The following is a 192,739-nucleotide window of genomic DNA, read 5'->3' as shown; positions in this document are numbered from 1 at the left end:
CCATTGTCCTCCTCCGCACGGCCGCGGGGGCCGCCACGGGCCGGGCGGGGGAGGAGGACGGGGAGTCGGCGTCGGGGAGGAACGTCAGGACGCGTCCTTCACCATCCCGCGGACCGAGAGCTGGACGACCAGCGGCCGGTGGTCGCTCCCGGCGTCGTCGCGGTCGTCGACGACCTGGTAGCCCGAGACCTCCCAGCGTCCGGAGAAGAGGACGTGGTCGATCGGGGCGCCGAGCGCGGGCGGGACCGAGGACGGCCAGGTGCCCAGGGCGGCGCCGCCCGCGACGGTCCCCGCGTCGCGGCAGCCGCCCAGCGTGGCCGAGCCCGGCAGCCCGGTCCAGTGGTCGACCGTGGAGTTCAGATCGCCGAGGACCACGACGTCCTCCTCCGCGGAGCAGAGCGCGGAGACCGAGAGCAGATCGCTCCGCCACTCCGCGAGGCGCGAGGGGATCGGCGCCATGGTGTGCACCGCGGCGAGGACGGGGCGCTCGGGAGTGTCGGGGCGTGCGACGAGGGACGGTGTCGATCCGGTGACGACCGCGGCGGTGTCGACGCTGTAGCCGCCGAGCGAGGGGGAGAGCAGCAGGGCCGCCCCGTCGTCGGCGCCCGACCCGGCGTAGTGGAGGGTCATCGACATCCCCTGGGCGCTGAGCGCGTTCACGACGTCCTGCGCGTGCGTCTGCGAGACCTCGAGGAGGGCGATGCCGTCGACCGCGCTCTCCCGGGCGAGCGAGGCGATCGTGTCGACGGGCACGCCGTCGTGCAGCACGTTCCAGGTCGCGAGGCGCACGTCGGCGAGGCGGTGGGCGCGCGGAGCGGCGGAGTCGTAGCCCCGCGCTCCCTGCACTCCCGCGAGCACGAGCGCGAAGACGACGCCGAGCGCCGCGAGGGCCAGCGCGAGGCGCCTGACCGGAGCGACGAGGACCGCGATCACGACCAGGACAGCGGCGAGCCCGACGGCCGCCGCGCCCGTCGCGAGCCGGAACGGCACCAGCTGGGCGAAGGGGGCCTCCCGGGCGATCCCGAAGAAGCCGGGCGCCGCGACCACCAGCAGAGCGATCGCCACGATCACCGCCACCGCGGTCTTCACCAGTCTCGTCCCCATCGCCGCCCAGGCTACTAGGGCATCGGAGGGCTCGCAGGCGGCGCGTCTACGATGAGCGCATGCATGTCGACGGGGGCCGTTACGACCTCCACACCCACTCCGTCGTCTCCGACGGCACCGAGGCTCCGGCCGTCCTGGTGCGGGCCGCGGCCGCGGCCGGGCTCGCCGGAGTGGCGCTCACCGACCACGACACGACCGGCGGCTGGGCCGAGGCGCTCGCCGCGGCCGAGGAGGCGGGCATCGACCTGCTGCCCGGCATGGAGCTCTCCTCCCGCGTCGGCTGGGCCAGCGTCCACGTCCTCGCGTACCTCGTCGATCCGGCGGATCCGGGGCTCGTGGCCGAGACCGCGCGCATCCGCTCGGCCCGCACGCACCGCGCGGAGGCGATCGTCACCGCGATCGCGGCCGACTACGACCTCACCTGGGACGACGTCCTCGCCCAGACCAGCCCGGGCACGACCATCGGGCGTCCGCACATCGCCGACGCGCTCGTCGCCCGCGGCCTGGCCACCGACCGCTCCGCGGCCTTCGCGGGGATCCTCGACTGGCGCGGCGGCTACTACCGCCCGCACTACGCGCCCGACCCGGTCGACGCCGTGCGCCTGGTCCGCGCGGCGGGCGGGGTCCCGGTCATCGCGCACCCGGCCGCGAGCGCCCGCGGGATCGCGGTCGAGTCGATCCTCCCGCAGCTCGTCGACGCCGGCCTGTTCGGCCTCGAGGTCGAGCACCGCGAGAACACGGCCGACGGCAAGCGCCGCCTGCGCGAGCTCGCCGAGCAGTACTCGCTCGTCACCACGGGCTCGAGCGACTACCACGGCACGGGCAAGCCCAACCGCCTGGGCGAGAACACGACTGCGCGCGCGACCGTCGACGCGATCCGCTCCTCCGCCCGCTGAGTCGCGGAGAGCCGCTGACAGGCGGAGAGCCGCCGGATCACCGTGACCGCTGAGGGGCGGAGAGCCGCTGAGTCGCGTGGGGACCCCGCTGAGTCGCGGGAGAGCCGCTGAGACGCCGAGAGCCCGCCCTCCCGCGACGGATCGCGGGGGGACGGGCTCGGGGCGCGGAGGCTCAGGCCTGCGCGTCGGGGCGCGGGGAGCGGCGGCGCGACCGGGTGCGGCGGCGCGGCTCGCTGTTGCCGTCGTGGTGCTCCTTGCTCTCGCTCGAGGGAGCGGGGCCGGTCTGCTGCGGAGCGGTCGAGTCGGCGGAGTCGGAGCGGGTGCGGCGACGCGGCGGCCGGTCGCCCCGCTCGGAGCGCTCGCCGCGGTCGGAGCGCTCGCCCCGGTCCGGGCGCGCGTCGGCCTTCGCCTCGGCGGGGATCGGGGTCGGCTTCAGCCGTCCCTTGGTCCCCGCGGGGATGTCGAGGTCGGTGTAGAGGTGCGGCGACGACGAGTAGGTCTCGACCGGGTCGGGCTGGCCGAACTCCAGCGCCCGGTTGATGAGGGCCCACTTGTGCAGGTCCTCCCAGTCGACGAAGGTCACCGCGATGCCGGTCTTGCCCGCGCGCCCGGTGCGGCCGACGCGGTGCAGGTAGGTCTGGTCGTCGTCCGGGATCGTGTGGTTGATCACGTGGGTGACGTCGTTCACGTCGATGCCGCGCGCGGCGACGTCGGTGGCGATCAGGATGTCCTTCTTGCCGGCCTTGAACGCCGCCATCGCGCGCTCGCGCTGCTCCTGGTTGAGGTCTCCGTGCACGGCCGCCGCGTTGAAGCCGCGGTCGTTGAGCTCCTCGACGATGCGGGCCGCGGCGCGCTTCGTGCGGGTGAAGATGACGGTCTTGCCGCGGCCCTCGGACTGCAGGATGCGCGCGATGACCTCGTCCTTGTCGAGCGAGTGCGCCCGGTAGACGATGTGCTTGATGTTCGCCTGCGTGATGCCCTCGTCGGGGTCGGTCGCGCGGATGTGGATGGGCTTGTTCATGAAGCGGCGCGCGAGCGCGACGATCGCGCCCGGTATCGTCGCCGAGAAGAGCATGGTGTGGCGGGTGGGCGGCGTCTGCGCGAACAGCTTCTCGATGTCCGAGAGGAAGCCCAGGTCGAGCATCTTGTCGGCCTCGTCGAGGACCATCACCTGCACGTTGGCGAGCGAGAGCAGGCGCTGCCCGGCGAGGTCCAGGAGGCGGCCGGGGGTGCCGACGACGATCTGCGCGCCGGCCTTCAGCTGCTCGATCTGGCCCTCGTAGGCCTTGCCGCCGTAGATCGAGACGATCTTGGTCGGCCGGTTGGAGGCGGCCAGCTCGATGTCCTCGGTGACCTGCACGGCGAGCTCGCGGGTCGGGACGACGATGAGCGCCTTGACGCCCGGCTCCGGGTCGGTGCCGAGGGCCTGGATGAGGGGGAGGCCGAAGCCGAAGGTCTTGCCGGTGCCGGTCTTGGCCTGGCCGATGATGTCCTGCTTCTGCAGGGCCAGGGGGATCGTCTGCTCCTGGATGGGGAACGGCTCGAGGATGCCCTTGGCGGCGAGTGCGGCGACGATGTCGTCGTCGATGTTCAGATCGGAGAAAGTCACGGAGTGAAGCGCCTGTCGTGTCGAACGGTCTACGCCCCTGTACGACTCCGGGCGCAGGGTCACCGATCCAGCGCCGGTGACATCCCGGCGAGTCTACTGCTCCCGGCCCCGCCGGCCCCGGAACCCCGCTCCTCCGGCGCCCTATGCTGAGGAAATGGCTGCCTGGTTCCGACGTCGACGTCCCCTGCTCGAGGTGCCCCGCCTGACGCCCCGCGGGGAGTCGAGCCAGAAGCGCGACCGCGTCGACCTCGCCGACCTCACCCCCGAGGTGCTGCCCTATCTCGGCCAGGTCGCCTACCTCCAGCTCGCGGTGTTCGAGGTGCTGGCGCGCGCCGTCGCCGAGACCGACGACCTCGCGGACAAGGAGGCCATCTCCTCCGCCGCCGGCACGGCTCTCGCGAAGCACCACGCCGTCGTCGCCGAGCTGCGCCGCCGCGACGTGGAGCCCGGCGAGGCCATGGCGCCGTTCCGCCCCGCGATCGACACCTTCGAGCGGCTCACCCGCGGCGCGGACCTCCACGAGACGCTGCTCTCGGCGTACATCACGGCGGGCCTGCTCGACGACTTCTTCATCCGCCTCACCGGCGGGCTGCCCACCGACGTGGGGCCGCGCATCGCGCAGACGCTCGGCGCGGACACGGGCGTCGACGGCGTGATCGCGATCCTCCGCCGCGAGATCGCCGCGGACGAGCGCCTGGGCTCGCGCCTGGCCGTCTGGGGCCGCCGCCTGGTGGGCGACACCCTCCTCGTGGCGCGCTCCGCACTGATGGGCTCGGGCAACCACGACTCCGACGAGTCGCGGATAGAGCCGGTGTTCACCGAGCTCATCGCCTCGCACACGCGCCGGATGGACGCGCTGGGGCTCACGGCCTGACCGTCCCCGGCGCGTCGCGGCGCCGGACGCCGGGAACGACGGAGGCGCGGAAGTCCGAGGACTCCCGCGCCTCAGGCTCGGATCAGGGGGCGACGCGTCCCGAGAGCATCGCCTGCAGGGAGGCCTCGTCGCGGCGGGCGCGGCTGCGCCCGAGCGAGAGGCCGACCGGGGCGACGACCACGGCGGTCGCGACGAGGGACAGGACCCAGATCAGGCCGCCGTCCCACGGCAGGCCCGCCCAGGTCAGCGCGACCCAGACGACTGCGGCGACGAGGCCGCCGATCGCCGGGACCAGCACGGAGCCGTGCAGGTGCCGGTGCGGCAGCCCGTAGCGCGCGGCGAGACCGATCAGGACCCCGAACAGGGTGATGAAGAGGAGCTCCACGACGTGTCCGCCCGGGACGCTCTAGGCGACGAAGCCGACGCGGCGCGACTCCTCGGAGCCGACCTCGACGAAGGCGATGGTGGCGGTCGGGACGATGTAGATCTTGCCCTTCTCGTCGCGGAGGCGGAGGACGGCGGTGCCGGCCTCGAGAGCGGTGGTCACCGTCTTCTCGACCTCGGTCACGGACATCGACGACTCGAAGTTGAGCTCGCGCGGGGTGTTGACCATTCCAATACGGATTTCCACCAGCAGTGCCTTTCGGGAGGGGACGAGGGTGTCAGGATACGGGACCGCGCTCGGACGACCGCGCCGGTTTCGCGGTGAGCGGAGCGGGCGGCCGGGGCTCCCGGCGGGGACGGGCGGGAGTGTCGGACCCGGTGGCTACCGTGGTCGTGTGACCGCTCCCGCGACCCCCGCTCCCTCCACCGCAGCCTCCGTCGGCGAGGCGCTCCCGGGCGAGCCCGCGGTCGTGCTGGACGACTCCCAGCGCGCGGTGCTCGCGCTGCCCGAGGGCCGCAGCGCCGCCGTGCTCGGGGCGCCGGGGACGGGCAAGACCACGACGGTCGTCGAGCTGGTCGCCGAGCGCGTCCTCGAGCGGGGGTACCCGCCCGAGTCGGTCGTGGTGCTCGCGGCCAGCCGCACCGCCGCCACCGCCCTGCGCGACGTGCTCGCCCTGCGGCTGGGAGTGCCGACCCGGGGCCCGCTCGCCCGGACCGCGACCTCGCTCGCGTTCGAGGCGGTCACCTCCTCCGCCAAGGAGCGCGGCCTCGAGCGGCCGACCCTCCTGACCGGCGGCGAGCAGGACGCCCTCCTCTCGGAGCTCGTCGAGGGCCACCTCGAGGAGGGGACCGGCCCGCGGTGGCCGGAGGAGTTCAGCCCCGAGGTGCTGCGGCTGCGGACCTTCCGGACCGAGCTCCGCGAGTTCGGGATGCGGGCGACCGAGCACGGGCTCGACTCGGACGCGATCCGCGCCCTCGGGGTCGACGCCGAGCGCGGCGAGTGGAGCGCGGCGGCCGACGTGCTCGACGAGCTGCGCGAGGTGGTCGAGTGGATGGCGCCCCAGGCGGGGACCCGCCTGGACGCGGCGGAGTTCGCGGCCTACGCGGCCGAGGCGATCCGCGCGGGCGAGGGCGGCGAGCGGATCGACGCGCTGCGTCTCGTCGTCGTCGACGACCTCCAGGAGGCGAGCGAGTCGACGCTCGTGCTGCTGCGGGCGCTGACGGAGCGCGGGGTGACCGTGATCGCGCTGGGCGACCCGGACGTGGCGACCAGCGCCTACCGCGGCGCGGCCTCCGACACGCTCGGCCGGTTCGCCGCGAGCATCGGCGCGTCCGACGTCGAGACGCTGGTGCTCGCGCGCGTGCACCGCCACTCGGCCGCGCTGCGGGCGGTCGTGTCGGCGGCCACCGAGCGGATCGGCACCGCGGCGGCCGGCCGGCAGCGGGCGGCGGTCGCGGCTCCGGCCCCCGAGGCGGGCCCGGCGCCCGTCCTGGTGCTGCACGCCCCGACGGCGGCGCGGGAGGCGGCGACGGTGGCGCGGCTGCTGCGCGAGCGGCGGCTGCGCGACGGAGTGCCGTGGCGGCGGATGGCGGTCGTCGTCCGCTCCGGAGCCGCGGTCCAGCCGCTGGTGAAGGCGCTCGCGGTGGCGGAGGTGCCGACCCGCTCCGTGCTCGCCGGACGGGCGCTGCGCGACGATCACGCGGCCCGGGCGCTGCTCGTGCTGGTCGGCGTCGCGATCGGCGAGCGGCCCCTCGATGCGGAACTCGCGGCGGAGCTGCTGCTCGGCCCTTTCGGCGGGGTCGACCGGCTGGGGCTGCGCCGGCTCCGGCTCGCGCTCCGGGCGGAGGAGCTGGCCGGCGGCGGCATCCGCGCGAGCGACCCGCTGCTGGTCGAGTCCCTCGCCGCGCCCGGCCGATTCGCGACCATCGACTCCGCTCCCGCCCGGCAGGCCGAGCGGCTGGCCGTGACGATCGACCGGGTCCGCCGCCTGCACGAGGAGGGGGGCTCGATCGAGGAGCTCCTGTGGTCGGCGTGGGAGTCCAGCCGCGTCGCGTCCTCCTGGCGCGAGCTCGCCCTCGGCACCGGCCTGACCGCCGCCGAGGCCAACCGCAACCTCGACGGCGTGGTCGCCCTCTTCAGCGCCGCGCGCCGGTTCGTGGAGCGGGCGACCGGGCACTCCGCGATCGGCTTCGTCACCGAGATCCTCGAGGCGGAGGTCCCCGAGGACACTCTCGCTCCGCGCTCCGTCGAGGACGCGGTCCTCATCGGCACGCCCTCCTCCGTCGTCGGCCTGGAGTTCGACGTCGTGGTGGTGGCGCGGCTGCAGGACGGCGTCTGGCCCAACCTCCGCCAGCGCGGCTCGCTGCTCGATCCGGACGGCCTGCTGCGGCACGCCCGCGGCGAGGGCGGACTGCCGCTCGACGCCCGCAAGGCCACTCTCGACGACGAGCTCCGGATGTTCGCCCTGGCCGCCTCCCGCGCCCGGCGGCAGCTCGTGCTCAGCGCCGTCGCGGGCGAGGACGAGACGCCCTCCCTCTTCTTCCGGCTCACCCCGCCGGACGCGCCGCGGCTCGATCCGGCCTCCGCAGTGCCGCTCACGCTGCGCGGGGCGGTGGCGGCGCTGCGCCGGACCGCCACCACGCCGGACTCGACCGAGGCTCCCGCCGCCATCCGAGGGCTCAGCGCCCTGGCGCTCGCGGAGGTCCCGGGCGCCGACCCCTCCTCCTGGTCCGGGGTGCTCGAGCCCTCGACCACGGAGCCGCTCTTCGACGTCGGCGACCCCGAGCGTCCCGTCTCCGTCTCGCCGAGCCGCCTCGAGGCCTTCGAGCGGTCCCCTCTGGACTGGTTCGTCGACGCCGTCTCCGGCTCCACGACGAGCACGGCGATGGGGGTCGGCACCCTCGTGCACTGGGTCCTCGAGAACGCCGAGCGGCCCGATCCGCAGGAGCTGTGGGCGGCTCTCGAGTCGCGGTGGCCCGAGCTGGTCTTCGAGTCGCCCTGGCTGGGGGAGCGGCAGAAGCGCGTCACACGGCGGCTGATCGACGGCCTCGCGGGCTATCTCGCCGACTTCGAGCGCGGGGGAGGCGTGGTGCTCGGCCGCGAGCAGCAGTTCGAGCTCGACGTCCCGCCCGCCCGGGTGCGGGGCTCGATCGACCGCGTCGAGCGCGCGGCCGACGGCTCCGTCACGATCGTCGATCTCAAGACGGGCCGCAGCACCCCCCGCAAGGACGACATCGCCGAGCACGCGCAGCTGGGCAGCTACCAGCTCGCCGTCGCCGAAGGGGCGATCGAGGCGGCCGACCCGGCCGACGGGGGAGGCGCGAAGCTGCTCTTCGTGGCGACGGGCGTGCGCGGGAAGCCGTACCGCGAGGTGGTCCAGGAGCGCTTCGGCGAGGAGGAGCTGGAGCGGCTGCGCGAGCGCGTCCGCGCCGCGGCCCTGGGCATGGCGGCGGCGGGCTTCTCGGGCCTGCTCGACGCGACCCCGTTCTCCCCCGGCGACGCCCTGCGGTACCGCATCCACGCGGTACCCGAGGTCCCGGGGGACGGCCTCCTGGCGATCGACGAGGTCGACGAGACAGAGGACCCGGAGGACTCCGAGGAGCCGGATCCCGATGCGCCGGCCGATCCATCCGGCCCCGCCGACCCCGACCCCTCCGCCGTCTCCGAGGAGGAGCTGCCGTGATCGACGCCCTGACCATCGCCGAGCGCCTCGACCTGCGCCCGCCCACCGCCGAGCAGCGCGCCGTCATCGAGGCGCCGCTCGAGCCGGCCCTCGTGGTCGCCGGCGCCGGCAGCGGCAAGACCGAGACGATGGCGAACCGCGTCCTCTGGCTCCTCGCGAACGGCCACGCGGCGCCGTCGGAGGTGCTCGGCCTCACCTTCACCCGCAAGGCGGCGGCCGAGCTCGGCGAGCGCATCGGGCGGAGGATCGACCAGCTCGGCGCGGCGGGCCTGCTCCCGCTCGCGCCCGGGCAGTCGGCGCCCGACCCGTTCGAGGCCGCCACCGTCTCGACCTACAACGCCTTCGCGAACACGATCTTCCGCGACAACGCGGCCCTGATCGGCCGCGAGGGGGACGCGACCGTGCTCTCCGAGGCCTCCGCCTGGCATCTCGCGCGGGGAGTCGTGGCCGACACGGCCGATCCGCGCATCCTCGAGGTGGAGGCGGGCATCGACCGGCTGACCGACCTCGTCGTCTCGCTCGCGCACGACCTCGCCGACAACCTCGCCGATCCGGCCGCGGTCGCCGCGTTCGCCGAGGACTTCCTCCGCCTGGGCGAGCTCCCGCGTGGAGGCAGCGGCTCGGGGCTCTACCGCGAGCTCGAGAAGGCGCTGCAGGCCGTGGGCGCGCTGCCGGTGCTGACGGCGCTCGCCGAGCGGTTCCAGGAGGCGAAGGCCGAGCGCGGCTTCGTCGAGTTCTCGGACCAGGTGGCCCTCGCGCTGCGGATCGTCGACAGGGTGCCGCGGATCGTGGACGAGCACCGCGCGCGGTACCGGGTGGTGCTCCTCGACGAGTACCAGGACACCTCCGTGCTGCAGACCCGCCTCCTCTCGCGGCTCTTCGCCGGGCAGGGAGTGATGGCGGTGGGCGACCCGCACCAGTCGATCTACGGCTGGCGCGGTGCGAGCGCCGAGGGGCTCGGCCGCTTCGGCACCGATTTCGGGGGAGCGGGCCGCTTCTCCCTCAGCACGAGCTGGCGCAACGGCCGCCGCGTGCTGACCGCCGCGAACGCGATCGTGGAGCCGCTGTCGGCGGGCAGCGCGGTCGCGGTCGACACGCTGAGCGCGGGGCCTCAGGCCTCCGAGCACCCGGTCGAGCTCACCTTCCCCGAGACGATCGAGGAGGAGGCGGACGACGTCGCCGCCTGGTTCGCCAGGCGCCTGCGCGAGAACGCCGAGCCGCCGTCGGCCGCGGTGCTCTTCCGGGTGCGCGCGCACATGGACCGCTTCGCCGCCGCGCTGGCGAAGCACGGCGTCCGGTACCACATCCTCGGCATCGGGGGCCTGCTGCGGCAGCCCGAGATCGCCGACCTCGTCGCCGCGCTCACCGTGGTCGAGGACCCGGCCGCCGGCAGCGAGCTCGTGCGCCTCCTGGCCGGCGCCCGCTGGCGTCTGGGCGTCCGCGACCTCAAGGCGCTGCGCGACCTCGCCTCGTGGCTCGCGGCGCGCGACCACGCGCACCGGCTGCTCCCGGAGGAGGTGCGCGAGCGGATGCGCGCGTCCGTCACCGAGGGCGAGGGCGGCTCGATCGTCGAGGCCCTCGACTTCATCGCGGCGCGCCGCCCCGGCGACGACGGGCGGATCGACCACTCCGCGCTCGGCGGGTTCAGCGCCGAGGGCCTGCGGCGCCTGCACGAGGCGGGCACCCTGTTCGCCCGGCTGCGCGCCCGGGCCGGGCTCGACCTCTTCGACTTCGTCACCCTGGTCGAGCAGGAGCTGGGCCTGGACATCGAGGTCGAGGCGAACGAGTCGCGCGGGGACGGCCGCGCCAACCTCGAGGCCTTCCGGGAGGCGGTGGCCGGGTACCTGCAGACGGACGACCGCGGCGCCGGCACCGGCTCCTCTCTCCGCGGATTCCTCCGCTGGCTCGTCCTCGCGGACAAGCGCGACGGCCTGGCCCCGCGACCGGAGGACCCGGAACCGGGGACGGTGCAGCTGCTGACGATCCACGGCTCCAAGGGTCTGGAGTGGGACCTCGTCGCCGTCCCGCGGATGGTCGACGGCGAGCTCCCCGGCACGCCGGTCGAGGGCTTCCGCGGGTGGGTCAGACTGGGCGCGATGCCCTACGCGTTCCGCGGCGACGCCGCCGAGCTCCCCGATCTCGCCTGGCGCGGCTGCAGCACGCAGAAGGAGGTCGTCGACGCGATCGGAGCGTTCGGCGACACCCTCCGCGAGCGCAACGAGGCGGAGGAGCGGCGTCTCGCCTACGTGGCCGTCACGCGGGCGCGTCACCACCTCCTGCTCAGCGGCTCGTGGTGGGCCGGCCAGGCCAAGCCGCGCGGACCGGGCGTCTTCCTCCGCGACCTCGAGGAGGCCGGCACGATCCCGCCGCTGCCGACCGAGCCCGCGAACGAGGAGAACCCGCTCGAGCGGGCCCCGCGCACGTTCCGCTGGCCGCACGATCCGCTCGGCTCCCGCGGCGACCGGGTCCGCGCCGCCGCCGCCCGGGTCCGCAGCGCCGAGCCCGCTCTGCTGGGGGCGCGCGGCGACGACATCCGCCTGCTGCTCGCCGAGCGGGCGGTGCGGCTGGCCGGGGGCGAGCGCACGCCGCTGCCCACCCGCATCCCCGCCTCCCGGTTCAAGGACATCGTCAGCACGCCGGACGAGGTCGCGGCGCAGCTGCGCCGGCCGATGCCGGAGCGCCCCTACCGGCAGACCCGGCTCGGCACGACCTTCCACTCCTGGGTCGAGAACCGCTTCGGCGTCCAGGGCGGGGCGGAGGCGGTCGACACCTTCCCCGACGAGCTCGACGACGCCGGCCCCGCGAGCGTCGAGCAGGAGCGGCTCGACGCCCTGATCGCCATCTTCGAGCGCTCGGAGTGGGCCGACCGGCGCCCGGAGGCGGTCGAGATCGAGATCCACCTCCAGCTCGCCGGCCACGTCGTCGTCTGCAAGCTCGACGCGGTGTACCCGACGGAGGACGGCGTGCAGATCGTCGACTGGAAGACCGGGCGGGCGCCGAAGGACGCCGCCGACCTCGAGCTCAAGCAGTTCCAGCTCGCGCTGTACCGGCTCGCCTACTCGCGCTGGCGGGGGGTGCCGCTCGAGAGCGTCGACGCCGTGTTCTACTTCGTCGCCGACGACCTCGTGCTGCGGCCCGAGCGGTTCTACTCCGAGCGCGAGCTCGCGGAGTCGCTCTCCTCGGCGACGGGAGCGAGCCCGCGGCCGTGAGCGGAGGAGCCCGTGCGGGCTCCCGGCGTGCGGTTGAGGAGCTCCTCGACCTCCGAGACCTCCAGCACCGGGCCGGTGTCGGTCGAGAGGGGCGCGGAGAGGTCGCCCAGCACGCTGTCGACCAGCGTGTCGAGCATGGCGACCGCGTCGTCCACGATGGCGGAGTCGTCGGTCTCGGTGCCGTGCAGCAGCCAGCGGGCGAGTTCGAGCTCGGCGTAGAGCTGGGCGCGCTGGCGGATCGTGCGGTCCACTGCTCCCGCGCGCATCCGGGAGTAGGCGGAGAGCGCCGTCTCGGAGCCCGGGGCGCTCAGCAGCCAGTGCAGGTCGCGCGCCGGGTCGCCGACCCGCAGCGCCGCCCAGCCGAGCACGGCCGCGACGACGTCGCCGGAGCGGAGGAAGGAGTCGGCGGTCATCGAGCCGTTCACCACGGTCGGGTCGAACTGCCAGAGCGCCTCGTCGGAGGAGGCCGACTCCCAGCGCGCGACGAGCGCCGCCGGGACGTGGCCGGTGTCGGCCGCGCGCTCGATCACCGCGACCGTCTCGTTCACGCTGTCGCGCGCGGTCGCGATCGGCAGGCCCGCCTCCTGGACGAACGACACCGGGAGCGAGTGGATCGCCCCGACGGCCCGGCCGATCGAGTCCGCGAGCCCGCTCTGCGCGGCCACGTCGTCGATGAGGACGCGATCTCCCTCGAGGTACTCGTAGACGACCGCGCGGGTGCCGTCGAACGGCGTCTGCCCGACGCTCTCCTGCAGATCGAAGGGCAGGCGGCTGCGGATGCCGGCGGTCAGCGCCCGGAGCGCGACGAGGTCGCCGAGCTGCTCCTGCTCCGCGAGCGCGGACGTGGGCACGCGCACGACGAGGCGGGCGCCCTCGCGCGTCGTCAGCAGGGCGGAGTCGAAGTCGCCGTGCGTCGAGGAGGTGAAGGGGCGCGCGGAGCGGACGTCGAGGCCCTCGACGGCCGAGGTGGCCAGCGCGGCTAGAGTGAGATGGGATCTGGCCATGGTTTCCAGGGTAGGCGGCTCGTGCCCGGCCGGCCCGCCGCCACGCGCTGTCCCGCCGATGCCGTCGAAGGCCCGCGACAGCGGTCCTCGCGGCCCCCGTCACGAAATGAGCCCCGGATGTCACTGCCCTTCGCCGATCGCCTCCCGCTCTCGCGACAGGCGGCCGACCGCGACGGCGTCGGACGCTCGAGGCCCGCGCTCTTCGACGAGCTGCTCGCCGATCCCGCCACCCGCGTGCTCGTCCTGCACCACGACTGGACTCTGGTCGAGGCCGACCGCCTCGTCCTGCGCCGCCCCGAGGACGTGACCGCCGGAACCCTCCGGATCTACCTCGGCCGCACGCTCGCCGAGGCCCCCGGCGAGCCGGTCGGAACCCCCGTCATCGCGACCGTCCTCACCGACGCGGCCGCCGCCGAGCTCGAGCCCGACGAGGAGCGGTGGAGCGGCCTGCGCCCGATCGCCGAGCGCCTGAGCGACCGCGACGCGGGCCTGTTCACCGAGGCTCTCGCCATCGCGAACTGGCACGCCTCGCACGGCTACTCGCCCCGCAACGGCGACCCGACCGTCGTCGAGCAGGGCGGCTGGGTCCGCCGCTCGCCCACCGACGGCAGCCAGGTCTTCCCGCGCACGGATCCGGCGATCATCGTCTGCGTCCTCGACGCGGACGACCGCCTCCTCCTCGGCTCGAACGCGATGTGGGGCACCGGCCGTTTCTCCCTGCTCGCCGGCTTCGTCGAGCCGGGCGAGTCGCTCGAGGCCGCCGTGATCCGCGAGATCGGCGAGGAGTCGGGCATGCGCGTCGTCGACCCGCAGTACCTCGGCTCGCAGCCCTGGCCCTTCCCCGCCTCCCTCATGGTCGGCTTCACCGCCCGCCTCGCCGAGGACCAGTCCCCGGAGGATCTGCTCCCGGACGGCGAGGAGATCGTCGAGCTGCGCTGGTTCACCCGGCAGCAGCTGCACGACTCGCTCGAGTCCGTGCTGCTGCCCGGCCGCTCGTCGATCGCCCGCGCGATGATCGAGGACTGGTACGGAGGCGAGCTGGAGAACGGCCCGATCGCGTGACCCTGCTCGACGGACTCGACGAGGGGCAGCGCGAGGCGGCGGAGGCGCTGCTGGGGCCGGTCTGCGTCCTCGCGGGAGCGGGCACGGGCAAGACCCGGACGATCACGCACCGCATCGCGCACGGAGTGGCGACCGGCGTCTACACGCCCGGTCGCGTCATGGCCCTGACCTTCACCAGCCGCGCCGCGGCCGAGCTGCGCTCGCGCCTGCGGGTGCTCGGCGCCGGGGGCGTCCAGGCCCGCACGTTCCACGCAGCGGCTCTCTCGCAGCTCGGCTACTTCTGGCCGCAGCTGGTGGGGGGCACGATGCCCCAGCTGCTCGACGGCAAGGCGCGCCTGCTCGGGCACGCGGCCGAGCGGCTCCGCCTGAAGCTCGACACGGCGACGCTCCGTGACCTCTCGGCCGAGATCGAGTGGCGGAAGGTGTCCGCCCTCTCGCTCGAGCAGTACGCCGTCGCCGCCCGCACGCGCCCCCTGCCCGGACGGCTCACCCTGGAGCAGACGGTCGCGCTCGTGGACGAGTACGAGGGGCTGAAGGACCAGCGCCGCCAGATCGACTTCGAGGACGTCCTGCTCGTGACCGCCGGGATGCTCGAGTCCGAGCCCGCGATGGCGATGCAGGTGCGCGAGCAGTACCGCTTCTTCGTCGTCGACGAGTACCAGGACGTCTCGCCGCTGCAGCAGCGGCTCCTGGAGCTCTGGCTCGGCGACCGGAGCGACCTCTGCGTCGTCGGCGACGCCAGCCAGACCATCTACTCCTTCGCGGGTGCGCGGGCCGACTACCTCCTCGACTTCCCGTCCCGCTGGCCGGCCGCCACCGTGGTGCGTCTGGAGGAGAACTACCGCTCGGCCGTGCCGATCGTCCAGACCGCGAATCGCCTCATGCGGGGCAGGCCCGGCGCCCTCTCGCTCCACGCCGTCGCCGCCGCCGAGGCGCCGGAGCCCGCGATCGACGCCTACCCGGACGACATCGCGGAGGCGCGCGGGATCGCGGCGCGGGTCGCGGCCGACATCGAGGCGGGGGTGCGCCCCTCCGACATCGCGGTCCTCTTCCGCACCAACAGCCAGTCGGCGGTCATCGAGCACGCCCTGCACGAGCGTGGAGTGAGCGCGCACATGCGCGGCGGCAAGCGCTTCTTCGACCTGCCCGAGGTGAAGCAGGCCGTGATGCAGCTGCGCGCGGCGTCCGTGTCGATCAGCGGCGAGCCGCTGTTCAAGTCGGTGAGCGACGTCCTCCGCTCGCTCGGCTGGAGCGCCGAGCCCCCGTCGGCGCCCGGTGCGGTGCGCGACCGGTGGGAGTCGCTGGACACGCTGGCCCGCCTCGTCGACGAGGCCCCTGCCGGATGGACCTTCCGCCAGTTCACCGACGACCTGATCGCACGCCAGCAGGTGCACCACGAGCCGGACCGCGGCGCGGTCACCCTCGCCACGCTGCACTCGGCGAAGGGCCTCGAGTGGGAGTCGGTGCACCTGATGGGGCTCGCCGAGGGCCTGCTGCCGATCTCGTACGCCGCCGGCCTCGAGGCGATCGACGAGGAGCGGCGCCTCCTCTACGTCGGCATCACCCGGGCCCGCCGGCGCCTGCGCCTCTCGTGGGCGCGCTCGACGGTCGGCCGCGTCACGCGGAGGGAGCCGTCGCGCTTCCTCGAAGAGCTCGGCACGCGCACTCGGGGTGCGGCTCCCGCTCCCGCACGGTGAACGCTCCGGAGGCGTCGCTGTAGACCCGCTCGGCCGCGCGGAGCCCTCGCCAGCCGGCGAGGAGCCGCCGCAGCACGGCGTCGGCGGCCGCCACGGCGATCGCCGCGCTCGCGAGCGGCGTGCGGGTGGGGGCTGAGCGGCCGAGCACCTGGATCACGAGGCGCGCGCGATCCGGGTCGAGGTCCATCCGGTCCCGCTCGGCGCAGTGCAGGCACGGTCCGGACCCCGGCTCCACCAGGGGTCCGAGGCGCACCGATTCGTCGCCGAACACCACCGCCAGGTGCGGCACATCGGCCGCGAGCCAGTGCGCGGCGCGGGCGGGGGCGACCGCGAAGTCGGCGATCAGCACGGCGAGGTCCGGCGTCCCGTCGTCGGCGAGCAACGAGCAGCCCTCGCTCCGGAGCAGCGTGCGCAGTGCGTCCGGTGCTGCGCCCGTCCCCTCGACGACGACCCGCGGTGCCGGGGGAGGGCCGGGCTCGACGCTGCGCAGCAGGACCGGCCGGAGCGCCTCGAGCACCTCGTCGACCCGCGCCTCGCTCGCTCCGGCGCGCGCCGCGATCAGGCGGACGGTGCCGGCGCTGGTGCCCACGCGGAGGGCGTCGAGCAGCAGCTCCTCCGGGTAGCCGATGCCGTCCAGCACCGCGTGCGGCCGGTCGAGGCCGAGCTGCACCGCGGTCGCGGAGCGCCAGAGCAGGGGGAGTCGGGGATCGAGCCGGAGCACCATCCGGCGATCATGGCCGAGACCGGCCCGGCGCCGCGCGAGTTGTCCACAGGCGGGCGCCGGACGGGGGGGTCAGACGGGGCGGTCCCCCGTGGGGGAGGAGCCGCTGTCGTCGTCGTCCGGCGAGCCGGCGTCGTCGGGCGTGTCCGGAGCGTCTCCGGAGGCGCCGTCGCCCTCGCGCGGCATCGTGCCGTTCAGCAGGTCCTCCAGCGCGCGGTCCATCTCGTCGGGCTCCGGGGTCTCGCCGCGGGCCTCGGCCGTGAGCCGGGCGACGAGCGCGCTCGGGTCGTCCAGGTCCTCTGAGCCGGGGAGCAGGTCGGGGTGCGACCAGAGGGAGTCGCGGGCCTCGGGCCCGACGGCGTCGGTCACGGCCTGCCACATCGCGGCGGCCTCGCGGAGGCGGCGCGGGCGCAGCTCCAGGCCGACGAGGGTGGCGAAGGCGGATTCGGCCGGCCCGCCGGAGGCGCGGCGGCGGCGGACCGTCTCGGCGATCGCCCCGGCGCTGGGCAGGCGGGTGGTCGCCGCCGCGGTGACGACGTCGACCCACCCCTCGATGAGGGCGAGGACGGTCTCGAGGCGGCCGTGCGCGGCGAGCTGCTCCTCCGTCTTCGGCGGGATGAGCGCGCCGGAGGTCATCGCGTCGCGGAGCTCCTCGGGGTTCGACGGGTCGAAGCCCTCGGCCAGCTCCTCGAGGCGGGTGGTGTCGATGCTGATCCCGCGCGCGAAGTCGGTGATCTGCGAGATGAGGGCGAGACGGAGCCACTTGCCGTGCCGGAAGAGGCGGGCGTGCGCGAGCTCGCGGACCGCCAGGTACAGCTGCACCTGGTCCAGCGGGATGTCGAGGCCCTCGCCGAACGCGGCGACGTTCTGCGGCAGGATCGCCGCGTCGTTCTCCTCCAGCAGCGGGATGCCGATGTCGCCGCCCGAGACGACCTCGGCGGCGAGCTGCCCGACGACCTGGCCCAGCTGCAGGGCGAACAGGGTGCCGCCGATCCCGCGCATCATGCCCTCGGCACCGGCGATCATCGCCTGCATCTCCTCCGGGGCCTGCTCGCGGAGCACGCGGGTCAGCGCGTCCGAGATGCTCAGCGCCACCGGCTCGGCGAGCTGGGTCCAGACCGGCATCGTCAGGGAGATCCACTCGAGGCGGCTGATCGAGCGCGGCGTGCGGCTCAGCTCGGAGACGTACGCGACCTCGTCGAGCCAGAGCGCGGCGACGCCGAAGGCCGCGTCGATCGGAGCCCGCACGGAGTCGGACACCGGCGCGGACTCGGCGCGCGCGAGCTGCTTCGCCTGCTCGAGCGAGAGCGTCCAGTTGACGCCGCCGTCGCCGTTCTGCTGCATCGCGCTCTGCAGCTGCGAGAGCAGGTTCTGCAGGGCCACCGGGTCGTTCGGCAGTCCCGCCGCTCCGGCGAGCTGCGAGGGGTCGACCGGGCCGTTCCCCGAGAGGAACTGCCGCAGCATCTCCCGGAACTCGTCCTCGGAGCCGCCGCCCGCTCGGTCCGCACTGTCGCCATCGGCCATCGGGATCAGCCCTCCGTCGCTCACGTGAATCCGGTCGCCGCACCGCCTCCGCGGCCCTGCACAGGGCGCCGGTTCCGGCGCGACTCCCAGTCGTTCAAGCTACGTTAGCCCGAGCGCCCGGGGCCTCGGCGTGCAGAGCACCGCTCGGGCCCAGCCCGCTTCCGCCCGCCGCGAACATCCCGGCGGAGCCGCTCCACCCGTTGCCAGAAAGGCCCCCGTGTCGCTGTTCTCCGACGACCCGCGCCCCTCCTCCTCCCCGCGCCGCCCGTGGGTCGGACCGGTCGTCCTCCTCTCGGGTGTCGCCGTCGTGGTCGGTCTGGGCGTCGCGCCCGCCCCCTACGTGATCGAGCAGCCCGGCCCCGTGTTCGACACCCTGGGCAGCAGCAAGGACGTGCCCCTCATCTCGATCCCGGACCGCACCACCTATCCCACGGCCGGCACGCTCGACATGCTCACCGTGTCGGTCGTCGGCAACCCGCAGAGCCTGCCCACCTGGGTCGAGGTCGCGAGCGCCTGGTTCGACAGGACCAAGGCGGTCGTCCCGGTCGACGCGATCTTCCCTCCCTCCTCCACGGTCGAGGAGCGCGACGAGGCGAACCAGGCCGAGATGACCGACTCCCAGCAGGAGGCGATCGCCGCCGCGCTCACCGAGCTCGGCTACCCCGTCGAGCAGCGCGTCTCGGTCGTGCAGGTGCCCGAGGGCTCCCCGGCCGAGGGCGTCCTGGAGGCGGGGGACGAGATCCTCGCGGTCGCGGGCACCCCTGTCGCCGACGCGACCGCCCTGCGCGCGACCCTGCAGACCCTCGGCACCGGCTCCCCGGTGCAGGTCAGCATCGAGCGCGAGGGCGTCCGGCAGGAGGTGGAGGTCACGCCGCGCGACTCGAACGGCGCCGCCGTCATCGGCGTTCTCCCCGGAGCGGCCTTCGACTTCCCGTTCGAGGTCGACATCCAGCTGGACGACGTGGGCGGGCCGAGCGCGGGCATGATGTTCGCCCTCGGGATCATCGACAAGCTCACCGAGGGCGAGCTCAACGGCGGGCGGAGCGTCGCCGGGACCGGCACGATCGACGCGGCCGGCGAGGTCGGCGCCATCGGCGGGATCCGCCAGAAGCTCTACGGGGCGGAGGGCGCCGGAGCCGAGTACTTCCTCGCCCCCGCGACCAACTGCAACGAGGTCGTCGGCCACGTCCCCGACGGGCTCGACGTGCTCGCGGTCTCGACCCTCGACGACGCCCTCGCCGCACTGAAGGGCATCGCCGCGGGCGACACCTCCGGGCTGCCGGACTGCAGCACCGCCGCTCCCCTCGACTGATCCCGCCCGCCGACCCCGGGTCGACGCCCAGGTGAGCCGGACAGCCGTCGCATAGCATGGGTGGCCTCCCCTCACATCTCGACAGCAAGAGGCCCTCACGTGAGTTCCACAGCAACCGAAACCCCGCCGCGGAAGAGACGGAGCGTCCTCGCCGTCACTGTCGTGGTGGTGGCCGTCCTGGTGGTGGCGTTCTTCGTCTTCGCCGGTCTGTACACCGACATCCTCTGGTACGACCAGCTCGGCTTCCTCTCCGTGCTCACGACGCAGTGGGCGGCGGCGGGCGGTCTCTTCGTCATCGGCTTCGTCGCCATGGCGGTGCCGGTGTTCATCAGCCTGATGCTGGCGTACCGCCTCCGGCCGGTCTACGCGAAGCTCAACTCGCAGATCGACCGCTACCAGCAGGTCGTGGAGCCGCTCCGGCGCCTGGCCACCTTCGGGATCCCCGCGGTGCTCGGCCTCTTCGCCGGCGTCTCCTCCGCCACCCGCTGGCAGACGAGCCTCACCTTCTGGAACCGCACGCCCTCGGGCACCACGGATCCGCAGTTCGGCCTCGACACGTCGTTCTACCTCTTCGAGCTGCCCTTCTACCAGAGCATCGTCGGCTTCGCGTCGGCGGTCCTGCTGATCTCGGCGTTCGCGACCCTCGCCACCGGCTACCTCTACGGAGCGATCCGGGTGAACGGCCGCGAGATCCGCATCTCGAAGGCCTCGCGCATCCAGCTGGCGGTCATCGCCGCCCTCTACCTCGCCGTGCAGGCGGTCAGCCTCTGGCTCGACCAGTACGCGACGCTCGCGCAGCAGGGGCCCCGCATCACCGGCGCCACCTACTCCACCGTCAACGCGACGATCCCGGGCCTGCAGATCCTGGCCGGCATCGCGGCGCTGGTCGCGATCCTCTTCGTCGTCACCGCCTTCATCGGCCGCTGGCGCTTCCCGGTCATCGGCACCGCGCTGCTGATCGTGTCGAGCCTGCTCGTCGGCTCCCTCTACCCGTGGATCGTGCAGAAGTTCCAGGTCGAGCCCAACGAGCGCACGCTCGAGCAGCCCTTCATCCAGAACAACATCGACATGACGCGCCAGGCCTACGGCGTCAGCGACGTCGACGTCATCCCCTACGACGCGACCACCGACGCGGAGCCGGGCGCCCTGCGCTCGGACGCCGAGACCACCGCGAACATCCGCATCCTCGACCCCGCCGTCGTCACCGACGCGTTCTCGCAGCTGCAGCAGTTCCGCCAGTACTACAAGTTCGGCGACACGCAGAACGCGCTCGACGTCGACCGCTACTCCATCGACGGATCGACGCAGGACGCCGTGGTCGGCGTCCGCGAGCTGAACCTCAACGGCCTCGGCACCAACCAGACCTGGTACAACCAGACACTGGTCTACACCCACGGCTACGGCCTGGTCGCCGCGTACGGCAACCAGCGATCGGCCGACGGCGAGCCGGTGTTCATCGAGTCCGGCGTCCCGACGACGGGCGACCTCGGCGACTACGAGCCGCGGATCTACTTCGGCGAGAACTCCCCGCCGTACTCGATCGTGGGCGGCAACGACTCGCGCGACATCGAGCTCGACTACCCCTCGGGCACCGACGGCGCGCAGCAGACCTACACGACCTTCGACGGCGAGGGCGGCCCCGCTCTCGACAACGTCTTCAAGAAGCTCGTCTACGCGATCAAGTTCCAGTCCGAGCAGATCTTCCTCTCGGACGGCGTGAACGACGACTCGCAGATCCTCTACGACCGCGATCCCGTGCAGCGCGTCCAGAAGGTCGCGCCGTACCTCAAGCTCGACTCCGATGCCTACCCGACCGTCGTCGACGGCCGCGTGAAGTGGGTCGTCGACGGGTACACCACCTCGGCCGACTACCCGTACTCGGAGGTGCAGAGCCTCTCGCAGGCGATCGCCGACACGAACACGCAGCAGCAGTTCCCGACCGACGACGTCAACTACATCCGCAACTCGGTCAAGGCGACCGTCGACGCGTACGACGGCAGCGTCACGCTCTACGCGTGGGACACCGAGGACCCGATCCTGCAGACCTGGCAGAAGATCTTCCCGACCACGGTGAAGCCCGTGAGCGACATGTCGGGTGAGCTGCTCAGCCATGTCCGGTACCCGGAGGACCTCTTCAAGGTCCAGCGCGCGGTCCTCGGCACCTACCACGTGACCGACGCGGGCTCCTTCTACTCCCGCGAGGACGCCTGGGCGACGCCGAACGACCCGACCAGCGGAGCCGCGACCACGGCCGCCGCGACCGGCACCAGCCTGCAGCCGCCGTACTACCTGACGCTGCAGACGCCGGACCAGGACGTGCCGTCGTACTCGCTCTACTCGACGTACATCCCGGCGAGCGTCCAGGGCGCGCAGGCCAGCCGCAACGTGCTGACCGGCTACCTCGTGGCCGACTCCGACGCCGGCTCGACGGCGGGCTCCGTGGCCGACGGCTACGGCACGCTCCGCCTGCTCGAGCTGCCGAAGGACGACACGGTGCCCGGCCCCGGCCAGGTGCAGAACGCGTTCACCACCGACCCGACGGTCGCGAACGAGCTGAACATCCTCTCCCGCGGCGACACCACCGTCACGAGGGGCAACCTGCTCACGCTGCCGGTCGGCGGCGGCCTGCTCTACGTCCAGCCGATCTACGTGCGCTCCAACGGAGACACGAGCTTCCCGCTCCTGCAGAAGGTGCTGGTCGCGTTCGGTGACGACATCGCCTTCGAGGACACCCTCGACGCGGCCCTCGACAGCCTCTTCGGCGGCGACTCGGGAGCCGACGCGGGCGACACCGGCACGCCGACGACTCCGGACGCCGGCACCGGCACCTCGGGCGGCGACACCGGAGGCGACGCGGGCGGCACGACCGGCGGCACCGGCTCCACGCCGGCCACGGGCGACCAGACGGCGCTGCAGCAGGCGCTGAACGACGCGCGGGACGCACTCACGGCTCGCGAGAACGCCCTCAAGGCGGGCGACCTCACCGCCTTCGCGGCGGCGGACGAGCAGCTGACCGAGGCGCTCTCGCGGGCGCTGCAGGCCGAGGGCGGCCAGTAGCCCGCATGGTGCAGGTCGACCGCGGCGAGCACCTCCGCTCGGGGGAGTGGCTCGAGCTGAACCGCACGTACTGGGAGGAGCGCACCGGCGAGGGTGCGCTCCACCCGGAGCTCGTCACCGCGGCGCTCCTCGACCCCGGGCCGAGGATCCTCCAGCTCGGCTCGGGCGACGGGCTCAACGCGCTCGAGCTCGCCGAGTGCGGCGCCCGCGTGGTGGGTGTCGACTTCTCGATGCCCGCGGTGCGCCGAGCACGCGCCGCCGCCGCGGACAGGGACCTCGCCGGCTCCGCCCGCTTCGTCTGCGCGAACCTCTACGAGCTGCGGCACATGCTGCCGGAGCCCGACTCGTTCGACGTCGTGCTCTGCAGCGCCGGCGTCGTCTCGTGGCTCCCCGACCTGGAGGAGTGGGCGCGGCTGGTGGAGTGGTTCGTCGCCCCCGGCGGAGCGGTGCTCGTCGCCCCGTCGTCGTCCGCTCCCGTCGGCGCCGACGTCCGCACCTGGTCGCGCACCTCGTCCGAGCTCGCAGCCGCCCTGACGGCGGTCGGGCTGAGCGTGGACGGGAGCGCCGTGCTGCGCGCCGCCAAGCCCGCCTGAGACCGGAGCCCGCTCCCACCGCCGCGTCGATTTGCACCGGCGCCGGAACGCGTGTAATGTCTCTTCTTGTGCCGCGGGGTGGAGCAGTTCGGTAGCTCGCTGGGCTCATAACCCAGAGGTCGTAGGTTCAAATCCTGCCCCCGCAACAAGAAAGCGAAAGCCGGTCCTGAGAGGGGCCGGCTTTCGTCGTTAACACGGGTCGCGGACGTGCTTCCCGCGGCTGACAGTGCGCGGGCCGAGACCTCAGTCGCCCTCGATCACGCTCAGCACGTTGCCCGCCGGATCGCGGAACCAGCAGATCGTCGGCCCGTGGCCGCGCATCACTCCGTCCGCATCGGTCGGCAGCGACGGGTCGTCGTAGATCGCCGTGGTGACGCCTGCCGCGTGCAGCTCGGCGACCGCCGCGTCGACGTCCTCCACCGAGAAGTTCAGGATCGTGAACGACGCCGGCTCGTGGTCCGGCTTCGGGTACGCGATCGCGCGGCCTCCGCCCGGCAGCCGGATGTCGAGGATCCCCATCGCGTTCAGCTCGACCTCGAGCCCGAGCACTCCGCCGTAGAAGGCCCGCGCCGCCTCCACGTCGTCCACGCTGAAGCCGCCGAAGGCCCTCTCGCTCCGGATCATCGCCGTCCTCCGTCCCGCGGCCGCACCATCGCGCCCGCTCCGCTCCGGACGCTACTCCGGTCGCCCGTCCGCGTCACCGTCGGATCCGCGCGGCGCCGCCGCCGACTTCGTGCCGGGCTCGCGCGACCCGCATCCGCGGACCGGCCTCCCGACGCTCCGCGCCGACGCGTGTGCCGGACCGGCCCGCACGTTAGGCTCGACCCCGATGCGAGGGGTGCTGCTGTGAGGGACGAACGCGGGGACGACGGCTCGAACGAGGGGCTCGGCGACCGCCCGACCCGGCGGAGCCCGCGGCAGGCGCCGCACGCGCTGCCCGCGGCACGCGTCGCCACTCCGGTCCTCACGCCCGTCCGCCCCGTGCGGCGCCGCCGGGGCCGTGTCTTCCGCGCGACCGTCAGCACGGTCGCCCTCGCCGCCATCGCGGGCCTCGTGGCGGTCTCCGCGCTCCCCGCCTACTCCTTCGACCCGGCACCCGATTCGCAGGCCGCCGTCGAGGCCGCCGCCCGCGTGCAGGCGCTCGGCAACCAGAAGCTCACCGTCGCGCCGACCGCGGTCCAGGAGCAGGTCATCCGCGACTCCTTCACCGCACCGACCCAGGCCCAGCTCGACGAGGCGGCCGCCCAGGCGCGCGCGCTCGCCGCCGCCGAGCAGGCCGCCCGCGACGCCGAGACCGCCCGCCTCGCCCAGGAGGCGCAGGCCGCGGCAGGCACGACCGGCGCGGACGGCGCCGCCGCGGGCAGCGGCGGCACCAGCACCTCGGTCACGCCCCGCGAGGAGGGCGACGACTACCCCTGGCGCGACCAGCTCACCGACGACCAGGGCGGCGGCCTATCGCCGCTGCGGTACTACTACCGCGAGTGCGTCGACTTCGTCGCCTGGCGGATCAACCGCGACCAGGGCTCGACGAGCGCACCCTTCAAGTGGACCTGGGGCAACATGACCCCGGGCGGAGGCAGCGCCTACGCGTGGGCCGGCCAGTGGGCCTCCCACGGCTGGGTGACCAGCAGTACGCCCGTCCCCGGCGCGGTCGCCTGGTTCACCGGCAACCACGTCGCCTACGTGCAGGCCGTCAACTCCGACGGCACGGTCTCGCTCGAGGAGTACAACTGGGGCAACGACCACGCGTACCACAAGCGCACCATCCCGGCCTCCCAGGTCGCCCTCTTCCTCTACCCGCCGAGCTGATGACCGGCGCCGTCGGCATGGCCGTGGCGCAGTTCGCCCCCTCGACGGACCGGGAGGCGAACATCGCGACGATCGGGCGCCTGGCCCGGATCGCCGCCGAGCGCGGCGCGAGCCTGGTGGTGCTGCCGGAGTACAGCTCCGCCTTCACCGATCCGCTCGGGCCCGAGCTGGTCGCGGCGGGCGAGGCGCTCGACGGCCCGTTCGTCACGGCTCTCGCGGCCCTCGCGCGCGAGCTCCGGATCCACCTCGTGGCGGGCATGGTCGAGGCGGTGGACGGACGCCGCATCGCGAACACGCTCGTCGCGCTCGACCCCGAGGGCACGGTCGTGGCCCGCTACCGCAAGCTGCACCTGTACGACGCCTTCGGCCAGACCGAGTCGGAGTGGGTCGCCGCGGGGGAGATCGCCGCACCCGAGACGTTCGAGGTCGGCGGCCTCGTCGTCGGGCTGCAGACCTGCTACGACCTGCGCTTCCCGGAGGTCAGCCGCTGGCTGGTCGACGCCGGGGTCGACGTCATCGCGGCACCGGCCGAGTGGGTGCGCGGCCCGCTCAAGGAGGCGCACTGGCGGACGCTGGTCACCGCCCGCGCGCTCGAGAACACGGTGTACCTCGTCGCAGCCGACCAGACCCCGCCGATCGGGGTCGGCACGAGCATGATCGTCGATCCGATGGGCGTCGAGACCGTCACCCTCGGCGAGGTCGAGGATGTCGCCGTCGCCTGGGTCTCGCGCGAGCGGATCGACGCGGCGCGCGCGAAGAACCCCGCTCTGGCGCTGCGGCGCTTCCGGGTGCTGCCGCTCTGACCGCCGCCCCCGGCCCGACGGCGCCGGGCATCCGACCGCATCCGCTGAGGCCGGCTCCTCAGCGCGCCATGCGGGCGAGGCCCGCGACCGCGGTCTCCAGCACCTCGAACCGCTTGCAGAAGGCGAAGCGGACGAGCGAGCGGTAGGGAGCCGCGTCCTCGGGGCGGCAGAACGCCGACACGGGCACCGCCACCACTCCCGCGAGATCCGGGAGCGCCCGGCAGAGCGCGACCCCGTCCTCGTAGCCGAGCGGTGCCGCGTCCGCGACGACGAAGTAGCCGCCCGAGGAGGGTGCGACGCCGAAGCCCGCAGCAGCCAGGCCCGCCGACAGCAGGTCCTTCTTGGCCGCAAGAGTCTGCGCCGCGCCGGTGAAGAAGGCGTCCGGGAGCCCGAGCCCGAGGGCGACGGCCCCCTGGAACGGCGATCCGCTGACGTAGGTGAGGAACTGCTTCACGGCGAGGACGGCCGTGATCAGCTCGCGCGGGCCTGTCACCCAGCCGATCTTCCAGCCCGTGGTGCTGAAGGTCTTGCCCGCCGAGGAGACGGACAGCGTCCGCTCGAAGGCTCCGGGAAGGGAGGCCAGCGGGACGTGCGGGGTGTCGAAGCGCAGGTGCTCGTAGACCTCGTCCGTCAGGATCACGGCGTCGTGCCGCTCGGCGAGCCGCACGATCAGCTCGCGGGTCTCGGCCGGGAGGACGGCACCGGTCGGGTTGTGCGGGTCGTTCACCAGGATGACGCGCGTGCGGTCGCTCACTGCGGCGGTCAGCTCGTCGTGGTCGACCGCGAAGGAGGGGCCGCGCAGGAGCACGGTGCGGTGCACCCCTCCTGCCAGGGCGATCAGGGCTCCGTAGGCGTCGTAGTGGGGCGTGAAGGTGACGACCTCGTCGCCCGGCTCGAGCAGGCCCAGCAGAGCCGCGGCCAGGGCCTCGGTGGCGCCCGTGGTGACGAGGACCTCGCCGTCGGGGTCGAGGGCGATCCCGGAGAAGCGCTGCCGGTGCGCGGCGATCGCCTCGCGCAGGACGGGGAAGCCGGGACCCGGCGGGTACTGGTTGACCCCCGACGCGATGGCGTCGCGCGCGGCGTCGAGGATCTCGCGCGGGCCGTCCTCGTCCGGGAAGCCCTGGCCGAGGTTCACCGCTCCGGTGCGCAGGGCGAGCGCGCTCATCTCGCTGAAGACGGTGGCGGCGACCTCGCCGCTGGGGCCGAGGAGGCCGGCGCCCGCCGCGGCGCGGGACCAGGATCCGGGAATGCTCACGTGCCCAGTGTGCCCGCTCGAGCAGTCCGGCCGGTTTCATTTCCCGCTCGCAGGCCCGTCATAAGAAACCCCCAGGTACGATCGCCAAGCTATCCCCGCTTGGAAGGAGCAGCACCCATGACCGAGAGTCACGAGGGTCCTCGTCAGCCGGAGGAACCCACCACGCCGACGGAGTCCGGCGCCCGAGAGGCGACCGAGCGCACCCCCGGCGAGAGCTCCGGAGCGTCGTCCTCGACCACCGGGCCCACCGAGCCGATCCACCGGGGCGGAGCGCACCGCGAGAGCGAGAACCCGACCGTCCCCTACCCCTCCTCCTCGGCCACCCAGCCGCCGTACACGCCGAACGCGACGGCCGGCAACGAGGCGCAGCCCGTCTCCCAGCCGGCCCGTTACGGGCAGTACGCGCCGCCCGCGGCGAACACCCTGCACGGCTCCGAGGAGCCGCCCTCCTCGAGCCCCTTCGGCCCGGGCGCCGAGTACACCCCCGCCCCCACCGCCACGAAGCGCCGAGCCGGAGTGGGCGTCGTCGCGGCGCTCGCCATCGGCGCGGTCGTGGGCGGAGTCGCGGGAGCCGGCGTGTTCGGCCTCTGGTCCGCCTCCAACGGCGGCGGGACCCGCGTGGTCTCCGCCGGCGGCTCGCAGACGATCACGGTCAACAACGCCGAGGACGCGACGACCGCCACCGCGGTCGCCGCCAAGGCCACTCCGAGCGTCGTCACCATCGCGGTGAGCGGCAGCTCGTCCGCCGGCACCGGCTCCGGCATCGTGCTCTCGAAGGACGGCTACGTCCTGACCAACACCCACGTGGTCACCCTCGACGGCGAGATCGCGAACGGCACCGTCTCGGTCACGACCAGCGACGGCCGGATCTTCGACGCGACCGTCGTCGGCACCGACCCGACCCTCGACCTCGCCGTCATCAAGCTGACCGGCGCGACCGACCTCAGCCCGATGACGTTCGCGGACTCCACCAAGATCAACGTCGGCGACACGGCGGTCGCCATCGGCGCCCCGCTCGGCCTCTCCGGCACCGTGACCGACGGCATCGTCAGCGCGCTCAACCGCAGCATCCAGGTCGCCTCCTCGGCGGCTCCGGACGACTCGGGCGACAGCTCGAGCGGCGGCACCGAGAGCCCGTTCAACTTCGACATCCCGGGCCAGCAGGCGCCGACCCAGGCGAAGAGCACCATCTCGCTGCCCGTCATCCAGACCGACGCGGCGATCAACCCGGGCAACTCCGGCGGCGCGCTGCTCGACAGCGACGGCGAGCTGATCGGCGTGAACGTCGCGATCGCGAGCGCCGGCCAGTCCTCCTCGAGCGGCCAGTCCGGCAACATCGGAGTCGGATTCGCGATCCCCAGCGCGATCGCCGAGCGCATCGCGAAGGAGATCATCGCGAACGGCTCCGCCTCGCACGGCCTGCTCGGCGCGAGCGTCTCCGACTCGACCGCGGACGTCCTCGGCGCCCGCATCGAGGAGGTCTCCGGAGGCGGTGCCGCGCAGGCGGCCGGTCTCGCCAAGGGCGACATCATCACCGCGATCGACAGCACTCCGATCACGAGCGCGTCCGACCTCACCGCGCAGGTCCGCGCGCAGGCCGCGAACGCCGCGGTCGAGCTGACCTACGTCCGCAACGGCCAGAGCTACCAGGCGAAGGCGACGCTCGGCCAGATGGCCGCCGGCTGACCCTCCGCCGCCGCGCACAGCCCCTCGAGGATCCGTCCCCGGGGGGCTTTTCCGCGTCCGGGCCCGGCCCGGGGCGCGGTGCTCCCCGCTGGTAGGGTGGTGGATCCCTGCGCCCGCGCTCCTCCCGCACGAACTGGACCCATGCAGCACGAGATCCCGGAAGACGACCTCTCCGACCTGCCCGGCGTCTCCTACGTCATGCCCGTCCTCAACGAGGTCGCCCACGTGCGCGCCGCGGTCGACTCGCTGCTGCACCAGGACTACACCGGCCCCTTCGACGTCGTCCTCGCCGTCGCCCCGAGCATCGACGGCACGGAGGAGCTCGTCGCCGAGCTGAGCGCGGCCGATCCGCGGATCCGGGTCGTGCCGAACGAGGTCGGCTCCACTCCTGCGGGCCTCAACGCCGCGATCCGCGCCTCGCGCCACCCGGTCGTCGTCCGGGTCGACGCGCACTCCGTCCTGCCGCCCGAGTACGCGCGCACGGCGGTCGAGGCGCTGCAGCGCTCCGGAGCGGCGAACGTCGGCGGAGTGATGGCGGCGGAGGGCCTCACCCCGTTCCAGCGCGCGGTCGCCCGGGCCTACGGCTCCCGCATCGGGCTGGGCGGCACACCCCACCACGTGGGAGGCGAGGAGGGCCCGGCCGACACGGTGTACCTCGGCGTCTTCCGCCGCTCCGCCCTCGAGCGCGCCGGCCTGTTCGACGAGCGCTTCAAGCGCGGGCAGGACTGGGAGCTGAACCGGCGGCTGCGCGAGCGCGGCGAGGTCGTCTGGTTCACTCCGCGCCTCACCGTCACCTACCGGCCGCGGCCCTCGATGCGCGCGCTGCTCCGGCAGTTCCTCTCGACCGGGATGTGGCGGGGCGAGCTCACCCGGATGTTCCCGGCCTCGCGGTCGCTGCGCTACTTCGCTCCGCCCGTGCTCGTCGCGATGCTCGCGATCGGGCTGCTCGTCGGGCTGGCGGGAGTCGTCCAGGTGCTCGCCGGAGCTGCGCCCTGGCTCCTGCTCGGGTTCGCGGTGCCCGCCGCCTACCTCCTCCTGGTGGCGGCGGCCACTCTCGTGGTCGCGCGGCCGGACGGCGCGCGTGCGATGCTGTGGTTCGCCGTGGTCATCCCGGCGGTCCACGTGGCCTGGGGGACCGGCTTCGTGCTCGGCTTCGCCGGGCTGACCAGCAACATCTCCGCCCACCGCCACCAGCCGCGGTCCGACTCGCCGAGGGGCGCATGACCACTACGACGAGACCCCGCTCCATCGCCGAGCTGCGCGCCGTCGCGCAGCCCCCGGAGGTGCGCGGCCGCCGCAACGCCGAGCACTGGACGGCGTCGCTCTACCTGCGCCGCTTCTCGCCCTACCTGACCTGGCTGCTGCTGAAGACCTCGATCTCGGCGAACGGCGTCACCGGGCTGATGATCCTGGTCGGCTGGAGCGCGGCGGCAGCCCTCCTGATCCCGGGGATCGCCGGAGCGGCGCTGGCGCTGCTCCTCGGCCAGCTGCAGATGCTGGTGGACTGCTGCGACGGCGAGGTCGCGCGCTGGCGCCGCACGTCCTCGCCGGCGGGCGTGTTCCTCGACAAGGTCGGGCACTACACGACCGAGGCGCTGATCCCGATCGCGCTCGGGCTGCGAGCGGCGGGCGTCCCGTTCGAGGCACCGGCGGACTTCCTCTGGACCACGATCGGCTTCGCCCTGGCCCTGGTGATCGTCCTCAACAAGGCGCTCAACGACATGGTGCACGTGGCGCGCGCGAACGCCGGTCTCACGAAGCTGGCCGACACGAAGGGCGAGGCGGTGCCGTCCTCGTCCGGGCTGGCGGGGCTTCGCCGCGCCGCCCGCTTCCTGCCCTTCCACCGCCTCTACCACTCCGTCGAGCTGACGATGCTGGCCTTCGCGACCGCCCTCGTGGGCCTCGTCGTCGGAGCGGGCACGGCCGACCGGGTCCTCGTCGGGGCGCTGCTGCCGCTCGCCCTCCTCGCCCTGGTCGGCCACTTCGTCGCGATCATGGCGTCCAAGCGTGTCCGCTCCTGAGCCGCGGGTCGGCGTCGTCGTCCTGACGCAGGGGACTCGGCCCGACGACCTCGCCGCGGGGCTGGCCGGCGTCCTCGCGCAGGAGGGCGTCGAGCTGGACGTCGTCTGCGTCGGCAACGGCTGGGAGCCGGACGGCCTGCCCGAGGGAGTGCGCGCCCTGGCGCTCCCCGAGAACCTCGGCATCCCGGCGGGCCGGAACGCCGGAGTCGACGCCGTCGCGGGGGAGTACCTCTTCTTCCTCGACGACGACGCCCGGATCCCGTCCCCCCGCTTCCTCGTCGACGCGGTCGCGCTGCTCGCCTCGAACCGCCGCATCGGCCTGGTGCAGCCCCGCGTCGACAGCACGGACGGCACGCCGAGCCCGCGGCGCTGGATCCCGCGGATCCTCAAGGGCGACCCCCGCCGCTCCGGCCCCGTCTTCTCGGTCTGGGAGGGAGCGGTCGTGCTGCGGCGCGACGTGTTCGCCCGGACGGGCGGCTGGGCGGCTCCGTTCTTCTACGCCCACGAGGGCATCGAGCTGGCCTGGCGGGTCTGGGACACGGGTCGCACCGCCTGGTACGCGGGAGAGCTCGTCGCCCAGCACCCGGTCATCCAGCCGACCCGTCACGCCGACTACTACCGGCTGAACGCGCGCAATCGCGTCTGGCTCGCCCGCCGCAACCTCGCCGCACCTCTGGCGCTCGTCTACGTGGGGTCCTGGACCGCGATCCAGTGCCTCCGCTGGCGTCGCGACCCGGCCGCCCTGCGCGCCTGGTTCGCCGGCTGGCGGGAGGGATGGCGCTCGGATCCGGGCGGCCAGCGCGTCCTCTCGGCCCGCACGGTGCTCCGGATGGCGTTCGCCGGGCGTCCGCCGATCGTCTAGCATCGGGGAATCCGCCCCCGCCGGGGCCCCCGAAAGGACGACGGTGTTCGATTCGACCCAGCTCTCCCCGCCCGAGCGCGCCGAGGCGGAGGCGACCCCTGCCGGACCGGACCTCCTGACGGCGGTCCGCGAGCGCCTCGGCGCCGTCGACGACGAGTTCTCCGGCCGCCTCGACGAGCACCTCGCGCGCCTGGTCGATCTGCTCGCCACGGTGTACGCCGGCCGCGACGACCTCGAGGACCAGCTCGTCGCGATCGTCGAGCTCGCCGCCGCCTCCTGGGAGGAGCGGCCCGAGGAGCTCCGCGCGCTCGACCGCGCCCGCGAGCAGCACCCGACCTGGTTCCTCTCGAACAAGGCTCTGGGCGGGGTCTGCTACGTCGACCGCTACGCGGGCGACCTCGAGGGGCTGCGCGCCGAGATCCCGTACCTCCGCGAGATCGGCCTGAACTACCTGCACCTGATGCCGCTCTTCGATGCGCCCGAGGGCGAGTCGGACGGGGGCTACGCGGTCTCGAGCTACCGGCGCGTGCGGCCGGACCTCGGCGACATGGAGCAGCTCCGCGGGCTGGCCTCCGAGCTGCGTGAGCAGGGCATCGCACTCGTGGTCGACTTCGTCTTCAACCACACCTCGAACGAGCACGAGTGGGCGCAGCGCGCGCTCGCCGGCGAGCAGCGCTTCGAGGACTACTACTGGATCTACCCGGACCGGGAGCAGCCCGACGCCTTCGAGCGCACGACGCGCGAGATCTTCCCGGACGACCATCCCGGCTCCTTCGTTCAGCTGGAGGACGGGCGCTGGGTCTGGGCCACGTTCCACCGCTACCAGTGGGACCTCAACTACTCCAACCCCGAGGTGTTCCGGGCGATGGCGGGAGAGATGCTCTTCCTCGCCAATCAGGGCGTCGACGCCCTGAGGATGGACGCGGTCGCGTTCATCTGGAAGGAGCTCGGCACCACCTGCGAGTCGCAGCCGCGGGCGCACCTGCTGCTGCGCGCGTTCAACGAGGTCTGCCGCCTGGCCGCTCCGGCGCTGCTGTTCAAGTCCGAGGCGATCGTGCACCCCGACGAGGTGATCGAGTACATCGACGTCGAGGAGTGCCAGCTCTCGTACAACCCGCTGCAGATGGCGCTCACCTGGGAGGCGCTCGCCACCCGCGACGTCCGTCTCCTCTCGCAGGCCCTCGAGCGCCGGCACGCCCTCCCCGAGGGCACGGCCTGGGTCAACTACGTGCGCGGGCACGACGACATCGGCTGGACCTTCGCCGACGAGGACGCCGCCGAGCTCGGGATCGACGCGGCCGGCCACCGCCGCTTCCTCAACGACTTCTACACCGACCGGTTCGACGGCACGTTCGCCCGCGGAGTGCCGTTCCAGGAGAACCCGCGCACCGGCGACCGCCGCGTCTCGGGCACCACCGCGTCCCTCGCTGGAGTGGAGGCGGGTGACCCGTACGGGATCGACCGTGTGCTTCTCGCGCACTCGATCGCCCTGAGCACCGGGGGGCTGCCGCTGCTCTACCTCGGCGACGAGGTCGGCCAGCTCAACGACCACGGCTACCTCGACGACCCGACGACGGCCGGCGACTCGCGCTGGGTGAACCGGCCGCGCCGCCCCGCGGAGCGCTACGACGAGCGCGAGGTCCCGGGGACGGCCGCGAGCGAGGTCTTCGGCGGGCTGCTGCACCTCATCGCCGTGCGCAAGGCCGTGCCGATGTTCGCGGGCACCGAGCTGAGCGTCTTCGACCCGGTCAACGACCACGTGCTCGGCTACCAGCGCCCCGGCGACGGGGAGTCGGTGCTCGTGCTCGCGAACGTGTCGGACGAGGTCCAGGAGGTCGCGGCCGAGCGGTTCGGCGGGTTCGCCGCGGAGGCGGTCGACCTGGTCACCGAGATCGCGGTCGACCTGCGCGAGGGCTTCCGTCTCGCTCCGCTGCAGTTCGTCTGGCTGAGGGTGACCCCGGCCTGATCGGCCCGCGCGACGCCCCCGGCGCGGGGGCCGTCGCCGGTACCCTGGGGCGGATGACTCCCGCTCCCCGTGCCCTGATCGCCCGCCTCCGCACCGACGCGCGACTCGCGCGCAAGGTGGGCGGCGAGCTGCTCGCGGCTCGCCGGGCCCGCCACGCGGTGACCCGGCTGCTCGCGGAGCGCGGGCCGCTGCCCGAGGGCCGGTTCGAGGTCGGCGTCTACTTCGCCGACGGCGACATCAACCTGTACCAGCTGCGGCAGTGGTACCGGCCGCTGGCCGAGCTGGCGGAGACGCACCCGGTCGTGCTGCTCAGCCGCAACGCCGGCGCCGCGGAGGTGCTGCTGCGCGAGAGCCCGGTCCCCGTCGCCTACGTCCGCTCCGTCGCCGACCTCGAGAGCACCATCGCGAGCCAGCCGCTGCGGATCGTGCTCTACGTCAACCAGAACGCCCGCAACTTCCAGATGATGCGCTACGGGCGCCGCTGGCACGTCTTCGTCAACCACGGCGAGAGCGACAAGATGTACATGACGACGAACCAGTTCAAGGCGTACGACTACAGCATGATCGCCGGGGACGCCGCCCTCGCCCGGTTGCGCCGCGTGCTCTGGGACTACGACTTCGACAGGCGCGCCCTCGCCATCGGCCGTCCTCAGGCGGACCACTTCGCCGGCGCCGTGCCGTTCACGCCCGACGAGCGCCGCGTGGTGCTCTACGCGCCGACCTGGGAGGGCGACCGCCCCGCCGCGGGCTACGGCTCGATCCGGAGCCACGGCACAGCCCTCGTGCGCGGGCTCCTGGCCGACCCGCGGTTCCGGCTCGTCTACCGCCCGCATCCCCGCAGCGGCGCGGTCGACTCCGACTACGCCGCGGCCGACCGGGCGATCGTCGCGATGATCGCCGCCGCCAACGCGGCCGATCCGCGCGCCGGTCACGTGCACGACACCGGCGCCGAGCTCGGCTGGCAGCTCGCCGCCGCCGACCTCGCGATCCTCGACGTGTCGGCGATGGTCTACGACCGGCTGGCCACGGGGCGCCCGCTGCTGGTCACCCGGCCCGTCAGCGCCGAGGCCGAGGTCGACGAGAGCGGCTACCTCGGCGACGCGGAGTGGCTGCACGCCGAGGACGCCTCCGCGATCATCGCGCGGATCGACAGCGCCGAGCACGATCCGGAGTCGGTCGAGCGGCTGGAGCGCTGGGTGCACCGCTACTTCGGCGACACGTCGCCCGGAGCGGCCACGCGGCGCTTCCACGAGGCGATCGAGCACCTGCTCACCGAGTGGGAGCGGCACGCCGCTCTGCACCGGGGCGACGGCGCGGTCGACGACCACGATCCGGAGGGCTGAGCGGGCGGGAGCACCGCTCGAACGGCCGCGTCAAGGGTGGGCCGGTCGCCGGGCGGCCTCCCGGTGCCCCGCTACGCTCGTCCCATGATGACCCCGCGCGCCTTCGCCCGCTCCCGCCGGCGCCGGTCGGCATCCGCCCAGCCCGCGGTCGAGCCGGACATCGTGGTCTCCGCCGACCCGGAGAAGCCGGTCTTCACGATCCGCTCCTTCCGCATCGGCCTGTTCGGCGCGCTCGGCGTGCTGGTGGCGCTCGTCCTGGGCGGCCTCGTCGTGCAGCTGGGCACGGTGCTGACCTACATCTTCGTGGCGCTGTTCTTCGCGCTCGGCCTCGATCCGCTGGTCTCCTGGCTCGAGAGCAAGCGCCTGCCGAGGCCGCTCGCGATCACAGCGGTCTTCGCCGCGGTGGTGCTGATCTTCGCCGGCCTGCTGGTCTACATCATCCCGATCCTGGTCGAGCAGCTGACGATGTTCGTCACGAGCGCCCCGCAGATCGTCACCGACATCGCCTCGCAGCAGTGGGTGCTCGACCTCGAGCAGCAGCTGCGCGGCGTGATCGACATCGACGAGCTGATCGAGAGCGTCCAGAGCTTCATCGGCAACCCCAACAACCTGCTCTCGCTCGGCGGCGGACTGATCGCGGTCGGGACCGGGATCGCCAGCGGCGTGACCGGCGCCGTCATCGTGCTGATCCTGACGCTGTACTTCCTCGCGTCGCTGCGCTCGATGAAGGCCGTCGCCTACCGCTTCGCCCCCGCCTCGCACCGCGCGAAGGCGCACGAGGTCGGCGACGAGATCACCGGCGCCGTGGGCCGCTACGTGGTCGGCCAGGTCTCACTCGCCGGCGTGAACGGCGTGCTCACGTTCATCCTGCTGCTCTCGATCGGCGCCCCGGTGCCGGCGCTGCTGGCCTGCGTCGCGTTCCTCGGCTCCCTGATCCCGCTGGTCGGCACGCTCTCGGGCGCCGTGATCATCTCGCTCGCCTGCCTCCTGGCCTCGCCGCTGACCGCGCTGGTCGCCGCGATCTACTACCTCGTCTACATGCAGGTCGAGGCGTACCTCCTCAGCCCCCGCATCATGAACAAGGCCGTCTCGGTCCCCGGTGCGGTCGTCGTGATCGCGGCGGTGGCGGGCGGCACCATCGCGGGCGTGCTCGGCGCCCTGGTCGCGATCCCGGTCGCGGCCTCGGTGATCATCGTCGTGCAGAAGGTCGTCTTCCCCCGTCAGGACGCCAAGTAGCGGACCGCACCGCGACGGCTGGTCCGCTCAGCGCCAGGGCGGCACCGCGCCGTCGACCGCAGCGCTGAAGCGGCGGACCGACTCCGGGACCGCGACGCCCTCCTCCGCCGGCACCGGCGCGAGCGTGCGGGTGACCAGCGGCACGACGCCCGCCCAGACCCCGGCCTCCGGCTCATCGCCGGCTCCGTGCGCGCGCACCTTCAGGCTCGCCTCGGCCAGGGGGAGGCGCAGCACCAGCGTGGCCGCGATCTCGCGGGCGGTGCTCGCTCGCACCTCCTCGTCGCGCCCCGGGAGGAGGCGTGCCACCAGCAGATCGAGGGCCCGCGCCTTCTCCTCGCCCTCCAGCGCCTCGGCCCGGCCGATCACCATCGCCGAGCGGTAGTTCATCGAGCTGTCGAAGGTGGAGCGGGCGACGACCAGTCCGTCGACCAGCGTGACCGAGGCGGTGAGGAGCGAGTGCCGAGCCGCCTCCCGCAGCAGTCCTCCGCCGCTCGACCCGTGCAGCAGGAGGGAGTCGCCGTCGCGGGCGAAGAGGATCGGCAGCACGATCGCGGCGCCGTCCCGCACGACGGCGACGTGGGCGACGAGCGCCTCGTCGAGCAGGGCGTGCAGCTCGGCGGGATCGGTGCGCTGGCGGTCGCGGAGACGGGAGACGCGGGTGCGGTCGGTGACGGGGAGGCTGTCCATGTCGGAATCGTCCCGCGCCGACTGGATCTGCCAGGATGCCACTGGGCCGCGATCGGAGTGGTCCAGAGCGGAGCGGTCGATGGCGTCGGGCGATCTGGAGATCCCGCTCCTCCTCGGGCCGTCGCCGCGCGGCTCGGTCCGCGCCGGGCTCGCCGAGGCGCTGCGCCAGGCGGTGCTGGACGGGCGCTACCGGGCGGGCGATCCGATCCCGTCGAGCCGCGTGCTCGCCGAGCGGCTCGGCGTCTCGCGGGGCTCCGTCGTCGCCGCGGTGGATCAGCTGGTGGGGGAGGGCTACCTCGTCGCCCACCCGCGCGCAGCGGTGACGGTCGCCTCCGACGGACTGCTGGCGACGGCGCCGCAGGAGCCGCGGCCGGAGTCCCGGGAGACCGTCGTCCCGCCCGCCGCGGCGGACCTGAGGCCGGGCCGGCCGGACACCCGCGCCCTCGACACCCCGGAGTGGCGGGCCGCCTGGCGCCTGGCGCTCGCCTCGCCGCCCTCGGCGCCTCCTCGGGGTTCCGGGGACCCGGCCCTGCGGGAGCAGATCGCCGAGCAGCTGCGCCGGTCCCGCGGCGTCGACGTGCAGGCGTCGGACGTGGTGGTGACCAGCGGCACCGCGGGCGCCGTCGCGCTCCTGGCCCGCGCCGCCTCGGCCTCGCTCGGACGCGAGGTGCGCGTCGCCGTCGAGGACCCCGGCTACCCGGCCGTCCGGCGCCGCCTGCGCGCCGACGGGCACGAGGTCGTCGGCGTCCCGGTGCGCGGCGACGGCATCGACCTCGACGCTCTCGCGAGCTCCGGCGCGGACGTGGTCGTCGTGACTCCGTCGCACCAGTACCCGACCGGAGGCAGGCTCGCCCTCGCCGAGCGCCTGGAGCTGGTGCGCCGCGCGTCGGCCGGCCCCCTGCTCGTGGTGGAGGACGACTACGACAGCGAGTTCCGCTACGTCGGCGCCCCGCTGCCCGCGCTCGCCTCGCTCGACTCCGGCGGCGGAGTCGCCCATGTCGGGTCGTTCTCGAAGACCGTCTCGCCGTGGCTCCGCATCGCCTACCTGGCCGTTCCGCCGGCGTCCTGGCTCCGCGCGGCGCTGGCCGGCCTCGACGACGAGAAGGACGCCTCCGCCTCGGGTCCGACGCAGGCGGCGCTCGCGCAGTTCATGGCGAGCGGGGCGTTCCGGAGGCATCTCACGCGCTCGAGACGGCGCTACGCCCACCGCCGTGAGCTGGTCCACGCATTCGGGGAGTCGGTGCCGTGGGGGCGCGCAAGCGGACTCGACGGGGGTCTGCACGTCGTCCTCTCCCTGCCCGCGCCTCTGGACGCGCACGCCGTCGCGGCCGCGCTGCTCCGGGAGGGACTGCTCGTCGCCACTCTGCACGAGTACGCCCTGTCGGGACGGGCTGCGACCGAGGCGCTGGTCCTCGGCTACGGCCATGTCGGCGACCTCGAGCTCGCTGCGGCCCTGGACCTCGTCGACCGGACCGTCCGCGCGCTCGCCGCCGGGGCCGTCCGTGGTATCCCTGGAGGATGACCCGCGACTCCGCCCTGCACATCACCGACGATCCCGACGCCGACGCGCTGCTCAGCCGCGACCCGCTGGCGCTGCTGATCGGGATGCTCCTCGACCAGCAGGTCGCGATGGAGACGGCCTTCTCCGGGCCCCGCAAGATCGAGGAGCGCCTCGAGGCGGAGGGCGCCTCCTTCGACGCCGCGTCGATCGCGGGCTTCGACGAGGACGCGTTCTCGGAGCTCTGCCGGACTCCGCCCGCGATCCACCGCTACCCGGCGAGCATGGCGGGGCGCGTGCAGGTCCTCTGCCGCGCTCTGGTCGACGACTGGGACGGCGACGCCGCGGCGGTCTGGACGCGCGACGAGCCCGACGGCCGCACGGTCCTCGCGCGTCTGAAGGCGCTGCCCGGCTTCGGCGAGCAGAAGGCGCGGATCTTCCTCGCCCTGCTCGGCAAGCAGCGCGGATTCTCGGGGGAGGGCTGGCGCTCGGCCGCGGGCGCCTACGGAGAGGAGGGCGCCTTCCGCTCGGTCGCCGACATCGTCTCTCCGGAGTCGCTGACGAAGGTCCGCGCCACCAAGCAGGCCGCGAAGGCCGCCGCCAAGGCGGAGAAGTAGGGCCGGGGGCGGCGGCCGGATGGATCGAGCGCTCGACGACGGTCCCGGTCGCCGTCTCCGCAGTCGCAGGCCGAGCAGCCCGACCCGATGATCCCCGCCGCCACCGCCCGGCTGCGCTTCCGTGAGATGACCGCCGAGGACCTCCCCGACATGGCGGACCTGCTCGGCGACCCGGTCGTGATGCGGTACTACCCCGCGCCGAAGGACCGCGAGCAGGCAGCCGCCTGGATCGAGTGGAACCGGCGCAACTACCGCGAGCACGGCTTCGGGCTGTGGATCGTCGAGACCCTCGACGGCGAGTTCGTCGGCGACTGCGGGTTGACCTGGCAGCGCGTCGACGGCGGGATCGAGCTCGAGGTCGGCTACCACGTGCGGGCCGGTCTGCACGGCCGCGGCTACGCCACCGAGGCGGCTGCGGCCTGCCGCGACCTCGCGCTCGCCCACCGCCTCGCGGGACGACTCGTGGCGCTCGTGCACCCGGACAACGCCGCCTCGAGGCGCGTCGCCGAGAAGACCGGCCTCCGCGTGATCGCCGAGGACCGCGACGGCGGCGGACTCGTCCGCACCGTGCTCGGGATGCCGCTCGTCGCGCCCGGGCGCCGGCCTCGGGAACGCTGACCGAACGCCTCCGACGGCTCCGGACCATCGCGCGCGGAGCAGGCCCTGAGCTGGAGCAGATCCTGAGCTAGATCCGGTCCTCCAGCGCCGCGATCAGCGCCGCGCGGTCCTCGCGGAGGATCGAGGCCCCGCCCCCCGGCACGGTCCGCACCTCGACGCCGCGGCCGGCGAGGACGCCGCCCAGCGAGCCGTGGCCCAGCGGGTCCTCCGGCATCACGGCGAGCGTCGCCACGGGGAACGTCTCGGGGGCCTCGGCCGCACCCCGTGCCGTCAGCCCGACGGCGGAGTCCTGCTCCCAGAGCGCGTGGGCCGACACGTCGAGCTCGATCTGCTCGTCCGTCCAGATCGGGTGGCGGTGGCGGAGGGAGTCGGCGTCGCCCTTCTCGACGTGCGCGACCGAGCCGCCGCGGTGGAGCGCGCCCGCCAGTCCCCGGGCGTCCGAGAACGCGGGGTCGAGCAGGACGAGCCGGTCGGCGCCGTACTCGGGGGCGAGCCGGGCGGCGACGACGGCGCCGAGGCCGTGGCCGATGACAAGGTCGGGGGTCTGCAGCACCGAGGCGCGGACGTCCGACGCCCAGCGCTCCGGCGAGTACACGGGCGATGCCGGCGAGCCGCCGTGACCGGCGAGATCGGGGGCCACCACGCGGTAGCCGTGCTCGTGCAGCGTCGGGACCAGGGCGTACCAGATCCGGGAGTCGGAGCCGAGGCCGTGGAGGAGGAGCGCCGTCCGCTCGCCCGTTCCGCCGTAGTCGCGGACGAACAGCGCCAGCGGCTCGGCCGGCGCGGCGGCCAGCGCCTTCCGCTCGGCGCGGGTCGGCTCGAGCACGAGGGTGTTGCCGAACGCCTGCGGTGCCGGCCCGAACGCATCGCGCGCGCTGTGGATCACCTTGCGGCCGAGCATCGCGTTGCCGACGCCGCCCAGTGCCGCTCCGATCCCGAACGGCATCGCCCGGCCGACCAGGCCCGCGCCCTGCTGGGCGAGGAAGTGCTTGGCGAAGGACTTCTTCGCGCGGTCCGCCAGCTCGCCCACGAGGAAGGACGGCAGGCCCTTCGTGACCACGGAGCCCCAGTACTGGTTGAGGCCGCTGCCCCCGCCGACGGCCTGCCCGGCCACCTGGCGCACCATCTCGCTGCCGGAGGAGCCCATCATCAGCGTGAGCACGAGGGCCCGCGCGCGGTCCGGGTCCTCGAGCGGGATCCCGTGCACCTCCGTCACCGACTGCGCGAAGAGCGCGCTCGCCTCCAGGAACCCTGCGGCTCCCGCGCCGGAGAGAGCCACCGAGGCGGCCGTGCCGATGCCGGGGACGACGGCGGTCGCCCCGATCGCCGCGCCTCCCGCGGCCACGCTCGAGAGGTACTGCCGCTCGAGCGACGTGATGATCTGCTCCGGAGTCGCCCCGGGACGCCGGCGCCGCAGCAGGCGGATGTTCGCAAGCACGGCCGGGCGCTGCACCGCGAGGAGCCGGTCGAGCAGCTTCGCCAGCTGCGCGTTCTCGGAGCCGTCGGCCTGCTCCACCTCGCCGGCCCTCTCCACGGCGCGCTCGCGCTTGCGGTCCTTCTGGGCCATGTCGTGCACTCCTGCGTCCTCGGGCGCCGCGTGCGGGAGGGGTCAGTCGTCGGAGACGGTGCCCTGGACGGGCGGGCCCTCGGCCGGCGCCGTGCTGCTCCGCGGTGTCGGCGCGTAGTCCTCAGCGTAACGCGCGAGCACCTCCTCGATCGGCGCGTCCAGCACCAGGCGGCCCTTGTCCAGGTAGAGGCCGCGCGTGCAGAAGCGGCGGAGGTCGCGCTCGTTGTGCGAGACGAAGAAGAGGGTGCGGCCGGAGGCGAGCAGCTCCTCGATCCGCGCGTAGCACTTCTCGCGGAACGCCCTGTCGCCGACCGCGAGCACCTCGTCCACCAGGATGATCGGCTCCTCGAGCCGCGACACGACGGAGAAAGCGATGCGCACCTTCATCCCGCTCGAGAGGTGCTTGTAGGGGGTGTCGAGGAAGTCGCCGATCTCGGCGAACTCGATGATCGAGTCGAAGCGCGCGTCGACCTCGCGCTTGGACATCCCGTGGAGACCCGCGGTCAGGTAGACGTTCTCGCGGACGCTCAGGTCGGCCACGAAGCCGCCGGTGATCTCGATGAGCGGAGCGACGCCCCCGCGCACCTCCACCGCACCCTCGTCCGGCAGCACGACGCCGGCGACGAGCTTGAGCAGCGTCGACTTGCCCTGACCGTTCCGGCCGACGACACCGATGGCCTCGCCCGCCCGCACCTGCACGTCGAGCCCGCGCAGCGCCCAGAACTCGCCGGGCCGCGAGCGGCGGGAGCGGCCGGCGAAGAGGTCCTTGAAGGAGCGGCGGCCCCGCCGGTTGCGGCGGAAGCGGATCCCGAGGCCGCGGCACTCGATGACCACCGGGGCGTCGGCCATCACAGCTCCTTCAGCACCGCGCGCTCGGAGCGGCGGAAGACGACGAGGCCCAGCGCCAGCACGAGCACCGAGATGCCCGCGGAGGCGAGGATGAGCGGGACGTCGAGCTCGCTCTCGAAGAACGCGGAGCGGTAGAGGGCGAAGATCCCGCTGAGCGGGTTGAGCGCCGCGAGCGGCCGGATCTGCTCCGGCAGGTTGGCCGTGGAGTAGATGATCGGCGACGCGTAGAAGAGGAACCGGAGCACGAGCTTCACGGCCCGCTCCAGATCGCGGAAGAACACCACGAGCGGGGCCACCAGCAGACCCACGCCGAGCGTGAGCACCGCCTGCAGCAGGATCGCCACGGGGAACAGCAGCGCCGCCCAGGTCAGGTGCGCGCCGGCGATCACGGCGAAGAGCACCAGCACCGGCAGGCTCGCCACGAACTCGATGCCCTTCGAGAGCACGATCCGCCCGACCCAGATGGTCCGCGGGATCGACGTCGACCGCACCAGCTTCGCCTCGCGGAGGAACGCGCGGGTCGCGTCGGACGTCGCCTGGTTGAACCACATCCACGGCAGCAGGCCCGCGAGCAGGAAGACGATGTACGGGTCCTCGCCGACGGTCCGCTGGAAGACGACGGTGAAGACGAAGAAGTAGATGCCCGACATGACGAGCGGGTCGAGCACCGACCAGACGTAGCCGAGCGCGCTCGTGGCGTACCGGACGGTGAGGTCGCGCCTGGTGAGCAGCCAGAGGGAGTGGCGGTAGCGCCAGGCCCGGGAGCGCCGGTGGCGCAGCGCCGTCTCGGTCGCGAGGGTGTCGGCCGTGCTCACTGCGCGACTCCTCCCGTCGGCTCCGCTCGAGCCGGGGGAGGAGCCGGGAGCGTCAGACGAAGAGGTTCGCGCGCTCGAGGTCCTCGGCGAAGTCCACCTCGACGGCGTAGAGGTCGGAGATGTCCATCGGCTCGACGAGCAGGCGGTCCTGCTCGATCGCCAACTCTATGCCACGCTCGAAGTAGTCCTGGGCGTCGACCCGGGCGAGCTGGCGCACCAGCGCGGCCTTGTCGGAGGCGGACACGTAGTTGATCCCGACCGCCTCGCCGAGGCCGCCGCGCACCGTCTTGGAGAGCTCCTGGATGAAGCCCTCGGCGCTCGTCGTGTACTTGACCTCCTCGTCCGACACCTTCGAGGTGTTGACGGTGACGAAGGAGACGTCCTTCGCGATCAGCGCGGCCGCCCGGTCGAGGATGCGCGGGTCGAAGACGACGTCGCCGTTCATCCACAGCACGCCGCCCTGCCCGCTCGCCTGCAGCGCGCGGAGGAGGCTCTTGGAGGTGTTGGTCTGGTCGTACTGCTCGTTGTAGACGAACGTCGCCGAGGGGAAGGCCTCGATGATGTGCTCGAGCTTGTAGCCGACGACGATGCTCACCGGGACCTTCGTGCCGAAGGCGTGGTGGATGTTGTCGAACTGCTGCTGCATGATCGTGCGCCCGTCGCTGAGCGGCGTGAGCGGCTTGGGGAGGGAGCGGCCGAGCCGGCTGCCCATCCCTGCGGCGAGGATGACGACGGTGGCAGGGCTGCTGCTCGTCGAACCTGTGTGCATCATCGTGTGTTCTCCTCGAATTAACCGCTGCGTCTCGATCTGGTCGACTCCTCGGGTAGAGACCTAGTGTACAGTTCACGCCCCCCGGGGCCAGGGTGGTTGACCTCTCGCCGTGTCGCCGGGTGTCGGCGCGGGCGCCGGGGGCCCGCGGGCGAGTTGGTACCGTAGCCGGATGACGTCCGTGACGAACGCCGAGCCCGCTGAGGGTGCCGCGGATCCGGACGGCGCCTCGCCCGTCGTCTTCGAGCTGCACCAGCTGACCCGGACCTTCGGGAGGACGGTGGCGGTCGACCGCATCGACCTGGCCGTCCGCGCGGGGACCTTCTACGGGATCATCGGCCCGAACGGCGCGGGCAAGACCACCACGCTCTCGATGATGACGGGCCTTCTTCGACCCGACACCGGCCGCGTCCTCGTGCACGGCGTCGACGTCTGGAAGGACCCGTCGGCCGCGAAGCCGCTGATCGGGGTCCTGCCCGACCGCCTCCGGCTGTTCGACCGGCTCACCGGCGCCCAGTTCCTCGCCTACTCCGCCGCGCTGCGCGGCATCGACCTCGCCACGGCGAAGCAGCGCACGGTCGAGCTGGCCGAGGCGCTCGGCCTCTCCGACGCGCTGGAGCGCCTGATCTCAGACTACTCCGCGGGGATGGCGAAGAAGGTCGCCCTCGCGGCGGCGATGATCCACGCCCCGCGCGTGCTGGTCCTCGACGAGCCGTTCGAGTCGGTGGACCCGGTCTCCTCGGCCGCCGTGATCACCGTGCTGCGCCGCTTCGTCGAGGGCGGCGGCACCGTCGTCCTCTCCAGCCACGGGCTCGACTTCATCGAGCGCGTCTGCGACGACGTGGCCGTGATCGTCGGCGGGCGCGTGCTCGCCTCCGGGACGGTCGCGGAGGTCGCCGGCACCGCGACGCTGGAGGAGCGCTTCCTCGAGCTCGCGGGCGGCAAGCAGATCGCCGAGGGGCTGCAGTGGCTGCACGACTTCTCCGGCTGAGGATCGACGTCCTCCTGGGCGCGTTCCGCTCCGGGCCCGCGCGCTCGGCCGGCGCCGTCCTGGGCGTGCTCGTGGTCGTCGCGGTGACGGCCCTGCTGATCGGGGCGATCGGCGCTCTGCGCTCCTCGGACGCGGCGGCGGGCGCTCTCGTGACCGCCGGCGGACTCGTCTCCGTCGGCTTCCTGGTGCTGCCCTTCCTGCTCGGCCCGCTCGACCCGATGGATCCGCGCGCGTTCCGCCTCTTCGGCCTTCCGCCGCTCCGCCTCGCCGGGGCGCTCGCCCTGGCCGGCCTCGTCTCGGTCCCCACGCTCGCCCTGCTGGTGGTCGGGCTCGCGTGCGCGCCGCTCGTCCCGGGCGCAGGCGCCTTCGCCGTGGTCGGCCCGCTCCTCGCGGTGGCGACGGCCTCGCTGTTCGCGCGGATCGGCCTCGCCGCCTCCGCCGCCCTCGTCCCCTCCCGGACCGCCCGCGAGCTGCTGGCCGTCCTCGGCCTGGTGCTGATGCTGGGCGGTCCCGCAGCCCTCGGCGCCGCCGCGCTGGTCGACACGGGGGACACCCCGGTGCTCGAGCGCTGGGGCGCGGCGATGGGGGCCACTCCGTTCGGCGCGGCGTGGATGATCGCCCCGGCCGCCCGGACCGGCGACGCGCTCGGCCCGCTCCTGCTGGCCCTGGCGACGCTCGTCGCGGCGGGCGCGCTCTGGTGGCTCGTCGTCCGCCTGCTGACGGAGCGCCCCGAGCGCACGCACCGGCCGCCGCGCGGCCTCCGGCTGGGCTGGTTCGACGTCCTCGGCTCGACCCGGACCGGCGCGATCGCGGCGCGCAGCATCACCTACTGGCTCCGGGATCCGCGCTACCAGGCGTCGCTCGTCGCCGTGCCGGTGCTGCCGGTCGCAGCCCTGCTGCTGCTCGCGGTCGTCGGCGTCCCCTTCCCGCTGCTCTCGCTGCTCCCGGTCCCGCTGATCGCGCTGTTCCTCGGCTGGTTCCTGCACAACGACGTCGCCTACGACGGATCGGCGTTCTGGCTCCACGTGGCCGCGGGCGTCCGCGGCTGGTCGGACCGGCTCGGCCGCGCCTTCCCGACCCTCCTGCTCGGCGTGCCGGTCGTCGTGCTCGGCTCGCTGATCAGCAGCGCGACCTCGGGGCTCCCCGATGCGCTGCCCGTCGTGCTCGCGGTGAACACCTGCCTCCTGCTCGTCCCCGCCGGCGTCGCCAGCGCCGTCTCGGCACGGCTCGCCTATCCGGCTCCGCGCCCGGGCGACAGCGCGTTCACGCAGCCCCAGGCCCCCGGAGCCAGTGGCGCCGGTCCGCAGTCCCTCGCGTTCGGCCTGGGGCTGCTCCTCTCGGCTCCGGCCGTGGTGCTCGGCGTCCGGGCCCTGTTCGTCGACCCGGAGGCGGCGGGTGACGCCGTGCTCGTCGGCTTCGGCAGCGCCGTGGTCGTCTTCGCCCTCGGCGTGCTCCTCGGCGGCCGGCTGTTCGAGCGCCGCGCGACCGAGCTGGTCGCGTTCACCAGCCGCTACTAGCGCCGCCCGATCCGGAGCGCACGGCCGCGGGCCCGGGCTCCGCGCGTAGGATCGTCGGCATGATTCCGCGCGTCCAGAACAGCAGCACCGACCCCCTCGAGGGAGGCGGAGGAACCGCCACGCTCGACCGCGAGCTCGAGGAGCTCCTCAACCAGGAGTCCATCGAGCCGGGCGACCACGAGCGCTTCTCCCACTACGTGCCGAAGGACAAGATCCTCGAGAGCGCCATCACCGGCAAGCCGGTCCGCGCGCTCTGCGGCAAGAAGTGGCTCCCGGGCCGCGACCCGGAGAAGTTCCCGGTGTGCCCGGCCTGCAAGGAGATCTACGCGAAGATGAAGTGAGCTCCCGCCCCGCTCACTCGTAGCGGGTCGGGATGACGGGCTCGCCGCGGCCGAGCCGGAGCGCGTCGATCGGCAGCTCGAGGACCGCGTTCGCGTGGTGCGCGCGGGCTGCCGCCACTCCCTCGATGCCGAGGTGCTCGGGACGGATCGTCCCGTCCTCGATCAGGGGGACGAGCAGCGCCCGCTCGTCCTCGCCGACGGCGCCCTCGGGGCCGGCGCCCACGTGCACGACCTCGGCCTCGGCGACCCCGTCGTCGGAGAGCAGACGGCCGGCGGCCTTCCGCCCGCCGATCGACGCCTTCGAGACCGACTTCTTCGCCACCGCGACCCATTCGCCCGCGTCGTCCTCGTGCGCGACCAGCTTGTAGACCATGCCCGCGGTCGGGTGGCCCGAGCCCGTCGCCACCGAGGTGCCGACGCCGTAGGAGTCGACCGGTGAGGCCGCGAGCGCGGCGATCCCGTACTCGTCGAGGTCGTTGGTGACGGTGATGCGCGTGCCGGTCGCGCCGAGCGCGTCCAGCTGCTGCCGGACGGCGGCCACCTGCTGGGGGAGGTCGCCGGAGTCGATGCGCACGGCGCCGAGGCCGGTGCCGGCGACGCGGACCGCCAGGTCGACGGCGGCCGTCACGTCGTAGGTGTCCACCAGGAGGGTCGTGCCGGGGCCGAGCGCGGCGACCTGCGCGCGGAAGGCCTCCTCCTCCGAGTCGTGGAGGAGCGTGAAGGAGTGCGCGGAGGTGCCCATCGTGGGCACGCCGAAGCTGCGGCCCGCCTCCAGGTTCGAGGAGGCGCCGAATCCGGCGATGTAGGCGGCGCGAGCCGCGGCGACGGCGGACCGCTCACCGGCGCGGCGCGAGCCCATCTCGGCGAGCGGTCGCCCGTCGGCGGCCGAGACCATCCGCGCGGCGGCGCTCGCCACGGCGCTGTCGTGGTTGAGGACGCTGAGCACCAGGGTCTCGAGAAGCACGCCGTCGGCGAAGGGCGCCTCGACGATGAGCACGGGGGAGCCCGGGAGGTAGACCTCGCCCTCGCGGTAGCCCCAGACGTCGCCCCGGAAGCGGTAGTCGGCGAGCCAGTCCAGCGTGCGGGAGTCGACGACGCGGTTCCCGCGGAGCCAGGACAGCTCGTCGTCGCCGAAGCGGAACCGCGAGATCAGCTCGAGGAGCCGGCCGGTGCCCGCGAGCACGCCGTAGCGGCGTCCCGGCGGGAGGCTCCGGGCGAACACCTCGAACATGCAGCGGCGGTCGGCGGTGCCGCTGCCGAGGGCGCCCTCGACCATCGTGAGCTCGTACCGGTCGGTGAGGAAGGCCGTGGAGTCCATCCGCTCAGTGTTCCACGGCCGCCTCCGCGCGCCCAGGCGCGGGTGCCGGGGCTTGCGCACGCCGCCGGGCCCGGGAACGGCGTGCGGCCGGGACCGGGCCGCAGGGCGCGGGTAGGCTGTTCCTCCGTGACGGACGCACCGCTGGGCATCTTCGACTCCGGAGTCGGCGGGCTCACCGTCGCCCGCTCCGTGATCGACCAGCTGCAGAACGAGTCGATCGTCTACCTCGGCGACACCGCGCACTCGCCCTACGGTCCCAAGCCGCTCGCCGACGTCCGCGCCTACGCCCTCGACACCCTCGACACGCTGGTCGACCAGGGCGCCAAGCTGCTCGTCATCGCCTGCAACACCGCCTCGGCCGCGATGATGCGCGACGCCCGCGAGCGCTACACGCTCGGCCGCGGCATCCCGGTGATCGAGGTCATCCAGCCCGCCGTCCGCAGCGCTGTCCGCGACACCCGCAACCGCCGCGTCGGGGTGATCGGCACGGTCGGGACGATCCGCTCCCGCGCCTACGACGACGCCTTCGTCGCCGCGCCCGACCTGCAGCTGTTCACCGCCGCCTGCCCGCGCTTCGTCGAGTTCGTCGAGGCGGGCGTCACCTGGAGCGACGAGCTGCTCGCGGTGGCGGAGGAGTACCTCGCGCCGCTCAAGGCCGCGGGGGTCGACACGCTCGTCCTCGGCTGCACGCACTACCCGCTGCTGCGCGGTGCCATCGCCTACGTGATGGGGCCGGACGTCCGCCTCGTCTCGAGCGCCGAGGAGACCGCGCTCGACGTCTACCGGACCCTCGTGGCGCACGGCCTGCAGCGCACCTCCGCCGCTCCTCCGACCTACCGGTGGGAGGAGACGGGCTCGAGCGACTTCGTCCGCCTCGCCCGCCGCTTCCTCGGCCCGGAGGTCTCGAGCGTCGACCTCGTCGAGACCGGCACCATCAACCTGCGCGAGCTCGACCGGGCCGCGCTCCCGCACGATCGAGGGAGACCCGAGTGACCGACAGCACCGCATCGAAGGCCGCGCGCAAGGACGGGCGGGCGCCCGACGAGCTGCGCACCGTGACGATCGAGCGCGGCTGGAGCACCCAGGCCGAGGGCTCCGCGCTCGTCTCGTTCGGGAACACCAGGGTGCTCTGCACCGCCTCCTTCACGAACGGCGTGCCGCGCTGGCTGCAGGGCAAGGGCAAGGGCTGGGTCACCGCCGAGTACGCGATGCTGCCCCGCTCCACCAACTCCCGCATGGACCGCGAGTCGGTCAAGGGGAAGGTCGGCGGGCGCACGCACGAGATCTCCCGGCTGATCGGCCGGAGCCTGCGCGCGGTGGTCGACACGAAGGCGCTCGGCGAGAACACCCTCGTCATCGACTGCGACGTCCTCCAGGCCGACGGCGGCACCCGCACCGCGGCGATCACCGGCGCCTACGTGGCGATGGCCGACGCGATCGAGTGGGCGCGCGGCAAGAAGTACGTGGGGCAGAAGGCGCAGCCGCTGATCGACAGCCTCTCGGCCGTGTCCGTCGGCATCATCGACGGCGTGCCCATGCTCGACCTGGCCTACGTCGAGGACGTGCGCGCCGAGACCGACATGAACGTCGTCGTCACCGGACGCGGCCTGTTCGTCGAGGTGCAGGGCACCGCCGAGGGGGCCCCGTTCGACCGCCGCGAGCTCGACGCCCTGCTCGACCTCGCGGTCGCCGGTGCCGCCGACCTCGCCCGCATCCAGGCCGAAGCGCTCGCCGCGGAGCCCGGAGCGTGAGCCTGGACCTCGTCCTCGCCACGCACAACGCGGGCAAGGTGGAGGAGTTCCGCGCCATGCTGGCCGGCGCGCTCCCCGGAGTCGGCGTCCGCGCCTACGACGGACCCGAGCCCGTCGAGGACGGCGTGAGCTTCGCCGAGAACGCGCTGATCAAAGCGCGCGCGGCGGCGGCGCACACCGGCCTCGTGGCGCTCGCGGACGACTCCGGGATCTGCGTCGACGTCCTCGGCGGCGCGCCGGGCATCTTCTCGGCCCGTTGGTCGGGACGCGCGCACGACGCGACAGCCAACCTCGAGCTCCTCCTGGCGCAGCTGCACGACGTGAAGGCGGAGCACCGCGGTGCGCACTTCAGCTGCACCATCGCCCTCGTGGTGCCGGACTCCGTGCTCCCGGGCGGACAGGAGACGGTGGTCGAGGGCCGCTGGGACGGCGCGATCGCGACGGCTCCTCGCGGTGCGAACGGCCACGGCTACGACCCGGTGTTCGTCCCCGAGGCCGGGGCGCTCACGGCGGCCGAGCTCGCTCCCGAGCAGAAGAACGCCCGGAGCCACCGCGCCCGCGCCTTCACCGCGCTGCGCGCCGAGCTCGCCGCCCTGTCCGCCCGGCTCTGACCCCGGCGGGTTCCCACCGCGGGATGTCACTCCGGTGCACGCCTGTCGGCGTGCCGCGTGCCGGAGTGGCGTCTCGCGGAGGCGGAGGTCAGGACTTCGGGTGCTTGTCGTCCAGCGTGTCGGCGTCGAGCACGTAGGCGGCCGACTCGGTCGAGTCGGTCTCGGGGTCGGCGGCGAGCTTCGCCTTGCGCTGCTGCTGGAAGAAGTGGAACAGCGTCGGCACCAGCGCGAGCACGACCGCGCCGATCAGGATCACGTCGATGTAGTGCGAGACGAAGTCGGCGACCGGCGGGATGAAGGCGAGCAGCCACCCGATCAGGGTGACCCCGCTGCCCCAGATCAGGGCGCCGATGAGGTTGTAGAGGCTGTACTTGCGGTAGTTCATGTGGGCCACGCCGGCCGCGATCGGCGCGAAGGTGCGGACGATCGGCACGAAGCGCGCGAGGATCACGGCGAGGCCGCCGAAGCGCTCGAAGAACGCGTTGGTTCGCTTCACGTTCTCGATGCTGAAGAAGCCGGACTCCTTGCGCTCGAAGATGCGCGGGCCGGCCTTGTGCCCGATCAGGTAGCCGACCTCGCCGCCGACGAAGGCCGAGAACCCGACGGCCAGGCAGATGACCCAGATCGGGACGCCGAGGCCGCCGTTCGACGCGTTCTCGTGCGCCAGCAGGCCCGTGATGATCAGCAGCGTGTCGCCCGGGAAGAGGAAGCCGATCAGCAGTCCGGTCTCGGCGAACACGATGAGGCAGACCACGAGCACACCCCAGGGGCCGAACGAGGTCAGGATCGTCTCCGGATCGAGCCAGGGGACGAGGGCGGCGTGATTCAACGGATCTCCAGTCGACGGGGGCCGGTGGCCGGTCGGCGGTCACGCGAGCGCGCTCAGCGTACCGGCCGATCCCGTGCGGAAGGAGGGACTCGAACCCTCACGCCTCTCGGCACAGGAACCTAAATCCTGCGTGTCTGCCATTCCACCACTCCCGCGTGCGGGCTCCAGTGTAGGAGGAGGGCCCCGCGCCTCAGCCGCGGGAGGCCGCCCGGGGGAGGTACCGCGGGATCCAGCGGGCGAGCGCCCCCGCTCCGCCCAGACCGAGCACCCCCATCACGACGGCGGCGAAGGGGAGGGAGATCAGGGCGGTGAGCGCCGACACGACGATCGGGGCGGCGGCGTTGCCCGCGTCGCCGGTGAAGCGGAACGCGCCGAGGAACGGGGCCGGATCGGCGGGGGGCGCGAGATCGGCGCCGATGGTCATCAGGATCCCGGAGCCGATGCCGTTCGCGGCCGCGAGCACGCAGGCCACGGCGACGAACCAGGGCACCGGATCGAGGGCGAGCACCGAGGCGGCGAGGGCGAGGTGGCCGAGCCCGAGGCCGATCATCGAGGGGATCGCGGTGGCGCCCCGGCCGAAGCGGTCCATCAGCTGGCCGCCGGCGTAGAAGAGGGCGAAGTCGAGCGCGCCGGCGATGCCGATGATGATCGCGGTGTCGGTCTCGGCGAGCCCGATGCTCACCGCCCAGAGGGGGAGGATCAGCGTCCGGCTCGCCCGCAGCGCCCCGATCACGGCGGCGCCGGTCCCCATCCGAGCGAGGACCCCGCGGTGCTCGCGCAGCGTCCCGAGCAGCGACTGCGGCGACTCCGGGACGGTCGCCGACGCCTCCGCGGCGACCACGTCCTCCGGAGCGGCGCGGTCGGCCGCGGCCTGCGCCCGCCGCAGCACCGTCGCGGGGTCGGGCACGAGCAGCAGGACCACGACCGCCGCCACGCAGCAGACGATGTGCACCCAGAAGACGGACTCGACGGAGCCGGTGAGGTGCACCACCCCGGCCGCCAGGAACGGGCCGATCAGCCAGCCGGCGCGGAACGCCCCGGCGAGGGCGCTGAGCGCGCGGGCGCGGTGCGTGATCGGGACGAACGACGTCATGAACGCGTGCCGCGCCAGCGCGAAGACCGCGGTCGCGAGGCCGATCACGAAGACGCCGATCGTCAGCCCGACCCACGACGTCGAGAGCAGGCACACCACGAGCCCGAGGATCGACGCGGCCGAGGCTCCGAGCATCGCGCCGCGCTCGCCGATCCGGGAGACGATCCAGCCGCTGGGGATGTCGCCCGCCAGCTCGCCGATCATGATCATCCCCGCCACGAGGCCCGCCAGGGCCAGCGTCGCGCCGAGGTCGCCGGCCGCGGCCGGCAGGAGGGGGATGATCGCCCCCTCGCCGATGGAGAAGAGGAGGGTGGGGAGGAAGGTCGACAGCAGCAGCGGCCCGACGGGGAAGGGGCGCGGAGCGGTGCTGGTCACCGTCCCCAGGGTACGCCCGGGCCGGAGGGCGGCCCCCGGCCCCCGGTAGTCTGGACGCACCATGCTGGACAACGATTTCACCGAGCAGATCACTGCTCTCCGCTCCACCTTCGCCGACATCCGCGCCGTCATCGACGTGGACGGTCTCCGCTCGAAGATCGCCGAGCTCAGCGAGCAGGCCGGCGCCCCCGACCTGTGGGACGACACGGCCAACGCGCAGAAGGTGACCAGCGCCCTCAGCCACCGCCAGTCCGAGCTCGCGCGGATCACCGCGATCGACCGGCGCCTGGACGACCTCGAGGTGCTCGTCGAGATGGCGAACGAGGCCGAGGACGCCGAGTCCGAGCAGGAGGCGATCGCCGAGCTCTCCTCCCTCCAGAAGGTCATGGGCGAGCTCGAGGTGCAGACCCTGCTCGACGGCGAGTACGACGACCGCCCCGCCGTGGTCACCATCCGCGCGGGAGCGGGCGGCGTCGACGCCTCCGACTTCGCCGAGATGCTCATGCGCATGTACCTCCGTTGGGCCGAGAAGCACAAGTACGCGGCGACCGTCATGGACGCCAGCTACGCGGAGGAGGCGGGCATCAAGTCGGCCACCTTCCAGATCGACGCCCCCTACGCCTTCGGCACGCTCTCGGTCGAGGCCGGCACCCACCGCCTCGTGCGGATGAGCCCCTTCGGCGCCGCGGGCAAGCGCCAGACCTCCTTCGCCGCGGTCGAGGTCATCCCGCTGATGGAGGAGGCCGGGGCGATCGAGATCCCGGACAACGACATCCGCGTGGACGTCTTCCGCTCCTCCGGCCCCGGCGGCCAGTCGGTGAACACCACCGACTCCGCGGTGCGCCTCACCCACCTGCCCACCGGCACCGTCGTGTCGATGCAGAACGAGAAGAGCCAGATCCAGAACCGCGCCGCGGCGATGCGCGTGCTCCAGTCGCGGCTCCTGCTGCTGCAGAAGGAGCAGGAGGCGGCCACCAAGAAGGAGCTCGCCGGCACCATCACCGCGAGCTGGGGCGACCAGATGCGCAGCTACGTCCTCGCTCCGTACCAGATGGTGAAGGACCTGCGCACCGACCACGAGGTCGGCAACCCCTCGCACGTGTTCGACGGCGACCTGGACGGCTTCATCGCCGCCGGGATCCGCTGGCGGAAGTCCTCCTAGCGCGGCGCGGGCGCGTCCCCACCGACGCGCCGCGCGCCCCCTCGGCGGACTCTTCGGGATCGTCGCTTACCCTCGTACCGACATGATTCGCTTCGACAACGTCTCCAAGCAGTATCGGGGCGGCACGAGACCCGCCCTCAACGCCATCGATCTCGAGATCCTCCGGGGCGAGTTCGTCTTCCTCGTCGGAGCCTCCGGCTCCGGCAAGTCGAGCTGCCTCCGCCTGATCCTCAAGGAGGAGCGCCCCTCCTCCGGGTCGATCCACGTGCTCGGGCAGAACCTCGGCAAGATCTCGAGCCGCAAGGTCCCGTACTTCCGCCGCAACATGGGCGTCGTGTTCCAGGACTTCCGGCTGCTGCCGAACAAGTCGGTCTTCGACAACGTCGCGTTCAGCCTCCAGGTGATCGGCAAGTCGAAGGGCTACATCCAGGAGGCCGTCCCGGACACGCTCAAGATGGTGGGCCTCGCGGGCAAGGCGTCGCGCCTGCCCCACGAGCTCTCCGGCGGCGAGCAGCAGCGCGTGGCGATCGCCCGCGCCGTCGTCAACAAGCCGGCCGTCCTGCTGGCCGACGAGCCCACGGGCAACCTCGACCCGACCACGAGCGCCGGCATCATGGCGCTGCTCGAGCGGATCAACGCGGGCGGCACGACCGTGATCATGGCGACCCACGAGGCCGGCATCGTCGACCAGATGAAGCGCCGCGTCATCGAGCTCTCGGCCGGCAGCATCGTCCGCGACGAGAGCCAGGGCGGCTACGGCCAGACCGAGAGCATCACCGTCGTCCACGACGGCGTCGTGGTCGTGGCGGCCGACGACCACGCGGTCGCCGAGCAGCCCGCGCCCCCGGCGATCATCGACAGCGAGCTCGCGCCCGCCGAGGTCCCCGAGATCGACCTGCGCCAGGAGGCCCCGGCCCCGCCGCCCGAGCCGGCCCGCCTCTCGCAGACCGCCGCCCAGCCCCGCGTCCCCGAGGGCCGCCGCTCCGCCGCCGTCGAGCCGGAGCGCGAGCCGGAGCCGGCCGCCGAGCCCGCCGCCGCCCCGCGCGTCGTCGAGCTGCAGAGCCAGACCGGTCCGATCTTCCTCCCCGCCGACACCGGCGCCCTGCCCGAGGAGTCGCTCGCCGCGCGCCTCGGCCTCCGCGCCCACGCGGGCGAGGGCGACGAGACCGGCGACGACCAGCAGAACGTAGGACCCGTCAAGTGAGATTCGCACTGATCTGGTCGGAGGTCGCCAGCGGCCTCCGGCGCAACGTCTCCATGGTCGTCTCGGTGATCCTGGTGACCTTCATCTCCCTCACCTTCGTCGGCACGGCGATCCTGCTCCAGATGCAGATCGGCCAGATGAAGAACTTCTGGTACGACAAGGCGCAGGTCGCGGTGTACATGTGCACCGCCACCTCCGGCGGCTCGAACTGCAGCGGCTCCGACGCCACCGCCGAGCAGATCGACGCGGTGCAGGGCCAGCTCGAGGGCGCCACGCTCGCGCCGTACATCGACCGCTCCTACTTCGAGGACCACGACCAGGCCTACGCGAACTTCCAGGAGCAGTTCGCGGGCAACCCGGTCGCCGAGTACGTCACTCCCGACCTGCTCAACCAGACCTTCTGGATCAACCTGAAGGACCCGACCCAGTCGGACGTCATCGTGGAGAGCCTGTCGAGCGTCTCGGGAGTCGAGAGCGTCACCGACCAGCGGCAGTACCTCGACCAGATCTTCTCGATCCTCAACGCGGCGAGCTACACGGCCATCGGCATCGCCGTCCTGATGCTCGTCGCGGCCGTGCTGCTCATCGCCACCACGATCCGCCTCTCGGCGTTCTCGCGGAGACGGGAGCTGGGCATCATGCGGCTCGTGGGGGCCTCGAACAGGTTCATCCAGACCCCGTTCATCCTCGAGGGGGTCTTCGCCGCGCTGGTCGGCTCGATCCTCGCGGGAGTCGCGGTAGTCGCCATCGTGCAGGTCTTCGTGCAGGGGTTCCTGGCGTACCGGATCCCGCTGACCTCCTTCGTGGGACTCGACGACGCTCTGATCGTCGTGCCGATCCTGATCGTGGTCGGCATCGTCCTGGCCGCCGTCTCGGCGAACGTCGCGATCGCGCGGTACCTGCGGGTCTGATCCCGGACCGGACGTATACTGGTGGGCTGTCCCGTTCGGGGCGGCCCACCGGTGCATCGCCCCGACGATGCCCGCCCCCTTCATCCGCTCGCGACCCGAGGAGCAGCCGTGCCCAGAGAACAGGGACAGAAGGTCGTCGCGACCAACCGCAAGGCGCGCCACGACTACCTCATCGAGGACACCTACGAGGCGGGCCTCGTGCTCACCGGCACCGAGGTGAAGTCCCTCCGGGCCGGCCGAGCCTCGCTGGTCGACGGCTACGCGTTCGTCGACGGGGGAGAGGCGTGGCTCGACGCCGTCCACATCAACGAGTGGGCCCAGGGCACCTGGACGAACCACCCGCCGCGCCGCAAGCGCAAGCTGCTGCTGCACAAGGCGCAGATCCTCAAGATCCACAACAAGGTGAAGGAGGGCGGGTACACGCTGATCCCGCTCTCGCTGTACTTCAGCGACGGCAAGGCCAAGGTCGAGCTTGCCGTGGCCAAGGGCAAGAAGGACTACGACAAGCGCCAGGTCCTCCGAGAGCGCCAGGACCGCCGCGAGGCGGACCGTGCGATGTCGACCCGCCGCCGCCTCGGCGAGTAGGCCCCGGCGGGCACTGTCCGACGGGTGCCGCGCAAGCCTCTTCTTCGCGCCCCGTGCTTTGGGAGACTGGGGCGCGTGACCTCCCCCGAGAACAGCGCCCCCGCCGCCCTGAGCGCCGCCGACGAGAAGACGCGGTGGCGCGCCTTCGCGGTGAGCGTCGGAGTCGCGGCCATCACGATCCTCGACCTCTCGAAGGTCAACGTCGGCCTGCCGTCGATCGAGCGCTCGCTCGGAGCGGACGCGAGCCAGCTGCAGCTGATCGTCGCGGGCTACGCGCTCGCCTTCGGACTGGCGCTCGTGCCGGCCGGTCGGCTGGGCGACATCCGCTCGCGCCGCCTGCTGTTCCTCATCGGGCTGACCGCGTTCGCGGTGACGAGCCTGCTCTGCGCGCTCGCGCCGTCGATCGAGCTGCTCGTCGTCGCGCGCTTCCTGCAGGGCGTCGCCGCGGGAATCCAGATGCCCCAGGTCCTCGGGCTGGTGCAGCAGATGTTCACCGGCGCCGAGCGGGCCCGGGCCTTCGGGGTCTTCGGCGCGACCATCGGCCTGTCGACCGCCTTCGGCCCGACCCTCGGCGGCCTCCTGATCGCGATCGGCGGCGAGCAGGACGGCTGGCGCCTGCTGTTCTGGATGAACATCCCGCTGGGCGTCGCCGCGCTGGTCTTCGCCTGGAAGCTCATCCCGAAGAAGCGCTCGCGGCCCGAGGGGGACCGGTCCCTCGACCCGGTCGGCCTGCTCCTGCTGGCGGTCGCGATCTTCGCGTTCATGCTGCCGTTCCTGCTGACCACGGGCTCCTCCTCGGACTCGCCCTACCGCTGGTTCTGGCTGGTGCTCGCCGCGGCCGCCGCCGCCGTCTTCGTGCGCTGGGAGGCGCACTACGCAGCGTCGGGGCGGACGCCCGTCATCGACTTCCGCATCTTCCGGACCAGCTCCTATCGCAACGGCATCCTGGTCGCGACCTCCTACTTCGCCGCGATCCCGGCGACCTTCCTCCTCACCACGCTCTTCCTCCAGCAGGGGCTCGGCCTCGAGCCGGTGTTCGCCGGCATGGTGAGCATCCCGTTCGCGCTGACCTCGGCGGTGACCGCCTGGTACGGCGGCAAGCTCGTGCAGCGCTACGGCCGCGCACTGGTGGTGCTCGGCATCGTGCTCGTGGTCATCGGCTTCACGCTCGTGCTGCTCGCCGCCGAGCTCCTCCCGGCCGAGACCGCCGCCTACGGCATGGGTGCCGCGATGCTCGTCGCCGGGGCCGGAGGCGGCTTCGTCGTGTCGCCGAACCAGACGCTCACCCTCGCCGAGATCCCGCCGGCGCAGGGCGGCGTGGCGGGCTCCGTGGGCCAGCTCGGCCAGCGCGTGGGCACCGCGGTCGGCACCGCCTGCGCCTCCGCCGTCTTCTTCGCGACCCTGGCGAGCGAGCAGGGGATGGCGGAGGGGCTGGACCGGTACCACGACGCCTTCCGCAACGGCTACTTCGTCACCCTCGGGCTGATCGCGCTCGCGCTCGTGCTGGGTCTGCTCGATCTGCGCCGCCGCCGGGTGACCGCCCGCGGAGCTGAGGTAGACTAGGACCCGTAACTCCACAGTGTGCGACGAACGACCCACTCCAGCGGCCTCCGGGCCGTCGAGTGCTCGCGGGGATGATCGGTTTCGACATTGCCTGCGAAACTGCGAGAAGCGGGTCGAGGATCCAGGGTCATCTCGTCAACGATCCCTGGAAAACACAGGTGCCGAACAGAAGCGCACCGACTTCGCTCTCGCTGCCTAAGCCAGAGTAGATAGTCCGTCAGCCCGTGGGTGCGTCCTCGCCCCGGATCCTGGCGTCATCTAGAGGACTTGCTGCGTCGTTACGCCTGAGGGCGACGCGGGACTTGCACTCGGGCTGGGCCCGTCGACCGATGCGCCGATGGTAACGGTCGGGGCCGAGCAGAACGCTCTCATCGGCTACACCCGTAGAAGGCGCAGAATCACAGCGATGGACGGGGGTTCGATTCCCCCCATCTCCACCACCGGTCGTCGTCGCACACTGGGAGCTCCGCTCCGCCGCCCTCACGACGGTCGCACGTCGAGCTGTCTGATCCGCCCGTAGAGGGTGAGCATCGCCAGCCGGTCGTCGTCGTCGTGCGCCGGGCCGGCGAGAGCCTGCGGCGGGGCCCAGTCCCGGTAGAGCACGCCCGGCGCCAGCACGGCGACGGCGGTGCCGGCCGGGTAGTGGGCGCTGCGGTCCACCGGCAGCTCGGCGAACGCGTCGGGCAGGAGCCGGTGCAGCACGTCCAGCAGAGGACGGAGCCGTGCTGCTCGCGCCTCGTGCACGGAGAGGGTCACGGCGTTCATCGCGGCGAGCGCGGCCACCAGGTGCTCGGCGGCGTCGTCGTCGTCGCACCGCTCGGTGACCAGCAGCGAGACCACACCGCGCGGCTTCAGCCAGCCGAGCGTGGCGGCCTCGTCGTCGCCGTCCACCGAGACGACGCGGTCGGAGGCGTGGGCGTAGTCGTGCAGGAGCCGCGACCAGACGTCGCCCGGGCCGGGCCCGTCGACCTGCGCGACCGCCTCCGCCGCGGCGAGCAGGGAGCTCTGCCGGTGGAGCCTCGGGAACAGGCTGTCCGCCGGTCCCCAGTGCTGCTCGGCCGTGCGCGAGCGCTCGGGGGGTTCCTGGTCGTGCCGGTCCTGCATGTCGACTCCTGAGCCGCCGGTCTCCGCGCCCCCTCGCGCCTGCCGTTCGTCCCTTCACCCTGCGCTCCGACGGAGCGCGTGTCAATGAGCCGAACGGGGGTCGATCGGAGCCGTGGTCAGCGAGCGGAGCCGAAGAGGCTGCCGGTGGTGGAGTCGTCGGCCGGATCGAGGACCGCGCAGACGATCGTGCGGTCTCCATGGCGCCAGCCGACCTCGGAGGGGACGAGCGAGCGGTACTCGAGGGCGGAGTCGCCGTAGGCGATCCCCATCACGGCGCCGAACTCCGGCTCGCAGCCCGCCTCGGCCTGGGCGAGCAGCGTGTTGCGGCTGGAGTAGCGGTCTCCGGGCTGCGCGAACGTGTGGAAGACCTCCAGTGCGTGCTCCTCGGCGCACGGGACGACGTCCACGTCGGCGATGCGGTCGTCGCCCGGGTCGGCCAGGCAGTCGCCGCGCCGCAGCGAGAACACGTCGGTGACGCCGGCGGTCGCCACCGTGCCGCCCTCGTCACGCACGGCCTCCGGGCCGTCCGGCCCGACGACGGAGGAGCAGCCCGAGAGGAGCAGGAGGAGCGCCGCCGAGGCGAGCGCGGCCGTCCGGCTCCTCATCGCGGCGCCACGATCGCGAGCACCTCGTCGTGCAGCAGGCCGTTGGTGGCGACGGCGCTGCCGTGCCACGGCCCGTCCTCCCCGTCGGCGGAGGTGAAGCGGCCGCCCGCCTCCTGCACGATCGGCACCAGGGCCGCCAGGTCGTAGGGCTTCACGTCGAACTCGCCCGCACCGTCGAGGAGACCCTCGGCGACGAGCATGTAGGGCCACGCGTCCCCGTACGCCCGGTCGCGCCAGACGGCGCCGGCGAGCTCGAGCAGCTGCGGGAGACGGCCCGCGCCCTCCCACTGCTGAATGCTGTTGTAGCTGAAGGTCGCCGAGGCGAGCGTGTCGATCCCCGAGACGCGCAGCGGTCGCGGCTCGGCCCCGGCCTCCAGCTCGACGGCCCAGGCGCCGGAGCCCTCGGCCGCCCACCAGCGCGTGCCGAGAGCGGGAGCGGAGACGACTCCGACGACGGGGACGCCGTCGACCGCGAGCGCGATCAGGGTCGCCCAGATCGGGACGCCGCGGAGGAAGTGGGCGGTGCCGTCGATCGGGTCGAGGATCCACTGCCGCGAGGCCTCGCCCGAGGTGCCGAACTCCTCACCGAGGATCGCGTCGTCCGGACGCTCGGCGGCGAGCAGCGCGCGGATCGCCTCCTCGACGGCGCGGTCGGCGTCGGTGACCGGGGTGCGGTCGAGCTTCGTGTCCACGACGAGGTCGAGCGCGCCGAACCGCTCCCGCGAGATCGCATCGGCCGCGTCCGCCAGGCGGAGGGCGAGTCGGAGGTCGTCGTCGAAGCTCTGGTCACTGCTCTGCGGGGTCACGCAACCACGATACCGGTGGGTCCCGCGGAGCCTCCGATCGCTGCCGCGGGCGTTCCGTCGCGCTCGATTTGACGAGACGGGGGGAGACGCTGGTAGTGTGATCCCTCGGTTCGGCACGCACGATCAGCCGGCCGGAACGCACCTCTAGCTCAATCGGCAGAGCAACTGACTCTTAATCAGTGGGTTCTCGGTTCAAGTCCGAGGGGGTGCACCACCAGCCCCGCACCTCCTCGTGAGGTGCGGGGCTTCGTCGTTCCCGGTCCGAGTCCGTTCCCGACCTCCTCGGAGCGCCCGCGGGGGGAGCGCCGGCCCGTGCTCACTCGCTGGAGGGTGCGGCGGTCGACGGGTCGAGCAGCGGCAGGACTCCGCGGAAGCCGGCGCTCGTGGAGCCGATCCCGACGTCGAGCGCGTCTAAGGCCCGGGCCTGGTCGTCTGCGGCGGCGGTCAGGCTCAGGGTGATGCCCGTCCGCGTGAAGGTCCGGGCGACGGTGCTCCAGGCGAGGTCGACGTCTCCGTCCGCCGACGCCAACAGGCGCCTGAGCATCCGCACGGTGTCCGGCGCAGAATGCGGACCGACCCCCGTTCGCGTGGCAGGATCTCCGTTCGCTTCCGTTTCCCCTCCAGAAAGGACCGATGTGCCCGAAGACGTCCTCCCCGTGATCGGCTCGATCGCGCTCGCCGTGGTGATCGCGGTCGTGATCGCCGTGGTCGCGACCGCCGTCGTCGCCCTCGTGCTGCGCTCGGTCGGCAAGCGCAAGACCTGGGCGCGCCTGCTGATCCGGCGTCTGCGCATCCCGTTCCGCGTGCTGCTGATGACCATCGCGGTCTGGGCCGCGCTCGCCGCCACCGTGTCGGGCGACCCCTGGCCGGGTCTCGTGCAGCGGGTGTTCCAGATCGCCACGATCGGCGCGGCGGCGTGGGTGATCGGATCCCTGTTCGTGTTCCTCGAGGACCTGGGCGCCGAGCGCTACCGGACCGACACGGCCGACAACCGCCGGGCACGCCGCCTCCGCACGCAGATGACGATCATCCGGAGGGTCGCCGTGGCGGCCGTCGTGGTCATCGCGATTGGCGCCTCGCTGCTGACCTTCCCCGAGGCCCGTACGGCCGGTGCGAGCCTCCTGGCCTCGGCCGGCGTGCTCTCGATCGTGGCGGGCCTGGCCGCGCAGTCGAGCCTCACGAACATCTTCGCCGGGATGCAGCTCGCCTTCAGTGACGCCATCCGCCTGGACGACGTGGTGATCGTCGAGACCGAGTGGGGGCGGATCGAGGAGATCACGCTGACCTATGTCGTCGTCCACCTCTGGGACGACCGCCGCCTGGTGCTGCCCACGAACTACTTCACGACCCAGCCGTTCCAGAACTGGACCCGCACCGGGTCCGAGCTGCTCGGCGCCGTCGAGCTCGACCTGGACTGGCGGGTGAGCCCCGAGCAGATGCGCGACGAGCTGCACCGCATGCTCGAGGAGACGGACCTCTGGGACCGGCGCACCAGCGTGCTGCAGGTGACCGACGCGACGGGCGGCTTCGTCCGGATCCGGGTGCTCGTCACCGCAAAGGACGCGCCGACGCTCTTCGACCTGCGCTGCTACGTGCGCGAGCGGCTCGTCTCGTGGCTGCACGAGAACGACCCCGTCGCCCTGCCGCGTCAGCGCGTCGAGATGGAGCGGGAGCCCGCTCGCGCCGCGACCCCGCGCCGGCACGGGTCCTCCGCCCCGGACAACCTGTTCTCGGGCGACGAGCGCTCGAACGAGCGGGGGGCGATGTTCACAGGTCTCATCGACCTGCGGGACACCCCGAAGCGGGACACCCCGAAGCGGGAGCTGCCGCCGCGGGACTGACTCCTGCGAGGACGCCGCTCGCACGGCCGCGCCCGGGGTGCGCGCGGCGAGCGGCGTCCCGCAGAGCGGTCAGCGGTTCACGGAGCTCATGTCGGCGTAGCGGTCGCCGACGGGGGCCTCGAGCGCGCCGAGGACGTCGAGCTGCTCCGCGGTCAGCACGAGGGCGTCCGCGGCCGCGTTCTCCTCGATGCGCGAGACGCGCTTGGTGCCCGGGATCGGAGCGATGTCCTCGCCCTGGGCGAGCAGCCAGGCGAGCGCCACCTGCGCGGCGGTCGCGTCCGCCTCTGCCGCCACACGGTCGACGGCCTCCACGATGCGGAGGTTCGCCTCCAGCGCTCCGTCGGCGAAGCGGGGGTTGTCGCGGCGGAAGTCGTCGCTGCCCAGCTCGGCGACCGAGCGGATGCTGCCCGTGAGGAAGCCGCGGCCCAGCGGCGAGTACGGGACGAAGCCGATGCCGAGCTCGCGGAGGACCGGCAGCACCTCCGCCTCGGGGTCGCGGGTCCACAGCGAGTACTCGGACTGCACAGCGGTGACCGGGTGCACGGCGTGAGCGCGCCGGATCGTCGCGGGCGCCGCCTCCGAGAGGCCGTAGCCGCGGAGCTTGCCCTCCTGGATCAGCTCCGCGAAGGCCCCGGCGGTCTCCTCGACCGGGACGCCCGGGTCCATGCGGTGCTGGTAGTAGAGGTCGATGCGGTCGGTGCCGAGGCGCGCGAGCGAGCCCTCGACGGCGAGCCGCAGGTTCTCCGGGGAGCCGTCGAGTCCGCGGCCCCCGTCGCCGCGGTGGCGGATCATGCCGAACTTGCTCGCCAGCACCACCTCGTCGCGGCGGCCTGCCAGCGCGCGGCCGAGCAGCTCCTCGTTGGTGTACGGGCCGTAGATCTCGGCGGTGTCGAGGAACGTGACGCCGAGATCGAGGGCGCGGTGCACGGTGCGGATCGACTCCGCGTCGTCGGTGCCGGCGCCGGTGTAGAACGCCGACATGCCCATCGCGCCGAGACCGAGGCGCGAGACCTCGAGAGCGGCGACGTCGGATCCGAGGGTGATCGTCTTCATCAGTGGGTGGTCCTCTCCTGGTACGCCGCGATCTTGATGTCGATCGCGGCGAGGCTGGCGTGTGTCCGGGCGAGCTGCGCCTCGACCTCCTCGCGGTGCGTCCGGAGCAGCGCGAGGCGCTCCGGCTCCGTGGCGGGCCCGATCCGGAGGAGCCGGGCGTACTCGCGGATCCTCGCGATCGGCATCCCGGTCCCGCGGAGCTTGGTGAGGAAGTCGACCCAGCCGACGTCGGCCGGCCAGTAGCGGCGGTGCTGCGTCGAGGCGCGCTCGACCGGGTCGAGCATGAGCCCGGCGCGCTCGTAGTAGCGCAGGGTGTGCACGGTGAGACCGGTGACGGCGGCGACCTGCGAGATCGACAGTACCTCCGGCTCGGCCGGGGCGGCGGTGGCGGTGGACATGGCGTCAACCTACGACTTCGAGTGCGCTCGAGGTCAAGCGGGAGCGGGCGACTCAGCCGACCTCGCGGCTGAAGCCCAGGAGGGCCTCGGCGATGCGGGCGTCCGCCTCCTCATGGCTGATGGTCGCCTCGCCGTCGCCCGCCTGCGGCCCGTACCAGCCGAAGTCGGCGTGGTTGGCGCCGTCGATCTCGACGAGGTCGGCGGAGGAGGGCAGCCGGACGCTCGCGTCGGCGACCTTCTCCGGCGTGCTGAGCCCGTCCTCCGATCCGCTGACGCTGAGGACGGGGAGCCCGGAGCCCGAGAGGTCGTTCGCGCAGTAGCTGCCGAGCAGCACCAGGCCCGCCACCGCCGGGTCCTCGGCCCACTGGCAGGCCTTCACGCCGCCGAGGGAGTGGCCGCCGACGAGCCAGCGGTCGACGCCCTCGGCCTGGCTGGTGAAGTTCTCGAGGGAGCGGAGGTCGAAGAAGGCCAGGTGCAGGATCGGCCGCGTGATCACGACGGTCGCCCCGGCCTCGACCAGCGGAGCCAGGGTCGCCTCGTAGGAGGAGGCGTCGACCTTCGCTCCGGGGATGAAGACCAGGCCCGTGCCGGCCAGCTCACCGGTCGAGGTCGGCGTCATCACGAGCGCGTCGTCCGTGCGCTCGACCGCGATCGCCGGATCGGCGCGCACGCGGGCGAGGGCGTCCTCGTCGGGGCCGCTGACGATCGAGCTCCAGGTGAGGAAGCCGAGGACCGCGACTCCGAGGACTCCGCCGATGCTCGCGAGAACGACGCGGCGGCGCCTCATCGGGCTGCCGCGATCGCGTCGGCCGCCTGCACCAGGGCGAGGTGGGAGAGGGCCTGGGGAGTGTTCCCCGCGTGCCGGCGGCCCTCGACGTCGTACTCCTCCGAGAGGAGGCCCACGTCGTTGCAGAGCCCGACGAGCCGGTCCATCAGGGTCCGCGCGTCGTCGATCCGGCCGGAGTCGGCGTACTGCCGGACGAGCCAGAAGGAGCAGGCGAGGAACGGGTGCTCGCCGCCGGCGAGGCCGTCGACCGAGGACTCGGTCCGGTAGCGGTGCAGCAGGCCGTCCTGCAGGAGCACGCGCTCCAGCTCGGCGACGGTGCCCAGCATCCGCGGGTCGTCGGCGGGGACGAACCCGACCATCGGCAGCACGAGGAGCGACGCGTCGACCTCGGGCGAGCCGTAGGACTGCACGAAGTGGCCGCGCTCGGCGTCGAAGCCCTGGGCCTCGATCTCGGCGCGCACCTCGTCGCGGAGGCGCTCCCAGGTCTCGACCGGACCGGGCAGGCCGTTCTCGCGCACGGCGCGGACGCCCCGATCGAGCGCGGCCCAGATCATGACCCGCGAGTGCGTGAAGTGCCGCGGCTCGCCCCGGATCTCCCAGATGCCGTTGTCCGGCCGCTGCCAGTTGGTCTCGACGAAGCCCAGGAGCGCGCGCTGGAGCGGCCAGGAGAACTCCGTCTCGTCCACTCCGGCCACGCGGGCCTCGTGCAGAGCGACCATCACCTCGCCGATCACGTCCGCCTGGTACTGGTCGACGGCGGCGTTCCCGATCCGCACGGGGGAGGCGCCGTCGTAGCCGGGCAGGCTCGGCATCTCCCGCTCGGGCAGGTCGCGCTCGCCGGCGAGGCCGTACATGATCTGCACGTCCTCCGGCGCGCCCGCGACCGCGCGGAGCAGCCAGGCCCGCCACTTCTGCGCCTCCTGCTCGAACCCGTGCGCGAGCAGGGCCTGCAGGGTGAGCGAGGCGTCGCGGAGCCAGACGTAGCGGTAGTCCCAGTTGCGGGCGCCGCCGAACTGCTCCGGGAGCGAGGTGGTCGCCGCCGCGACGATGCCGCCGGTCTCGTCGTCGGTCAGGGCGCGGAGGGTCAGCAGCGAGCGGACGACGGCGTCGCGGTGCGGCCCGTCGTAGTCGATCGCCGACGCCCACTCGGACCACCAGGAGAGCGTGCGCTCCAGCGCGCGGTCGACGTCGAGGCGCTTCGGCGCCCGCTGGTGCGAGGGGAACCACGCCATCGAGAGGTCGACGACCGCGTCCGCGTCGACGTCGAACTCCGCCGCGTGGGCGTGGTCGACGGCCTTCAACCGCACTCCGCGCACCACGACCGCGTCGGGCCCGGCGACGGCGACGAGCAGCGGATCCTCGTCCGTCCCCTCCTGCCGCACCCACGGCATGGTGCGGGCGTAGTCGAAGCGGATGCGCAGCTCCTGCCGCATCCGGACGGTCCCCGACACTCCGCGCACCCGGCGCACCAGCTCGGCGCGCTCGTCGCGCAGCGGCATCACATCGACCACCTCGACGACGCCGGTGGGCGTCGTCCACCGGGTGACCAGCGCGAGCGTGTCGCCGAGGTAGTGGCGCTCGCTCGTCGCCTCCCCGTCCACCGGCCGGAGCGACCAGCGCCCCTGGTCGTCGCCGCCGAGGAGGGCGCCGAAGACGGAGGCGGAGTCGAAGCGCGGCAGGCACAGCCAGTCGATCCCCCCGTCGCGGGAGACGAGAGCGGCCGTGCGGCAGTCGGAGAGGACGGCGTAGTCCTCGATCGGGGAGACCATGCGGCGATCCTCTCAGGTGCGGCTGTGGCCTCCCAGTCAAGGCGGAGCGGGGCTCTTCAGCGCCGCCGTAGGGTGAGCCGCATGGCACAGACCGTCTCGACCCTGCTCATCCTCGGAGCGACGGGGGACCTGTCCTCGCGGCTCCTCCTCCCCGCCGTCGGCCAGCTGCTGACCCGCGAGACCGACCGGCGGGTCCACCTCGTCGGCGCGGGACGCGAGGACTGGACCCAGGAGCACTGGCACGAGGTGCTGACCGCCTCCTTCGCCACCGTCGAGGCGCAGGGCGAGGGCGTGGACGCGCTCACCTCCGGCACGCGCTACCAGCAGGTCGACGTCACCGATCCGGAGGCGCTCGCCGCACTGCTCGCGAGCTGCGCCGGTCCGGTGGCGGTCTACTTCGCCCTCCCGCCGGCGATCGCGGCGAAGGCCTGCGAGGCGCTCGCCGCCCACGACCTGCCGGAGGGCACCGTGCTGGCGCTGGAGAAGCCGTTCGGGACCGACGAGGCGAGCGCGCACGCCCTCAACCAGCGCCTCGCCGCGCTGGTCCCCGAGGACCGCATCCACCGCGTCGACCACTTCCTCGGCCGCGCGACCGTGATGAACGTGCTCGGCCTGCGCTTCGCCAACCGGATCCTCGAGCCGCTGTGGTCGGCCGAGCACATCGAGAGCGTCGAGATCGTCTACGACGAGCAGCTGGCCCTCGAGGGGCGGGCGAGCTACTACGACGGCGCGGGCGCGCTGACCGACATGATCCAGAGCCACCTGCTGCAGGTCCTCGCGGTGATCGCGATGGAGCCGCCGTCCTCGCTCGACGCGGCCGACCTCCGGGACGCGAAGTCGATCGTCCTGCGCGCCACCCGCCTGCACGGCGACGACCCCGCCGCGAGCTCGCGCCGCGCCCGCTACACAGCGGGGACGATCGACGGACGCGAGCTGCCCGCCTACGCGGACGAGAAGGGGGTGGACCCCGCTCGCCGGACCGAGACGCTGGCCGAGCTGGTCGTCGAGATCGACACCTGGCGCTGGGCCGGCGTGCCGTTCACCCTCCGCTCCGGCAAGGCGCTCGGGGAGCGGCGGCGCGAAGTGGTCATCCGCTTCAAGCCGGTGCCGCACCTGCCCCGCGGCTTCGTGGGCACCGAGGCGCCGTCCGTGCTGCGGCTGTTCCTCGCGCCCGACCAGATGTCGCTCGAGCTGAACATCAACGGCCCCGGCGACCCGTACACGCTCGAGCGCGCCTCGCTGGAGGCGACCTTCGGCGCGGGCGAGCTGCTGGCGTACGGCGAGGTCATCTCGGGGATCCTCGACGACGACCCGTCGCTCTCGGTCCGCGGGGACGCCGCAGAGGAGTGCTGGCGCATCGTGCAGCCCGCGATCGACGCGTGGCACGCGGACCGGGTGCCGCTCGACGAGTACCCGGCGGGCAGCGAGGGACCCGGGAGCTGGCCGACGCTCTGACGGGCGGCCGGGGGAGGGGCGGCTACGGGGATCTCGAGACGGCGGCCGCGCCGCCTCCTCGATCAGCGGGAAGGGCGACGTCGCTCGTCGGGTCGGCCGGAGGGCGAGCCCGCCGGCCGACCGCTCGGGTCAGGAGCGGGTCGCGACGGGGGTGTCGACGGCGACGTCGGCGGGGGCCGGCTCCGCCCAGACGGCGATCGGCTTCGGCTCCCAGGTGAGGGCGGCCGGCTCCACCGGGGGAGTGGAGGCGCGCATCACGGGGATCGCCTCGGTGACCGGGGACGACGTCCGCTCGGCGCCGGCGCGGAGCTGCTCCTCCTGGATGGCGGCGGAGAGCTCGTGGGCGAGGGAGCGCGCGAGCATCCCGTGGAAGATCGGGTCGCGGTCGTCGTGGCTGCGGCGCGTGACGACCCAGGCGCCCTCGGATCCGACGAAGGCCGCGAGGCGCTCGTGGACGACGGCGAAGAGCTCGTCCTGCGTGAGGACGGGGGCCGCCTCGACGACCTCGGGGGCCGCCTTGCGACGCCTCAGACGAAACCTCATGACGAACCCCGTTTCCCGTGCCGGCAGCGACTGGGAACAGTGTCGCCGCCACCGGGTCGGGAGACCGGTTGACACGCCGCCCCGCGGGGAGGCGGCGCGTCAGGAGGGCCTAGCGGTCGCGCTTCTTGCCGCGCTCCTCCTTGACGATCTCCTTCGAGTCGTAGGACACGGAGCCCAGGGCGACGGTGACCGAGATGGCCCAGCTGACCCACTGGAGGGCCAGGCGCCAGTCGCGCGGGCCCTTGCGCGTGGTCTGCAGGATCGACCAGCCGCCGACGATCGCGCTGATGACGCTGGAGTTGAGGATGAACTTGCGCATGCGTGTGCCTCCCGTGTTCACCCCGACGCTAGCGGGTGCGAAAGCTCTCAGAGGAACGCTTGACAGCACCGAGGGGTTGTCCCGCTACGGTGGACCGCCGCCGGGACCCGAATCCTCGAGCCGGGGCACGCCGAGGAGAACGGGAACGACATGCGCACGGCTGTGATCGGGGCGGTGCTGCTCGTCGTCGGGGCGGTGGCCGTCGTCACGGGGGTCCTCCCGATGGACGCGCTGGGCGAGCTGGTCGAGCGGACGGCGCCGATCCTCGGCTTCGTGGTCGCGGTGACCGTGGTTGCCGAGCTGGCCTCCGAGGCCGGCGTGTTCACGGTGGTCGCCGAGCGCTCCGCCGAGTGGGGCCGCGGGCGGACCGCGGTGCTCTGGCTGCTGGTGGTGGCGATGGCCGTCGTCAGCACGGTGTTCCTCTCGCTCGACACGACCGCCGTGCTCCTGACCCCGGTCGTGGTCCTGCTCGCGGCGCACGTGCGCGTCCCGCCCCTGCCGTTCGCGATGGCCACGGTCTGGCTGGCGAACTGCGCCTCCCTCCTCCTCCCCGTCTCGAACCTCACCAACCTGCTCGCGCAGCGGCGCCTGGGGGTCGAGGGCCCCTTCGCCTTCGCCGCGCTGACCGCGGTGCCCGCGCTCGTCGCGGCCGTCGTGCCCGTGCTGATCCTCGCGATCCGCTACCGGCGCGAGCTGGCCGGGCGCTACACCCCGGGGGAGCGGACGCCGGTGGAGGACCGGGTGCTGCTCATCGGCGCGGGGACCGTCGTGGCGCTGCTCCTGCCGGCGCTCGTCTCGGGCCTCGAGGTGTGGATCCCGGCGACGGTCGCCGCGGTCGCGCTGATCGTCCTCTTCGCGGTGCGCCGTCCCGCGGCGCTCACGCCCGCCCTCCTGCCGTGGCAGCTCGTCGTCTTCGCGGCGGGCCTCTTCGTGGCGATGGAGGCGGCGCACCAGCTCGGGCTGGGCGCGGCGCTCGCCGTGGTCGCGGGGGAGGGGAGCGGGACGCTCGACCTGCTGCGCCTCGCCGGCTCCGGCGCGGTCGCCTCCAACCTGGTCGACAACCTGCCCGCCTACCTCGCCCTCGAGCCCGTCGCGGCGGATCCGCTCCGCCTGGTCGCCCTGCTGATCGGCGTGAACGCCGGACCGTTGATCACCCCGTGGGCCTCGCTCGCCACCCTGCTCTGGCACCAGAGGCTGACCGCGCTGGGCGTGCACGTCTCGTGGCGCCAGTACGCGCTCCTCGGACTCGTCGCGGTCGTCCCGACGGTGGGCGGAGCGACGCTCGCCCTCGCCCTCGTGCAGGGCTGATCCCCCGTCCCCCGAGCGGGGCCGGCTGATAGCCTCGACGGGCACGACGACGGCTCGACCGACGAAAAGGGACCACCATTCCTCCGCACTCCGCCTCCGCCTCCTCCGCCGCTGACAGGACCGACGCCGGGACCTCGGGAGGGACCGAGCGCAACGCGTTCGTGGTCGTCTCGAACCGCCTCCCCGTGGACCGCGTCGTGGCCGAGGACGGCACCGCGTCCTGGAAGACCTCGCCCGGCGGGCTGGTCACCGCGCTCGAGCCCGTGATGCGCGCGAACGAGGGCGCCTGGGTCGGCTGGCCCGGCGTGGCCGACGAGGAGGTCGCCCCGTTCGTCGACAACGGCGTGCAGATCGTCCCCGTCGCCCTCAGCGCGCAGGAGCTCGAGGACTACTACGAGGGCTTCTCGAACGACACGCTCTGGCCGCTGTACCACGACGTGATCGCGCCCCCGACCTACCACCGCGACTGGTGGGACGCCTACGTGCGGGTCAACCAGCGCTTCGCCGAGGCGGCCGCGGCCGTGACGGAGGAGGACGGCGTGGTCTGGGTCCAGGACTACCAGCTCCAGCTCGTGCCCAAGATGCTGCGGGAGCTCCGGCCCGACGTCACGATCGGCTTCTTCAACCACATCCCGTTCCCGCCCTACGGGATCTTCGCGCAGCTCCCGTGGCGCCGGCAGATCGTCGAGGGCCTGCTCGGCGCCGACGTGATCGGCTTCCAGCGCCAGGGCGACGCAGGCAGCTTCCTGCGCGCGGTCCGGCGCCTGCTGGGCTACGACACCCGCAGCACGGTCGTCGAGGTCCCGGTCGAGGAGGAGGCCGTCGGCGGCACCCGCCGCGTCAACCGCTCGCGGCGCGGGGCGAGCGTGCGCCCGGTCGTCGCCCGGCACTTCCCGATCTCGATCGACTCCGCGTCGTTCGAGGCGATGGCGCGCACCCCCGAGTTCCAGGCCCGCGCCGCCGAGATCCGCGCCGAGCTGGGCAACCCCGCGACGATCATGCTCGGCGTCGACCGGCTCGACTACACCAAGGGGATCGGCCACCGCCTGAAGGCCTTCGGCGAGCTCCTGGCGGACGGCCGCCTCACCTCCGAGGACGCGGTGCTGGTGCAGGTCGCGAGCCCGAGCCGCGAGCGCGTGGACACCTACCGGCAGCTGCGCGACGACATCGAGCTGCAGGTCGGCCGGATCAACGGCGACTACAGCACGCTCGGGCACCCGGCGATCAGCTACCTCCACCACGGCTACCCGCGCGAGGAGATGGTGGCGCTCTACCTCGCCGCCGACGTCATGCTCGTCACGGCGCTGCGCGACGGGATGAACCTCGTCGCGAAGGAGTACGTCGCGTCCCGCTTCGACAACGACGGCGTGCTCGTGCTGAGCGAGTTCGCCGGAGCGGCCGACGAGCTCAAGCAGGCCGTGCAGGTGAACCCGCACGACATCTCGGGGCTGAAGGACGCGATGGAGGCCTCGGCGCGGATGCCGCGCGTCGAGCGCACCCGGCGCATGCGCGCGCTCCGTCGCCGCGTGCTCGAGAACGACGTGGCGCGCTGGTCCGAGTCGTTCCTCTCCGCTCTCGCGGAGCACGCGGCCGGCCAGCAGCTCGACGTGCGGCCCGCCGCCCGCGGGCAGGAGGCGCCGCACGGCCAGGAGGCCGAGCACCGCGACGACGCGGCCCACGGACAGGCGGCCGAGCTCGAGCGGGAGGCCGCCGACGACCGCGAGCTCGACGGCGGCGCGCGATGAGCGAGGGAGTGCCCGAGCGGCTCGCGGCGGCGCTGCGGGAGCTCGCCGCGACCGATCGGCTCCTGGTGGCCCTCGACTTCGACGGCACCCTCGCGCCCGAGGTCGACGACCCCGCCCGCGCGCGGGCGCTCCCCGAGGCGCGCGAGGCCGTGCTGCGGCTCCTCGCCCTCCCCGGCACCCGGGTCGCGCTGGTCTCCGGCCGGGCGCTCGGGAGCCTGGAGGAGGTCTCGCAGCTGCCGGACGAGGCGCTGCTGGTCGGCTCCCACGGCATCGAGATCCGCCTCGACCCCGAGGAGGACGCGGTCCGGCTCGACGACGACGAGCTCGAGAAGGTGGGAGTGCTCGAGGACGTCCTGAAGGGCATCGCCCGCGGGATCGACAACGTCTGGATCGAGGACAAGCCGGCCGGCTTCGCCCTGCACACCCGCCTCGCGACCGAGCGCCACAGCCGCGTCGCCCACGTCGTCGCCCTCTCCGAGGCGCGCGCCGAGGTGCAGGGGGTCACCATCCGCGAGGGGAAGAACGTCCTGGAGTTCTCGGTCCGCTCGACCACCAAGGGCGAGGCCGTGCAGCACCTCCGCCGCTACACCGGCGCGACCGCCGTCCTCTACGCGGGCGACGACGTGACGGACGAGGACGCCTTCGCGGTCCTCGGCTCCGGCGACGTCGGCATCAAGAGCGGCGAGGGCACCACCGCGGCCTCCTACCAGGTCCGCGGTCCCGAGCAGGTCGCGCACGCACTCCGGCTGCTGGCCGACCTGCGCGCGGAGTAGCAGCCCCCTTCCGGCGGTCAGCGCCGGCGGGTCCCGGATCGCCGACTCGCCGAGGACGGCCGTCCGCCGACGCGGGGAGCGGCCGTTCGCGACGAGTCGGAGATCCGCGGGGACGTCCGCGTCCGGTGCCGCTGCCGGAGGCCGTGGCAGGAACGGGTGCGCGGGCCGGTCCGGGTCCGCCCGGCGAGCAGGGGCACTGCGCGCGAGGCGGTAGCCTCATCGCATGCCGGAAATCGATTGGAAGCCCCGCTCGCGCACCGTCACGGACGGCATCGAGGCCACGACGTCGCGCGGGATGCTGCGGGCGGTCGGGATGGGCGATGACGACTGGGAGAAGCCCCAGATCGGCATCGCGTCCTCGTGGAACGAGATCACCCCCTGCAACCTCTCGCTCGAGCGCCTCGCGCGCTCCGCGAAGGAGGGCGTGCACTCCGGCGGCGGCTACCCGCTCCAGTTCGGCACCATCTCCGTCTCGGACGGCATCTCGATGGGCCACGAGGGCATGCACTTCTCGCTCGTCTCCCGCGAGGTCATCGCCGACTCCGTCGAGACCGTGATGATGGCCGAGCGCCTGGACGGCACCGTCATGCTGGCCGGCTGCGACAAGTCGCTGCCCGGCATGCTGATGGCCGCGGCCCGCCTCGACCTCGCCGCCGTGTTCGTCTACGCCGGCTCGATCGCACCGGGCTGGGTCAAGCTCTCGGACGGCACCGAGAAGGACATCACGATCATCGACTCCTTCGAGGCCGTCGGCGGCGTCAAGGCCGGGATCATGTCCGAGGAGGACGCCAAGCGCATCGAGTGCGCCTTCGCCCCGGGCGAGGGATCCTGCGGCGGCATGTACACCGCCAACACCATGGCCAGCGTCGCCGAGGCGCTCGGCATGAGCCTGCCCGGCTCCGCCTCGCCCGCCGCCGCCGACCGCCGCCGCGACTACTTCGCCCGCAAGTCCGGCGAGGCCGTCGTCGAGCTGCTGCGCAACGGCACCACGGCCCGCGACATCCTCACCAAGGAGGCGTTCGAAAACGCGATCGCGGTGGCGATGGCCTTCGGCGGGTCGACCAACGTCATCCTGCACCTGCTCGCGATCGCCAACGAGGCCGAGGTCGACCTCACGATCGACGACTTCAACCGCATCGGCGACACGATCCCGCACATCGGCGACCTCAAGCCCTTCGGCAAGTACGTCATGAACGACGTCGACCGCCACGGCGGCGTCCCGGCCGTGATGAAGGCGCTCCTGGACGCCGGGCTGCTCCACGGCGACTGCCTGACGGTCACCGGGAGAACGGTCGCCGAGAACCTCGCCGCGATGGACATCGCACCGCTGGACGGCGAGGTCATCCGCACCCTCGACAACCCGATCCACGCGACCGGCGGGCTCACCATCCTCAAGGGCTCGCTCGCCCCCGAGGGCGCGGTCGTCAAGACCGCCGGCTTCGACGCCTCCGTCTTCGAGGGTCCGGCCCGTGTGTTCGAGCGCGAGCGCGCCGCGATGGACGCTCTGACCGAGGGCCGGATCGAGAAGGGCGACGTGGTGGTCATCCGCTACGAGGGCCCCAAGGGCGGCCCCGGCATGCGCGAGATGCTCGCCATCACCGCCGCCATCAAGGGGGCCGGGCTCGGAAAAGATGTACTACTGTTGACGGACGGACGATTCTCAGGCGGCACAACCGGCCTGTGCATCGGCCACATAGCTCCCGAATCGGTGGACGCAGGTCCCATCGCATTCGTTCGCGACGGAGACCCGATTCGGGTCGACATCGCCGCTCGCTCGATCGACCTACTCGTCGACGAGTCCGAGCTCGCCGCCCGCCGAGAAGGCTGGGCCCCTCTCCCTCCGCGCTACACCCGCGGTGTCCTCGCCAAGTACGCCAAGCTCGTCCGCTCGGCAGCCGAGGGCGCCGTCACCGGGTGACCCGGCCCGCTCCGGCCGGCCGCGCACTCGCGTTCCCGGGCACTCGCCTCCGGCTCTGCCCGCCGCCGCACCACCTCCTGAAGGAATCGACACCCGCATGACTCCGGATCCGTCCGCCGTGCAGCCCGCACCGACGCCCCAGCCACCCCGACCCGCCCACGCTCCCGGGGCCGCCCCCGCGGCCGAGGTCCTCACCGGAGCGCAGGCGGTCGTCCGCTCGCTCGAGATGCTCGGGATCGAGGACGTCTTCGGCCTGCCCGGCGGCGCGATCCTCCCGGTCTACGACCCGCTGATGGACTCCTCGAAGATCCGGCACATCCTGGTCCGCCACGAGCAGGGCGCCGGCCACGCCGCCGAGGGCTACGCCTCGGCGACCGGCAAGCTCGGCGTCTGCATCGCGACCTCGGGCCCCGGAGCGACCAACCTGGTCACCGCGATCGCGGACGCCTACATGGACTCGGTCCCGATGCTCGCGATCACCGGCCAGGTGTTCTCGACGCTCATGGGGACCGACGCGTTCCAGGAGGCGGACATCGTCGGCATCACGATGCCGATCACGAAGCACTCCATCCTCGTGACGCGCCCCGAGGACATCCCCTCGGCCCTCGCCTCCGCCGCGCTGATCGCCACCACCGGCCGCCCCGGCCCCGTGCTGGTCGACATCACGAAGGACGCGCAGCAGGACCAGGCGCCGTTCCTCTGGCCGCCGAAGATCGACCTGCCCGGCTACCGTCCGGTCACGAAGGCCCACGGCAAGCAGATCCAGGCCGCGGCCCAGCTGCTGGTCGAGTCGCGGAAGCCGGTGCTCTACGTGGGCGGCGGCATCATCCGCGCCCGCGCGGCCGCCGAGCTGAAGGCGTTCGCCGAGGCCTGCGGCGCCCCCGTGGTGACCACGCTGATGGCGCGCGGAGCGTTCCCGGACTCGCACGAGCAGCACCTGGGCATGCCCGGCATGCACGGCACCGTCCCCGCGGTGCTCGCGCTGCAGGAGGCGGACCTGATCCTCGCGCTGGGCTCGCGCTTCGACGACCGCGTGACCGGCAAGGCGGCGCTCTTCGCGCCCCACGCCAAGGTCGTGCACGTCGACATCGACCCGGCCGAGATCTCCAAGATCCGCACCGCCGACGTGCCGATCGTGGGCGACCTCAAGGACGTCCTCCCGGACCTCACCGACGCGTTCGCCAAGGCCTCCGCCGACGGCCGCGCCGACACCTCCGAGTGGTGGAGCTACCTCAAGGGCCTGCAGACGGAGTTCCCGCTCGGCTACACCGAGCCGAACGACGGCCTGCTCTCGCCGCAGTACGTCATCAAGCGCATCGGCGAGATCACCGGCCCCGAGGGCGTCTTCGCCTCCGGCGTCGGCCAGCACCAGATGTGGGCGGCGCAGTTCATCAAGTACGAGCGCCCCAACTCGTGGCTGAACTCCGGCGGCGCCGGCACCATGGGCTACTCCGTGCCCGCGGCGATGGGCGCCAAGGTCGGCGAGCCCGAGCGCACCGTGTGGGCGATCGACGGCGACGGCTGCTTCCAGATGACCAATCAGGAGCTCGCCACCTGCACGATCAACGACATCCCGATCAAGGTCGCGGTGATCAACAACTCCTCGCTCGGCATGGTGCGCCAGTGGCAGACCTTGTTCTACGAGGGCCGCTACTCCAACACCGACCTCAACACGGGTCACGACACCGTCCGGGTGCCCGACTTCGTGAAGCTCGCCGACGCCTACGGCGCGCTCGGCATCCGCGTCACGAAGCCGGAGGAGATCGACGACGCCATCCGTCTCGCCATCGCCACCAACGACCGGCCCGTGGTCATCGACTTCGTCGTCAGCCGCGACTCCATGGTCTGGCCGATGGTCCCGCAGGGCGTGTCCAACAGCTACGTCCAGTACGCCCGAGACCACAGCCCGACCTGGGACGACGAGGAGTAGACCCGCATGACGCACCACGTTCTCTCCCTGCTCGTCGAGGACAAGCCGGGACTGCTCACCCGTGTCGCCGGGCTGTTCGCCCGCCGCGGCTTCAACATCGAGTCGCTGGCGGTCGGTCCGACCGAGCTGGCCGGGCTCTCGCGCATCACGGTCGCCGTGGACGTCGAGGACCTGCCGCTCGAGCAGGTCACGAAGCAGCTCAACAAGCTCGTCAACGTGATCAAGATCGTCGAGCTCGACACCGACCAGTCGGTCCAGCGCGAGCACCTGCTCGTCAAGGTCCGCGTCGACAACGTCACGCGCTCGCAGGTGCTCGAGGCCGTCACGCTCTTCCGCGCCCGCGTGGTCGACGTCGCGACGGACGCCCTGGTGATCGAGGTCACCGGCGACACCGGCAAGACCAACGCGTTCCTGCGGGTGATCGAGCCCTACGGCATCAAGGAGATCGCGCAGTCGGGCCTGCTCGCCATCGGGCGCGGCTCCAAGTCGATCACCGAGCGCGTCTTCAAGAACTGACCGCGAACTCTCCACTACAGAAAAGGACTCACCACGTGACCGAGCTCATCTACGACGCCGACGCCGACCTCTCCATCATCCAGTCCAAGAAGGTCGCGATCGTCGGCTACGGCTCGCAGGGCCACGCGCACGCGCAGAACCTCCGCGACTCCGGCGTCCAGGTCGTCATCGCGCTGAAGGAGGGGTCGAAGTCGACCGCCAAGGCCGAGGACGACGGCTTCGAGGTCAAGAGCGTCGCCGACGCCGCGGCCTGGGCCGACCTGATCATGATCCTCGCGCCGGACCAGCACCAGCGCGCGATCTACAGCGAGCAGATCGCGTCCGCGCTGACCGAGGGCAAGACCCTCGCCTTCGCGCACGGCTTCAACATCCGCTTCGGCTACATCGAGGCGCCCGCGGGCGTCGACGTCATCCTCATCGCGCCGAAGGCCCCCGGCCACACCGTGCGCCGCGAGTTCGTCGCCGGCCGCGGCATCCCGGACATCATCGCCGTCGAGAACGACGCGACCGGCACCGCCTGGGAGACCGCGAAGTCCTACGCGAAGGCCATCGGCGGCACCCGCGCCGGCGTCATCAAGACCACCTTCACCGAGGAGACCGAGACCGACCTGTTCGGCGAGCAGGCCGTCCTCTGCGGCGGCACCTCGCAGCTCGTCCAGTACGGCTTCGAGACCCTCGTCGAGGCCGGCTACCAGCCCGAGATCGCCTACTTCGAGGTGCTGCACGAGCTCAAGCTCATCGTCGACCTCATGTGGGAGGGCGGCATCGCCAAGCAGCGCTGGAGCGTCTCCGACACCGCCGAGTACGGCGACTACGTCTCCGGCCCGCGCGTCATCGACCCGCGCGTGAAGGAGAACATGAAGGCCGTCCTCGGCGACATCCAGAGCGGCGCCTTCGCGAAGCGCTTCATCGGCGACCAGGACGCGGGCGGACCCGAGTTCCAGGAGCTGCGCGCCAAGGGCGAGAAGCACCCGATCGAGGAGACCGGCCGCGAGCTGCGCAAGCTCTTCGCCTGGAAGCAGACCGACGAGGACTACACCGACGGCAGCGTCGCGCGCTAGTCGCACCGCGTCGACCGGGGGAGCCCCGGCCCGACGAGGGACCCGTCCACCGGGATCCCCTCGCCGGGCCGGGGCTCCTCCGCGTCCGGGGCGCGACTACCGCTCGAGCTCGCGGACGAGACGGCGGAGACCGCCCTTCGGCGGGACGAGGACGGGGTCCGGCCACCGGGGCGAGAGGTGGTCGCCGAGCGTGACCCGGCGCAGCTTGCGGCCGACGAGGGGGAGGACCCAGTCGGCGGCCCAGCGGCGCTGCTCGCGCAGCCGCGCGCGGAGGCGGAGCGGCTCGGGGGCGTCCCAGGGCCCGGTCGAGATCGTGTGCGGCACGCCGAGCGTGTCGAGCACTCGGCCGGCCAGGACGCGGTGCCCGCGCTTGGAGAGGTGCATCCGGTCGGGCGACCAGAGCACGGGGGAGTGGAACTCCCGCATCGCCCAGTAGTCGACGAGGATCGCGCCCCGCTCGCGGGCGATCCGGCGGACGGCGCTGTTGTAGAGGTGGTTGCGGCGCAGGAACATCCGCGGGGCGGGCAGTCCCGGGATGTCGACGCCGGTGAAGAGCACGAGGGAGGCGCCGGTGGTCGCGAGCGCGTCGACGAGCGCCTCGTAGCGGGTGATCAGATCGACGGTGTCGGTGCCGAGGTCGAGGATGTCGTTGCCGCCGGCGTACAGCGTGATCAGGGTGGGGCGGAGCGCGAGGGCGGGCGCGAGCTGGTCCTCGGTGATCTGGGCGAGGCGCTTCGAGCGGACGGCGAGGTTCGCGTACTCCCAGCCCGGCTCGGCCTTCGCCAGGCGCTCGGCGACGCGGTCGGCCCAGCCGCGCACTCCGTTCGGCAGGCGCGGGTGCGGGTCGCCGACCCCCTCCGTGAAGGAGTCGCCGAGGGCGACGAAGCGGCGGCGGCGGTCGTCCATCCGTTCAGCCTCGCCCCCGGGGGAGGACGCGGGGTGTCCGCCGGGTGTCGGGGAGGCGGCGGCGGGCTCCGAGCCTCCTGCGAGGTGCGCGCGGCTAGGGTGTTGCGGTGATCGATGGTGGACCGGGCCGCTCCCCGGAGGACGACGACGCGGCGACCCCGCCGGTGGACCGCGGGCCGGACGCCGGCCCGGAGGACGACGCCGACGACGAGGCCCTGGAGTGGGCGGGCGAGGGCGCGGACCCGACGCTCGCCGCGGGGACGGCGCGCGTGCGCCGGACGCCCCGCGCGGTCGCGGGGGCGGGCCCGGCGGACGACGGCTCGGACGACGACGACCCCGAGGTCGAGGACCCCGCCGACGAGGCCGCGTCCTCGTCCGCTCTGCTGATCGCCGCGGGCATCGCGGCCGGCCTCTACCTCCTGTACGCCATCGCCTGGGCGATCACGGCGACGCGGCAGTCGCCGGTCGCCACGGCCGGCTTCGCGGGCGATGCGCTCGGCGGCGCCCTCTACTCGCTCGGGCTCTGGCTGGCGGTCCTGGCGCCGCCGGTGTGGTTCGCCGTGGCGCTCCTCGCCACCCGCGACGCCCGGGTGCGCATCCGCGTGCTCTGGCTGGTCGCCGGACTCGTCCTCCTCGCTCCGCTGCCGTTCCTGAAGGGGGCCTGATGACCGACTCGACCCGGGCCACCCTCGGCGGGACCGGCCGGCGCGACCGGCCCGGCCGGCGCCTGGCCGCCTCCGTCCTCGCCGCCGTGGTGTTCGCGCTCTTCTTCGCCTGGGACGTCTGGGAGGCGGTCGGCAACCTGATCGGCCTGCGCAGCTACGCGGCCTCCCTCGGCACCGATCTGAATCCGACGGGCTGGGCGGTGCTCCTGCTCGGCCTGGTGCTGCCGGTCGCCTGCTTCGTCGCCGCCGTCCTGCTCGGGCGCCGCCGGGGGCTCCCGGCGCTCGTCGGACTGCTCGCGGCGGCCCTCTGCCTCTCGGCGGCGCTCTCGCTCGACGTGCAGCTCGTCCTCGGCGTCGAGAGCCTGGTCTCGCTGAGCTGACCGGCGGCGTCACACGGCGCGGGGCGCGCCCACCCCTCCGCTACAGTGTCGGGGGGCTGCCGACGCCCCCGCCTCGGTGCCCGCTCCGTCCCCTCTCCGAAGGAAGCGCCTCTCGTGACAAAGCCGGTCGTCCTGATCGCCGAAGAACTCTCGCCCGCCACCGTGGACGCGCTCGGTCCCGACTTCGAGATCCGCTCCGTGGACGGCACCGACCGCCCGGCGCTGCTCGAGGCCCTCGCCACGGCGCACGCGATCCTCGTGCGCTCCGCGACGCAGGTCGACGCGGAGGCGATCGCCGCGGCCCCCTCGCTCCAGGTGATCGCCCGCGCCGGTGTGGGTCTGGACAACGTCGACATCACCGCCGCGACCGCTGCGGGCGTCATGGTCGTGAACGCGCCGACCTCGAACATCATCTCGGCCGCCGAGCTCACCGTCGGCCACATCCTGAGCCTCGCCCGCCACATCCCCGCCGCGCACAGCGCGCTCGCGCAGGGCCTCTGGAAGCGCTCGAAGTACACGGGCGTCGAGCTCTACGAGAAGACCGTCGGCATCATCGGCCTCGGTCGCATCGGCGCGCTGATCACCGCGCGCCTGCAGGCCTTCGGCGTGAACGTCGTCGCCTACGACCCCTACGTGACCAGCGCCCGCGCGCAGCAGCTCGGCGTCACGCTCCTCTCCCTGGAGGAGCTGCTGGCCGAGAGCGACTTCATCACGATCCACATGCCGAGGACCCCCGAGACGACCGGCATGATCTCGGACGATCAGCTGGCGCTGATGAAGCCGTCGGCGTTCATCGTGAACGTGGCCCGCGGCGGCCTCATCGACGAGGACGCGCTGCACCGCGCGCTCGTCGCGAAGACCATCGCCGGCGCCGGGCTCGACGTGTTCGTCAAGGAGCCGCCGACCGGATCGCCGCTGCTCGCCCTCGAGAACGTGGTCGTCACTCCGCACCTCGGAGCCTCGACCGACGAGGCGCAGGAGAAGGCCGGCGTCTCGGTCGCCCGCTCGGTGCGCCTCGCGCTCTCGGGCGAGCTCGTGCCGGACGCCGTGAACGTCGCCGGCGGCGTGATCGACGAGTACGTGCGCCCCGGCATCCCGCTGGTCGAGAAGCTCGGCCAGGTCTTCTCGGGCCTCGCGGACTCGCCGGTCACCTCCATCGACGTCGAGGTGCGCGGCGAGCTCGCCGGCTACGACGTGAAGGTCCTCAAGCTGGCGGCTCTCAAGGGCGTGTTCACCAACGTGGTCTCGGAGACGGTGTCCTACGTCAACGCGCCGGTGCTCGCGGAGCAGCGCGGCATCGAGGTGCGCCTGATCACGGAGCCGGTCTCGGACGAGTACCGCAACGTGATCACGCTGCGCGGCGCGCTCTCGGACGGCTCGCAGATCTCGGTCTCGGGCACGCTGACCGGCACCAAGCAGGTCGAGAAGATCGTGGCGATCAACGGCTACGACGTCGAGGTCCCCCTCGCGAAGCACCTCGTCGTCATGAGCTACGTCGACCGCCCCGGGATCGTCGCGGTCTACGGCCGCGAGTTCGGCGACGCCGCGGTCAACATCGCGGGCATGCAGATCGCGCGCACCGAGGCGGGCGGCAAGGCGCTCTCGGTGATCACCATCGACTCTCCCGCCCCCGACGGCCTGCTCGAGAAGGTCCGCGTCGCGATCGACGCCGACCTCATGCAGGAGATCGACATCACCGAGCAGTGAGCACGCGGCGGTTCGCTCAGGTCGACGTCTTCGGCGCCGCGCCGTTCCGGGGCAACCCGGTGGCGGTCGTCGTCGACGGCGACGGCGTGGGCGACGCCGCGATGGCGGAGTTCGCGCGCTGGACGAACCTCTCCGAGACGACCTTCCTCCTCCGCCCGAGCGACCCCGCGGCCGACTACCGGCTGCGGATCTTCACGCCGGGCGGGGAGCTGCCCTTCGCCGGGCACCCGACCCTCGGGAGCGCGCACGCCTGGCTCGCGGCCGGAGGGACGGCCCGCGCGGCGGGGGAGCTCGTGCAGGAGTGCGCCGCGGGTCTCGTCCGACTGCGGGTGACGGAGGAGGGCATCGCCTTCGCCGCCCCGCCCCGCCGGCGGACCGGACCGGTCGACGAGGCGACGCTCGAGCGGGTGGCTGCGGCTCTGCGGATCCCGCGCGCGGAGATCCTCGACCACGAGTGGGTCGACAACGGTCCCGGCTGGCTGGCCGTGCGGCTCGCGTCGGCGGAGCAGGTCCTCGCGCTGCGGCCGGACCAGGCTCTCCTCGCCGGGCTCCCCGTCGGCGTCGTGGGCGAGCATCCGGCGGGAGGCGAGTGCGCGGTCGAGGTGCGGGCGTTCATCCCCGACGCCGGTGTGTCCGAGGATCCGGTGACGGGGAGCCTCAACGCGGGGATCGCCCAGTGGCTGATCGGCAGCGGCGTGCTGCCCGAGCGCTACACGGCCGCTCAGGGGGCGGCGCTGGGCCGAGCCGGGCGCGTGCGCGTCGAGAGCACGGACGGCGCGATCTGGATCGGCGGCGCGACGGTGACCCTGATCGACGGCGTCGTCGAGCTGTAGCGGGTCCGCCGGGGCGGCGCGGTTCAGCTCCCGAGGAGGCGCTGGACGACCGCGAGGACGTCCTCGGCCTCGCCGCGCGACTGCGAGCCCGTGGGGAGCAGGGCGGAGTTGTAGTAGAGCCCGTCGCTCATCAGGACGATCGCCCGGGCGACGAGCGGGTCGCCCACGGCGTCGGCGACCACCTCGTTCCAGCTGTCGTGGATCCGCGCGAGGCCCCCGCTGGCGCGCTCGTCGTGCCCCTGCGCGATGCGCGACACGGCGAGGATCGTGCGGTCGAAGGCCGAGTCGGCGGCGAAGGAGGTGCGCAGCAGGTAGGCGACCACGCCCTCGGGAGCAGCGAGGCTCTGCGCGACGTCCGCCTCCCGCCGCGCGTCGAGGCGCTGCAGGAGCCCGTCGACGAGGGCGTCCTTCGAGGGGAAGTGGTAGAGCAGCCCGCCCTTGGAGACTCCGGCCTCGCGGGCGACGGCGTCGAGGGTCGCGGCGCGCTCGCCCTGCTCGATGAGGAGCTGCTCGAACGCGTCGAGGACGCGGTCGCGGGCGGGGGCAGGAGGCACGGCGACCATCCTACGGCGGATCAGTGGCGACTGTACCGGCTGGACGGTATACTCTCTCCGTTCTCCTCTGAAAGGTCGTCCCCGTGTCCGCGCGCACCGCTCCCGTCTCCACCCACGACACCGCCGGCGCCGCCGACCGGGTCGGGCGACGCGCCTGGGTGGCGCTCGCGGTGCTGATGCTCCCGGTGCTGCTGGTCTCGGTCGACAACACGGTGCTGAACTTCGCGCTCCCCTCGATCGCCGAGGATCTGGGGCCCTCCGGCACCGAGCTGCTGTGGATCGTCGACGCCTACCCGCTGGTGCTCGCGGGCCTGCTGGTGGCGATGGGCAGCCTCGGCGACCGCGTCGGGCGGCGGCGCCTCCTGCTGGTCGGCGCGGTCGGCTTCGCCGCCGTCTCGGTCGTGGCCGCGTTCGCTCCCACCGCCGCGGCGCTCATCGGCGCCCGCGCGGCACTGGGCTTCTTCGGCGCGATGCTGATGCCCTCGACGCTCTCGCTCCTGCGCAGCGTCTTCCCCGACCGCGACCAGCGCCGCCTCGCGATCGCGATCTGGGCGACCGGCTTCGCCGTGGGCTCGGGCATCGGCCCGCTGGTCGGCGGCGTGCTGCTCGAGCACTTCCCCTGGGGGTCGGTGTTCCTGCTCGCGGTACCCGTGCTGCTCCCGCTGGTCGTCCTGGTGCCGATCCTGGTGCCGGAGTCGCGCGACCCGCAGCCCGGCCCGGTCGACGTGGTCAGCATCCTGCTGTCGCTGGCGACCATGGCGCCGGTCGTCTACGCGGTGAAGTCCTTCGCCGAGCACGGGATCGACGCGGTCGGCGTCGCGGCGCTCGTCGTGGGCGTCGTCTCGGGAGTTCTGTTCGTCCGCCGCCAGCAGCGCCGGGCCTCGCCGATGCTCGATCTCTCGCTCTTCCGCCGCGGCTCGTTCAGTGCGGCGATCGTGGTCAACCTCCTCAGCGTCACCGCGCTGGTCGGCGGGCTCTTCTTCCTCTCGCAGCACCTGCAGCTCGTGGTCGGGCTCTCGCCGCTGGAGGCGGGCCTCGTGCTCGTGCCGGGCCTCGCCGTGATGATCCTGGCCGGGCTCGGCGTGGTGCCGATCGCGCGCCGCGTCGCTCCGCGCCTCGTCGTCCCGGCCGGACTGCTGGTCTCGGCCGTCGGGTACATCCTGCTGGCCCTCGGCAGCGGGGCGCCCGGAGGAGCGTCCGCGCTCACCGTCGCCGTCGCCTTCGCGTTCCTCGGCCTGGGCATCGGTGCGGCCGAGACGGTGTCGAACGAGCTGATCCTGGCCAACGCGCCCGCCGACAAGGCCGGTGCGGCCTCCGCCGTCTCCGAGACCGCCTACGAGCTCGGTGCCGTCCTCGGCACCGCGACGCTCGGCACGGTCCTCACCGCCGTGTACCGCGGGGGAGTCGTGCTGCCCGAGGGCCTCGACGCCGCGCAGGCGCAGCGGGCCGGGGAGACCCTCGGCGGCGCCGTCTCGGTCGCCGGCGAGCTGCCCGCCGACTCCGCCGCGAGCCTCGTCGCGTCGGCGAGCGCGGCGTTCGACTCGGGCGTCGGCTGGTCGGCCTGGCTCGGTGTCGTCCTCGTGCTGGCCGCCGCCGCGGTCGGCGCCTGGCGCCTCCGCCGGAGCTGACGCTCCTCCTCTCCTCCCGAGGGAGGCCGCCCGGGACGCGCAGCGCCTCCCGGGCGGCCCTCGCCAGCCCGACGGGGGCGCGTGCCCCGGACCGCGGCGCGGGCGGGCCGCGAGTACGCTGGGGGGACTCCGACCCCGTACGCCTGAGGACCGCCATGCCCCGCACCGTGAAGCTCGCCGTCATCCCCGGAGACGGGATCGGGCCCGAGGTGACCGCCGAGGCCGTCAAGGTCCTCGACGCCGTCACCGCCGACTCCGACCTGGTGCTCGAGACGACCACCTTCTCGCTCGGCGCCGCCCGCTACCTCGAGACCGGCGACGTCCTCACCGACGAGGACCTCGCGGCGATCGCGGGGCACGACGCGATCCTCCTGGGCGCCGTCGGCGGAGCACCGGGGGACCCGCGCCTCCGGGACGCGAACATCGAGCGCGGGCTGCTCCTGCGGCTGCGCTTCGAGCTCGACCACTACGTCAACCTGCGGCCCACCCGTCTCTACGCGGGCGTCCCCTCGCCGCTTGCGGCTCCCGGCGAGGTCGACTTCGTGGTCGTCCGCGAGGGCACGGAGGGGCCCTACGTCGGTACCGGCGGCTCGATCCGGCAGGGCACCCCGCACGAGATCGCCAACGAGGTGTCGGTCAACACCGCCTACGGGGTCGAGCGCGTCGTCCGCCACGCGTTCGAGCTCGCCCGCACGCGCCGCTCCCGGCTGACGCTCGTGCACAAGACGAACGTCCTCGTCTTCTCCGGCTCGCTCTGGAAGCGGATCGTCGACGAGGTGGGGGCCGCCTTCGAGGACGTGGCCGTCGACTACCTCCACGTGGACGCCGCCACGATCTTCCTCGTGACCGACCCTGCTAGGTTCGACGTCATCGTCACCGACAACCTCTTCGGCGACATCCTGACCGATCTGGCCGGCGCGATCAGCGGCGGCATCGGACTCGCGGCCTCGGGCAACATCAACCCCGACGGCGCGTTCCCCAGCATGTTCGAGCCGGTCCACGGATCCGCGCCCGACATCGCAGGACGGCAGCTCGCCGACCCGACCGCCGCGATCCTCTCGGCCGCGATGCTGCTGGACCACCTCGGCCGGAGCGACGAGGCCGCCCGCGTCACCGCGGCCGTGACCGCCGACATCGAGTCGCGCGACGGCACCCCGCGCTCCACGGCCGCGATCGGCGACTCCGTCGTCGCCCGCCTCCGCTGATCCCCCGCAGAAGGACACCACCACGATGAGCACCGACTCCGCCCCCGCCGACCTCGCGTTCGAGGTGACCGCCGCCCCCGCGCCCCGCTCCGCCGAGGAGCGCGCCCGGATCCTCGCGAACCCCGGCTTCGGCATGCACTTCACCGACCACATGGTCGGCCTCCGCTGGACCAGCGCGGACGGCTGGCACAGCGCCCGCGTCGAGCCCTACGGCCCGCTCGCGCTCGACCCCGCCGCCGCCGTCCTGCACTACGCGCAGGAGATCTTCGAGGGGATGAAGGCCTACCGCCACGAGGACGGCTCCGTCTGGACCTTCCGCCCGGAGGCGAACGCGCGCCGCCTGCAGCGCTCGGCCCGCCGTCTCGCGCTGCCGGAGCTCCCGACGGACCTCTTCGTCGAGTCGCTGCGGCAGCTGATCGCGGTCGACGGCGACTGGGTCCCCTCGGAGCCGGAGACCAGCCTCTACCTGCGCCCGTTCATGTTCGCGCAGGAGGCGTTCCTCGGCGTGCGCGCGGCCGAGGACGTCGGCTACTACGTGATCGCCAGCCCCGCCGGCGCCTACTTCTCGGGCGGCGTCGCCCCCGTGTCGATCTGGCTCTCCACCTCCTACGCCCGGGCGGGCAAGGGCGGCACGGGAGCGGCGAAGACGGGTGGCAACTACGCCTCCTCCCTCCTCCCGCAGCAGGAGGCCTACAGCCACGGCTGCGCGCAGGTCCTCTTCCTCGACTCGCAGGAGTCGCAGTGGATCGAGGAGCTCGGCGGCATGAACGTGGTGCTGGTGAAGAAGGACGGCACGCTGGTCACCCCGGAATCGGACTCGATCCTCGAGGGCATCACGCGCGACAGCGTCCTGCAGCTCGCCGAGGACCGCGGCCACCGCGTCGAGCGGCGCCGCGTGAGCATCGACGAATGGCGCGACGGAGTGGCCTCCGGCGACGTGGTCGAGGTGTTCGCCTGCGGGACCGCCGCCGTGATCACCCCGATCGCCGAGCTCAAGGGCGAGGGCTTCTCCGTCGGCCGCGAGAGCGCGCCCGCCGGGGAGCTCACGATGTCGCTCCGCGAGGAGCTGACCGGCATCCAGTACGGACGCCGCGAGGACACGCACGGATGGATGACGAGGCTGGACGCATGAAGATCGCACGATTCGCCACGCAGCGCGACGGGGACAACGGGGGAGCGATCCACTTCGGGATCGTGGACGAGGACGACCTGGTCGTGCTCGCCGGCGACCCGATGTTCGCCGGGTTCGACACCACGGGGGAGCGCATCCCGATCGCGGAGGCGAAGCTCCTCGCGCCGGTGATCCCGCGCTCCAAGATCGTCGGCATCGGGAAGAACTACGCCGACCACGCGGCCGAGATGGGCGGCGACGCCCCGGCGGAGCCGCTGGTGTTCCTCAAGCCGAACACGTCGGTCATCGGCCCGGACGAGGCGATCGTCCTCCCCGAGGACAGCCAGCAGGTGGAGTTCGAGGGCGAGCTGGCGATCGTGATCGGCGCCGTGGCCCGCAACGTCCGCGCGGAGGACTACGAGGACGTGGTCTTCGGGTACACGATCGCCAACGACGTCACCGCACGCGACCTCCAGCGCTCCGACGGCCAGTGGGCGCGGGCGAAGGGCTACGACACCTTCTGCCCGCTCGGACCGGTCATCGAGACCGAGTTCGTCTGGAACGAGAGCGCGATCGAGACCCGCGTCAACGGGCGCATGCAGCAGTCGGGCAGCACCGGCGACATGATCCACGGGGTGCCCGAGCTCGTGGCCTACGTCTCGCGCATCTTCACGCTGCTCCCCGGGGACGTGATCCTCACCGGGACGCCTGCCGGCGTCGGGCCGATCGCGAACGGGGACACCGTCGCGGTGGACGTCGAGGGCATCGGCACGCTGTTCAACCCGGTGGTCGTCCGGCGCTGAGCCCGGGCCCTCCTGCGCGGAGGGACGAGCGCCTCCGGCCCGCAAGGATCCTCGGATCCGGCGGGCCGGACGCGTCCGAGCGGGACGTCAGTCGGCGCTCGCCGGGTCGCTGCCGACCGCGCCCTCGGTCTCGTCCGGCAGGTCGGCGTCGCCGGAGACGGTGTCCCCTCCGCTGTCGCCGTCGGTCACGGCGTCCGTGACACCGCGGTCGATCGCGGTGCCCCCGGGAGCGGCCCCCGCGGCGGAGGCGTCGGCCGCGTCCTCGCCGGGCAGCACCGTCTGCGCGCCGCCGGTGTTCGGGGCGGCGTCGCCGCCGGATCCGGGAAGGTCCTCGTTCACGTTCTGGTCGGCCATGTCGGCTCCTCTCGTCGGGGCTCCAGCCCAGCACGCGACGGGCCCCTCCGCAGGACGTTGACAGCGCGGGGGCGAGGGGGCAGAGGCGGGCCGTGAGGCCGGGCGACGCGCCTTCACCGTGCTCCCCGGCGCTGTCAAGCGGACTGCCTCCGGGGCCGTCTGGTCGTAGCGTCGAGCTATGAACTCCTCCCGCACCGACTCCGTCAGCCGCATCGCCCGGGAGGACTTCGGCTGGTCGTCGCTGCTCCCCGGTCAGCGCGAGGCGATCGAGTCGGCCGCCTCCGGGCGCGACACGCTGCTGGTGCTGGCGACGGGCGGCGGCAAGTCCGCGGTCTACCAGATCGCCGGAGCCGAGCGCGGCGGCGTCGTCCTGGTCGTCTCCCCGCTCGTCGCCCTGCAGGCCGACCAGCTCGCCGCGATCGAGGCGGCTCCGGCGGCCCCGCCCGCCGTCGCGATCAACTCCTCCCAGGGCGCCGCGGCCGTCGCCCGCGCCTGGGACCGGATCGACGAGGGCGGCCCGCTCTACGTGCTCCTGGCGCCCGAGCAGCTCGCCAAGCCCGAGAACGTGGCGCGTCTGGCGGCCGCGGGAGTGTCGCTCCTGGTCGTCGACGAGGCGCACTGCGTCTCCTCCTGGGGCCACGACTTCCGCCCCGACTACCTCCGCCTGGCCGATGTGCGCGGCGAGCTCGGAGACCCGCCGGTGCTCGCGATGACCGCCACCGCCTCCGGGCCGGTGCGCGACGAGATCATCGAGCGCCTCCGGATGACCGACCCCGAGATCCAGGTGCACGGCGTCGACCGTCCGGAGATCCGGCTGGTGGTGCACCGCCACGAGAGCGAGAACGAGAAGCGCGCCGCCGTGGTCGAGGAGGCCCGCAGCTGGACGGCTCCGGGCCTGGTCTACGTCGCCACCCGCAAGGAGACGGAGGCCTACGCGGCCGACATCGCGGCGGAGGGGCGCCGGGTCGCGGCGTACCACGCCGGGCTCAAGGTGTCCGAGCGCAAGGTCGTGCACGAGCAGTGGCGCGCTGGCGAGCTCGACGTCGTCGTCGCGACCTCGGCCTTCGGGATGGGCATCGACCGGGCCGACGTCCGCTTCGTGCTGCACGCGACGACCACCGAGTCGCTCGACGCGTACTACCAGGAGATCGGCCGCGCGGGCCGCGACGGCGAGCCGGCGACGGGCGCGCTGCACTACCGCGCCGAGGATCTGGGTCTCCGCCGCTTCTTCGCCAAGCGCTCGGTCGACAAGGCCGCGCTGCGCGTGATCTGGGCGGCCGTCTCGGAGCAGCCGGGGCTCGACTCCGCGGCTCTCGCGAAGGAGCTGGGGAAGCCGGCCCGCACGATCGCCCGGATCGTCAACGATCTCGCGGACGCGGGGCTGGTGGAGACCGGCTCCGGTCTGCGCGGGACGCGCGAGGCCTCCGGCGACGAGGCCGTGCACGCGGTGAAGGAGGCTCTGGCCTCCCGCGAGCGGATCGCGGAGTCGCGCCTGTCGATGATGCGCGCGTACGCGGAGACCAGCCAGTGCCGCCGCCGAGTCCTGCTGGACTACTTCGGCGTGGAGTCGGCCGAGTGGTGCGGCAACTGCGACGGCTGCGAGCGGCACGAGGCGAGCGGCGAGACCGTCGAGGCGCCCGTGGACGCCCCTCTGAGCGTCGACGAGTCGGTGGAGCACCGCGAGTGGGGCGCCGGCACCGTGATGAGCGTGGAGGCCGACCGGGCGACGATCTTCTTCGAGTCCGAGGGCTACAAGGTGCTGTCGTTCCAGGCGCTCGAGTCCGGCGTCCTGCGCGAGCGCGAGCACGCCTCCGCCTGACCCCGGCTCTCCGCGCCGGCCGATCGCCGCTCGCGGGACGCCGCTCCGGTACGGCAGGCACGGCGTGCCGTGCACCGGAGCGGCGTCCCGCGGAGGGGGTCAGACCTTCGAGACGGCCGAGCTCACGTCGGTGGGCTTCTCGTAGTCGCCGTCCGGGATCGCACGGAGGGCCTCGAGGACGTCGCCGTCCGCGCCCTCCTTCTCCGCGGTCTCGACGATCGTGTCCTTCGAGGCGGGGTAGTCGATGCCCGAGAGGTACTTCTGGATCTGGATCGGGTTGGGTGCGTCCATCGTGCTGTCCTTTCGTCGCCTTGCTGAGTGTTACGAGTGCTCTTCGGCGAAGAGCCGGTCGAAGGCGTCGACGCGCCGGTCGGTGACCGTCGTGGGCGTCTCGAGGTGCACGGCGCCGCTGGGCACGAGGCCCGCGCCGCCGAAGCGCTCCATGACGCGCCACTGCGCGGCGACGTCCTCACCGCTGTGCTCCGGGGGCAGCTGCTCCCAGAAGTCGAAGCCGCCGACGGCCAGGAGGGCGTCGCGGCGATAGAGGACGCACGCGCCCAGCCAGGCGACCCGGTACGCGCGCCAGGCGCCCTCCGGGACGTCGAGGCGGGCGGCGACGTGCGTGAGATTCGCCGCGTTGTGCAGCGGCCAGCGCTCGAACTCCGGGGTTCCGCGCCGCACCCGCTCGGGCTCCACGCGCTCCTCCCAGGTCTCGAACGACTCGGTCTCGTGCGGGCGCACGTCCTCGAGGTAGGACAGGCCCTGCACCGCGGAGCCGACGAAGCCGCAGTCGAGGCGCTCGAGGGCCTCGTGCAGCCGCGAGAGCGTGCCCGGCTCGAGCCACACGTCGTCGTCGAGGAAGAGGACGGCCGGGGCGGTGGCGAGGGAGAGGAGGTAGTGCCTCTGCTCCGCGAGCCCGCGCCGGGGCAGGTGCCGGCGCACCACCGGAGCCCGGCCCTGCGCCTCCAGCACGCGCAGCATCGCGAGGATCGTCGGGTCGCTCTCGGCGACCGCGTCGTCGGACTGGTCGCTCACGATCACGCGGAAGGGCGGGTCGTCCTGGGCGGCGAGTCCGGCGAGCGTGGCGGCGAGCTCGGCACGGCGGCCGACCGTCGGCACCAGCACGTCGATCAGCGGCTGCCGGGGAGCCTCCGGGACCCCCCAGCGCCCGGACCACCGGCGGCTGGTCACGGCGCGGCCGATCGGATGCGCTGGACCATCTCGGTCGTGGAGTGCTCCGAGACGTAGCCGACCGTGGTGACGACGCCCCCGTAGGAGCGGACGACGGCCGCCTCCGCGAGCATGTCGGGGTTGTAGTCCCCGCCCTTCACGTAGACGTCGGGCTGCACGCGCTCGAGCAGCGGGATGGGGGTGTCTCCGCCGAAGAGAGTCACGTAGTCGACGCAGCCCAGCTCGGCGATCACACCCGCGCGGTCGCCCTCCGGGTTGATCGGCCGTCCCTCGCCCTTCAGCCGCCGGACGGAGTCGTCGTCGTTCACCGCGACCACGAGCACATCGCCGAGCTCGCGGGCCTGGCGGAGGTAGGCGGTGTGGCCGCGGTGCAGGACGTCGAAGCAGCCGTTGGTGAACACCACGCGGCGACCGCGGCGCGACTGCTCCGCGAGGACCTCGACGAGGGCGTCCTCGCCGAGCACGACGGCGCCGGGAGCGGCGAGGGAGGCGAGCAGGTCGTCGCCCGAGCAGACGGAGGTGCCGGGGCGCTGCACGACCACGTCGGCGGCTGCCTGCGCCAGATCGACGGCGGTGGCCAGGGAGCGGCCGGCGGCGAGGGCGAGGGTGGCGGTCGCGGCGAAGGTGTCGCCGGCGCCGGACGCCTGCTTCTCCTCCGCGGGCTGAGCGAAGGTGCGGCTGACCGTGCCGTCGGCGTCGAGGGCGGTGGAGCCGTCCCGGTCGAGGGTGACCACGACGTGCCGGGCGCCCGAGCGGGCGCGCAGGTCGTCCGCCGCGTCGCGCACGGCGGCGGCCCGCTCCGTCCCGCGGCCGAGGGAGCCGCCGAGCAGCCGCTCCGCCTCCTTGGCGTTCGGGGTGACGAGGTCCGGCCGGGCGAAGGCCCAGTCGGCGAGCTCGTGCGCGTCGATCACGAGGAGGCCGGGGCGCTCGACGGCGAGCAGGCGCTCGACGGCCTCGCGGAGGATCCCCGAGCCGTAGTCGCAGACCAGGACGGCGTCGGCGCCCGAGGCGGCCTCGGCGGCGGCACCGGCGAGCAGGGCCAGCTCGTCGTCGGCCGGGCGGTGCGGGCCGGAGTCGACGCGCAGCATCACGCTGTCGCCGCCGACCACGCGGGTCTTGATCGTCGTCGCGGCGCCGGTGCGGACGACCCGGGAGGTGTCCAGGCCGGCCCGCTCGAGCGCGCGCACGAGCCGGTCGCCCTCGGAGTCGCGTCCGGCCACGCCGACCGTGCGGACGACGGCGCCCAGCGCGCGCAGGTTGGCGGCGGAGTTGGCGGCCCCGCCCGCGACGTCGACGACGTCCTCGAGCCGCAGGACCGGCGCGGGCGCCTCCCGCGTGACGCGCTCCGCCTCGCCGAGCCACCAGGAGTCGAGGATGAGGTCCCCGATCACGGCGACGACCGGTGGGCGCTCGTGGACGTGCGCCAGGAGGGCGCTCGCCCGCTGGAGCGCCGAGCCCTCGAGGCTCATCGCGCGCCTCCCGGCAGGACGGGCAGACCGAAGTGCACGACCGTGGTCGTGGTCATCTCGTCGAGCAGCTCCGGGCCGTAGCCGAAGCCGGAGCCGGATGCTCCGCGGGGCTGGGCGCTGCCGCCCGGCGCTCCTCCGAAGACGCCGTTGACCTTGACGGTGCCCACCGGCAGCGTCGCCGCGGCGCGGTGAGCGTGCTCCATGTCGGCGGTGAGGATCGAGGCGGCCAGGCCGTAGGGGCTCGCGGCGGCCAGGTCCAGGCCCTCGTCGAAGGAGTCGACGACGCGGATCGGCGCGACGGGCCCGAAGGTCTCCTCCGTCATCACCAGCATCGACTCGGTGCAGTCCGCCAGGACAGTCGCGGGGTAGAAGGTGCCGTCCCCGGGGGTGCCGCCGGTGAGGGCGCGCGCGCCGCTGCCGAGCGCCTCCGTGACGTGCTCGTGGACGGCGTCGCGCATGCGGGCGTCGACGAGGCGGGGGAGCGGGCCCGCGCTCCAGCGGTCGGCCTCGGCGACCAGCGCCGCCGTGAACGCCTCGGCGATGTCGCGGTGCACGTAGATCCGCTCGACGGAGGTGCAGATCTGGCCGGCGTTGGCGAAGGCGCCCAGCGCGGCCTGCTCGGCGGCCCAGACCGGATCGACGTCGCGGTCGACGACGAGCGCGTCGTTGCCGCCGTTCTCGAGGATCACGTGCGCGCCGGTGACGGCGGCGACCCGGGCGAGCGCGCGGCCGGTGGCGGTCGAGCCGACGTGGGCGAGGACGTCGACGCCCTCGGTGCGCGCCAGCTCGTCGCCGACCGCCCCGTCGCCCTCGACCAGGGTCAGCACGCCCTCGGGCAGCGCCTCGGCGAGGATGCTCGTGAAGAGGGCGCCCGTGCCCGGACTGCGCTCGCTCGGCTTGTGCACGACGACGTCACCGGAGACGATCGCGGCGCCCAGGAGGCCCGCAGCGACGGCGACCGGGTCGTTCCACGGAGTGAGGGCGAGCACGACACCGCGCGGGTGCGGCAGGGCGAGATCGACGTTGAGCGCCCCTCCGCGCAGGCTCCTCCCGCGGTGCAGCGGGCCGAGCTCGGCGTACTGGAGCAGCGTGTCGACACCGGCGCGGACGCCGCCCAGGGCGTCGCCGGCGGGCTTGCCCGTCTCCTGCGTGTTGAGGTCGGCGAGCTCCTGCTCGCGCTCGGCCACGCGGTGGGCGGCGGCACGGAGCAGGGCGCCGCGCTCGGCGGGCGCGGTGGCGGCCCACGCGGGGAACGCGGTCCGCGCGCGGCGGACGGCGTCGGCGGCGGTCGTGGCGGGGGTCGTGATGTCGATGGTCACGGTCACCTCTCGGTCGGGGGCGCCCGCGGAGTGGCGGACGCATCCGTCCGGTACCCGGGTGGTGCGCGCCTAGACACGCCGCCTCGGGAATCCGCCCCCGGATCGGCGACGAGGGCTCGCCGCCGATCCGGTTTCGGATCGGTCCCGGCGGGGAAGTGGAGGAGTGCACCGTCCCCGGAGCGGCGCCCGCGCGCCCTCCGCACCTGAGAGGAACCCGTCGTGGTCGCCATCGCCCCCCTCCGAGAGCCCTTCGCCGGAGTCGAGAGGATCGCCGTCCTGCGCGGCGGCGGACTCGGCGACCTGCTGTTCGCGCTGCCCGCCGTCGACGCCCTCGCGGCCGCCTACCCGGGAGCCGATATCACCCTGCTCGGGACGCCCGCGCACCGGGTCCTGCTGACGGGCGTCGAGTCGCCGATCGCCGACGTCGAGATCCTGCCGGTGGCGCAGGGCGTCCGCGACGGAGAGGGGGAGGACCCCCGGGTCGTCGAGGACTTCACCGAGCGGATGCGCGCGCGCCGCTTCGACCTGGCCGTGCAGCTGCACGGCGGCGGGCGCTACTCCAACCCGTTCCTCCAGCGCCTCGGCGCGCGCCACACGGTCGGGTCGCGCACCGACGACGCCGCGGAGCTCGAGCGCACGATCCCCTACGTCTACTACCAGCACGAGATGCTGCGGGCGCTCGAGATCGTCGGGCTGGCCGGAGCGCCCGCGACCCGCCTCGAGCCGGCGCTCGCCGTGGATCCGGAGCGGCGGGACCGCCTCGCCGCGGCGCTGCCCGCGGGCGGCCCGCTGGTGCTGATCCACCCCGGGGCGACCGATCCCCGCCGGCGCTGGCCCGCCGCCTCCTTCGCCGCCGTGGCGACGGAGCTGCTGGCGGACGGCGCGCGCGTGCTGGTGGTGGGCGACGCCTCCGACGTGCCCGCCGCCGACGAGATCGTCGCCGGAGCGCCGGGAGCGGTCTCCTGGGCGGGCGTCGTGGACCTCCCGGACCTCGCTCCGCTGCTCTCGCTCGCCGACCTCGTGCTCGGCAACGACTCCGGACCCCGCCATCTCGCCGCCGCGGTCGGCGCTCCGACGGTCGGGATCTTCTGGGTGGGCAACGCGATCAACGCCGCGGCCCTCGGGCGGCAGCGCCACCGGGTGCAGCTGAGCTGGACCACGCACTGCCCGGTCTGCGGGCGCGACGCCACGCAGGTCGGCTGGACCGCTCCGCGCTGCGAGCACGACGTCACGTTCGTCGGCGACGTGCGCGTCGAGGCCGTGCTCGAGGACGTCCGCGGGGTGCTCGCCTCCACCCGCTGAACCGCGAGACGCCACCTCGGTACGCGACGCGCCGGGGCGTGCGAACCGAGGCGGCGTCTCGCGGAGGGGGATCCGGGGCGCGCCCGGATCAGCGGATCACGGCCAGGACGGCTCCTCCTCGTGCGTGATGACGAGCTCGCGGACCTCGCAGCCGCGCGGCTGGCCGAGGACGAACATGACGGCGTTCGCCACGTTCTCCGGGTCGTTCAGCAGCGCGTCCGGGCCCGGCTTGTACTGCTCGTCGCGGTCGTCGAAGAAGCGCGTCTTCATGCCCGACGGGATCAGCGTGGTCACTCCGATCTCGCCCTTGGTCTCGGCCGCGAGCGCGCGGGTGAAGCCGAGCACGCCGAACTTCGAGGCGCAGTACGCGGTCGCGTCCGAGACGGCCTTGATCGCGAGCGAGGAGGCGACGGTGACGACGCGGCCGTGGGTCTCGGTGAGGAAGGGCAGCGCCGCCCGGACGACGGCCGCGGTGCCGAGGAGGTTGACGGAGATGACGCGCTCCCACTGCTCCGGCTCCACGTCCACGAGGCGGCCGCAGCGGTCGATGCCGGCCGCGGTCACGACGGCGTCGAGCCCGCCGTGCTCGCGGGCGATCTCGACGACCGCCTTCTCGGCCTCGCGGGTCTTCGCGACGTCGACCTGGTAGGCGGCGACGCCCTCCTTCACCGACGAGACGTCGCGGTCGAGCACGATCGGGGTGCCGCCGGCGGCGGTGACCGCGGCGGCGACGGCCGCACCAAGCCCGGAGGCTCCTCCGGTGATCAGGACGCGGCCGATGGGGGTGGGAGTGGTGCTCATGGTTTCCTTCCGGGGGTGGTCTGCGGGCCTCGTGGGCCGCGGGTCAGCCGACGCGCGCGAGCGCGGCGGCGAGATGGGTGGTCGAGCGGCCCGGGTGGTACGGCACGGTCAGGACCCGGCCGCCCCACTCCGCCACCGTCGCCGTCTCGGGGAGGGACTCGGCGGAGTAGTCGCCGCCCTTCACCCAGACGTCGGGGCGGATGCGGCGCAGCGCCTCGTCCGGCGTGTCCTCGCCGAAGACCAGCACGGCGTCGACGCACTCGAGCGCGAGCAGCAGGTCGACGCGGTCGTCCTCGGGGATGATCGGCCGCGCCGCGCCCTTGAGGCGCCGGACGGAGTCGTCCGAGTTGAGGCAGACGATCAGGCAGTCGCCGAGAGCGCGTGCCGCGGAGAGGGTGCGGGCGTGGCCGGCGTGGAGCAGGTCGAAGCAGCCGCCCGTCGCGACCACCGTTCCTCCTGCCGCGCGGACGGACTCGGCGACGCGCAGGGCGTCCACCCCGCCGCCGTGGAGGGGTGCGGGGTCGGCGGGAGCGGAGAGGGAGGCGACCCCTCCCGCGAGGAGGTAGGCGCCGGCCGCGGCGACCGCCGCCTGCACCGCCTCCGAGGTGCTCGCACCCTCGGCGAGGGCGACGGCGGCGGAGGCGGCGAACCGGTCGCCCGCGCCGCACGGGTCGGTGGGCGGCACGGCGACGGCCGGTGCGACGACCGGGACGCCGGCGCCGCGGGAGCGCAGCAGGGCGCCGGAGGATCCCATCGTCACGGTGACCCCACCGCAGCCCCAGCGCTCGAGGAGGGTGGTCGCGGCGGACTCGGCGCGCGTCACTCCGCGGCCGACGGCTCCCGAGAAGGCGGTGGCCTCGGCCAGGTTCGGGGTGGCGAGGGAGGTGGCGGCGACCGGCTGCGAGCCCCGCGGGTGCGGATCCCACACCAGCGGCACGGTGAGCGCGTCGAGCGCCGTGCGGAGCGACGACTCCTCGGTCAGGCGGCGGCCGTAGTCGGCGACGATCACGGCGTCGGCGTCGGCGAGCGCGGCGAGCATGGCGTCGGTGACGCCGGGGATGGGCGGCGTCTCGCAGCCGCGGTCGATCCGTACGACGGCCTGGCCGGAGGCGGCGACGCGGGTCTTCACCGGCGTCGGCGCTCCCGAGGGCCCGGCGACCAGGCGGACGCCGGACATCTCGGCGCGCAGCTCCGCCACGTCCGGATCCGAGTCCTCGGCGAGCGCGGTCACCAGCGTCACCTCGTGCCCGTCGCGGGCGAGCATCCGGGCGACGAGCCCGGCACCGCCGGCGCGGGCGCTGCGGGCCGACACGTCGACCACGGGGACGGGGGCGTCCGGGCTCAGCCGCTCGGCGGGTCCGGAGAGGTCGACGTCGAGCATCACGTCGCCGACGACGACGAGGCGCAGGCGGCTCACGCGGCGGCCGCCGTCCGTGCGCGGATCCGGTGCTCGAAGGCCCGGCAGAGCGCGTGCACGAGCACCAGCTGCGCCTCCTGCACATTGGAGCCGTGGCCCTCGAGGGCGATCGCCTCGTCGCAGAGCTCGGTGAGCGGGTTCGGCCCCTCGCCGGTCAGCGCCCACGACCGGGCGCCCGCCGCACGGGCGGCCTCCGCGGCGTGGAGGAGGTTCGCGCTGCGTCCGCTGGTGGAGAGCAGCACCACGACGTCCCCCGCCCGGGCGTGCGCGGTGACCTGGCGCGAGAACACGTGGTCGAAGCCGTAGTCGTTGCCGATCGCGGTCAGGCTCGACGTCTCGGCGTGCAGCGAGATGGCGGAGAAGGGGACGCGGTCGCCGTCGAAGCGGCCGACGAGCTCGGCGGTGAGGTGCTGCGCCTCGGCCGCGGAGCCGCCGTTGCCCGCGGCGAGCAGGCGCGCGCCGGAGTGCAGGCGGTCGGCGAGCTCGACGCCCCAGGCGGCGATCCTGTCGGAGTGGCGCTCCAGCTGCGCGACCGCGTCGAGCGCGCGCGCCACGTGGTCGTCGACGAGGCGCCGGGCGGCGTCGGCCGGGGTGTCCAGAACGGTGTCGATGGTCGCGGTGTCGATGGTCATCGTCGCGGAGCCGCCTTCCGGGTGGTGGGGGATGAGGGTGCGCTCGTGGCGCCGGTGAGGAGCGACTCGTCGCCGAGGCCGGCGAGGGTCGTGACGTAGGCGCGCTCGGTGTCGGCGGCGACGCGGTCCCAGGAGTAGCGGGACTCGACGCGCTCGCGTCCGGCGGCCCCGTAGGCGCGGGCGCGGTCGGGGTCCTCCAGCAGCGAGCCGAGGGCGGCGGCCAGGGCGACCGGGTCGCGCGGAGGCACGTGGACCCCGGTGACGTCCTCGACCACGGTGTCGATCAGGCCGCCCACGGAGGAGGCGACGACCGGCACGCCGCAGGCCATCGCCTCGAGCGGAGTGATGCCGAACGGCTCGTACCAGGGCGCGCAGACCACGACGTCGGCCGAGCGGAGCATCGCGGGCATCTCGGTCTGCGAGAGCTGGCCGACGAAGTCGACACGGTCCGCGACGCCGAGGCTCTCGGCGACGCCGTGCAGCCGCTGGTACTCGGGGTCCGCCGTCAGCGCGTCGCCGGAGCCGGAGCCCCCGACCACGACGAGCTCGGCGTCGTGGCCGGCCGCGACCAGGTGCGCGAGCGCCTCGATCGCGATGCCCATGCCCTTGCGCGGCACCAGGCGTCCGATGGTCATCAGCCGCGAGCGCTCGCCGCGGGGCGCGACCGGGCCCTCGACCGAGAACCGGTCGATGTCGACTCCGCAGGGCACCACCGAGATGCGCGAGGTCGGCACGCCGAGCCCCTTGAGCTCGAAGGCCTCGTCCGAGCAGGTGGCGACGACGCCGTCGGCCTTCTGGCCCACTCCGGGCTCGAGCCAGGCGCGCTCCTCGGGGCTGGTGTCGAGCGCACCCTGCTGGCGGCGCTTGACCACGCCCAGCGCGTGGAAGGTGTGGAGGACGGGCACGCGCCGCCCGGTGGCGCGCTCCACCCGCTCGGAGGCGTCGAGCGCGGCGACCCCGGACATCCAGAAGTGGCTGTGCACGAGGTCCGGCCGCTCCTGCAGCCACTCCTCGGTGAGGTCGACGGCGAAGTCGCCCATGAAGGGCAGCAGCTCGTCCTTGGACACCCGGCGCGGCGGTCCGGCGTCGATGTGCACGACCTCGACTCCCGAGGTGAAGGGCACGCGCCGGGGGAGGGAGGGGTCGTCGCGGCGGGTGTAGACGACGACGCGGTGGCCGCGGCGGGCGAGCGCGTCGGCGAGCGCCGCCACGTGGACGTTCTGACCGCCGGCGTCGACGCCGCCGAGGGTCGCCAGCGGGCTCGCGTGCTCCGAGACCATGGCGATCGTCAGCGCGGGCGCGGCGGAGAGGTGCTGCTTCATCGGGTGCTCCCTTCCAGAGCGGGCTCCGGCGACCGGCGTCCGGGGAGGTCGGCGAGGACCTCGTCCCAGTCGCGGTGGAACCGGGCGAGGCCGTAGCGCGCGAGCGCGGCCTCGCGGGCGACGGCGCCGGCGCGGGCGGCCCGGTCCGGGTCCTCGACGAGCGCCCGGGCCGAGGCGACGAGGGCGTCGAGGTCGTTCGAGATCGCTCCGGCCTCGGGCGGGACGGCGCGCCCCGCCTCCGTCACGTCGAGCGCGACGACGGGCATCCCGAGGTGCATCGCCTCCAGCAGTGCGAGGCCGAGGGAGGTCCATCGGAACGGGTGCAGGTAGACCCGGCGGCGGGCCAGGGCCCCGTGCATCGCCTGCGTGCGGACGTCGCCGAGGACCGTCACGTCCTCCAGGCCCGGCAGCTCGGCGAGCCGGTCGGTCTTCATCCCGAAGACGTCCAGCGGAGCGACGGCGCCGAAGCGGGGGAGCAGGTCGGTCCCCGCGACCCGGCCCCGGCGGACGGGCTCGTTGACGACCACGCCGAAGTGCGGCAGCTCGCCGGTGTAGAGAGGGCCCGGGTCGTGGATCCCGTGCTCGATCACCGTCGTCCGCGTCGATCCGGTGTCCCACATCAGGGCGTTGAAGTGGGTGACGTGGACGATCAGCAGGTCGTCGCGGTCGGCGAGCGGGTGGCGGTTGTCCGGCACGTCCCCGCGGGGGGTGTTGTGCTCCACGTAGACGGCGGGCACGTCGCGGCCGAGGCGTCGCCCGAGCAGGCGCTCGGCCTCGGCGAGCTCCTCGGGCCTCTGGAGGAGGACCGCGTCGACGTCGGCGTCGTGCAGCTCCTCGGGCGCGATCTCGACGGCGCTCGGCCAGTCGCGGCCGCCGGTGCCCAGGCCCCAGCCGTCGCGGGCCGGAGTCGTGGGGAGCAGGTAGGTGTGGGCGCCGCGGACGAAGGCGTCCGCCCAGCCGCCGTGCACGTGCCAGAGCAGGATCCTCATGCGATGGCCTCTCTCGGGGAAGTCGTGGGTCGGAGTCGGAGGGCGGCGGCGACCGCCTCCTCGGCGCTCACCCCCGCGAGGCACGGATGGCCGGGGACGGGGCACACGCGGGCGCGCGAGCCGGCGCAGGGCGCCTCCTGGTCGCCGAGCAGCGCGACCGGGACGCCGTAGGGCGCCCAGCGCACGGCCGGGACGACCGGCGCGAAGAGGCTGACCACGGGGGTGCCGACCGCGGCGGCGAGGTGCGCGGGGCCGGTGTTGCCGCAGATCACGACGTCGGCGCCGGCCAGCACCTCGGCGGCGCCGGCGAAGTCCGTCGCCCCGCCGAGGTCGATGCCGCGGGAGCCCGCGACCTCGGCCGTGAGGGAGCGCTCGCCCGGGCCGCCGGTGACGACGACGGCGAGGCCCGCGTCCGCCAGCAGCTCGACGGCGCGGGCCGCGTTCGCCGCGGGCCAGGCGCGGGCGGGGACGGCTGCCCCGGGGTGCACGACCGAGTAGGGGCCGATCCCCTCGAGAGCGGCGGGCAGCACGCCCTCGCGGCGCACGCGGAGCCGTCCGTCGTCGCCGGCGGGCAGCGCGAAGCCGGCCGCCGCCGCGATCGCGAGCGCGCGCTCCGGCTCCGGCTGGTCCTCCTCGAGTGTCTCGCCCGGGACGAGGCGCACATCGAGCAGGGCGCCCGCGAAGTCGACCGAGGCGCCCGTGATGCGGGCGACACCGGCGAGGCGGAGCAGCAGGGCCAGCGGAAGCGGCGACTGGTGGAAGGAGGTGAGGATCACGGCCTCGTCCGGCGCGAACTCCTCGACGATCGCGCGCAGCTCGTCGACGAGCTCGGCGTCGACGGGGCGGGAGGCGTCGCCGATCCACGGGCACCACCAGGTGCGGACGGAGGAGGGACCCGGCAGCAGCGCGGCCGCGGGCGCTCCCTGCGGACCGCTCAGCAGCAGCACCTCGGCGTCGGCCGCGATCGCGCGGACAGCGGGTCCGCACAGCAGGACGTCCCCTGCGCTGTCCAGGCGGGCGACGAGCACGCGGCGCCTCACTCGGCGTCCTCGTCGGGCTGCATCGCGAGCAGCAGCTCGACCGCCTCGAGGAGCGTCGCCGCCTGCAGCGGGGCGGCGTCCACCTCCTCGGCGCGGGTGATCGGAGTCGGCACCAGCACTCCACGGGCGCCGGCCGCGGCGGCGGCGCCGACGTCGGCCCCGATGTCGCCGATCACGGCGAGGGACCGTGCCGGCAGTCCCAGCTGCTCGGCGGCGCCGAGCACCATGCCGGGCCGGGGCTTCCGGCAGGAGCAGCCGTCCTCCGGGCCGTGGGGGCAGAGCATCCACACGTCGAAGCCGCCGAAGAGCTCGTCCACGCGCCGGTTCACCGCGTCGGCCTGCCCGCGGTCGATGATCCCGCGGGCGATCCCGGACTGGTTGGTGACCACGCCCACGGCCAGCCCCGCCTCGCGCGCGCGCTCGACCGCGGCGAGGGCGGTGGGCATCGGGGAGACCTGCGCCGGGTCGCCGTTGTAGGGCACGTCGACCACGAGCGTCGCATCGCGGTCGAAGAGGATCCCCCGCAGGCGCGGGGCCCTCGCGCGCTCGTCGGCGCTCCGGGAGGAGGAGTCGTTCACCTTCTCCTCGTACCCCTCGACCGGGGATGTAAACCCCCTTCCGGAGAAGTCGGTCCGTCCGGGCGCGTCGCTCGCATCTGTGGGCGGCGCGTCTGAGGTGCGCGCAGCGGGGTACGGGGTCTCCGACAGGAAGGAGGCGCCGTGCGCGCTCTCACCGCCCCGGACGGGACTCCGGAGATCCTCGCGCTGCGCGCCCTCAAGCTCGGCGACCTGCTCGTCGCCGTCCCGGCGCTCAAGGCCCTGCGCCGCGGCTTCCCGGACCACCGGCTGATCATGGCGACCACGCCCTGGCTCGAGCCGATCGTCGACCTGGTCGAGGGCTTGGACGCGCTCGTGCCCACCCTTCACGGACTCGACGACCCACTGCCGATGGCCGCCGGCCGCGTCGAGCTCGGCGTGAACCTCCACGGCAACGGCCCGGAGTCGCGGCTGCGGCTGCGCGAGATCGCGCCCGAGCGCACGCTCGAGTTCCGCGTCCCGGCGCTGGACCCGGGCGCGGGCCCGGAGGACCCGCGCCCGCTCTGGATCGATGGCGAGCTCGAGCGCGCCCGCTGGGCCCGCCTGGTGAACTCGATCGGTCTCGACGCCGACCCCGAGGACGTCGCGATCGCCGTCCCCGAGGAGCCCGCCTCGGCCCCCGGAGCCGCCGTCGTGCACATCGGGGCCTTCTACGGCTCTCGCGAGTGGCCGGAGGAGCGCTTCGCCGCGGTGGCGCGCGCCCTCACCGCCGAGGGGCACCGCGTCGTCTACACCGGGGGCGCGAACGAGGCCGACCGCGCCCGCCGCGTCGCCGAGCTCGCCGGCACGGGCGAGGTGCTGGCGGGGGAGCTCGCGCTCAGCGGGTTCGCCGCGGTCGTCGCGGCCGCCGAGGTCGTGGTGACCGTCGACACCGGGGCCGCGCACCTCGCGTCCGCCTACGGCGTCCCCTCGGTCGTGATCTTCGGTCCGGCACCGCCCGAGGCCTGGGGTCCTCCGGCCTCGGGGCCGCACGTCGTGCTGACCGACGCCTCCCTCCGCCGCGGCGATGTCTTCTCCGCCGAGCCGGACCCGGCGCTGCTCGCGGTCCAGGTCGACGACGTCCTCGCCGCCCTCTCGTCGCTCCCGTCGCGTGCCGAGGCCCACCTCAGGCGGACTTCAGCCGCGTCGCCGGTCGGACCGGAGTGACCGTGGCCACGCGGGCCCGGGGAGCGCGCGGCTGATGGCTGCGCGAGGGGGCGCCGAGCCGGTCGGCGAGCTGCGCGAGGATCCGCCGCTGCAGGCGCGAGACCTGCATCTGCGTCGTCCCCAGCGCGTCGGCGATCTGCTGCTGGGTCCGCTCCTCGACGAAGCGCATCCGCAGGAGCTCGCGCTGGCCCTCCTCGAGCTCGGCCAGGGCCTCGGCGAGCCCGTGCCGCCGGTCGATCTCCAGCAGCCGGTCGTCCTCGCCGCCGAGGGTGTCGCCCAGGCCGACGCCGCCCTCGCCCACGGTCTCGTCGAGGGAGAGCGGATGCCCCGCGAGGCGCGCGTCGGCCACCTCCGTCGCGTCCACTCCGAGGCGGCGGGCGATCTCCTGGTCGGTGGGGTGACGGCCGAGCTCCTGCGCGAGCTCGTCGGCGACGACGGCGGAGCGGCGGTGCAGCTCCTGCACGCCGCGCGGCGGCCGGATCATCCAGCCGAGGTCGCGGAGGTGGCGCTTGAGCTCGCCGGTGATCGTGGGGACGGCGAACGCGGCGAAGCTGTCGCCGCGCTCGGGAGTGAAGCGGCGGGCGGCCTTCACGAGGCCCACGTAGGCGACCTGGCGCAGATCCGCCCAGTCGCCTCCGCTCCGGGAGACCCGGCGGGCCATGGCCTCGGCCAGGCCCAGGTGGTCGAGCACGATGCGCTCGCGGATGCGCGCGCCCTCGGCGGCCTCCGCGCTCACCGCGGCCTGGAAGAGCGAGAGCGTGCGGGCGTCCTTCTCCTCCCGTGCCGCCTCGGTGAGGGCGCTCGGGCGGTCGGTGCGGGGGTCGAGATCGATCGTGCTCATCAGTGCTCCTTCCGGGCACGCTCGCGCGGAGGCCCGGCGCGGCCTGCGGTGCGGCGCTCGGGCCCTCTCGACGAGAGGCCCGGGGTCAGCGCACCACTGCTCCTGCTCGCTCGGGGAGTCCGTTGACTCGGAGCAGTGCTGTCCGGTAGAAGCAGTCGCCGCGAGGCGCGCACCGTGCCCGGGGCGGAGGCGCCACGGCCCCCGCGATCCCGGGCGCCGCACCGGCTCCCGCCGGTAGGATCGGCCTCGTATGTCTGAGCTCACCCCGCCCCAGGAAAGCGCGCCGGACGCGCACCCGTTCACGACCGCGACCGGGAGCGACGTCCGCGTCCGCTTCTGCCCCTCGCCGACCGGGACCCCGCACGTCGGCCTCATCCGCACCGCCCTGTTCAACTGGGCGTACGCGCGCCACACCGGCGGCACGTTCGTCTTCCGCATCGAGGACACGGACGCCGCCCGCGACAGCGAGGAGAGCGTGGAGCAGATCCTCGACGCGCTGCGCTGGCTGAAGCTCGACTGGGACGAGGGCGTCGGAGTCGGCGGCCCGCACGGCCCGTACCGGCAGTCCGAGCGCACCGATGTCTACCTCGACGTGATCGCGCGCCTGACGGCCTCGGGGCACCTCTACGAGAGCTACTCCACGGCCGAGGAGATCGACGCGCGCAACGAGGCGGCCGGCCGCGCGAAGCAGCACGGGTACGACAACCACGACCGCGATCTCACCGAGGAGGAGCGCGCCGCCTTCCGCGCCGAGGGCCGCGCCCCGGCGCTGCGCCTGCGCGTGCCGGACGCCGACCTGTCCTTCGACGACCTGGTCCGCGGCCCGATCACGTTCCCCGCCGGCTCCTTCAGCGACTTCGTCGTGGTGCGCCCCAACGGCCAGCCGCTCTACACGCTGGTGAACCCGGTCGACGACGCGATCATGCAGATCACCCACGTGCTGCGCGGCGAGGACATCCTCCCCTCGACCGCCCGGCAGATCGCGCTGTACCACGCGCTGATCGACATCGGAGTGACGACCTTCGTCCCGCGCTTCGGGCACCTCCCCTACGTGATGGGCGACGGCAGCAAGAAGCTCTCCAAGCGCGATCCGTCCTCGAACCTCTTCCACCACCGCGACCGCGGCTTCATCCCGGAGGGCCTGGTCAACTACCTCGCCCTGCTCGGCTGGTCGCTCACGCACGACCGCGACGTCTTCTCGATCGACGAGATGGTCGCCGCCTTCGACGTCGCCGACGTGAACCCCAATCCGGCCCGCTTCGACCTCAAGAAGGCCGAGTCGATCAACGGCGACCACATCCGCCTCCTGGCCGTCGACGACTTCACCGAGCGGACGATCCCGTACCTCGTGGCGGCCGGAGTGCTCGCGGGCGAGCCGACCGCCGAGCAGCGCGCGGTGCTCGACGCCGCCGCGCCCCTCGTGCAGGAGCGGATCGGCCTGCTCGGGGAGGCCCCCGGCATGCTCGGGTTCCTCTTCACCGCCTCCGACGCGCTCGAGTACGACGAGGACGCGCTGAAGGGCCTGCCCGCGAACGCCGGCGAGGTGCTCGCCGCCTCGATCGGCGCTCTCGAGCTCGTCCCCGCGTCCGAGTGGCTGACGGCCTCGATCCAGGAGGCGCTCGCCTCCGCGCTGATCGAGGGCCTCGGCCTCAAGCCCCGCATCGCCTACGGGCCGCTGCGCACCGCGGTCTCCGGGCGCCGCGTCTCGCCGCCGCTGTTCGAGTCGATGGAGATCCTCGGCAAGCAGGAGTCGATCGCCCGCCTCGACCGCCTGGGTGCTCACCTCGGCGCCTCCCGGCAGGCCTGACCGTGGCGGAGACGGTCGGCGGACGCTACGACGTCGTCGTGATCGGCGGGGGCCCCGCCGGGCTCTCCACCGCGCTCAACCTCGTCCGGGCGCGCCGCAGCGTGCTGCTGCTCGACAGCAACCGCCCGCGGAACGCCGCGACCCTGCACTCGCACGGGTTCCTCACCCGCGACGGCATCTCGCCGCTCGAGCTGCGCCGCCTCGGCCGCGAGGAGTTCGAGCGCTACGAGGCCGCCGAGGTGCACAACGCCCTGGTGACCTCGGTCGAGCGCTCCGGCGGCGAGTTCGTCGTCGGCGCCCGGGGCGTGCGCGGCAGCGCCGACCGCTCCGTCGTCGCCACCGCCGTCGTGGTCGCCGCGGGACTGCTCGAGACGCCGCCCGCGCTCCCGAGCCTGCGCGCCTACTACGGCACCGCCGTGCACAGCTGCATGGAGTGCGACGGCTACGAGAAGGCGGGGGAGGCGCTCGCCCTGATCGGCGAGACCGACGACCTCGCGGAGCGGGCCATGCTCCTCTCGCAGTGGTCGACCGACCTGATCGTCTTCACCAACGGCGTCGGGACGGTGAGCGACGCCGACGAGTCGCTGCTCGCCTCCATCGGCATCCGGGTCGACCGGCGCCCGGTCGCCGACCTCGCCGGGGAGCGCGCCGAGATGACCGGCGTCCGCCTCGTCGACGGCGACGTCGTCCCGCGCACCGGCGCGTTCGTCCGCCCCGTCTGGACGCCCGCGCTGGACTACCTGGACGCGGCCGGCCCCGACCGCGACGCCGACGGCTTCCTCCGCGTCGACGCCGGTGGCCGCACGTCCGTCCCCGGCCTCTACGCCGCCGGCGAGGTCACCCCTCCCGGCCCGCAGCAGCTGATCGTCGCCGCCGGATCGGGCGCCCAGGTCGCCTCCGCGATCAACCGCGACCTCGTCCGCGCCCGCCTCGGCGAGGCCGCCCCGGAGTCCGAGGGCAGCGTCGTCCGCGGCTCGATTTGAGCGGGATGCCCGCGTAGGGTACTGTCGTCTCTCGGCGCTCGGGTCTCGATCCGGTCGCCGCCTGGTCCCGGGATCACCTCCGGATGACCATTGGGGTATGGTGTAATTGGCAACACGGCTGATTCTGGTTCAGTTGTTCTTGGTTCGAGTCCAGGTACCCCAGCACTGATCTCTTCCGCGGCATTCCGCGCGACGCCCTCGTTCGTGGCGTCCTCCTCCGGGCCCGCCCCCGCGTGAACCGCTCTCGGCGGCGTCCGCAGTATCCCCCCTCCGGCCGACGCGGCCGTCCGAGGCGCTGTGACACGATGGAACCTGTACGTCTCTCAGGTACCCGCGTCGCGCGGGTCGGACGAAAGGTCGCCCGCCCATGGAACCGGATCTCCTCTGGATCGTCCTCGCCGGAGTCGCCGTCGGCGCACTCCTGCTGATCGCCCTCATCGGCTTCTTCCTCTTCCGCGCCTGGTACCAGGTGCCGCAGGCCGACGAGGCGATCGTGATCGTCGGGAAGAAGCAGAAGGGCGAGGACGGCCTCACCTCGAACATGACCGTCATCACCGGCGGCGGCGCGTTCGTGAACAAGCTGACCCAGCGGTCCGACCGCATCTCGCTGCGCTCCCGCCAGATCAAGATGGAGCCGGTCGCGCAGACCAAGAACGGCGTGACCATCCACCTCGCGGGCGTCGCCCTGGTCAAGATCGGGTCCACGGCCGACCAGGTCCGCGCCGCCGCCGAGCGCTTCGCGTCGCAGGACCAGTCGATCGACGTCTTCACCACCGAGCAGCTCGAGGGCGCCCTCCGCGGCGTCGTCGCGAAGCTCAGCGTCGAGGAGGTCATGCAGGACCGGCAGAAGCTGGGAGACGAGATCGCCGAGGGCATCAAGGGCGACCTGCTCGCCCAGGGCCTCGTGCTCGACTCCTTCGCGATCCAGGGCGTCACCGACCGCAACGGCTACATCGAGGCGCTCGGAGCGCAGGAGATCGAGCGCGTCCGCCGCGAGGCCGACGTCGCGCGGATCAACGCGGCCCGCGAGGTCAAGGCTCGTCAGCTGGCCACGGACGAGGCGAACCTGATCGAGCAGACCGCCTACGACAAGAACACCGCCGCCGCGAAGTCCGAGGTCGGCCGCGCCAACGCCGAGGCCGAGCAGGCCGAGAACCTGGCCCGCGCCGAGCGCGAGCAGGCCGTCCTCGTGCAGCGCGCCGAGAACCGGCAGGCCGAGCTCGACGCCGACGTCAAGCGCGTCGCGGACGCCGAGAAGTACCGCCGTCAGACCGAGGCCGACGCCGACGCCTACGGACGCGAGAAGAAGGCCGAGACGGACCGGCAGGTCGCGCAGCAGGTCTCCGACGCCGAGGCCTACGCCGTCCAGCGCCAGGCGGAGGCGCGCCAGGCGTCCGCCGCCGCCGAGGCCGCCGCCGTGAGCGCCCGCGCCGAGGCCGAGGCCCACGCACTGCGGGCCAAGGCGGGTGCCGAGGCCGAGGCGCTGCGCGCGAACGCGACCGCCGAGGCGGAGGCCATCCGCGCGAAGGGCGAGGCGAGCGCGGCCGCCATCGCGGCCGAGGCGGAGGCGCTCCGAGAGAACCAGGAGGCGATCCTGGGTCGCGAGCTCATCGGGCAGCTGCCCTCGCTCATGGCCGAGTTCGCGAAGGGCTACCAGAACGTCGGCTCGGTGACGCTGATCGGCGGCGACACCGCCGGCACCCACATCGCGCGCGAGCAGGCGGCGGGTCTCGCCGCGACGTTCGACAGCGTCAGGTCGGCGACCGGCGTCGACCTCGGCGCGATCCTCCAGGGCCAGGCCTTCGGCCGGGGGATGGCGACCGGCGGCACCGTCGTTCCGACCGGCGCGTCGGTGGCGACCGGATCGGGTGACGCCCCGCGTCCGTCCGGCACCGGCGACCCGACCGCCGTGGCCTCCACGAGCTGACCGCAGGGTCCCGCTGATTTCCGGCGGTTCCACCACCGCCGCCGTGCTCGTCGGTGGGCGCCCGTCGGCGTCCGCCCTCGAGCACGGCGTGCGGCGTTCTGCGCGACCGGGTCGTGCCCCTGCCCGGCGTCGAGCGGCCCCGCTCAGACCAGCGGCTTGCGCATCTGCAGGGACGTCGTCTCGTAGCCGAGCGACTCGTACAGAGCCCGCGCGGCGGTGTTGAAGCCGAACACGTTCAGCGCGAGGGCGGAGCCGCCCTGGGAGCGGACGTGCGACTCCGCGAGCAGCATCGCCGCCCGGCCGAGGCCGAGGCCGCGCTCGGCGGCGTCGATCTGCACGTCCCAGACGTACCCGACGCCCTCGAGTCCGCTCGGGTGCGGGCCGAGCCAGAGCGACCCGACCGCGCGGCCGTCCTCGGAGACGAGCAGCACGTCGTGCCCGGCGGCGGGGGAGCCGCCCGGGAAGTACTTCTCGTACGAGGCGTCGGCGTTGCGCGTCGCCGCGGCCTCGTCGTCGCCCGCCCGCATCCGGTCCTCGATGTACGCCGAGCGCTGGACCCGCATCCAGGTGGCGAGAGCGGCGGCGGGCATCGGCTCGAGCGTGACGGTCATCCCCTCACGATCCCACTCCTCACCGCCCCCCGCGATCGATCCGCCGCGGACGGCCCGCAGGGGATCCGCGGACGGGCCGCTCGCGACGGATCGCCGCCGGCCCGGATCAGTCCGGGGTCCGCTCCGCGTGCTTCCGCTTCCCCAGGCGGGTGGCGAGGAACAGCAGCGTCCCCACGACCACGTAGCCCGCTGTCGCCAGCCAGACCACGCCCGTCTGCTGCGTCAGCAGCACCACGCTCGCGATGGTCGCGAGCACCGGCACCACCCGCGGCACGGAGTAGTGGGCGTGGTCGACGCGGTCCTTCTTCAGCACCAGCACCGACACGTTCGCCGCGATGAACACCAGCAGGAGCAGCAGCACCGTCGTCTCGGCGAGCGTGCCGACGTCGCCGATCAGGCTGAGCAGCATCGTCACTCCGCCGACGACCACGATCGACACCCACGGCGTGCGGCGGCCCGGCAGCACCTTCCCGAAAGCGCTCGGCAGCAGCCCGGAGGTGGCGAGCCCGAAGCCGACCCGCGACGCCATCACCATGAACAGCAGAGCGCCGTTCGCGATGGCGACGAGCGCGATCAGGCCGAACAGCCACGGCGGCACCGCCACTCCGCTCGCCGCGACCACGTCCAGCAGGGGGCCGCTGGAGGCCGCGAGCTCGTCGTTCGGCAGCACGATCACGGCGCCGAGCGCGATCAGGAGGTAGACCACGGCGGCGGTGATCAGCGCACCGAAGAGGGCCCGCGGGTAGACCTTCGAGGGGTTCCGCACCTCCTCGGCCATGTTCGCCGCGGCCTCGAAGCCGAGGAACGAGAAGAAGGCGACGATCGAGGCGGCGAACGCCCCCTGCAGCGGAGCGACGTCGGGGTTGAACTCGAGCACGCGGGAGGCGTCGCCGTCACCGGAGCCGAAGAAGACCGCGGCGCAGACGATGACGATGACCAGTCCGCTCACCTCGATCACCGAGGCGACCAGGTTCGCGGTCAGCGACTCCTTCACCCCGCGCAGGTTCACCAGGGTGAGGATCGCGATGAAGACGATCGCGGTGGGGATCGGCGGCACGTCCAGCAGAGCCCCGAGGTAGTCGCCCGCGAACGCGTTCGCCAGGGAGGCGGCCGTCGTGATGCCGGAGGCCATCATCAGGAAGCCGATCAGGAACGAGAGGTACGGCTTCCCGAACGCGCGGTCCACGTAGCGCGCCGCCCCTCCGGCGTGCGGGTACTTGGTGATCAGCTCGGCGTACGTGCCCGCCGTGAGCAGGGCGACGACCAGCGCGATCAGCAGCGGCAGCCAGATCACGCCGCCCACGTCCTCGGCCATCGTGCCGACCAGGGTGTAGATGCCGGCGCCGAGTGTGTCGCCCACGATGAAGGCGAACAGCAGCGGCCCGGTGATCACCCGCTTGAGCGACGCCTTCCCGGGAGCGGTCTCGGCGGTGTCCGTCGTGTCGGTCATCCGGACACTCCACCGAAGCGGAGGGTCCGAGCGCAAGCCTCGCCGCCCGATCGCTGCGAGATTTCTCATCATCGCGACCCGTGTGGCAGGGGCCCGGGCGGCGAGGACTCCCACAGCGCGCGGATCCCGGGACTCGGGCGATCGGCCGCATCAGAGGGAGCGGACCCGGTGCGCACAGGGTGAACAGGGGGCGACCGCGCGTGCCGCCGCGCGCCCGCACTGGGTAGGCTGGAGCGCTTCGTCGTGAGTGGAGCGGTCGCGGAGGAATCATGGGCAAGAAGCGCAACCAGGGACGATCCGGAGGCGGTCAGAGCGGGTCCGGCGGTCAGGGCGGCGGCCGCACGGCCGAGACCGCGCTGATGGTGCGGTTCCGCAGCTGGTACCGCTCGCACCTCGCCGAGGTGGGCATGCAGCACGAGCACCTCGAGGCCGACGAGGCCGTCGAGGTGCTGACCGACCTCTTCGCGATGACCCGCGACCTGCGCCCGCGCGGCTCCTTCGCCCAGCCCGACGCCGAGCTGCTCGAGGCCGTCTTCGACCAGATCGAGGCAGACCTGTCGGGGGAGGAGAGCGAGGCCGACCTCGACGACACCCTCTTCACCGTCGCCGAGGTCGTCGAGCACTTCCTCGACTTCCTCACCGACGAGGACCTCTGGACCGGCACCGACGAGGAGCTGGACGAGTGCCAGGCCGTCCTCGACGAGGTCCTCGACCTCGCCGGCTCCTTCGTGGAGGCCGTGCTCGACGACCTCGCCGAGCTCGACGAGGTCCCGGCCGAGGAGCAGCTCTCCGCCGTGCGCGCCACCGCTCTCGTGCACGCCGCCGACGTCGTGGTCGAGCACCTCGCCGCCGACGACGGCGCGACCCTCACCGAGCGCGCCGCCCGCGAGATCGCGGTCGAGGCGGGCATCTCCTCCGCGGGATCCACCCCGAGCGACGACTCCGTCCGCATCCCGGTCTCGGCCTGGTGGGACGCGCTGGTCGGCTCGGCCGTGCTCGAGCAGGAGGGATCCGCCGCAGGTCTCGGCGAGGCCGCCGTGCTCTGGCGCAGCTCCGACGCGCACGAGGCCGCCGCCGAGCGCATCGCCTACGTCGCCCGCTTCCTCGAGCAGTGGATCCTCAGCGCCCAGACCGCGCTGGCGGCCGCCGACACCGAGGACGGCGCCTTCTCCCCGGAGGAGCGCGCGGTCACCACCACCGACGCCGTGCTGGTCCGCATCGCGGTCGCCTGCCAGGCCGAGATCCACCCGGGCCTGGTCGTCGGTGAGCTGGTCGACGAGCTGGCCGCCGACTCCGGAGTCTCGCTCGACGAGGCCCTCGACGAGCGCGAGCGCATGGTCGGCACGGCCGAGCGGATGCTCGACGACACCGCCGAGCTCGGGCTGCTGCTGCACTCGCCCGAGTTCGGCTACGCGGTGCCGGAGGGCCTCGCGCCCGTCCTCGCCTCCGTCGTCCGCGCGACGGTCGTCCTCCTCGGCGAGCGCGAGGCCACCCGCCTCGAGATCCTCGACGAGGCGACCCAGGACACGGCGACGGCCTACGCGCTCCACGTCGCCCTGCTCGGGACCAAGCCCGTCGTCTGGCGGCGCCTCGAGCTCTCCTCCGAGTCGTCGCTGCGCGATCTGCACCTCGCGCTCCAGCTCTCGCTGGGCTGGACCGACGCGCAGCCGCACTACTTCAGCGTGGGCGTGCCCGACGAGGAGCAGGCTCCGATCGGCTCACCGTCCGACGCGGAGGAGTTCGGCGCCGACCTCGTGGACGAGGCGGGCGTCGCGCTCGCCGAGGTCCTCGAGCAGGAGCAGGACGAACTCTTCTACGTCTACGACCTCGAGGACGAGTGGCGCCACGTCATCCGCCTGGAGGCGATCGCGCCGCTGTCGACGGCTCTGCCGCGCTGCACGGGCGCGCGCGGCGCGGCTCCGCTCGACGTGCCGGGAGGCCCCGCGGCCTGGGCCGACACGGTGCGGGCGGCGACGGACCCGTCCTCGGCCGACCACGCGGAGGCGCTCGAGGCTCTCGGCCTCGCCGCCGGAGCCTCGTTCGATCCGGCCGCGGTCGACGTCGACGGCATCAACCGCTCGCTCGGTCTCCTGCGCTCCGCGGTCTGACGCCCCGCCGGAGGGCGTCATCGGAGGAGGCCCCCGCTCCCGCTCACCGCGGGAGGCGGGGGCCTCCTCCGGTGCGGGGCGTCACGGGGTGAGCAGCAGCTTGCCGATGTGGCCGGAGGAGCGCATCACGTCGTGCGCCCGCTCGGCCTCGGCGAGCGGGACCACCTCGTCCACCACCGGGCGCACCGTCCCGGCGGCGACCAGCGGCCAGACCTCTGCGCGCACCCGCGCGACGATCGCGCGCCGCTCCTCGAGGGGCCGGGCGCGGAGGGTCGTGGCGTGCACCGCCCCGCGCTTGCGCATCAGCACCCCGAGGTCGAGCGAGCCCAGCGCACCGGACTGGTTGCCGATGAACACCACGCGCCCGCCCACGGCCAGCGCCTCCAGGTCTCGGGCCAGGTAGTCGCCGCCGACCGGGTCGAGGATCACGTCGACGCCGCGCCCGCCGGTCGCCTCGCGGATCCGCTCGACGAAGTCCTCCTCGTGGTAGTCGATCAGGACGTCGGCGCCGAGCGCGCGGCAGGCCTCGAGCTTGCGGGGGCTGCCGGCCGTGACGGCGACGCGGGCGCCGAGGGCGGCGGCGATCTGGATGCCCGTGGTCCCGATCCCGCTCCCGCCGCCGTGGAGGAGGACGGTGTCGCCGGATCCGAGCCCGGCCACCATCACGAGGTTCGACCAGACGGTGGACGTCGTCTCCGGGAGGGCGGCGGCCGAGACGAGGCCGACGCCGTCCGGCACCGGCAGCACCAGGCCCGCGTCGACCGCGACGTACTCCGCGTAGCCGCCGCCGGAGAGCAGCGCGCAGACCTCGTCGCCCTCCGCGAACCCGGTCGCGTCCTCGCCGAGCGCGACGACCGTGCCGGACACCTCCATCCCGAGGATCTCGGAGGCGCCGGGCGGCGGCGGGTAGACCCCTGCGCGCTGGCCGAGGTCGGCGCGGTTGACGCCGGCGGCCGCGACGCGGACGAGGACCTCGCCGGGTCCGGGGGAGGGCGTCGGCACCTCCTCCAGCACGAGTCGGGAGTCGGGGCCGGGGTTCTCGATGCGGATCGCCTGCATGCGGGGGATGCTACGCCGCGGGCCTCGGCGCTCGCGGTGCTCCCGTCCGGCGCGGGGCCGGCTCAGCGCTGCTCCGCCAGGAACGCCAGCACCGCGTCCTTGAAGCCCCGCGCGGGCACGGTGCTGGTGTGGTCGCGGCCGGGGACGCTCACGAACCGCGCCCCCGCCTCCGCCGCCAGCAGCTCACCGCCGGGAGCGATCGGATCCGCGCCGCCGGTCACGAGCAGCGTCGGCAGGCCGGGGTGCCGCCCGTGCTCCGGGTGCGCCCCGCCGCGGACGCCGTCGGCCACCGCCACCAGTGCCGCGAGGTCGTTGCCCTGCACGCCCTCCGCCATGCCGATGAAGGCGCGGGTGAAGCCGTCGTCGATCTCGCCGCCGGAGGCGACGCGGGCCCGGGCCGCCTCCGCGTCGAAGGAGCGGAGGGGCTCGCCCACCGTCAGCCCGCCGAGGCTCAGCGATGCGAGCCGCTCCGGGTGAGAGAGCCCCAGCACCCAGCTCATCCGGGCGCCGAGGGAGTAGCCGAGGACGTGGGGCGCGTCGAGGTCGTAGGAGTCGAGCACCCGCACCAGGTCGGCCACCATGGCGTCCACGCCGTAGGAGTCGGAGTGGTGCGGCTTCTCGCTCGCGCCGTGCCCGCGCTGGTCGAGCGCCACGACGCGGTACCCGGCCCGGTGCAGCGTCCGCAGCCAGCCCGACGTCTCCCAGTTGAGAACGGCGTGGGAGGCGAAGCCGTGCACGGCGAGGACGGTCGGGGCGCTCTCCTCGCCGACGGAGTAGGTGGCCAGCCGCACTCCGTCGTCGGCCACGACGTACACGGGCGGAGGGAAGGCGATCACTCCACCACCCTGCCCGCCGCCGCGACGTGGAGGGGGCACCGGGCCGCGGACACGCCGGGCGGAGTCCCGGGAGCGGGGAGCCGTGCGGACCGGGGTGCCCCGACGGTCAGCGCGGCGGACGGGTGGAGCGGGCGAAGGGCACGGCGATCCAGAGGCGCACGGTGCGTCCCTGGCCGGACCGGATCCCGAGGACGACGCACAGCACGAGGTTGAGCACGGCCAGCGCGAGGATCGCCGAGATCGTCGCGAGCGGCCAGTCGGCGCCGAGCGAGTCGCGCACCGACACCAGGGCGAGGTGCAGCGGGACCAGCATCAGCTGGAGTGCGAGGTAGGTGAGCTGCCAGTTGACGGCGACCAGGCCGTTCCGGTCGCTGAGGGTGCCGATCCGCCGCCGCGACCCCCACACCATCACGGTCGCCGTGAGGGAGATCACGGGGGAGATCACCACGAAGCCGGCGAGCGCCGAGAGCCCGGCGAACCAGACGGCCCGGGCGCCCTTGCGGTCCCGGGTGCGGTGCCGCAGCTCGTCGTCGTCCATCGTCGCTGCCTCCTCGCGCCGGGACCAGTCTCGCACCCGCCCCCGCCTCGAGGCGGGGGATCGCCCCCGAGTTCCGGGGGTTCCCCGGATGGGGCGGGTCCGGGCTCGTCCGTAGCGTGGAGGCATCGCCGGAGCACACCGGCAGCACCGCCGGCCCGCCCGGCGGGACCGCATCCCGCCGGGCGACCGGCACCCGAGAAGGAGCACACCGTGACCACCGACGACCGCACCGCCCGCCTCTCCACCCCCGCCGACGAGCAGCCGACCGTGGACCTGGGCGCGACCGCCGTCCTCACCGAGGAGCGGCCGTCCGCCGGGGAGCGCCCCGCCGCCGAGGAGCCCGCCTCCTCGCAGCAGGCCCGCGCCCCCTACGGCACCCCCGCCGTCCCGCCCGCGGCCCTCGCCCCGGCGCCCTCGACCCCGTTCTCGCTCACCAGCCTGATCCTCGGCGTCACCTCCGTCTTCTTCGGACTGACCGTGATCGCTCCGGCCGCGGGCCTCGTCTTCGGCATCCTGGGCCTGCGGAGGGAGCCGACCGGCCGCACGCTCTCGATCTGGGGCATCGTGCTCAACTCCGTCATGCTCGGCCTCGTCCTGCTCTTCGCGATCGCCGTGCTCGTCGTGGTCGTGCTCGTTCCGCTCGCGGCCCTCGCGTCGGGCAGCGACTACCGCTGATCCGCCGCTTCCCGCGTCCCGCGCCTCCTGTCCGCTCCGGCGGCGGGAGGCGCGGTCGTTCCGCGCCCGCCGAGAGGACGCTCCGCGCCCGCGTCCGCCGCCGCCCCGTGCCCCGGCGATAGGCTGGCCGCGCAGTTCGCGAGCCCCCTGCACCCTCCGGGGCCGCACGACGACAGCAACGGAGCTGGACGTGACCCTCGCACCGAGCACCCTCCCCGACCGCGACCCGGAAGGCAGAGCCCTGGACGACACCGAGACCCCCGCCACGCGCACCGAGAGCGACTCCCTCGGCTCGATGGAGATCCCCGCCGAGGCCTACTGGGGCATCCACACGGCGCGGGCCCTCGACAACTTCCCGATCTCGAAGCGCCCCATCTCGATCTACCCCGATCTCGTCCGGTCCCTCGCGACGGTCAAGCTCGCGGCCGCCCGGGCCAACACCGAGCTCGGCACCCTCGCCCCCGCCAAGGCCGAGCTGATCGAGGCCGCGTGCCGCCGCATCATCGACGGCGAGTTCCACGACCAGTTCGTGGTCGGGGTGATCCAGGGCGGCGCCGGCACCTCGACGAACATGAACGCGAACGAGGTCGTCGCCAACGTCGCACTCGAGATCGGCGGCTTCGAGCGGGGCGACTACGCGCACCTGCACCCCCTCGACGACGTCAACCGCAGCCAGTCCACCAACGACGTCTACCCGACCGCGATCAAGATCGCGATGACCTGGTCGCTGCGCCGCCTGCTCGACGAGCTGGCGCTGCTGCGCGAGTCGTTCTCCCGCAAGGCGGTCGAGTTCGGCAGCGTCCTGAAGGTCGGCCGCACGCAGCTGCAGGACGCGGTGCCGATGACGCTCGGCCAGGAGTTCCACGGCTTCGCGACGACCCTCGGCGAGGACCACGCCCGTCTCTCCGAGACCATCTGGCTGCTCGCCGAGGTCAACATCGGAGCCACCGCGATCGGCACAGGCATCACCGCCGATCCGCGCTACGGCGCGGCTGCTGTCCGCCACCTCAACGAGATCACCGATCTCGACCTCGAGATGGCGCAGGACCTCGTCGAGGCGACGAGCGACACCGGCGTCTTCATGTCGTTCTCGAGCGCGCTCAAGCGCTCCGCGATCAAGCTGTCCAAGATCTGCAACGACCTGAGGCTCCTCTCCTCGGGCCCTCAGGCCGGCTTCGGCGAGATCAACCTGCCTCCGCGCCAGGCGGGATCCAGCATCATGCCCGGCAAGGTGAACCCGGTCATCCCCGAGGTGGTCAACCAGGTCGCCTACTCGGTGGCCGGGGCCGACGTCACGGTCACGATGGCGGCCGAGGCGGGTCAGCTCCAGCTCAACGCCTTCGAGCCGGTGATCGCGCACTCGCTGCTGCAGAGCATCACCTGGATGACGCAGGCCTGCAGGACGCTCCGCGAGAACTGCATCGACGGCATCACCGCGAACGTCGACCGGCTCGAGGCCATGGTCGCCTCCTCGGTCGGGGTCGTGACGGCGCTCACGCCGAGCATCGGCTACACCGCGTCCGCCGCCCTCGCGAAGGCCGCCCTCGCGACCGGCCGCAACATCGCCGACCTGGTGGTCGAGGCGGGGCTGATGTCCCGCGAGGAGGTCATGCGGCTGATCTCGCCGGCGCGGCTCTCGGGCATCGAGGCGATGACCGCGGCGCTCCCGATCATCGACCCCGCGCCGGAGGCGTGACCGCGGCCGCGAGGCGCGCCCCGGCGTAGCTGCGCCAGGGCGCCCAGCGGCGCCCGGCCTCGGCCAGCCCGCGCTCGCCGGCGGGCAGGCCGCGCGCCGCCGCGCCCCGCCGGAGCACGGGATCCCCGGTGAGCAGGACGTCGGGATCTCCGGTCGCCCGCTGTGCCACCTCGGCCGCCGTGGCCGCGTCGATCCCGGGGACCGCCAGCAGCTGCTCGGCGAGCTCCTCCCGGTCGGCGTCGAGCCGCAGGGCTCCCTCGGCGAGCAGCGTGCAGGTCCGCACCAGCACGTCGGCGGATCCGCGGAGCACGTCGGCGGCGTGCTCGGCGATCACCGCGGGGGAGGGGAAGGCGCGTGCGATCGATCCGCTCGCCACGGACTCCGGGAGCGTCGCGCCGAGCGCCGCGACCAGCCGTGCGGCCTCCCGCCGGCCGAGCAGCGCGCGCACCAGCGTCTCGGCCGGGTCGACGGAGCCGGGCACGCGGACACCGGGGCGGGCGGCGACGCTCGGAGCGAGTGCGGGATCGGCCGCGAGGGCCTCGTCCACGGCGCGGGCGTCCGCGTCCAGGTCGAGCAGCCGCCTCACCCGGGCGACCAGCGGCCCGACGTCGGCGACGGAGACGAGCGTCGCGCTGCAGCGGACGCTCTCCCCGTCCGCCGCCAGCCGGATCAGCGCCGCGCCCCCGGGCAGGACGAGCGAGCGCGCGTAGCCGCCGGGGGACGCCTCCTCGATGCCCGGGAGCGCGGTGCCGCCGAGCACGTCGAGCACCCCGGGATCGAACGGAGCCCGCACTGCCAGCCGGAGCTCCAGCGTGGTCGCGCCGTCGTGGACGCTCGCCTCGGAGCGCGTGCCGCGGGCCGAGGCGCGCAGGGCCGTCGGGGTCCGCTCGTACACCTCCGCCAGGGTCGCGTTGAACTGCCGGATGCTCGTGAAGCCGGCGGCGAAGGCGACGTCGGACACGGGCAGGTCGGTGCTCGTGAGCAGGAGCCGGGCGGTCTGGGCGCGCTGGGCGCGAGCGAGGGCCAGCGGAGGCGCGCCCAGCTCCTCGCGCAGGATGCGGCTGAGGTGGCGCGCGCCGTAGCCGAGCCGGGCGGCCAGCCCCTCGACCCCCTCGCGGTCGACCACTCCGTCGGCGATCAAACGCATGGCGCGCGCCGCCGTGTCGTCGCGCAGGTTCCACTCGGGGGAGCCGGGGACAGCGTCCGGCAGGCAGCGCTTGCAGGCGCGGAGCCCTGCCTCGTGCGCTGCGGCGGCCGTCGGGTAGAAGCGCACGTTCGCGCGCCGCGGCGTGATGGCGGGGCAGCTCGGACGGCAGTAGATGCCGGTGGAGTGCACGCCGGTCAGGAACCGCCCGTCGAACCGGGAGTCGCGGGAGGCGACGGCGCGGTAGCGCTCCTCGAAGAGCGGATCGGAGTCGGGCACGCCTCGAGCCTCGCACGCGGCGACGTCGAGCAGGAGCGGGAATCGGACACGGGCGTCCGCACCCCGGCCCTCCTCCACGCGCCCGGCGCGTGTCAACCGCCGACAGCGCACCCCGCCCGTGCCCTACTGTCGGCCCCATGAGCGCCTATCCGCCGCCCGCACCGCCCGCCACCGCCCACCCCTCCGTCGTGCCGACCGTGCTCGGCTCGATCGGCGTGGCGCTCCTCGGGATCCTGCTGCTGCTCGTGCTCGCCTACGTGGTTCTCGGACTCGGCGTCAGCGCCGCGGGGATCTGCGCGGTCATCGCCCTCGTCCCGCTGACCGTGGTTCTGCTGGGCGTCCGCTGGGTCGACCGGTGGGAGCCGGAGCCAGCGCTGGGCCTGTGGTTCGCGTTCCTCTGGGGCGCGGCCGGGTCCGTCGCGATCGCGCTCCTGGTCGACCTCGGCGTGCAGATCGCCGTCTACGCGTCCGGGCAGCAGCCGAGCGGATCCGACTTCGTCGGCGCCGTGATCCAGGCGCCGCTGGTCGAGGAGACGGCCAAGGGGATCGGCGTCCTCCTCGTCCTGCTGATCTGGCGCCGGACCTTCGACGGACCCGTCGACGGCATCGTCTACGCGGCCGTCGTCGCCTCCGGGTTCGCCTTCGTCGAGAACATCCTCTACTTCGGCAGCGCGCTGGTGGAGGGCGGTCTCGGCTCGCTCGCCGTGACCTTCTTCCTCCGCGGGGTGCTCTCGCCCTTCGCGCACGTGCTCTTCACCGCCTGCACGGGCGCGGCCCTCGGCTTCGCCTCGAACCGGCCCGCCGTCGCGCGGCTGCCCATCGCCCTGCTCGGGCTGGCGCTCGCCGCGTTCCTGCACGCGCTCTGGAACGGCTCGTCGTTCCTGGTGTCCGACTGGTTCGGCTTCTACGGCGTGGTCCAGGTGCCGCTGTTCGCGGTCGCCGTGGTCGTGGTGGTGCTGCTGCGCCGGCAGGAGCGGCGCGTGACGCTCCAGCGGCTCGACGACTACGCCGTCGCCGGCTGGCTCTCGCCGGCCGAGGTGCGGATGATCGGCACCGCGGAGGGGCGCCGCACCGCCGCCCGCTGGGCCCGGAGCGCGGGAGGGGACCGGCCGCGGGCGATGCGGGACTTCCTCCGCTCGGCGACGCGGCTCGCGCACCACCGGCAGCACCTCCTGCTCGGCCGCGGCGGACGCACCGGAGCGGTCGACGAGCAGGTCCTGCTCGACGAGCTCGTCGCCCGCCGGGCGGTGCTCACCCGCTGAGCCGGGGCCGCCCCCGCTCAGCCCCGGCGCGCTAGGCGGAGGCGCTGCGCACGCGGCGCTCGCCGGCCGTCACGGGCACGCCGAGCCGGTTCTGCGCGGGCGGCAGCGGGCAGTTGTAGTGGGGCGAGAAGCCGCACGGCGGGATGTAGGCCCGGTTGAAGTCCAGGAGCACCGGACCGGGGGTGCCCGCGTCGGCCGCGCCGCCGATCCGCTGCACGACGAGGAAGCGGCCGACGGGGTAGCTCGCGAGCTCCGGGTCGTCGCTGCGGTTGGTCGGGTCGCCGAACGGGACGAGGAGCGCGCCGCCGTCGTCGAACGCCGCGACCGTGTGCTCGCGGGCGCGCCCGTCGTCCACGAGCGAGAAGGTGATGTCGCCGGGCACGACGAGCTCGCGGGTGGCGCCGTTGTCGCGCAGGTGCTCGAACGGGACGGTGCGGTCCTCGGCGACCGGCTCGAACCACGCCTCGAGCACCCAGGCGGCGTCGAACGGGAAGGTCTCGATGGCGTCGAAGGAGCGGATGCCGTCGGAGGCCGCGTCCCAGACGCGGTAGCCGTACTCGGGCTCGCCGGTGTCGAGGTTCTCGCGGCGCATCCGCGTCAGGGTCGCCGAGGGGCCGTAGCCGGCCAGCGCCTGCTCGTCGTCGACGCTCTCGCCGGGCTCGAGCCAGCGCGTCTCGACGAGGGCGAGATCGCCCCGGGGTCCGGTGACGCGCTCGACGCGTCGGGCGAGCCACGACTCCCAGCCGGCGCGTGCCGACTCCGTGAGGTCGATCGAGGCGCGGGAGGGGGCGGTGACGCTGCTGCTCGGAGTGGCCATGGGGCGTGCAACGCGGGGCCGTCCGGTTCTCTTCCCGGTCGATGACCGGACGGAGGACGGACACCCGCGAGAAAGAGCTCGACGCCCTGCGGCAGCGGCAGGGCCGGCTGCTCGGACGGGGCGTCGAGCTCTTCGTGAGAGAGAGGATGCTCCTCCGCGGCGCCGAGCGCAAGAGGCATCCGGATCCCGCTGTCGGCACGGCCCGCTTCGGATCGCTCGGTAGACTGGACCGCCTGTTTTCCCGCGGCCCCCGGAGCGCATCCCGCGCCTCCCGGCCCGCGGCGGCGGACCCTCGGAAGGCGGACGATGACGGACGGCAGCACTGTGCAGGCCACCGAGCTCTCTCGGGAGCGCGACTACGTGGCGGCGCTCTACGCCCGCCTCGACGAGCTGATCGCCCAGGCCCGCGAGGCTCTGGACACGGTCCGCATCGAGAGCGTCGGCGGCAACCACCAGAGCCGCTCCGAGCGCGACGCCTACGCGCGGCTCTACGAGGACCGCATCCGCTCGCTCACCGGCGCCGACGACCGGCTCGCCTTCGGCCGGCTGACGCTCGCGGACGCCGACGCCGAGCACCGCTACATCGGCCGGATCGGCCTGCGCGACGAGGAGCAGGACACGCTGCTGCTCGACTGGCGCGCCCCGCAGTCGGCCGCGTTCTACCAGGCCACCGCCGCCCGGCCGATGGGGACGCGCGCCCGGCGCCACCTCACCACTCGGGGCCGCGAGGTCCTCCGCTTCGAGGACGAGGTCTTCGACGAGGAGCTGCTGCGCGAGGGCACCGTGCTGCAGGGCGAGGGCGCGCTCATGGCGGCCCTCGGTGCGCAGCGCACCGGCCGGATGCACGACATCGTCGCGACCATCCAGAGCGAGCAGGACCGCATCATCCGGTCCGAGCTGCGCGGCGTGCTCGTCGTGCAGGGCGGGCCGGGCACCGGCAAGACCGCGGTCGCCCTGCACCGGGCCGCCTACCTCCTCTACTCCTACCGCGACCGCATCGCCTCCTCCGGCGTGCTCGTGGTCGGCCCCTCACGCTCCTTCCTCCGCTACATCGAGGCGGTGCTGCCCTCGCTCGGCGAGACGGGTGTCGTCCTCTCGACGCTCGGCCAGCTCTACCCGGGCCTCGACCTCGTCGAGGAGGACGTGCCCGCGGTCGCCCGCGTGAAGGGCTCGGCGCGGATGGCGGAGCTGCTCAAGCGCGCGGTCCGCTCCCGCCAGACCGTCCCGGCCGAGACCCAGGTGCTCGACGTCAACGGCGAGAAGCTCCGTCTGGAGCCGCAGGACGTGGAGCGCGCGATCACCCGCGCGCGCGACACCCGCAAGCCGCACAACGAGGCGCGCGTCTCCTTCGTCAAGACGCTGCTCTCGCAGCTCACCCGCCAGCTCGCCGATCAGCTGCGGAGCCACGGCAGCACGGTCGACGAGGCCGACGAGGCGGTGCTGCGCGAGGACGTGCGGACCGCCCACGACGTCCGCGTCGCTCTCAACACCGCGTGGATCCCGCTGACCCCCGAGAAGCTGCTGCAGGACCTCTACGCCCGTCCGAACTGGTTCGCGACCCTCACGCCGCGCTGGACCGCCGCGCAGCGCTCCCTCCTCCGCCGAGACCGCGACGCTCCGTTCACGGTCTCCGACGTACCGCTGCTCGACGAGGCCGCGGAGCTGCTCGGCGCCTACGACGACCACGCCGACGCCTCGAAGAAGGCCGAGAAGGAGCAGCGCAAGCGCGACGTCGAGAACGCGGAGGCCGCCATCCGCAACATGGGCGTCGACGGCCTCGTCAACGCCAAGGACCTCGCGGCCGGCTTCGCCGAGCGCTCGGTGCTCGGGACCACCGCCGAGCGGGCCGCGGCCGACCGCACCTGGACCTACGGGCACGTCGTGGTCGACGAGGCGCAGGAGCTCTCGCCGATGCAGTGGCGGGTGCTGCTGCGCCGCTGCCCGATGCGCTCGTTCACGATCGTGGGCGACGTCGCGCAGGCGTCCGGCGCCTCCGCCGCCTCGAGCTGGGACGCCGCGCTCCGCGACACCTTCGGCCGCCAGGGCCGGGGAGTGGAGGCGGCGCCGTGGCGCCTGGAGGAGCTGACGGTCAACTACCGCACGCCCGCGCAGATCGTCGCCTTCGCCGAGCGGACGGCGCGCGAGAACGGGCTGGAGATTACGCCGGGGGAGGCCGTGCGCTCCACCGAGTGGCCGGTGCGGACGATCCGCGATCGCGGCGACGCGAGCCTCTCGGAGCGCGTGCTGGCGGCCGTCGTCGAGGACCGGGCGATCGAGGCGGAGGGGACGCTCGCGGTCATCGCGCCCGACGACGACCTCGCCGCGATCGCCGAGCGCCTCGAGGAGCGGTTCGGCCGGGAGGTGGGCCGCGGAGCGACCGGGCTCGACCGCGCGATCGCCGTGCTGTCGACGAACGACGCCAAGGGGCTCGAGTTCGACTCCGTGATCATCGCCCGCCCTCGCCTCATCGCGCAGACCGGCGAGCGCGGCGCCGCATCGCTCTACGTCGCGATGACCCGGCCGACGCAGCGCCTCACGCTCGTGGAGTGAGTGCTCGCAGCCCGCTCCCAGACTCCGCTCCCGAGCGCCGTAGGATCGAGGCATGAGCAGCGAGAACCTGACCAAGCCCGAGGTCGACGCCCCTGAGGGCCCGGCCCCCGACACCCTCGTCGTCGAGGACATCGTCGTCGGCGACGGCGCCGAGGCGCAGCCCGGCTCGACCGTCGAGGTTCACTACCTCGGCGTCGAGTACGACACCGGCGAGGAGTTCGACTCCTCCTGGAGCCGCGACCAGTCGATCAACTTCCCCCTCAACAACCTCATCCGCGCCTGGCAGCAGGGCATCCCGGGGATGAAGGTCGGCGGCCGCCGCAAGCTGATCTGCCCGCCCGCGCTGGCGTACGGCCCGGCCGGCGGAGGGCACCCGCTCTCCGGCAAGACCCTGATCTTCGTGATCGACCTGCTCGGCACCAAGTAGCTCCGAGCACACGACGAAGGCGCAGCTCCTAGCGGGGCTGCGCCTTCTTCACGCGGTCGACCAGCTCGCGCCAGGCTCCGTCGAGCTCGGTCTCGCCGAGGCGGACGTGGTGCGTCTGCACGCGGATCTCGTAGACGAAGCGGTCGGCCCGGCCGGGGGACTCGCCGTCGGCGGCGTCCCAGGGGAGCGAGCCGAGCAGGTCGCGCCAGGCGCGCTCGTCGGGCTGCTGCTCGACGTCGACCCGCCACACCCGGCGGAGGCCGGCGACTCCGCCGCTGCGCGACACGATGACGTCCATGCGCGCGATGCTACCCGCCTCCGTCCTCGAGCGGACCGGCTCAGGCGGACAGCGTCACGCCGACCGTCGTCCAGCCGGTGCGCACGGCGGCCTCGACCTCGGAGCCGGATCCGTAGCGCTCGGCGGCGGCCCGCACGGTGAGCGCCGCGAACGCCTCGAAGTCGGCCGTCGCGGTGAGGACGCCCCCGGTCAGCACGTCGTACCAGACCTGCCCAGCGCGCTCCCACGCCTTCCCGCCGAGGGTCGTCGCCGCCACGGCGAACGCGCGGTTGGGGATCCCCGAGTTGATGTGCACTCCGCCGTTGTCGTCGTCGGTCTCGACGTAGTCGGCCATCGAGCCCGGCTGCGGGTCGGAGCCGAGGACGTCGTCGTCGTAGGCGGTGCCGGGGGCGATCATCGACCGCAGGGCCGTGCCCTGCACCTCGTCGGTGAAGAGCCCCTCGCCGATCAGCCAGCTCGCCTCGTCGGCGCTCTGGCCGGCGCCGTACTGCTCCAGCAGGGCTCCGAACACGTCCGAGACCGACTCGTTGAGCGCTCCGGACTGGCCGCGGTAGACGAGGTTCGCCGTGTACTCGGTGATGCCGTGGGCGAGCTCGTGGCCGATCACGCTCTGCGAGACGGTGAAGCGGCGGAACACCTGGCCGTCCCCGTCGCCGAAGACCATCCGCGAGCCGTCCCAGAAGGCGTTGTCGTAGTCGTCGCCGAAGTGCACGGTCGCGTCGAGCGGCAGCCAGGCGTCGTCGATCGAGTCGCGGCCGTACGCACCCTGCAGGAAGGCCGACATCGCGCCGAGGCCGTCGTACGCCTCGTCGACGGCCGCATCCCCCGTGGCCGCCTCGCCCTCGCGGCGGACGACCGTGCCGGGCAGCGTCTCCTCGGTCCGCGCGTCCGCGATGGTGCGCTGGAGGGACTGCACGCGGGTGCGCGGCGAGGACGTCGCGGCGGCGGTCGGCGCCCCGCGGTCGGGCGCGGGCTCTCCGGGCCGGACGCGCCGGAACGGCACGTCCTGCTCGAGCGAGCGGCTCGCGGCCCGCGCGGCCCGGGCGAAGGCCGGATCGTCGAGGCGGGCGATGCGGACGAGGAGGTACGGCGGCACGACGGTTCGTCTCATGCCCCGATCCTGGCACCGACGTCCGACACGGTCCCGGGCTCGCCCGGCGGGCCCGCATGCGGTAGCACCGAGCGGTAGCGTGAGCGCGACGAGCGGTTTCCAGCGATCCGGGGCCAGGCCCCGAGGACGACGAGGGCGGACATGGGCATCATCACGCGGGGCTTCTTCGGCAAGAGGGAGGCGGACCCGGACCTCCCGCCGGGCCAGCACCTCGAGAACGGCTTCCCCGTCCTCTCGATCGGGCCCACCCCGAACATCCATGAGTGGGCCTTCTCCATCGACGGCGGCCCCGCGGGCGTGCGCCGCTGGAACCGGGAGGAGTTCGACGCGCTCCCGCACGAGGACGTGCACACCGACATCCACTGCGTGACCCGGTGGTCGAAGCTCGGCACCAGCTGGCGCGGCGTCTCGGTCGACACTCTGCTGGAGGGCCTGGAGACGGACGCCGGCTTCGTCATGGCGCAGAGCTTCGGCGGCTACACGACGAACCTCCCGCTCGCCGAGATCCGAGGCGGGAGGGCCTGGGTCGTCACCGAGTTCGAGGGGAAGCCCCTCGCGGCCGAGCACGGCGGCCCCGCCCGGCTCCTGGTGCCGCACCTCTACTTCTGGAAGAGCGCGAAGTGGGTGCGGACGCTCCGCCTGATGCCCGGCGACGAGCCCGGCTTCTGGGAGCAGAACGGCTACCACATGCACGGGGACCCCTGGAAAGAGGAGCGCTACTGGTGATGTGGACGGAGGCGGTGGCCGAGTCGGTCGCGCCGCTCACGCCCACGTCGCGCCTCCTGGTGCTCCGCGTGCCCGGGTGGCCGGGCCACCTGGCGGGGCAGCACCTCGACGTGCGCCTCACCGCGCCCGACGGCTACCAGGCGAGCCGCTCCTACTCGATAGGCGCCCCGGCCGACGGGGAGCGGGTCGAGCTCGCGGTCGAGCGGCTGGACGACGGGGAGGTCTCCCCGTACCTGGTCGACGGCCTCGAAGCGGGCGACCGGCTCGAGATCCGCGGTCCGATCGGCGGCTGGTTCGTCTGGCGTCCGGAGCAGGCGGAGCCGGTGCAGCTGATCGCGGGCGGGAGCGGCGTGGTGCCGCTGATGGCGATGGCGCGCGAGCACGCCCGGTCCGGGAGCGCGGCGCGGATGCAGCTGCTCTACTCGGTCCGCTCGCCCGTCTTCGCCTACTACCGCGAGGAGCTGGCGGCGCTCGCCGAGCTGCCGGCCGCGACGGGCGGAGTCGCGGTGGACCACGTCTTCACCCGGGTGGCGCCGGCGGGAGCGGCGCGTCCGGCCGGCCGCGTCACTCCGGAGCTGCTCGCCGAGGCGGCTCTGCCGGCCCCGCTCGAGCCGACCGTCTACGTGTGCGGCCCGTCCTCGTTCGTCGAGGCCGTCGCCACCGCCCTGGTCGAGCAGGGCCACGCGCCCGAGCGCGTCCGCACCGAGCGCTTCGGCGGCGCCTGACGCCTGTCCCCCCGAGGCGCCGCGCCCCGGCGGCGCCTCGGGGGGAGGGATCACTCGAAGGAGACGGTGCGGTTCTCGCCGATGTCGGGCTGTCCGCCGGTGACGGCGGCCTTGAGGACCTTGAACAGCACGACCGGACGGGGCTCGTCGGTCGCCCACAGCTCGACGGTCTCGGCCTCGACGCGGATCAGCGCGACGGTCGGGTCGTCCTTGCCGTCGGGGAACCAGCCGGCGACGGCCGGGGACCACAGCTCGTCCACCTTCGCCGGGTCGTGCACGACAGTCGCCGAGCCGGCCACCGACAGGTAGCCCTTCTTCGACTCGAACGCGACGTTGACGCTCGGGTTCGCGCGGATGTCGTCGACCTTGGGCGACGGGTCCTGCGTGAAGAACCACAGTTCGCCGTCGAAGTCGATGTCCTGGGCCTTGAGCGGACGGCTGACGAGCTGCCCGGTGGCGTTGACGGTGGTGAGGAGCCCGATCCCGGCGCTCTTCACCATCTCGGTGATCTGCTCGCGGTCGTCGGAGTCGGCGGGAGTGATGTCGGTGTCGGTCATGGTGCCGACGCTACGCGGACCGTGCGCCGCCGCAAGGGGTGGCGACGCCTCACCGCGCGTGTCTAGCGTCGAGGCATGGACACCGAATCGACGTACACCGCCATCCTCGACAGCGGAGCGGAGCAGGAGAGCATCCGCCTCGAGATGATCGACGGCTCCCCTCAGCGCTCCTTCACCCGCCTGGCCGACATCGACGGCGAGGAGGTCGAGGTGGTCTGGGAGCTGGAGCCCGACGACGACGGCTTCCACGTCTACCGCCCGGTGCGGGTCGAGGGCCGCGACGACGACAGCGGACTGGTCTCGGACGACCGGCTGACCGACGGCGGCGGCGCCGACGCGGCCTCCGGCGACTGATCCCCGGCGCGCCCGTCCGCCGGCCTGAGCCGAGCGGGCGGGCGCGCTGTCCCGTCCGGCTCGAGGGAGACGCCCCTCCGCTCAGGCCGTCGGGTGCAGGGCGTCGTACCCACGGAACCCCGGTCGGAGTCGCAGCACCGCGGCGAGGATCGCGATGATCGCGAGCCCGCCCGCGAGGGGCGGCAGCCAGAGCAGCGCGAGCGAGGCGAGCAGTCCCGTGTAGAGGTCGCCGACCCGCGGGCCGCCCGTCACCACGACGATGAACACGCCCTGGAGCCGACCCCGCATGTTGTCGGGGACCGCGGTCTGCAGCATCGTCTGCCGGAAGATCGAGCTGACGTTGTCGGAGGCGCCCGCGCCGGCCAGGGCGACCGCCGCCAGCGCGATGAGCACCGCGTTCGGCGCCGACGCGTCGTGCTGCACGAGTGCGGCACCGAGCAGGACCGCGCCGAACGCGACCACGAACGCTCCGTACACCTGGATCGAGCGGCCGATCGCGAGGCCCTGCCGGCGGACCCCGGTCAGCCGGCCGGAGAATACGCCGCTGATCAGCGCCCCGATCGCGAAAGCGGCGGTGAGCGCGCCCACCGTCACCGCGCCTCCGCCGAGCAGCACCGCGGCGGCCGCCGGGAAGACCACGCGCGGCTGTCCGAAGGTCATGGCCACGATGTCGACCAGGAAGGACATCCGGATGTTCGGGGCGCCCTTCAGGAAGCCCAGGCCGTAGCGGAGGGACTCCAGCCCCGGCCGCTGCCGCTCGCCCTCGGGCACGAGCGCCGGCAGCCCCGCGATGCCGAGGAACGCGGCGAGGAACAGCACGACGTCGATCGTGTACGTGATCGCGAAGCCGGAGGAGGCGACCAGCACGCCGGCGAGGGCGGGCCCCACGGTCACCTCGACTCCGCTCGCGATGCCGCCGAGCGCGGCGGCGGCGGGGACCAGCTCGGTGCGGAGCAGCCGCGGAGCCAGCGTCATCCGGGTGGTCACGATCACCGTCGTCGCCACCGCGTTCACGGCGGTGAGCACGTAGAGGGAGAGCGGGGTCTCGGCGCCGAGCCAGGCGAGGGCCGCGATCCCCGCGGTCGAGCCCCAGGCCACGACCGCGGCGAGCAGGAGCACCAGGCGGCGGTCGAACGCGTCGGCGAGCATCCCGCCGTAGAGGCCGGCGATCACGGTCGGGACCAGCGCCACCACGCCGACCAGCGCGACCGCGAGGGTCGATCCGGTGAGCTCGTAGATGTGCAGGCCGACCGCGACGATCGTCATCTGGCCGCCGATGCCCGAGATCACGTTGCCGGCCCAGAGCCGGGCGAAGGCCGGGGACTCGCGGAGGGGGGAGACGTCGAGGACGTGGCTGCGCCGGGGGGCGCGGGGGGTCTGGCTCACTCGCTCCATTCTGCTGACTCCGCCGCCCCGGCGGGCCGCGCCGATCCGGGGGCTCAGGGGTCATCCCCTAGGGTGAGAGGCATGAGCACGTCATCCGACGGCGCGCCCGGGCGTCAGGGTCCTCCTGCCCCGCGAGCAGCCGGAGCCGCCCCCTCGCGACGCTCGATCCGCACCGCCGCCGAGGCGGGCGCGCGTCGCGCGGCGGCCGCCACGGGCGGTCGGCGCAGCTCCACGGGCGGCGTCCGCGCCGGAGCCGCTCGGACCGGTGCCACGGCCTCGGGAGCTCGCGGTTTCCTCCGCCGCTACGGAGCCGGGATCGTCTCGGTCCTCCTGGCCGTCCTCGCCGTCCCGCTGTCGTTCTTCGTCTGGTACGCCCTGATCTCGCTCGGCGCCTACCCGGGCGACCAGGCCGTCAGCGACCTGCTGGTCGGCGTGCTCTACACCGCGCTCGTGCACGCGGTCCTGCTCGCCGGGATCCTGCTCGCCGTCTCCACCCTCCGCGCCCGGCGTCGCGAGAAGCGCCCGCCGATCGCCTGCTGGATCGGCGTGGTCCTCAACGTCCTCGTGCTCGTCTACTGGCAGCTGCTGGTCTCGCCGTGGCTCGTCGTGCTCTGGAACCGGGCCACCGGCTCCTGATGCCGCCCTCCCTCTGGTAGAGTCGTCCGGTTGCCGTTCGACGGCCGCGGATCAAGAGAGCCCACGCATCAGGCGCCGGGCACCGCGCAACGAGAGAGAGGGGATCCCATATATGGCACTCGAAGCAGATGTCAAGAAGGCGATCATCGAAGAGTACGCGACCCACCCCGGTGACACCGGATCCCCCGAGGTGCAGGTGGCCGTCCTGACCAAGCGGATCAAGGACCTCACCGAGCACCTCAAGGAGCACAAGCACGACCACCACTCGCGTCGTGGTCTGCTGCTGCTCGTGGGTCAGCGTCGTCGACTCCTCGGCTACCTGTCGGATGTGGACATCAACCGCTACCGCTCGCTGATCGAGCGTCTCGGTCTGCGCCGCTAGCTCCTCCCGGAGCAGGGCGCGGTCTCGATGACACCGCGAACTTCTTGCCGAACGGGCCGTCCTCCTCGCGGAGGGCGGCCCGTTCGCGTTCCCGGGCGGACGAGGCGCGCGGCGCCGGTCAGGGCAGGGGAGCGGGGCGGTCGACTCCGCCCCACGAGTAGCCGCTCGAGGCCGAGAACCAGTCGGCCGCGGCCCGCTGGAGCGCCGTGTCCTCCTCGGGGCGGCCGGGAGCCTCCACGGCGTCGACGAGCCCGGGCAGGGCGATCCGCCAGGCCGCCGCGCTCCGCTGGGCGCGGGCCCAGTCGCGCGCGCACACCGGGTCCTCGGCCGCCGCGGCGAGAGCCCGCGGCGAGGTCACCCGCCAGCCGGTGTCCGACTCCGCGACCACGACCGCGCAGGTGAGCGCGGCGCCGCGGATGATGCTGTCGGGACCGGCGGAGGGGCCGATCGCCTGATCCTGAGCCGCGACCACCGCGGTGAGTGCGAGCTGCAGCCGGGTCGAGGGCTCGTCGGGCCGCGGTCGGATCCTCCCGTCGCCGGCCGAGACCGAGGCCGCCGATCCGGGTGCGAGGAGCAGCCCGGAGGAGGACTGCGACGCGTGCAGGCTCAGCAGCCCCGTCACTCCGTCCGTCCCGCTCGTCACGCCCCGCACCGAGGAGTCGCCGAGACTCCAGACGACGGGGGTGCGGTTGTGGATCGTGAGGCGCCGGTGGTCCTCGTCGAGGCAGGCCACGAGGTGGCCGGCCGGCACGCCCGCTCCGCCCTCGAAGGCGGACGAGGCGGCCAGCAGCTCCCGGGCGTCGTCGCACTGGGCGGGGGCGTCGGAGGCGGCGGCGGCCTGGTCGGCGACCGGCGCCCGGGGGGCGAGGGAGCCCTGCACGCCCGCGACCGCCGCCGTGGTGAGCGCCGCGGCGGCGAGGAGGAGGACCACGCCGCGCCTGCCCATCCTCCGCACCTCCTGGTCGGAGGCTAGCCCGGCGCGGGCGCTCGGGCCAGCGCTGCGAGGGGCTCGCGAAGTGTCCGGCAGAAATTCTTTCGAAGAATCTCAGACCGGGTGCATCCGAGGAGGCGCCTCGGCCGGAAGTAGTGGTGAAGGCCCTTCTCGACCACCCCCCGACCCCACGCGGGTCCCATCGTGAAAGAGGAACACCGTGACCACCTCCCGCTTCTCCCGCAGCCTGCTCGCCGGTGCCTGCATCGGAACCCTGGCCGTCGTCGGCATCGCCGCCACGCCCGCCGCCGCCGCCGACGCCGACTCGGCCGACCTCTCGGTCCTGCACGCCGTCCCCGACACCCCGGTCGACGTCTACGTCGACGGCAAGCTGACGCTCGACGACTTCACCCCCGGCTCGCTCGCCGGCCCGCTCGACCTCCCCACCGGCACCTACAAGGTCGCCATCACGGCCTCCACCGCCGCGGACGCCAGCGCCCCCGTGATCGGCCCGATCGACATCAGCCTCGAGGCGGGGAAGAGCTACACCGTCGCGGCGCACCTCAAGCCGGACAACACCCCCACCGCGACCCTCTTCACCAATGACATCTCGAAGACCGCCGCGGGCGAGGGCCGGCTCACGGTCCGCCACATCGCCGCCGCTCCGGCCGTGGACATCCTCGCCGGAGGGTCGCCCGTCCTGACGAACGTGACGAACCCGAACGAGGGCGTGCTGAACCTCGCCCCGGCCACTATCTCGACCGTGGTCGCCGCGACCGGGACCACCGCGCCGGTCATCGGCCCGGCCGACGTGCAGGTCCAGGAGGGCGTGAACACGATCGTCTACGCCTGGGGCAGCCTGGAGAAGGGCAACCTCGCTCTCGCGACGCAGACCATCGATGGACTGCACTCCTCGCCGTCGGGCGTCCCCGCCGGTGAGGCCGGCCTCGCGGCGGACAACCGCCCCGACGCCGCCGCGGGCTGGTGGGGCGGAGCACTGCTCGCCGCCCTCGCCGCTGCCGGCGCTGTGCTGATCGGCCGCCGCACCGCCGCCTCGCGTCGCTGACCCGAGGATCCGACCGCCGGGTCGGCCGTGCTGGAGCGCGGCCGTCCCGGCACCCCCGACCACGACCCAGGAGGACGCCATGAGCCGGAGCCCCTTCCCTCTGCGCGTCCTCGCCGTGGTCGGGCTGATCGTGGCCGGTGCCGGTCTCGCCGGATGCGCGGCGCAGGAGTCCCGGGTGGAGCCCGCTCCCGCCGCCGTCTCCTCGGCGCCCCAGCAGCCGGTGCCGGCCACGGTCCCCTCCTCGCCCGCGGCGACCCTGCCGGAAGCGGTGCCGTCCGTCCCGGTGGCGGATGCTCGGCTCGGCGCGACCCCCGCCCCCACCGCGCTCGCTCCCGAGCGGCTCGTCGTCAACGGGCTCCCCGTCGACATGGCCGTCGAGCCGGTCGGAGTCGCGGACGACGGCACGATGGAGCTCGTGCCCGACACGCAGGTCGCCGGCTGGTACCGCTTCGGCGCCGGCCTCGACGAGCCGGAGGGCACGGTCGTGATCGCCGCGCACGTCGACTCCCTCGCCTACGGCCTCGGGCCGTTCGTCGAGCTGAAGAAGGCGGTCCCGGGCCAGACCGTGACCCTCACCGGCGCGGACGGCGCGGAGCGCGCGTACACCGTCTCGACGGTGGAGACCACGGAGAAGACCACGGTCGACCTCTCGGCCGTGTTCGCCGCCGACGGACCGCCGCGGCTGGTCCTGATCACCTGCGGCGGCGACTTCGACTACGACACCCGCCACTACCTCAGCAACGTGGTGGTCACGGCCGTCCCGGCCGGCTGACCCGCCCGCCCGAGCCTCAGCGACGTACGATGAGCCTCGCAGCGCCGCACGCCCCCGGGCAGCAGCGCTCCCCGCAGCCCTGGAGGGACCCCCTGATCGAGACCATCGAGCCCGCCGACGGCGCCGAGGCCGACAGCGCTCTCGTGGCCCGGCTCGGCCGCCGCTTCGCCGCAGGGGAGGAGGCGGCGCTCGCCGAGGCGTACTCGCGCTGGTCGCCGCTGGTCTTCACGCTGGCGCTGCGCTCGCTCGGCGACCGCGGCGACGCGGAGGACGTGGTGCAGCGCGTGTTCGTCTCGGCCTGGACCTCGCGCTCGGGCTTCGACCCCGGACGGGCGGCTCTCGGAGCCTGGCTGGTCGGGATCTCCCGGAGGAGGATCGCGGACGCGCACGAGGCGCGGGCGCGCGAGCGGAGGCTCACCGAGGCCCTCGTCGCCGTCACGCCGGTCGAGGAGGGGGAGGCCCCCGTCGACATCGAGGCGCGGATCCTGATCGCCGACGAGCTGGCCCGCCTGGATCCCGTCCCCCGGCGGGTGATCGGCCTCGCCTTCTACGAGGACCTCACCCACACCGAGATCGCCGAGCGCACCGGCCTGCCGCTCGGTACCGTCAAGAGCCACATCCGCCGCAGCCTCGACCGGCTCCGCTCCCGCCTGGAGGTGAGCAGCACATGACCCACCTCGATCCCGACGAGCTCGCCCTGCTCGCCCTCGGCGAGCACTCGAGCGACGCCGAGCAGGCCCACCTGCGCGACTGCCCCGACTGCGCCCGGCAGCTGGTCGAGCTCGGCCACGCCGCGGGCCTGGGCCGTGCGAGCCGTGCTGTCGAGCTGGAGGCGCCGCCCGCGATCGTCTGGGACCGCATCCGCGAGGAGCTCGCCCTCGGCGACCTCGGGCCCGGCGCCCTGCCGTCGTCGGCCGCTGCCGTGCCGCCTCCGCTCGCCCTTCCCCCGGGACGGCACCGTCCCGCCCGCCGCCGCCGGCCCCGCGCTCTGAGCGCCGTGCTGGCCGCTCTCGGCGCGCTCGTCATCGGGGTCGCGGGCGGAGCCTGGTGGCAGGCCTCGCGGAGCGACGACACCGCCGCCGTCGTGGCGCGCGCTGATCTCGCCGCTCTCCCCGACTGGCAGGGAGCGAGCGGAACCGCCGAGCTGGAGGACGCCGACGGCACCCGCCGCCTGCACGTGCACCTCGATGCGCAGAGCGCGGACGACTCGTACCGGGAGGTCTGGCTCCTCGCCGCCGACGCCTCCGGGCTGGTCGGGCTCGGCGTGCTCGACGGGACCGACGGCGTCTTCGCCGTGCCCGACGACGTCGACCTCGCCGAGTACCCGCTCGTGGACGTCTCCCAGGAGCCGTTCGACGACGACCCGGAGCACTCCGGCGACTCGATCGTCCGCGGCCCCCTGCGCGAGGGCTGAGGCCTAGGCCGACCGCTCCGCCAGCACGGCCGTGAGCGCCTGCACCGCGGCGGAGGGGCGCGGCGCCGTGCAGACCGAGAGCTCCCAGACCAGCCCCGGCCAGTCGAGCGCGAGGGCCGTGACGCCCTCCAGCGGCTCGACGCCCGCGCGCGGCACGATCGCCGGCCCCAGCCCCGCCTGCACGAAGCGGGGGATCCCCGGCAGATCGGCGACCTCGGTGGCCACCCGGCGCGACGCCCCGGCTTCGCGGAAGGCGAGGTCGACGGCGACCCTGTTGCCGAAGCCGGCGGGCGTGTCCACGAAGGTGAGCCCGTCGAGGTCCTGCGGGGAGGGCGGTCCCGCCGCGGCGAGCGGATGCGCGCTCTCCACCAGCAGGACGTAGTCGCTGCGCACCAGCCGCGTCACCGCCAGGCCCCGCAGCTGCGTCGCCGGCAGTGCCAGCAGAGCGGCGTCGAGCAGGCCGCGGCGCAGGTCCTCGGCGAGACCGGTGGAGCCGGTGGTCGAGGTGCGCAGGAGCAGGTCCACCAGCGGGTGCCGAGTGCGGAAGACGCCGAGCGCGCCGGGCAGGTCGACGAGGTCGAGGGCGGAGAAGGTGCCCACCCGCACCCGCCCGCGGAGCCCCGCCGCGTCGTCGGCCGCGAGCGAGCGCATCCGGTCGAGGCTGTCGATCGCCGATCGGGCCGAGGGCAGGAGCGCCTCGCCGACCGCGGTGAGCGCCACCCGCCGGGTCGAGCGGGCGAACAGCGGCGAGCCGAGCTCCTGCTCGAGCGAGCGGATGCTCGCCGAGAGGGTCGACTGCACGACGAACAGGCGCGCGGCCGCCCGGGTGAAGCTGAGCTCCTCGGCGACGGCGACGAAGGCGGCGAGCTGGCGGTCGTCCATGCGCACATTATCCAACAGGGACGATCAATCCAACCGAGATCCTCCGTTGGACACGGATGATGGGGCGGAGCACTGTGGACACTGTGACCACCACCGAGCGCTCCCTCCCGTCCGTCCATCGCCGCGAGCTCCCGCACCGTCACGGCTTCTGGGTGATCGCCGTCGCCTTCCTCACGGTGATGGCGTTCTCGACCGTGCCGACACCGCTCTACGCGATCTACCAGCAGCGCGACGGGTTCCCGGCCTTCGTCGTCACCGTGGTCTTCGCCGCGTACGCGGTCGGAGTCGTGGCGAGCCTCTTCCTCGCCGGGCACGTCAGCGACTGGCTCGGCCGCCGCCGGATCCTGCTCGCGTCGATCCTCGTCGAGGTCCTGGCGGCCGCCGTGTTCCTGCTCTGGCCGGACGTGCCCGGGCTGATCCTCGCCCGCCTGCTGACCGGGCTCGGCGTCGGCGCGCTCACCGCGACGGCCACCGCCCACCTCTCGGAGCTGCGCGCCGTCGCCCGCCCGGAGGAGGGCCCCGGCACCTCCCGCGCCGTCTCCGCCCTCGTGAACATGGGCGGGCTGGCGCTCGGCCCGCTCGTCGGCGGGGTGTTCGCCGTGACGGTGCGCGAGCCTCTGGTCGTCCCGTACGCCGTGTTCCTCGTCCTCCTGGTCGTCCTCGGGATCGGTGTCGCGCTCGTCCCCGAGACGGTCGAGCGGCGCGAGGTCCTCCCGGCCTACCGTCCGCAGCGCCTGGCCGTGCCGGCCGCCTCCCGCGGCGTCTTCCTCTCGGCCGCGGTCGGCGCGTTCGCCGGGTTCGCCGTATTCGGCCTCTTCACCTCGCTGGCGCCGACCTTCCTCGCCGGGCGCTTCGGCGAGACCTCCCACCTCGAGGCGGGCGCGATCTCCTTCGGGGTCTTCGCCGCCGGAGCCGTCGCGCAGCTGGTCTCGATCCGGCTGTCCTCGCGGACGGCGCTCCGCCTCGCGGCCGTGGCGCTGACGGCCGGGCTGCTGCTGGTCGCGACCGGCGCCGTGATCGTCTCGGTGTCCGCCTTCATCATCGGCGGGGTGCTCGCGGGAGCGGGCGTGGGCCTGCTCTTCCGCCTGGCGCTCGGAGTCGCCGGCTCGCTCGCCACCGACGAGACCCGCGGCGAGGTGCTCGCGGCCGTGTTCCTCGCCGCCTACCTCGGCCTCGCGGTGCCGGTCCTGGCGATCGGTGCCGCGCTCGCGCTCCTGCCGGCCGTCCCGGTCCTGCTCGGCTTCGTCGCCGTCGTGCTCGTCCTGGTGCTCGCGGCGATCGCCCGGATGCGGCGCACCGCCTGACGCGAGCGGGGGGAGGGGCTGCGCGCTGGACAATGGAGGCATGAAGCTCTTCCCGTTCGGACGCGGCGACGCGAACCCCCTCCCCTCCGACGACCGCGGCTCGGGCAAGCTCGACGACTACGACTACGAGCTGCGCCCGAAGTCGCGGCGCGGCGACACCCTCCTCCGCCTCGCCGACTCCCGGCCGCACCAGGACGAGATCGCGCGGGTGCTCGCCCTCGGCGAGGACGAGGTCACGGCCGTGATCCCGCGCCGCACCGCGGAGGAGGAGCGCGTGGACGCTCCGATGCCGGTCCGCCTGTTCGCGGCCCAGCGCCCCTCGGGGCTCGTCGGCCAGGTGCCGCGCGGTCTCGAGAACGTGGTCGAGGCCGCCCTCGCCCGGCTCTCGGAGGCGGGGAGGTCGCCCCGCGTGCCGGCCCGCATCGTGACGGTGAGGGGCGGGCTGCGCGTCGAGCTGCTGATGCACGAGACGCGGGGCTGACGGGCGGAGGGCCGGCCGGGTCGGCGCGGTCCATGGAGGAACCGCACCGCGGCTGATAGCATGAACCGGTTCCGAATCCGAAAGCGACCGCCGGTCGACCCAGGATTCGAGCCACGGAGCAGGCCGGCAGGAAGCTGGTCCTCGGTGGTGGAGTCCCGGACAGCGGCAGCGTGCGACAGAGCACGGGCCGCCGCGGCACGAGTCGCAGGCGGCACGTCCCGCTCGCGGCACAGGTCGCGACAGCCCGGAGCTCTTCTACTGGTGGCCAGCACGAACGCCCTCCACACGACGGCACGGCGCGAAGCCCTGCCGTGGGATCGTCTCGATTCCTGACCGGACCGCTGCTCCGACGAACGCCGGCGCCCAGAAGGGGCGCCGCTGCAGACGTTAAGGAGACAGACCTCTTGGAAGGTCCTGAAATCACATTCGCCGAAGCCGTTCTCGACAACGGCTCGTACGGTACCCGCACCGTCCGCTTCGAGACCGGCCGCCTCGCGCAGCAGGCTCAGGGCGCCGTCGCCGCCTACCTCGACGAGGACACCATGCTCCTGTCGGCCACGTCGGCCTCGAAGAACCCGAAGGACAACTTCGACTTCTTCCCGCTGACCGTCGACGTCGAGGAGCGCTCCTACGCCGCCGGCAAGATCCCCGGCTCGTTCTTCCGCCGCGAGGGCCGCCCCTCCACCGAGGCGATCCTGGTCTGCCGTCTGATCGACCGGCCGCTGCGCCCCTCGTTCGTCGAGGGCCTGCGCAACGAGGTCCAGATCGTCATCACGGTCCTCAGCATCGCGCCGGACGAGTTCTACGACGCCCTCGCGATCAACGCCGCGAGCGCGTCCACGCAGATCTCCGGCCTGCCGTTCTCCGGCCCGGTCGCCGGCGTCCGCCTGGCGCTCATGTCCGACGGCTCCGGCAACGACCAGTGGGTCGCCTTCCCCAAGGCCTCCCAGCTGGAGAACGCCGTCTTCGACCTCACCGTCGCGGGCCGCGTCGTCACCAACGAGGACGGCTCCTCGGACGTCGCCATCATGATGGTCGAGGCCGAGGCCACGGAGTCCTCCTGGAACCTCATCAAGGCGGGTGCGACCAAGCCCAGCGAGGACGTCGTCGCCGAGGGCCTCGAGGCCGCCAAGCCCTTCCTCCGCGCACTCGTCGAGGCGCAGGCGAAGCTCGCCGCCGAGACCGCGAAGCCGGTCAAGGACTACCCGGTGTTCCTGCCCTACGCGCAGGAGACCTACGACAACGTCGCCGAGCTCAGCTACGACGAGCTCGTCCGCGTGTACCAGATCGCCGACAAGGTCGAGCGGCAGGACGCCGACGACGCCCTCAAGGCGCGCGTCAAGGAGCAGATCGCCGAGCGCATCGCGTCGGGTCAGCTGTCGGCCGAGGCCTACAACCAGGTCGGAGCGGCGTACAAGTCCGTCACGAAGGTGGTCGTCCGCGGCCGCATCCTCCGCGACGGCGTGCGCATCGACGGACGCGGCCTGGCCGACATCCGCCCGCTCGACGCCGAGGTGCAGGTCATCCCGCGCGTCCACGGCTCGGCCATCTTCCAGCGCGGCGAGACCCAGATCCTGGGCGTCACCACGCTGAACATGCTCAAGATGGAGCAGCAGATCGACTCGCTGTCGCCCGTCACCAAGAAGCGGTACCTGCACCACTACAACTTCCCGCCCTACTCGACCGGTGAGACCGGCCGCGTCGGATCGCCGAAGCGTCGCGAGATCGGGCACGGCTTCCTCGCCGAGCGCGCCCTCGTGCCGGTGCTGCCGAGCCGCGAGGAGTTCCCCTACGCGATCCGCCAGGTCTCCGAGGCGCTGAGCTCCAACGGCTCGACCTCGATGGGCTCGGTCTGCGCGTCGACCCTGTCGCTCCTCAACGCCGGAGTGCCGCTGCGCGCCCCGGTCGCGGGCATCGCGATGGGCCTCGTGTCCGACGTCGTCGACGGCCAGACCCGCTACGCGGCGCTGACCGACATCCTGGGCGCCGAGGACGCGCTCGGCGACATGGACTTCAAGGTCGCCGGAACCGCCGAGTTCGTCACGGCCATCCAGCTCGACACGAAGCTCGACGGCATCCCGTCGTCGGTGCTCGACGCCGCGCTCAAGCAGGCCAAGGACGCCCGCACCACGATCCTCGCGGTGCTCACGGCGGCCATCGACCAGCCCGACGAGATGGCCCCGACCGCGCCCCGCGTGATCTCGGTGCAGATCCCCGTCGACAAGATCGGCGAGCTGATCGGCCCCAAGGGCAAGACGATCAACGCGATCCAGGACGAGACCGGCGCCGACATCTCCATCGAGGAGGACGGCACCGTCTACATCGGAGCCGTCGACGGCCCGTCGGCCGAGGCCGCGCGTGCGCAGGTCAACGCCATCGCGAACCCGACCAACCCCGAGGTCGGCGAGCAGTTCCTCGGAACCGTCGTCAAGCTCGCGACGTTCGGCGCGTTCGTCTCGCTCCTCCCCGGCAAGGACGGACTGCTGCACATCAGCGAGGTCCGCAAGCTCGCCGGCGGCAAGCGCGTCGAGAACGTCGAGGACGTCCTCGGAGTCGGTCAGAAGCTGCTCGTCCAGATCACCAAGATCGACGACCGCGGCAAGCTGTCCCTCGCGCCCGTCGTGGCCGAGGAGGCCGAGGCAGAGGCTCCCGCCGAGAGCTGATCCCTCCTGCACGACCGTGACGCCCGTCCCACTCCGGTGGGGCGGGCGTCCGTCGTCGGCGGGGGCATGGGGTACGGTGGCGGGACCGCGCCGCACCGCCCCGACCGGAGGACTCCGTGACCGACCCGACGCCCCTGGCCACCGAGCCGGAGACGCCCCTCCTCTCACGCACCCTGGGTCGGACCGGCCTCCCCGTGCATCCGCTCGCCCTCGACGGCTCCGTCTTCGGCTGGGCCGCCGGGATCGACGACACCACCGAGGTGCTCGACGCGTTCGGCCGTCTCGGCGGCACCCTGATCTCGACCGCGGACCACTACGCGACCGGTCGGAGCGAGTACATGATCGGCCGCTGGCTCGAGCAGAGCGGGCTGCGCGAGCGGATGCTGGTCGCGACGAAGGTCGGCCGGCACCCGGACGCGCCGGGCCTCGCCCCGGAGGACGTCCGCATCGCGATCGAGGGGAGCCTCGAGCGGCTCGGCACCCGGATCGACCTGCTCTCGTTCGACAGCGAGGACCCCGGGATCCCCATCGCCGACAGCCTGGCGGCGGTCGCGCCGTTCCTGGCGGACGGCTCGGTCGGCGCCCTGGGCGCCGCGCACTTCAGCGGAGCCGCGATCACGGCGCTGCACGAGACGGCGACCGCGTTCGCGCTGCCGTCGCTCTCGGCCGTCGTGTCGGAGTACAGCCTGATGGAGCGCCGGACCTACGAGACCGACGTCGCCCCCGAGGTGGTGCGGCTCGAGCTCGGCACCCTCGCGCGGCTGCCCCTGGCGAGCGGCTACCTCACCGGCGCCCTGCGCAGCCGCACGGACGAGCCGGAGTCGGCCCTGTTCGAGGCGGGCCTGGACTACGTCGGCCGCCACGGCTCCCGCGTGCTCGCGGCCCTCGACGAGATCGCCGGGGCCCACGGCACGGAGCCCGGCGTGGTCGCGCTCGCCTGGGTGCTCTCGCACCAGGAGGTCTCGGCGGCGATCGTCCGGGCGCGGAACGCCGCGGAGCTCGAGTCGCTGTTCGCGGCGGCCGCGCTCCCGCTGACCCGCAGCGACGTCGCTCAACTGGACCGCGTCTCCGCCTGAGGCCGTCGCCCGCTGGTCCACCGCCGTCGGGCGCCGCGCCCCGCGCCGTGCTCGGAGCGGGGCGCGGCGAGGTTCAGCGGCGCAGGATGCGCGCCTCCCACGGGCCGAGCGTCGACCCGGTCGCACCGGCGACGTTGCCGAGGACCGTCTCGGCAGCCGCCCACTCCTCGAGCAGCGGCACCTCGAGCGGCTCACCGGACACGTTCCCGACGACGAGCAGCTCGCCCGGTCCGGTGCGCGTGAAGGCGAAGAGCGCGGGGTGCTCGGGCTCCAGCAGCGCGAAGCGGCCCAGCTGCACCGTCTCGTCGGCGTGCCGCAGCGCGATCAGCGCCCGGTAGTACTCGAAGACCGACCGCTCGGCGGCCCGATCGGCGGCGACGTTCACCTCGGCGGCGTTCGGGTTGACCGCGATCCACGGCTCGCCGGTCGTGAAGCCGGCCTGGAGGCCGTCGTCCCACTGCACCGGCGTGCGGGCGTTGTCGCGGCTCTGCGCGCGCAGCCCGGCGAGCACGGTCGCCGGGTCCTCGCCGCGCTCGCCGACGGCCTCGGCCCAGTAGTTCAGGGACTCGACGTCGCGGAAGTCCTCGATGCCGGCGAACGGGACGTTCGTCATCCCGATCTCGTCGCCCTGGTAGATGTACGGCGTGCCGCGCTGGAGGTGGAGGAGCGTCGCCCAGAGGGTCGCGGACTCGTAGCGGTGCGCGCCGTCGTCCCCGAAGCGCGAGACGAGACGCGGCTGGTCGTGGTTGCCGAGGTACAGGCTGTTCCAGCCGCGCTCGGCCAGGCCGTCCTGCCAGCGCGCGAGGTTGGCCTTCAAGGCGACCAGGTCCAGCGGCACCGGGTGGAACTTGTCGACTCCGTGGTCGATGCCGACGTGCTCGAACTGGAAGACCATGTCGAGCTCACGCCGCTCGGGATCGGTCACCAGCACCGCCTCCTCGAGGGTGACCCCGGGCATCTCGCCGACGGTGAGGAAGGAGCCCTCGCGGTGCGCGAACACGGCCTCGTGCATCTCGCGGAGGTACTCGTGGAGCCGCGGACCCACCCCTCCGACGATGCCCGCGCCGCCCTGCTCGCCGTCGACGGCTCCGACGTCCTTCGAGACGAGGTTGATCACGTCCATCCGGAAGCCGTCCACTCCGCGGTCGAGCCAGCGGTTCATCATCGCGTGCACCGCGTGCCGCACCTCGGGGTTCTCCCAGTTGAGGTCCGGCTGCTGCACCGCGAAGAGGTGGAGGAAGTACTCGTCCGTCGCCGGGTCGAGCGTCCAGGCCGGGCCGGAGAAGTAGGAGCGCCAGCCGTTCGGCTCGGCGACGTCGAGGCCGGCGCCGGCGGCCGCCTCGAGCTCGCGGCCGGGCTCGGCCGAGCGGCGCCCGCGGCGCCACCAGTACCAGTCGCGCTTCGGGTCCTCCTGCGAGGAGCGGGACTCGACGAACCAGGCGTGCTCGTCGCTCGTGTGGTTGACCACGAGGTCCATCACGATGCGGATGCCGCGCTCGTGGGCCTCCGCGAGGAGCAGGTCGAACTCCTCCAGCGTGCCGAACCGCGGGTCGATGTCCTCGTAGTCCGAGATGTCGTAGCCGTTGTCGTGCTGCGGCGACGGGTAGACCGGCGAGAGCCAGATCACGTCGACCCCCAGGTCGGCGAGGTGGTCGAGCTTCGAGCGGATGCCGCCCAGGTCGCCGATGCCGTCGCCGTTCGAGTCCGCGAACGAGCGCGGGTAGATCTGGTAGACGACGGCGCTCGTCCACCAGGGCGCTGACGTCTCCCGCTCGGGGGAGTCGGAGGTCGGGGCGGCGGTCTCGGAGGGGGTCGGGGCGGCGGAGTCCATGGTCGCGAATCTAGCCCGGACGGCCGACACGGAGGGGCCCGCCGCACCGCTCGCCGGCGCGAGTCGACCCCGCCGGCGGCGCCCGTGTAACGATCTGGTGAACCGTGCGCGACCCGGCGGAGTGGCGGCTCCGGCGCTCGGATACTCTCTCCCCTGGCGGGACCCGAGCCGCCGCAGGGAGAGTGGTGGCGTGCCCAGGGACAGGACCGGCGCCGTCGTGCGGGCTCCCCGTCACAGTGCCGTCCCGCTCCCGCCCGCGGTCTCCCGCGCAGCCGCCTCGAGCGGCGTCCTCGCCGAGACCGGCCCCGTCGAGCCGACCGCCGTCGCACCCTCGCGCCGCCGGCCGATGGGCGACTCCGGCCACGACCTCTTCCCCTTCGTGCTCGACGCGGCGGCCCTCGGCCGCGACGACGGTGCCGCGCTGCTCGAGCGCTACGCGGCGTGGGGCGGCAACGGCGTCGTCGTCACCGACTCGAGCCTCGCGGAGGGCGTCGGCGGCTGGCCCGCCGGACACCGCGACCGGGACCGCTTCCTCCTGATCGGCCGCTTCGCCGCTCCGGTCGGCGCGCCCGCGACGCCGCGTGCGCTGGTGGACCGTGTCGAGGGGGCGCTGCGCCGCCTCCGCACCGACCGCCTCGATGTGCTGGCGGTCCGCCCCGACGGGGCCGGACGCCTCGACGAGCTCCTCAGCGCCGTCGACGTGCTGCTGGCGCGCGGGCTGGTGCGGTCGGTGGTCGCCTCCGGGTTCTCCCCGGAGGAGCTGTTCGAGGCGCGCGTCCTGGCCGCCCACGGGCTGCCCCGCCTCGCCGGCGCGGAGGTCCGCTGGAACCTGCTCGAGCGGCCCGGCTCGGAGGGCGATCTCGGCCTCGTCGCCGCCGGCCAGGGACTCGCCCTGCTCGCGACCGTCCCCCTCGCCCACGGGTTCCTCCGCGGCGCCGAGCGCACCCGCCGCGAGCTCGGCCGCCTGCCCGACGGGGCACTCGCCGCCGCCCACCTCGGGCGCCGCGGACGCCGGGTCCTCGCCGTCCTCGACGCGATCGGTGCCGAGCTCTCGGCCGCTCCCGCCGCCGTCGCCCTGGCCTGGCTGCTCGGCCGGCCGCGGCTGACCGCCGCGACGGTCGCCCCGCGCTCACCCGCCGACGTGGACGCGCTGGTGCGCGCGGTCTCGCTCGAGCTCGACCCCGGACACCTGGCCGCGCTGGAGCGCGCGCGCCGCTGACCGCGCCCGTCCGCGACGCCCCCTGCACCTCTCCCGCCACGGCGCGACAGCCCGGCTCGGGCCGCCGTCGCGGTGGCCTAGGGTGGGCACGATGAATCACGGAGTCGCACTGCCCCTCGACCAGCCGGAGACGTCAGTCCGGGCCGCAGGCGGATCCACGGTCCGCCGCTCCGTCCTCCCGAGCGGTGTCCGCATCCTCAGCGAATCGGTGCCCGGCGCCCGCAGCGCCACGATCGGCTTCTGGGTCGCCGCGGGTTCTCGCGACGAGCGGCCCGGCCGCCCCGCGACCGCGGGCGAGCCCGCCGTGCCCTCCAACGTCGGCTCGACGCACTTCCTCGAGCACCTGCTGTTCAAGGGCACGCAGAAGCGGTCCGCCCTCGACATCGCCGTGTCCTTCGACTCCGTGGGCGGGGAGCACAACGCTCTCACCGCCAAGGAGTACACCTGCTACTACGCCAAGATCCAGGACCGCGACCTCCCGATGGCGGTCGAAGTGATCGCCGACATGGTGACCTCGAGCCTGATCGATCCGGACGAGTTCGAGACCGAGCGCGGGGTCATCCTCGAGGAGCTGGCGATGGCGGACGACGATCCGGCCGACGTGGCGGGCGAGAAGCTGTTCGAGGCCGTGTTCGGCGACCACCCGCTGGGCCGCCCGATCGGGGGCACCGCCGCGACCATCGGCGAGGCCACCCGGGACGCGGTCTGGGCGCACTACCGCGCCGCCTACCGCCCGCGAGACGTGGTGATCACCGTCGCCGGCGCCGTCGACCACGAGGCGCTCGTCGCGCTGCTCCAGCGGGTCCTCGTCGCCGACGGCTGGGACCTCGGCACGGCGGCCCCGCCCGTCGAGCGGCGCGTCGGCGGCCGCGCGTCCTACACCCGCGGAAGCGCCCTGTCGGTGGTGCACCGCCCCACCGAGCAGGCGAACCTGCTGGTCGGCTTCCCCGGTCTCGCCGCGGGCGACGAGCGGCGGATGACGATGGGCGTCCTCAACTCGATCCTCGGCGGCGGCATGTCCTCGCGGCTGTTCCAGGAGGTGCGCGAGAAGCGCGGCCTGGCCTACTCCGTCTACTCCTTCGCCCCGTCCTACTCGGACGCGGGCCTCTTCGGGCTCTACGCCGCGTGCACCCCGGCGAAGGCGGGGACGGTCGCCGAGCTCCTGCTCACCGAGTTCCACCGCCTCGCCGAGGACGGCGTCACCGACGACGAGCTCGCCCGCGCCCGCGGCCAGCTCTCGGGAGCGGCGGCGCTCGCGCTGGAGGACTCCGACACCCGGATGTCGCGCCTCGGACGCGCCGAGCTGACCTTCGGCGAGTTCGTCGACCTCGACGAGAGCCTGCGCCGACTCGCCCTCGTCGGCGCGGAGGACGTCCAGGCACTCGCGGCAGACTTGGCCCGGGGGCCGTCGTCGATCTCGGCCGTCGGCGCGGTCGACGAGTCGGCCTTCGCCGGGATCGCCGGGATCGAGAGCGCCTCCGCGATCTGATCCGATCGTCGAACGCCCGCTGACCGCGCACCGCCGCGCCGCACCAGGGAGGACCCCGTGTCCCACTACATCTACCTCGTCCGCCACGGCGAGCAGCAGGACGCCGAGCACGGCATGCCGGACGGCCCGCTCTCGGCCCGTGGTGAGCGCCAGGCGAGGCTCATCGCCGAGCGGCTCGGCGGAGTCCCCTTCACCGGAGCGTGGCACTCGCCGCTGCGCCGGGCCGAGGAGACGGCCGCGCGCTTCCAGACGCTTCTGCCGAGCCTGCCGCTCCAGCCGTCCTCGCTGCTGTTCGACTGCATCCCCTCGGGGCCGACCCCGGACATGCCCAAGGCGTTCGAGCCCTTCTTCGGCAGCGTCACCGCGGCCGAGATCGAGGCGGGGCACGCGCAGATGCAGGACGCGGTGGCCGAGTTCCTGGCGCCGTCGCGCGAGGACCGCCACGACCTCCTCATCACCCACAACTTCGTGATCGGCTGGTTCGTCCGCCACGTGTTCGACGCTCCCGACTGGCGGTGGCTGGGCCTCAACCAGGCCAACTGCGGGCTGACGATCATCCGCGTCCGCTCCCGCAAGCCGCCGGTGCTCGTCGTGCACAACGACCTCTCGCACCTGCCCGTGGAGCTGCGCACCGGCCTGCCCGAGGCCCAGCCGTACTGAGCCGCGGGCTACGCTGAGTCGGTGACTACCTCCGTCGCCGTGGTCGGCGCGTCCGGCCGACTCGGCTCGTTCACCTGCTCGCTCATCGAGGAGTCGAGCGAGTTCTCGCTCGTCGCGCGGCTCGGCTCGCGGAGCGATCCCGCCGAGATGCTCGCGGCCGACGTCGTCGTCGACATGACCGTGCCGGCCGTCAGCCAGCAGATCGTCGACTTCGCCGTGGCCAACGGGAGGAAGGTGCTCGTCGGCACCTCCGGCTGGACCGGCGACCGGATCGCGGCCCTCCGGCGCAGCGTCGCCGAGCAGCCGGAGGCCGGCGTCGTGATCATCCCCAACTTCTCGCTGGGCTCGGTGCTCGCGACCGCGCTGGCCACCGTGGCCGCGCGCTTCTTCGACGCCGCCGAGATCGTCGAGACCCACGGCGCCCGCAAGGTCGACTCGCCCTCCGGGACCGCGGTCCGCACGGCCGAGCTGCTGCTGCGCGCCCGGGCCGAGCTCGGTCCGGTGCAGGCTCCGCACACCGACCAGCGGGCCCGCGGCCAGCAGGTCGCGAGCGTCCCGGTCCACAGCCTCCGCCTGCCCGGAGTGGAGGCGCGCCAGGAGGTCGTCTTCGGCGGCACCGGCGAGACGGTCACCATCCGGCACGACACCACCTCGCAGGCCTCCTACGAGCAGGGCGTCCTGCGCGCTCTCGACGCGGTCCGGACGACCACGGGCGTGGTGGTGGGCCTCGACGCGCTGATCGACCTGCGCGCCGCCTTCGACGCCGCGCCTCTCGCCGAGCGGCCGGTCGACGAGCAGCCCGTCATCGACCGGGCTCCGTCTGGCCAGGCCGCCGCAGCGACGAGCACCCCGTGAGGACCCGCGTCGGTGTCGTCCTGATGGCGGTCCTGCTCGCCCTCTACCTGTTCGTCTGCCTGCAGTACTCCGTCGTCGCCTTCGCCGCGGCGACGGTGCCCGGCATCGTGATGGGCGTCGGCCTGCTGATCCTCGGCGCCGTCGGCGTCTGGGGGCTCGTGCGCGAGCTGCTGTTCGGGCTCCGCGCCGAGAAGCTGGCCCGTCGGCTGGAGGGCGAGAACGCGCTGCCGCAGGAGGTCCTCGACTCGCGGGCCAGCGGGCGTCCGCTCCGGGAGGAGGCGGACGCGCTGTTCCCGCAGTACGCGGAGGAGGTCGACGCGCAGCCCGGGAGCTGGCGCGCCTGGTACCGCCTCGGCCTCGCCTACGACGCCAGCGGCGACCGCAAGCGCGCCCGAGGCGCCATCCGCAGGGCCATCGCGCTGGAGCACGAGGCTCCGGCCTGACCGCTCGGCCGCGACTCGAGCGCGGCTCTCCGGGCGAGGACCGCTCGGGCGGCCGGGATCAGGCGAGCACCCACTCCAGCGCCGCGCCGACCGTGCGGTGGCGGAACTCGAAGCCGTCGTCGAACAGCCGCTGGGGGACCAGGCGCTGGCTCGAGAGCAGGAGCTCGTGCCCGGCGTCGCGCAGCGCGAGCTCGATGATCTTCTCGGGGACGGCCAGCTTGAACGGGCGGTGCAGCTGCTCGGCGAGGGTGCGCATCACGTCGTTCGCGGTCGCCGGCACCGGTCCGGCGAGGTTCACCGGGCCCGAGAGCGAGGACGTGAGCAGGTGGCGGATCGCCGCGGCCTCGTCGTAGAGGCTGATCCAGGGCCAGGCCTGATTGCCGCTGCCGAGGGGTCCGCTGAGACCGAGCTTCGTCAGGGGCAGGAGCGGCTTGAGCGCGCCGCCGTCGCCGAGGACGAGCCCGGTGCGAGCGGTGACCACCCGCGTGGCCTCGGGCGCGAGGTGGGCGGCCTTCTCCCAGCGGTCGACGACATCGGCGAGGAATCCGTCGCCACGCGAGGACTGCTCGGTGAGCTCCTCGCCCGGGCGGTCTCCGTAGTAGCCGACCGCGGAGGCATTGATCAGCGTCGTCGGCGGGGTCGAGGACATCCGCATCGCGTCGGTGAGGGTCTGCGTGGACTGGATCCGCGAGTCGAGGATCTCCCGCTTGTAGGACGCGGTCCACGGCAGGCGGCTGATCGAGGCGCCGGAGAGGTTGATCACGGCGTCGACGCGGTCGAGCACGCTGAAGTCGAGCATGTGCGAGGTGGGCGCCCAGTGGAACTCGTCCGGGCTCGACGGCGCGTGGCGCACCAGGCGCAGGATCTCGTGCCCCTCGGCGCGCAGCTGGCGGGTCAGCTCGGAGCCGATCATCCCGCTGGCGCCCGAGATCAGGACGCGGAGCCGGGGAGCGGACGCATCCGGCCGGGCCGAGGGCAGCTCGGACGGCGTCGACACGTGCTCGCCCGGCGTGCGCGCGGCCCGCCGCGGCGAGCCGGAGTCCGTGGTCCCGTCGTGGTCGGAGTGCCGTGCGGATGAGTCGCTCATGGTGCCTCCCGGAGCCGGTCGCGGGCCGCCCGCGAAGCGGACCCAGCCTAGAGCCTCACGCCCGGGAGCCGGCCGAGCGCCCGACCAGGCCGGCCCGCGCGAGCACGAGGTAGAGCTCGCAGCCCAGGCAGAGGCCGAACACGGCGTTGAGGAAGGCGGCGAGGAAGGCGACGGCCGCGGCGACCGGAACCGATCCCGGGACGCCGGCGACGTGCAGGAGGACGCCGGCGCCGGTCACCACCAGGCCGATCAGCTGGGCGAAGCGCGGCGGGCGGGCGTCCTCCCACTCGCGCGGCGGTGCCAGGTGCGGCCGGACCACCCGGCGGAACAGCACCGCCCAGGGGCCGGAGCCGACGCCGCGCGCGGCCGACCAGGCGAAGAGGGCGGCGAGCGCGAGCAGCAGGAGGAAGCCGGGCTGGGAGAGCCGGCCGTCGAGGTCGGCCCGGGCCGGGGCCGCGAGCCCGAGGCCCACGGCCGTGAGGAGGAGTGCGGCGGTGACTCCGGCGGCGACCCTCGGACCGCGGGGATCGACGGTGCCGGACGGGGGAGTGGCGCCGGTGGTGGAGGGGGAGCGGGTGCTCATCATGTCTCCTGGAGTCGGTCGAGCTCGATGGTCAGGGCGGCGCGGGTCGGAGCGCCGCCGATGCGGCTGCGCGGCACTCCGTCTCGATCGAGCAGGAGGAGCGTGGGCGTCTGCCGGACGCGGAAGCGCGCCGCGAGGTCGGGGCGGTGCGTCAGATCGACGTCGAGGTGCGCCAGCCCGGGCCGCTGCTGGGCGAGCTCCCCGAGCATCCGTCGCACTGCAGGGCACCGCGTGCAGACGTCGGTCGAGAACTGCACGACTGTGGCCCGGGTCCCGAGCACTGCGCCGGGGACGAGCTCGCCGGGGTCGATCGCGGGGTCCTGGCGCGAGGGGGCGCTCGCGACGCGCCCGGAGCGGGCCCGATGGACAGCCCCGAGGACGACGCCCAGCACGACGAGGCCGAGCAGTGCGGCGAGGATCGTCACGGGCTCCATCCGGGAAGCGTAGGTCGGCGCGGGCGCTGCGCGGACGACTGTTTCGGGATGTGACGACGGCCGCGGTCGGAGCGTGGTCTAGGTTCGATCCGTGACCGAACAGAGCAGCCTCAGCGCAGACCCGAGCAGTCCCGTCTTCCGCAGTGATGTCGTCGTCGAGCTGGTCCGCGCGAGCGCCCACGACTCCGACGTGCTGTTCGCGGCCCGCGTCTCGACCCAGGGCGAGAAGACGCTCGCCGAGGCGCTCGACGGCGAGGAGTCCGACGCCGAGTTGCAGCGCAAGCGCGACCGCGGCCTGATCAACTACCTCATGCGCGACCGCCACGGCTCGCCGTTCGAGCACAACTCGATGACCTTCTACGTGCAGGCGCCGATCTTCGTCTTCCGCGAGTTCATGCGGCACCGCATCGCCTCCTACAACGAGGAGTCGGGCCGCTACCGCGAGCTCCGTCCGGTCTTCTACGTGCCCGGCCCCCGCCGCAACCTCGTGCAGGTCGGCAAGCCCGGCGCCTACTCCTTCGAGCCCGGCACCGCGGAGCAGGCCGAGCTCGTCGCCGAGGAGACGCGCCGCGTCAGCACGCAGGCCTACGAGTCGTACCGGCGGATGCTCGGCGAGGGCGTCGCCCGCGAGGTCGCCCGGATCGTCCTCCCGCTGAACATCTACTCGTCGATGTACGTCACGCTCAACGCCCGCTCGCTGATGAACTTCCTCTCCCTGCGCACCAAGCGCGAGGACTCGACGTTCCCCTCCTTCCCGCAGCGCGAGATCGAGATGGCGGCCGAGCAGATGGAGACGCACTTCCAGGAGCTGATGCCCCTCACGGCCGCCGCCTTCACAGCGAACGGCCGCGTCGCCCCGTAGCCCGCCGCCCGGCGAGGACGAGCGGGCCGTCCCGCCCGATCCGCCTGCTGCCGTCCGCGCGGGCGGCTCCGGGAACCTCCTCCCGGCGGCGCGGCGGCGACCCGCTACCCTGGCAGCGTGTCAACTCCGGAGAATCCCTTCGGCCAGGTCCTGGTCGCCCTGGTCACCCCGTTCACCGCCGACGGCGAGGTCGACTGGCCCGGTGTGGAGAAGCACATCGACGACTGCATCGCAGCGGGCGCGGACGGCATCGTGGTCACCGGGACCACGGGCGAGACCAGCACCCTGACCGACCCGGAGAAGATCCGCCTCGTCGAGGTCGGCCGCTCGGTCGCCGGGGGCCGCGCCAAGATCATCACGGGAGGCGGCTCGAACGAGACCGCCCACGCCATGCAGCTCGCCCGTCAGAGCGAGAAGGCCGGCGCCGACGGCAACATGATCGTCACCCCGTATTACAACAAGCCCACGCAGGCGGGCGTGCTCACCCACTTCCGGATGATCGCGGATGCGACGGACCTGCCGGTGATCCTCTACGACATCCCCGGCCGCACCGGCGTGCCGATCCGCTACGAGACGATCCTGCGGGCGGCCAAGCACCCGAACATCCTGGCCGTGAAGGACGCGAAGGGCGATCTCTCCGAGGTCAGCCGCGTGCTCAACCAGACCGACCTGATGTACTTCTGCGGCGACGACGCGAACGTGCTCCCCGAGCTCGCCATCGGCGCCGCGGGGCTCATCGGCGTCACCGCCAACATCGCCGCCGCGCCGTACCGCACGATCGTCGACGCCGTGAACGCGGGCGACCTCCACGCGGCCACCCGCGCGCACCAGCAGCTCGAGCCGCTCGTGCGCGCCGTGATGACGCACGTCCCCGGGACCGTCGCCGCGAAGTACATCCTGCACGGCCTCGGCCGCATCTCCTCGCCGCGCGTGCGGCTGCCCCTGGTCGGCCCGGAGGAGTCGGAGGCGGCGCTCATCGAGGACGAGCTCGGCCTGGTCCGCGACATCCCGGGCGTCGACTTCCGCAACTTCCGGCCCGACCGCAACGCCGCGGCCGGCGGCGCCCTCCCGAAGGTCGCCGGCACCACCCGCTGAGCCCGAGCGGCACGTCCCGAGAAAGCACCGCTGGAGAAGGAGGGCGCATGCCCGGTCCCGTGATCATCCCCGCCCCGCTCGCTCCGGGAACGCTCCGGATCATCCCTCTCGGCGGCCTCGGCGAGATCGGCCGCAACATGACCGTCTTCGAGATCGACGGCAGGCTCCTGGTCGTCGACTGCGGCGTGCTCTTCCCGGAGGAGGACCAGCCGGGCGTCGACCTGATCCTCCCGGACTTCACGCCCATCCGGGACCGGCTCGACGACATCGTCGGAGTGGTCCTCACCCACGGCCACGAGGACCACATCGGCGCCGTCCCCTACCTGCTCCGGCTGAAGCGCGACATCCCGCTGATCGGCTCCACCCTCACGCTCGCCCTCGTCGAGGCGAAGCTCAAGGAGCACCGGATCACGCCGTACACGCTCACGGTGAAGGAGGGCGACGTCGAGAAACTCGGGCCCTTCGAGCTCGAGTTCGTCGCCGTGAACCACTCGATCCCGGACGCGCTGGCCGTGTCGATCGTCACCGACGCGGGCTCGGTGCTGCACACCGGCGACTTCAAGATGGACCAGCTGCCGCTCGACGGCCGGATCACCGACCTGCGCGCCTTCGCCCGCCTCGGCGAGGAGGGCGTCGACCTGTTCATGGTCGACTCCACCAACGCCGACGTCCCCGGCTTCACGCCGAGCGAGCGCGACATCGGCCCGGTCATCGAGAGCGTCATGGCCAGGGCGACCCGCCGCGTCATCGTCGCGAGCTTCTCCAGCCACGTGCACCGGGTGCAGCAGGTGCTCGACGCGGCCCACGCCACGGGCCGCCGCGTGGCGCTGCTCGGCCGCTCCATGGTCCGCAACATGCGCATCGCCGCGGATCTCGGCTACCTGCACGTCCCTCCGGGAGTCCTGGTCGACATGAAGAAGTCGGGCGACGTCCCCGAGGACAGGATCGTCTACATGTCGACCGGGTCGCAGGGCGAGCCGATGGCCGTCCTCAGCCGGATGGCCAACCTCGATCACCAGATCGAGCCGGGGGAGGGCGACACCGTGATCCTCGCCTCCAGTCTCATCCCCGGCAACGAGAACGCGGTGTACCGGGTCATCAACGGGCTCACGCGGCTCGGAGCGACCGTCGTGCACAAGGGCAACGCGAAGGTGCACGTGTCCGGGCACGCCGCGGCCGGCGAGCTCCTCTACTGCTACAACATCCTCAAGCCGCTGAACGTGATGCCGGTGCACGGCGAGTACCGGCACCTGGTCGCGAACGCGCAGCTCGCGCGTGAGACCGGGATCGCGGAGGAGAACACGATCATCGCCGAGGACGGCACCGTGATCGACCTGCTCGACGGCAGGGCGACCGTCGTCGGACGGCTCGACCTGGGGTTCGTCTACGTCGACGGATCGTCGGTGGGCGAGATCACCGACGCCGACCTCAAGGACCGGCGGATCCTCGGCGAGGAGGGCTTCATCTCGATCATCGTGGTGGTCGAGGCGGGCACGGGGCGGATCGTCGCCGGCCCCGAGATCCACGCGAAGGGCTTCGCGGAGGACGACAGCGTCTTCGACGAGGTCAAGCCGCGGATCGCGGCCGCGCTCGAGGAGGCGGTGCGGAACGGGGCGAGCGATCAGCACGCGCTCTCGCAGGCCGTCCGTCGCGTCGTCGGCCGCTGGGTCAACACCTCCTACCGCCGCCGGCCCATGATCGTGCCGCTCGTCATCGAGGCCTGAGCCTCCCGGCCGGCGGCGGATCGGCGCCTGCCGTCGCGGCGCGGGTCACCGGCCCTGACGGGGGCGGCGGGTACGGTGGCCTCATGGCGACCAGTACCAAGACGACCTCGCGCGGGCGCGGCAGCGCGACTCCGCGCTCCGGCGCGCCGCGATCCGGCCGGGGCTCGGGCAAGGCGGCCGCTGAGACGAAGACGGTGGCCTTCGAGTCCGCCCCGCGCATCAACCCCGCCGTGCGGCTCTGGATGGCGCTGGCCCACCTCGCGGGCGGCGCCGCCCGCGCCCTCGGTCCCGAGCGGCTGGCGAAGGAGGAGCGCCGCGACGGCGTCCCCTTCCTGCTGCTGCTGCTGGCCGTCGCGGGCGCGGTGGTCGAGTGGTTCCTCGCGACCGACCCGGTCGCCCTGGTGCTCGACGCGTGGAGCTTCGGCGGCTTCTTCGGCCGTGTCGCCTACGTGCTGCCGGTCGTCCTTCTCCTCTTCTCCCTCTGGCTCTTCCGGCACCCCCGGTCCGTCGACGACAACGGGCGGATCGGCGTGGGCGTCATCACGCTGCTCGTCGCCTCCGCCGGCATCTGCCACGCGCACCTCGGCCTGCCGCAGCCCGGCCAGGGAATCGAGACCATGGCGGCCGCGGGAGGCGTCCTCGGCTGGCTGGTGGGCGCCCCGCTCGCGGCGATCGCCACCGTCCCCGGCGCGACCGTGCTGCTGTCTCTCGTGATCCTGCTGTCGCTGTTCATCATCACCAAGACCCCGCCGAACCGCATCGGCGCGCGCTCGCGGGAGCTCTACGGCTACCTCTTCGGCGCCCCCGTGCTCGACGACGAGGAGCGCGCCCGCCTCAAGGCCGAGCGGGCCGCCGCGAAGGCCGCGGCGAAGGCGGAGGCCGAGCAGGAGGAGGACGCGCAGCAGGACGGCGGAGAGCTGCCCTGGTGGCGGCGCACCGAGTCCGGGCGCGAGGACGAGCCGACCGTGCAGACCGAGCTCCCGATCGACTCCTTCACCGAGGTCATCGAGGGCGCCGCGCCGGCCCGCGGCCGCGCGAAGGGCTTCGACACCGCGCTCGAGGAGCGCGACGACGAGGCCCACCCGCCGACCCGCTCCTACGCCACCGAGGTGCTGGCCGAGGCCGAGACCGCCGAGGCGGCGCTCGCCCGCTTCGAGCAGACGGGCGCTGCCCGCGGCGCGACCGGCGTGGTCGACGACGACGCGACCGAGGTCATCCGGCTCGACCGCCTCGACGTGGCGCCCGCCGTCCCGATCCCGCCCGTCATCGAGACCGGCCCGATCGCGCCCCTCGCCGAGGAGGACCCGACCGCCGGTTTCGACTCCTCGTTCGAGGACGACGCGCCGTACCGCCTCCCTTCGGCGGCCGCCCTCTCGACGGGCACGCCCTCCAAGGCGCGCTCGGCGGCCAACGACGAGATGGTCCGCGCCATCACCGAGGTGCTGCAGCAGTTCAACGTGGACGCGACGGTCACCGGCTTCTCCCGCGGCCCGACCGTCACCCGCTACGAGATCGAGCTCGGCCCCGGCGTCAAGGTCGAGCGCGTCACCGCGCTCAGCAAGAACCTCTCCTACGCCGTCGCCAGCAACGAGGTCCGGATCCTCTCCCCGATCCCGGGCAAGAGCGCGATCGGCGTCGAGATCCCCAACACGGACCGCGAGATCGTCTCGCTGGGCGACGTCCTCCGCTCGCCGGCCTCGACGACGTCCACGCACCCGATGACCATCGGCGTCGGCAAGGACGTCGAGGGCGGCTACGTCGTGGCGAACCTCGCCAAGATGCCGCACCTCCTGGTCGCCGGCTCCACCGGCTCCGGCAAGTCCAGCTTCGTCAACTCGATGATCACGAGCCTGCTGATGCGCGCGCGCCCGCAGGACGTGCGCATGGTCCTGATCGACCCCAAGCGCGTGGAGCTCACCATCTACGGCGGAGTGCCGCACCTGATCACTCCGATCATCACGAACCCCAAGAAGGCCGCCGAGGCGCTGCAGTGGGTCGTGAAGGAGATGGACATGCGCTACGACGACCTGGCGTCGTTCGGGTTCCGCCACATCGACGACTTCAACGCGGCCGTCCGCGCCGACGAGATCAAGCTCCCCGCGGGCAGCAGCCGCGTCCTCAAGCCGTACCCGTACCTCCTCGTGGTGGTCGACGAGCTCGCCGACCTGATGATGGTCGCCCCGCGCGACGTCGAGGACTCGATCGTGCGCATCACCCAGCTCGCGCGCGCCTCGGGCATCCACCTCGTGCTGGCCACGCAGCGGCCGAGCGTCGACGTGGTGACCGGCCTCATCAAGGCGAACGTGCCCAGCCGCCTCGCCTTCGCGGTGACCAGCGTGACCGACTCGCGGGTCATCCTCGACCAGCCGGGAGCCGACAAGCTCATCGGGCAGGGCGACGGCCTCTTCCTCCCCATGGGCACCAACAAGCCGATGCGCGTCCAGGGCGCCTGGGTCCGCGAGGACGAGATCGCGAAGGTCGTCGAGCACGTCACCCGTCAGGCGCAGCCCGAGTACCGCCAGGACATCACCGTGCAGGCGCAGCGCAAGGAGATCGACTCCGACATCGGGGACGACCTCGAGCTGCTGGTCGCGGCGGCCGAGCTCGTCGTCAGCACGCAGTTCGGCTCGACCTCGATGCTGCAGCGCAAGCTCCGCGTCGGCTTCGCCAAGGCCGGCCGACTGATGGACCTGCTCGAGTCGCGCGAGGTCGTCGGCCCCTCCGAGGGGTCGAAGGCCCGCGACGTGCTGGTCACCGCCGAGCAGCTGCCGGGCGTCCTCGCGCGGATGCGCGGCGAGGACACGGGCGAGGGGCCGGCCGCGCCGTCCTCGGTCGCCCCGGACCCGTACGCGGATCCGCTGGCCGAGCCGACGGGGCCCGCCGCCAACGACTACCACGACGACGACGAGGGGTCCGGCGAGGACGCCTGGACGCTGACGGGACGCGAGTGACCGTCCCGGTCGCCCGCACTGCGAGGAACGGCGGAGCACGATGACCCACCCCACCGCACCGGCTCCGGCCGCGTCGGGCAACTGGAACCTGCCGAACGCGATCACGGTCGTCCGGATCCTGCTGGCGCCCGTCTTCTTCTGGCTCCTGCTGGCCGACGGGGGGCAGGACGGCGGGATCCGGATCGCCGCGGCGATCCTCTTCATCGTCGCGATCGCCACGGACGGCATCGACGGGCACATCGCCCGGAGCCGGGGCCTCGTGACGGATCTCGGCAAGCTCTTGGATCCGATCGCCGACAAGGTGCTCACCGGCGCGGCGCTCGTCGGGCTCTCGATCCTCGCGGAGCTGCCGTGGTGGGTGACGATCGTCATCCTGGTGCGCGAGATCGGCATCACCGTGTTCCGGATGGCCGTGCTCTCGGACCGGGTGATCCCGGCGTCGCGGGGCGGCAAGCTCAAGACGATCGTGCAGTCGATCGCGATCTCCCTCGCTCTGCTGCCGCTCTGGGCCGTCCTCGGCGAGTGGGTCCACTGGCTGAACGGCATCACAATGACGGCGGCGGTGGTGCTCACGGTCGCCACCGGGATCGACTACCTCGCCGACGCCGCCCGCCAGAGCCGGGCCGCCCGGTCGACGCGGTGACGGCCGCGCAGCTGATCGCCGAGCTCCGGCGGCGGGGTGTCGACCTCGCCGTCGCGGAGTCCCTCACCGGCGGCGCGCTCAGCTCCGCCCTCGTGGAGGTGCCCGGCGCCTCCGCCGTGTACCGCGGGGGAGTGGTGAGCTATGCCACCGACCTCAAGGACCGGCTCCTCGGGGTCGACGCGCGCGTCCTCGGCGAGCGGGGTCCCGTCGATCCCGGAGTCGCCGTGCAGATGGCGCGCGGAGCGTCCTCGCGGCTCGCAGCCGACGGGCGTCCGACGCTCGGCCTGGCGACCACGGGGGTCGCCGGTCCGGATCCGCAGGGGGACACGGCCGTCGGCACCGTCTTCGTGGCGGCCGTCCTCGGCGAGGACGAGCTCGTCCGTGAGCACCGGTTCGACGGCGACCGCGCCGCGATCCGCGCCGCCTCGGTCGACGCGGCCCTCGCCCTCGGCGCGGAGCTGATCTCCCGGGGGGCATGAGGCGGATACCCAGCGAGGGCCCTCCGGGAATCGGAATGCGCCGCATTGCGGCCCGGTTACAACTGGTGTCGCTCACACGCAAAGTCCAGTCATCCGGTATTAGAGTCGACACCATACGAACCGGGTAGTGAACAGCTATCCGGTTCTCTCGTCCCAGCCCCCCGATCACCCGCTCCGGAATCTCCGGCGCTCGTGCTCGCGGTGCAGGTGCACGACATGCGGTTGACGTGGAGAAGGAGGGTCCAGTGGTTCTAGTTCGTCAGGAGATCGGCGATGTCCTCAGGGACTTTCGCCTGCAGAAAGGTCGTACGCTCCGTCAGGTGGCGAGCAAGGCGAGCGTTGCGCTCGGCTACCTGAGCGAGGTCGAACGCGGTCAGAAGGAGGCCTCCTCGGAGATCCTCGCCTCTGTCGCCGACGCCCTCGACACCCCCATCTCGGTGATCATGCGCGAGGTCGGCGATCGTCTCGCCGTCATCGAGGGCATCGACACCATCCCCGACACCATCCCGGCCGACATGGTCGCCGGCTTCGACGCGGACCTCGTCACGCAGTAGTCGGCCCCCGTCCCCTCCACTCACCGCACCCGCTCCACGCGAAGGGCGCCCAGGCTCCGGCCGGGCGCCCTTCGGCGTTCCCGGGGGAGTGCGGCCTCCGGGCAGCGGCTACCGTGGACGCATGCGCTTGAGCGAGTTCCGGCAGCTGGTGGACGACGAGTTCGGCGGCGCCTACGCCCGTGTCCTGGTCTCGGACCTCGTGCTGACCGAGCTCGGGGGCCGCACAGCCGAGCGCGCCCTCGCGGACGGAGCGGAGCCGCGCGAGGTCTGGCTCGCCCTCTGCCGCGCCAACGACGTCCCGGAGGCCCGGTGGCACGGCGTGGATCCGCGGAAGCGCCACCGCTGACGCTCCCGTCGCCGAAGCCGTGTTCGACACGCCGACGGCTCGTGCTCGAATCCGTGTTCGAACGGGTCTAGGCTCCTCCACAGAAGCAGGAACGGCCCCGTCTCCACGGAGTCGCTCTCGCTCGGCCCCGATGTCGGTGGTCGGGCGTACCGTCGGAGACACCTGAACGGACCTGCTTCACCGCCTTGTCGCAGCCGGCCGGCACTGTCACTCCGACAGCCACCGGCATGTCGCGACAGCCTGTAGGCGACACCACCACGAACACGAGAGCGAGACGGCCATGCCCAGTTCCTCCGACCGCGAGAAGTCCCTCGAGACCGCACTCGCCCAGATCGACCGCCAGTTCGGCAAGGGCGCCGTCATGCGCCTCGGAAGCGACGACCGCGCTCCCGTCGAGGTGATCCAGACCGGTTCGATCGCGCTCGACGTCGCGCTCGGGATCGGCGGGCTCCCCCGCGGCCGCATCGTCGAGATCTACGGCCCCGAGTCCTCCGGAAAGACAACCCTCACGCTGCACGCGATCGCGAACGCGCAGCGCAACGGCGGCATCGCCGCCTTCATCGACGCGGAGCACGCGCTCGACCCCGAGTACGCCAAGAAGCTCGGCGTCGACATCGACTCCCTCCTCGTGTCGCAGCCCGACACCGGAGAGCAGGCGCTCGAGATCGCCGACATGCTCGTGCGCTCGGGCTCGATCGACCTCATCGTGATCGACTCCGTCGCGGCCCTCGTGCCGCGTGCCGAGATCGAGGGCGAGATGGGCGACTCCCACGTCGGCCTGCAGGCGCGCCTCATGTCCCAGGCGCTGCGCAAGCTGACCGGCGGACTGAACACCACGAACACCACGATGATCTTCATCAACCAGCTGCGCGAGAAGATCGGCGTCTTCTTCGGAAGTCCCGAGACCACGGCGGGCGGCAAGGCGCTCAAGTTCTACGCGTCGGTCCGCCTCGACATCCGCCGCATCGAGACGCTGAAGGACGGCACCGACGCGGTCGGCAACCGCACCCGCGTCAAGGTCGTGAAGAACAAGATGGCCCCGCCCTTCAAGCAGGCCGAGTTCGACATCCTCTACGGCGTCGGCATCTCCCGCGAGGGCAGCCTGATCGACTTCGGTGTCGAGCACGAGATCGTCCGCAAGTCGGGCGCCTGGTACACCTACGACGGCGACCAGCTCGGCCAGGGCAAGGAGAAGGCGCGCCAGTTCCTCATCGACAACGCCGATGTGGCCGCCGAGATCGAGAAGCGCATCCTGGTGAAGCTCGGCGTGATCGTCGACCCGAACGCGGCCGTCGAGGCCGCGCCGGTCGCGATCGAGACCAAGCAGCCCGTGCGCAAGGGCGCCTAGCCCGTGGCGGAGAAGGCCGCGGAGGGGGCGAAGGGCCGCCCCGTGGCCTTCCTGCCCTGGGTCGACCGGGGTGCGGCGGGCGACGAGGGCTGGGCTCCGGCGGCGCCGGCCGCCGACGGGGCCGGGTCGCTTCCGGAGCCGTCCGGAGCCGGGACGCCGCGTACCAGTGCGCCCGGGACGGTCGGAGGAGAGTCGGGAGGCTCGGCCGTCGGCGGCGCCGCGTCTCCGGCCTCCGAGCGGATCGCCGAGCTCTCGGCTCATGTCGCCCGGCGCGTGCCGGCGTTCGTCGAGAACGCGGACGACGAGGACGACGACGACGCGATCGAGATCCCGGAGGAGATCGATCCCGAGCAGGTCGCGGATCGGATCGTACGGGGGCTCTCCCGCAAGAGCCTCTCGGTCGCCGAGGTCGAGGCGCGCCTCTACACGGAGGGCGTCGCCGAGAAGGACGCCCTCGAGATCCTCGAGCGTTTCACGCGCTTCGGCTACCTCGACGACCTCCGCATGGCGGAGCAGCTGGTCGTCTCGCTCCGCGACCGCAAGAAGCTCGGCCGCTCCTCCATCCAGCAGGAGCTGCGCGCGCGGAAGATCGACCCCGAGGCGATCGCGTCAGCGCTCGACGAGCTGGACGGCGACGACGAGTACCGCACGGCGCTCGAGCTCGCGCGCAAGCGCCTGCCGAGCCTGCGCTCGCTCTCCGACGAGGTCGCCGAGCGCCGACTCACGGGATTCCTCGCGCGCCGCGGCTACGCCGGCGGACTCGTGCAGCGCGTCGTCCGCGAGACGATCCGGAAGCCGGGGTCGAGCGTCCGCTTCCGCTGACACGGCGGCCCGGGAGCGGTCCGACCGGAGCGTAGAATCCCACACCATGAGCACGCTCGGTACCGCCCCGTCGCCCGTCGCCGAGACCCGGCCGAGGACCTACGAGGTCCGTACGTTCGGGTGCCAGATGAACGTGCACGACTCCGAGCGGCTGAGCGGTTCGCTCGAGGCGGCGGGCTACGTGTCCGCCGATGGAGCCGAGGCCGACGTCGTCGTGATCAACACCTGCGCGGTGCGCGAGAACGCCGACAACAAGCTCTACGGCAACCTCGGCCACCTCGCGTCGGTGAAGCGCCGCCACGAGGGGATGCAGATCGCGGTCGGCGGCTGTCTCGCGCAGAAGGACAAGAACGTCATCCTCGACCGTGCCCCGTGGGTCGACGTGGTCTTCGGCACGCACAACATGGGCGCCCTCCCCAGCCTGCTCGAGCGCGCCCGCCACAACGACGAGGCGCAGCTCGAGATCCTCGAATCGCTCGATGTCTTCCCCTCCACGCTCCCCACGAAGCGCGACTCGACCTACAGCGGCTGGGTCTCGATCTCGGTCGGCTGCAACAACACCTGCACCTTCTGCATCGTCCCCTCGCTCCGCGGCAAGGAGAAGGACCGGCGCCCCGGCGACGTGCTCGCCGAGATCCAGGCGCTCGTGGACGACGGCGCGATCGAGGTCACCCTTCTCGGCCAGAACGTGAACTCCTACGGCGTCGAGTTCGGCGATCGCCAGGCGTTCTCGAAGCTGCTCCGCGCGGCGGGCACCATCGACGGGCTCGAGCGGATCCGCTTCACGAGCCCCCATCCCGCGGCCTTCACCGACGACGTGATCGACGCCATGGCCGAGACGCCGGCGGTGATGCCGCAGCTGCACATGCCGCTCCAATCCGGCTCCGACCGCGTCCTCAAGGCGATGCGCCGCTCCTACCGCTCCGAGAAGTTCCTCGGGATCCTCGACCGGGTCCGCGATCGCATCCCGCACGCGGCGATCAGCACCGACATCATCGTGGGCTTCCCCGGCGAGACCGAGGCCGACTTCCAGGAGACCCTGCGGGTGGTCGAGGCGGCCCGCTTCGCCTCCGCCTTCACCTTCCAGTACTCCATCCGGCCCGGCACCCCGGCCGCGACGCTGCCCGACCAGATCCCCAAGGCGGTCGTCCAGGAGCGCTACGAGCGGCTCGTCGCCCTGCAGGACGCGATCAGCGAGCAGGAGAACCGCGCAGTCGTCGGCCGAGAGGTCGAGGTCCTCGTCGCGACCGGCGAGGGCCGTCGCGACACGGAGACGCACCGGCTGAGCGGACGCGCCGAGGACAGCCGTCTGGTGCACTTCGACGTGCCCGAGGGCTCCGAGCAGCCGCGTCCCGGAGACGTGGTCTCCGTCCGGGTCACCCGTGCCGCCCCCTTCTACCTCCTGGCGGATTCGCCCGACGGCGCGCCGCTCCGCATCCGCCACACCCGCGCGGGCGACGCCTGGGACCGGGCGCAGACCGAGTCCTGCGGAGTTCCGGCCGCCCCGGGCGGGAGCGGGGCGCCCCGGGTCTCGCTGGGCCTGCCGTCGCTGCGCGTGCGCGACGCCGGCACGCTGACGACGCCGATCTACGACGCCCTCGATGGCGAGCGCTGAGACCGGAGCCCCCGATACCGCGCCGGAGCTCATCGCGGTCGTCGGCGCGACCGGCACGGGCAAGTCCGACCTCTCGCTCGAGCTCGCCGAGGCGATCCGGCAGGACGGCGGCGCCGCTGAGATCGTGAACGCCGACGCGATGCAGCTCTACCGCGGGATGGACATCGGCACCGCGAAGCTGCCCGCCGACGAGCGTCGGGGCGTCCCGCACCACCTGCTCGACGTCCTCGACGTGACGGAGGAGGCGTCGGTCGCCCGCTACCAGAGCGAGGCGCGGCGCGTGATCGAGAGCGTGCTGGCGCGCGGGGCGACGCCGATCCTCGTCGGGGGCTCCGGTCTGTACGTCTCCAGCGTCGTCTTCGAGTTCTCGTTCGCGGGCACCGACCCGGCCGTCCGGCGCCGGCTCGAGGAGACCGCCGAGCGGGAGGGCCTGGGCGCCCTCGTCGAGCGGTTGCGCCGGATCGACGCCGGAGTGGCCGAGCGGATCGGTCCGCACAACGCCCGGCGCATCGTCCGCGCGCTCGAGATCGCGGAGCTCACCGGCGGGAGCACGCACAGCGCGCTGATGTCCGACGAGCCGGTTCGGTGGCGCCCCGCCTCGATCCTGTTCCTCGAGGCTCCGCGGGAGGAGCTGGTGCAGCGCCTCGACCGGCGGGTGGAGCGGATGTGGGCGACCGGGATGCTCGACGAGGTCGAGCGGCTCGTCCCCTTCGGCCTGGAGCGCGGCGTCACAGCCGGGCGGGCCATCGGGTACGCCCAGGCGCTCGCCCAGCGTGCCGGCGTCCTCAGCGAGGAGGAGGCGATCGCGGCGACGCAGGCGCTCACGCGCCGCTACGCACGTCGGCAGAACAGCTGGTTCCGGCGCTACGCCGGCGCCCACCGGCTCCCGTACGACGCGCCGGACCTGGTGTCGCGGGCGCACGCCGCCGCCCAGGCCGCCGCTCCCGCTCCTCGCTAGGCTGTGCGCCATGACGATCGAGCTGCACTTCACCAAGGGCCAGGGCACCGGCAACGACTTCGTGCTCTTCAGCGACCCGGACGGTGAGGTCGACCTCTCGCCCGCGCAGATCGCGATGATCTGCGACCGCCACTTCGGCGTCGGCGCCGACGGCGTCATCCGTGCCGTCCGCTCCCGCGCGATCCCGGAGGGCGCCGCGGCTCTGGCCGAGGAGAGCGAGGCGGAGTGGTTCATGGACTACCGCAACGCCGACGGCTCGATCGCCGAGATGTGCGGCAACGGCATCCGCGTCTACGCCGCGTTCCTGCTCGCGGGCGGCCTCGCGGCGCTCGAGCCCGGCGACACCCTGCCGATCGGCACCCGCGCCGGCGTCCGCGACGTCACCCGCAGCGGTGCCGGGTTCCAGGTCGACCTCGGCCGCTGGGAGCTGGCGGGCGGCGAGCCCCTGGTGCGGGCGAAGGAGCTCAAGGTCGCGCGCCCCGGTCTCGGGATCGACCTCGGCAATCCGCACGTGGTCGTCGCCCTCAGCAACGACGAGGAGCTCGACTCCGCCGACCTCTCCTACATCCCGCAGCTCGACCCGGAGCTCGAGGACGGCGCGAACGTCGAGTTCGTGGTTCCCGGCGAGCCCCTGGTCCACGACGGGATCGGGCGGATCCGGATGCGCGTGCACGAGCGCGGCAGCGGCGAGACCCTGAGCTGCGGCACGGGTGCCGCGGCGGCGGCACTGGCGGTGCGCTACTGGGCGGGAGCGCGCGCTCCGCAGGCCTGGCGCGTGGAGGTCCCGGGCGGCACGCTCGGCGTGACGATGTTCGCGGCGGAGGAGGGCGAGCACGTCGGGCTCTCCGGCCCGGCCGACCTCGTCTTCACCGGGACGATCCGGATCGACTGAGGACCCGGTCAGGCCAGGCGGGTCGTCCGCAGCACGCGGAAGCCCTTCGCCGAGGAGACGCGCTCCACGTCGAGCCGCCCGGCGAACGCGGCGCCCAGCCAGGTCTGGAGCGAGTCGGAGCCGAGGTTGCGCTGCACGACGAGCCAGGCGTCCGCGCCCTCCTCGAGCCGCGGCAGCCAGCGTTCGAGCAGGAGGTGCAGCTCCTCCTTGCCGATGCGGATCGGCGGGTTCGACCACACGGTGCGGAAGCGGACGTCGTCGGGAACATCCTCGGGCAGCACGGCGTTGACATTGAGGACGCCGAGTTCCTCGCAGTTGCGACGGACCAGCTCGAGCGCCCGCTGGTTGACGTCGACCGCCCACACCCGGGCGTCGGGGGAGGCGAGGGCGAGCGCGAGGGCGATCGGGCCCCAGCCGCAGCCGAGGTCCAGCAGGTCCCCGTCAGCGGGGGCGTCGGGCACCGCGTCCAGCAGGACGCGTGTGCCGAGATCGACGTGACCGGGGCTGAACACCCCTCCTGCCGTCGTGACCTCGAGGTCGCGGCCGGCCAGGCGGGCCTGGATCCTGCGGGGCCGGAGGTCGCCGTCGGGAGTACTCGAGAAGTAGTGCTCGGCGGCCATGAGAAGTGAACCTATCAAGACCTGAGGAGTTAGTGTTATCCGGATGACGGAAGACCTGAACGAGACCGACACGACCGAGGCCGTGGACGTCGTCTCGAGGGTCCTGGCGAACGCGCAGTCGCGTTCGGCAGGGTACTCGCGCTTCGTCGCGGGTGGAGCCCAGGCGCTGCAGAGCGCCGGCCACGAGGGCGAGAACAGCGACGGCGAGCAGTTCGACCGCGACGACCGGCAGGCGCTGCGACGCGTCGCCGGCCTCTCGACCGAGCTCGAGGACGTCACGGAGGTCGAGTACCGCCAGCTGCGCCTGGAGAACGTCGTGCTCATCGGCGTGTACTCGCAGAATTCGCTGGAGGACGCGGAGAACTCGTTGCACGAGCTCGCCGCGCTCGCGGAGACGGCGGGAGCGACGGTCCTCGACGGCCTGCTCCAGCGCCGCCCGCACCCCGATCCGAGCACCTACCTCGGCAAGGGCAAGGCCCAGGAGCTCGCGGGGCTCGTCGCGGCCCTCGGCGCGGACACGGTCGTCGCCGACACCGAGCTCGCACCGAGCCAGCGGCGTGCGCTGGAGGACGTGGTGAAGGTCAAGGTGATCGACCGCACCGCGGTGATCCTCGACATCTTCAGCCAGCACGCGAAGAGCCGTGAGGGCAAGGCGCAGGTCGAGCTCGCGCAGCTCGAGTACCTGCTCCCGCGACTGCGCGGCTGGGGCGAGTCCATGTCCCGCCAGGCCGGCGGCCAGGTGGGCGCGGGAGCCGGAATGGGCTCGCGCGGTCCGGGTGAGACGAAGATCGAGCTCGATCGTCGCCGCATCCACACCCGCATGGCGCGCCTGCGCAAGCAGATCACGGCGATGAAGCCCGCCCGCGAGGCCAAGCGCGCGAACCGCAAGCGCAACGCCGTCCCCTCGGTGGCGATCGCGGGGTACACGAACGCCGGCAAGTCGAGCCTGCTGAACCGGATGACGCACGCGGGCGTCCTCGTCGAGAACTCGCTCTTCGCGACCCTCGACGCCACCGTTCGCAAGGCCCAGACGAAGGACGGGCGCCTCTACACGCTCGCCGACACGGTCGGCTTCGTGCGAGCGCTTCCGCACCAGCTCGTCGAGGCCTTCCGGTCGACGCTCGAGGAGGTCGCGGACTCCGATGTGATCGTCCACGTCGTGGACGCCTCCCACCCCGATCCGGCCGGGCAGATCGCCACCGTGCGCGACGTGATCGGCGAGGTGGGCGCCCGCAGCATCCCCGAGATCATCGCCTTCAACAAGGCCGATCTGGTGGACGAGGGCACGCGGCTGGTGCTGCGCGGTCTCGCTCCCGACGCGGTCTTCGTGTCGGCGCGCAGCGGCGAGGGCATCGACGAGCTGGAGGCGCGGATCGCCGAGATCCTGCCCGAGCCGGACGTCGAGATCGACCTGCTCGTGCCGTACGCCCGTGGCGACGTGATCTCGCATCTGCACCGCAGCGGCCGGATCCTGTCGACGCAGTACGTCGAGGGCGGCACCCACGTGGTCGCCCTCGTGCACGCCGATCTGGCGGGCTCGCTCACCGAGTTCGCGGTTCCGCGCGCGGCCGTCCAGGCCTGATCGCCACCACCCGAGCGCCCGTCTCCCCGTCAGGGAGGCGGGCGCTCGGCGCATCCGGGAGGGGGTGCGGCGACCCGCACCACCGACCGGCGGCGGCCGGAGGGTTCGGCGACGGGGTTTCGGCGGCCCTCCTCCGCCTTCCCGTGACCGCGACGGAGGGGCGCGCGCCCCGATCGCCGGTGCCCGTCGAACGCAGGAGGGGCCCGGCCGGCTGCACGCCGGTCGGGCCCCTCCTGCACGCCCGGTGTCAGACCGAGCGCAGGACCGCCACGATCTTCCCGAGCACCTCTGCCTCGTCGCCGAGGATCGGCTCGAAGTTGGAGTTGCGGGGCAGCAGCCAGGTGTGGCCGTCGCGCTGGCGCAGCACCTTGACGGTGGCCTCGCCGTCGAGCATGGCCGCCACGATCTCGCCGTTCTCGGCGGTGCGCTGCGAGCGGACCACGACCCAGTCGCCGTCGCAGATCGCGGCGTCGATCATCGACTCGCCGACGACCTTGAGCATGAAGAGCTCGCCCTTGCCGACGAGCTGCCGGGGAAGCGGGAACACCTCGTCGATCTGCTGGTCGGCCATGATCGGCACGCCCGCCGCGATCCGGCCGACGAGGGGGACCATCGCCGCGTCGCCGACCGTCGCGGTCGACTCGAACGACCCGTCGTCCTCCGTCGAGCTGGGGACGTCGATGAGGATCTCGAGGGCGCGGGGCCGGTTCGGGTCGCGGCGCAGGTAGCCGCTGAGCTCGAGCTGGTTGAGCTGGTGGGTGACGCTCGACAGCGAGGCGAGGCCGACCGCGTCGCCGATCTCGCGCATGCTCGGCGGGTAGCCGCGGCTCGACACCGAGCGCTGGATCGCGTCGAGGATCGCGAGCTGCTTGGCGCTCAGGCTCTTCCGGCGCCGGCCTGCGGCCGCCTTCGTCTTGGCGGCCGGGGTCCCGGCCCTCTGCGCGTCGCTCACGATGCTCCCTCTTCCCGGTGCGCACGCCGCGTGCGCGCCCGCCCGGTCGCGACCCGACAAGGAATGTCGGTGGTCGCTGCTCTACTACGACCAGGCTCTCGAAACTGTATCCGCCGGAACTCCCGACTCGGAACATTCGTTCGAGTGTGTCGCGCGCGAGTCCGCCCGCGGATCAGCCGGAACGGTCCCTTGACCGCTCCGCTGTTCGAAGATATGTTCGGTACAGGCGTTCGGGGCGGCCCTCCCGGCCGAGGGCCTCCCCGAATCCCTGTTGAAAGGAGCGATCCCATGACCGCACAGCTCACCTCCCGCCCGCTCCAGCGCTCGTCCGCGCCTCGGCCCGTCGAGGTACTGCCGTCCGCTCCCGAGCCGATGAGCGCGTTCGGCGAAGCGCGGATCGTTCGCACCCGTCTGCGCCTCACGCGCCGCGGCCGCGCCGTGGTGGCCGCTCTGGGGGCCCTGCCGATCGTGGCGGGCGCCTTCGCCTTCGGGCTCAACGGCGGTGGAGCGGTCGCGTCGAGCGACGCCGCTGCGGTCGAGTTCCAGTACGTCACCGTCCACGCGGGCGAGTCGCTCTGGTCGCTCGCCGAGGAGCTCGCCCCGCAGGCGGACCCGCGCGACGTGGTCGACGACATCCTCTCCCTCAACCAGCTCTCGAGCGCGGGCGTCGAGCCCGGGCAGCGCCTCGCCGTCCCGGCCGAGTACGACACCGCTCGCTGAGCCGGGCTGCCCGGACGTCCGCGCCGGGTGCTTCGCTACCATTCCCTGGTGACGACTCTCGACGACCTGCCCCTCCGCGACGACCTCCGAGGCAGGCACCCGTACGGTGCACCCCAGGCGGTCGTGCCCGTCGCCCTCAACGTCAACGAGAACACCCACCCGGTCCCGGACGACGTGATCGCCGACATCGTCGGGCGGGTCACGGAGGCGCTGCGCACCGTCAACCGGTACCCCGACCGCGAGTTCCGAGAGCTGCGCGACTCCCTCGCCGGCTACCTCGGTCACGGGCTCACCGCGGACGGCGTGTGGGCTGCGAACGGATCGAACGAGGTGCTCCAGCACGTCCTTCAGGCGTTCGGCGGTCCCGGGCGCTCGCTGCTGGGGTTCGCGCCCACCTATTCGATGTACTCGATCCTCGCGTCGGGGAGCGGAACGGAGTGGATCCCCGCTCCGCGCGAGGCGGAGTTCGAGATCGGAGCCGAGTACGCCGCGGAGCAGGTGCGCCGGGCCCGGCCCGACATCGTCTTCCTCTGCGCTCCGAACAACCCGACCGGGACGCCGCTCGACCTCGCCGTGATCGAGGCGGTCTACGACGCGACCGACGGCATCGTCGTCGTCGACGAGGCGTACGCCGAGTTCGCGGGCAGGGGCGCGCCCACCGCGCTGAGCCTCCTCCCCGGGCGACCGCGCCTGCTCGTGTCCCGCACCATGAGCAAGGCCTTCGCCTTCGCCGGCGTCCGCCTGGGCTACCTCGCCGCCGACCCCGCGGTGATCGACGCGCTCCGCCTCGTCCGCCTCCCGTACCACCTGTCGGCCCTCACCCAGGCCGCCGCGACCGCCGCCCTCGCTCACGCCGACGAGATGCTCGCCATGGTCGGCGAGATCATCGTGCAGCGCGACCGGATGATCCACGGACTGCGCGCCCTCGGCTACCGCCCGTACACGACCGGCAGCAACTTCGTCCTCTTCGGCGGCGTCGCGGATCCGGCCGCCGTGTTCGAGGGCCTGCTCGCCCGCGGCGTCCTCATCCGCGACGTCGGCATCCCGAACCACCTCCGCGTCAGCGCCGGCACCGAGGAGGAGACGACCGCGTTCCTCGAGGCGCTCGCCTCCCTCCCCGCACCGTCGGCCGACCCCGCGGTGGCGCTTTCGCGCGAGTAGAGGTCCGCCCTGGGTCGGTGACGCGGCGCGAATAGACTGGGAGGCATGACCTCCTCGAGCGCCGCACCCGGGCGCACCGCCTCCCTCAGCCGTGCCACCAGCGAGTCGAGCATCGAGCTCTCCCTCGACCTCGACGGCACGGGCATCGCCGATCTCGAGACCGGCGTGCCCTTCTTCGACCACCTGCTGACGGCGTTCGCGAAGCATTCGCTCACGGACCTGCGCGTCCGGGCCCGCGGCGACATCGAGATCGACATCCACCACACCGCGGAGGACATCGGCATCGTGCTCGGCACGGCCATCCGACAGGCTCTCGGCGACAAGGCCGGGATCTCCCGCTTCGGCGACGCGCTCGTCCCCCTCGACGAGGCGCTCGTGCAGGCCGTCGTCGACATCTCGGGGCGCCCCTACCTCGTGCACACCGGCGAGCCGGAGGGCTTCGCGCTGCACCTGATCGGCGGCCACTTCACCGGGTCGATGGTGCGCCACGTCTTCGAGGCGATCGCGTTCAACGCCGGCCTCACCGTGCACGTCACGGTGCTCGGCGGCAGGGACCCGCACCACATCGCCGAAGCGGAATTCAAGGCGTTCGCCCGCGCCTTCCGTCAGGCCAAGGCCCTCGACCCGCTCGTCTCCGGCGTGCCGTCGACGAAGGGCGCGCTGTGAGCTCGGCCCGCCCCTCCGTCGTGGTCTACGACTACGGCTCGGGGAACGTGCACTCCGCCGTCAAGGCGCTCGAGCTCGCCGGGGCCGACGTCGAGCTGACGGGGGACCGGCAGCGGGCGCTGGAGGCGGACGGCCTCCTCGTGCCCGGCGTCGGCGCCTTCGACGCCGTGATGTCGGCGCTGACCCGCGCCCGCGGCGGCGAGATCATCGAGAAGCGCCTCGCCGGCGGGCGCCCCGTCCTGGGCATCTGCGTCGGGATGCAGGTGCTCTTCGAGCGCGGCGTCGAGCGCGGGGTCGAGAGCGAGGGCCTGGGCGAGTGGCCGGGGACGGTGGACCTCCTCCCGGCCGAGGTCGTCCCGCACATGGGCTGGAACACCGTCTCCGCTCCCGAGGGCTCGGTGCTCTTCGACGGCATCGCCGAGGAGCGCTTCTACTTCGTGCACTCCTACGGCGCCCGCGAGTGGTCGCTCGACGTGATGCCCCCGTTCCCGCGTCCCGCGGTCACCTGGGCCGATCACGGAGGCCCCTTCATCGCCGCGGTCGAGAACGGGCCGCTCTCGGCCACGCAGTTCCACCCCGAGAAGTCGGGGGCCGCCGGGCTCCGGCTGCTGGCCAATTGGCTGGGCACCCTCCGCACGAACTAGGATCGGCCGGTGGTCGGCGCCTCCAGGGGCCGGCACCGGCTCCGAGACTGAGGATGACGATGAGCGAGTTCACCAAGGCCCCGGGCCTGGTCCTCCTGCCCGCGATCGACGTGGCGGGCGGCAGGGCCGTGCGGCTCACGCAGGGCGAGGCCGGGACCGAGACCAACTACGGCGACCCGATCGACGCCGCGGGCGACTGGGCCGACCAGGGCGCGGAGTGGATCCACCTCGTCGACCTCGATGCCGCCTTCGGCCGCGGCGACAACCACGGCATCATGAAGAAGGTCATCCGGCAGGTGAAGGGCGTCAACGTCGAGCTCTCCGGCGGGATCCGCGACGACCGCAGCCTCGAGTCCGCGCTGAGCGCCGGCGCGAAGCGCATCAACCTCGGCACCGCGGCGCTCGAGAACCCCGAGTGGGCCGCGAGCGTCATCGCGCAGTACGGCGACCAGATCGCCGTCGGGCTCGACGTCCGGGGCACCACGCTCGCCGCGCGCGGCTGGACCAAGGAGGGCGGCGACCTCTGGCAGGTCCTCGACCGCCTGGAGGAGGCCGGCTGCACCCGCTACGTCGTCACCGACGTCACGAAGGACGGCACGCTCAAGGGCCCGAACCTCGAGCTCCTCGAGCAGGTCATGGCCCGCACCCACCGCCCCGTGATCGCCTCGGGCGGCATCTCGAACCTCGACGACATCGCCGCTCTGCGCGACCTCGTGCCCCAGGGGCTCGAGGGCGCGATCGTCGGCAAGGCGCTGTACGCGGGCGCGTTCACGCTCGCGGAGGCCCTGGATGTCGCATCCGAGTGAGCCCCGCCCGCTCCCGGCGCATCTGACCGACTCCGCCGGCACTCCCTGGGCGGGCCGGCACTTCGAGCCGAGCGCAGCACCGGAGGACGACGGGAGCGCCCCGGAGGCGCTGGTCGCCGCGCTCGAGTCCTTCACCCGCGGCATTCGCGGCCCGGAGGCCGTGGTCGACGCGCTCCGCACGTCCCGCCTGCTCATCCCTCTGGTCGCCCGCCTCGGCGAGGAGGCCGAGGGGGTCGGGGGACTCCGGGCGGACAAGACGCAGGAGCTCGCGATCGTCACGGTCGCCGGACCCGACGGCCGCACGGTGCTCCCCGTCTTCAGCGGCGTCGAGAGCATGCGCCGGTGGGACCCGGCCGCCCGTCCCGTCCCTGTCGACGGGCGCCGCGCGGCCCTGGCGGCCGTCGCGGAGGGCACCGAGGTGATGGTCCTCGACCCCGCGTCCGAGCGGGCGTTCGCGGTCCGGCGCCCGGCGCTCTGGGCGATCGCGGAGGGCGGCGACTGGCGGCCGGCCCCCGCCGATGCGGAGGTGCTCCGGGCTCTGCGCGCGGCTGCGGAGGGGGAGCGGGCGGTCGCCTCGCTCGAGGTGCGCGCGGGAGATCCGGAGCAGCGCCTGGCGGGGCCCGAGCTCGTGGTGGTCCTGAGCCTGCGCCCGGGGCTCGATCAGGACGCGCTCGGCGCCCTCGTCGCGCGCCTGGGGGAGCGGTGGGCGGCCGACGAGACCGTCGCGCAGCGCGTCGACTCGATGACGCTGCAGCTCGCCGCCGCCCGCTGACTCCCGATCAGGTGACCGGGCCGGTCCACTTCTCGCCCGGGCCCTTGCCGATCGGGTCGGCGATCGGGGACGCCTCACGGAACGCGAGCTGGAGGGTGCGGAGGCCGTCGCGCAGGCTCCGGGCGTGCATGTCGCTGATGTCGGGCGCCCCGGCCGTGACCAGGCCCGCGAGCGCGTTGATGAGCTTGCGCGCCTCGTCGAGGTCGACCTGCGCTCCGGGCTCGTCAGCGAGCCCGCACTTGACGGCGGCCGCGCTCATCAGGTGCACGGCGGCGGTGGTGATGATCTCCACCGCCGGGACCTCCGCGATGTCGCGCGCGGCCTCCACGTCGGAGGCTCCGCCGTCCTCGCCGAATCGTCGCGTGTAGTCGTCGTCGTACTGGGCCATGGGTCCTTCGTTCGTCGTCCGTGGTGGAGGGGCGCGGCTGCCGCAGCAGAGGATCGAGGGGCGGCCGGATCCGCTCTGTCGGGCGGGCCGCCGGTCTGCTATGGTTGTCCGGGCTCCGAGGCATGTCCTCGGTTCGAAAGTGGAGATTCTCCCACCCGCGCTTGACCGCTTCACAAGGTTACCGGGTCAGAAGCACTCCGCCCCCGAGGGTCGTCAGACCACCGGAGGCAGGGCTGCGGCTCTCGAGGTCCGCCTCGGGAACCGCGTCACAGGGTGCGAGCGCCGTGCTGCAGGCACGACGTGGACGGGACGATCACCTCTCTCGGGTGCGCTGGAGAAGACTCCGGCAGCGCAGCTGCACTCACCGAGATCAGAGGAGAAACGCAATCAGCGATCCCCGTACCAACGACCGTATCCGCGTCCCCGAGGTCCGCCTCGTGGGTCCCGCAGGAGAACAGGTCGGCGTCGTCAAGATCGAGGTCGCCCTGCGACTCGCGCAGGACGCAGACCTGGACCTGGTCGAGGTCGCCCCCAACTCCAAGCCGCCCGTGGCCAAGATCATGGACTACGGGAAGTTCAAGTACGAGCAGGCTCAGAAGCTCAAGGAAGCCCGTCGCAACCAGGCGAACACGATCCTCAAGGAGGTCCGTTTCCGCCTGAAGATCGACAAGCACGACTACGAGACCAAGCGCAAGCGCGCCGAGGGCTTCCTCAAGGCCGGCGACAAGGTCAAGGCGATGATCCTCTTCCGCGGTCGCGAGCAGTCGCGCCCCGAGATGGGCGTCCGCCTGCTCCAGCGCTTCGCGGAGGACGTCGCCGAGTTCGGCCAGGTCGAGTCCACCCCGACCATCGACGGTCGCAACATGGTGATGGTCATCGGCCCGCTGAAGAACAAGTCCGAGGCGAAGGCCGAGGCCAATGCGGTCCGCGCCGCTCGTCGCGAGGCCAACACCCCCGAGGACACGGCCGAGGCCGAGTCCGTCTAGTACTTCGCCGCCCCGGCCTCGGGGCCGGTGGACGCCCCGCTCGCGGGGCACCGGTTTCGCCCCGCCGAGCGCGGAGTGACGTTCACAAGGAGAGAACATGCCCAAGATGAAGACCCACTCGGGTGCCAAGAAGCGCTTCAAGGTGACCGGCTCCGGCAAGGTCATGAAGCAGCAGGCCGGCATGCGTCACAACCTGGAGTCCAAGTCCAGCGTTCGCACGCGCCGCCTCAACCAGGACCAGGTCCTCGCCCCGCAGGACGCCAAGGTCGCCAAGAAGCTTCTCGGTCTGTAGCCCACCGCCGGCGCAGCCCGCTGCGCCGCGTGGTCGCTACTCAGCCGACACGGATCGATAGGAAGAAACAGCAATGGCAAGAGTGAAGAGGGCCGTCAACGCCCACAAGAAGCGTCGCGTCATCCTCGAGCGCGCCTCGGGCTACCGCGGCCAGCGGTCGCGCCTCTACCGCAAGGCGAAGGAGCAGGTCACCCACTCCCTCGTCTACTCGTACCGCGACCGCCGCGCCAAGAAGGGCGAGTTCCGTCGTCTCTGGATCCAGCGCATCAACGCCGCGTCCCGCGCGAACGGCCTGACCTACAACCGCTTCATCCAGGGCCTCGCCCTGGCCGGCGTCCAGGTCGACCGCCGCATCCTCGCGGACCTCGCGATCACCGAGCCGGCCACGTTCGCCTCGCTCGTCGCGACCGCGAAGAGCGCGCTGCCCGCCGACACCTCGGCGCCCAAGGCCGCAGCGTAGTCAGCACGGCTTCCCGGAGGGGGTCGCGACCGAGAGGTCGCGGCCCCCTCCGTCGTTCGAGGGCCCTCCCGCGCCGTGTCTGCGGGGGCGGCGATCACCGCGCCGATAGGCTCGCCGCATGCTCGACAACCCCCGCTCTCCCCGTGTCCGCTCCGTGGCGAAGCTCACCCGCCGCCCGGCCCGGCTCGAGACGGGGCTCTTCCTCCTCGAGGGCCCGCAGGCACTCTCCGAGGCTCTGCAGTACCGCCCGGAGCTGATCGTCGAGTCGTTCGCGACTCCGACCGCTCTGGAGCGGCACCCCGAGATCGTCGCCGCGGCCGCCGAGGCGGAGGTGGAGATCGAGTACGTGACCGAGGACGTCCTCGACGCGATGGCCGACACCGTCACTCCGCAGGGCTTCGTCGCGGTCTGCCGTCAGTTCCCCACGTCGCTCAAGGACGTCGTCGCCTCCGAGCCGCGCCTCGTGGCGGTGCTCGAGGAGGTCCGCGATCCGGGCAATCTCGGCACGATCATCCGTGCCGCCGACGCCGCCGGCGCTGACGCGGTCGTGCTGTCCGGCCGCTCGGTCGACCTCTACAACCCCAAGGTCGTGCGCTCCACGACCGGCTCGCTCTTCCACCTCCCGGTCGCGGTCGGCGCCGACCTCGCCGACGTGCTGGGCCGGCTCCGCGGCGTGGGACTGCGCTCCGTCGCGGCCGACGTGAAGGGGGAGGACCTGCTCGACGTCCGCGCCCGCGGGGACCTCGCCCAGCCGACCGTCTGGGTCTTCGGCAACGAGGCGCGCGGCCTCGAGGAGGAGTCGCTCGCCCTCGTCGACGGCGTGGTCGCGGTGCCCATCTACGGGGCGGCGGAGTCGCTCAACCTCGCGACCGCGGCCTCCGTCTGCCTGTACGAGAGCGCCTTCGCGCTGCGTTCCTGAGAGGAACCGGGCCGAGGGTGCCGCGAACCTGGAGAACAGGGCGCGTTGTTACCCTTCGGTTAAGAATTCCCTCATGATTTGACCGGCCCATCCCCGTGTGCTTCTCTGACGGCATGGTCACAGCCCCGCAAGACGAGCGCGCCGCCGCTCCCGCCGGTGAACCCCTCGTCGTCCTCTCCGGGGTGCAGAAGCACTACGGCGACTTCCAGGCTCTGAAGGACATCGATCTGACGGTGCACCGGGGCGAGGTCGTCGTGGTCCTCGGCCCCTCCGGATCCGGCAAGTCGACGCTCTGCCGCACGGTCAACCGGCTCGAGACGATCTCGGGCGGCACCATCACCATCGACGGTCAGAAGCTCCCGGAGGAGGGCAAGGGCCTCGCCGCGCTCCGCGCCGACGTCGGGATGGTCTTCCAGTCGTTCAACCTCTTCGCGCACAAGACGATCCTCGAGAACGTCACCCTCGGCCCGATCAAGGTCCGCGGGCTCTCCCGCAAGGACGCGGAGGCCCAGGCCACGGCACTGCTCGACCGGGTCGGCGTCGGCCACCAGGCCGCCAAGACCCCGGCCCAGCTCTCCGGCGGGCAGCAGCAGCGCGTCGCGATCGCGCGGGCGCTGGCGATGAAGCCCAAGGTGATGCTCTTCGACGAGCCGACCTCGGCGCTCGACCCCGAGATGATCAACGAGGTCCTGGACGTGATGGTCGGGCTCGCCAAGGACGGGATGACGATGATCGTCGTCACCCACGAGATGGGCTTCGCCCGGAAGGCCGCCGATCGCGTCGTGTTCATGGCCGACGGCGAGATCCTCGAGGACACCGACCCGGAGTCGTTCTTCACCGCGCCCCGCACCGACCGGGCCAAGGACTTCCTCTCCAAGCTCATCACGCACTAGAAGCGCGATCCGCAGCCACCAGGCAGGTCGGACCCGTGACCCGGGAGCCGACCCGACATCGCCCGCTCCGGCGGGCCGAACCCCAGGAAGGACGATCATGCGCACCAGGCTCATGTTCATGACCGCGGGACTCGCAGCAGCGACCCTCGCCCTCGCCGGCTGCTCCGGCGACTCCGGAACCGCCGGCGGCGGCGCCGGTGGAGGCTCCGAGGGAGGGACCTCCGCGTACGAGGTCGCCTCCGACGTCACTCTCGAGGGCAGCCCGACCTTCGACGCGATGACCGCGGACGGCAAGGTCGTCATCGGCGTCAAGGAGGATCAGCCCGGGCTGGGCTACCTCGACGCGGCGACCGGCGAGCGCTCCGGGTTCGACATCGAGATCGCGAAGTGGACCGCCGCCTCGCTCGGCTTCGCGGCCGACGCCATCGAGTTCAAGGCGATCCCGTCGGCCAACCGCGAGGCGTCGATCGTGAACGGCGACATCGACTACTACGTCGGCACCTACTCGATCACCGACAAGCGCAAGGAGCAGGTCGGCTTCGCCGGACCCTACTTCGAGACCGGCCAGCAGCTGCTCGTCGCGGCCGACAACGACACGATCACCGGACCGGACGACCTCACCGCCGACACCACGGTGTGCTCGGCCACCGGCTCCACCCCGATCCAGAACATCCGCACCAACTACCCCGAGGTGAAGACCGAGGAGTTCGACACGTACTCGCAGTGCGTGGACGCCCTCTCCGACGGCACCGTCGACGCCGTCACCACCGACGGCGCGATCCTGATCGGTTACGCCGCTCAGAAGCCCGACGAGCTCAAGGTCGTCGGAGAGCCCTTCAGCACCGAGCTCTACGGCATCGGCCTGCCGAAGGACGACGACGCCCTGCGCCACTTCGTCAACGGCATGCTGACCGACGGCGGCGAGACCTGGAGCGCCATCTACGACGAGACGCTCGGCCAGTCCGGCACGACCGTCACCCAGCCGGCGGTGAACGACTACTAGGAGGCGCCCCGGGCGGCCCGACCGCCGCCCGGGGGTCCCCTCTCCTCGACCACCACCACCGCTCCGACAGAAGGGCCAGCCGCATGGATGTCCTGTTGAACAACCTCGACGTCTACGTCCCGGCCTTCGGCAACACCCTGATCCTCTTCAGCGTCTCGCTCGTGTTCGCCCTGCTGATCGGCACGGTGGTCGGCGCGATGCGCGTCTCGCCCGTCCCGATCGCCCGCGCGGTCGGCACGGTGTACGTGAACACCATCCGGAACACCCCGCTCACGCTGGTGATGTTCTTCTTCGCCTTCGGCTACCCCAAGCTCGACCTGCCGCAGGTGGACTACACGAACCTGGCGATCTGCGCCCTCAGCCTCTACACCGCGACCTACGTCGCGGAGGTGCTGCGGTCGGGCATCAACACCGTGCCGATCGGCCAGGCCGAGGCGGCCCGCGCGATCGGCCTCGACTTCGGCCTCACGATGACGCAGATCGTCCTGCCCCAGGCCTTCCGCTCCGTGATCCCGCCGCTCATGAGCGTCCTGATCGCGCTGCTGAAGAACACCACCGTCGCCGCCGGCTTCTCGGTCGCGGAGGCGGGCACCATCGTCCGCGTGCTCAACGAGCGCGGCGAGAACAGCCTCATCGTCGTCCTCTGGGTGGCCCTGGTCTTCGTGGTCCTGGTCACCCTGCTCTCGCTCGTCCAACGTCAGCTCGAGAAGAAGTGGAGGGTCGCCCGATGAGCTCCGTCCTCTTCGACAACCCCGGCCCCCGGGCCGTCGTGCGCAACCGCGTCATCGGCGTCGTCGTCGTCCTGCTGATCGCGGCGTTCCTCGGCTTCGTGGTCTGGCGCTTCGCGGAGTCCGGCCAGTTCGACGCCTCCAAGTGGCGCGCGTTCGGCTACCCGCTGGTCTGGCAGAGCATCGGCGGCGCCCTCGGCCGCACGCTCGCGGCCTTCGCCACGGCAGGCGTCGCCAGCCTCGTCCTCGGCCTCCTCCTGGCGATCGGCCGGCTCTCGGACCGGCGCTGGATCAACGTCCCCGTCACGCTCTTCATCGAGCTGTTCCGGGCGATCCCCGTCCTGATCCTGATGATGCTGATGTACTACGGCCTGCCGTTCGCGGGCCTCAAGCTCAGCCCCTACCTCGCCGTCGTCATCGCCCTGACCCTCTACAACGGCTCCGTCTTCTCCGAGATCTTCCGCGCCGGCATCGAAGCCCTCCCGCGAGGACAGAAGGAGGCGGGCTACGCGATCGGCCTGCGCAAGTCCGGCGTGATGCGGCTCATCCTGTTCCCCCAGGCGATCCGCTCGATGCTGCCCGTGATCATCGCCCAGCTCGTCGTCGCCCTCAAGGACACGGCGCTCGGCTCGATCATCACCTACAACGAGCTGCTGTACTACGCGCGCTACCTGGGCAACCAGTCGAGCCTCGACAGCCCGATCATCCCGGCGGCGATCGTCATCGGAGCGATCTACATCGGCATCTGCCTCCTCCTCTCGGGGCTGGCGAAGTGGATCGAGATCCGCACGAAGAGCGGCGGACGCGGCGGCCGCACCATCGGCGGCCACCCCGCAGCCCGCGCGCAGACGGACACGCAGCTGATCGCTGTGCAGGATTGAACTGTGAGGATCGCCCGAGGGCGATCCTCACCGCGGTCGGCTTCCTGACGGGGTCGGGTTCCGCAGAGCGTCCTGCGTCCGGCTAGGAGGAATCGCTCGCACGCGATTCGTCCGTTCGCCTCGAGGGTCCGGCGATCGCTCAGCGCATCGAGCGGTGGTGTTCCGCTCCGGCGTCGTCGACGCGGAGGCGGTGGTGATCGGGGAGTCGCGATCGGTCCGGGCGTCTTCCCGTCCCGCGGCGCCCAGCTTCCTGCCGGTCGAGCAGCCTCCGACCCCGGCGTAGCGAGAACCCGCCCCTGCTGGTCGAGCAGCGCCGGTGGCGGGGCTTCGAGGGCCGTCGGCGCAGATGGGGGCCTGGCCGCGGGCGAGCGCGACGAGCACCGCGCGCGGGCGGCGGGAGGGGGCGGAGGCCCTCGCCTACACTGGGGGATCGTGTCAGACAGCAACCCGATCACCGATGAGGCCGTCTCCGCGGCGGTCGCCGACGCCCTCGCCGCCATCGGCGCGGCGGGCGACTCCGCCGCTCTGAAGTCCGCCCGAGCCGCCCACCTCGGCGAGGGGTCCGCCCTCGCCCGCCTCAACGCGCGGATGCGCTCCGTCCCGCCCGAGCACAAGGCGGCGTCCGGCAAGCTCGTCGGCGGTGCCCGCAAGCAGGTGGGCGACGCCTACGCCGCCCGCGAGGCCGAGCTCGTCGAGGCCGAGGACGCGGCCGCGCTCGAGGCCGAGCGCGTGGACGTCACCGCCGGTGCCAGCTTCGTGCGCCGCGGCGCCCGCCACCCCCTCTCGCTGCTCCAGGAGTCGATCGCCGACGTGTTCGTCGGGATGGGCTGGGAGATCGCGGAGGGGCCGGAGCTCGAGAACGAGTGGTTCAACTTCGACGCCCTGAACTTCGACGAGGACCACCCGGCCCGCGCCATGCAGGACACCTTCTTCGTCGACCCCGTCGACTCGCACCTGGTGCTGCGCACGCACACCTCGCCGGTGCAGATCCGCTCGATGCTCGAGCGCCCGCTGCCGCTCTACGTGATCGCTCCCGGACGGGTGTATCGCACCGACGAGCTCGACGCGACGCACACGCCCGTGTTCACGCAGTTCGAGGGTCTCGCCGTCGACCGCGGCCTGACCATGGCGCACCTGCGGGGCACCCTCGAGCACGTCGCGCGGATCCTCTTCGGCGACGACGCGCGCATCCGCCTGCGCCCGAACTACTTCCCCTTCACCGAGCCCAGCGCCGAGCTGGACGTCTGGCACCCGACCTTCGTCGGCGGTGCCCGCTGGATCGAGTGGGGCGGCTGCGGCATGGTCAATCCGAACGTGCTGCGCGCGGCCGGGATCGACCCGGAGGAGTACTCCGGGTTCGCCTTCGGCATGGGGATCGAGCGGACCCTGATGTTCCGCAACGACGTGAAGGACATGCGCGACATGGTCGAGGGCGACGTCCGCTTCAGCGAGCAGTACGGGATGGTGATCTGATGCGCATCCCGCTGAGCTGGCTGGGGGAGTACGTCGACCTCGAGCAGGACGTCACGACGGAGTCCGTGCACGCGGCCCTGGTGTCGGTCGGCCTGGAGGAGGAGGACGTCCACCGCTTCGAGGTGACCGGCCCCGTCGTCGTCGGCGAGGTGCTCGACCTCGCTCCGGAGCCGCAGAAGAACGGCAAGACCATCAACTGGTGCCACGTCCGCGTGGCCCCGGAGGGCGGGCGTGCCGCCGACGGCGGAGAGGACGTCCGCGGCATCGTCTGCGGAGCCCACAACTTCGCGGCCGGCGACAAGGTCGTCGTGTCACTGCCGGGCGCGGTCCTGCCCGGGCCGTTCCCGATCTCCGCGCGGAAGACCTACGGGCACGTGTCCGACGGGATGATCGCCTCGAGCCGCGAGCTCGGCCTCGGGGACGACCACGACGGCATCCTCCGCCTCGCCTCGCTCGGGCTCGACCCGGAGCCGGGCACGGATGCCGTCGCGCTCCTCGGTCTCGACGACGCCGCGGTCGAGGTCAACGTGACGCCCGACCGCGGCTACGCCTTCTCGATCCGCGGCATCGCCCGCGAGTACGCCCACGCCACCGGAGCCGCCTTCCGCGACCCCGCTCAGGCGCTCCCTCCGCACGAGCGCACGGAGACGGCCCCCGTCTTCCCCGTGTCCGTGGCCGACGAGGCGCCGATCCGCGGCCGTGTCGGCGCCTCCGTGTTCGTCACGCGCGTCGTTCGGGGCGTCGACGTCTCACGACCGACGCCGCCGTGGATGCTCGCGCGACTGCGACTGGCCGGCGTCCGCTCGATCTCGCTCGTCGTGGACATCACCAACTACGTGATGTTCGAGCTGGGCCAGCCGCTGCACGGCTACGACCTGGCGACCCTGCAGGGCGGCATCGTGGTGCGCCGCGCCGCACCGGGGGAGACCCTCGAGACGCTCGACGGCCAGACCCGGCGCCTGCACGCGGAGGACCTCGTCATCGCCGACGACGGCGGGGCGATCGGCCTCGCCGGAGTGATGGGGGGCGCGCGCACCGAGATCTCGGACGCCACGTCCGACGTCCTGCTCGAGGCGGCGAACTTCGACCCGGTCTCGATCGCCCGGACGGCTCGCCGGCACAAGCTGCCGAGCGAGGCGTCGCGGCGCTTCGAGCGCGGCGTCGACCCCGAGGTGGCCTCGGTCGCCGCGGCCCGCGCGGTGCAGCTGCTCGTGGAGCTCGCCGGCGGCACGGCGGACGAGCTCGGCTCGGTCCTGGCCGACCCGCGCACGGCGGAGCCGGTCGAGCTGCCGGACGGCTACGTCGCAGGCCTCATCGGCGTGGAGTACACCCCGGAGGAGATCCGCGGCGCGCTCGTCGAGATCGGCGCCTCCGTCGAGGCCGGCGGAGCGGGCCTGCTGGTGACTCCGCCGAGCTGGCGCCCCGACCTCGTCGACCGCGCCTCGCTCGCGGAGGAGGTCGCCCGCATCACCGGGTACGACCGCATCCCGGCGATCCTGCCCGTGGCGCCTCCCGGCCGCGGGCTGACCTCGGGCCAGCGGCTGCGCCGCACCCTCGCCCAGGCGCTCGCCGCCGCGGGTCTGACCGAGGTGCTCTCGTACCCGTTCCTCTCGCGCTCGATCAACGACCGGCTCGGCTCGGTCGACGGGGAGCCGCAGGAGCAGATCACGCTCGCCAACCCGCTCGACGCGACCGCGGGCCAGCTGCGGATCTCTCTGCTGCCGGGTCTCGTGCAGGTCGCGGCCCGCAACCGCTCGCGCGGCCTGACGGATCTCGCGGTCTACGAGCTCGGCTCCGTCTTCCTCCCGGTTGCCGGCCGCCCGTTCGGCTCGGGGGCGCTCCCTGCGGGCGGGACGCGTCCGTCCGCGGAGGTCGAGGCCGAGCTGAACGCGGGCATTCCGCCGCAGCCGCGGCACCTCGCGGCGCTGCTCACGGGTGCCGCCGTCGTGCGCCAGCCCGGTGTCGCCGGGCGTGACGTCGACTGGCGCGACGCCCTCGACGTGGTCCGCGAGGTCGCCGCGGCGACCGGCACCGAGCTGGTGCTGCGCCAGGGGGCCCACGCCGCGCTGCACCCGGGCCGCACCGCCGAGGTCGTGCTCGACGGCGCGGTCATCGGGCACGCGGGGGAGCTGCTCCCGGCGCTCGCCGAGGAGCTCGACCTCCCGCGCCGCGTCGCCGTGGTCGAGCTCGACCTCGAGCCGCTGCTCGCGCGGGCCGGGAGGGTCGTCGTGGCCCGTCCGGTGGGCGCGCTGCCCGCCGCGACCCAGGACCTCTCGCTCGTCGTGCCGGTCGGCATCGCGGCAGCCGACGTGCGCGCCGCCGTCGCCGAGGGGGCGGGCGAGCTGCTCGAGGCGATCCGCCTGGTCGACGACTACCGCGGCACCGGGCTCGCCGAGGGGACGAAGTCGCTGACGTTCGCGCTGCGCTTCCGCGCGCCGGACCGCACGCTCACCGCGGCCGAGGCGACGGCCGCGAAGGAGAACGGCGTGGCCGTGGCGGCGGAGCGCTTCGGCGTCCGACTCCGCGAGTGAGGCCGGGGGTCCCGTCCGGCTCGGCCGGGCGGGGCCCCGCACCCGCACCGGCTAGGCTCTCGGGCATGACTTTCTCCGTGGCGGTGGCCGGTGCGAGCGGCTACGCGGGCGGCGAGCTGCTGCGACTGCTCGCCGACCACCCCGAGTTCGAGGTGCGCACGGTGACGGCGCACGCCAACGCGGGTCAGCCCCTCATCGCCGTGCACCCGCACCTCCGCTCGCTCCGCGACCTCGTCCTCGTCGACACGACGACCGGGAACCTCGCCGGGCACGACGTCGTCTTCCTCGCCCTCCCGCACGGGAAGTCGGGCGAGATCACCGCGACCCTGCCCGAGGACGTCCTCGTCGTCGACTGCGGCGCCGACCACCGCTTGACCGACCCGCAGGACTGGGCCGACTTCTACGGGGGCGACTTCGCCGGGGCCTGGCCCTACGGGCTCCCGGAGCTGCTGATCGGCGGCGGCGGACGCAAGCAGCGCGAGGCGCTCGCCGGAGTGCGGCGCATCGCCGTCCCCGGCTGCAACGTCACGGCGATCACGCTCGGCCTGGCCCCCGGCCTGCACGCCGGAGTGATCGAGTCGTCGGACCTCGTCGCGGTCCTCGCCGTCGGACCCTCGGGTGCGGGCAAGAGCCTGCGGATCGACCTCCTCGCCAGCGAGCTCCTCGGCTCCGCGCACGCCTACGGCCTCGGCGGAGCGCACCGCCACAATCCCGAGATCCGGCAGAACCTCCTGCTCGCCGGAGCCGGACCCGTCTCGATCTCGTTCACCCCGGTCCTCGTGCCGATGTCCCGGGGCATCCTGGCGACCTCGACCGCGCGCCTCGCTCCCGGCGTCTCCGCGCAGGACGTGCGCGCCGCGTGGGAGACCGCCTACGGCGACGAGACCTTCGTCCAGCTGCTCCCGGAGGGCTCCTTCCCCCGGACGGCCGACGTGGTGGGGGCGAACACCGCTCTGATCGGACTCGCCGTGGACGAGCGGGCCCGCCGCGTCGTGGTCGTCTCGGCCATCGACAACCTGGTCAAGGGCACCGCGGGCGCGGCCGTCCAGTCCACCAACCTCGCCCTGGGACTCCCGGAGTCCCTCGGCCTGAGCGTGAACGGAGTCGCGCCGTGAGCGTCACCGCAGCAGCAGGGTTCCGGGCGGCCGGAGTCGTCGCCGGGCTGAAGTCGACCGGAGCGCGCGACGTCGCGCTCGTGCAGAACCTCGGCCCGCTGCAGAGCGCCGCCGCGGTCTTCACGAGCAACCGCTGCAAGGCGAACCCCGTCCTCTGGAGCGAGCAGGTGATGCGCGACGGCGTCGTCTCGGCGATCGTCCTCAACTCCGGCGGCGCCAACTGCTACACGGGTGCTCAGGGCTTCCAGGTCACCCACCGCACCGCGGAGCTCGTGGGCGAGAGCCTCGAGGTGTCCGCCGGCGACGTGCTGGTGTGCTCCACCGGGCTGATCGGCGACCAGCTCGACCTCGCGAAGCTCACCGCCGGCGTGACCGGCGCCTCCGCCGAGCTCGCCGGGGGACCCGAGGCGGGCGAGGCGGCCGCCCGCGCGATCATGACCACCGACACGGTCCCGAAGCAGGCGGTGGTCCGTTCCGAGCAGGGCTGGAGCATCGGCGGCATGGCCAAGGGCGCCGGGATGCTCGCGCCGGGTCTGGCGACGATGCTGGTCGTGATCACGACCGACGCGGCCCTCGAGTCCGCCGCTCTCGACACCGCCCTGCGTGCCGCGACCCGCGTCACCTTCGACCGCCTCGACTCGGACGGCTGCATGTCGACGAACGACACCGTCGCACTGCTCGCGAGCGGCGCCAGCGGCGTCGAGGCCGACGCCGACGAGTTCACCGCGGCCCTGAGCGCGGTCTGCCGCGACCTCACCCTGCAGCTGCAGGCGGATGCGGAGGGCGCCGCCCACGACGTCGCGATCCGCGTGCTGAACGCCGCGACCGAGGACGAGGCCGTGGTCGTCGCCCGCGCCGTCTCCCGCAGCAACCTGTTCAAGGCCGCGATCTTCGGCAAGGATCCCAACTGGGGCCGCGTCCTCGCCGCCGTGGGCACGACCGATGCGCAGTTCGACCCGTACGGCATCGACGTCGCGATGAACGGGGTGCAGGTCTGCCTCGCGGGCGAGCCGCACGAGAGCCGCGACCTCGTCGACCTCGCCCCTCGGGAGGTCGCCGTCGACATCGACCTGCACGCCGGCGACGCGACGGCCACGATCTGGACCAACGACCTCACGCACGACTACGTGCACGAGAACTCCGCGTACTCGAGCTGAGGCGGCCATGAGCGACGACACCACTCTCTCGGCCGAGAGCCGCGCCGAGCGCGACGCCGCGCCCGGGAAGGCCGCGACGCTCATCGAGTCGCTGCCCTGGCTGCAGAGCTTCCACGGGCGCACGATGGTGATCAAGTTCGGCGGCCACGCGATGGTGTCGGAGGAGCTGCAGCGCTCCTTCGCCCAGGACATGGTCTACCTGCGCTACGCCGGGATCCGCCCCGTGGTCGTCCACGGCGGCGGGCCCCAGATCTCGCGGATGCTCGACCGGCTGGGGATCGAGAGCGAGTTCCGGGGCGGTTACCGGGTCACGAGCCCCGAGGCGATGGAGGTGGTGCGGATGGTGCTCACCGGCAGCATCAGCCGCGACATCGTCCGCCGGATCAACGAGCACGGCCCCCTCGCCGCCGGCATGTCCGGTGAGGACGCGGGCCTCTTCGTCGGCCGCCGCCGCGGTGTCGTGATCGACGGCGAGGAGCACGACCTCGGACTCGTCGGAGACGTGATCGCCGTGGACCCCGCCGCCGTCCTCGCTCAGCTCGAGGCCGGCCGGATCCCGGTCGTGTCCTCGATCGCCCCCGACTCGGACGACCCCACGCAGTCGCTGAACGTCAACGCCGACGCCGCCGCCGCCGCGCTGGCCGTCGCGCTCGGCGCCGAGAAGCTCGTCGTCCTCACCGACGTGGCCGGCCTCTACTCCGACTGGCCCGACCGCGAGTCGCTCGTCTCGCACATCCGCTCGGACGACCTCGCGGCTCTGCTGCCCTCGCTCGAATCGGGCATGATCCCCAAGATGACCGCCTGCCTCGACGCCGTGCGCGGGGGAGTGCCCAAGGCCGCCATCATCGACGGCCGCATCCCGCACTCGATCCTGCTCGAGGTGTTCACCTCGGAGGGCATCGGCACCGAGGTCGTCGCCTCGCTCGACCCCCGCGACCGGGAGCGAATGTCGGGCCGCTGATCCTCAGCGGCCCCGGCTCCGAGCGCCCGTCCCGTCCGGGACGCGCGCACCGTCGGCCCTCGCGGCCGGACCGCTCCGATCGAAAGGCCACCATGTCCACCCCCACGACCGCGTCCCGCACCGGCTCGGCGCGCGACCGCTACTCCGCCGCGATGATGCAGACCTTCGCGCCGCCGCTCGCCGTGCTCGAGCGCGGCGAGGGCTGCCGGGTCTGGGACGTCGACGGGCGGGAGTACCTCGACTTCCTCGGCGGCATCGCGGTCAACTCGCTCGGCCATGCGCATCCCGTGTTCGTCGAGGCCGTGACGCGCCAGGCCGGTGCGCTCGCCCACGTCTCCAACTACTTCGCGACCGCCCCGCAGATCGAGCTCGCCGAGACCCTGCGCCGCCTCACCGGGGCCGGGGAGACGGGCCGCGTCTACTTCGCCAACTCGGGCACCGAGGCCAACGAGGCGGCCTTCAAGCTGGCGCGGCTGAACGCGGCCGGCGGCCGGCACCGCGTCCTGGCGCTGCAGAACGCGTTCCACGGGCGGACGATGGGCGCGCTCGCGCTGACCGGCAAGGCGGCCATGCGGGCGCCGTTCGAGCCGATGCCGGGAGGGGTCGAGCACCTCGAGGCGAGCATCGAGGCCCTCGAGGCGGCTCTCGACGAGTCCGTCGCCGCGCTGATCGTCGAGCCCATCCAGGGGGAGGCGGGCGTCATCCCGCTGCCGGCCGGCTACCTCGAGCGCGCGCGGGAGCTCACCCGCGAGCACGGCGCGCTGCTCATCGTCGACGAGATCCAGACCGGGGTCGGGCGGACCGGACGCTGGTTCGCGTACCAGGAGGCGGGGATCCTGCCCGACGCCGTCACCCTGGCCAAGGGGCTCGGCGGAGGCTTCCCCGTCGGAGCGCTGGTGACCTTCGGCGAGGCGTCCGACCTCCTGCAGAAGGGCCACCACGGCAGCACCTTCGGCGGCAATCCGCTCGCGACCGCCGTGGCCGGAGCCGTGCTCGCCGAGATCGAGCGCGCCGACCTTCTCGGCAACGCGCGGGAGCGCGGGGCGCAGATCGTCGACGCGCTGACCGCTCTCGACTCGCCCCTGATCGGAGGGGTCCGCGGCGCGGGCCTCCTCCTGGGCATCGCCCTGACCCGGCCGGTCGCCGCCGAGCTCGCCGCCGCCTGCCTCGACGCCGGCCTGATCGTGAACGCGGCGAACGACTCGAGCATCCGGCTCGCGCCTCCGCTCGTGGTGACCGCCGCCGACGTCGCCGAGTTCGCCGAGCGCTTCGGCCGCGCACTGCAGACCCTCTGACCCCGTACCTCCACCGAAAGCGACCAGCACCGTGACCCGCCACTTCCTCCGCGACGACGACATCACTCCCGCCGAGCAGGCCGAGATCCTCGACCTCGCCCTCGAGCTCAAGCGCGACCGCTTCTCCCGGAAGCCCCTCGCCGGGCCGCAGACCGTCGCCGTGATCTTCGACAAGTCCTCCACGCGCACCCGTGTCTCCTTCGCGGTCGGCATCGCCGATCTCGGCGGCAGCCCCCTGATCATCTCGACCGCGAGCAGCCAGCTCGGCGGCAAGGAGACCGCCTCCGACACGGCGCGGGTCCTGGAGCGCCAGGTCGCCGCCATCGTATGGCGCACCTACGCGCAGTCGGGCCTGGAGGAGATGGCGCGCAGCACGCGCGTGCCGGTCGTCAACGCGCTCTCGGACGAGTTCCACCCGTGCCAGCTCCTCGCCGACCTGCTGACCATCCGCGAGCACCGCGGTCACCTCGCGGGACTCACGCTCACGTTCTTCGGCGACGGAGCGAGCAACATGGCGCACTCGTACCTCCTGGCGGGGGCCACGGCCGGCATGCACGTCCGCATCGTCTCCCCGGAGTCGTACTCGCCGGACGCGGCGGTCCTGGCCGATGCGCAGCGCATCGCCGCGACCACCGGCGGATCGGCGATCACTACGACCGACCCCGACGAGGGCGCGGCCGGCTCCGACATCGTGATCACGGACACGTGGGTGTCGATGGGCAAGGAGGACGAGAAGGCGGCGCGCGTCGCGACCTTCGGTGCCTACCGGGTCGACGCCGCCACGATGGCCGCTGCCGCTCCCGACGCGCTGTTCCTGCACTGCCTGCCCGCGGACCGCGGCTACGAGGTGACCGCCGACGTGATCGACGGCCCGCAGAGCGTGATCTGGGACGAGGCGGAGAACCGCCTGCACGCGCAGAAGGCCCTGCTCGTGTGGCTCCTGGAGCGCGCCGGCACCGCCGACGCCGCTCAGTAGACTCGACAGCCGAACCCGAGGAGAACCATGACGGAACGACCCTCCGCCCGCGCGGGCGAGGCCGGAGCCCTGTGGGGCGGCCGCTTCGCCGGCGGCCCCTCGCCCGAGCTCGCCGCGCTCTCGAGGTCGACCCACTTCGACTGGCAGCTCGCCCCCTACGACCTCGCCGGCTCCCGCGCCCACGCCCGGGCGCTCGCCGGAGCGGGCTACCTCGACGACGCCGAGCTCACCGCGATGCTCGCGGCGCTCGACCGGCTCGAGGCTGCCGTCACCGACGGGAGCTTCGCCGCTGACGAGTCGGACGAGGACGTGCACGGCGCCCTCGAGCGCGGCCTGATGCTCGAAGCCGGTCCCGAGCTCGGCGGCAAGCTCCGCGCGGGGCGCTCGCGCAACGACCAGATCGCCACCTTCGTCCGGATGTACCTCCGCGACCACGCGGCGCTCGTCTCGGAGCTGGTGGTGCAGCTCATCGACGCCCTCGCCGCGCAGGCGTCGGCGCACCCGACGGCGATCATGCCCGGGCGCACCCACCTCCAGCACGCTCAGCCCGTGCTCCTCGCGCACCATCTGCTCGCCCACGGCTGGGCGCTGCTGCGCGATCTGGAGCGCCTGCGGGACTGGGCCGTCCGGGCGGACGTTTCGCCCTACGGCTCGGGCGCCCTCGCCGGCTCGACCCTCGGCCTGGACGCCGAGGCGGTCGCCCGCGATCTCGGCTTCGCGTCGAGCGTGCCGAACTCGATCGACGGGACGGCCAGCCGCGACCTCGTTGCCGAGTTCGCCTTCGTCACCGCCATGATCGGGATCGACGTCTCGCGCATCGCGGAGGAGGTCATCCTCTGGAACACGCGGGAGTTCGCCTTCGTCACGCTCGACGACGGCTACTCGACCGGGTCCTCGATCATGCCGCAGAAGAAGAACCCCGACATCGCCGAGCTCGCCCGGGGGAAGTCCGGCCGCTTGATCGGCAACCTCACCGGGCTGCTCGCGACCCTCAAGGCGCTGCCGCTCGCCTACAACCGCGACCTGCAGGAGGACAAGGAGCCGGTCTTCGACTCGGTGACGACCCTCGAGGTGCTGCTGCCCGCGTTCAGCGGCATGATCGCGACCCTCACCTTCCACACCGACCGGATGGCGGAGCTCGCGCCCCAGGGCTTCTCCCTCGCGACCGACGTGGCCGAGTGGCTCGTGAAGAAGCACGTGCCCTTCCGGGACGCCCACGAGATCACCGGTGAGCTGGTCAAGCTGGCGGAGTCGCAGGGGAGGGGGCTCGAGGATCTCGACGCCGCCGCGCTCGCCTCGGTGTCGCCGCTGCTCACTCCAGACGTGCGGTCCGTCCTCAGCATCGAGGGATCGGTGGCGAGCCGGGACGGTGTCGGCGGCACGGCTCCCGACCGCGTCGCGGAGCAGCTCGCCCGGCTGACCGAGCGCGTCCGGGTCGTGCGCGGATCCCTCCGAGGGGAACGCCCGTGACTCTTCGAGGAGCGCCGGGCGACGACGGCCGTCCGCCGCTGCGCCCCTGGCAGCAGCGGACTCTGGTGCTCGTCGCCGCAGTCGTCATCGTCGCGGTGATCGTGATCACCCTCGTGTCGGGCCAGAGCTTCTTCTGAGCGCCGACCTCCCCGACCTCGCGCGCTCGGCCCTCGAGGTGGCACCGGAGCTGCTCGGCCGCGTCCTCCTGCACCGCACGCCGGAGGGCGTGGTCGGCGTCCGGCTGACCGAGGTCGAGGCGTACCTCGGAACCGGTGAGGATCCGGGCTCGCATGCGCACCGCGGACCGACACCCCGGACGGCTCCCATGTTCGGTCCGCCCGGGTCCGTGTACGCGTACTTCACCTACGGGATGCACACCTGCGTGAACATCGTCTGCTCCCCGGCGGGCACGGCGTCGGCGGTGCTGCTGCGCGCCGGCGAGGTCGTATCGGGGGAGGATCTCGCGATGATCCGGCGCGGACCCGTTCGCAGCCGGGATCTGGCCCGCGGACCCGCACGGCTGGCGAAGGCCCTCGGAGTCCGTCTCACCGAGTCGGGCGACCCGCTCGAGGCGGCGTTCGAGCTGCTGCCGGGGGAGAGGCCGTCCTCCGTGGCGGCGGGCCCGCGCACCGGAGTCTCGGGCCCGGGCGGCGGGGACGACTTCCCGTGGCGCTTCAGCATCCCGGGCGACCCCACCGTCTCGCCCTACCGGAGAGCAGTGCCCCGGCGGCGGCCCGGAGCTCAGCCCGCGAGGTAGAGCCGGGCGAGAACGCCGAGAGCCGCCGCCCAGGCGAGGCTCGCCAGCGTGCCGATGATGAACCGCTCGCGCGCCTCCGGGGAGGCGAGCTCGCTGAAGCGGCCGACGCCCTTGATCGCCACCACGACCGCGATCCCCTCGGGGAGACCGCTCATCAGTGCGCCGGCCGTCGCGATCCGCTCGAGGACCCCGATCGTCGTCCCCCCGCGCAGCACCTCGATCGGCTGGCCGATCGCCGAGGGCGCGCTCCCGGCGGCGGGGCGGGAGGTTCCGGCGACCATGATGCCGCCGTGGCTGCCGCTGCGGGAGTCGGCCGTCGCGAGCCGGAGGGTGAGCAGCACGACCGGCCCGCCGCCCGCGATCGCCAGCGCGAAGGCCAGCACCGCCACCAGGACGGAGTGGATCGGGGGCGCGGACGGTCCGGCGACCGCCGTGAGCAGGAAGGCGGCGGCCGCCGCCACGAGGGGGATCCAGGCGAGCTGCGGACGGCGAAGGCGCACGGCGAGCACCGCACCGGCGAGTCCGGCGAGCAGCACGAGCACCACGCCCGTCCACGAGGCGGACTGCAGCGCGGAGGCGAGGAGCAGGGCGGGGGATCCGGGGGGTGCCGTCATCGGGGTGTCCTCTCGTCGGTGGGGTCGAGCGTACGGTCGACCACTGTCAGCAGGCGCGCGAGCGCGTCACGGGCGGGAGCGTCGACTCGAGCACTCGCCGCGCGGACCCGGAGGCTGACCGCCTGCGGGCTGACGGCGAGGCGCTCGGCCGCATCCTTCTGGGAGAGGCCGCTCTCGAGCAGGTCGACGATCTGCCAGCCGGCCTCGGAGCGCGCGTCGCGCAGCAGGAGGAGCGGATCGATCAGCGACTGGACGTCCGCCGGTGCCGGCGCCGCCGTTCCCGGTGCGTCCGGATCGAGGGAGAAGCGCGTCGGCCGGCCCTTCGCCGCCTCGACCGCCCGGCGCGCCGCGAAGTACGCCTCCCCGGTCGCCGCTCTCGTGGTCGCGGGGAGTGGCCGGTCGACCGGGCCGATCCCGAGGCCGATGCTCCAGTGGCCGGTCCGGTGCAGCTCGAGCACGAGCGCGACGACGGCATCGGCCCGGTCGAGCACGCACTGGAACTCGTCGCCCGCCGTCCGCTCCGGGGGCAGGACGAACGACGCCCGACCGTCGGCGATCAGGCTCGCGATCGCCTGGTCCACGCGGTCGTGGTCGTGCCTGCTGTCGCGCTGATCCGCGGTGATGACGAACATCGGACCTCCTCGATCAAGTATCAACACTTGATCGCCCGGGATCAAGCCTGTGCGCTTGACTCCCGGAGACCGGCTCCTTCCCGCCGCGGTAGCCTGGTCGGGTGATCGACCAGCACCTCCCCGGGTCCGCGACGAGCCCGCAGCTCGACCCCGCCTTCGACTCCGTGTGGGACGAGCTGGTCTGGCGAGGCTCGGTGCACGTGTCGACCGATGCGGGAGCGTTGCGCGAGCTGCTGTCGGGGGAGCCGATCACCTACTACTGCGGGTTCGACCCGACCGCGCCCAGCCTCCACCTCGGGAACCTGGTGCAGCTGATCGTCATGCGCCGGCTCCAGCTGGCCGGGCATCGGCCGCTCGGGCTCGTCGGCGGCTCGACCGGGCTGATCGGGGATCCGCGTCCGACGGCCGAGCGGACGCTGAACTCGCGCGAGACGGTGACGGCGTGGGTCGAGCGCCTCCAGGCGCAGGTGTCCCGGTTCGTTCCCGCGGGCGGCGACAACGGGCTGCGCCTGGTCAACAACCTCGACTGGACCGCTCCGCTGTCGGCGATCGACTTCCTGCGGGAGATCGGGAAGCACTTCCGCGTGGGGACGATGCTCAAGAAGGACGCGGTCAGCGCCCGCCTCAACTCCGACGCGGGGATCAGCTACACCGAGTTCAGCTACCAGATCCTGCAGGGTCTCGACTACCTGGAGCTCTACCGGCAGTACGGGTGCGTCCTGCAGACCGGCGGCAGCGACCAGTGGGGCAACCTGACGAGCGGGACCGACCTCATCCACCGCACGGAGGGCGTGTCGGTCCACGCGATCGGCACACCGCTGGTGATGAACTCCGACGGCACCAAGTTCGGCAAGAGCGAGGGCAACGCCGTCTGGCTCGACTCCGAGCTCACCAGCCCGTACGCGTTCTACCAGTTCTGGGTCAACACGGACGACCGTGACGTCGCCGACCGCCTGCGGATCTTCACCTTCCTGCCGCGCACGGAGATCGAGCGCCTGGAGAAGGCCGCCGCCGACGAGCCGTTCCGCCGGGAGGCGCAGCGCGCGCTCGCCTGGGAGGTCACGTCGCTGGTGCACGGAGCGGAGGCGACGCGCTCGGTGATCGACGCCTCGGCCGCGCTCTTCGGCAAGGGCTCGCTCGAGGGGATCGACCCGGTCATCCTCCGTGGCGCGCTCGAGGCGGTGCCCTCGATGGAGGCGACACCGGAGACGCCGGCGCTGCAGGCGTTCGTCGAGACCGGACTCGTCGCCAGCACGGGGGAGGCGCGACGGGCACTCGCTCAGGGAGGGCTCTCGGTGAACAACACCGCCCTCCCGTCCGAGACCGTCACGCTCGGCGAGCTCCCGTTGATCGATGGGATCGCCGTCCTCCGTCGCGGCAAGAAGAGCTTCGCCGGGGCCTTCGTCCGCTGACCGCGTGCCCGCTCTCCTCGAGCGGACGCGGATGATGACGGCGTCGGCGGTCTCATCAACTCGGTGTCCGGTAGCCGGTAGCCGGTAGCCGGTAGCCGGTAGCCGGTAGCCGGTAGCCGGTGTCGGGTACCGAGTCGGACACTCAGCGACGCACGGCCCCTGAATCGCGACACGCCCGGGACGCAGGCGATTTGCCGCTCGGCCGAGGCCCGACGTAATGTAACTCCTCGTCACCCCAAAGGAGCGGCAAGCGGGAGTCAGGCGCAGAGCGTCGAGACCAGCTGGCCCACCTCAAGCGGGGACCATCCCCTCGCTCCCAGGCCTGTTAGAGATTCGTCTCTTGAAGACTGCGGGATCGCGAGCGTAAGATGCAAAGCCTCCACGGGACACGGTCCCGGCTTCGTTGCAAGGCCTCACGGCCGAGCCCGGTGCAGCGGTGCGGTCCTCGATCGTGCAGCGAACACCACGGAGAAGCCGGACTTGACACGGCCTGCGGATGTGCTAAGTTAGTCGAGTTGCCACGGAGGCGATCAGGACTTCGGTTCTGACAAGCCTAACCGGTCTCGGCAAGCAAGACAAATCGAGTGGCTCACGCCCTCGTACAGCAAACTTCGATCACTTTCGTTGTGAAGCACCGTTCTGGTGTGGAGGCGGGATGTGTCCGATTCTTGAGAACTCAACAGCGTGCACTATGTTCAATGCCAATTT

Annotated in this window: 182 protein-coding genes, 4 tRNA genes and 1 other RNA gene; 122 read left to right on the top strand and 65 right to left on the bottom strand. The window is 73.2% G+C overall.

All coding sequences use genetic code 11. The features are described from left to right. Positions 1–84 precede the first annotated feature (84 nt). Positions 85–1,104 (bottom strand): endonuclease/exonuclease/phosphatase family protein, encoded by a 1,020-nt coding sequence (locus C5C56_RS05925; protein ID WP_146078796.1) that lies wholly within the window; start codon positions 1,102–1,104, stop codon positions 85–87. Positions 1,105–1,163: 59 nt separating this feature from the next. Between C5C56_RS05925 and C5C56_RS05920 the strand changes: the two genes are divergently transcribed. Further along, the gene (locus C5C56_RS05920; protein ID WP_104224845.1) at positions 1,164–2,000 is read left to right on the top strand and encodes a PHP domain-containing protein; all 837 of its coding nucleotides are present in this window, start codon (positions 1,164–1,166) and stop codon (positions 1,998–2,000) included. Positions 2,001–2,172: 172 nt separating this feature from the next. On the opposite strand, the gene C5C56_RS05915 is transcribed toward C5C56_RS05920, so the two are convergent. Continuing rightward, a complete protein-coding gene (locus C5C56_RS05915) occupies positions 2,173–3,609 on the bottom strand; it encodes a DEAD/DEAH box helicase (RefSeq protein ID WP_104319230.1) in 1,437 nt (478 codons plus the stop codon). Positions 3,610–3,763: 154 nt separating this feature from the next. Here C5C56_RS05915 and C5C56_RS05910 point away from each other — a divergent pair, with 154 nt between their 5' ends. Further along, complete coding sequence (locus C5C56_RS05910; protein ID WP_104247820.1) at positions 3,764–4,483, top strand: ferritin-like fold-containing protein; 720 nt, start codon at positions 3,764–3,766, stop codon at positions 4,481–4,483. Positions 4,484–4,565: 82 nt separating this feature from the next. Here C5C56_RS05910 and C5C56_RS05905 read toward each other — a convergent pair whose 3' ends face one another. Both C5C56_RS05905 and C5C56_RS05900 read right to left on the bottom strand, forming a co-directional pair. Then, a complete protein-coding gene (locus tag C5C56_RS05905; RefSeq protein WP_104319229.1) occupies positions 4,566–4,868 on the bottom strand; it encodes a hypothetical protein in 303 nt (100 codons plus the stop codon). A 21-nt stretch (positions 4,869–4,889) separates the two neighbouring features. Then, a complete protein-coding gene (locus tag C5C56_RS05900) occupies positions 4,890–5,114 on the bottom strand; it encodes a DUF3107 domain-containing protein (protein WP_104224841.1) in 225 nt (74 codons plus the stop codon). 148 nt (positions 5,115–5,262) lie between these two features. Between C5C56_RS05900 and C5C56_RS05895 the strand changes: the two genes are divergently transcribed. Together C5C56_RS05895 and C5C56_RS05890 are read left to right on the top strand one after the other, a co-directional pair. Beyond that, on the top strand, positions 5,263–8,550 hold the full coding sequence (locus C5C56_RS05895; RefSeq protein ID WP_104319228.1) for an ATP-dependent DNA helicase: 3,288 nt from the start codon (positions 5,263–5,265) through the stop codon (positions 8,548–8,550). Next, a complete protein-coding gene (locus tag C5C56_RS05890; RefSeq protein WP_104319227.1) occupies positions 8,547–11,759 on the top strand; it encodes an ATP-dependent DNA helicase in 3,213 nt (1,070 codons plus the stop codon). Before C5C56_RS05895 ends, C5C56_RS05890 begins: the two co-directional genes overlap by 4 nt. Here C5C56_RS05890 and C5C56_RS05885 read toward each other — a convergent pair. Beyond that, positions 11,696–12,763, bottom strand: coding sequence for a phosphotransferase (locus C5C56_RS05885; RefSeq protein WP_104224838.1), 1,068 nt, complete (start codon positions 12,761–12,763; stop codon positions 11,696–11,698). The two genes, C5C56_RS05890 and C5C56_RS05885, sit on opposite strands and share 64 nt — an antisense overlap. Before the next feature lie 117 nt (positions 12,764–12,880). Here C5C56_RS05885 and nudC point away from each other — a divergent pair, with 117 nt between their 5' ends. Together nudC and C5C56_RS05875 are read left to right on the top strand one after the other, a co-directional pair. Beyond that, positions 12,881–13,825, top strand: a complete 945-nt coding sequence (nudC, locus tag C5C56_RS05880; protein ID WP_104319226.1) for an NAD(+) diphosphatase — start codon at positions 12,881–12,883, stop codon at positions 13,823–13,825. Further along, positions 13,822–15,522, top strand: coding sequence for an ATP-dependent helicase (locus C5C56_RS05875; RefSeq protein ID WP_104224836.1), 1,701 nt, complete (start codon positions 13,822–13,824; stop codon positions 15,520–15,522). Before nudC ends, C5C56_RS05875 begins: the two co-directional genes overlap by 4 nt. On the opposite strand, the gene C5C56_RS05870 is transcribed toward C5C56_RS05875, so the two are convergent. Then, positions 15,443–16,246 carry a hypothetical protein gene (locus C5C56_RS05870; protein WP_104309458.1) on the bottom strand — a complete coding sequence of 268 codons (804 nt, stop codon included), beginning with the start codon at positions 16,244–16,246 and terminating at the stop codon, positions 15,443–15,445. The two genes, C5C56_RS05875 and C5C56_RS05870, sit on opposite strands and share 80 nt — an antisense overlap. A gap of 69 nt (positions 16,247–16,315) precedes the next feature. Then, a complete protein-coding gene (locus C5C56_RS05865; protein ID WP_104287984.1) occupies positions 16,316–17,767 on the bottom strand; it encodes a zinc-dependent metalloprotease in 1,452 nt (483 codons plus the stop codon). Positions 17,768–17,984: 217 nt separating this feature from the next. Here C5C56_RS05865 and C5C56_RS05860 point away from each other — a divergent pair, with 217 nt between their 5' ends. The 4 genes from C5C56_RS05860 (at position 17,985) to C5C56_RS05845 (ending at position 22,875) form a co-directional block, all read left to right on the top strand. Next, positions 17,985–19,079 carry a PDZ domain-containing protein gene (locus C5C56_RS05860; protein ID WP_104233183.1) on the top strand — a complete coding sequence of 365 codons (1,095 nt, stop codon included), beginning with the start codon at positions 17,985–17,987 and terminating at the stop codon, positions 19,077–19,079. A gap of 99 nt (positions 19,080–19,178) precedes the next feature. Then, a complete protein-coding gene (locus C5C56_RS05855; RefSeq protein ID WP_181027225.1) occupies positions 19,179–22,136 on the top strand; it encodes a UPF0182 family protein in 2,958 nt (985 codons plus the stop codon). A gap of 5 nt (positions 22,137–22,141) precedes the next feature. Further along, positions 22,142–22,729, top strand: coding sequence for a bifunctional 2-polyprenyl-6-hydroxyphenol methylase/3-demethylubiquinol 3-O-methyltransferase UbiG (locus C5C56_RS05850; protein ID WP_104319225.1), 588 nt, complete (start codon positions 22,142–22,144; stop codon positions 22,727–22,729). 72 nt (positions 22,730–22,801) lie between these two features. Next, a tRNA-Met gene (locus C5C56_RS05845) sits at positions 22,802–22,875 on the top strand. Between the two features lie 97 nt (positions 22,876–22,972). Here the strand turns inward: C5C56_RS05845 and C5C56_RS05840 are convergent. Then, a complete protein-coding gene (locus C5C56_RS05840) occupies positions 22,973–23,353 on the bottom strand; it encodes a VOC family protein (RefSeq protein WP_104319224.1) in 381 nt (126 codons plus the stop codon). 222 nt (positions 23,354–23,575) lie between these two features. Between C5C56_RS05840 and C5C56_RS05835 the strand changes: the two genes are divergently transcribed. Further along, positions 23,576–24,538: a CHAP domain-containing protein gene (locus C5C56_RS05835; protein ID WP_104262670.1), complete on the top strand. Its 963-nt coding sequence runs from the start codon at positions 23,576–23,578 to the stop codon at positions 24,536–24,538. Further along, on the top strand, positions 24,538–25,341 hold the full coding sequence (locus C5C56_RS05830; RefSeq protein ID WP_104319223.1) for a carbon-nitrogen hydrolase family protein: 804 nt from the start codon (positions 24,538–24,540) through the stop codon (positions 25,339–25,341). Before C5C56_RS05835 ends, C5C56_RS05830 begins: the two co-directional genes overlap by 1 nt. Before the next feature lie 58 nt (positions 25,342–25,399). On the opposite strand, the gene C5C56_RS05825 is transcribed toward C5C56_RS05830, so the two are convergent. Then, positions 25,400–26,596 carry an aminotransferase class I/II-fold pyridoxal phosphate-dependent enzyme gene (locus tag C5C56_RS05825; protein ID WP_104287973.1) on the bottom strand — a complete coding sequence of 399 codons (1,197 nt, stop codon included), beginning with the start codon at positions 26,594–26,596 and terminating at the stop codon, positions 25,400–25,402. Positions 26,597–26,713: 117 nt separating this feature from the next. On the opposite strand from C5C56_RS05825, the gene C5C56_RS05820 reads away from it, so the two are divergent. The 7 genes from C5C56_RS05820 to C5C56_RS05790 all read left to right on the top strand — a co-directional run bounded on the left by C5C56_RS05820 (position 26,714) and on the right by C5C56_RS05790 (position 35,710). After that, positions 26,714–28,282 carry a S1C family serine protease gene (locus C5C56_RS05820; RefSeq protein WP_104247830.1) on the top strand — a complete coding sequence of 523 codons (1,569 nt, stop codon included), beginning with the start codon at positions 26,714–26,716 and terminating at the stop codon, positions 28,280–28,282. Positions 28,283–28,423: 141 nt separating this feature from the next. Next, complete coding sequence (locus C5C56_RS05815; RefSeq protein ID WP_181074536.1) at positions 28,424–29,506, top strand: glycosyltransferase family 2 protein; 1,083 nt, start codon at positions 28,424–28,426, stop codon at positions 29,504–29,506. Next, positions 29,503–30,303: a CDP-alcohol phosphatidyltransferase family protein gene (locus C5C56_RS05810; protein WP_104223579.1), complete on the top strand. Its 801-nt coding sequence runs from the start codon at positions 29,503–29,505 to the stop codon at positions 30,301–30,303. Before C5C56_RS05815 ends, C5C56_RS05810 begins: the two co-directional genes overlap by 4 nt. Continuing rightward, a complete protein-coding gene (locus tag C5C56_RS05805; RefSeq protein WP_104261191.1) occupies positions 30,290–31,165 on the top strand; it encodes a glycosyltransferase family 2 protein in 876 nt (291 codons plus the stop codon). The genes C5C56_RS05810 and C5C56_RS05805 overlap by 14 nt, the downstream gene beginning before the upstream one ends. Positions 31,166–31,280: 115 nt before the next feature. Next, positions 31,281–33,131 (top strand): amylosucrase, encoded by a 1,851-nt coding sequence (locus tag C5C56_RS05800; protein ID WP_104319233.1) that lies wholly within the window; start codon positions 31,281–31,283, stop codon positions 33,129–33,131. A 53-nt stretch (positions 33,132–33,184) separates the two neighbouring features. Beyond that, positions 33,185–34,474, top strand: a complete 1,290-nt coding sequence (locus C5C56_RS05795) for a hypothetical protein (RefSeq protein WP_258063239.1) — start codon at positions 33,185–33,187, stop codon at positions 34,472–34,474. A gap of 84 nt (positions 34,475–34,558) precedes the next feature. Continuing rightward, positions 34,559–35,710: an AI-2E family transporter gene (locus tag C5C56_RS05790; protein WP_258063238.1), complete on the top strand. Its 1,152-nt coding sequence runs from the start codon at positions 34,559–34,561 to the stop codon at positions 35,708–35,710. A gap of 27 nt (positions 35,711–35,737) precedes the next feature. On the opposite strand, the gene C5C56_RS05785 is transcribed toward C5C56_RS05790, so the two are convergent. After that, a complete protein-coding gene (locus C5C56_RS05785) occupies positions 35,738–36,397 on the bottom strand; it encodes a pyridoxamine 5'-phosphate oxidase family protein (RefSeq protein WP_104226958.1) in 660 nt (219 codons plus the stop codon). Positions 36,398–36,476: 79 nt separating this feature from the next. Here C5C56_RS05785 and C5C56_RS05780 point away from each other — a divergent pair, with 79 nt between their 5' ends. The 3 genes from C5C56_RS05780 to C5C56_RS05770 all read left to right on the top strand — a co-directional run bounded on the left by C5C56_RS05780 (position 36,477) and on the right by C5C56_RS05770 (position 39,130). Continuing rightward, on the top strand, positions 36,477–37,919 hold the full coding sequence (locus C5C56_RS05780) for a PLP-dependent aminotransferase family protein (RefSeq protein WP_181074935.1): 1,443 nt from the start codon (positions 36,477–36,479) through the stop codon (positions 37,917–37,919). Continuing rightward, positions 37,916–38,512, top strand: a complete 597-nt coding sequence (locus C5C56_RS05775; protein ID WP_104223574.1) for an HhH-GPD-type base excision DNA repair protein — start codon at positions 37,916–37,918, stop codon at positions 38,510–38,512. The genes C5C56_RS05780 and C5C56_RS05775 overlap by 4 nt, the downstream gene beginning before the upstream one ends. Positions 38,513–38,599: 87 nt before the next feature. Then, complete coding sequence (locus C5C56_RS05770) at positions 38,600–39,130, top strand: GNAT family N-acetyltransferase (protein ID WP_104247834.1); 531 nt, start codon at positions 38,600–38,602, stop codon at positions 39,128–39,130. A 67-nt stretch (positions 39,131–39,197) separates the two neighbouring features. Here the strand turns inward: C5C56_RS05770 and C5C56_RS05765 are convergent, their stop codons facing one another. From C5C56_RS05765 to C5C56_RS05750, 4 genes are read right to left on the bottom strand one after another with little or no spacing between them, the layout of a single operon-like run. Further along, positions 39,198–40,697: an alpha/beta fold hydrolase gene (locus C5C56_RS05765; RefSeq protein ID WP_104261190.1), complete on the bottom strand. Its 1,500-nt coding sequence runs from the start codon at positions 40,695–40,697 to the stop codon at positions 39,198–39,200. A 42-nt stretch (positions 40,698–40,739) separates the two neighbouring features. Then, positions 40,740–41,546: an ABC transporter ATP-binding protein gene (locus C5C56_RS05760; RefSeq protein WP_104223571.1), complete on the bottom strand. Its 807-nt coding sequence runs from the start codon at positions 41,544–41,546 to the stop codon at positions 40,740–40,742. Further along, positions 41,546–42,361, bottom strand: a complete 816-nt coding sequence (locus C5C56_RS05755) for an ABC transporter permease (protein ID WP_374953048.1) — start codon at positions 42,359–42,361, stop codon at positions 41,546–41,548. The genes C5C56_RS05760 and C5C56_RS05755 overlap by 1 nt, the downstream gene beginning before the upstream one ends. Before the next feature lie 52 nt (positions 42,362–42,413). After that, complete coding sequence (locus C5C56_RS05750) at positions 42,414–43,130, bottom strand: NTP transferase domain-containing protein (protein WP_104226983.1); 717 nt, start codon at positions 43,128–43,130, stop codon at positions 42,414–42,416. 172 nt (positions 43,131–43,302) lie between these two features. Between C5C56_RS05750 and C5C56_RS05745 the strand changes: the two genes are divergently transcribed. From C5C56_RS05745 to C5C56_RS05735, 3 genes are read left to right on the top strand one after another with little or no spacing between them, the layout of a single operon-like run. Continuing rightward, positions 43,303–44,121, top strand: a complete 819-nt coding sequence (locus C5C56_RS05745; protein ID WP_104223570.1) for an ABC transporter ATP-binding protein — start codon at positions 43,303–43,305, stop codon at positions 44,119–44,121. Then, positions 44,097–45,638 carry an ABC transporter permease gene (locus C5C56_RS05740; RefSeq protein WP_104247836.1) on the top strand — a complete coding sequence of 514 codons (1,542 nt, stop codon included), beginning with the start codon at positions 44,097–44,099 and terminating at the stop codon, positions 45,636–45,638. The genes C5C56_RS05745 and C5C56_RS05740 overlap by 25 nt, the downstream gene beginning before the upstream one ends. A gap of 59 nt (positions 45,639–45,697) precedes the next feature. Continuing rightward, the gene (locus C5C56_RS05735; protein WP_104223568.1) at positions 45,698–45,979 is read left to right on the top strand and encodes a DUF3039 domain-containing protein; all 282 of its coding nucleotides are present in this window, start codon (positions 45,698–45,700) and stop codon (positions 45,977–45,979) included. 13 nt (positions 45,980–45,992) lie between these two features. On the opposite strand, the gene C5C56_RS05730 is transcribed toward C5C56_RS05735, so the two are convergent. Further along, a complete protein-coding gene (locus C5C56_RS05730; RefSeq protein ID WP_104261189.1) occupies positions 45,993–47,297 on the bottom strand; it encodes a nicotinate phosphoribosyltransferase in 1,305 nt (434 codons plus the stop codon). A 126-nt stretch (positions 47,298–47,423) separates the two neighbouring features. Between C5C56_RS05730 and murI the strand changes: the two genes are divergently transcribed. From murI to rdgB, 3 genes are read left to right on the top strand one after another with little or no spacing between them, the layout of a single operon-like run. Next, positions 47,424–48,290, top strand: coding sequence for a glutamate racemase (gene murI, locus C5C56_RS05725; RefSeq protein WP_104223566.1), 867 nt, complete (start codon positions 47,424–47,426; stop codon positions 48,288–48,290). Then, complete coding sequence (gene rph, locus C5C56_RS05720; RefSeq protein ID WP_104223565.1) at positions 48,287–49,048, top strand: ribonuclease PH; 762 nt, start codon at positions 48,287–48,289, stop codon at positions 49,046–49,048. Before murI ends, rph begins: the two co-directional genes overlap by 4 nt. Then, positions 49,045–49,659, top strand: coding sequence for an RdgB/HAM1 family non-canonical purine NTP pyrophosphatase (gene rdgB / locus C5C56_RS05715; RefSeq protein ID WP_104223564.1), 615 nt, complete (start codon positions 49,045–49,047; stop codon positions 49,657–49,659). Before rph ends, rdgB begins: the two co-directional genes overlap by 4 nt. Before the next feature lie 88 nt (positions 49,660–49,747). Here the strand turns inward: rdgB and C5C56_RS05710 are convergent, their stop codons facing one another. The 3 genes from C5C56_RS05710 to C5C56_RS05700 all read right to left on the bottom strand — a co-directional run bounded on the left by C5C56_RS05710 (position 49,748) and on the right by C5C56_RS05700 (position 51,956). Then, positions 49,748–50,488, bottom strand: coding sequence for a DedA family protein (locus C5C56_RS05710; protein WP_104223563.1), 741 nt, complete (start codon positions 50,486–50,488; stop codon positions 49,748–49,750). Positions 50,489–50,562: 74 nt separating this feature from the next. Further along, positions 50,563–50,643 (bottom strand) — tRNA-Leu (locus C5C56_RS05705). A gap of 35 nt (positions 50,644–50,678) precedes the next feature. Beyond that, positions 50,679–51,956 carry an MFS transporter gene (locus tag C5C56_RS05700; protein WP_258059482.1) on the bottom strand — a complete coding sequence of 426 codons (1,278 nt, stop codon included), beginning with the start codon at positions 51,954–51,956 and terminating at the stop codon, positions 50,679–50,681. A gap of 61 nt (positions 51,957–52,017) precedes the next feature. Here C5C56_RS05700 and prfB point away from each other — a divergent pair, with 61 nt between their 5' ends. The 6 genes from prfB (at position 52,018) to ssrA (ending at position 57,821) form a co-directional block, all read left to right on the top strand. Then, positions 52,018–53,118 (top strand): peptide chain release factor 2, encoded by a 1,101-nt coding sequence (gene prfB, locus C5C56_RS05695; RefSeq protein ID WP_104226967.1) that lies wholly within the window; start codon positions 52,018–52,020, stop codon positions 53,116–53,118. Positions 53,119–53,200: 82 nt separating this feature from the next. Next, positions 53,201–54,322 (top strand): cell division ATP-binding protein FtsE, encoded by a 1,122-nt coding sequence (gene ftsE / locus C5C56_RS05690; protein WP_104233202.1) that lies wholly within the window; start codon positions 53,201–53,203, stop codon positions 54,320–54,322. Continuing rightward, the gene (gene ftsX, locus C5C56_RS05685) at positions 54,319–55,233 is read left to right on the top strand and encodes a permease-like cell division protein FtsX (protein WP_104223559.1); all 915 of its coding nucleotides are present in this window, start codon (positions 54,319–54,321) and stop codon (positions 55,231–55,233) included. Before ftsE ends, ftsX begins: the two co-directional genes overlap by 4 nt. 108 nt (positions 55,234–55,341) lie before the next feature. Continuing rightward, positions 55,342–55,818 carry an SsrA-binding protein SmpB gene (smpB, locus tag C5C56_RS05680; RefSeq protein ID WP_104223558.1) on the top strand — a complete coding sequence of 159 codons (477 nt, stop codon included), beginning with the start codon at positions 55,342–55,344 and terminating at the stop codon, positions 55,816–55,818. 75 nt (positions 55,819–55,893) lie between these two features. Then, the gene (locus C5C56_RS05675; RefSeq protein WP_104319222.1) at positions 55,894–57,381 is read left to right on the top strand and encodes an MFS transporter; all 1,488 of its coding nucleotides are present in this window, start codon (positions 55,894–55,896) and stop codon (positions 57,379–57,381) included. A 67-nt stretch (positions 57,382–57,448) separates the two neighbouring features. Then, positions 57,449–57,821, top strand: a transfer-messenger RNA (tmRNA) gene (ssrA, locus tag C5C56_RS05670). Positions 57,822–57,861: 40 nt separating this feature from the next. On the opposite strand, the gene C5C56_RS05665 is transcribed toward ssrA, so the two are convergent. The 3 genes from C5C56_RS05665 to C5C56_RS05655 form a co-directional block, all read right to left on the bottom strand. Then, positions 57,862–58,485 carry a hypothetical protein gene (locus tag C5C56_RS05665; protein WP_104226969.1) on the bottom strand — a complete coding sequence of 208 codons (624 nt, stop codon included), beginning with the start codon at positions 58,483–58,485 and terminating at the stop codon, positions 57,862–57,864. A 116-nt stretch (positions 58,486–58,601) separates the two neighbouring features. After that, positions 58,602–59,090: a septum formation family protein gene (locus tag C5C56_RS05660; protein WP_104223555.1), complete on the bottom strand. Its 489-nt coding sequence runs from the start codon at positions 59,088–59,090 to the stop codon at positions 58,602–58,604. Next, positions 59,087–59,896 carry an inositol monophosphatase family protein gene (locus C5C56_RS05655; protein ID WP_104223554.1) on the bottom strand — a complete coding sequence of 270 codons (810 nt, stop codon included), beginning with the start codon at positions 59,894–59,896 and terminating at the stop codon, positions 59,087–59,089. Before C5C56_RS05655 ends, C5C56_RS05660 begins: the two co-directional genes overlap by 4 nt. A 138-nt stretch (positions 59,897–60,034) precedes the next feature. Here C5C56_RS05655 and C5C56_RS05650 point away from each other — a divergent pair. Continuing rightward, a tRNA-Lys gene (locus tag C5C56_RS05650) sits at positions 60,035–60,110 on the top strand. 102 nt (positions 60,111–60,212) lie between these two features. On the opposite strand, the gene C5C56_RS17750 is transcribed toward C5C56_RS05650, so the two are convergent. Beyond that, positions 60,213–60,440: a hypothetical protein gene (locus C5C56_RS17750; RefSeq protein ID WP_181131484.1), complete on the bottom strand. Its 228-nt coding sequence runs from the start codon at positions 60,438–60,440 to the stop codon at positions 60,213–60,215. A 91-nt stretch (positions 60,441–60,531) separates the two neighbouring features. Here C5C56_RS17750 and C5C56_RS05645 point away from each other — a divergent pair, with 91 nt between their 5' ends. Then, the gene (locus C5C56_RS05645; protein WP_258063236.1) at positions 60,532–61,737 is read left to right on the top strand and encodes a mechanosensitive ion channel family protein; all 1,206 of its coding nucleotides are present in this window, start codon (positions 60,532–60,534) and stop codon (positions 61,735–61,737) included. A gap of 69 nt (positions 61,738–61,806) precedes the next feature. Here the strand turns inward: C5C56_RS05645 and C5C56_RS05640 are convergent, their stop codons facing one another. From C5C56_RS05640 to C5C56_RS05625, 4 genes are read right to left on the bottom strand one after another with little or no spacing between them, the layout of a single operon-like run. Beyond that, positions 61,807–62,790 carry an aldo/keto reductase gene (locus C5C56_RS05640; protein ID WP_104238158.1) on the bottom strand — a complete coding sequence of 328 codons (984 nt, stop codon included), beginning with the start codon at positions 62,788–62,790 and terminating at the stop codon, positions 61,807–61,809. Continuing rightward, positions 62,790–63,188: a MerR family transcriptional regulator gene (locus C5C56_RS05635; RefSeq protein WP_104319221.1), complete on the bottom strand. Its 399-nt coding sequence runs from the start codon at positions 63,186–63,188 to the stop codon at positions 62,790–62,792. Before C5C56_RS05635 ends, C5C56_RS05640 begins: the two co-directional genes overlap by 1 nt. Positions 63,189–63,240: 52 nt before the next feature. Further along, positions 63,241–63,975 carry an alpha/beta hydrolase gene (locus C5C56_RS05630; protein ID WP_104319220.1) on the bottom strand — a complete coding sequence of 245 codons (735 nt, stop codon included), beginning with the start codon at positions 63,973–63,975 and terminating at the stop codon, positions 63,241–63,243. Beyond that, positions 63,972–65,744: a glycoside hydrolase family 15 protein gene (locus tag C5C56_RS05625; protein WP_104223549.1), complete on the bottom strand. Its 1,773-nt coding sequence runs from the start codon at positions 65,742–65,744 to the stop codon at positions 63,972–63,974. The genes C5C56_RS05630 and C5C56_RS05625 overlap by 4 nt, the downstream gene beginning before the upstream one ends. Positions 65,745–65,825: 81 nt before the next feature. Here C5C56_RS05625 and C5C56_RS05620 point away from each other — a divergent pair, with 81 nt between their 5' ends. Beyond that, on the top strand, positions 65,826–67,199 hold the full coding sequence (locus C5C56_RS05620; RefSeq protein WP_181065465.1) for a glucose-6-phosphate dehydrogenase: 1,374 nt from the start codon (positions 65,826–65,828) through the stop codon (positions 67,197–67,199). Between the two features lie 129 nt (positions 67,200–67,328). On the opposite strand, the gene C5C56_RS05615 is transcribed toward C5C56_RS05620, so the two are convergent. Beyond that, complete coding sequence (locus C5C56_RS05615; RefSeq protein WP_104233213.1) at positions 67,329–67,742, bottom strand: hypothetical protein; 414 nt, start codon at positions 67,740–67,742, stop codon at positions 67,329–67,331. 109 nt (positions 67,743–67,851) lie between these two features. Further along, positions 67,852–68,061, bottom strand: coding sequence for a hypothetical protein (locus C5C56_RS05610; RefSeq protein ID WP_104223546.1), 210 nt, complete (start codon positions 68,059–68,061; stop codon positions 67,852–67,854). Positions 68,062–68,211: 150 nt separating this feature from the next. Here C5C56_RS05610 and C5C56_RS05605 point away from each other — a divergent pair, with 150 nt between their 5' ends. The 7 genes from C5C56_RS05605 (at position 68,212) to ilvC (ending at position 77,312) form a co-directional block, all read left to right on the top strand. Further along, positions 68,212–69,369, top strand: a complete 1,158-nt coding sequence (locus C5C56_RS05605) for an SLC13 family permease (protein ID WP_104247451.1) — start codon at positions 68,212–68,214, stop codon at positions 69,367–69,369. A 161-nt stretch (positions 69,370–69,530) separates the two neighbouring features. After that, positions 69,531–71,114 carry a trehalose-6-phosphate synthase gene (locus C5C56_RS05600; protein ID WP_104319219.1) on the top strand — a complete coding sequence of 528 codons (1,584 nt, stop codon included), beginning with the start codon at positions 69,531–69,533 and terminating at the stop codon, positions 71,112–71,114. Further along, on the top strand, positions 71,111–71,887 hold the full coding sequence (otsB, locus tag C5C56_RS05595; protein ID WP_104319218.1) for a trehalose-phosphatase: 777 nt from the start codon (positions 71,111–71,113) through the stop codon (positions 71,885–71,887). Before C5C56_RS05600 ends, otsB begins: the two co-directional genes overlap by 4 nt. Before the next feature lie 223 nt (positions 71,888–72,110). Continuing rightward, the gene (ilvD, locus tag C5C56_RS05590) at positions 72,111–73,805 is read left to right on the top strand and encodes a dihydroxy-acid dehydratase (protein ID WP_104233215.1); all 1,695 of its coding nucleotides are present in this window, start codon (positions 72,111–72,113) and stop codon (positions 73,803–73,805) included. A gap of 97 nt (positions 73,806–73,902) precedes the next feature. Then, positions 73,903–75,735: an acetolactate synthase large subunit gene (locus C5C56_RS05585; protein WP_104283817.1), complete on the top strand. Its 1,833-nt coding sequence runs from the start codon at positions 73,903–73,905 to the stop codon at positions 75,733–75,735. A 6-nt stretch (positions 75,736–75,741) separates the two neighbouring features. Then, positions 75,742–76,251, top strand: a complete 510-nt coding sequence (gene ilvN / locus C5C56_RS05580; RefSeq protein ID WP_104223540.1) for an acetolactate synthase small subunit — start codon at positions 75,742–75,744, stop codon at positions 76,249–76,251. Between the two features lie 35 nt (positions 76,252–76,286). Then, positions 76,287–77,312, top strand: a complete 1,026-nt coding sequence (gene ilvC, locus C5C56_RS05575; RefSeq protein WP_104223539.1) for a ketol-acid reductoisomerase — start codon at positions 76,287–76,289, stop codon at positions 77,310–77,312. 96 nt (positions 77,313–77,408) lie between these two features. On the opposite strand, the gene C5C56_RS05570 is transcribed toward ilvC, so the two are convergent. Beyond that, complete coding sequence (locus tag C5C56_RS05570; RefSeq protein ID WP_104223538.1) at positions 77,409–78,218, bottom strand: SGNH/GDSL hydrolase family protein; 810 nt, start codon at positions 78,216–78,218, stop codon at positions 77,409–77,411. A gap of 107 nt (positions 78,219–78,325) precedes the next feature. On the opposite strand from C5C56_RS05570, the gene C5C56_RS05565 reads away from it, so the two are divergent. The 4 genes from C5C56_RS05565 (at position 78,326) to C5C56_RS05550 (ending at position 81,803) form a co-directional block, all read left to right on the top strand. Further along, complete coding sequence (locus tag C5C56_RS05565) at positions 78,326–78,883, top strand: hypothetical protein (protein WP_104272733.1); 558 nt, start codon at positions 78,326–78,328, stop codon at positions 78,881–78,883. Continuing rightward, entirely contained in the window at positions 78,883–79,263 is a 381-nt protein-coding gene (locus C5C56_RS05560; protein WP_104319217.1) for a hypothetical protein, read from the top strand. The genes C5C56_RS05565 and C5C56_RS05560 overlap by 1 nt, the downstream gene beginning before the upstream one ends. 114 nt (positions 79,264–79,377) lie before the next feature. Continuing rightward, positions 79,378–80,970 carry a phosphoglycerate dehydrogenase gene (serA, locus tag C5C56_RS05555; protein ID WP_104223535.1) on the top strand — a complete coding sequence of 531 codons (1,593 nt, stop codon included), beginning with the start codon at positions 79,378–79,380 and terminating at the stop codon, positions 80,968–80,970. Next, positions 80,967–81,803, top strand: a complete 837-nt coding sequence (locus C5C56_RS05550; RefSeq protein WP_104268716.1) for a PhzF family phenazine biosynthesis protein — start codon at positions 80,967–80,969, stop codon at positions 81,801–81,803. The genes serA and C5C56_RS05550 overlap by 4 nt, the downstream gene beginning before the upstream one ends. Positions 81,804–81,826: 23 nt before the next feature. On the opposite strand, the gene C5C56_RS05545 is transcribed toward C5C56_RS05550, so the two are convergent. Further along, the gene (locus C5C56_RS05545) at positions 81,827–82,366 is read right to left on the bottom strand and encodes a TetR/AcrR family transcriptional regulator (protein ID WP_208543367.1); all 540 of its coding nucleotides are present in this window, start codon (positions 82,364–82,366) and stop codon (positions 81,827–81,829) included. Between the two features lie 74 nt (positions 82,367–82,440). Here C5C56_RS05545 and C5C56_RS05540 point away from each other — a divergent pair, with 74 nt between their 5' ends. The 4 genes from C5C56_RS05540 (at position 82,441) to C5C56_RS05525 (ending at position 87,104) form a co-directional block, all read left to right on the top strand. After that, positions 82,441–83,985, top strand: a complete 1,545-nt coding sequence (locus C5C56_RS05540; RefSeq protein ID WP_258059394.1) for an MFS transporter — start codon at positions 82,441–82,443, stop codon at positions 83,983–83,985. Positions 83,986–84,140: 155 nt separating this feature from the next. Beyond that, on the top strand, positions 84,141–85,190 hold the full coding sequence (locus C5C56_RS05535) for a 3-isopropylmalate dehydrogenase (protein ID WP_104261557.1): 1,050 nt from the start codon (positions 84,141–84,143) through the stop codon (positions 85,188–85,190). Positions 85,191–85,215: 25 nt separating this feature from the next. After that, positions 85,216–86,322, top strand: coding sequence for a branched-chain amino acid aminotransferase (locus tag C5C56_RS05530; protein WP_104319216.1), 1,107 nt, complete (start codon positions 85,216–85,218; stop codon positions 86,320–86,322). Then, positions 86,319–87,104 (top strand): fumarylacetoacetate hydrolase family protein, encoded by a 786-nt coding sequence (locus C5C56_RS05525; protein WP_104319215.1) that lies wholly within the window; start codon positions 86,319–86,321, stop codon positions 87,102–87,104. Before C5C56_RS05530 ends, C5C56_RS05525 begins: the two co-directional genes overlap by 4 nt. An 87-nt stretch (positions 87,105–87,191) precedes the next feature. On the opposite strand, the gene C5C56_RS05520 is transcribed toward C5C56_RS05525, so the two are convergent. Then, positions 87,192–87,458, bottom strand: coding sequence for a hypothetical protein (locus tag C5C56_RS05520; RefSeq protein ID WP_104247445.1), 267 nt, complete (start codon positions 87,456–87,458; stop codon positions 87,192–87,194). 178 nt (positions 87,459–87,636) lie between these two features. On the opposite strand from C5C56_RS05520, the gene C5C56_RS05515 reads away from it, so the two are divergent. After that, positions 87,637–89,277, top strand: a complete 1,641-nt coding sequence (locus C5C56_RS05515; protein WP_104319214.1) for a RecQ family ATP-dependent DNA helicase — start codon at positions 87,637–87,639, stop codon at positions 89,275–89,277. A gap of 99 nt (positions 89,278–89,376) precedes the next feature. On the opposite strand, the gene C5C56_RS05510 is transcribed toward C5C56_RS05515, so the two are convergent. Genes C5C56_RS05510 through C5C56_RS05495 form a run of 4 tightly spaced genes read right to left on the bottom strand, consistent with a single transcriptional unit; the run spans position 89,377 to position 93,256 of the window. Next, complete coding sequence (locus tag C5C56_RS05510) at positions 89,377–89,568, bottom strand: DUF2795 domain-containing protein (protein ID WP_104223528.1); 192 nt, start codon at positions 89,566–89,568, stop codon at positions 89,377–89,379. A 30-nt stretch (positions 89,569–89,598) separates the two neighbouring features. Beyond that, positions 89,599–90,468, bottom strand: coding sequence for a glycosyltransferase family A protein (locus C5C56_RS05505; protein ID WP_219812158.1), 870 nt, complete (start codon positions 90,466–90,468; stop codon positions 89,599–89,601). After that, positions 90,465–91,937, bottom strand: a complete 1,473-nt coding sequence (gene rfaE2 / locus C5C56_RS05500) for a D-glycero-beta-D-manno-heptose 1-phosphate adenylyltransferase (RefSeq protein WP_104319213.1) — start codon at positions 91,935–91,937, stop codon at positions 90,465–90,467. The genes C5C56_RS05505 and rfaE2 overlap by 4 nt, the downstream gene beginning before the upstream one ends. After that, positions 91,934–93,256, bottom strand: coding sequence for an aldehyde dehydrogenase (locus C5C56_RS05495; RefSeq protein WP_258063235.1), 1,323 nt, complete (start codon positions 93,254–93,256; stop codon positions 91,934–91,936). The genes rfaE2 and C5C56_RS05495 overlap by 4 nt, the downstream gene beginning before the upstream one ends. A 219-nt stretch (positions 93,257–93,475) precedes the next feature. On the opposite strand from C5C56_RS05495, the gene C5C56_RS05490 reads away from it, so the two are divergent. Beyond that, entirely contained in the window at positions 93,476–94,558 is a 1,083-nt protein-coding gene (locus C5C56_RS05490; protein ID WP_104287962.1) for a glycosyltransferase family 9 protein, read from the top strand. A gap of 96 nt (positions 94,559–94,654) precedes the next feature. On the opposite strand, the gene C5C56_RS05485 is transcribed toward C5C56_RS05490, so the two are convergent. From C5C56_RS05485 to C5C56_RS17745, 7 genes are read right to left on the bottom strand one after another with little or no spacing between them, the layout of a single operon-like run. After that, a complete protein-coding gene (locus tag C5C56_RS05485) occupies positions 94,655–95,359 on the bottom strand; it encodes an SDR family oxidoreductase (RefSeq protein ID WP_104319212.1) in 705 nt (234 codons plus the stop codon). A 43-nt stretch (positions 95,360–95,402) separates the two neighbouring features. Continuing rightward, a complete protein-coding gene (locus C5C56_RS05480; protein ID WP_104319232.1) occupies positions 95,403–96,767 on the bottom strand; it encodes a PfkB family carbohydrate kinase in 1,365 nt (454 codons plus the stop codon). A gap of 5 nt (positions 96,768–96,772) precedes the next feature. Then, a complete protein-coding gene (locus tag C5C56_RS05475; protein WP_104247441.1) occupies positions 96,773–97,408 on the bottom strand; it encodes an SIS domain-containing protein in 636 nt (211 codons plus the stop codon). Beyond that, positions 97,405–98,700: a glycosyltransferase gene (locus C5C56_RS05470; protein ID WP_104287981.1), complete on the bottom strand. Its 1,296-nt coding sequence runs from the start codon at positions 98,698–98,700 to the stop codon at positions 97,405–97,407. Before C5C56_RS05470 ends, C5C56_RS05475 begins: the two co-directional genes overlap by 4 nt. A gap of 26 nt (positions 98,701–98,726) precedes the next feature. Next, a complete protein-coding gene (locus tag C5C56_RS05465) occupies positions 98,727–99,719 on the bottom strand; it encodes a glycosyltransferase (protein WP_104287961.1) in 993 nt (330 codons plus the stop codon). Next, entirely contained in the window at positions 99,716–100,759 is a 1,044-nt protein-coding gene (locus C5C56_RS05460) for a glycosyltransferase family 9 protein (protein WP_219813871.1), read from the bottom strand. Before C5C56_RS05460 ends, C5C56_RS05465 begins: the two co-directional genes overlap by 4 nt. After that, positions 100,756–101,337 carry an HAD-IIIA family hydrolase gene (locus tag C5C56_RS17745; RefSeq protein WP_104226264.1) on the bottom strand — a complete coding sequence of 194 codons (582 nt, stop codon included), beginning with the start codon at positions 101,335–101,337 and terminating at the stop codon, positions 100,756–100,758. Before C5C56_RS17745 ends, C5C56_RS05460 begins: the two co-directional genes overlap by 4 nt. A 141-nt stretch (positions 101,338–101,478) precedes the next feature. Between C5C56_RS17745 and C5C56_RS05455 the strand changes: the two genes are divergently transcribed. Next, positions 101,479–102,501 carry a glycosyltransferase family 9 protein gene (locus tag C5C56_RS05455; protein WP_104315096.1) on the top strand — a complete coding sequence of 341 codons (1,023 nt, stop codon included), beginning with the start codon at positions 101,479–101,481 and terminating at the stop codon, positions 102,499–102,501. Here C5C56_RS05455 and C5C56_RS05450 read toward each other — a convergent pair. Continuing rightward, a complete protein-coding gene (locus C5C56_RS05450; protein WP_104223520.1) occupies positions 102,461–103,342 on the bottom strand; it encodes a sigma-70 family RNA polymerase sigma factor in 882 nt (293 codons plus the stop codon). The two genes, C5C56_RS05455 and C5C56_RS05450, sit on opposite strands and share 41 nt — an antisense overlap. 250 nt (positions 103,343–103,592) lie before the next feature. Between C5C56_RS05450 and gltX the strand changes: the two genes are divergently transcribed. From gltX to C5C56_RS05430, 4 genes are all read left to right on the top strand, one after another. Beyond that, positions 103,593–105,149: a glutamate--tRNA ligase gene (gene gltX, locus C5C56_RS05445; RefSeq protein WP_104287959.1), complete on the top strand. Its 1,557-nt coding sequence runs from the start codon at positions 103,593–103,595 to the stop codon at positions 105,147–105,149. 2 nt (positions 105,150–105,151) lie between these two features. Then, positions 105,152–106,132, top strand: a complete 981-nt coding sequence (locus tag C5C56_RS05440; RefSeq protein WP_104276156.1) for an NAD(P)/FAD-dependent oxidoreductase — start codon at positions 105,152–105,154, stop codon at positions 106,130–106,132. Between the two features lie 91 nt (positions 106,133–106,223). Then, positions 106,224–106,295, top strand: a tRNA-Gln gene (locus tag C5C56_RS05435). A 204-nt stretch (positions 106,296–106,499) separates the two neighbouring features. Then, complete coding sequence (locus tag C5C56_RS05430; RefSeq protein ID WP_104226268.1) at positions 106,500–108,059, top strand: SPFH domain-containing protein; 1,560 nt, start codon at positions 106,500–106,502, stop codon at positions 108,057–108,059. A gap of 143 nt (positions 108,060–108,202) precedes the next feature. Here the strand turns inward: C5C56_RS05430 and C5C56_RS05425 are convergent, their stop codons facing one another. Then, positions 108,203–108,670: an N-acetyltransferase gene (locus C5C56_RS05425; RefSeq protein ID WP_104287958.1), complete on the bottom strand. Its 468-nt coding sequence runs from the start codon at positions 108,668–108,670 to the stop codon at positions 108,203–108,205. A 106-nt stretch (positions 108,671–108,776) separates the two neighbouring features. Beyond that, positions 108,777–110,120: an APC family permease gene (locus tag C5C56_RS05420; protein ID WP_104226270.1), complete on the bottom strand. Its 1,344-nt coding sequence runs from the start codon at positions 110,118–110,120 to the stop codon at positions 108,777–108,779. Positions 110,121–110,389: 269 nt separating this feature from the next. Between C5C56_RS05420 and C5C56_RS05415 the strand changes: the two genes are divergently transcribed. Continuing rightward, positions 110,390–112,228 (top strand): plasmid pRiA4b ORF-3 family protein, encoded by a 1,839-nt coding sequence (locus C5C56_RS05415; RefSeq protein WP_104287957.1) that lies wholly within the window; start codon positions 110,390–110,392, stop codon positions 112,226–112,228. Positions 112,229–112,309: 81 nt separating this feature from the next. On the opposite strand, the gene C5C56_RS05410 is transcribed toward C5C56_RS05415, so the two are convergent. The 3 genes from C5C56_RS05410 to C5C56_RS05400 form a co-directional block, all read right to left on the bottom strand. Beyond that, the gene (locus tag C5C56_RS05410) at positions 112,310–113,287 is read right to left on the bottom strand and encodes an NAD(P)H-quinone oxidoreductase (RefSeq protein WP_104287956.1); all 978 of its coding nucleotides are present in this window, start codon (positions 113,285–113,287) and stop codon (positions 112,310–112,312) included. Between the two features lie 62 nt (positions 113,288–113,349). Continuing rightward, positions 113,350–114,123, bottom strand: a complete 774-nt coding sequence (locus C5C56_RS05405) for an alpha/beta fold hydrolase (RefSeq protein ID WP_181137561.1) — start codon at positions 114,121–114,123, stop codon at positions 113,350–113,352. Positions 114,124–114,229: 106 nt separating this feature from the next. Beyond that, the gene (locus tag C5C56_RS05400) at positions 114,230–114,697 is read right to left on the bottom strand and encodes a DUF4870 domain-containing protein (protein WP_181127854.1); all 468 of its coding nucleotides are present in this window, start codon (positions 114,695–114,697) and stop codon (positions 114,230–114,232) included. 174 nt (positions 114,698–114,871) lie between these two features. Here C5C56_RS05400 and C5C56_RS05395 point away from each other — a divergent pair, with 174 nt between their 5' ends. Together C5C56_RS05395 and C5C56_RS05390 are read left to right on the top strand one after the other, a co-directional pair. Continuing rightward, positions 114,872–115,336, top strand: a complete 465-nt coding sequence (locus tag C5C56_RS05395) for a DUF4190 domain-containing protein (RefSeq protein WP_104250160.1) — start codon at positions 114,872–114,874, stop codon at positions 115,334–115,336. A 241-nt stretch (positions 115,337–115,577) separates the two neighbouring features. After that, a complete protein-coding gene (locus tag C5C56_RS05390; protein WP_258064082.1) occupies positions 115,578–117,032 on the top strand; it encodes an aspartate ammonia-lyase in 1,455 nt (484 codons plus the stop codon). On the opposite strand, the gene C5C56_RS05385 is transcribed toward C5C56_RS05390, so the two are convergent. Continuing rightward, complete coding sequence (locus C5C56_RS05385) at positions 117,007–118,455, bottom strand: DNA-3-methyladenine glycosylase 2 family protein (RefSeq protein ID WP_181137560.1); 1,449 nt, start codon at positions 118,453–118,455, stop codon at positions 117,007–117,009. The genes C5C56_RS05390 and C5C56_RS05385 overlap by 26 nt on opposite strands. 137 nt (positions 118,456–118,592) lie before the next feature. On the opposite strand from C5C56_RS05385, the gene C5C56_RS05380 reads away from it, so the two are divergent. After that, entirely contained in the window at positions 118,593–119,717 is a 1,125-nt protein-coding gene (locus C5C56_RS05380) for a PrsW family intramembrane metalloprotease (RefSeq protein ID WP_104319209.1), read from the top strand. A 31-nt stretch (positions 119,718–119,748) separates the two neighbouring features. On the opposite strand, the gene C5C56_RS05375 is transcribed toward C5C56_RS05380, so the two are convergent. Further along, on the bottom strand, positions 119,749–120,534 hold the full coding sequence (locus C5C56_RS05375) for a DUF1684 domain-containing protein (RefSeq protein WP_104319208.1): 786 nt from the start codon (positions 120,532–120,534) through the stop codon (positions 119,749–119,751). 306 nt (positions 120,535–120,840) lie between these two features. Between C5C56_RS05375 and C5C56_RS05370 the strand changes: the two genes are divergently transcribed. Further along, complete coding sequence (locus C5C56_RS05370) at positions 120,841–123,084, top strand: UvrD-helicase domain-containing protein (RefSeq protein ID WP_104233245.1); 2,244 nt, start codon at positions 120,841–120,843, stop codon at positions 123,082–123,084. A 52-nt stretch (positions 123,085–123,136) separates the two neighbouring features. After that, the gene (locus tag C5C56_RS05365; protein WP_104226280.1) at positions 123,137–123,511 is read left to right on the top strand and encodes an FKBP-type peptidyl-prolyl cis-trans isomerase; all 375 of its coding nucleotides are present in this window, start codon (positions 123,137–123,139) and stop codon (positions 123,509–123,511) included. A 28-nt stretch (positions 123,512–123,539) separates the two neighbouring features. Here the strand turns inward: C5C56_RS05365 and C5C56_RS05360 are convergent, their stop codons facing one another. Both C5C56_RS05360 and C5C56_RS05355 read right to left on the bottom strand, forming a co-directional pair. Next, positions 123,540–123,809 carry a protealysin inhibitor emfourin gene (locus C5C56_RS05360; RefSeq protein ID WP_104233246.1) on the bottom strand — a complete coding sequence of 90 codons (270 nt, stop codon included), beginning with the start codon at positions 123,807–123,809 and terminating at the stop codon, positions 123,540–123,542. Between the two features lie 40 nt (positions 123,810–123,849). Continuing rightward, on the bottom strand, positions 123,850–124,920 hold the full coding sequence (locus C5C56_RS05355; RefSeq protein ID WP_104260613.1) for a M4 family metallopeptidase: 1,071 nt from the start codon (positions 124,918–124,920) through the stop codon (positions 123,850–123,852). A 141-nt stretch (positions 124,921–125,061) separates the two neighbouring features. Between C5C56_RS05355 and C5C56_RS05350 the strand changes: the two genes are divergently transcribed. Next, positions 125,062–125,646: a molybdopterin-dependent oxidoreductase gene (locus tag C5C56_RS05350; protein ID WP_104224820.1), complete on the top strand. Its 585-nt coding sequence runs from the start codon at positions 125,062–125,064 to the stop codon at positions 125,644–125,646. Next, positions 125,646–126,371: an FAD-binding oxidoreductase gene (locus C5C56_RS05345; RefSeq protein ID WP_104233248.1), complete on the top strand. Its 726-nt coding sequence runs from the start codon at positions 125,646–125,648 to the stop codon at positions 126,369–126,371. Before C5C56_RS05350 ends, C5C56_RS05345 begins: the two co-directional genes overlap by 1 nt. Positions 126,372–126,421: 50 nt before the next feature. Here the strand turns inward: C5C56_RS05345 and C5C56_RS05340 are convergent, their stop codons facing one another. Continuing rightward, positions 126,422–126,928, bottom strand: a complete 507-nt coding sequence (locus C5C56_RS05340; RefSeq protein WP_104224818.1) for a pyridoxamine 5'-phosphate oxidase family protein — start codon at positions 126,926–126,928, stop codon at positions 126,422–126,424. A gap of 75 nt (positions 126,929–127,003) precedes the next feature. Between C5C56_RS05340 and C5C56_RS05335 the strand changes: the two genes are divergently transcribed. After that, complete coding sequence (locus C5C56_RS05335; RefSeq protein WP_104224817.1) at positions 127,004–127,282, top strand: hypothetical protein; 279 nt, start codon at positions 127,004–127,006, stop codon at positions 127,280–127,282. Positions 127,283–127,363: 81 nt separating this feature from the next. On the opposite strand, the gene C5C56_RS05330 is transcribed toward C5C56_RS05335, so the two are convergent. Beyond that, the gene (locus C5C56_RS05330; RefSeq protein WP_258062855.1) at positions 127,364–128,668 is read right to left on the bottom strand and encodes an MFS transporter; all 1,305 of its coding nucleotides are present in this window, start codon (positions 128,666–128,668) and stop codon (positions 127,364–127,366) included. An 81-nt stretch (positions 128,669–128,749) separates the two neighbouring features. Between C5C56_RS05330 and C5C56_RS05325 the strand changes: the two genes are divergently transcribed. Both C5C56_RS05325 and rpsO read left to right on the top strand, forming a co-directional pair. Continuing rightward, positions 128,750–129,304, top strand: a complete 555-nt coding sequence (locus C5C56_RS05325) for a hypothetical protein (protein ID WP_104287954.1) — start codon at positions 128,750–128,752, stop codon at positions 129,302–129,304. Positions 129,305–129,416: 112 nt separating this feature from the next. Beyond that, positions 129,417–129,686, top strand: a complete 270-nt coding sequence (gene rpsO / locus C5C56_RS05320; protein WP_068252328.1) for a 30S ribosomal protein S15 — start codon at positions 129,417–129,419, stop codon at positions 129,684–129,686. A 118-nt stretch (positions 129,687–129,804) separates the two neighbouring features. On the opposite strand, the gene C5C56_RS05315 is transcribed toward rpsO, so the two are convergent. Beyond that, entirely contained in the window at positions 129,805–130,632 is an 828-nt protein-coding gene (locus C5C56_RS05315) for a hypothetical protein (protein WP_104283796.1), read from the bottom strand. A gap of 205 nt (positions 130,633–130,837) precedes the next feature. Here C5C56_RS05315 and C5C56_RS05310 point away from each other — a divergent pair, with 205 nt between their 5' ends. From C5C56_RS05310 to C5C56_RS05295, 4 genes are all read left to right on the top strand, one after another. Beyond that, complete coding sequence (locus C5C56_RS05310; protein WP_104224813.1) at positions 130,838–131,683, top strand: DUF4397 domain-containing protein; 846 nt, start codon at positions 130,838–130,840, stop codon at positions 131,681–131,683. A 79-nt stretch (positions 131,684–131,762) separates the two neighbouring features. Further along, a complete protein-coding gene (locus C5C56_RS05305; RefSeq protein ID WP_104268742.1) occupies positions 131,763–132,455 on the top strand; it encodes a class F sortase in 693 nt (230 codons plus the stop codon). Positions 132,456–132,484: 29 nt separating this feature from the next. Next, positions 132,485–133,126, top strand: a complete 642-nt coding sequence (locus C5C56_RS05300) for an RNA polymerase sigma factor (RefSeq protein ID WP_104260618.1) — start codon at positions 132,485–132,487, stop codon at positions 133,124–133,126. Continuing rightward, positions 133,123–133,869, top strand: a complete 747-nt coding sequence (locus C5C56_RS05295) for an anti-sigma factor (protein WP_104239041.1) — start codon at positions 133,123–133,125, stop codon at positions 133,867–133,869. Before C5C56_RS05300 ends, C5C56_RS05295 begins: the two co-directional genes overlap by 4 nt. Before the next feature lie 3 nt (positions 133,870–133,872). Here the strand turns inward: C5C56_RS05295 and C5C56_RS05290 are convergent, their stop codons facing one another. Further along, on the bottom strand, positions 133,873–134,751 hold the full coding sequence (locus tag C5C56_RS05290) for a LysR family transcriptional regulator (RefSeq protein WP_104233255.1): 879 nt from the start codon (positions 134,749–134,751) through the stop codon (positions 133,873–133,875). A gap of 83 nt (positions 134,752–134,834) precedes the next feature. On the opposite strand from C5C56_RS05290, the gene C5C56_RS05285 reads away from it, so the two are divergent. From C5C56_RS05285 to C5C56_RS05270, 4 genes are all read left to right on the top strand, one after another. Next, positions 134,835–136,055: an MFS transporter gene (locus C5C56_RS05285; RefSeq protein WP_258063234.1), complete on the top strand. Its 1,221-nt coding sequence runs from the start codon at positions 134,835–134,837 to the stop codon at positions 136,053–136,055. A gap of 40 nt (positions 136,056–136,095) precedes the next feature. Next, entirely contained in the window at positions 136,096–136,536 is a 441-nt protein-coding gene (locus C5C56_RS05280) for a hypothetical protein (RefSeq protein ID WP_104226292.1), read from the top strand. A 404-nt stretch (positions 136,537–136,940) separates the two neighbouring features. Continuing rightward, on the top strand, positions 136,941–139,199 hold the full coding sequence (locus C5C56_RS05275) for a polyribonucleotide nucleotidyltransferase (protein ID WP_104226293.1): 2,259 nt from the start codon (positions 136,941–136,943) through the stop codon (positions 139,197–139,199). A gap of 116 nt (positions 139,200–139,315) precedes the next feature. Then, complete coding sequence (locus tag C5C56_RS05270; RefSeq protein WP_104260622.1) at positions 139,316–140,275, top strand: aldo/keto reductase; 960 nt, start codon at positions 139,316–139,318, stop codon at positions 140,273–140,275. Between the two features lie 73 nt (positions 140,276–140,348). Here C5C56_RS05270 and C5C56_RS05265 read toward each other — a convergent pair whose 3' ends face one another. After that, complete coding sequence (locus tag C5C56_RS05265; protein ID WP_104233260.1) at positions 140,349–142,106, bottom strand: alpha-glucosidase; 1,758 nt, start codon at positions 142,104–142,106, stop codon at positions 140,349–140,351. Positions 142,107–142,296: 190 nt separating this feature from the next. Between C5C56_RS05265 and C5C56_RS05260 the strand changes: the two genes are divergently transcribed. The 5 genes from C5C56_RS05260 to C5C56_RS05240 all read left to right on the top strand — a co-directional run bounded on the left by C5C56_RS05260 (position 142,297) and on the right by C5C56_RS05240 (position 146,772). Further along, the gene (locus C5C56_RS05260) at positions 142,297–143,325 is read left to right on the top strand and encodes an aldo/keto reductase (protein ID WP_181065686.1); all 1,029 of its coding nucleotides are present in this window, start codon (positions 142,297–142,299) and stop codon (positions 143,323–143,325) included. A gap of 91 nt (positions 143,326–143,416) precedes the next feature. Then, on the top strand, positions 143,417–144,814 hold the full coding sequence (locus tag C5C56_RS05255; RefSeq protein ID WP_104224504.1) for a pitrilysin family protein: 1,398 nt from the start codon (positions 143,417–143,419) through the stop codon (positions 144,812–144,814). 57 nt (positions 144,815–144,871) lie between these two features. Continuing rightward, a complete protein-coding gene (locus tag C5C56_RS05250) occupies positions 144,872–145,474 on the top strand; it encodes a histidine phosphatase family protein (protein ID WP_104224462.1) in 603 nt (200 codons plus the stop codon). A gap of 21 nt (positions 145,475–145,495) precedes the next feature. Further along, on the top strand, positions 145,496–146,329 hold the full coding sequence (gene dapB, locus C5C56_RS05245) for a 4-hydroxy-tetrahydrodipicolinate reductase (protein ID WP_104319207.1): 834 nt from the start codon (positions 145,496–145,498) through the stop codon (positions 146,327–146,329). Continuing rightward, a complete protein-coding gene (locus C5C56_RS05240) occupies positions 146,326–146,772 on the top strand; it encodes a tetratricopeptide repeat protein (protein WP_104233263.1) in 447 nt (148 codons plus the stop codon). Before dapB ends, C5C56_RS05240 begins: the two co-directional genes overlap by 4 nt. Positions 146,773–146,830: 58 nt before the next feature. Here C5C56_RS05240 and C5C56_RS05235 read toward each other — a convergent pair whose 3' ends face one another. The 3 genes from C5C56_RS05235 to C5C56_RS05225 are packed head-to-tail and all read right to left on the bottom strand — an operon-like array spanning position 146,831 to position 148,876. Further along, on the bottom strand, positions 146,831–147,859 hold the full coding sequence (locus tag C5C56_RS05235; protein ID WP_104319206.1) for a TIGR01777 family oxidoreductase: 1,029 nt from the start codon (positions 147,857–147,859) through the stop codon (positions 146,831–146,833). Positions 147,860–147,914: 55 nt separating this feature from the next. Then, entirely contained in the window at positions 147,915–148,442 is a 528-nt protein-coding gene (locus tag C5C56_RS05230; protein WP_104268749.1) for a DUF4395 domain-containing protein, read from the bottom strand. Then, positions 148,442–148,876 carry a thioredoxin family protein gene (locus C5C56_RS05225; RefSeq protein ID WP_104267086.1) on the bottom strand — a complete coding sequence of 145 codons (435 nt, stop codon included), beginning with the start codon at positions 148,874–148,876 and terminating at the stop codon, positions 148,442–148,444. The genes C5C56_RS05230 and C5C56_RS05225 overlap by 1 nt, the downstream gene beginning before the upstream one ends. A 91-nt stretch (positions 148,877–148,967) precedes the next feature. Here C5C56_RS05225 and thyX point away from each other — a divergent pair, with 91 nt between their 5' ends. The 13 genes from thyX (at position 148,968) to dapF (ending at position 163,165) form a co-directional block, all read left to right on the top strand. Then, positions 148,968–149,738 (top strand): FAD-dependent thymidylate synthase, encoded by a 771-nt coding sequence (gene thyX / locus C5C56_RS05220; RefSeq protein WP_104226301.1) that lies wholly within the window; start codon positions 148,968–148,970, stop codon positions 149,736–149,738. Positions 149,739–149,855: 117 nt separating this feature from the next. Then, complete coding sequence (gene dapA, locus C5C56_RS05215; protein WP_104319205.1) at positions 149,856–150,833, top strand: 4-hydroxy-tetrahydrodipicolinate synthase; 978 nt, start codon at positions 149,856–149,858, stop codon at positions 150,831–150,833. 47 nt (positions 150,834–150,880) lie between these two features. Beyond that, on the top strand, positions 150,881–152,557 hold the full coding sequence (locus C5C56_RS05210) for a ribonuclease J (protein ID WP_104319204.1): 1,677 nt from the start codon (positions 150,881–150,883) through the stop codon (positions 152,555–152,557). Positions 152,558–152,640: 83 nt separating this feature from the next. Then, positions 152,641–155,508 carry a DNA translocase FtsK gene (locus C5C56_RS05205; RefSeq protein WP_104319203.1) on the top strand — a complete coding sequence of 956 codons (2,868 nt, stop codon included), beginning with the start codon at positions 152,641–152,643 and terminating at the stop codon, positions 155,506–155,508. Between the two features lie 40 nt (positions 155,509–155,548). Next, entirely contained in the window at positions 155,549–156,151 is a 603-nt protein-coding gene (pgsA, locus tag C5C56_RS05200) for a CDP-diacylglycerol--glycerol-3-phosphate 3-phosphatidyltransferase (protein WP_104309766.1), read from the top strand. Beyond that, positions 156,148–156,630: a CinA family protein gene (locus C5C56_RS05195; RefSeq protein ID WP_104262712.1), complete on the top strand. Its 483-nt coding sequence runs from the start codon at positions 156,148–156,150 to the stop codon at positions 156,628–156,630. Before pgsA ends, C5C56_RS05195 begins: the two co-directional genes overlap by 4 nt. Before the next feature lie 245 nt (positions 156,631–156,875). After that, positions 156,876–157,184: a helix-turn-helix domain-containing protein gene (locus tag C5C56_RS05190; protein WP_068207524.1), complete on the top strand. Its 309-nt coding sequence runs from the start codon at positions 156,876–156,878 to the stop codon at positions 157,182–157,184. A 121-nt stretch (positions 157,185–157,305) separates the two neighbouring features. Then, positions 157,306–157,530: a DUF3046 domain-containing protein gene (locus tag C5C56_RS05185; RefSeq protein ID WP_104224474.1), complete on the top strand. Its 225-nt coding sequence runs from the start codon at positions 157,306–157,308 to the stop codon at positions 157,528–157,530. A gap of 280 nt (positions 157,531–157,810) precedes the next feature. After that, a complete protein-coding gene (gene recA, locus C5C56_RS05180) occupies positions 157,811–158,878 on the top strand; it encodes a recombinase RecA (RefSeq protein ID WP_104262713.1) in 1,068 nt (355 codons plus the stop codon). Between the two features lie 42 nt (positions 158,879–158,920). Next, positions 158,921–159,700, top strand: a complete 780-nt coding sequence (locus tag C5C56_RS05175) for a regulatory protein RecX (protein ID WP_181137559.1) — start codon at positions 158,921–158,923, stop codon at positions 159,698–159,700. A gap of 46 nt (positions 159,701–159,746) precedes the next feature. Further along, positions 159,747–161,315, top strand: coding sequence for a tRNA (N6-isopentenyl adenosine(37)-C2)-methylthiotransferase MiaB (miaB, locus tag C5C56_RS05170; protein ID WP_104272757.1), 1,569 nt, complete (start codon positions 159,747–159,749; stop codon positions 161,313–161,315). Further along, positions 161,302–162,273, top strand: coding sequence for a tRNA (adenosine(37)-N6)-dimethylallyltransferase MiaA (gene miaA / locus C5C56_RS05165; RefSeq protein WP_104260628.1), 972 nt, complete (start codon positions 161,302–161,304; stop codon positions 162,271–162,273). Before miaB ends, miaA begins: the two co-directional genes overlap by 14 nt. A gap of 10 nt (positions 162,274–162,283) precedes the next feature. Next, the gene (gene dapF, locus C5C56_RS05160; RefSeq protein WP_104250184.1) at positions 162,284–163,165 is read left to right on the top strand and encodes a diaminopimelate epimerase; all 882 of its coding nucleotides are present in this window, start codon (positions 162,284–162,286) and stop codon (positions 163,163–163,165) included. 8 nt (positions 163,166–163,173) lie between these two features. Here the strand turns inward: dapF and C5C56_RS05155 are convergent, their stop codons facing one another. Then, on the bottom strand, positions 163,174–163,785 hold the full coding sequence (locus C5C56_RS05155; protein ID WP_104224480.1) for a class I SAM-dependent methyltransferase: 612 nt from the start codon (positions 163,783–163,785) through the stop codon (positions 163,174–163,176). A 43-nt stretch (positions 163,786–163,828) separates the two neighbouring features. Here C5C56_RS05155 and hflX point away from each other — a divergent pair, with 43 nt between their 5' ends. After that, entirely contained in the window at positions 163,829–165,367 is a 1,539-nt protein-coding gene (gene hflX, locus C5C56_RS05150) for a GTPase HflX (protein WP_104319201.1), read from the top strand. 247 nt (positions 165,368–165,614) lie between these two features. Here hflX and lexA read toward each other — a convergent pair whose 3' ends face one another. Next, on the bottom strand, positions 165,615–166,319 hold the full coding sequence (gene lexA / locus C5C56_RS05145) for a transcriptional repressor LexA (RefSeq protein WP_104224482.1): 705 nt from the start codon (positions 166,317–166,319) through the stop codon (positions 165,615–165,617). A gap of 288 nt (positions 166,320–166,607) precedes the next feature. Here lexA and C5C56_RS05140 point away from each other — a divergent pair, with 288 nt between their 5' ends. Genes C5C56_RS05140 through C5C56_RS05115 form a run of 6 tightly spaced genes read left to right on the top strand, consistent with a single transcriptional unit; the run spans position 166,608 to position 171,088 of the window. Then, positions 166,608–167,039, top strand: a complete 432-nt coding sequence (locus C5C56_RS05140; RefSeq protein WP_308471499.1) for a LysM peptidoglycan-binding domain-containing protein — start codon at positions 166,608–166,610, stop codon at positions 167,037–167,039. A 48-nt stretch (positions 167,040–167,087) separates the two neighbouring features. Then, complete coding sequence (locus C5C56_RS05135; RefSeq protein WP_181137558.1) at positions 167,088–168,200, top strand: histidinol-phosphate transaminase; 1,113 nt, start codon at positions 167,088–167,090, stop codon at positions 168,198–168,200. A gap of 45 nt (positions 168,201–168,245) precedes the next feature. Beyond that, a complete protein-coding gene (gene hisB / locus C5C56_RS05130) occupies positions 168,246–168,866 on the top strand; it encodes an imidazoleglycerol-phosphate dehydratase HisB (protein WP_104319200.1) in 621 nt (206 codons plus the stop codon). Continuing rightward, entirely contained in the window at positions 168,863–169,510 is a 648-nt protein-coding gene (gene hisH / locus C5C56_RS05125) for an imidazole glycerol phosphate synthase subunit HisH (RefSeq protein WP_104224485.1), read from the top strand. The genes hisB and hisH overlap by 4 nt, the downstream gene beginning before the upstream one ends. Positions 169,511–169,569: 59 nt before the next feature. Continuing rightward, positions 169,570–170,316: a bifunctional 1-(5-phosphoribosyl)-5-((5-phosphoribosylamino)methylideneamino)imidazole-4-carboxamide isomerase/phosphoribosylanthranilate isomerase PriA gene (gene priA, locus C5C56_RS05120; protein WP_104224506.1), complete on the top strand. Its 747-nt coding sequence runs from the start codon at positions 169,570–169,572 to the stop codon at positions 170,314–170,316. Further along, positions 170,300–171,088: an SseB family protein gene (locus C5C56_RS05115; RefSeq protein ID WP_104247910.1), complete on the top strand. Its 789-nt coding sequence runs from the start codon at positions 170,300–170,302 to the stop codon at positions 171,086–171,088. The genes priA and C5C56_RS05115 overlap by 17 nt, the downstream gene beginning before the upstream one ends. 7 nt (positions 171,089–171,095) lie before the next feature. Here the strand turns inward: C5C56_RS05115 and C5C56_RS05110 are convergent, their stop codons facing one another. Next, entirely contained in the window at positions 171,096–171,476 is a 381-nt protein-coding gene (locus tag C5C56_RS05110; protein WP_104313470.1) for a DUF1844 domain-containing protein, read from the bottom strand. Positions 171,477–171,913: 437 nt separating this feature from the next. On the opposite strand from C5C56_RS05110, the gene infC reads away from it, so the two are divergent. The 18 genes from infC (at position 171,914) to C5C56_RS05025 (ending at position 189,373) form a co-directional block, all read left to right on the top strand. Continuing rightward, complete coding sequence (gene infC, locus C5C56_RS05105) at positions 171,914–172,462, top strand: translation initiation factor IF-3 (protein WP_374952931.1); 549 nt, start codon at positions 171,914–171,916, stop codon at positions 172,460–172,462. A 97-nt stretch (positions 172,463–172,559) separates the two neighbouring features. After that, complete coding sequence (gene rpmI / locus C5C56_RS05100) at positions 172,560–172,754, top strand: 50S ribosomal protein L35 (RefSeq protein WP_055793295.1); 195 nt, start codon at positions 172,560–172,562, stop codon at positions 172,752–172,754. A 73-nt stretch (positions 172,755–172,827) separates the two neighbouring features. Next, positions 172,828–173,214 (top strand): 50S ribosomal protein L20, encoded by a 387-nt coding sequence (gene rplT, locus C5C56_RS05095; protein ID WP_104224487.1) that lies wholly within the window; start codon positions 172,828–172,830, stop codon positions 173,212–173,214. A 118-nt stretch (positions 173,215–173,332) separates the two neighbouring features. Beyond that, positions 173,333–174,133 (top strand): RNA methyltransferase, encoded by an 801-nt coding sequence (locus C5C56_RS05090; protein ID WP_104226312.1) that lies wholly within the window; start codon positions 173,333–173,335, stop codon positions 174,131–174,133. Positions 174,134–174,246: 113 nt separating this feature from the next. Further along, on the top strand, positions 174,247–175,026 hold the full coding sequence (locus C5C56_RS05085; protein WP_104224489.1) for an amino acid ABC transporter ATP-binding protein: 780 nt from the start codon (positions 174,247–174,249) through the stop codon (positions 175,024–175,026). A 97-nt stretch (positions 175,027–175,123) separates the two neighbouring features. After that, complete coding sequence (locus C5C56_RS05080; protein ID WP_159913628.1) at positions 175,124–176,029, top strand: glutamate ABC transporter substrate-binding protein; 906 nt, start codon at positions 175,124–175,126, stop codon at positions 176,027–176,029. An 83-nt stretch (positions 176,030–176,112) separates the two neighbouring features. Then, positions 176,113–176,760: an amino acid ABC transporter permease gene (locus tag C5C56_RS05075; protein WP_104319199.1), complete on the top strand. Its 648-nt coding sequence runs from the start codon at positions 176,113–176,115 to the stop codon at positions 176,758–176,760. Continuing rightward, positions 176,757–177,638 carry an amino acid ABC transporter permease gene (locus C5C56_RS05070; protein WP_104224492.1) on the top strand — a complete coding sequence of 294 codons (882 nt, stop codon included), beginning with the start codon at positions 176,757–176,759 and terminating at the stop codon, positions 177,636–177,638. The genes C5C56_RS05075 and C5C56_RS05070 overlap by 4 nt, the downstream gene beginning before the upstream one ends. Before the next feature lie 432 nt (positions 177,639–178,070). Then, positions 178,071–179,111 (top strand): phenylalanine--tRNA ligase subunit alpha, encoded by a 1,041-nt coding sequence (pheS, locus tag C5C56_RS05065; protein WP_104272763.1) that lies wholly within the window; start codon positions 178,071–178,073, stop codon positions 179,109–179,111. Next, positions 179,111–181,642, top strand: a complete 2,532-nt coding sequence (gene pheT / locus C5C56_RS05060) for a phenylalanine--tRNA ligase subunit beta (RefSeq protein WP_104319198.1) — start codon at positions 179,111–179,113, stop codon at positions 181,640–181,642. Before pheS ends, pheT begins: the two co-directional genes overlap by 1 nt. Before the next feature lie 65 nt (positions 181,643–181,707). After that, a complete protein-coding gene (argC, locus tag C5C56_RS05055) occupies positions 181,708–182,757 on the top strand; it encodes an N-acetyl-gamma-glutamyl-phosphate reductase (protein ID WP_104319197.1) in 1,050 nt (349 codons plus the stop codon). Beyond that, positions 182,754–183,914 carry a bifunctional glutamate N-acetyltransferase/amino-acid acetyltransferase ArgJ gene (gene argJ, locus C5C56_RS05050; protein ID WP_104319196.1) on the top strand — a complete coding sequence of 387 codons (1,161 nt, stop codon included), beginning with the start codon at positions 182,754–182,756 and terminating at the stop codon, positions 183,912–183,914. The genes argC and argJ overlap by 4 nt, the downstream gene beginning before the upstream one ends. A 7-nt stretch (positions 183,915–183,921) precedes the next feature. Then, entirely contained in the window at positions 183,922–184,875 is a 954-nt protein-coding gene (gene argB, locus C5C56_RS05045; RefSeq protein WP_104319195.1) for an acetylglutamate kinase, read from the top strand. A gap of 92 nt (positions 184,876–184,967) precedes the next feature. Further along, complete coding sequence (locus C5C56_RS05040) at positions 184,968–186,170, top strand: acetylornithine transaminase (RefSeq protein WP_104267106.1); 1,203 nt, start codon at positions 184,968–184,970, stop codon at positions 186,168–186,170. Between the two features lie 31 nt (positions 186,171–186,201). Further along, complete coding sequence (argF, locus tag C5C56_RS05035) at positions 186,202–187,146, top strand: ornithine carbamoyltransferase (RefSeq protein ID WP_104238645.1); 945 nt, start codon at positions 186,202–186,204, stop codon at positions 187,144–187,146. 27 nt (positions 187,147–187,173) lie between these two features. Further along, entirely contained in the window at positions 187,174–188,616 is a 1,443-nt protein-coding gene (gene argH, locus C5C56_RS05030; RefSeq protein WP_104315084.1) for an argininosuccinate lyase, read from the top strand. Continuing rightward, positions 188,613–188,753 carry a hypothetical protein gene (locus tag C5C56_RS17740; protein ID WP_160034127.1) on the top strand — a complete coding sequence of 47 codons (141 nt, stop codon included), beginning with the start codon at positions 188,613–188,615 and terminating at the stop codon, positions 188,751–188,753. Before argH ends, C5C56_RS17740 begins: the two co-directional genes overlap by 4 nt. After that, on the top strand, positions 188,750–189,373 hold the full coding sequence (locus tag C5C56_RS05025; RefSeq protein ID WP_104226321.1) for a DNA-3-methyladenine glycosylase: 624 nt from the start codon (positions 188,750–188,752) through the stop codon (positions 189,371–189,373). The genes C5C56_RS17740 and C5C56_RS05025 overlap by 4 nt, the downstream gene beginning before the upstream one ends. Here C5C56_RS05025 and C5C56_RS05020 read toward each other — a convergent pair. Then, positions 189,358–189,987: a hypothetical protein gene (locus C5C56_RS05020; protein WP_258059401.1), complete on the bottom strand. Its 630-nt coding sequence runs from the start codon at positions 189,985–189,987 to the stop codon at positions 189,358–189,360. The two genes, C5C56_RS05025 and C5C56_RS05020, sit on opposite strands and share 16 nt — an antisense overlap. Then, complete coding sequence (locus C5C56_RS05015) at positions 189,984–190,619, bottom strand: DNA-binding protein (RefSeq protein WP_104315082.1); 636 nt, start codon at positions 190,617–190,619, stop codon at positions 189,984–189,986. The genes C5C56_RS05020 and C5C56_RS05015 overlap by 4 nt, the downstream gene beginning before the upstream one ends. 101 nt (positions 190,620–190,720) lie before the next feature. On the opposite strand from C5C56_RS05015, the gene tyrS reads away from it, so the two are divergent. Further along, on the top strand, positions 190,721–192,031 hold the full coding sequence (gene tyrS, locus C5C56_RS05010) for a tyrosine--tRNA ligase (RefSeq protein WP_104250196.1): 1,311 nt from the start codon (positions 190,721–190,723) through the stop codon (positions 192,029–192,031). Positions 192,032–192,739 lie beyond the last annotated feature (708 nt).

It is taken from the genome of Rathayibacter sp. AY1D1 (assembly GCF_002932635.1).
Classification (GTDB): domain Bacteria; phylum Actinomycetota; class Actinomycetes; order Actinomycetales; family Microbacteriaceae; genus Rathayibacter.
Note: the sequence above shows the minus strand (reverse complement) of the source record. Positions and strands in the feature narration are given on the sequence as shown.

Bases quoted from the DNA above. Each gene is read 5' to 3' on its own strand.
- C5C56_RS05515 (WP_104319214.1), top strand. From the start codon at position 87,637: ATGAACTCCTCCCGCACCGACTCCGTCAGCCGCATCGCCCGGGAGGAC.
- C5C56_RS05290 (WP_104233255.1), bottom strand. From the start codon at position 134,751: ATGGACGACCGCCAGCTCGCCGCCTTCGTCGCCGTCGCCGAGGAGCTC.
- C5C56_RS05530 (WP_104319216.1), top strand. From the start codon at position 85,216: ATGAGCACCGACTCCGCCCCCGCCGACCTCGCGTTCGAGGTGACCGCC.
- C5C56_RS05325 (WP_104287954.1), top strand. From the start codon at position 128,750: ATGAGCACGTCATCCGACGGCGCGCCCGGGCGTCAGGGTCCTCCTGCC.
- C5C56_RS05830 (WP_104319223.1), top strand. From the start codon at position 24,538: ATGACCGGCGCCGTCGGCATGGCCGTGGCGCAGTTCGCCCCCTCGACG.
- C5C56_RS05545 (WP_208543367.1), bottom strand. From the start codon at position 82,366: ATGGTCGCCGTGCCTCCTGCCCCCGCCCGCGACCGCGTCCTCGACGCG.
- C5C56_RS05305 (WP_104268742.1), top strand. From the start codon at position 131,763: ATGAGCCGGAGCCCCTTCCCTCTGCGCGTCCTCGCCGTGGTCGGGCTG.
- C5C56_RS05815 (WP_181074536.1), top strand. From the start codon at position 28,424: ATGCAGCACGAGATCCCGGAAGACGACCTCTCCGACCTGCCCGGCGTC.
- C5C56_RS05770 (WP_104247834.1), top strand. From the start codon at position 38,600: ATGATCCCCGCCGCCACCGCCCGGCTGCGCTTCCGTGAGATGACCGCC.
- miaA (WP_104260628.1), top strand. From the start codon at position 161,302: ATGGCGAGCGCTGAGACCGGAGCCCCCGATACCGCGCCGGAGCTCATC.
- C5C56_RS05295 (WP_104239041.1), top strand. From the start codon at position 133,123: ATGACCCACCTCGATCCCGACGAGCTCGCCCTGCTCGCCCTCGGCGAG.
- C5C56_RS05075 (WP_104319199.1), top strand. From the start codon at position 176,113: ATGGATGTCCTGTTGAACAACCTCGACGTCTACGTCCCGGCCTTCGGC.
- C5C56_RS05520 (WP_104247445.1), bottom strand. From the start codon at position 87,458: ATGGCCGACCAGAACGTGAACGAGGACCTTCCCGGATCCGGCGGCGAC.
- C5C56_RS05620 (WP_181065465.1), top strand. From the start codon at position 65,826: ATGGCACAGACCGTCTCGACCCTGCTCATCCTCGGAGCGACGGGGGAC.
- ilvD (WP_104233215.1), top strand. From the start codon at position 72,111: ATGCCGGAAATCGATTGGAAGCCCCGCTCGCGCACCGTCACGGACGGC.
- C5C56_RS05605 (WP_104247451.1), top strand. From the start codon at position 68,212: ATGCGCACGGCTGTGATCGGGGCGGTGCTGCTCGTCGTCGGGGCGGTG.
- hisB (WP_104319200.1), top strand. From the start codon at position 168,246: ATGACCTCCTCGAGCGCCGCACCCGGGCGCACCGCCTCCCTCAGCCGT.
- C5C56_RS05785 (WP_104226958.1), bottom strand. From the start codon at position 36,397: ATGGACAGCCTCCCCGTCACCGACCGCACCCGCGTCTCCCGTCTCCGC.
- C5C56_RS05345 (WP_104233248.1), top strand. From the start codon at position 125,646: ATGTGGACGGAGGCGGTGGCCGAGTCGGTCGCGCCGCTCACGCCCACG.
- C5C56_RS05840 (WP_104319224.1), bottom strand. From the start codon at position 23,353: ATGATCCGGAGCGAGAGGGCCTTCGGCGGCTTCAGCGTGGACGACGTG.
- C5C56_RS05415 (WP_104287957.1), top strand. From the start codon at position 110,390: ATGGGCAAGAAGCGCAACCAGGGACGATCCGGAGGCGGTCAGAGCGGG.
- C5C56_RS05020 (WP_258059401.1), bottom strand. From the start codon at position 189,987: ATGACGGCACCCCCCGGATCCCCCGCCCTGCTCCTCGCCTCCGCGCTG.
- C5C56_RS05850 (WP_104319225.1), top strand. From the start codon at position 22,142: ATGGTGCAGGTCGACCGCGGCGAGCACCTCCGCTCGGGGGAGTGGCTC.
- priA (WP_104224506.1), top strand. From the start codon at position 169,570: ATGAGCGAGTTCACCAAGGCCCCGGGCCTGGTCCTCCTGCCCGCGATC.
- C5C56_RS05790 (WP_258063238.1), top strand. From the start codon at position 34,559: ATGATGACCCCGCGCGCCTTCGCCCGCTCCCGCCGGCGCCGGTCGGCA.
- C5C56_RS05560 (WP_104319217.1), top strand. From the start codon at position 78,883: ATGACCGACTCGACCCGGGCCACCCTCGGCGGGACCGGCCGGCGCGAC.
- dapF (WP_104250184.1), top strand. From the start codon at position 162,284: ATGACGATCGAGCTGCACTTCACCAAGGGCCAGGGCACCGGCAACGAC.
- C5C56_RS05865 (WP_104287984.1), bottom strand. From the start codon at position 17,767: ATGGCCGATGGCGACAGTGCGGACCGAGCGGGCGGCGGCTCCGAGGAC.
- C5C56_RS05885 (WP_104224838.1), bottom strand. From the start codon at position 12,763: ATGGCCAGATCCCATCTCACTCTAGCCGCGCTGGCCACCTCGGCCGTC.
- gltX (WP_104287959.1), top strand. From the start codon at position 103,593: ATGTCTGAGCTCACCCCGCCCCAGGAAAGCGCGCCGGACGCGCACCCG.
- C5C56_RS05350 (WP_104224820.1), top strand. From the start codon at position 125,062: ATGGGCATCATCACGCGGGGCTTCTTCGGCAAGAGGGAGGCGGACCCG.
- miaB (WP_104272757.1), top strand. From the start codon at position 159,747: ATGAGCACGCTCGGTACCGCCCCGTCGCCCGTCGCCGAGACCCGGCCG.
- C5C56_RS05735 (WP_104223568.1), top strand. From the start codon at position 45,698: ATGATTCCGCGCGTCCAGAACAGCAGCACCGACCCCCTCGAGGGAGGC.
- argB (WP_104319195.1), top strand. From the start codon at position 183,922: ATGAGCGACGACACCACTCTCTCGGCCGAGAGCCGCGCCGAGCGCGAC.
- C5C56_RS05230 (WP_104268749.1), bottom strand. From the start codon at position 148,442: ATGAGCACCCGCTCCCCCTCCACCACCGGCGCCACTCCCCCGTCCGGC.
- C5C56_RS05820 (WP_104247830.1), top strand. From the start codon at position 26,714: ATGACCGAGAGTCACGAGGGTCCTCGTCAGCCGGAGGAACCCACCACG.
- C5C56_RS05665 (WP_104226969.1), bottom strand. From the start codon at position 58,485: ATGCAGGACCGGCACGACCAGGAACCCCCCGAGCGCTCGCGCACGGCC.
- C5C56_RS05210 (WP_104319204.1), top strand. From the start codon at position 150,881: ATGCCCGGTCCCGTGATCATCCCCGCCCCGCTCGCTCCGGGAACGCTC.
- C5C56_RS05765 (WP_104261190.1), bottom strand. From the start codon at position 40,697: ATGGCCCAGAAGGACCGCAAGCGCGAGCGCGCCGTGGAGAGGGCCGGC.
- hflX (WP_104319201.1), top strand. From the start codon at position 163,829: ATGACGGAAGACCTGAACGAGACCGACACGACCGAGGCCGTGGACGTC.
- C5C56_RS05615 (WP_104233213.1), bottom strand. From the start codon at position 67,742: ATGAGGTTTCGTCTGAGGCGTCGCAAGGCGGCCCCCGAGGTCGTCGAG.
- C5C56_RS05410 (WP_104287956.1), bottom strand. From the start codon at position 113,287: ATGCAGGCGATCCGCATCGAGAACCCCGGCCCCGACTCCCGACTCGTG.
- C5C56_RS05185 (WP_104224474.1), top strand. From the start codon at position 157,306: ATGCGCTTGAGCGAGTTCCGGCAGCTGGTGGACGACGAGTTCGGCGGC.
- C5C56_RS05635 (WP_104319221.1), bottom strand. From the start codon at position 63,188: ATGTCCACCGCCACCGCCGCCCCGGCCGAGCCGGAGGTACTGTCGATC.
- C5C56_RS05910 (WP_104247820.1), top strand. From the start codon at position 3,764: ATGGCTGCCTGGTTCCGACGTCGACGTCCCCTGCTCGAGGTGCCCCGC.
- C5C56_RS05015 (WP_104315082.1), bottom strand. From the start codon at position 190,619: ATGTTCGTCATCACCGCGGATCAGCGCGACAGCAGGCACGACCACGAC.
- ftsE (WP_104233202.1), top strand. From the start codon at position 53,201: ATGATTCGCTTCGACAACGTCTCCAAGCAGTATCGGGGCGGCACGAGA.
- C5C56_RS05090 (WP_104226312.1), top strand. From the start codon at position 173,333: ATGCTCGACAACCCCCGCTCTCCCCGTGTCCGCTCCGTGGCGAAGCTC.
- C5C56_RS05795 (WP_258063239.1), top strand. From the start codon at position 33,185: ATGACTCCCGCTCCCCGTGCCCTGATCGCCCGCCTCCGCACCGACGCG.
- C5C56_RS05810 (WP_104223579.1), top strand. From the start codon at position 29,503: ATGACCACTACGACGAGACCCCGCTCCATCGCCGAGCTGCGCGCCGTC.
- C5C56_RS05730 (WP_104261189.1), bottom strand. From the start codon at position 47,297: ATGGACTCCACGGCCTTCCTCACCGACCGGTACGAGCTCACGATGGTC.
- C5C56_RS05380 (WP_104319209.1), top strand. From the start codon at position 118,593: ATGAGCGCCTATCCGCCGCCCGCACCGCCCGCCACCGCCCACCCCTCC.
- C5C56_RS05570 (WP_104223538.1), bottom strand. From the start codon at position 78,218: ATGGACGACCGCCGCCGCCGCTTCGTCGCCCTCGGCGACTCCTTCACG.
- C5C56_RS05585 (WP_104283817.1), top strand. From the start codon at position 73,903: ATGACTCCGGATCCGTCCGCCGTGCAGCCCGCACCGACGCCCCAGCCA.
- C5C56_RS05340 (WP_104224818.1), bottom strand. From the start codon at position 126,928: ATGACCGACACCGACATCACTCCCGCCGACTCCGACGACCGCGAGCAG.
- C5C56_RS05450 (WP_104223520.1), bottom strand. From the start codon at position 103,342: ATGAGCACGATCGATCTCGACCCCCGCACCGACCGCCCGAGCGCCCTC.
- ilvN (WP_104223540.1), top strand. From the start codon at position 75,742: ATGACGCACCACGTTCTCTCCCTGCTCGTCGAGGACAAGCCGGGACTG.
- argC (WP_104319197.1), top strand. From the start codon at position 181,708: ATGACTTTCTCCGTGGCGGTGGCCGGTGCGAGCGGCTACGCGGGCGGC.
- C5C56_RS05660 (WP_104223555.1), bottom strand. From the start codon at position 59,090: ATGAGGAGCCGGACGGCCGCGCTCGCCTCGGCGGCGCTCCTCCTGCTC.
- rplT (WP_104224487.1), top strand. From the start codon at position 172,828: ATGGCAAGAGTGAAGAGGGCCGTCAACGCCCACAAGAAGCGTCGCGTC.
- C5C56_RS05745 (WP_104223570.1), top strand. From the start codon at position 43,303: ATGACGTCCGTGACGAACGCCGAGCCCGCTGAGGGTGCCGCGGATCCG.
- C5C56_RS05430 (WP_104226268.1), top strand. From the start codon at position 106,500: ATGGAACCGGATCTCCTCTGGATCGTCCTCGCCGGAGTCGCCGTCGGC.
- C5C56_RS05115 (WP_104247910.1), top strand. From the start codon at position 170,300: ATGTCGCATCCGAGTGAGCCCCGCCCGCTCCCGGCGCATCTGACCGAC.
- C5C56_RS05625 (WP_104223549.1), bottom strand. From the start codon at position 65,744: ATGGTCTCCCCGATCGAGGACTACGCCGTCCTCTCCGACTGCCGCACG.
- C5C56_RS05300 (WP_104260618.1), top strand. From the start codon at position 132,485: ATGAGCCTCGCAGCGCCGCACGCCCCCGGGCAGCAGCGCTCCCCGCAG.
- C5C56_RS05335 (WP_104224817.1), top strand. From the start codon at position 127,004: ATGGACACCGAATCGACGTACACCGCCATCCTCGACAGCGGAGCGGAG.
- C5C56_RS05360 (WP_104233246.1), bottom strand. From the start codon at position 123,809: ATGGACGTCATCGTGTCGCGCAGCGGCGGAGTCGCCGGCCTCCGCCGG.
- argH (WP_104315084.1), top strand. From the start codon at position 187,174: ATGACGGAACGACCCTCCGCCCGCGCGGGCGAGGCCGGAGCCCTGTGG.
- pheT (WP_104319198.1), top strand. From the start codon at position 179,111: ATGCGCATCCCGCTGAGCTGGCTGGGGGAGTACGTCGACCTCGAGCAG.
- C5C56_RS05315 (WP_104283796.1), bottom strand. From the start codon at position 130,632: ATGGGCAGGCGCGGCGTGGTCCTCCTCCTCGCCGCCGCGGCGCTCACC.
- C5C56_RS05775 (WP_104223574.1), top strand. From the start codon at position 37,916: ATGACCCGCGACTCCGCCCTGCACATCACCGACGATCCCGACGCCGAC.
- C5C56_RS05070 (WP_104224492.1), top strand. From the start codon at position 176,757: ATGAGCTCCGTCCTCTTCGACAACCCCGGCCCCCGGGCCGTCGTGCGC.
- C5C56_RS05080 (WP_159913628.1), top strand. From the start codon at position 175,124: ATGCGCACCAGGCTCATGTTCATGACCGCGGGACTCGCAGCAGCGACC.
- C5C56_RS05780 (WP_181074935.1), top strand. From the start codon at position 36,477: ATGGCGTCGGGCGATCTGGAGATCCCGCTCCTCCTCGGGCCGTCGCCG.
- C5C56_RS05085 (WP_104224489.1), top strand. From the start codon at position 174,247: ATGGTCACAGCCCCGCAAGACGAGCGCGCCGCCGCTCCCGCCGGTGAA.
- C5C56_RS05750 (WP_104226983.1), bottom strand. From the start codon at position 43,130: ATGCACACAGGTTCGACGAGCAGCAGCCCTGCCACCGTCGTCATCCTC.
- recA (WP_104262713.1), top strand. From the start codon at position 157,811: ATGCCCAGTTCCTCCGACCGCGAGAAGTCCCTCGAGACCGCACTCGCC.
- C5C56_RS05425 (WP_104287958.1), bottom strand. From the start codon at position 108,670: ATGACCGTCACGCTCGAGCCGATGCCCGCCGCCGCTCTCGCCACCTGG.
- C5C56_RS05485 (WP_104319212.1), bottom strand. From the start codon at position 95,359: ATGAGCACCACTCCCACCCCCATCGGCCGCGTCCTGATCACCGGAGGA.
- pgsA (WP_104309766.1), top strand. From the start codon at position 155,549: ATGACCCACCCCACCGCACCGGCTCCGGCCGCGTCGGGCAACTGGAAC.
- C5C56_RS05355 (WP_104260613.1), bottom strand. From the start codon at position 124,920: ATGAGACGAACCGTCGTGCCGCCGTACCTCCTCGTCCGCATCGCCCGC.
- C5C56_RS05110 (WP_104313470.1), bottom strand. From the start codon at position 171,476: ATGGCCCAGTACGACGACGACTACACGCGACGATTCGGCGAGGACGGC.
- C5C56_RS05365 (WP_104226280.1), top strand. From the start codon at position 123,137: ATGAGCAGCGAGAACCTGACCAAGCCCGAGGTCGACGCCCCTGAGGGC.
- C5C56_RS05235 (WP_104319206.1), bottom strand. From the start codon at position 147,859: ATGAGCGACTCATCCGCACGGCACTCCGACCACGACGGGACCACGGAC.
- C5C56_RS05375 (WP_104319208.1), bottom strand. From the start codon at position 120,534: ATGGCCACTCCGAGCAGCAGCGTCACCGCCCCCTCCCGCGCCTCGATC.
- C5C56_RS05610 (WP_104223546.1), bottom strand. From the start codon at position 68,061: ATGCGCAAGTTCATCCTCAACTCCAGCGTCATCAGCGCGATCGTCGGC.
- C5C56_RS05760 (WP_104223571.1), bottom strand. From the start codon at position 41,546: ATGGCCGACGCCCCGGTGGTCATCGAGTGCCGCGGCCTCGGGATCCGC.
- C5C56_RS05630 (WP_104319220.1), bottom strand. From the start codon at position 63,975: ATGAGGCGCCGCCGCGTCGTTCTCGCGAGCATCGGCGGAGTCCTCGGA.
- C5C56_RS05280 (WP_104226292.1), top strand. From the start codon at position 136,096: ATGAAGCTCTTCCCGTTCGGACGCGGCGACGCGAACCCCCTCCCCTCC.
- rfaE2 (WP_104319213.1), bottom strand. From the start codon at position 91,937: ATGAGCCTCGAGGGCTCGGCGCTCCAGCGGGCGAGCGCCCTCCTGGCG.
- nudC (WP_104319226.1), top strand. From the start codon at position 12,881: ATGTCACTGCCCTTCGCCGATCGCCTCCCGCTCTCGCGACAGGCGGCC.
- C5C56_RS05370 (WP_104233245.1), top strand. From the start codon at position 120,841: ATGACGGACGGCAGCACTGTGCAGGCCACCGAGCTCTCTCGGGAGCGC.
- rpmI (WP_055793295.1), top strand. From the start codon at position 172,560: ATGCCCAAGATGAAGACCCACTCGGGTGCCAAGAAGCGCTTCAAGGTG.
- prfB (WP_104226967.1), top strand. From the start codon at position 52,018: ATGCTGGACAACGATTTCACCGAGCAGATCACTGCTCTCCGCTCCACC.
- rpsO (WP_068252328.1), top strand. From the start codon at position 129,417: ATGGCACTCGAAGCAGATGTCAAGAAGGCGATCATCGAAGAGTACGCG.
- C5C56_RS05925 (WP_146078796.1), bottom strand. From the start codon at position 1,104: ATGGGGACGAGACTGGTGAAGACCGCGGTGGCGGTGATCGTGGCGATC.
- C5C56_RS05870 (WP_104309458.1), bottom strand. From the start codon at position 16,246: ATGGTGCTCCGGCTCGATCCCCGACTCCCCCTGCTCTGGCGCTCCGCG.
- C5C56_RS05265 (WP_104233260.1), bottom strand. From the start codon at position 142,106: ATGGACTCCGCCGCCCCGACCCCCTCCGAGACCGCCGCCCCGACCTCC.
- C5C56_RS05920 (WP_104224845.1), top strand. From the start codon at position 1,164: ATGCATGTCGACGGGGGCCGTTACGACCTCCACACCCACTCCGTCGTC.
- C5C56_RS05640 (WP_104238158.1), bottom strand. From the start codon at position 62,790: ATGAAGACGATCACCCTCGGATCCGACGTCGCCGCTCTCGAGGTCTCG.
- C5C56_RS05525 (WP_104319215.1), top strand. From the start codon at position 86,319: ATGAAGATCGCACGATTCGCCACGCAGCGCGACGGGGACAACGGGGGA.
- C5C56_RS05465 (WP_104287961.1), bottom strand. From the start codon at position 99,719: ATGAGGATCCTGCTCTGGCACGTGCACGGCGGCTGGGCGGACGCCTTC.
- C5C56_RS05535 (WP_104261557.1), top strand. From the start codon at position 84,141: ATGCCCCGCACCGTGAAGCTCGCCGTCATCCCCGGAGACGGGATCGGG.
- C5C56_RS05255 (WP_104224504.1), top strand. From the start codon at position 143,417: ATGAATCACGGAGTCGCACTGCCCCTCGACCAGCCGGAGACGTCAGTC.
- C5C56_RS17750 (WP_181131484.1), bottom strand. From the start codon at position 60,440: ATGCTCAGGCGCCTGTTGGCGTCGGCGGACGGAGACGTCGACCTCGCC.
- C5C56_RS05420 (WP_104226270.1), bottom strand. From the start codon at position 110,120: ATGACCGACACGACGGACACCGCCGAGACCGCTCCCGGGAAGGCGTCG.
- C5C56_RS05040 (WP_104267106.1), top strand. From the start codon at position 184,968: ATGTCCACCCCCACGACCGCGTCCCGCACCGGCTCGGCGCGCGACCGC.
- C5C56_RS05475 (WP_104247441.1), bottom strand. From the start codon at position 97,408: ATGACCATCGACACCGCGACCATCGACACCGTTCTGGACACCCCGGCC.
- otsB (WP_104319218.1), top strand. From the start codon at position 71,111: ATGAGCGAGGGAGTGCCCGAGCGGCTCGCGGCGGCGCTGCGGGAGCTC.
- C5C56_RS05155 (WP_104224480.1), bottom strand. From the start codon at position 163,785: ATGGCCGCCGAGCACTACTTCTCGAGTACTCCCGACGGCGACCTCCGG.
- C5C56_RS05225 (WP_104267086.1), bottom strand. From the start codon at position 148,876: ATGGAGCCCGTGACGATCCTCGCCGCACTGCTCGGCCTCGTCGTGCTG.
- C5C56_RS05205 (WP_104319203.1), top strand. From the start codon at position 152,641: ATGGCGACCAGTACCAAGACGACCTCGCGCGGGCGCGGCAGCGCGACT.
- C5C56_RS05510 (WP_104223528.1), bottom strand. From the start codon at position 89,568: ATGGACGCACCCAACCCGATCCAGATCCAGAAGTACCTCTCGGGCATC.
- C5C56_RS05140 (WP_308471499.1), top strand. From the start codon at position 166,608: ATGACCGCACAGCTCACCTCCCGCCCGCTCCAGCGCTCGTCCGCGCCT.